The sequence below is a fragment of the Pseudoduganella sp. LjRoot289 genome (assembly GCF_964252925.1).
Lineage (GTDB): Bacteria > Pseudomonadota > Gammaproteobacteria > Burkholderiales > Burkholderiaceae_D > Rugamonas.
Window position 1 is genome coordinate 2,565,168 of record NZ_CAXUPN020000001.1, and the last position, 230,686, is coordinate 2,795,853.

General features: G+C 65.4%; 189 protein-coding genes and 1 tRNA gene (1 of these 190 running past the window's edge). 77 read left to right on the top strand and 113 right to left on the bottom strand.

The features are described from left to right. From ACSQ8Y_RS10700 to rpsB, 17 genes are all read right to left on the bottom strand, one after another. A protein-coding gene (locus ACSQ8Y_RS10700; protein WP_436266439.1) for an EAL domain-containing response regulator crosses the window boundary here: on the bottom strand, positions 1–996 show its 5' portion. Its footprint begins 201 nt before the window's first position; the window shows 996 of its 1,197 coding nt (coding positions 1–996); its start codon is at positions 994–996; its stop codon lies beyond the left edge, outside the window. Between the two features lie 20 nt (positions 997–1,016). Beyond that, complete coding sequence (locus tag ACSQ8Y_RS10705; protein ID WP_436266440.1) at positions 1,017–1,802, bottom strand: TrmH family RNA methyltransferase; 786 nt, start codon at positions 1,800–1,802, stop codon at positions 1,017–1,019. Further along, positions 1,799–2,425 carry a ribonuclease HII gene (gene rnhB / locus ACSQ8Y_RS10710; protein ID WP_436266441.1) on the bottom strand — a complete coding sequence of 209 codons (627 nt, stop codon included), beginning with the start codon at positions 2,423–2,425 and terminating at the stop codon, positions 1,799–1,801. Before rnhB ends, ACSQ8Y_RS10705 begins: the two co-directional genes overlap by 4 nt. Continuing rightward, positions 2,422–3,576, bottom strand: a complete 1,155-nt coding sequence (lpxB, locus tag ACSQ8Y_RS10715; RefSeq protein ID WP_436266442.1) for a lipid-A-disaccharide synthase — start codon at positions 3,574–3,576, stop codon at positions 2,422–2,424. Before lpxB ends, rnhB begins: the two co-directional genes overlap by 4 nt. Beyond that, positions 3,560–4,363: an acyl-ACP--UDP-N-acetylglucosamine O-acyltransferase gene (gene lpxA / locus ACSQ8Y_RS10720; RefSeq protein ID WP_436266443.1), complete on the bottom strand. Its 804-nt coding sequence runs from the start codon at positions 4,361–4,363 to the stop codon at positions 3,560–3,562. Before lpxA ends, lpxB begins: the two co-directional genes overlap by 17 nt. Before the next feature lies 1 nt (position 4,364). Then, the gene (fabZ, locus tag ACSQ8Y_RS10725; protein ID WP_436266444.1) at positions 4,365–4,871 is read right to left on the bottom strand and encodes a 3-hydroxyacyl-ACP dehydratase FabZ; all 507 of its coding nucleotides are present in this window, start codon (positions 4,869–4,871) and stop codon (positions 4,365–4,367) included. After that, the gene (gene lpxD / locus ACSQ8Y_RS10730) at positions 4,868–5,920 is read right to left on the bottom strand and encodes a UDP-3-O-(3-hydroxymyristoyl)glucosamine N-acyltransferase (RefSeq protein ID WP_436266445.1); all 1,053 of its coding nucleotides are present in this window, start codon (positions 5,918–5,920) and stop codon (positions 4,868–4,870) included. Before lpxD ends, fabZ begins: the two co-directional genes overlap by 4 nt. 50 nt (positions 5,921–5,970) lie before the next feature. After that, entirely contained in the window at positions 5,971–6,501 is a 531-nt protein-coding gene (locus tag ACSQ8Y_RS10735) for an OmpH family outer membrane protein (protein ID WP_436266446.1), read from the bottom strand. 20 nt (positions 6,502–6,521) lie between these two features. Then, positions 6,522–8,852, bottom strand: coding sequence for an outer membrane protein assembly factor BamA (gene bamA / locus ACSQ8Y_RS10740; RefSeq protein ID WP_436266447.1), 2,331 nt, complete (start codon positions 8,850–8,852; stop codon positions 6,522–6,524). A gap of 43 nt (positions 8,853–8,895) precedes the next feature. After that, positions 8,896–10,242: an RIP metalloprotease RseP gene (gene rseP / locus ACSQ8Y_RS10745; protein ID WP_436266449.1), complete on the bottom strand. Its 1,347-nt coding sequence runs from the start codon at positions 10,240–10,242 to the stop codon at positions 8,896–8,898. Further along, positions 10,239–11,528, bottom strand: a complete 1,290-nt coding sequence (ispC, locus tag ACSQ8Y_RS10750; protein WP_436266450.1) for a 1-deoxy-D-xylulose-5-phosphate reductoisomerase — start codon at positions 11,526–11,528, stop codon at positions 10,239–10,241. The genes rseP and ispC overlap by 4 nt, the downstream gene beginning before the upstream one ends. 132 nt (positions 11,529–11,660) lie before the next feature. After that, entirely contained in the window at positions 11,661–12,494 is an 834-nt protein-coding gene (locus ACSQ8Y_RS10755) for a phosphatidate cytidylyltransferase (protein WP_436266451.1), read from the bottom strand. After that, the gene (gene uppS, locus ACSQ8Y_RS10760; RefSeq protein ID WP_436266452.1) at positions 12,494–13,246 is read right to left on the bottom strand and encodes a polyprenyl diphosphate synthase; all 753 of its coding nucleotides are present in this window, start codon (positions 13,244–13,246) and stop codon (positions 12,494–12,496) included. Before uppS ends, ACSQ8Y_RS10755 begins: the two co-directional genes overlap by 1 nt. A gap of 108 nt (positions 13,247–13,354) precedes the next feature. Further along, on the bottom strand, positions 13,355–13,915 hold the full coding sequence (gene frr, locus ACSQ8Y_RS10765; RefSeq protein WP_436266453.1) for a ribosome recycling factor: 561 nt from the start codon (positions 13,913–13,915) through the stop codon (positions 13,355–13,357). 33 nt (positions 13,916–13,948) lie between these two features. Next, the gene (pyrH, locus tag ACSQ8Y_RS10770) at positions 13,949–14,665 is read right to left on the bottom strand and encodes a UMP kinase (RefSeq protein WP_436266454.1); all 717 of its coding nucleotides are present in this window, start codon (positions 14,663–14,665) and stop codon (positions 13,949–13,951) included. Positions 14,666–14,860: 195 nt separating this feature from the next. Beyond that, a complete protein-coding gene (gene tsf / locus ACSQ8Y_RS10775) occupies positions 14,861–15,775 on the bottom strand; it encodes a translation elongation factor Ts (RefSeq protein WP_436266455.1) in 915 nt (304 codons plus the stop codon). Positions 15,776–15,926: 151 nt separating this feature from the next. Next, positions 15,927–16,679: a 30S ribosomal protein S2 gene (gene rpsB / locus ACSQ8Y_RS10780; protein ID WP_436266456.1), complete on the bottom strand. Its 753-nt coding sequence runs from the start codon at positions 16,677–16,679 to the stop codon at positions 15,927–15,929. Between the two features lie 333 nt (positions 16,680–17,012). Between rpsB and ACSQ8Y_RS10785 the strand changes: the two genes are divergently transcribed. The 3 genes from ACSQ8Y_RS10785 (at position 17,013) to ACSQ8Y_RS10795 (ending at position 20,427) form a co-directional block, all read left to right on the top strand. Beyond that, positions 17,013–17,372, top strand: coding sequence for a hypothetical protein (locus ACSQ8Y_RS10785; protein WP_436266457.1), 360 nt, complete (start codon positions 17,013–17,015; stop codon positions 17,370–17,372). A gap of 286 nt (positions 17,373–17,658) precedes the next feature. Then, the gene (locus ACSQ8Y_RS10790) at positions 17,659–20,007 is read left to right on the top strand and encodes a dockerin (RefSeq protein ID WP_436266458.1); all 2,349 of its coding nucleotides are present in this window, start codon (positions 17,659–17,661) and stop codon (positions 20,005–20,007) included. A 183-nt stretch (positions 20,008–20,190) separates the two neighbouring features. Continuing rightward, a complete protein-coding gene (locus ACSQ8Y_RS10795) occupies positions 20,191–20,427 on the top strand; it encodes a hypothetical protein (RefSeq protein WP_436266459.1) in 237 nt (78 codons plus the stop codon). A gap of 29 nt (positions 20,428–20,456) precedes the next feature. On the opposite strand, the gene ACSQ8Y_RS10800 is transcribed toward ACSQ8Y_RS10795, so the two are convergent. The 11 genes from ACSQ8Y_RS10800 to ACSQ8Y_RS10850 form a co-directional block, all read right to left on the bottom strand. Next, positions 20,457–21,026 (bottom strand): DUF302 domain-containing protein, encoded by a 570-nt coding sequence (locus tag ACSQ8Y_RS10800; RefSeq protein WP_436266460.1) that lies wholly within the window; start codon positions 21,024–21,026, stop codon positions 20,457–20,459. Positions 21,027–21,227: 201 nt separating this feature from the next. After that, complete coding sequence (gene soxB / locus ACSQ8Y_RS10805; protein WP_436266461.1) at positions 21,228–22,946, bottom strand: thiosulfohydrolase SoxB; 1,719 nt, start codon at positions 22,944–22,946, stop codon at positions 21,228–21,230. A 5-nt stretch (positions 22,947–22,951) separates the two neighbouring features. Then, positions 22,952–23,575 carry a sulfur oxidation c-type cytochrome SoxX gene (gene soxX / locus ACSQ8Y_RS10810; protein ID WP_436266462.1) on the bottom strand — a complete coding sequence of 208 codons (624 nt, stop codon included), beginning with the start codon at positions 23,573–23,575 and terminating at the stop codon, positions 22,952–22,954. Positions 23,576–23,585: 10 nt separating this feature from the next. Beyond that, a complete protein-coding gene (soxA, locus tag ACSQ8Y_RS10815; protein ID WP_436269801.1) occupies positions 23,586–24,368 on the bottom strand; it encodes a sulfur oxidation c-type cytochrome SoxA in 783 nt (260 codons plus the stop codon). Between the two features lie 74 nt (positions 24,369–24,442). Next, a complete protein-coding gene (soxZ, locus tag ACSQ8Y_RS10820; protein WP_436269802.1) occupies positions 24,443–24,754 on the bottom strand; it encodes a thiosulfate oxidation carrier complex protein SoxZ in 312 nt (103 codons plus the stop codon). Positions 24,755–24,776: 22 nt separating this feature from the next. Beyond that, positions 24,777–25,238 carry a thiosulfate oxidation carrier protein SoxY gene (soxY, locus tag ACSQ8Y_RS10825; RefSeq protein WP_436266463.1) on the bottom strand — a complete coding sequence of 154 codons (462 nt, stop codon included), beginning with the start codon at positions 25,236–25,238 and terminating at the stop codon, positions 24,777–24,779. 30 nt (positions 25,239–25,268) lie between these two features. Further along, positions 25,269–26,483: a c-type cytochrome gene (locus tag ACSQ8Y_RS10830; protein WP_436266464.1), complete on the bottom strand. Its 1,215-nt coding sequence runs from the start codon at positions 26,481–26,483 to the stop codon at positions 25,269–25,271. Continuing rightward, positions 26,467–27,816, bottom strand: a complete 1,350-nt coding sequence (soxC, locus tag ACSQ8Y_RS10835; RefSeq protein ID WP_436266465.1) for a sulfite dehydrogenase — start codon at positions 27,814–27,816, stop codon at positions 26,467–26,469. Before soxC ends, ACSQ8Y_RS10830 begins: the two co-directional genes overlap by 17 nt. A 102-nt stretch (positions 27,817–27,918) precedes the next feature. Next, the gene (locus ACSQ8Y_RS10840; protein WP_436266466.1) at positions 27,919–28,287 is read right to left on the bottom strand and encodes an ArsR/SmtB family transcription factor; all 369 of its coding nucleotides are present in this window, start codon (positions 28,285–28,287) and stop codon (positions 27,919–27,921) included. A 158-nt stretch (positions 28,288–28,445) separates the two neighbouring features. Then, positions 28,446–28,859, bottom strand: coding sequence for a DsrE family protein (locus tag ACSQ8Y_RS10845; protein WP_436269803.1), 414 nt, complete (start codon positions 28,857–28,859; stop codon positions 28,446–28,448). Between the two features lie 29 nt (positions 28,860–28,888). After that, entirely contained in the window at positions 28,889–29,860 is a 972-nt protein-coding gene (locus ACSQ8Y_RS10850) for an MBL fold metallo-hydrolase (RefSeq protein ID WP_436266467.1), read from the bottom strand. A 264-nt stretch (positions 29,861–30,124) separates the two neighbouring features. Here ACSQ8Y_RS10850 and map point away from each other — a divergent pair, with 264 nt between their 5' ends. The 4 genes from map (at position 30,125) to ACSQ8Y_RS10870 (ending at position 35,226) form a co-directional block, all read left to right on the top strand. Then, positions 30,125–30,964 carry a type I methionyl aminopeptidase gene (map, locus tag ACSQ8Y_RS10855; protein ID WP_436266468.1) on the top strand — a complete coding sequence of 280 codons (840 nt, stop codon included), beginning with the start codon at positions 30,125–30,127 and terminating at the stop codon, positions 30,962–30,964. A 5-nt stretch (positions 30,965–30,969) separates the two neighbouring features. Continuing rightward, positions 30,970–33,552: a [protein-PII] uridylyltransferase gene (locus ACSQ8Y_RS10860; protein WP_436266469.1), complete on the top strand. Its 2,583-nt coding sequence runs from the start codon at positions 30,970–30,972 to the stop codon at positions 33,550–33,552. 39 nt (positions 33,553–33,591) lie between these two features. Beyond that, the gene (locus ACSQ8Y_RS10865) at positions 33,592–34,341 is read left to right on the top strand and encodes a pseudouridine synthase (RefSeq protein WP_436266470.1); all 750 of its coding nucleotides are present in this window, start codon (positions 33,592–33,594) and stop codon (positions 34,339–34,341) included. A 120-nt stretch (positions 34,342–34,461) separates the two neighbouring features. After that, entirely contained in the window at positions 34,462–35,226 is a 765-nt protein-coding gene (locus ACSQ8Y_RS10870) for a flagellar brake protein (RefSeq protein WP_436266471.1), read from the top strand. On the opposite strand, the gene ACSQ8Y_RS10875 is transcribed toward ACSQ8Y_RS10870, so the two are convergent. From ACSQ8Y_RS10875 to ACSQ8Y_RS10890, 4 genes are all read right to left on the bottom strand, one after another. Then, positions 35,186–36,031 (bottom strand): alpha/beta fold hydrolase, encoded by an 846-nt coding sequence (locus tag ACSQ8Y_RS10875; protein ID WP_436266472.1) that lies wholly within the window; start codon positions 36,029–36,031, stop codon positions 35,186–35,188. The two genes, ACSQ8Y_RS10870 and ACSQ8Y_RS10875, sit on opposite strands and share 41 nt — an antisense overlap. A gap of 123 nt (positions 36,032–36,154) precedes the next feature. Beyond that, positions 36,155–36,547 carry a hypothetical protein gene (locus ACSQ8Y_RS10880; protein WP_436266473.1) on the bottom strand — a complete coding sequence of 131 codons (393 nt, stop codon included), beginning with the start codon at positions 36,545–36,547 and terminating at the stop codon, positions 36,155–36,157. A 95-nt stretch (positions 36,548–36,642) separates the two neighbouring features. Then, positions 36,643–37,098: a YybH family protein gene (locus ACSQ8Y_RS10885; protein ID WP_436266474.1), complete on the bottom strand. Its 456-nt coding sequence runs from the start codon at positions 37,096–37,098 to the stop codon at positions 36,643–36,645. 43 nt (positions 37,099–37,141) lie between these two features. Beyond that, complete coding sequence (locus ACSQ8Y_RS10890) at positions 37,142–37,795, bottom strand: hydrolase (RefSeq protein WP_436266475.1); 654 nt, start codon at positions 37,793–37,795, stop codon at positions 37,142–37,144. A 186-nt stretch (positions 37,796–37,981) separates the two neighbouring features. Between ACSQ8Y_RS10890 and ACSQ8Y_RS10895 the strand changes: the two genes are divergently transcribed. From ACSQ8Y_RS10895 to ACSQ8Y_RS10905, 3 genes are read left to right on the top strand one after another with little or no spacing between them, the layout of a single operon-like run. Then, positions 37,982–38,419 carry an antitoxin Xre-like helix-turn-helix domain-containing protein gene (locus tag ACSQ8Y_RS10895; RefSeq protein ID WP_436266476.1) on the top strand — a complete coding sequence of 146 codons (438 nt, stop codon included), beginning with the start codon at positions 37,982–37,984 and terminating at the stop codon, positions 38,417–38,419. Beyond that, the gene (locus ACSQ8Y_RS10900) at positions 38,419–39,114 is read left to right on the top strand and encodes an RES family NAD+ phosphorylase (protein ID WP_436266477.1); all 696 of its coding nucleotides are present in this window, start codon (positions 38,419–38,421) and stop codon (positions 39,112–39,114) included. The genes ACSQ8Y_RS10895 and ACSQ8Y_RS10900 overlap by 1 nt, the downstream gene beginning before the upstream one ends. 6 nt (positions 39,115–39,120) lie before the next feature. After that, on the top strand, positions 39,121–39,441 hold the full coding sequence (locus ACSQ8Y_RS10905) for a DUF2288 domain-containing protein (RefSeq protein WP_436266478.1): 321 nt from the start codon (positions 39,121–39,123) through the stop codon (positions 39,439–39,441). 237 nt (positions 39,442–39,678) lie between these two features. Here ACSQ8Y_RS10905 and ACSQ8Y_RS10910 read toward each other — a convergent pair whose 3' ends face one another. Together ACSQ8Y_RS10910 and ACSQ8Y_RS10915 are read right to left on the bottom strand one after the other, a co-directional pair. Continuing rightward, positions 39,679–40,662, bottom strand: a complete 984-nt coding sequence (locus ACSQ8Y_RS10910) for an alpha/beta hydrolase (RefSeq protein WP_436266479.1) — start codon at positions 40,660–40,662, stop codon at positions 39,679–39,681. Position 40,663: 1 nt separating this feature from the next. Then, on the bottom strand, positions 40,664–42,751 hold the full coding sequence (locus ACSQ8Y_RS10915; protein WP_436266480.1) for a bifunctional 2',3'-cyclic-nucleotide 2'-phosphodiesterase/3'-nucleotidase: 2,088 nt from the start codon (positions 42,749–42,751) through the stop codon (positions 40,664–40,666). Between the two features lie 215 nt (positions 42,752–42,966). On the opposite strand from ACSQ8Y_RS10915, the gene ACSQ8Y_RS10920 reads away from it, so the two are divergent. From ACSQ8Y_RS10920 to lysS, 7 genes are all read left to right on the top strand, one after another. Further along, positions 42,967–43,977 (top strand): hypothetical protein, encoded by a 1,011-nt coding sequence (locus ACSQ8Y_RS10920; protein WP_436266481.1) that lies wholly within the window; start codon positions 42,967–42,969, stop codon positions 43,975–43,977. A 19-nt stretch (positions 43,978–43,996) separates the two neighbouring features. Further along, positions 43,997–45,454, top strand: coding sequence for an esterase/lipase family protein (locus ACSQ8Y_RS10925; RefSeq protein WP_436266482.1), 1,458 nt, complete (start codon positions 43,997–43,999; stop codon positions 45,452–45,454). Positions 45,455–45,468: 14 nt separating this feature from the next. Then, entirely contained in the window at positions 45,469–47,136 is a 1,668-nt protein-coding gene (locus ACSQ8Y_RS10930) for a choice-of-anchor X domain-containing protein (protein WP_436266483.1), read from the top strand. 9 nt (positions 47,137–47,145) lie between these two features. After that, a complete protein-coding gene (locus tag ACSQ8Y_RS10935) occupies positions 47,146–47,457 on the top strand; it encodes a hypothetical protein (protein ID WP_436266484.1) in 312 nt (103 codons plus the stop codon). A 257-nt stretch (positions 47,458–47,714) separates the two neighbouring features. After that, a protein-coding gene (gene prfB / locus ACSQ8Y_RS10940) for a peptide chain release factor 2 (protein ID WP_436266485.1) occupies positions 47,715–48,819 on the top strand; the annotation gives its coding sequence in 2 pieces (ribosomal slippage) (positions 47,715–47,795 and positions 47,797–48,819; 1,104 coding nt in all). After that, a complete protein-coding gene (locus tag ACSQ8Y_RS10945) occupies positions 48,820–49,518 on the top strand; it encodes an HAD family hydrolase (RefSeq protein ID WP_436266486.1) in 699 nt (232 codons plus the stop codon). 20 nt (positions 49,519–49,538) lie between these two features. Beyond that, the gene (lysS, locus tag ACSQ8Y_RS10950; protein WP_436266487.1) at positions 49,539–51,077 is read left to right on the top strand and encodes a lysine--tRNA ligase; all 1,539 of its coding nucleotides are present in this window, start codon (positions 49,539–49,541) and stop codon (positions 51,075–51,077) included. 74 nt (positions 51,078–51,151) lie between these two features. Here lysS and ACSQ8Y_RS10955 read toward each other — a convergent pair whose 3' ends face one another. Together ACSQ8Y_RS10955 and ppnN are read right to left on the bottom strand one after the other, a co-directional pair. Next, complete coding sequence (locus ACSQ8Y_RS10955; protein WP_436266488.1) at positions 51,152–51,976, bottom strand: LamG domain-containing protein; 825 nt, start codon at positions 51,974–51,976, stop codon at positions 51,152–51,154. 295 nt (positions 51,977–52,271) lie between these two features. Further along, positions 52,272–53,642: a nucleotide 5'-monophosphate nucleosidase PpnN gene (ppnN, locus tag ACSQ8Y_RS10960; protein ID WP_436266489.1), complete on the bottom strand. Its 1,371-nt coding sequence runs from the start codon at positions 53,640–53,642 to the stop codon at positions 52,272–52,274. Positions 53,643–53,943: 301 nt separating this feature from the next. On the opposite strand from ppnN, the gene ACSQ8Y_RS10965 reads away from it, so the two are divergent. Continuing rightward, the gene (locus ACSQ8Y_RS10965) at positions 53,944–55,449 is read left to right on the top strand and encodes a peptide MFS transporter (protein WP_436266490.1); all 1,506 of its coding nucleotides are present in this window, start codon (positions 53,944–53,946) and stop codon (positions 55,447–55,449) included. 99 nt (positions 55,450–55,548) lie between these two features. Here ACSQ8Y_RS10965 and glpD read toward each other — a convergent pair whose 3' ends face one another. Then, a complete protein-coding gene (gene glpD / locus ACSQ8Y_RS10970; protein ID WP_436266491.1) occupies positions 55,549–57,144 on the bottom strand; it encodes a glycerol-3-phosphate dehydrogenase in 1,596 nt (531 codons plus the stop codon). Between the two features lie 67 nt (positions 57,145–57,211). Continuing rightward, complete coding sequence (locus tag ACSQ8Y_RS10975; protein WP_436266492.1) at positions 57,212–58,141, bottom strand: LysR substrate-binding domain-containing protein; 930 nt, start codon at positions 58,139–58,141, stop codon at positions 57,212–57,214. Between the two features lie 105 nt (positions 58,142–58,246). Here ACSQ8Y_RS10975 and ACSQ8Y_RS10980 point away from each other — a divergent pair, with 105 nt between their 5' ends. Next, complete coding sequence (locus tag ACSQ8Y_RS10980) at positions 58,247–59,236, top strand: NAD-dependent epimerase/dehydratase family protein (RefSeq protein WP_436266493.1); 990 nt, start codon at positions 58,247–58,249, stop codon at positions 59,234–59,236. 106 nt (positions 59,237–59,342) lie between these two features. Here the strand turns inward: ACSQ8Y_RS10980 and ACSQ8Y_RS10985 are convergent, their stop codons facing one another. Beyond that, positions 59,343–60,641 (bottom strand): metal-dependent hydrolase family protein, encoded by a 1,299-nt coding sequence (locus ACSQ8Y_RS10985; protein WP_436266494.1) that lies wholly within the window; start codon positions 60,639–60,641, stop codon positions 59,343–59,345. Between the two features lie 111 nt (positions 60,642–60,752). Here ACSQ8Y_RS10985 and ACSQ8Y_RS10990 point away from each other — a divergent pair, with 111 nt between their 5' ends. From ACSQ8Y_RS10990 to ACSQ8Y_RS11020, 7 genes are all read left to right on the top strand, one after another. Beyond that, positions 60,753–63,104, top strand: a complete 2,352-nt coding sequence (locus tag ACSQ8Y_RS10990) for a penicillin-binding protein 1A (RefSeq protein ID WP_436266495.1) — start codon at positions 60,753–60,755, stop codon at positions 63,102–63,104. 220 nt (positions 63,105–63,324) lie between these two features. Beyond that, positions 63,325–64,239 (top strand): lipase family alpha/beta hydrolase, encoded by a 915-nt coding sequence (locus ACSQ8Y_RS10995; protein WP_436266496.1) that lies wholly within the window; start codon positions 63,325–63,327, stop codon positions 64,237–64,239. A gap of 11 nt (positions 64,240–64,250) precedes the next feature. Continuing rightward, complete coding sequence (locus ACSQ8Y_RS11000; RefSeq protein WP_436266497.1) at positions 64,251–65,180, top strand: lipase secretion chaperone; 930 nt, start codon at positions 64,251–64,253, stop codon at positions 65,178–65,180. Positions 65,181–65,300: 120 nt separating this feature from the next. Then, positions 65,301–66,005, top strand: coding sequence for a hypothetical protein (locus ACSQ8Y_RS11005; protein WP_436266498.1), 705 nt, complete (start codon positions 65,301–65,303; stop codon positions 66,003–66,005). Continuing rightward, positions 66,002–68,161 carry an MFS transporter gene (locus ACSQ8Y_RS11010; protein ID WP_436266499.1) on the top strand — a complete coding sequence of 720 codons (2,160 nt, stop codon included), beginning with the start codon at positions 66,002–66,004 and terminating at the stop codon, positions 68,159–68,161. Before ACSQ8Y_RS11005 ends, ACSQ8Y_RS11010 begins: the two co-directional genes overlap by 4 nt. Further along, positions 68,158–69,270 (top strand): ABC transporter substrate-binding protein, encoded by a 1,113-nt coding sequence (locus tag ACSQ8Y_RS11015; RefSeq protein WP_436266500.1) that lies wholly within the window; start codon positions 68,158–68,160, stop codon positions 69,268–69,270. The genes ACSQ8Y_RS11010 and ACSQ8Y_RS11015 overlap by 4 nt, the downstream gene beginning before the upstream one ends. Beyond that, on the top strand, positions 69,267–69,947 hold the full coding sequence (locus ACSQ8Y_RS11020; protein WP_436266501.1) for a hypothetical protein: 681 nt from the start codon (positions 69,267–69,269) through the stop codon (positions 69,945–69,947). The genes ACSQ8Y_RS11015 and ACSQ8Y_RS11020 overlap by 4 nt, the downstream gene beginning before the upstream one ends. Before the next feature lie 29 nt (positions 69,948–69,976). Here the strand turns inward: ACSQ8Y_RS11020 and dsbD are convergent, their stop codons facing one another. The 7 genes from dsbD to ACSQ8Y_RS11055 all read right to left on the bottom strand — a co-directional run bounded on the left by dsbD (position 69,977) and on the right by ACSQ8Y_RS11055 (position 79,104). Further along, positions 69,977–71,839 carry a protein-disulfide reductase DsbD gene (dsbD, locus tag ACSQ8Y_RS11025; RefSeq protein WP_436266503.1) on the bottom strand — a complete coding sequence of 621 codons (1,863 nt, stop codon included), beginning with the start codon at positions 71,837–71,839 and terminating at the stop codon, positions 69,977–69,979. Then, entirely contained in the window at positions 71,836–72,786 is a 951-nt protein-coding gene (locus ACSQ8Y_RS11030) for an FAD:protein FMN transferase (protein ID WP_436266504.1), read from the bottom strand. The genes dsbD and ACSQ8Y_RS11030 overlap by 4 nt, the downstream gene beginning before the upstream one ends. Then, positions 72,776–73,969, bottom strand: a complete 1,194-nt coding sequence (locus ACSQ8Y_RS11035; RefSeq protein WP_436266505.1) for a DUF3570 domain-containing protein — start codon at positions 73,967–73,969, stop codon at positions 72,776–72,778. The genes ACSQ8Y_RS11030 and ACSQ8Y_RS11035 overlap by 11 nt, the downstream gene beginning before the upstream one ends. Next, positions 73,956–74,189, bottom strand: a complete 234-nt coding sequence (locus ACSQ8Y_RS11040) for a DUF4266 domain-containing protein (protein ID WP_436266506.1) — start codon at positions 74,187–74,189, stop codon at positions 73,956–73,958. Before ACSQ8Y_RS11040 ends, ACSQ8Y_RS11035 begins: the two co-directional genes overlap by 14 nt. Then, positions 74,186–74,677, bottom strand: a complete 492-nt coding sequence (locus ACSQ8Y_RS11045) for a TlpA disulfide reductase family protein (protein ID WP_436266507.1) — start codon at positions 74,675–74,677, stop codon at positions 74,186–74,188. The genes ACSQ8Y_RS11040 and ACSQ8Y_RS11045 overlap by 4 nt, the downstream gene beginning before the upstream one ends. A 153-nt stretch (positions 74,678–74,830) precedes the next feature. Next, the gene (locus ACSQ8Y_RS11050; protein WP_436266508.1) at positions 74,831–76,342 is read right to left on the bottom strand and encodes an FAD-binding oxidoreductase; all 1,512 of its coding nucleotides are present in this window, start codon (positions 76,340–76,342) and stop codon (positions 74,831–74,833) included. A gap of 104 nt (positions 76,343–76,446) precedes the next feature. Next, positions 76,447–79,104 (bottom strand): protein kinase domain-containing protein, encoded by a 2,658-nt coding sequence (locus ACSQ8Y_RS11055; protein ID WP_436266509.1) that lies wholly within the window; start codon positions 79,102–79,104, stop codon positions 76,447–76,449. A gap of 105 nt (positions 79,105–79,209) precedes the next feature. Between ACSQ8Y_RS11055 and ACSQ8Y_RS11060 the strand changes: the two genes are divergently transcribed. Further along, positions 79,210–80,091 (top strand): PP2C family protein-serine/threonine phosphatase, encoded by an 882-nt coding sequence (locus tag ACSQ8Y_RS11060; protein ID WP_436266510.1) that lies wholly within the window; start codon positions 79,210–79,212, stop codon positions 80,089–80,091. A 100-nt stretch (positions 80,092–80,191) separates the two neighbouring features. Here ACSQ8Y_RS11060 and tagF read toward each other — a convergent pair whose 3' ends face one another. From tagF to ACSQ8Y_RS11095, 7 genes are all read right to left on the bottom strand, one after another. Then, positions 80,192–80,872 (bottom strand): type VI secretion system-associated protein TagF, encoded by a 681-nt coding sequence (gene tagF, locus ACSQ8Y_RS11065; RefSeq protein ID WP_436266511.1) that lies wholly within the window; start codon positions 80,870–80,872, stop codon positions 80,192–80,194. 12 nt (positions 80,873–80,884) lie between these two features. After that, complete coding sequence (gene tssM, locus ACSQ8Y_RS11070) at positions 80,885–84,454, bottom strand: type VI secretion system membrane subunit TssM (protein WP_436266512.1); 3,570 nt, start codon at positions 84,452–84,454, stop codon at positions 80,885–80,887. After that, positions 84,451–85,884 (bottom strand): type IVB secretion system protein IcmH/DotU, encoded by a 1,434-nt coding sequence (icmH, locus tag ACSQ8Y_RS11075; RefSeq protein WP_436266513.1) that lies wholly within the window; start codon positions 85,882–85,884, stop codon positions 84,451–84,453. Before icmH ends, tssM begins: the two co-directional genes overlap by 4 nt. A gap of 6 nt (positions 85,885–85,890) precedes the next feature. Next, entirely contained in the window at positions 85,891–87,222 is a 1,332-nt protein-coding gene (gene tssK, locus ACSQ8Y_RS11080; RefSeq protein ID WP_436266515.1) for a type VI secretion system baseplate subunit TssK, read from the bottom strand. 20 nt (positions 87,223–87,242) lie between these two features. Continuing rightward, complete coding sequence (gene tagH / locus ACSQ8Y_RS11085; RefSeq protein ID WP_436266516.1) at positions 87,243–88,892, bottom strand: type VI secretion system-associated FHA domain protein TagH; 1,650 nt, start codon at positions 88,890–88,892, stop codon at positions 87,243–87,245. 129 nt (positions 88,893–89,021) lie between these two features. Further along, complete coding sequence (locus tag ACSQ8Y_RS11090) at positions 89,022–91,088, bottom strand: type VI secretion system Vgr family protein (protein ID WP_436266517.1); 2,067 nt, start codon at positions 91,086–91,088, stop codon at positions 89,022–89,024. Positions 91,089–91,106: 18 nt separating this feature from the next. Continuing rightward, positions 91,107–91,496, bottom strand: coding sequence for a DUF4280 domain-containing protein (locus ACSQ8Y_RS11095; protein ID WP_436266518.1), 390 nt, complete (start codon positions 91,494–91,496; stop codon positions 91,107–91,109). Between the two features lie 98 nt (positions 91,497–91,594). On the opposite strand from ACSQ8Y_RS11095, the gene ACSQ8Y_RS11100 reads away from it, so the two are divergent. From ACSQ8Y_RS11100 to ACSQ8Y_RS11120, 5 genes are all read left to right on the top strand, one after another. Next, complete coding sequence (locus ACSQ8Y_RS11100) at positions 91,595–93,217, top strand: type VI secretion system contractile sheath domain-containing protein (RefSeq protein ID WP_436266519.1); 1,623 nt, start codon at positions 91,595–91,597, stop codon at positions 93,215–93,217. Between the two features lie 14 nt (positions 93,218–93,231). Beyond that, positions 93,232–94,566 (top strand): tetratricopeptide repeat protein, encoded by a 1,335-nt coding sequence (locus ACSQ8Y_RS11105; protein WP_436266520.1) that lies wholly within the window; start codon positions 93,232–93,234, stop codon positions 94,564–94,566. Between the two features lie 250 nt (positions 94,567–94,816). Beyond that, positions 94,817–95,470 (top strand): glutathione S-transferase family protein, encoded by a 654-nt coding sequence (locus ACSQ8Y_RS11110; protein ID WP_436266521.1) that lies wholly within the window; start codon positions 94,817–94,819, stop codon positions 95,468–95,470. A gap of 92 nt (positions 95,471–95,562) precedes the next feature. Beyond that, positions 95,563–96,825 carry an MFS transporter gene (locus tag ACSQ8Y_RS11115; protein ID WP_436266522.1) on the top strand — a complete coding sequence of 421 codons (1,263 nt, stop codon included), beginning with the start codon at positions 95,563–95,565 and terminating at the stop codon, positions 96,823–96,825. Continuing rightward, entirely contained in the window at positions 96,822–98,465 is a 1,644-nt protein-coding gene (locus ACSQ8Y_RS11120; RefSeq protein WP_436266523.1) for a glycoside hydrolase family 43 protein, read from the top strand. Before ACSQ8Y_RS11115 ends, ACSQ8Y_RS11120 begins: the two co-directional genes overlap by 4 nt. A 136-nt stretch (positions 98,466–98,601) precedes the next feature. On the opposite strand, the gene tssH is transcribed toward ACSQ8Y_RS11120, so the two are convergent. The 10 genes from tssH to ACSQ8Y_RS11170 all read right to left on the bottom strand — a co-directional run bounded on the left by tssH (position 98,602) and on the right by ACSQ8Y_RS11170 (position 110,230). Beyond that, a complete protein-coding gene (tssH, locus tag ACSQ8Y_RS11125) occupies positions 98,602–101,379 on the bottom strand; it encodes a type VI secretion system ATPase TssH (protein WP_436266524.1) in 2,778 nt (925 codons plus the stop codon). Between the two features lie 11 nt (positions 101,380–101,390). After that, complete coding sequence (tssG, locus tag ACSQ8Y_RS11130) at positions 101,391–102,422, bottom strand: type VI secretion system baseplate subunit TssG (protein ID WP_436266525.1); 1,032 nt, start codon at positions 102,420–102,422, stop codon at positions 101,391–101,393. Next, entirely contained in the window at positions 102,407–104,284 is a 1,878-nt protein-coding gene (gene tssF, locus ACSQ8Y_RS11135) for a type VI secretion system baseplate subunit TssF (RefSeq protein WP_436266526.1), read from the bottom strand. The genes tssG and tssF overlap by 16 nt, the downstream gene beginning before the upstream one ends. Continuing rightward, positions 104,281–104,796 carry a type VI secretion system baseplate subunit TssE gene (tssE, locus tag ACSQ8Y_RS11140; RefSeq protein WP_436266527.1) on the bottom strand — a complete coding sequence of 172 codons (516 nt, stop codon included), beginning with the start codon at positions 104,794–104,796 and terminating at the stop codon, positions 104,281–104,283. Before tssE ends, tssF begins: the two co-directional genes overlap by 4 nt. After that, the gene (locus ACSQ8Y_RS11145; protein ID WP_436266528.1) at positions 104,796–105,599 is read right to left on the bottom strand and encodes a type VI secretion system accessory protein TagJ; all 804 of its coding nucleotides are present in this window, start codon (positions 105,597–105,599) and stop codon (positions 104,796–104,798) included. Before ACSQ8Y_RS11145 ends, tssE begins: the two co-directional genes overlap by 1 nt. A 106-nt stretch (positions 105,600–105,705) precedes the next feature. Continuing rightward, on the bottom strand, positions 105,706–106,197 hold the full coding sequence (locus tag ACSQ8Y_RS11150) for an Hcp family type VI secretion system effector (RefSeq protein WP_436266529.1): 492 nt from the start codon (positions 106,195–106,197) through the stop codon (positions 105,706–105,708). A gap of 63 nt (positions 106,198–106,260) precedes the next feature. After that, the gene (tssC, locus tag ACSQ8Y_RS11155) at positions 106,261–107,751 is read right to left on the bottom strand and encodes a type VI secretion system contractile sheath large subunit (protein ID WP_436266530.1); all 1,491 of its coding nucleotides are present in this window, start codon (positions 107,749–107,751) and stop codon (positions 106,261–106,263) included. A gap of 16 nt (positions 107,752–107,767) precedes the next feature. After that, positions 107,768–108,268 carry a type VI secretion system contractile sheath small subunit gene (gene tssB, locus ACSQ8Y_RS11160; protein ID WP_436266531.1) on the bottom strand — a complete coding sequence of 167 codons (501 nt, stop codon included), beginning with the start codon at positions 108,266–108,268 and terminating at the stop codon, positions 107,768–107,770. Positions 108,269–108,302: 34 nt separating this feature from the next. Next, complete coding sequence (gene tssA, locus ACSQ8Y_RS11165) at positions 108,303–109,343, bottom strand: type VI secretion system protein TssA (protein WP_436266532.1); 1,041 nt, start codon at positions 109,341–109,343, stop codon at positions 108,303–108,305. A gap of 176 nt (positions 109,344–109,519) precedes the next feature. Beyond that, positions 109,520–110,230: a serine/threonine-protein kinase gene (locus ACSQ8Y_RS11170; protein ID WP_436266533.1), complete on the bottom strand. Its 711-nt coding sequence runs from the start codon at positions 110,228–110,230 to the stop codon at positions 109,520–109,522. 92 nt (positions 110,231–110,322) lie between these two features. Here ACSQ8Y_RS11170 and ACSQ8Y_RS11175 point away from each other — a divergent pair, with 92 nt between their 5' ends. The 5 genes from ACSQ8Y_RS11175 (at position 110,323) to ACSQ8Y_RS11195 (ending at position 115,035) form a co-directional block, all read left to right on the top strand. Then, positions 110,323–111,429, top strand: coding sequence for a serine/threonine protein kinase (locus ACSQ8Y_RS11175; protein ID WP_436266534.1), 1,107 nt, complete (start codon positions 110,323–110,325; stop codon positions 111,427–111,429). Beyond that, positions 111,429–112,667, top strand: a complete 1,239-nt coding sequence (locus ACSQ8Y_RS11180) for a GAF domain-containing protein (RefSeq protein ID WP_436266535.1) — start codon at positions 111,429–111,431, stop codon at positions 112,665–112,667. Before ACSQ8Y_RS11175 ends, ACSQ8Y_RS11180 begins: the two co-directional genes overlap by 1 nt. Beyond that, a complete protein-coding gene (locus tag ACSQ8Y_RS11185; RefSeq protein ID WP_436266536.1) occupies positions 112,667–113,602 on the top strand; it encodes a 5'-nucleotidase in 936 nt (311 codons plus the stop codon). Before ACSQ8Y_RS11180 ends, ACSQ8Y_RS11185 begins: the two co-directional genes overlap by 1 nt. A gap of 91 nt (positions 113,603–113,693) precedes the next feature. After that, entirely contained in the window at positions 113,694–114,428 is a 735-nt protein-coding gene (locus tag ACSQ8Y_RS11190; RefSeq protein WP_436266537.1) for a carbonic anhydrase, read from the top strand. A gap of 19 nt (positions 114,429–114,447) precedes the next feature. Beyond that, complete coding sequence (locus tag ACSQ8Y_RS11195; protein ID WP_436266538.1) at positions 114,448–115,035, top strand: DUF4337 domain-containing protein; 588 nt, start codon at positions 114,448–114,450, stop codon at positions 115,033–115,035. 12 nt (positions 115,036–115,047) lie between these two features. Here the strand turns inward: ACSQ8Y_RS11195 and ACSQ8Y_RS11200 are convergent, their stop codons facing one another. Beyond that, positions 115,048–116,601, bottom strand: a complete 1,554-nt coding sequence (locus ACSQ8Y_RS11200; RefSeq protein WP_436266539.1) for a GlcNAc-transferase family protein — start codon at positions 116,599–116,601, stop codon at positions 115,048–115,050. A 68-nt stretch (positions 116,602–116,669) separates the two neighbouring features. Then, positions 116,670–117,779, bottom strand: coding sequence for a hypothetical protein (locus ACSQ8Y_RS11205; RefSeq protein ID WP_436266540.1), 1,110 nt, complete (start codon positions 117,777–117,779; stop codon positions 116,670–116,672). Between the two features lie 2,673 nt (positions 117,780–120,452). On the opposite strand from ACSQ8Y_RS11205, the gene ACSQ8Y_RS11210 reads away from it, so the two are divergent. Further along, positions 120,453–120,905 (top strand): hypothetical protein, encoded by a 453-nt coding sequence (locus tag ACSQ8Y_RS11210; protein ID WP_436266541.1) that lies wholly within the window; start codon positions 120,453–120,455, stop codon positions 120,903–120,905. A gap of 61 nt (positions 120,906–120,966) precedes the next feature. On the opposite strand, the gene ACSQ8Y_RS11215 is transcribed toward ACSQ8Y_RS11210, so the two are convergent. The 4 genes from ACSQ8Y_RS11215 to ACSQ8Y_RS11230 are packed head-to-tail and all read right to left on the bottom strand — an operon-like array spanning position 120,967 to position 129,884. Further along, positions 120,967–122,331 (bottom strand): HlyD family type I secretion periplasmic adaptor subunit, encoded by a 1,365-nt coding sequence (locus tag ACSQ8Y_RS11215; protein ID WP_436266542.1) that lies wholly within the window; start codon positions 122,329–122,331, stop codon positions 120,967–120,969. Further along, a complete protein-coding gene (locus ACSQ8Y_RS11220) occupies positions 122,331–126,212 on the bottom strand; it encodes a peptidase domain-containing ABC transporter (RefSeq protein WP_436266543.1) in 3,882 nt (1,293 codons plus the stop codon). Before ACSQ8Y_RS11220 ends, ACSQ8Y_RS11215 begins: the two co-directional genes overlap by 1 nt. Before the next feature lies 1 nt (position 126,213). After that, positions 126,214–127,995: a LuxR C-terminal-related transcriptional regulator gene (locus ACSQ8Y_RS11225; protein WP_436266544.1), complete on the bottom strand. Its 1,782-nt coding sequence runs from the start codon at positions 127,993–127,995 to the stop codon at positions 126,214–126,216. After that, positions 127,992–129,884 (bottom strand): efflux transporter outer membrane subunit, encoded by a 1,893-nt coding sequence (locus ACSQ8Y_RS11230; protein WP_436266545.1) that lies wholly within the window; start codon positions 129,882–129,884, stop codon positions 127,992–127,994. The genes ACSQ8Y_RS11225 and ACSQ8Y_RS11230 overlap by 4 nt, the downstream gene beginning before the upstream one ends. 510 nt (positions 129,885–130,394) lie before the next feature. Between ACSQ8Y_RS11230 and ACSQ8Y_RS11235 the strand changes: the two genes are divergently transcribed. The 3 genes from ACSQ8Y_RS11235 to serB all read left to right on the top strand — a co-directional run bounded on the left by ACSQ8Y_RS11235 (position 130,395) and on the right by serB (position 135,345). Then, positions 130,395–130,919: a hypothetical protein gene (locus tag ACSQ8Y_RS11235; protein ID WP_436266546.1), complete on the top strand. Its 525-nt coding sequence runs from the start codon at positions 130,395–130,397 to the stop codon at positions 130,917–130,919. Positions 130,920–131,035: 116 nt separating this feature from the next. Beyond that, positions 131,036–134,479 carry a transcription-repair coupling factor gene (mfd, locus tag ACSQ8Y_RS11240; protein WP_436266547.1) on the top strand — a complete coding sequence of 1,148 codons (3,444 nt, stop codon included), beginning with the start codon at positions 131,036–131,038 and terminating at the stop codon, positions 134,477–134,479. After that, positions 134,479–135,345: a phosphoserine phosphatase SerB gene (gene serB / locus ACSQ8Y_RS11245; protein ID WP_436266548.1), complete on the top strand. Its 867-nt coding sequence runs from the start codon at positions 134,479–134,481 to the stop codon at positions 135,343–135,345. Before mfd ends, serB begins: the two co-directional genes overlap by 1 nt. A 3-nt stretch (positions 135,346–135,348) precedes the next feature. Here the strand turns inward: serB and ACSQ8Y_RS11250 are convergent, their stop codons facing one another. Next, a complete protein-coding gene (locus ACSQ8Y_RS11250) occupies positions 135,349–136,284 on the bottom strand; it encodes a hydroxymethylglutaryl-CoA lyase (RefSeq protein ID WP_436266549.1) in 936 nt (311 codons plus the stop codon). A 137-nt stretch (positions 136,285–136,421) separates the two neighbouring features. Further along, positions 136,422–137,330 carry a LysR substrate-binding domain-containing protein gene (locus ACSQ8Y_RS11255; protein WP_436266550.1) on the bottom strand — a complete coding sequence of 303 codons (909 nt, stop codon included), beginning with the start codon at positions 137,328–137,330 and terminating at the stop codon, positions 136,422–136,424. Positions 137,331–137,407: 77 nt separating this feature from the next. On the opposite strand from ACSQ8Y_RS11255, the gene ACSQ8Y_RS11260 reads away from it, so the two are divergent. The 4 genes from ACSQ8Y_RS11260 (at position 137,408) to ACSQ8Y_RS11275 (ending at position 139,955) form a co-directional block, all read left to right on the top strand. Beyond that, the gene (locus ACSQ8Y_RS11260; RefSeq protein ID WP_436266551.1) at positions 137,408–137,767 is read left to right on the top strand and encodes a DUF4870 family protein; all 360 of its coding nucleotides are present in this window, start codon (positions 137,408–137,410) and stop codon (positions 137,765–137,767) included. Positions 137,768–137,773: 6 nt separating this feature from the next. Next, the gene (locus ACSQ8Y_RS11265; protein WP_436266552.1) at positions 137,774–138,199 is read left to right on the top strand and encodes an STY0301 family protein; all 426 of its coding nucleotides are present in this window, start codon (positions 137,774–137,776) and stop codon (positions 138,197–138,199) included. Between the two features lie 13 nt (positions 138,200–138,212). Next, positions 138,213–139,460: a DUF2252 domain-containing protein gene (locus tag ACSQ8Y_RS11270; protein WP_436266553.1), complete on the top strand. Its 1,248-nt coding sequence runs from the start codon at positions 138,213–138,215 to the stop codon at positions 139,458–139,460. A gap of 78 nt (positions 139,461–139,538) precedes the next feature. After that, a complete protein-coding gene (locus ACSQ8Y_RS11275; protein ID WP_436266554.1) occupies positions 139,539–139,955 on the top strand; it encodes an STY0301 family protein in 417 nt (138 codons plus the stop codon). Between the two features lie 29 nt (positions 139,956–139,984). On the opposite strand, the gene ACSQ8Y_RS11280 is transcribed toward ACSQ8Y_RS11275, so the two are convergent. From ACSQ8Y_RS11280 to phaC, 4 genes are all read right to left on the bottom strand, one after another. Continuing rightward, a complete protein-coding gene (locus tag ACSQ8Y_RS11280) occupies positions 139,985–141,151 on the bottom strand; it encodes a cystathionine beta-lyase (protein ID WP_436266555.1) in 1,167 nt (388 codons plus the stop codon). 63 nt (positions 141,152–141,214) lie between these two features. Continuing rightward, positions 141,215–142,612: a 30S ribosomal protein S12 methylthiotransferase RimO gene (gene rimO / locus ACSQ8Y_RS11285; protein ID WP_436266556.1), complete on the bottom strand. Its 1,398-nt coding sequence runs from the start codon at positions 142,610–142,612 to the stop codon at positions 141,215–141,217. Between the two features lie 76 nt (positions 142,613–142,688). Then, complete coding sequence (gene phaR / locus ACSQ8Y_RS11290; RefSeq protein ID WP_436266557.1) at positions 142,689–143,243, bottom strand: polyhydroxyalkanoate synthesis repressor PhaR; 555 nt, start codon at positions 143,241–143,243, stop codon at positions 142,689–142,691. Positions 143,244–143,430: 187 nt separating this feature from the next. Then, positions 143,431–145,173 carry a class I poly(R)-hydroxyalkanoic acid synthase gene (gene phaC / locus ACSQ8Y_RS11295; protein ID WP_436266558.1) on the bottom strand — a complete coding sequence of 581 codons (1,743 nt, stop codon included), beginning with the start codon at positions 145,171–145,173 and terminating at the stop codon, positions 143,431–143,433. A gap of 38 nt (positions 145,174–145,211) precedes the next feature. On the opposite strand from phaC, the gene ACSQ8Y_RS11300 reads away from it, so the two are divergent. Next, entirely contained in the window at positions 145,212–145,415 is a 204-nt protein-coding gene (locus ACSQ8Y_RS11300) for a hypothetical protein (protein WP_436266559.1), read from the top strand. Positions 145,416–145,432: 17 nt separating this feature from the next. Here the strand turns inward: ACSQ8Y_RS11300 and pgeF are convergent, their stop codons facing one another. Together pgeF and ACSQ8Y_RS11310 are read right to left on the bottom strand one after the other, a co-directional pair. Then, a complete protein-coding gene (gene pgeF / locus ACSQ8Y_RS11305; RefSeq protein ID WP_436266560.1) occupies positions 145,433–146,230 on the bottom strand; it encodes a peptidoglycan editing factor PgeF in 798 nt (265 codons plus the stop codon). Next, positions 146,230–147,303 carry an RluA family pseudouridine synthase gene (locus ACSQ8Y_RS11310; protein WP_436266561.1) on the bottom strand — a complete coding sequence of 358 codons (1,074 nt, stop codon included), beginning with the start codon at positions 147,301–147,303 and terminating at the stop codon, positions 146,230–146,232. Before ACSQ8Y_RS11310 ends, pgeF begins: the two co-directional genes overlap by 1 nt. A 65-nt stretch (positions 147,304–147,368) precedes the next feature. On the opposite strand from ACSQ8Y_RS11310, the gene ACSQ8Y_RS11315 reads away from it, so the two are divergent. Continuing rightward, positions 147,369–148,190, top strand: coding sequence for an outer membrane protein assembly factor BamD (locus ACSQ8Y_RS11315; RefSeq protein ID WP_436266562.1), 822 nt, complete (start codon positions 147,369–147,371; stop codon positions 148,188–148,190). 110 nt (positions 148,191–148,300) lie between these two features. On the opposite strand, the gene yaaA is transcribed toward ACSQ8Y_RS11315, so the two are convergent. Beyond that, entirely contained in the window at positions 148,301–149,071 is a 771-nt protein-coding gene (gene yaaA / locus ACSQ8Y_RS11320; RefSeq protein WP_436266563.1) for a peroxide stress protein YaaA, read from the bottom strand. A 31-nt stretch (positions 149,072–149,102) separates the two neighbouring features. On the opposite strand from yaaA, the gene ACSQ8Y_RS11325 reads away from it, so the two are divergent. The 3 genes from ACSQ8Y_RS11325 (at position 149,103) to ACSQ8Y_RS11335 (ending at position 151,867) form a co-directional block, all read left to right on the top strand. Continuing rightward, positions 149,103–149,540: a putative toxin-antitoxin system toxin component, PIN family gene (locus tag ACSQ8Y_RS11325; protein WP_436266564.1), complete on the top strand. Its 438-nt coding sequence runs from the start codon at positions 149,103–149,105 to the stop codon at positions 149,538–149,540. Positions 149,541–149,637: 97 nt separating this feature from the next. After that, on the top strand, positions 149,638–150,816 hold the full coding sequence (locus tag ACSQ8Y_RS11330; protein ID WP_436266565.1) for a pyridoxal phosphate-dependent aminotransferase: 1,179 nt from the start codon (positions 149,638–149,640) through the stop codon (positions 150,814–150,816). Between the two features lie 52 nt (positions 150,817–150,868). Beyond that, positions 150,869–151,867 (top strand): HD-GYP domain-containing protein, encoded by a 999-nt coding sequence (locus ACSQ8Y_RS11335; protein WP_436266566.1) that lies wholly within the window; start codon positions 150,869–150,871, stop codon positions 151,865–151,867. A 126-nt stretch (positions 151,868–151,993) separates the two neighbouring features. On the opposite strand, the gene ACSQ8Y_RS11340 is transcribed toward ACSQ8Y_RS11335, so the two are convergent. From ACSQ8Y_RS11340 to ACSQ8Y_RS11370, 7 genes are read right to left on the bottom strand one after another with little or no spacing between them, the layout of a single operon-like run. Further along, complete coding sequence (locus tag ACSQ8Y_RS11340) at positions 151,994–153,433, bottom strand: tetratricopeptide repeat protein (RefSeq protein WP_436266567.1); 1,440 nt, start codon at positions 153,431–153,433, stop codon at positions 151,994–151,996. Next, a complete protein-coding gene (locus ACSQ8Y_RS11345) occupies positions 153,430–154,326 on the bottom strand; it encodes an ExeA family protein (protein ID WP_436266568.1) in 897 nt (298 codons plus the stop codon). Before ACSQ8Y_RS11345 ends, ACSQ8Y_RS11340 begins: the two co-directional genes overlap by 4 nt. Continuing rightward, the gene (gene mshL / locus ACSQ8Y_RS11350) at positions 154,326–156,113 is read right to left on the bottom strand and encodes a pilus (MSHA type) biogenesis protein MshL (protein WP_436266569.1); all 1,788 of its coding nucleotides are present in this window, start codon (positions 156,111–156,113) and stop codon (positions 154,326–154,328) included. Before mshL (ACSQ8Y_RS11350) ends, ACSQ8Y_RS11345 begins: the two co-directional genes overlap by 1 nt. A 23-nt stretch (positions 156,114–156,136) precedes the next feature. Next, on the bottom strand, positions 156,137–156,517 hold the full coding sequence (locus ACSQ8Y_RS11355) for an MSHA biogenesis protein MshK (RefSeq protein WP_436266570.1): 381 nt from the start codon (positions 156,515–156,517) through the stop codon (positions 156,137–156,139). Beyond that, positions 156,514–157,326: a type II secretion system protein GspM gene (gene gspM, locus ACSQ8Y_RS11360; RefSeq protein WP_436266571.1), complete on the bottom strand. Its 813-nt coding sequence runs from the start codon at positions 157,324–157,326 to the stop codon at positions 156,514–156,516. The genes ACSQ8Y_RS11355 and gspM overlap by 4 nt, the downstream gene beginning before the upstream one ends. Continuing rightward, entirely contained in the window at positions 157,323–157,997 is a 675-nt protein-coding gene (locus tag ACSQ8Y_RS11365; protein ID WP_436266572.1) for an MSHA biogenesis protein MshI, read from the bottom strand. Before ACSQ8Y_RS11365 ends, gspM begins: the two co-directional genes overlap by 4 nt. Further along, on the bottom strand, positions 157,994–158,938 hold the full coding sequence (locus ACSQ8Y_RS11370; protein ID WP_436266573.1) for an agglutinin biogenesis protein MshI: 945 nt from the start codon (positions 158,936–158,938) through the stop codon (positions 157,994–157,996). Before ACSQ8Y_RS11370 ends, ACSQ8Y_RS11365 begins: the two co-directional genes overlap by 4 nt. Before the next feature lie 211 nt (positions 158,939–159,149). Here ACSQ8Y_RS11370 and ACSQ8Y_RS11375 point away from each other — a divergent pair, with 211 nt between their 5' ends. From ACSQ8Y_RS11375 to ACSQ8Y_RS11395, 5 genes are read left to right on the top strand one after another with little or no spacing between them, the layout of a single operon-like run. Further along, positions 159,150–161,819, top strand: coding sequence for a DUF6701 domain-containing protein (locus ACSQ8Y_RS11375; RefSeq protein WP_436266574.1), 2,670 nt, complete (start codon positions 159,150–159,152; stop codon positions 161,817–161,819). Continuing rightward, the gene (locus tag ACSQ8Y_RS11380; protein ID WP_436266575.1) at positions 161,816–162,286 is read left to right on the top strand and encodes a pilus assembly FimT family protein; all 471 of its coding nucleotides are present in this window, start codon (positions 161,816–161,818) and stop codon (positions 162,284–162,286) included. The genes ACSQ8Y_RS11375 and ACSQ8Y_RS11380 overlap by 4 nt, the downstream gene beginning before the upstream one ends. Beyond that, positions 162,276–162,761 carry a type IV pilus modification PilV family protein gene (locus ACSQ8Y_RS11385; protein WP_436266576.1) on the top strand — a complete coding sequence of 162 codons (486 nt, stop codon included), beginning with the start codon at positions 162,276–162,278 and terminating at the stop codon, positions 162,759–162,761. Before ACSQ8Y_RS11380 ends, ACSQ8Y_RS11385 begins: the two co-directional genes overlap by 11 nt. Further along, positions 162,758–163,630 carry a PulJ/GspJ family protein gene (locus ACSQ8Y_RS11390; RefSeq protein ID WP_436266577.1) on the top strand — a complete coding sequence of 291 codons (873 nt, stop codon included), beginning with the start codon at positions 162,758–162,760 and terminating at the stop codon, positions 163,628–163,630. Before ACSQ8Y_RS11385 ends, ACSQ8Y_RS11390 begins: the two co-directional genes overlap by 4 nt. After that, positions 163,627–164,124 carry an MSHA biogenesis protein MshP gene (locus ACSQ8Y_RS11395; RefSeq protein ID WP_436266578.1) on the top strand — a complete coding sequence of 166 codons (498 nt, stop codon included), beginning with the start codon at positions 163,627–163,629 and terminating at the stop codon, positions 164,122–164,124. Before ACSQ8Y_RS11390 ends, ACSQ8Y_RS11395 begins: the two co-directional genes overlap by 4 nt. Positions 164,125–164,174: 50 nt before the next feature. Here the strand turns inward: ACSQ8Y_RS11395 and ACSQ8Y_RS11400 are convergent, their stop codons facing one another. From ACSQ8Y_RS11400 to ACSQ8Y_RS11415, 4 genes are read right to left on the bottom strand one after another with little or no spacing between them, the layout of a single operon-like run. After that, entirely contained in the window at positions 164,175–164,633 is a 459-nt protein-coding gene (locus ACSQ8Y_RS11400) for a type II secretion system protein (protein WP_436266579.1), read from the bottom strand. A gap of 36 nt (positions 164,634–164,669) precedes the next feature. Then, the gene (locus tag ACSQ8Y_RS11405; protein WP_436266580.1) at positions 164,670–165,215 is read right to left on the bottom strand and encodes a type II secretion system protein; all 546 of its coding nucleotides are present in this window, start codon (positions 165,213–165,215) and stop codon (positions 164,670–164,672) included. Then, on the bottom strand, positions 165,215–166,441 hold the full coding sequence (locus tag ACSQ8Y_RS11410; RefSeq protein WP_436266581.1) for a type II secretion system F family protein: 1,227 nt from the start codon (positions 166,439–166,441) through the stop codon (positions 165,215–165,217). The genes ACSQ8Y_RS11405 and ACSQ8Y_RS11410 overlap by 1 nt, the downstream gene beginning before the upstream one ends. Position 166,442: 1 nt before the next feature. After that, the gene (locus ACSQ8Y_RS11415) at positions 166,443–168,146 is read right to left on the bottom strand and encodes a GspE/PulE family protein (RefSeq protein ID WP_436266582.1); all 1,704 of its coding nucleotides are present in this window, start codon (positions 168,144–168,146) and stop codon (positions 166,443–166,445) included. A 138-nt stretch (positions 168,147–168,284) separates the two neighbouring features. Here ACSQ8Y_RS11415 and ACSQ8Y_RS11420 point away from each other — a divergent pair, with 138 nt between their 5' ends. The 15 genes from ACSQ8Y_RS11420 to ACSQ8Y_RS11490 all read left to right on the top strand — a co-directional run bounded on the left by ACSQ8Y_RS11420 (position 168,285) and on the right by ACSQ8Y_RS11490 (position 190,839). Further along, positions 168,285–170,534: an AAA family ATPase gene (locus tag ACSQ8Y_RS11420; protein ID WP_436266583.1), complete on the top strand. Its 2,250-nt coding sequence runs from the start codon at positions 168,285–168,287 to the stop codon at positions 170,532–170,534. Between the two features lie 140 nt (positions 170,535–170,674). Continuing rightward, entirely contained in the window at positions 170,675–172,531 is a 1,857-nt protein-coding gene (gene mshL, locus ACSQ8Y_RS11425; protein ID WP_436266584.1) for a pilus (MSHA type) biogenesis protein MshL, read from the top strand. Continuing rightward, a complete protein-coding gene (locus ACSQ8Y_RS11430; protein ID WP_436266585.1) occupies positions 172,528–174,846 on the top strand; it encodes a tetratricopeptide repeat protein in 2,319 nt (772 codons plus the stop codon). The genes mshL (ACSQ8Y_RS11425) and ACSQ8Y_RS11430 overlap by 4 nt, the downstream gene beginning before the upstream one ends. 2 nt (positions 174,847–174,848) lie before the next feature. Beyond that, entirely contained in the window at positions 174,849–176,561 is a 1,713-nt protein-coding gene (locus tag ACSQ8Y_RS11435; RefSeq protein WP_436266586.1) for a GspE/PulE family protein, read from the top strand. Further along, positions 176,561–177,769 carry a type II secretion system F family protein gene (locus ACSQ8Y_RS11440; protein WP_436266587.1) on the top strand — a complete coding sequence of 403 codons (1,209 nt, stop codon included), beginning with the start codon at positions 176,561–176,563 and terminating at the stop codon, positions 177,767–177,769. Before ACSQ8Y_RS11435 ends, ACSQ8Y_RS11440 begins: the two co-directional genes overlap by 1 nt. 10 nt (positions 177,770–177,779) lie before the next feature. Beyond that, positions 177,780–179,432, top strand: coding sequence for a hypothetical protein (locus ACSQ8Y_RS11445; protein WP_436266588.1), 1,653 nt, complete (start codon positions 177,780–177,782; stop codon positions 179,430–179,432). Continuing rightward, on the top strand, positions 179,429–180,103 hold the full coding sequence (locus ACSQ8Y_RS11450) for a hypothetical protein (protein ID WP_436266589.1): 675 nt from the start codon (positions 179,429–179,431) through the stop codon (positions 180,101–180,103). Before ACSQ8Y_RS11445 ends, ACSQ8Y_RS11450 begins: the two co-directional genes overlap by 4 nt. Further along, the gene (locus ACSQ8Y_RS11455; RefSeq protein ID WP_436266590.1) at positions 180,100–180,609 is read left to right on the top strand and encodes a hypothetical protein; all 510 of its coding nucleotides are present in this window, start codon (positions 180,100–180,102) and stop codon (positions 180,607–180,609) included. The genes ACSQ8Y_RS11450 and ACSQ8Y_RS11455 overlap by 4 nt, the downstream gene beginning before the upstream one ends. Continuing rightward, positions 180,602–181,438, top strand: coding sequence for a hypothetical protein (locus ACSQ8Y_RS11460; RefSeq protein ID WP_436266591.1), 837 nt, complete (start codon positions 180,602–180,604; stop codon positions 181,436–181,438). Before ACSQ8Y_RS11455 ends, ACSQ8Y_RS11460 begins: the two co-directional genes overlap by 8 nt. A gap of 2 nt (positions 181,439–181,440) precedes the next feature. Beyond that, entirely contained in the window at positions 181,441–182,157 is a 717-nt protein-coding gene (locus ACSQ8Y_RS11465; protein ID WP_436266592.1) for a type II secretion system protein, read from the top strand. Between the two features lie 60 nt (positions 182,158–182,217). Then, positions 182,218–182,790 (top strand): prepilin-type N-terminal cleavage/methylation domain-containing protein, encoded by a 573-nt coding sequence (locus ACSQ8Y_RS11470; protein WP_436266593.1) that lies wholly within the window; start codon positions 182,218–182,220, stop codon positions 182,788–182,790. A gap of 100 nt (positions 182,791–182,890) precedes the next feature. Further along, on the top strand, positions 182,891–183,970 hold the full coding sequence (locus ACSQ8Y_RS11475) for a phosphotransferase (RefSeq protein WP_436266594.1): 1,080 nt from the start codon (positions 182,891–182,893) through the stop codon (positions 183,968–183,970). Between the two features lie 23 nt (positions 183,971–183,993). Then, on the top strand, positions 183,994–185,235 hold the full coding sequence (locus ACSQ8Y_RS11480; protein WP_436266595.1) for an acyl-CoA dehydrogenase family protein: 1,242 nt from the start codon (positions 183,994–183,996) through the stop codon (positions 185,233–185,235). A 124-nt stretch (positions 185,236–185,359) separates the two neighbouring features. Continuing rightward, positions 185,360–189,919: a PAS domain-containing protein gene (locus tag ACSQ8Y_RS11485; protein WP_436266596.1), complete on the top strand. Its 4,560-nt coding sequence runs from the start codon at positions 185,360–185,362 to the stop codon at positions 189,917–189,919. Beyond that, a complete protein-coding gene (locus ACSQ8Y_RS11490) occupies positions 189,916–190,839 on the top strand; it encodes a diguanylate cyclase domain-containing protein (protein WP_436266597.1) in 924 nt (307 codons plus the stop codon). The genes ACSQ8Y_RS11485 and ACSQ8Y_RS11490 overlap by 4 nt, the downstream gene beginning before the upstream one ends. A 36-nt stretch (positions 190,840–190,875) precedes the next feature. Here ACSQ8Y_RS11490 and ACSQ8Y_RS11495 read toward each other — a convergent pair whose 3' ends face one another. The 9 genes from ACSQ8Y_RS11495 to ACSQ8Y_RS11535 form a co-directional block, all read right to left on the bottom strand. After that, positions 190,876–192,930 carry a response regulator gene (locus ACSQ8Y_RS11495; RefSeq protein ID WP_436266598.1) on the bottom strand — a complete coding sequence of 685 codons (2,055 nt, stop codon included), beginning with the start codon at positions 192,928–192,930 and terminating at the stop codon, positions 190,876–190,878. A 150-nt stretch (positions 192,931–193,080) separates the two neighbouring features. Further along, positions 193,081–193,329, bottom strand: coding sequence for a hypothetical protein (locus ACSQ8Y_RS11500; protein WP_436266599.1), 249 nt, complete (start codon positions 193,327–193,329; stop codon positions 193,081–193,083). Positions 193,330–193,785: 456 nt separating this feature from the next. Further along, positions 193,786–195,774, bottom strand: coding sequence for a ligand-binding sensor domain-containing protein (locus ACSQ8Y_RS11505; RefSeq protein WP_436266601.1), 1,989 nt, complete (start codon positions 195,772–195,774; stop codon positions 193,786–193,788). Between the two features lie 59 nt (positions 195,775–195,833). Next, positions 195,834–196,286, bottom strand: a complete 453-nt coding sequence (locus tag ACSQ8Y_RS11510) for a MaoC family dehydratase (RefSeq protein WP_436266602.1) — start codon at positions 196,284–196,286, stop codon at positions 195,834–195,836. Continuing rightward, complete coding sequence (locus ACSQ8Y_RS11515) at positions 196,279–196,743, bottom strand: MaoC family dehydratase (protein WP_436266603.1); 465 nt, start codon at positions 196,741–196,743, stop codon at positions 196,279–196,281. Before ACSQ8Y_RS11515 ends, ACSQ8Y_RS11510 begins: the two co-directional genes overlap by 8 nt. 86 nt (positions 196,744–196,829) lie before the next feature. After that, the gene (locus ACSQ8Y_RS11520) at positions 196,830–197,969 is read right to left on the bottom strand and encodes an acyl-CoA dehydrogenase family protein (RefSeq protein WP_436266604.1); all 1,140 of its coding nucleotides are present in this window, start codon (positions 197,967–197,969) and stop codon (positions 196,830–196,832) included. A gap of 11 nt (positions 197,970–197,980) precedes the next feature. Next, entirely contained in the window at positions 197,981–199,171 is a 1,191-nt protein-coding gene (locus ACSQ8Y_RS11525; RefSeq protein WP_436266605.1) for an acyl-CoA dehydrogenase family protein, read from the bottom strand. A gap of 92 nt (positions 199,172–199,263) precedes the next feature. Further along, positions 199,264–200,076: a glycine-rich domain-containing protein gene (locus ACSQ8Y_RS11530; protein ID WP_436266606.1), complete on the bottom strand. Its 813-nt coding sequence runs from the start codon at positions 200,074–200,076 to the stop codon at positions 199,264–199,266. 253 nt (positions 200,077–200,329) lie between these two features. Then, positions 200,330–201,184 carry a DUF2306 domain-containing protein gene (locus ACSQ8Y_RS11535; protein ID WP_436266607.1) on the bottom strand — a complete coding sequence of 285 codons (855 nt, stop codon included), beginning with the start codon at positions 201,182–201,184 and terminating at the stop codon, positions 200,330–200,332. Between the two features lie 134 nt (positions 201,185–201,318). On the opposite strand from ACSQ8Y_RS11535, the gene ACSQ8Y_RS11540 reads away from it, so the two are divergent. Beyond that, entirely contained in the window at positions 201,319–202,386 is a 1,068-nt protein-coding gene (locus ACSQ8Y_RS11540; protein WP_436266608.1) for a sensor histidine kinase, read from the top strand. Continuing rightward, entirely contained in the window at positions 202,383–203,153 is a 771-nt protein-coding gene (locus ACSQ8Y_RS11545; RefSeq protein ID WP_436266609.1) for a LytR/AlgR family response regulator transcription factor, read from the top strand. Before ACSQ8Y_RS11540 ends, ACSQ8Y_RS11545 begins: the two co-directional genes overlap by 4 nt. Positions 203,154–203,157: 4 nt before the next feature. Here the strand turns inward: ACSQ8Y_RS11545 and ACSQ8Y_RS11550 are convergent, their stop codons facing one another. The 3 genes from ACSQ8Y_RS11550 to ACSQ8Y_RS11560 form a co-directional block, all read right to left on the bottom strand. Beyond that, on the bottom strand, positions 203,158–205,479 hold the full coding sequence (locus ACSQ8Y_RS11550) for a gluconolaconase (RefSeq protein WP_436266610.1): 2,322 nt from the start codon (positions 205,477–205,479) through the stop codon (positions 203,158–203,160). 97 nt (positions 205,480–205,576) lie between these two features. Beyond that, on the bottom strand, positions 205,577–206,380 hold the full coding sequence (locus tag ACSQ8Y_RS11555; RefSeq protein WP_436269804.1) for an SDR family NAD(P)-dependent oxidoreductase: 804 nt from the start codon (positions 206,378–206,380) through the stop codon (positions 205,577–205,579). A 5-nt stretch (positions 206,381–206,385) separates the two neighbouring features. Further along, positions 206,386–207,462 (bottom strand): patatin-like phospholipase family protein, encoded by a 1,077-nt coding sequence (locus ACSQ8Y_RS11560; protein ID WP_436266611.1) that lies wholly within the window; start codon positions 207,460–207,462, stop codon positions 206,386–206,388. A gap of 88 nt (positions 207,463–207,550) precedes the next feature. Between ACSQ8Y_RS11560 and ACSQ8Y_RS11565 the strand changes: the two genes are divergently transcribed. Further along, on the top strand, positions 207,551–208,747 hold the full coding sequence (locus ACSQ8Y_RS11565; protein WP_436266612.1) for a phosphatase PAP2 family protein: 1,197 nt from the start codon (positions 207,551–207,553) through the stop codon (positions 208,745–208,747). Next, the gene (locus ACSQ8Y_RS11570) at positions 208,744–209,361 is read left to right on the top strand and encodes a CDP-alcohol phosphatidyltransferase family protein (protein WP_436266613.1); all 618 of its coding nucleotides are present in this window, start codon (positions 208,744–208,746) and stop codon (positions 209,359–209,361) included. The genes ACSQ8Y_RS11565 and ACSQ8Y_RS11570 overlap by 4 nt, the downstream gene beginning before the upstream one ends. Here the strand turns inward: ACSQ8Y_RS11570 and ACSQ8Y_RS11575 are convergent. The 6 genes from ACSQ8Y_RS11575 to ACSQ8Y_RS11600 form a co-directional block, all read right to left on the bottom strand. Beyond that, positions 209,312–211,105 (bottom strand): bifunctional alpha/beta hydrolase/class I SAM-dependent methyltransferase, encoded by a 1,794-nt coding sequence (locus tag ACSQ8Y_RS11575; RefSeq protein WP_436266614.1) that lies wholly within the window; start codon positions 211,103–211,105, stop codon positions 209,312–209,314. The two genes, ACSQ8Y_RS11570 and ACSQ8Y_RS11575, sit on opposite strands and share 50 nt — an antisense overlap. Positions 211,106–211,114: 9 nt before the next feature. Further along, positions 211,115–211,999, bottom strand: coding sequence for a phosphatidate cytidylyltransferase (locus ACSQ8Y_RS11580; protein ID WP_436266615.1), 885 nt, complete (start codon positions 211,997–211,999; stop codon positions 211,115–211,117). Positions 212,000–212,230: 231 nt separating this feature from the next. Beyond that, positions 212,231–214,480 (bottom strand): carboxy terminal-processing peptidase, encoded by a 2,250-nt coding sequence (locus tag ACSQ8Y_RS11585; protein WP_436266616.1) that lies wholly within the window; start codon positions 214,478–214,480, stop codon positions 212,231–212,233. A gap of 137 nt (positions 214,481–214,617) precedes the next feature. Then, positions 214,618–215,178: a hypothetical protein gene (locus ACSQ8Y_RS11590; RefSeq protein ID WP_436266617.1), complete on the bottom strand. Its 561-nt coding sequence runs from the start codon at positions 215,176–215,178 to the stop codon at positions 214,618–214,620. 43 nt (positions 215,179–215,221) lie between these two features. Then, positions 215,222–215,701 (bottom strand): N-acetyltransferase family protein, encoded by a 480-nt coding sequence (locus ACSQ8Y_RS11595; RefSeq protein ID WP_436266618.1) that lies wholly within the window; start codon positions 215,699–215,701, stop codon positions 215,222–215,224. Between the two features lie 57 nt (positions 215,702–215,758). Continuing rightward, complete coding sequence (locus ACSQ8Y_RS11600) at positions 215,759–216,313, bottom strand: thymidine kinase (protein ID WP_436266619.1); 555 nt, start codon at positions 216,311–216,313, stop codon at positions 215,759–215,761. A gap of 210 nt (positions 216,314–216,523) precedes the next feature. Between ACSQ8Y_RS11600 and ACSQ8Y_RS11605 the strand changes: the two genes are divergently transcribed. Together ACSQ8Y_RS11605 and ACSQ8Y_RS11610 are read left to right on the top strand one after the other, a co-directional pair. After that, positions 216,524–217,900, top strand: a complete 1,377-nt coding sequence (locus tag ACSQ8Y_RS11605) for a pyridoxal-phosphate dependent enzyme (RefSeq protein ID WP_436266620.1) — start codon at positions 216,524–216,526, stop codon at positions 217,898–217,900. Further along, entirely contained in the window at positions 217,897–219,087 is a 1,191-nt protein-coding gene (locus tag ACSQ8Y_RS11610) for a trans-sulfuration enzyme family protein (RefSeq protein ID WP_436266621.1), read from the top strand. Before ACSQ8Y_RS11605 ends, ACSQ8Y_RS11610 begins: the two co-directional genes overlap by 4 nt. Before the next feature lie 15 nt (positions 219,088–219,102). On the opposite strand, the gene ACSQ8Y_RS11615 is transcribed toward ACSQ8Y_RS11610, so the two are convergent. The 4 genes from ACSQ8Y_RS11615 to ACSQ8Y_RS11630 all read right to left on the bottom strand — a co-directional run bounded on the left by ACSQ8Y_RS11615 (position 219,103) and on the right by ACSQ8Y_RS11630 (position 225,643). Beyond that, positions 219,103–220,710 (bottom strand): hypothetical protein, encoded by a 1,608-nt coding sequence (locus tag ACSQ8Y_RS11615; RefSeq protein WP_436266622.1) that lies wholly within the window; start codon positions 220,708–220,710, stop codon positions 219,103–219,105. A 79-nt stretch (positions 220,711–220,789) separates the two neighbouring features. Beyond that, the gene (locus ACSQ8Y_RS11620; RefSeq protein WP_436266623.1) at positions 220,790–223,027 is read right to left on the bottom strand and encodes a penicillin acylase family protein; all 2,238 of its coding nucleotides are present in this window, start codon (positions 223,025–223,027) and stop codon (positions 220,790–220,792) included. 34 nt (positions 223,028–223,061) lie between these two features. Continuing rightward, entirely contained in the window at positions 223,062–223,901 is an 840-nt protein-coding gene (locus tag ACSQ8Y_RS11625) for a hypothetical protein (protein ID WP_436266624.1), read from the bottom strand. A 113-nt stretch (positions 223,902–224,014) separates the two neighbouring features. Further along, positions 224,015–225,643, bottom strand: a complete 1,629-nt coding sequence (locus ACSQ8Y_RS11630) for a diguanylate cyclase domain-containing protein (protein ID WP_436266625.1) — start codon at positions 225,641–225,643, stop codon at positions 224,015–224,017. Positions 225,644–225,873: 230 nt separating this feature from the next. Here ACSQ8Y_RS11630 and ACSQ8Y_RS11635 point away from each other — a divergent pair. After that, positions 225,874–225,958, top strand: a tRNA-Leu gene (locus ACSQ8Y_RS11635). A 151-nt stretch (positions 225,959–226,109) separates the two neighbouring features. On the opposite strand, the gene ACSQ8Y_RS11640 is transcribed toward ACSQ8Y_RS11635, so the two are convergent. Then, on the bottom strand, positions 226,110–229,109 hold the full coding sequence (locus tag ACSQ8Y_RS11640; RefSeq protein WP_436266626.1) for an EAL domain-containing protein: 3,000 nt from the start codon (positions 229,107–229,109) through the stop codon (positions 226,110–226,112). A gap of 6 nt (positions 229,110–229,115) precedes the next feature. Then, positions 229,116–230,591, bottom strand: coding sequence for an ATPase domain-containing protein (locus ACSQ8Y_RS11645; RefSeq protein WP_436266627.1), 1,476 nt, complete (start codon positions 230,589–230,591; stop codon positions 229,116–229,118). Positions 230,592–230,686 lie beyond the last annotated feature (95 nt).

Genomic DNA, 230,686 nt, shown 5'->3' on the forward strand with positions numbered 1-230,686 from the left:
GGCGCGCTTGCGGGAAGCGCCGTCGACAAAACTGCGGTCTATCTTCAATTCGGTAAACGGCACCGCCGCCAGCAATTGCAGATTGGATCGGCCCGTACCATAATCGTCTATCGCCAGGCCATACCCCTGCATACGCAAACGCAGCAGCCGTTCCAGGAAATGCGGTTCGGCAGATAATACGGCCGACTCCGTCATTTCAAAAGTAATATAATCCGCCAGGATACGGTGGCGCGCCAGACACGCTTCCATCTGCGCCATGAATTGCGGATGCGCCAAAGTGGCTTGATCCACATTAATGGAAACGGAAATCGGTATGCCTTTATCGTGCAATGTCCGGCAAGCGGCGACCGATTTCTCTATCATGCTCCAGTCGAGAAAATCGATGCGGCCATTTTCTTCCAATGCACGCATGAATGCGGCTGGACCCAATATGCCGTGTTCCGGATGGCGCCAGCGGGCAAACATTTCCAGGCCCTTTACCTGCCCGGTTTCCAATTCGATTTTTGGCTGGAAGAATGGCTCGAATTCGCGCGCCTGCAGTCCACGCCCGACTTCGGCAAATCCGTAACTCGGCCCGCCATTGCCATTGGGCGATATACCCGGCACGACGTAATTATCGATCAGGGTTTGCAAGCGCAACTCACCGACCGGCTTCGCGATGGCGCCGAGCAAATCCACCCCATAAGCCTGCGCCATGGTTTCAACTGAGAAGAGCACGTCGGCTTTTTGTGCGCCTGCCACGATAATGCCGGCGCGGCTGCCTGATTCGGCCAGACGGCGTATCAGTTCGAGCGCATCCATGCCGGGCAAAGCGAGGTCCAGGATGGCGATATTGACTGCGGGGACGAAGCCGGTGCTGAGGTGGCGCAGGGCGGCGTGGCCGTCCGGGGCGTCGGCAATCTGCGTGGCGCCAAGGCGGCGCAGCATGTCCACCAGCGCCTGGCGCTGGCTGGGCTCCCCTTCAGCTACCAGAAATTGCAACTGCGCGATGTCCATGCCTGCTCCAGAGAAACTAATTAGTGCTGATTCTGCCTGACTTGCTCGAAAAAGCATACTGCCGCGCATGCGGCGACGTTCAGGGATTCGACTTGGCCCAGGTGGGGGATGACCACGGTTTGCGTCGCCAGCGACAGCAAATCGTCCGCCACGCCCTGCCCTTCGTGGCCGAAGACCCAGGCCACCGGCTTGCTCAGGTCGGCGTCGTAGAGGCGCGTGGTGGCGTAGCCGCTGGTGGCCAGCGTCGGAATGCCGGACGAGGCCATCAGGGCCGCCAGGTCCACGTTTTCGAAGATGTCGAGCACGAAATGGGCGCCCATGGCGGCGCGCAGCACTTTCGGCGACCAGCAGAAGGCCGTGCCGCCGCTGCAAAACACCTGTTTGATGCCGGCCGCTGCCGCGCTGCGCAGAATGGAACCGACGTTGCCCGGGTCTTGCACATTGTCCAGCAGCACGGCGCCCACCGTCATGGCATCCGGCACTTCACGTTCCGGTGTTTCGATCAGGAACATGACGCCGACGCCATGCTCGACCTGGCTCACGGCGTTGTACAGCGCGTCCGGCAAGGCGATGGTGTGGCCGCGCTGGTGTTCGATTTTAGCGACGATGTCGGCAACTTCGGAGTTGGTCAGCGCCGATTCGCCGACGATGCACTGCACCGGCAGGCCGCGCAATTCCAGATAAGCCTGGCACAGGTGTACGCCGTCCAGCAACGTCTGGCCGGCCTTCTTGCGTGCCTGCGAGCTGGTCGCCAGGTGCTTCAGGTCCTTGTATTGCGCGTTGTCGCGCGATGTGATGGTTTTCATAACAGATTCTTAATTATCAGCAGCTCGCGCACCGGGGCGAAGGAGCGGCGGTGCACCGGCGACGGGCCGTGCTCGCGCAGACGCTCCAGGTGCAGCGCGGTGCCGTAGCCCTTGTGCTGGTCGAAAGCATACTGCGGATAGGCGATATGCAGTTGCACCAGTGCCGCGTCGCGCGCGGTCTTGGCCAGGATGGAGGCAGCCGAGATGGCGTCTTCCTTGTCGTCGCCACCGATGATGGCGATAGTCTGGATCTTCATCCGGGGGCAATGGTTGCCATCAATCAGGGCCAGCGTGGGCACGGTGCTGAGTGCCTCCACGGCGCGCTTCATGGCCAGCAGGCTCGCCTGCAGTATGTTGATCTTGTCGATCTCTTCTTCCGAGGCTTCCGCAATAGCCCAGGCCAGGGCATTGGCCTTGATCAGCGGCGCCAGCTCGTCGCGCCTGGCCTCCGTCAGCTTTTTCGAGTCGCGCAGGCCGGCTACCGGGCGGTCCGGATGCAGGATCACGGCCGCCGCGAACACGGGGCCGGCCAGCGGGCCGCGTCCGGCCTCGTCCACGCCGCAGATGATTTCACCCACGGCATAAGGGAGGTCGTCGAACAGGCCAGCCTGGGGGGTCTTCATTTCTTAATCACTTTCATCACTGCCGCCGCGCTTTCCTGCGCACTGTTGCGCAGCAGGCTGTGGTGCATTTCGGTAAACCGTTGCGCCAGATGCAGGCGGTGCGGCGCGTCGCTCAGCTGGCGCCACATGGCCTCGGCCAGGTTTTCCGGGCTGGCCGCGTCCTGCAGCAACTCGGGCACCAGGAAGTCGCGCGCCAGGATGTTCGGCAGGCCTATCCAGGGCTGGTAGCCAAAATGGCGCAAAATCTGCCATTCCATCGCCATCATCTTGTAAGCGATCACCATCGGCTTCTTGAACAAGGCCACTTCCAGCGATGCCGTGCCGGAGGCGACCATCACGGCGTCCGCCGCCGCGATGGCGGTGTGCGACTGGCCGTCCAGCAGCTTGATCTCCACGTCCTGCAGGCCGGCTTCGGCCACCAGCTGAAGGAAATACTGGCGCTGCTTCTCGCCCGCCATCGGCGCCACGAAACGCAGCGAACGGTCCCGCTTCTGCAGCAAGCGCGCCGCCTTCATGAAGGCAACGGTGTTGTACTTGATTTCGGACATGCGGCTGCCCGGCATGATGGTGACGACGTTGGCGTCCTCCGGCATGCCCAGCAGTCGGCGCGCGGCCGCTTCGTCCGGTTCCAGCGGCACCAGCTCTGCCAGCGGATGGCCGACATAGCTGACCGGCACGCCGGCCTTGCGGTAGATTTCCTCCTCGAAGGGGAACACCACCAGCATATGCGACACGGCCTTGATGATTTTCTTGATGCGGCCGCCGCGCCAGGCCCAGATCTGCGGCCCGATGTAATGCACGGTGGGTATGCCTGCGTCCTTCAGCTGCATTTCCAGCCCGAGGTTGAAACCGGGATAGTCGGCGCCGATGAAAACGTCCGGACGCTCGGCGATCAATTGATCGCGCAGCGCGTTCTGGATGCCCTTGATTTCACGGTAGCGCGGAATCACGGCAAGCAGGCCGCGCACGGTCAGCTTGTCCATCGGCCACTGCGAAGTGAAGCCGTGCTCCATCATCGCGGGGCCGCCGATGCCGTGGAAGCGCGCTTCCGGCAAGTGCGGGCGCAGGCCGGACAGCAGACGCGCGGCGAGCACGTCGCCGGACGGCTCGCCGGCGACGATCGCTACCGAGACGTCAGCGGACGATGCCACGATTCGCCGTATCGAGGAATTCGCGCATGGCGCGCGCGTGCACGGCCACGTCGTCGGCCAGGGCGTGCTCTTGTTCGAGCATGGCCGCCTTGGCCTCTTCCAGCGTCAAGCCGGAGCGATACAGCGTTTTGTACGCGGCGCGGATGGCGTTGATCTGCTCGCGCGTGAAGCCGCGGCGTTTCAGGCCCTCGATGTTGACGCCGTGCGCCGCCGCCGGGTTACCGTTCAGCAGCACGAAGGGCGGCACGTCCTGCGTCAGGCTGGTGCTCATGCCGACGAAGGCGTGCGCGCCGATCTTGCAGAACTGGTGCACATTGGCGAAGCCGCTCATGATGACGTAGTCGCCGATCTCCACGTGGCCCGCGATCTGCGCGTTGTTCGAGAAGATGGTGTTGCTGCCAACTACGCAATCGTGCGCCAGGTGCACATAGGCCGAGATCCAGTTGTCGTTGCCCAGCCTGGTCACGCCCTTGTCCTGCACGGTGCCGGTGTTGAAGGTGCAGAATTCGCGGATGGTGTTGCGGTCGCCGATCTCCAGGCGGGTCGGCTCGCCGGACCACTTCTTGTCCTGCGGCGCGGCGCCGATGGACGAGAACTGGAACAGCACATTGTCGCGGCCTATCGTCGTGTGGCCCTCGATGACCACGTGCGGGCCGACCTTGGTGCCGGCCGCGATGCTGACATTCGGGCCGATCACCGAGTACGGGCCGACCGTCACGCTGCTGTCGAGCTGCGCTTTCGGGTCGACGACGGCGGTAGCATGGATGTTGCTCGATGCGTTGCTCATCTTACTGCCCCGCTGGCTGGCTCGCGTCGGTGCTGCTGCGGATGGTGCACATCAGGTCGGCTTCGACCGCGGTCTGGCCGTCGACGCTGCCCACTGCCTTGTATTTCCAGATGCCGCGCGACACGCGGGTGATTTCCACGTCCATCTTCAGCTGGTCGCCAGGGCCCACCGGACGCTTGAAGCGCGCGTTGTCGATGCCGACGAAGTAGACCACCGAGCTCTCGTCCGGCTTGATGCCCATGGACTTGAACGACAGCAGCGCCGCCGTTTGCGCCATCGCTTCGATCATCAGCACGCCCGGCATGACCGGCTTGTGCGGGAAATGGCCGTTGAAGAACTCTTCATTGACGGTGACGTTCTTGATCGCGGTGATGGACTTGTTCTCTTCGTAGTTCAGGACGCGGTCGACCAGCAGCAGCGGATAGCGGTGCGGCAGGTAAGCCTTGATCTCGCAGATGTCCATGGTCTTCGGGGTGGTGCTTGCGGTATTCGATTCTGTAGTGGTCATGATTCGTCTTCGTTTCTGTTTTTAATGTTTTTTTCCAGCGCGCGGATTTTATCGCGCATTCCCGGCAAATTGCGAACGATGGCGGCCGATTTTTCCCAGTCGGCGTTTTTCGCCAGCGGGTAGAAGCCGGTGTACTGGCCCGGCTCCAGTATCGAACGCGATACCATGCTGCCGGACGAGACGTGCACGCCGTCCACGATTTTCAGGTGGCCCAACACCATGGCGGCGCCGCCGAAAGTGCAGTACTTGCCGATGACGGCGCTGCCGGCTACGCCGACGCAGCCCGCCATCGCCGTGTGCGCGCCGATCACGCAGTTGTGGCCGATCTGGATCTGGTTGTCCAGCTTCACGCCGTCTTCAATGATCGTGTCCGCCAGCGCGCCGCGGTCCACCGTGGTGTTGGCCCCGATGTCGACGTCGTTGCCGATGACGACGCGGCCGGTCTGCGGAATCTTGATGTAGACCCCGGCCTCGTTGGCGAAACCGAAGCCGTCGGTGCCGATCACGGCGCCCGAATGGATGATGCCGCGCCGGCCGATGACGCAGCGCGCGTGGAAGGTCACATTGGCGAAGAAATGCGTGCCCTCGCCCACTTCGGCGTCGCGGCCGATGAAGCAGCCATGGTCGATGACCGCGCCGGGGCCGATCACCGCGCCCGCTTCCACCGTCACGAAGGGACCGATGTGCGCCGTCGGATCGACCTTCGCCGTGGCGTGCACCGCCGCCATCGCATGGATGCCCGGCTCAGGCACGATGGCCGTCAGCGATTCGAAGTATTGCGCCGCGCGGGCGAAGTACACATAGGGGTTTTTGACGATGATGCGCGCGCCCCGGTAGGTCGCGGCCACGGTCTCGTCGTCCTGTGCGGAGACGATCAGCGCCGCGGCCTTGCTCTGGCCGGCCTGTGCGCGGAATTTGCTATTGCTGAGAAAGCTGATGTGCGAAACGCCGGCGTCCGCCAGTGGCGCGATGCCGGACACTTCCAGTGCCGCATCGCCTACCAGCTGCCCGCCCAAGCGTTCGACCAATTCTCCTAGTCGAGTGCCCATCGGGGTGTTCCAATCTATGGTGTGTTGTTACTAATTGGTGACTGCTTGTTTTACTTTTCTTTATCGAGCGCGGCCAGCACCTTGTCGGTGATGTCGATGCGCGGGCTGGCCCACACCGCATCCTGCAGCACGATGTCGAAGCCTTCGGTCATCGCCAGTTGCTTGATGATGCGCGTGGCCTTCTCGGAGATGCCGGCGCGTTCCTCGTTGGTACGCTGGTTCAAGTCCTCGCGGAACTCGCGCTGGCGGCGCTGGAATTCCTTGTCCAGCTCGAAGTACTCGCGCTGGCGCTTGACGCGGTCTGCCTCGCCCAGCGCCGGCAATTCCTTTTCCAGCTTCTCGGAGGCGCTCTTCAGGCGCGAGGCCAGATCCTGCATGGCCTTCTCGCGCGACTTGAATTCCTCGGCCAGCTTGTCGCCGGCCAGCTTGGCCAGGCGCGACTCGTTATAAATGCGTTCAGTGCTGAGCCAGGCAATCTTGGATGACTGCGCGTGCGCCGGACCCAAAGCACACAAGCCCAGTGCAAGCACGGCCAGATACTTGGCGGCCTTAGCCGAAGCGGTAGCGGAAGCAGTCTTCAACGTGTTTCTCCGAATCAAGATTAGAAACCATTACCCATCTGGAACTGGAAGCGTTCCAGGCGGTCGCCCGGTTTGGCGTTCAAAGGCTTAGCATAACTCAACTTAAGCGGGCCCACCGGGGAAATCCAGTTCACGCCCAGACCGGTCGAGAAGCGCAATTCCGAGATGCGCATTTTCGCGCCTTCCTGGTAAACCTGGCCGCCGTCGAGGAAGCCGAACCAGCGCAAGCTGCGGTCCTGGCCCGAGCCCGGGAACGGCATCTGCAGTTCGGCGTTACCGATCAGGCGCGAGGCGCCGCCCAGCGCATCGCCGTAACGGGTGTCGACCACGCCCAGCGAGGAGCTCAGGTAGCCGCGCACGGAACCGATGCCGCCGCCGTAGAAGTTCTTGAACACCGGATACGGCTTGTCGCCGATGCCGTGGCCGTAGTCGATCTCGCCCTTCAGTGCCAGCGTGATCTTCGGGTGCAGCGGCTTGAACAGCTGGTGCTCGTACACGGCGCGGAAGTATTTCGACTGGCCGACCACGTCCAGTTCCAGGTTGACACGCTGGTACTGGCCGACGGTCGGGGTCAAGGCGCTGTCGCGGCTGTCGCGCGCCCAGGCCGCCGTCAGCGGCACGGCGACGGTCTTCGCGGTGCCGATCGGGTTGCCGGTGATGTCGCGCACGTAGTCCTGGTAGCGGATCGGGCTGGTCGAGTCGGTGGTGATCTGCGAGCGTTCCAGGCCTGCGCCGAAGAACACGGTGTCCACTTCCGAGAACGGCACACCCCAGCTGATACGGCCGCCGTGCTGCTTGATCGTGTAGGAACCGATGTTCAGCGCCGGCGGGTTCAGGGTGCGCAGGTACAGGTCGAACGAGCGGATCACGCCATCATCCGTGTAGTACGGATTGGTGTTCGAGAACTCGATGGTGCGGCTGTACTTGCTGGTGTTCAGGTTGATGCCGACGGTGTTGCCCGAACCGGCGAAGTTGGCCTGCTGGACCGAGGCCGAGAAGGTGAACTTCTCGGACTGCGAGAACGCGCCGCCGATCTGGAAGTTGCCGGTCGGTTTTTCGACCACGGTCAGCTGCACGTCCACCTGGTCCGAGGTGCCCTGCGCTTCCGGCGTGTCGATGGTCACGTCCTTGAAGTAGCCCAGGCGGTCGACGCGGTCGCGCGTCAGCTTGATCTTGTTGGCGTCGTACCAGGACGATTCGAACTGGCGGAACTCGCGGCGGATCACCTCGTCGCGCGTGGTGGTGTTGCCGGCGATGTTCATGTGGCGCACATAGGCGCGCTTGCCCGGATCGATGAAGAAGGTGAAGCCTACTTCGCGCTTCTCGCGGTTGATTTCCGGGTTGGCGTTGACGTTGGCGAAAGCATAGCCGAAGGTGCCCAGGCGGTCCGAAATCAGCTTGTTGGTGGCGGTCAGGCGCGCGCCCGAATAGGTTTCGCCCCTGCGCAGCAGCACCAGCTGTTTCAATTCGTCTTCGCGGCCGAACATCTCGCCTTCGAACTTGATGTCGGCGACGGTGTACTTCTCGCCTTCGCTCACGTTGATGGTGATGTAGATGTCCTTCTTGTCCGGGGTGATCGAGACCTGGGTCGATTCGACCTGCATCTCGACGTAGCCGCGGTCCAGGTAGAAGGACTTGAGCGATTCCAGGTCGCCCGTCAGCTTGGTCTTGGAGTACTGGTTGGCCTTGGTGTACCAGCTGAACCAGCCGCCGGTGTTGAGCGCCAGGTTCTCGCGCAGTTCCTTGTCCGAGAAAGCCTTGTTGCCGACGATGTTGATCTGCTTGATCTTGGCGATTTCGCCCTCGTCCACCGCGAACACGATGTTCACGCGGTTACGCTCGATAGGCGTGACCGTCGTGGTGACCTTCACGCCGTACAGGCCGCGCGACAGGTACTGGCGCTTGAGTTCCTGCTCGGCGCGGTCCACCGACGCCTTGTCGAAGGTCTTGGTCTCGCCGACGCCGATATCCTTCAGCGCCTTGACCAGCATGTCCTTTTCGAATTCCTTGGTACCGGTGAAGTCCACCTTGGCGATGGCCGGGCGTTCCTCGACGATCACCACCAGCACGTCGCCGTCCTGCTCCAGGCGCACATCCTTGAAGATGCCGGAGCCGTACAGGCCCTTGATGGCGGCCACGCTCTTCTTGTCGTCGAAGGTCTCGCCCACGCGCACGGGCAGGTAGCTGAAGACCGTGCCGGCCTCCGTACGCTGGATGCCTTCGACACGGATGTCCTTGACGACGAATGGATTGATGGCGAACGCGCTGCCGGAGCAGAGCGCCAGGGCGGCGGCGCCGATCAGGCTGCGGCGAAAGGAAGGCAAGGCAAAACGGTCAGAATATAATTTCATTGGTGGTATTCAATGGCTCAAATCACGGAACTACATAAACTAATTAAAGCAGGCGCACCACGTCGTTGAATACCGCCAGTGCCATTAATGTCACCAGCAGGCCAACGCCCAGGCGCTGCGCTATCTCACCAAATCGCTCCGGTACTGGACGCCCGGTTAAAACTTCCAGCGAATAATACAGTAAAAGTCCACCATCAAGAACGGGAATCGGTAGCAAATTCATCACCCCAAGACTGATGCTGATGAAGGCGATGAAGCTCAAATAGCTGGCGGCGCCTATCCGCGCGGTCTGTCCGGCGTAATCGGCTATGGTGATAGGGCCGGTGACATTCTTCCACGAGACCTCGCCAACCACCATCTTGCCTATCATTTTCAGGGTCAGCACGCTGGTGTCCCACACCTTGACGGCGCCCTTGGCCACCGCTTCAACCGGCCCCGCCGTCACTTCGATCATATCCGGCCCCTGGCCGGCGTACGCGCCGATCTTACTGACTGTTACAGATCCTTTACGCTCCACATCCGGCGTCACCGTCAGTTCGAACGGTTCGCGCCCGCGCATGCCCTGCACCAGCAAAGGCTTGCCGCCCGAGGTGCGGATGGTGGACTGGAAGTCGATCCAGTCCTGCACCGGCTTGCCGTCCAGGCGCTCGACCAGGTCGCCGGTGCGCAGGCCGGCGCGCTCGGCGGCGCCGCCCTTGACGATCTCGCCCAGCAGCGCCGGTGGGCGCGACAGGCCGAAACCGAGCTTGCCGGCGACGTCCGATTCCAGGTCCATGCCGCTGAAGGCGCGCGACGGCAAGGTCAGCGTGTGCCGGCCGCTGCCGGGGCGGTCCACTTCGAGCAGCATGTCCCGCTTGTCGATGGCGGCCTGGATGACGGCCCAGCGCAGGTCGGACCAGACGCGCACGCGCTCGCCGTTCACGGAGGTGACGACGTCGCCGCCCTGCAGGCCTGCCTGGTGGGCTGCCGTGTCGGCAGCGGGCGGCGCCACTTTGGAAGACGGTTCTGCGATGCCGGCCATGTACAGGGCGGCGAACAGGAAGATGGCCAGCAGGAAGTTGGCGACCGGCCCGGCGGCCACGATGGCGATGCGCTTCCACACGTTCTGGCGCGTGAATTCGCGGGCCTTGTCGGCCTCGGACAGCGGCGCCCCGTCCAGTTCGCGGCTGTCCAGCATCTTGACGTAGCCGCCCAGCGGCAGTGCGGACACGGCCCACTCGGTCTGGTCCGGTCCGACGCGGCGCGACCATACGACTTTGCCCATGCCGACCGAGAAGCGCAGCACTTTCACGCCGCACAGGCGGGCCACCCAGTAGTGGCCCAATTCATGGAAGATGATCAGCGATCCCAGTGCGACCGCGAAAGCCAGCAGGGTCGTGAGGAAGTTCATTGCGCGCGCGCCGTGGCGGCTGCGGTGGCGGCAGAGGCCGCAGCGACCGCCGGGGCTGCAGCCGCGGGGCCGGCAGCTATTGCGGCGGAAGCGCCTGCATTGCGCTCCCGCGCCATGGCGCCGACGAGTCGTTCGGCGGCCACACGCGCCAGCGCGTCCTGCTCCATCACCGCCGCGATGCTGTGCGCGGCGCCGTGCGGCAGCTCGTCCATTACTTGCGCGATGACGCGGTCGATCTGGCGGAAGCCGATGCGGCTGTCGAGGAAGGCGGCGACAGCCACCTCGTTGGCCGCGTTCAGCAGCGCGGGCGCGGTGCCGCCGGCCTTGAGCGCGTCGAACGCCAATGCCAGGCAGGGGAACTGCACGAAGTCGGGACGTTCGAACTGCAGCATGCCGACCGCCGCCAGGTCCAGCTGCGCCACGCCGGACGCGATGCGCTCCGGGTAGGCCAGCGCGTGCGCGATCGGGGTGCGCATGTCCGGGTTGCCCAGTTCGGCCAGCACGGAGCCGTCGCTGTAGGACACCATCGAGTGGATCACCGACTGCGGGTGGATCACGACTTCGATCTGCTCTGCCGGCGCGCCGAACAGCCAGTGGGCCTCGATCACCTCCAGGCCCTTGTTCATCATGGTGGCCGAATCGACCGAGATCTTGCGGCCCATGACCCATTTCGGGTGCTTGCAGGCCTCGTCCGGCGTCACCGCGTCGAGGGTGTCGACGGCACGCTTGAGGAAGGGACCGCCGGATGCGGTCAGCAAGATCTTGGTGACGCCCGCGGCGCCCGGTACGCGGCCGTAACCTTGCGGCAGGCACTGGAAAATGGCGTTGTGCTCACTGTCGATGGGCAGCAGCACCGCCCCACTCTCCTGCACCGCGTCCATGAACAGCTGGCCGGACATGACCAGCGCTTCCTTGTTCGCCAACAGCACCTTCTTGCCGGCACGCGCGGCGGCCAGGGTCGGCGCCAGGCCGGCCGCGCCGACGATGGCGGCCATCACGGTGTCGGTGTCGGACGAGCCGGCGATGGCGCACAGCGCCGCTTCGCCGTATTCGACTTCGGTGCGCAGGCCTTTCGTTTGCAGCAGCGCTTGCAGCCGGGCGGCGGCGGCGGCGGTGCCGACCACGGCGCGCGCGGGACGGAACTGTTCGCACTGCGCGGCCAGCTCCTCGACGCGGCTGTGCGCGCTCAGGGCATAGACCGTGTAGCGGTCCGGGTGGCGCGCCAGCACGTCCAGCGTGGAGACGCCGATCGAACCGGTGGCGCCTAATATGGTGATGCGTTGCATACTTAATCCTTCAAAACCTGTTTGCGCCGCGGGCCTTGGCGGGTTACGGTAGCACCGTACCACGGTTCCACCGTCCACGGCATCGCACGTCATTTGCAGGGCGGGTTAGCGTAGCGTAACCCGCCATGCCGGCTATGCCCAGACGCTGATCAGCGCGGCCAGTGGCAATACCGGCACCAAGGCGTCAATACGGTCCAGCACGCCGCCGTGGCCAGGCAGCAGATTGCTGCTGTCCTTGAAGCCGGCGCGGCGCTTGAGCATGGATTCGAACAGGTCGCCGATCACGCTGAATGCGCAGATCACGACCAGGATGACGATGGTCAGCGCCCAGCCGCGCTTGGCCTGCACGTGCACGGCGAAGGTGTCCTGCAGCCATGGCACGGACGGTGCCGCGAGGATGCTCACGGCAGCCAGCACCAGCACGGCGATGCAGCCGCCGAACGCGCCTTCCCAGGACTTGCCTGGGGAAATGGCGGGCGCCAGTTTGCGCTTGCCGAAGGCCTTGCCGGAGAAATAGGCGCCGATGTCGGCGATCCACACCAGCGCCATGGTCGAGAGCAGATACAGCGCGGAATGCTGGAACAGCACCAAGATGGCGACGAAGCAGCTCACCAGGGTGACCGGGTAGACCAGGCTGAGCATGACGTTGCCCATGCCTTCCTGCGGCGGCAGGCCGGTGTACAGGGTCGGCGTGAAGCGCAGCAGCCAGATGCCGAAGCCCAGCGCGAGCCAGAACGTGACCGGACCGTGCAGCCCGTTCAGCAGAAAGGTGTAGCCGAAGGCGATGGCCCAGATGGCGGCCGCCAGCAGCGGGCGCGGCGTCTTGAACAGGCGGAAGCTTTCCCACACCGCCGCGCCGAAGAAGGCCAGCACCACCACGGCGACGGCCGGGTAGTAATTGAAGAACAGCACGGGCAGCAGGACCGCCAGCAGTGCGACAGCGGTGATGATACGGGTTTTCAGCATCAGGTGGTTTTCCCGGCCAGTTGGTCGCCGGTGCGGCCGAAGCGGCGCTCCCGGTTCTGGTAAGACGCGACGGCCGCGTCCAGCGCCTCGATGGTGAAGTCGGGCCAGTAGGTATCGGTGAAGAACAGCTCGGTGTACGCGAGCTGCCACAGCAGGAAATTGGAGATGCGTTCCTCGCCGCCGGTGCGGATGAACAGGTCCGGCTCGGGCGCGTAGGCCATGGCCAGGTGCGGCGCCAGCTGCTCTTCGCTGAAGTCGGCCGCGCCGGGATGGGCTGCCACCATCTTGCCGACCGCCTGCATGATGTCCCAGCGGCCGCCGTAGTTGAAGCAGACGGTGACCGTCAGGCGGGTGTTGTTGGCGGTCTTGCGCTCGGCGGCGGCGATCATGTTGCGCAGCTTGTCGTCGGCGCGGCTCAGGTCGCCCACCACCTTGAGGCGGATGTTGTTGGCGTGCAGCTTGGATACTTCGCGCTCGAGCGCGGTGACGAACAAGCGCATCAGCAGCGACACTTCCTCTTCCGGGCGGCGCCAGTTTTCCGAACTGAAGGCGAACAGGGTCAGGTATTCAATGCCGCGCAGCGCACAGCCCTCCACCACCTTGCGCACCGCCTCCACGCCTTTGACGTGGCCGGCGACACGGGGCAGGAAGCGCTTGGTGGCCCAGCGCCCGTTGCCATCCATGATGATGGCAACATGGCGGGGCACCTTGGGCGCGTCCGGAACCGCTGTCGTCGAACTCGAATATTTCATGAACTCAAAAGCCAAAAAAGTTGTCGCCACAATAGGGACAGGCCGCCTTGCGCGGCCCGTCCCCTGTTACTGCTATGTGCAGTACCCGAACTGTAACCGAACTGAACCTTATACGGTCAGCACTTCCTTCTCTTTATCAACAACCATCTTGTCGATGTCGGCGATGAACTTGTCGGTCAGTTTCTGCACTTCGTCCGAACCGCGGCGCTCGTCGTCTTCCGAGATGGCCTTGTCCTTGACCAGTTTCTTCATCGTCTCGTTGGCGTCGCGGCGGATGTTGCGCACGGCGATTTTCGCGTCTTCGGCTTCGCTCTTGACCAGTTTCACCATTTCCTTACGGCGCTCTTCGGTCAGGGCCGGGGTCGGCACGCGGATCTGGTCGCCCTGCGACGACGGGTTCAGGCCCAGGTCGGCGTCGCGGATGGCTTTCTCGATGGCGGCAGCCATCTTCTTCTCGAACGGCTGCACACCGATGGTGCGCGCGTCGACCAGCGTCAGGTTGGCCACCTGGCTGATCGGCGTTGGATTGCCGTAGTAATCGACCGTCACGTGGTCGAGGATGCCGGTATGGGCGCGGCCGGTACGGACCTTGGCCAGATCGCCACGCAGCGTCTCGATCGACTTGACCATGCGGTCTTGGGCGCTTTTCTTTACGTCAGCTACGGACATGCTGTGCTCCTGTATGCAATTACTTGGGGAATGTTAAACGTGAACCAGTGTACCTTCATCCTCGCCCATGATGACGCGCATCAGCGCGCCCGGCTTGGTGATGGAGAACACTTTGATCGGCAGTTTCTGGTCGCGGCACAGCGCGAATGCGGTCGCATCCATCACCTGCAGGTGCTTGGCGATGGCTTCGTCGAACGTGATGGTGTGGAACAGGGTCGCGTTCGGGTCTTTTTTCGGGTCGGCGGTGTACACGCCGTCCACCTTGGTGGCCTTCAGCACGATTTCGGCGCTGATTTCCGAGCCGCGCAGGGCGGCGGCGGTGTCGGTGGTGAAGAAGGGATTGCCGGTGCCTGCGGCGAACACGACAACCTTGCCCTCTTCCAGGTATTGCAGCGCTTTCGGGCGCACATAAGGCTCGACCACCTGGTCGATGCCGATGGCCGACATCACGCGCGCGGTCACGCCGGCGTGCTTCATGGCGTCGGCCAGGGCCAGCGCGTTCATCACGGTGGCCAGCATGCCCATGTAGTCCGCGGTGGCGCGGTCCATGCCTTGGGCGCCGGGCGCGACGCCGCGGAAGATGTTGCCGCCGCCGATCACGACCGCCAGTTCCACGCCCAGTTTCGCGACCTCGGCCACGTCGGCCACCATGCGCTCGATCGTGCCGCGGTTGATGCCGTAGGCATCGTCGCCCATCAGAGCTTCACCGGACAATTTGAGGAGGACGCGCTTGTAGGCTGGTTTTGACATGAGCTGGGGCTCCTTAGTTGGGTTTTTATTCGGGTGAGGCTGGCGGCGCACAAACCGTATGAAAACAGCATCATACCTGCGCCGCCGGGTATTGCGCCATTCGCTTGCGGGCAAACGGATGGCTAAAGCTTGCTGGCGGCTTAAGCTCTACTTAAGCCGCACTTAAAAAAACGGGCCTTCCGGCCCGCTTTTCAATTATGCGCCTTTGGAGGCAGCCATTTGCGCTGCGACTTCCGCAGCGAAATCGTCCTGCTTCTTCTCGATGCCTTCGCCGACCACGTACATCGTGAATGCTTTCACGGATGCGTTGTTGGCTTTCAGCATGGCTTCGATGGTTTGCTTGTCGTTCTTCACGAAAGCCTGGTTCAGCAGCGATACCTCTTTCAGGTACTTCTGCACGGAACCTTCCAGACGCTTGGCAACGATCTCAGCCGACTGGGCTGGCTTGCCGGCGGCTGCGGCCTGGGCTGCATCTTCGTCCGCCTTCGCCTGGGCAACCGAGCGCTCTTTGGCGATCAGTTCAGCTGGCACCTGGTCAGCCGACAGCGACACCGGCTTCATGGCGGCGATGTGCATGGCCACGTCTTTACCGACCTGGTCGTCCGCGCCTTCGAACTCGACCATGACGCCGATGCGGGTGCCGTGCAGGTAGGACGCCAGCTTGGCGGTGGTTTCGAAACGCTGGAAGCGGCGGATCGACATGTTTTCGCCGATTTTGCCGATCAGGGCAGCGCGCACTTCGTCCAGGGTCTTGCCGTCGGCGGCAGGCAGGGCCAGCAGGGCTGCCACGTCGGCTGGATTGTTTTCAGCAACCATACGGGCGGCGGTGTTCGCCAGGTTCAGGAAGTCGTCGTTTTTCGCTACGAAGTCGGTCTCGGAGTTCACTTCGATCAGGGCGCCGACGCCGTTGGCGATGTAGGTTGCCACCACGCCTTCGGCGGTGATGCGCGAGGATGCCTTGGAAGCTTTGCCGCCCAGCTTAACGCGCAGCAGCTCTTCCGCTTTGTCCATATTGCCTTCGGCTTCGGTCAGAGCTTTTTTGCATTCCATCATTGGCGCGTCGGTTTTCGCGCGCAGTTCGCCTACCATCGCTGCAGTAATAGCTGCCATGTAATTCTCCTGTGTGTTCGGTGAGTTGGTATGGGGTGGCTCGGAAGCCCGCACGCCCACACGCTGTCGTTAAAAAAAAGGGGGAGCTGGAGCCACCCCTTTTAAACTGCTGATTTGCTGCATGGTTGCCCGTCTTGCGACAGGCGGCCAATTAGGCTTGTTCGCTGACTTCTACGAACTCGTCGCCAGATGCGGTCTTGATCGTTTCCAGCACGTCGGCTGCCGAGTTGGCACGGCCTTCGATGATCGCGTCGGCCACACCACGAGCGTACAGCATGATCGCTTTCGAGGAGTCGTCGTTGCCTGGAATGACGTAGGTTACGCCTTCTGGGGAGTGGTTGGTATCGACCACGCCGATGACTGGGATGCCCAGTTTAGCGGCTTCGGTGATGGCGCCTTTATGGTAGCCAACGTCCACGACGAAGATTGCGTCAGGAACGCCGCCCATGTCCTTGATGCCGCCGATGGATTTTTGCAGCTTGATCATCTCGCGGCTGAACATCAGCGCTTCTTTTTTCGACAGCTTCTCAACGGAACCGTCTTCGATCTGAGCTTCCATGTCTTTCAGGCGCTTGATCGAGGTCTTGATCGTTTTGAAGTTGGTCAGCATGCCGCCCAGCCAACGCTGGTCAACGAAAGGAACGCCGGCACGTGCAGCTTCAGCGGCGATGATTTCGCGCGCTTGACGCTTGGTGCCCACCATCAGGATGGTGCCACGGTTCGAAGCCAGTTGACGAATGTGCTTCATCGCCTCCTGGTACATCCCCATGGTTTTTTCCAGGTTGATGATGTGGATTTTGTTGCGGTGACCGAAGATGAACGGTGCCATCTTAGGGTTCCAGAAACGGGTTTGGTGACCGAAGTGGACACCGGCTTCCAGCATTTCACGCATAGTTACGGACATATTAGCTCCAGGGTTTGGGTCTGGAATCCGACCAGTCACCCTGTGACAGGCACCCTTGGCGATCGGATTCGCGTTTAAAAAATTTATGGATTCACAGCATTGCTCAAAACCGAATTCAAGCAACCCGAGATTCTACTCTGAAAACACCGTTTTGAGCAAGCCCAGCAACGCTTTACGCCCCATAAAGCTTGCTTTCGATGCAATGTATGTTGTATCCGCAAGATTTCCTGGGCCGCGCCGGCCCGCCAAGCGAACTTTGGCCGCGCGGCCAGCTTCGTGATACGCTGAGGTCACGGTCGGTACATGCCGAACTTCAAATCCATTGGAGGACACATGACTCAGGACGCGCCGCAGCAAGACGGGCAGGAAAGCCCGTCCATGCCATTCAGGACCCTGCTCTACCGTTTCATGTTCTTCGACTGGCTGTTCCGGGACGTGAGCGCTGCGCGCAACCTGTTCGAGCGCCACGCCGCGCTCCAGCACAACCGGTTCATGAGCCGCTATCTGCCGGTCTACCTGCGGCGGTGGTCGGTCATGGCCGCGTTCGACTTCGCGCTGGGCTTCGTGCTCGAGCGCGTGCTGCAGGCCACCTTGCTGTCGGCCTGGTTCTTCACCTGGTCCTGCCTGACGATTTCCGGCATGGTCGTCATCACGGCTGCCTGGCTGTTCCTGACGTTCGGACGGCTGTCATAAAAGCACGTCACATTTAAAAGCCTTGAGTCTGCGCAGCAGAACATCTTCAACGCCTGGCCGTCAATAAGCCATATCAAAAAAATTACCGGACGAGGCTGCACGAGCTTGCATTACAACGCTTGAGTCAAATCATACAGGTTCCTGGTGATTTCAATATATTGAAAACAATCCGCACTTCCTATACTGGGTTCCCCGATGGCGAATTTGCGCCGGACATGGTCCGGCGCAGCGCTGCCGGCCATACCGGCATATTCAAACCTATCATCCATTACTGGAGGAGCACAATTTGAAACCGACATATAACGTCAAGCTCGTCATCCCTATCCTGTTGGCCGGCATTTTGGCCGGCATGCTGGCCGGCTGCAGCGGCGGCGCCGACAGCGGCGCTGCCAGCCCGGCGCCGGGCGCCCGCCTCGCCATGGGCGGCGCGCCGCCCACCAGCTGGACCAGCGTGAAATGGGCCGGCGGCGGCTACGTCACCGGCCTCACCTACCATCCGACGACTGCGGGCCTCATGTACGCTCGCACCGATATCGGCGGCGCTTACCGCTGGAATAATTCCAACGGGTCGTGGACGCCCATCACCGACGGTATCGGTTTCAACTCGGGCGAGAGCCGGTACCACGGCGTCGAAAGCATCGGCCTCGATCCGGCCAACGACCAGCTCGTCTACCTGGTCGCAGGCATGTACACGAAAGACGGCGGCGGCAACCCGGCTAACGGCCGTATCTATGCCTCCAGCAACCGCGGCAACACGTGGACGCACTACGACCTGCCTTTCCCGGTGGGTGGCAATGAAGGCGGCCGGGCCATCGGCGAACGCCTGAAGCTCGATCCCACCAATCCGTCGACCATGTTCTACGCCTCGCGCACGGCGGGCCTGTGGAAGAGCACGAACTCGGGTCAGACGTGGACCCAGACGAGTCTGTCGAGCACGGTGCTCACGGGCGCCCAGATCCAGGCCATCGGCGCCGTGAAGGGCGTCGAGCAGATCATGTTCGACAACTCGAACGTGGGTGGCGGCGCGACGACCTGGATCATGTATGCCGCCGTCGCACCGGACTACGGCCAGGTGGCGGGCCTGACCTCGACCCTGTACAAGTCTGTCAACGGCGGCTTTTCATGGACGCCGGTGTCGGTCCCGTCGACCGTGTCCGGCTACTATGTTCCGCACATGGTGCGTACCGGCGACGGCGCTTACTATGTGGTATTCAACAAGAACGCCGGCGAAGGCGCCGGCGGTCCCGGTTACCTCTACAAGTTCGGTGGCGTGAGCGGCAACGAGTCCTGGACCCAGCTCTCCAGCATCACGACCGGCGGCGGCTACGGCGGCGTGTCCGTGTCCGGCACCGGCTCGACGGCCCGTATCGCGCTGGCCGTGACCGGGACCTGGAGCTCCGCCGGCCCTGTCGTCCAGCTGTCCGACAACGGCGGCAGTACCTGGCGCGAAATCGCAGGCGGCATGGTGCATTACGGCGGACAGTTCTGGGGCTGGATCGACGACATCGAGATCGATCCGGCCAACCGCGACCACATCATGCACGTCACCGGCGGCGGCGTCTGGGAAACCTGGAACGCGTCGTCGGCCACGCCGAGCTGGGACTTCCCGAACAACAACCTCGAGGAGACCGCCACCCTGGCCATCGTCACGCCGCCGGCCGGCGCGCCGTACAAGTTCGTCAACAGCGCGGGCGACATCGGGACATGGGTCCAGACCGACCTCGCGACGACGCCGAACAGGGGCCCTCTTTCCGACTGGAACAATGGCAACTACGCCGACGTCCTGTGGTCTGATCCGAGTTATATCGTCGGTAGCGGCATCAACCATGGAACCTCAACCGTCTTCGGCTTCTGGTCCGGCGACAGCGGCGTCTCATGGTCGAACTTCGCGACCCTGCCCGCGGGCGCGGCAGCGAACCATGGCGCCACCGGGAGTATCGCGACCACGTCCCGCAACAACGTGATCTGGGCGCCGGCCAATTCGGTGCCATCGTACACCACGAACAATGGCGCGAGCTGGACCGCGACCAATCTGCCGGCACCAGCCGCCCCCGGCTGGGATAACGGCTATCGCCTGGTCGTCGACCGGAAGAATCCGACCAAGGTCTATGCCTACGATTCGGGTGGCGCATTCTGGGGCCCGGCGGGCAAGGTCTACGTCTCGACCGATGGCGGCCACAACTTCACGCTGAGCCAGGGCTCGGTGTCGGCGAACCTGGCCCCCAACGCCTATAGGCTCACGTCGATTGCGGTCAACCCCAACGTCGAGGGCGACATCTGGCTGACCGACGGCGACACTGTGTACCACTCGACCAACTCGGGTACGAGCTGGACCAAGCTGAACGGCTTCGCGTCGATCGCGGGCACCAGCATGACGGAGAAGGTACAAGGGGCCAGCACCATTGCCCTGGGCAAGGCACAGACCGGCGCTCCGTACTCGGCCGCGATCTATGTCGTGGGCACGAGGAATGGCGTGTGGGGCATCTACCAATCCGACGATGGCGGTGCGACCTGGACGCGCTACAACGATGATACGCACCAGTACGGCGGTATCGAGGTCATGGCGGGCGACTGGAACACCTACGGGCGCATCTACTTCAGCGGTACTGGTCGCGGCCTGATCTATACCAACTGAGCGGCACGTCCCTGACGCAGGCAATGAGCGCCGCGGCACCGGAAACGGGCCGCGGCGTTTTTTCCTTGAACAGGGCGAGCGTGCGGAGCTCAACCTGCGGCCCCGCCGACGAATCCTGTTATATTCTTTACTTGGACACGATGATCAAAATAGCAAGAATAGGGGATGTAGAAGGCCAAGGTTATGCCTACCAAAATCATTGACGGCTATGAGGTTGAGTTCACCGGCGAGTTATTGGAGGGGACTACGCTCTGGGGAGCGTACGTTTCAATATTCGCCCCTTCCGCCAACCCGATGCATATGATTAACGTCTACCCAAAGCGGCGCGTTTCGGCAGACCTGACATTATCGGACCAGCACATGGCCGAGACGGAGGCAGAACGTGCCGCGGAAGAAGTTTTGAAAGCACGACGTCCATAGCGGTGAAAGACTTTATACATATCGGAAATTCAAAACTCACCGCGCGCGCCGCGTTCCAGCATTTTCAATATGGTCGCCCGCACCCGTTGCACGGTGTCGCTGACGTGGACAGGCAGCTTACCTTGCAAGTTAATCAACATATCCATGTCCATCGTATAGATCCACAGTCCGTCTTCCTGCTCGACCACCGAAATCCGGCAGGGCAGCAGCGCGGCCATCGAAGGGTTGAAATCGACCATGACGCGGGCGGCAGCCGGGTCGCAATAGGAATAAACCTTGAGGAATTTTCCTGGTTTGCCGGAGCGCAGTTCCAACTCCTTCGAGAGCGGCAATTCGCCGACGGCGCGAATATTGTCCTCAGCGGCGACGCTGGCGAAGGCGTCTTCGATTTCAGCTACCGTGACGCCGGGATGGACTTTGCGTGACCATGTGATACCGGCTGCGGCGTTGCCACTGGTGCGGGGAGCCTGGACTTGCGACTGCCGCACCGCTGGCGCCTCCTGCGGTTGGCGCGCCTGCCCGCTCGAGGCGCATCCGGCAGCAGCGAGACAGCAGACCGCCGCCAGGACAATGGCAGTCATTCGAGTGGTGCTACGCATGGGCGCGTCCTATTGGGCTGGCAAACAGCGAGAATAGTGCCTGGCCGTGAACTGCGCAAGGCTGCGCGGCGCAATTAGAAGTTCAAGTCGTCCAGAACGGCATCGAGGCCGGCGCGCGCGCACTTGTCATCCAGATCGCCGGACGGCGCGCCGGAGATGCCGCCAGCAGGCCAGCCGCCATACGGGCTGCGATCTTATTCATCACGCCAGCATGCCCGGATTGCCCTGCACTCCGATCAGGCGGGGCGCGTTCAGCTTGCGCGGCTTGATTGTTTTCTGGCTGCGCAGCCAAGTCCCGACCACGTCCCACACCGGTTCGCCGCTCGCGCCCTCGGCCACCGGCGCCCAGCCGGCCACCTTGTACACCTTGGCCGCATCGATAGGCTTGCCGTTCAAGCGCATATCCTGGATGCGCGCGCCCATCTTCGCCTTGGGGTCGATGGCGTAGGTCATGCCGCCTACCCTGACCATGTCGCCGCCCTGCTGGTAGTACGGGTCGGGATTGAACAGATTGTCGGCAACGTCTTCCATGATGGTCTTGATCGTGGCACCGCTCAATTCGGATACCGTCGTGTGCGAATACGTGGTGGCGGTCTGGTCCATCAGGTGCTCCATCAGGACAGGACTGTTCGGCAGCAGCGACGTCCCCCAGCGGAAGCCCGGCGAAAAGGCGATTTCAGCCTGCTTCACGTCCATCAGCGCGTCGACGATCAACTGGTCGAAGCTGCCGTTGAAATTGCCTCGCCGGTACAGCGTCCCTTCGGTGACCGCCAGGCGCTCATTGAGCTTGCCCTCGAACGGCGCGCGGATGCGTGTGATCAGCGCGTCCATCTCCTTGTCCGCAGGCAGGATGTTGGAGAACACCGGCAGCAAGCGATACTGGTAGCCCTGCACCTGCCCGCCCCGCACGTCGAAGTCCAGCACGCCGAGGAATTTGCTGTTGCTGCCGGCGTTGGTGACCAGCGTCTTGCCGCCGCCATTGCTGACGACGACAGGCGCCGGCATGCCGTCGTGCGTGTGGCCGCCCATGATGGCGTCGATGCCGCGCACGCGCGAGGCCATCTTCAAGTCCACGTCCATGCCGTTGTGCGACAGGAGCACCACCACCTTGGCGCCCTTGGCGCGGGCCTCATCGACGGTCTTCTGCATGTTCTCCTCCTGGATGCCGAAGCTCCAGTCGGGGACGAAGTAGCGCGGGTTGGCGATGGGCGTATAGGGAAAGGCCTGGCCTATCACCGCCACCTGCACGCCGTTCATCTCCTTCATCGTGTAAGGGCTGAACACCTGGTCGCCGAAATCGTTGGTCTTGATGTTCTGCGCCACGAAATCGACCTTGCCCTTGAAGTCCTTGTCGACGATTTCCTGCACCCGCTTGTCGCCCAGCGTCATTTCCCAGTGCGCCGTCATCACGTCCACGCCCAGGGCAAGGCAGGCATCGACCATGTCCTGGCCCCTGGTCCACAGCGCCGTGGCGGAACCCTGCCAGGTGTCGCCGCCGTCCAGCAGCAAGGCGCCCGGGCGCGATGCCTTCATGCGCTTGACCAGCGTGGCAAGGTGCGCGAAGCCGCCCACCTTGCCGTAGGTGGCGGCGGCGCTTTCGAAGTGAAGGCTGCTGAAGGCGTAGGCCTGCGGCGTATTCGGTTTCAAGCCCGCCGCGCGCAGCAGGTGTTCCCCCACCAGGTGCGGCATCCTGCCCTGTGCTTCCCCGAAACCGAGATTGACGCTGGGCTCGCGGAAATAGACCGGCTTGAGCTGCGCGTGGCAGTCGGTGAAGTGCAGGAAGTGGACGTTGCCGTAACGCGGCAAGGCGTACAGCGCATCGGCCGATTGCGCGGCCAGCGCCCCCTTGGAGTTGAGCGCCATGCCGCCGGCGGCGGCGATGCCCAGCACCTGGATGAAATCGCGTCGGTTCAGGCCCATGGAGCTCAGTCCTTATTGACGGGGGAAGCCGGATCCAGCAGCAGCGCCATCACATCCTTGAGCTGCTGCTCGTCGAGTATGCCTTTGTGGCCGAAGCGCGGCATGTTGGAGCAGGCGCTGTAAGCCTGCGAGTTATACAACTTGGCCCAGGTGTATTTCACGATCCCCTCGCTCTGGCCGCGCAACTTGCCGTACTGGTACAGCGACGGGCCGATATTACCGAACGAAATCTCGGCCTTGCTGATCTGGTGGCAGGCGTAGCAATTGCCGCCGTTCGGCGAGCCGGGCTTGTCGGACGACTGCATGCCGCGTCCGCTCTGGGCGATTTTCTCGCCCTCTTGCCAGCGGCCGATGTACTGGCCATCGGATGGGTACTTCACCAGCTTGAGCTGTTCCGCTTCCAGCTTGGCTGCGAGCTTCTTCGGCCGCTTGTCAGGTGCCGGATAGGCGCTGCACAGATGCTGCGCCTCGTCCTGCTGCAGCACGCCTTCCACCGTGGCAGGGCCTTTGGAGCGGAAGTCCGCCTTCATCAAGTCCATGGTTTGCTTTGCATAGTCCGCAGCCAATGCCGGCTGCGCCGTCAGTCCGAAGGCCGCAACCGAGGCCAGTATCGATAAGCCGTATTTCATGCTGGTCTCCTTAGCGCTTCAGCGCCGGTGCGTTGTAGGTGCCGCCGTCGGCGTTCTTGGCCAGGAACATGGTCAAAGCCGTGATCAGGTCCGAACCGTACACCGGCTCCGGGAAGCGTTGCTGGCGGAAGCAGTCGTTCAGGCGGTGCTGCATGGTGCGCACTTCACCCTGCGATACGCGGTACGCGGGCCAGGTGGTGTAGGCTGCCTGGGCGTTGGCCTTGTTCAGGATGTTGGGCAGCTCCTGCAAGCGTATGCGCTGGCCGTTAGCCGAGTGGCAGGTCGCGCAGGCGAAATCGTGTGCGCCGCCACGGTAGAAGAACATCTGCTTGCCGATTTCGTAGGCCGCCTTTTCCTGCGGGTGGCGGGTGGAGACCGCCATCTTCATGCCCTTCGACTGCGCCGTGATGTAGGAGACCAGCGCTTCGATATCCGACTGGTTGCCTGCGGAGCCGAACGGCGTCTTGACTGCCTGTTCCAGAGTCAGGCCCTGCAAGCTGGTGCGGCAATGCACCAGCCGCTGTTCCAGGTCCATCACCTTGTTCACGTCCTTGAAGTAGCGTGGCAATTCAACGTAAGCGCCCTTCAGCACGCCCGGCCCCTTGCCCAGATCGCACTGCTCCAGCGTGGCCTCGCGCGGGCCTTCCCGCTTCTTCCAGAGCTCTTCGCCGCGCATTTCCCACAACTCGGCGGGATTGCCGTCAGCCAGCAGTTGCCGGTACTTCGCGATTTCGTCGGTGGCCGAAGTCTGCGCCAGCGCCGTGCCCAGCGCGGACACGGCCAGTGCGGCCATCAGGTAGGTGCTCGTCCGTTTCATGACATCTCCGTTCGTTTTAGGTGGGTGGTCTGCGCCACTTGATGCCGGGATCAGGCTATCACTACCTCGTCGCTGCGGCTGTCGCCCTCGTTGTCGGTCCATTTGATGACGACCTTGTCGCCCTTGGCGCCGCCCTTGAATTTGAACGACAGGAAGGGATCTTTGGACACCGAGGTGCCGAACTGCGCGTCGAGCACGACCTTGTCATTGCAAGTGGCGACCAGGGTCTGGATGAAGTGCGCCGGTACCGGCTGGCCGGCCGGGTCTTTGCGTTGGCCGGTTTCCATATCGTGGCGGATCAGAACCTTGACTTCAACGGTGTCGCCGGTGGCGTTGGCGCGTATGCGCATCGGATTGCCCATCATGACTCCTTATTTTGGTTAATCAGCCGCCGCAGCCGCCGAGGGTGACCTTGATTTCCTTGCTGGCGACGTACCATTTGCCGTCCGCCTTGACCAGCGCGTGCACGTTCGAGGTGCTGCCCATCTTGACGCGGGTGCTGACCGAAGGCTCGGTGCCGGCCGGGATCTTGAAGCTGGCCGACAGCGGATTCGGGTTCTTCTCCACCAGGATGGCGATCATTTCGGTGTTCGGCACGCTGCTCGTCACTGTCACCGGCACCACGGCGCCATTTTCAGCGATGTCCGGACCGGTCACGGCGACGTCCTTGCTGATGGCGAAAGTGTCGCCGCCCATGGCCTTCAATGCGGCGTCCAGCGTCTTGGCGTCGAACACACTGGCCTGCCAGTCGGCGGCGAATACGTCGCTGGGCTTGAGCAAGCCTGCGGTGATCGCCAGGCCGAGGATGGAACCGATGCGCAGGGCATCCCGTCGATTCTGATTCATAGTTGTCTCCAATTAAAAAAAGCGGCGCACTTACTTGGCGCCGTCCAAAATCCAGCCGACGATAGCTGCAATGTCCTCATCCTTTACATGGCCCTGCGCCGGCATCGGCACAGGGCCCCAGGCGCCTGTGCTGCCCGCCTTTACCTTGGCCGCAAGCCGCTGCGCCGCCGCCGCGTCGCTCTTGTACCTGGCTGCGATGTCGCGCAGCGCCGGGCCCACGATCTTGTTGCCCACGCCATGGCAAGCCATGCAAGCGTTCTGCCTGGCCAGTGCTTGCGGGCTTGCGCCCGCCTTTGGTGGCTGCTGCGGCGCAGTCCCTGACTTGGCTCCGTCCTGCGTGTCCGCACCGCCTCTGGCGCCCGCCTGCGTGCCAGTGCCAAGCCTGGCAACGTCCTGCATGCCAGCGGGCGCCGCAAGCTGCGCCAAGCCTGCGGCGGCAGCCGAATTCGCTGCTCCAGCCACCAGCGCCTTGCCACGCAATGCCCCGCCAGCCAACGCCGCTTCCGGCGTTGGCTGTGTCGTATCCACGCCGCGCACCGCGCCGAAGCTGCGGTTCTGCGCCGACAAATCCCCGTGCACATTGCGCGCCGCCGCAGGCAACGCCGAGCGCAGCTTGACCTCGCCGCAATTGCTCATGCACGCGGTGCTGCGCACGTCGCCCTTCCCCTTCACGTCCCACATGCCGTGCGCCTGCGTCATGCCCTTGCGGTTCGGCATACGCCCCTGGACTTCGGCGATATTCCGGTCCGACAGCACAAAGTCGTCGGGGACCACATCCGCCATATTCAGGATGTAAGCGGTGACCGCGTACACCTCCTCGGTGGTGAGCGTCTTCGGCGCGGTCCACGGCATGGCGCGGTTGATATAGTCCCACAGTGTGGACACGGTGGCCACCTTCATCATCGTGCTGCGCTGCGGTTGTTTGTTGTCGCGCAGCGACGCCACGCGGCCGGACTTGACATCGTCCCTGGTCGTGCCGCCCACAATGGGCGTAAACACCTCGTTGGATTCACCGAACGTGCCATGGCAGGAAGCGCATTTACCCTCCCATACCTCGATGCCTTTGCCGACGCTGCCCGAGCCCTTGGGCAGGCCCTTGAAATCCGGCCGCACGTCGATGTCCCACGCGGCCACTTCCTGCGGCGTGGCGCTGCGGCCCACATTGGCGTAAGGCGGCGCCGCCAGCAGCGCGCCCGAGGCGGCGACGCATAGCAGTGCCAGCGCGCCCTTAGTAAACCTGGACATTCGACACCTCCCCGGACGCTGCCACTTGCCACGACTGGATGGCATTGTTGTGATAAATGGAGCGCGTGCCGCGTACGGCACGTAGCTCGTTGATCTTCGGCTGCACATAGCCGGTTTCGTCGATGGCGCGGGCCTGCAGCACCGCCGGCGCGCCGCCCCAGGTCCAGTCGATATTGAACCGGGTCAAACACTTGGACAGCACCGCCGACTCCAGGCGCGCGGTGCGCCAGTTACGGCCGCCGTCGGTGGACACGTCCACCCGCCGGATCTTGCCGCGCCCCGACCAGGCAAGGCCGGTGATATTGTAGAAGCCCGTATCGAGCAGCCGCTGCCCAGCAGACGGCGTGGTGATCACGGACTTGCACTCCTGGATGGAGGTGTATTGGCGGTACATCCCGTCCGGCATCGCGTCGACATAGTGGATCGCCTCGTCCTTGCTGGCATAGGGCTGGTCGCCCACTTCGATGCGGCGCAGCCATTTAATCCAGGATACGCCTTGCACACCCGGCACCACGAGGCGCAGCGGGTAGCCGTTCTCCGGACGCAGCATCTCGCCGTTCATGCCCCAGGCCACCAGCACGTCGTCCAGCGCGCGATCGATGGAGATGGTGCGCGTCATGCCGGAGCCGTCGGCCCCTTCCGCCAGTACGAAACGGGCCGTCTTCTTGTCGTAGCCGCAGTCGTCCAGCAGCACCGAGAGCGGCACGCCGGTGAACTCGCTGCAACTGAGCATGCCATGCGAATACTGCACCGAAGGCACGGCCACATTGCCCCACTCCATAGCCGTATTGGCGCCGCACTCGATGAAATGCATGCGCGACACCGACGGCAGGCGCATCAGGTCGTCCATGGTGTAGACCTTTTGCTGGCGCACCAGGCCATTCACCATCAGGCGGTGCTGGCCCGGGTCGATGTCATGCCAGCCCTGGTGGTGGCGCTCGAAATGCAGGCCGCTGGGAGTGATGATGCCGAACAGGCTTTGCAAAGGCGTGAACGATACGGATGCCGCGCTCACGCGGGTCAGCCCCGGCGACTCGCGCCGCTGCAGCGCACCTTCAAAGCGCGACGGCATGCCGTAAGGCGTGCTCGCCACCGGTTTGCCGAGCGACGTTGAATGTTCCGGCAGCTTAAGGATGGCAGGGTCGCCACCGCCCGTCTGCCCGAACGCCGTGCCGCTGGCCATGGCCGCGCCGGCAGCCAGGAAGCTCCTGCGCAGGAAACCCCGGCGCCGCTCGTCCAGGCCATTGCTGGTGATGTCCAGCGCCAGCTGGCCATCTACGAAATTCTCGGGGGCGCGCAAGATACGCCCCGCCTTCGGTGCTTCGCCAGCCATGCCGTCTCCTCGTTCTTATTCACTGCATTAAACTGGAGTATATGACTACTTACGCATATTAACGTAACGAAATTTTCGACCATGTAGCAAAAAAGCACAGCTTCAAGCTTCGGCGTTGTCGAAGATGGGGCGCGGCTCCGGCTGCTTTACGCTGCGCGCCAGGATATCGGCGCTGACGCGGGCGCATACGCCCTGGCAAATGCCCAGCGTGGCGGGATCGTCGATGCGGTAGTAGACCTGGGTGCCCTCCTTGCGGCGGGCCAGGATCTTGGCGCGGAACAGCATATTGAGCTGGCGCGACACGTTGGCCTGGTTCGCCTCGATCTCGGCAACGATGTCGCCCACGGCGCGCTCTCCATGGCACAGGCTATGCAGGATCTTGAGGCGTGTCGGTTCAGACAGCAAAAAGAAGATGTTCGACACTTCCTCGAACAGTTCAGTCATCTGCTCTTTGCTTAAGCGCTTATCCACGGAAATCTCATCGACGGTGATGCATTAGAAGGAAAAGCAATTATATACCGCACATTTTAAGGGCACCTTGTCCAGGCCGGATCTGTCGTTCTCGCGCACGCGGGAACCCATACTTCGCGGGCTAATTTACGGATTATCGATTCCCATGGCTGATACTTCTATGGCTTCAAGTAGACAAAGCCTTCCTCTGCCTGCAGGCGCGCGACTTCGGCCACCCCGGAAGGCACGACTTTGACGTCAGCCCACATTTTCGACTTGTCGAGCTTGCGGCCATCCAGTGTGTTTTTGCAGACGCGGAATTCAACGCCGCGATCGGCCAGCTCCTGCAGCGGGATGTCATAGGGATTGCCATTGGCGTTCTTGGCGCCATCGACCAGGAAATCGATGCCGGCACCATGCGTGACCACGACGATCTTGGCCGTCGGGCTGGCGTTCAAGTGGTTGCGGATGTTGTTCAGCGCGCCGGTAGCGACATCGCTATTGCTAATGTGATAAACCACCTTGACTGGGGCAGCAGCCATGCCGGTGACGGCAAACAGCGCGAACAGCACAGCCACAAACGATCGCATCAGTTTCATAAGATTCTCCTTGATTTGTCTTGTTATTTGCCCAGGCTCTCGCGTTCCAGCAGCAAATACGTGCCATAGGCATTGATGCGGTTGGCCTCCTTGAATGCAGGATACTGCTCAAAGCGGCTCCAGTCCACAGCCCGGTAAGCCTCGTCGAAGGTCTGCATGTCCGCCACCGCCTTGCCCATCTGCTCGCGCAGATAGAGCAGATAGCTGGTGGTCAGCGCCAGATCGGCCTGCGGATTGGTGGACGCCGGGCCGTGGCCCGGGATCACCACCTTCGCCCTGGCAGCCGGAAAGCGCGCCAGCGCCTGCAGCCAGGCATTGCTGTCGGCCTCGCCCACGAAGGGTATGCGGCCGGTGAAGAACAAGTCGCCCGCGAACAGCACCTGCGCGTCTTCCACATAAAGCATCACATCCTCGGGCGAGTGTGCACCGCTCACGTCCAGTAGCACGAAACGCGTGCCGCCCAGTTCGAACTTCAGCTCCTTGTCCTTGCCGAATTCCAGCCAGCGGTCCGCCGGCACCAGCCGGGTCGCATCGTCCACCCAGGGTGCGAGCGAGCTCCGGCGCTCGGCGAGCCGGGTCTGCGTGAAATCGGATGCGAGCGTGGCCTTGCCCGCGCTGTGCGCCCAGATTTCAACGCCGGGCCGCTTGAGGGCTTGCAGACCGTAGAAGTGGTCGGCGTGATAATGGCTCACCACTACCCTGCGCACCGGCTGCGTGGTCACGCGCGCAATCGCCTTCAGCATGGCTGCGCCCAGCGCCGGCGTGGCCAGCGCATCGAACACCACCACACCGTCACGCGTGACGACGAAACCCGCGTTCGACATGAAACCCTTGTTCTGCGCGCTCGCCATGCCGGCGCTGCCCTGGAAATAATACACTTGCGGCGCGACCTGGATAGCAGTCAGCGGTTCCAGCGCCACAGCTTCCGCCGCCCGCGCAATCATAGGAATCAGCGCCAGCCACAGCACCGCGCTGAAAAAACCATATATGCGCATATTGCCATCCTCGCAAGTAAGAAAGTTCACCATCTTGCCACAGGCGGCCCATGGCGGCCACGGCTTAGCACCACGTAGACCAAAACGCCCCTCACCTTTTATTTTGAATCATCAGACTAACGGCAGTCCTGTGCACTATCGAGCATTGTCAAATAAGCAACCACCGGCCGCGCCTCATATCGCCCCAGCGCCACATGAATCCCGCCAGAAGGTAGTGCGTCGTTTATAATTTCACCTATACACTTCTCACAGATCACCTACCCCATGGCTATTACCATCCATACCGCCGAAGACATCGAAGGCATGCGCGTTGCCGGCCGCCTCGGCTCCGAAGTGCTGGATTACATCACCCCCTTCGTCAAACCCGGCGTCACCACCGGTGAACTCGACCGCCTGTGCCACGAGTACATGGTCAACGTGCAGGGCACCATCCCGGCGCCGCTGAACTATTGCCCGCCCGGCTACACGCCCTACCCCAAGGCCATCTGCACCTCCGTCAACGATGTGATTTGCCACGGCATCCCTGGCGACAAGGTCTTGAAAAACGGCGACGTCGTGAACCTCGACATCACCGTCATCAAGGACGGCTACCACGGCGACAACAGCCGCATGTTCTTCATCGGCGAACCGTCCATCCTGGCCAAGCGCCTGTCCGACATCACTTACGAGTGCATGTGGCTGGGCATCTCCAAGGTCAAGCCCGGCGCGCACTTGGGCGACATCGGCCACGTGATCCAGCAGCACGCCGAAAAAGCGGGCTACAGCGTGGTGCGCGAGTTCTGCGGCCACGGCATCGGCAAGGTCTTCCACGAAGAACCGCAGGTCCTGCACTACGGCCGTCCCGGCACCTTGGACGAGCTCAAAGCGGGCATGATCTTCACCATCGAGCCGATGATCAACGCCGGCCGCCGCGAGATCCGCGAAATGAACGACGGCTGGACCATCAAAACCAAGGACCGCAGCCTGTCCGCCCAGTGGGAACACACCGTGCTGGTCACTGAAACCGGCTACGAAGTGCTGACCATGTCGGCCGGCACGCCACCACCGCCCGCCATGATGGCGGCCCAGACCAGCACCGCAGCCGCCGCTCCCGCCGCAGCCTGACCCGCATGCCAGCTGCCGCCATGAAGAAGGAGCTGCGCGAGCAGCTGAAAGGCCAGCTCAAAGCTGGCCGCCAGACCGTCATCGCCGGTTTCCGCGAGGACGGCATGCCCGAAAAACTGCTGCGCAAGCTGCGCCAGGTGGTGGACGAAGTCCTGGCCACGGCCTGGCTGGAGGCGGCCCTGCCGCCCGAGTCCGCGCTGGTGGGCGTGGGCGGCTTCGGGCGCGGCGAGCTGTTCCCCTATTCCGACGTCGACCTGCTGATCCTGCTGCACGAACCGCCCAGCGAGGCCACCCGCGCCAAGCTGGAGGAACTGGTGCAGCTGCTGTGGGACCTGGGCCTGGAAATCGGCTCCAGCATCCGCACGGTGGACGAGTGCATGAGCGAGTCGCAGGCCGACATCACGGTGCAAACCAGCCTGCTCGAAGCGCGCCTCGTGTGCGGCAACCAGGCGCTGTTCGACGAGATGCAGGTCCGCTACAACGCGGCCATGGACCCGCAGGCCTTCTTCCAGGCGAAGATGCTGGAGATGAAGCAGCGCCACGCAAAGTATGAAGACACGCCCTTCAGCCTGGAACCGAACTGCAAGGAAAGCCCGGGCGGCCTGCGCGACCTGCAAGTCATCCTGTGGATGGTGAAGGCGGCCGGGCTGGCCAGCTCCTGGCGCACGCTGGCCACCGGCGGCCTGATCACCCAGACCGAAGCGAAGCAGTTGATGGAAAAGGAGCGCGCCTTCAAGGACATCCGCGTGCGCCTGCACCTGCACGCCGGCCGCCGCGAGGACCGCCTGGTGTTCGATGTGCAGACTGCCATCGCCGAGGACCTGGGCCTGAGCGCGCAAGGCAGCGGCCCGCACATGCGCCGCGCCAGCGAGTTCCTGATGCAGCGCTACTACTGGGCCGCCAAGACGGTGACCCAGCTGAACTCCATCCTGCTGCAGAACATCGAGGCGCGCCTGTTCCCGCAATCCGCCGAGCAGACCCCGATCAACGCCCGCTTCAACGAGGTGAACGGTTTCATCGACATGGTCGACGACGACACCTTCGAGAAAACCCCGTCGGCCATGCTGGAAGCCTTCGTACTGATGACCGAGCGCCCGGCCTTGAAAGGCTTGACGGCCCGCACCACGCGCGCGCTGTGGCATGAGCGCTTCAAGATCGACGCGGCCTTCCGCCACGACCCGGTCAACCGCACCCACTTCCTGCGCATCCTGCAGGCGCCGGTCGGCATGCTGCACGCGCTGCGCCGCATGAACGAGCTGTCGCTGCTGGGCCGCTACCTGCCGAATTTCCGCAAGATCGTCGGCCAGATGCAGCACGACCTGTTCCACGTCTACACGGTGGACCAGCACATCCTGATGGTGGTGCGCAATATGCGCCGCTTCACGATGACCGAACACGCGCACGAATATCCGTTCTGCAGCCAGCTGATGGCGAACTTCCCCAACCACTGGCTGCTGTACGTGGCCGCGCTGTTCCACGACATCGCCAAGGGCCGCGGCGGCGACCACTCCAAGCTGGGTGTGGCCGACGCCGCGCAGTTCTGCCAGGACCACGGCATGAACGCCGAGGACACCGAACTGGTGTGCTTCCTGGTCGAGCAGCACCTGACCATGTCGCAGGTGGCGCAGAAGCAGGACTTGTCGGACCCGGACGTCATCGAAGCCTTCGCCAAGGTGGTCAAGGACGAGCGCCACCTGACCGCGCTGTACCTGCTGACGGTGTCCGACATCCGCGGCACCAGCCCGAAGGTGTGGAACGCGTGGAAGGCCAAGCTTCTGGAAGACCTGTACCGCATCACCCTGCGCGTGCTGGGCGGCGAGCCGCATTCGGCCGACCGCGAACTGAAGAACCGCCAGCAGGAGGCGCTGGCCACCCTGCGCCTGTACGGCCTGCCGCCGGACGCGCACGAGCCGCTGTGGAAGCAGCTCGACATCGCCTACTTCCTGCGCCACGACGCGTCCGACATCGCCTGGCAGACCCGCGCGCTGTACGACCGCCTGGACAGCGTCAAGCCGGTGGTCAAATGCCGGTTGGCGCCGATAGGCGAAGGCTTGCAAGTGGCGGTCTACGTGCAGGACCAGCCGGACCTGTTCGCGCGCATCTGCAGCTATTTCGACCGCAAGAACTTCAGCATCCTCGACGCCAAGATCCACACCACGCGCCACGGCTACGCGCTCGACACCTTCCTGGTGACGGAGCAGAACTTCGCCAAGAGCTACCGCGACATCATCAACCTGATCGAGCACGAGCTGTGCGAGCTGCTGCAGTCGCAGGCCGAACTGCCGCCGCCGACCAAGGGCCGCCTGTCGCGCCTGTCGCGCACCTTCCCGGTCCAGCCGACGGTGGACCTGCGGCCGGACGAGCGCGGCCAGTACTACCTGCTGTCGGTGGCGGCCAACGACCGCACCGGCTTGCTCTACTCCATCGCCAATGTGCTGACCAAATACCGCATCAACCTGCACACGGCCAAGGTGATGACCTTGGGCGAGCGGGTCGAGGACGTGTTCCTCATCGACGGCGCAGCGCTCAACAACGCGCGCAACCAGCTCCAGCTGGAAACCGAATTACTGGAAGCGCTCAAGGTATGAACCCGCGCCTCTGGCCAGCCACAATGAACCGAAGAAAAAATGTCTGAAGAACTTTTACGCCTGTCCAAACGCATGTCCGAACTGGGCCTGTGCTCCCGCCGCGAAGCCGATGAATGGATCGCGCGCGGCTGGGTCCGCGTCGACGGCCAGGTCGTGTCCGAACTGGGCACCAAGATCTACCCGAGCCAGCGCGTCACCGTGGAACGCCAGGCAGCCGCCGAGCAGTCCAAGCGCGTGACCATCCTGATCAACAAGCCGGTCGGCTTCGTCAGCGGCCAGGCCGAGGACGGCTACACGCCCGCCATCGCCCTGATCAAGCCGGAAAACCGCTGGGCCGAGTGCGACGCGCCGGAACAGTTCCACCCGACCCAGCTGCGCAGCCTGGTCCCGGCCGGCCGCCTGGACATCGACTCGGTGGGCCTGCTGGTGCTGACGCAGGACGGCCGCGTTGCCAAGACGCTCATCGGCGAGACGACAAACGTCGACAAGGAATACCTGGTGCGGGTACAGTACACCAAGGAAGGCAAGCTGCCGGAGTCGGACCTGAAAAAGCTGAACCACGGGCTGTGGATGGACGGCAAAGCGCTGCTGCCGGCGAAAGTGCGCTGGCAGAACGAGGACCAGCTCAGTTTCACGCTGCGCGAGGGCAAGAAGCGCCAGATCCGCCGCATGTGCGACATGGTGGGCCTGCGCGTGGTCGGGCTGAAGCGGGTGCGCATCGGCAAAGTCAAGCTGGGCAACCTGCCGGAAGGCCAATGGCGCTACCTGAAGGCGGACGAACAGTTTTAAAACCACAGTTCGGGCGCCGGGAATCTTACTTTCTTGCTATTTGGCAAGCCAAAGTCCTGATATGCTTGTAAACTATCGAGACTGGTCTGTAACCGTCCATTATCAAAGAGACACGCTGCTGTGAACGATCCCATTCCTAACGAATTCCGCAAAGGTCCACCCCGGCTGCAGGATGCCGCCGAACCTATCGCGTCCGGCGCCAAGCCGCACGAGATGACCGACGTGGACGACATCGGCGATTCGCTGACCGTCCTGGCGGAAAACGGCGACGCGGTGTCCATCTATCCGGCTGTCAGCACGGAAGTGGTGCTGGCGCGCATACTCTCGGTGTCGGAAGATACGCCTTATTTCGTGCTGGAGTTGAACGAGGGCGAAAAACTACCGCCCGGCAACGCCGTCTTCGTGGCCTGGCTGCGCAGCGCCAAGATCCAGTTTGTGCTGTCGCACGACGAATGGACCTCGCAGCCTGGCCAGCCGCAACTGATTCCGCTGGAATTCCCTGAAAAATGCCTGGTGCTGAACCGGCGCGCCACGGCGCGGCTGGAGACGCCGCTGGGCGTGTATTTCACAGCCTCGTTCGTACTGAACGGGAAACCGTATGAGCTGCAACTGTACGATTTCTCGCAAGGCGGCGTCGGCATGCGCTGCGCGCCGCGCGACGCCCAGGGGCTGCACGTGGGGCGCAAGCTGCAGCGGGTGCGCCTGGAACTGGGACCGGACGCGGTCATCATCGCCGACCTGGAAATCCGTTTGTCGCGCACCTACCGCTCCTTCCTGCTCGGCGAGCAGGTTCAGATCGGCTGCCAGTTCCTGAACATGTCGCCTGTCATGCAGGACGACCTGGCTAAGCTGATCGACAAGATGAATAGCCGGCATCAACGGTAGCACCGGGCGCGAAGGCCCTGTCCAGTATAAGTGCCAAGCCCCCCGGCTGGGAAAAGAACGGCGAGTGCCCGCTGTCCAGGGTGTAGACCCGGTCGCACGGCGTTTCACGCTGCATTTGCCGCTGCAAGCCTATCGTGACCGCACGGTCCTGCAGACACTCGATATAGATCTTAGGTACACTGCCAAAGCGCGCCTGGCTCAGCTGCAGCGGCGTGAATCCGGCCCAATTCGGCTCGGACTGCAGCAGCGTATGTGCCAGCGCGGTGATCTCATCGGCGCAATCATGGTACAAGGCCTCCTTGTACACCCGGCGGTTCAAGCGATGCGACTGCATGGCGCCCGGGAGCAAACGCGGCACCAGCCAGCGCAGCAGCGGACGCTTGAACCAGCGTATGAGCCGGGCAGCCCGGGCTTCGGACAGCGCCGGGATGACGTTGCGGACCACCAGCGATTCCTTGTCCAACAAGGCGTACTCCATCATCGATTTCCCGTCCGGCACCAGGTAGGCGGCCAGATACACCAGCCCCGCGATCCTTTGCGGCTGCCGCTCCGCCGCCTGGGAAATGACGATGCCATTGCGGCTGTGGGCAACCAGAATGACCGGCCCTTCGATACGGGCCACGGCGGCGAGGACGGTATCGACGCACCGGTCCAGGCTTGCTTCCCGTGGCTTGGTGCGGTCGGCGCCGTGGCCAGGCAAGTCAAGCGCGATGGCTTGATGCCCCGCCGCATTCAATAGCGGCACGAGCTTGTGCCAATTCCAGGCGGCATGGAAAGAGCCGTGCAAGAGAACGAAAGTAGCCATCTGGGCCTCGAGTGAATTGAACAGCCTGCAGTATGGTGACGGGCTGCGCCTGGCTCTATCCGTTTCTTGCGTTTCAACTCATGGCACACGTGGGCGCCGCGCCGGCGGGATTGATGTCTGCTTTCAACGCAAGGCCGCCATGCGTTGCTGCAGATGGTTCGCGTCCTGCTGCAGCATGGCGGCGCGCGCCGCCTTCAGCGTGCGCACGTCGCGCTCCAGCTGGTGGCCGGCGGGTGGCGCCTGGAAATTCGGCAGGTCGCGCTGCCGGCTGGCGGCCGGCATGTCGCTGGCGGACAGGGTGATGCGGGTGATGGCGCGCGGCGGCGCAACAGCGGCAGCTTTGGTATCAGTCGCGACAGCAGCATCAGCCGGCTCCACATTCAGGGCCTGCGAGGCGGCAACCGCGTCCGCGTAGGCGACCGTACCCTGCTCCTGGCCGGCCGCATGCGCAGGACCGATGGATGCGACGAACAGCAAGGCGCGCAGCAGGTAGAGCGATGCGGTGGATGGGTTCATGGGGACCTCCTGTTTGGTGTGGTCCCATCTTCCCCCGCCAAGGCTGCCCGGCTCTGTGCGCCGCCGCACGGTCCGGGCGGCGGCAAGGCATCGTCCTACTTTTCCTTTTTACAATCGCACAGATCCTGACCTTTATCGAATACGATGCGCCATTTGCCGGGCGCTTCCTGGCGCCAGACAGAATTGAAGCGCGCGATCAGCTTGCCCTTGGGGTCGTACACGGGGCCGGAGGAATGCGCCAGCGTGCCCGAGTCGGTCACTTCGACCTGGTCCGGTTCCCAGGAGAACGGCGCCTCCTTACCGTCGTAAAATTTCTTCCAGAACGCAGCCACCTGTTCCTTGCCGCGCAAAGGCGTGGGCCCGGAGTAGAAGATGGTCTCGTCGGACAGGAAGCCGACGAAAGCGGCCAGGTCGCGCTGCCGCATGGTGGCGGCGAAGGCGCGTTCGGTGTCGGCGACCTGCTGTTTCAGCTCGGCGTTGGACGGCGCCGCGCCCGCAGCGGCAGAAGCCAGTGCGAGCGCCAGGATGGCGGCGGATTTGATCAGGCTCATCGATATTCCCTGCGGAGTCGGCGAGCCTTGATATTACCGCCGTTTAATGGCCTTCGGAAGCGTTGAACATGGACTTGGCGTAGATCAGCCCCAAGCCGTAGCCGCCGCCGTGCGCGATCGACGTGGCCACGGTTTCGTCGTAGGTCTCGCCGCGCGCCCAGTCGCGCTGCAGCTCGAGCAGGTATTGCAGCGAGGTGATGGGCTTGGCGCCGGCCTGTATCATGCGCTGCATGGCGCGCTCGTGCGCTTCGTCGGTCACATCGCCGGAGGCGTCCGCGATCACATACACTTCAAAGCCCTGGTCCAGCGCCGACAACGCGGGGCCGACGATGCAAACCGAAGTCCACAGGCCCGCCAGCACTATGCGGCCACGGCCGATTTCATTCACGCGGTCGGCAATGCGCTGGTCTTCCCAGGTATTCATGCTGCTGCGGTCGATGGGCTGCTGCTCGGGGAAGACGGACTGGATTTCATCGAAGATGGGGCCGGAGAAGCTTTTCGCGGCAACCGTAGTGAGGATGGTCGGCACCTTGAATTCGCGCGCCGCCTTGGCCACCAGCGCGGCATTATTGCGCAGCAGGTTGATGTCGATGGACTTGGTGGCGAACGACATCTGGGATTGATGGTCGATCATGATCAGAGTGTGGTCGTTGGCGTTCAGCAGTTCTTTACCTGGTTGGGCTTTAGCGATAGGCATGATGTGTTCCTTTAGGTTATGAATCGAATTTTTCGAAGGCCTGCTTGGTGTGCAGTGCCGATGAGAAGAAGTATGAACCTGCCGAAGCGAAATGAAAAACGGAAAACTTACCCGTCTATTATCGAAAAATTCGAACTTGCTGTTGATCCGATTTCGGAGTATAAATAATCCATATACGGAGGATTTATGCACGCAGCCTACGCCTACCCCAGAAGCCGCTTCGAACCGGTGATCCCGGTCGACCTGAACGCACGCGAAGAGCGCGAGCGCTTGTCGAAATCGGCGTTGACCGCCTTTTTCCGGATCGCCGCCGCCTGGTCGGTGCGCGACGAAGACGCCCGTGAACTGCTGGGCGGTCTGTCCAGCAGCAGCTATTACGAATGGAAAAAGAACCCGGACCGGGTGCTGGAAGTGGACCGCATCACGCGCATCTCCTACCTGGTCGGCATCTACAAAGCCCTGCACATCCTGTACGGCGACCAGCTGGCGGACCGCTGGGTGACTTTAGCGAACAAGAACGTCATCTTCGGCGGACGCACGCCGCTGGCATACATGCTGGGCGGAGGCCTGCTGGCCATGCAGACGGTGCGCAAGCTGGTCGACGCGCGGCGCGGCGGGCAGTAATGGCGGGAACCGTGCCACCGCTACCGCCGCTGACGCTGCTGCGCCAGTTCGACACCTGCCGCCTGATCCAGTCGCGTTTCGCCGACTTGGAGGATTCCGTGCTCGGCACGCTGGCCTCCAATGACGGCGAATTGCATGACCTGTTCGACCTCGACAACGCCACCAATGCGCGCCTGATCGCCGAACACGGCGGTGCGCCCGGCATCGGCATCGACGAGCTGGTGTTCCGCGTGCCGAACTACCGCATCATCAACGCCGCCTACACCTACGCCCGCCCGGAGGGCAGCCGCTTCAACGACGGCGAGCGCGGAGCCTGGTACTGCGCGTTCGACATCGACACCGCACTGGCCGAGGTCATCTTTCACAAGACGGTGGAATACGCCGAGATCGACTACTTCCACGACAGCGTCAGCTACCAGTGCATGCTGGCCGACTTCACCGCCCAGTTCCATGACCTGCGGCGCGATGAAGTCCACGCGGACTGCATGGACCCGGGCAGCTACGTGCAGTCGCAGCGGCTGGCGGAGCGGCTGCTGGACGAAGGCTCGACCGGCGTGATCTTCCCCAGCGTGCGGCACGCGGGCGGCATCAACCTGGCGTGTTTCCGGCCCGCGCTGGTAGGCAATGTTCGCAAAGGGGCGGCCTATCGGTTAACATGGGAAGGAACGCACGCACCGCGCGTCGCAACCATTTGAACCGCCATGCAAACCAAACCCGAAAAAGACACCGACCTCCGCATCAAGATCAACCGCGAAACGGCGCGCCTGCCGTGGACCGAGCTGGCCAAGCACTTCGCCTCCGGCACCGTGGTGTGGATCGCCGACGAACTCGACCTCGTCGACGTCGCCGTGCGCATCTCGCACGACGACAAGGACAGCATCACGCAATGGATGGCCGCCGGCCAGATCGCCAAGGTCTCCGACGCGCAGGCCCAGCACTGGCAAGAAACCGACGCCAGCCTGTGGGCCAGCGTAGTCAGCCCCTTCATCCTCGTCCAGCAGGACAAACGCAAAACCCACTAGCCGCCGCATTGTGGGCAACCTGGGGTCAGGCCTGCATTCGTGCAGTTTCCGCACCGAACATAAAGAATCCTTACCCTTGACCGAGGCGTAACCGAGCCGATAACTACCCTGCCAAGCTGGCAATTGGCCGTAAATCCAATAGAATCGTACAAATCCAAAAACCGTCCCTCAGGTAATCATGGCCGATGACTTACGCAACGGTACAAATGCACGAATGCAGGCCTGACCCCAGGGGGATTAGCGGCATGGCCTGCGCGGGAGGGCGTGAATGAAGCCGGTGATGGACTCGGCCAAAGCGGGCGCCAGCGGCAGCGCGGGGTTGGAGTACGATGCCACTTGCTGCGGCCCGTCGGCGGAAACCTGCTTCAACACGTGGTTCATGCCAGGGATGACCGCCATCCGCGCGGCAGGGTTGGCCTGCTTCAGCAAGGCGGCCTGGGCGGCGTCGACCTGGACGTCCGTCGTGCCTTGCACGATCAGCGAAGGCATCTTCAGCCTGGCGAATTCACGCGCCGGCACATATCTGAACCACGACATCATGTAGGGCTGCACGCTGGGGCGGTAGATCGCCTGCAGTTGCGGCGGCAGCACTGCCGGGCGGCGGCCGCGCTCGAGCGCGCCGAGGATCTGGTCGTTGGCTTGCGCAAGTTCGGGCGGCAGTTTGGCGTCCAGCTGGCGGCGCAGCAGCACCGATGCGCCTTCGGCCGGGCCGGCGATGGATACGTAGCCGTCCGCCGCCGCTTCGCGCGCGGCGATCATGCCTATCAGCGAGCCTTCGCTGTGGCCGATCACCGCCACCGACGCGTAGCGCCCTTCCCGCCTGAGCTGCCGCACCCATGCGGCGGCGTCGCCGGTATAGGTTTCAAAACGCAGCCGGGACTCGCTGGACACGGCGCGCGCGCTGCCGCCTATGCCGCGCTTGTCGTAGCGCACGCTGGCAATGCCCGCTACGGCCAGCGATTCGGCCAGCATCCTCAAACTGTTGTTGGGAGCGGGCAGCAGCTTGCTGTTGCCGTCGCGGTCGGTCGGCCCTGAGCCGGCGATGATCAGCGCGACCGGTGCGCAGCCCAGCGGCAAGGGCACCATCAGCGTGCCGTGCACGTCGCCCGTCGGCGTGGACAGCATGGTGGCACGCGGCAAAGACGTGTAAGGCGGCGCCTCGGCCTGCGCGGGCATGGCAAGCGTGAGCAGGACGCAGCAAGCGCCCCAGTTTGGGCCCATCCTATGGCCGCGACAGATCGATGCCATACAAGGCCAGGCCTTTCCCCGCACCGTCATCGGCTTGCAATTGGGTGACATTGTCCAGCCCCGCCGCGCGCGCCAGATCGAGCTTGCCGGGCGCCGAATGGAACACCACCGGGCCTTGCGTCTTCACTGCGGCAAAGCGCCAGCTGCGCGCCGCGCCGTCGCTGGCGCGCCGCAGCGCTTGCGCAGCCCTGATATGGGCAATCAGCACGTCGCGGTTGGCATCCGGCGCGGCGAGCACGATGTTGCGGCTGCCCAGGCCGGGAAATCCCCCGCCGCCGCTGGCACGGTAGTTGTTGGTGGCGACCAGGAACTCCTGCCCGTCCTGCACCGGCCTGCCCAGGTAGCTCAGGCCCTGGATCCGGCGCCCCTGCGGCTGCGTCACGTCGATGCTGTAGCGCACGTCGGGACTGGTCAGCATGTCGAAGTTGTAGCCCGCGAAGCCGGCGTTCACCAGTTCCTGCGGCGCAGTCTTCCCGGGGGCGATGGTGTTGAAGCGGCTGGCGGCCTTCTCCAGCCAGGCTTTCAGACCCGCGCCGTCCACCTTCACGCCGGACAGCGAATTCGGATACAGGTAGAGATCGGCCGCGTTATTCAGCGCGATGCCGCCCGCCTTCACATCCGTGTAGTCGCCCGGACCGGCCGAACCGGACTTGAACGGCGCGGATACCGACAGCACCGGCAACTGCGCGTATTGCGGCAGGTTGGCGCGCACGTATGCCGCCAGGTAGGCAGCCTGCGCCTGGTTCACGATCTGGATCGCACTCACGTCACCCACGTCGGCGAAATAGGACGTCATGGCAAAGTCGGTTGCGCCGATGGGCGTCTGCACGTAGCGCATGGTGGCCGCGTGCTCTGCGGCGACCAGTTCGGCGACGCCGGGCTCGGGCTCGACATGGCGCTTGCCGCCGGACTGCCTGACCTCGGCATTGACCGGCTGTGTTGCGCCCGGCCCTGCCGGCCGCGCGGGCAACTGCGTGCTGCGCGCCTCGACCCTGGTCAACGCCCTGTCCACCACCCAGCGCTGGCCGTCCCGCTTGAGACCCAGGGCGATCACGCCGAGGTGCTTGCCCCACAGGCTGGCCATGACGGTAGGCACGCCGTGCACTATGCCCTTCGCCTTGTCCACGCCAGGCAGGTTGAACGGCGCCGCGGCGCTGGCCGCGTTCGGGAACGCCTCATGCGCATGCCCAAGCAGCAAGGCGTCGATGCCCGGCACCTGTGCCAGGTACAAATTGGCGTTCTCCATGCCCGCCGTGTAGGGCGCGCCATCGAGTCCGCCGTGCGAAATCGCCACCACCAGTTCCGCACCTTGCGCGCGCATTTGCGGTATGTATTTCTGCGCCGTCTCGCGCACGCCCTCGGCATAGACCCGCCCGTCCAGCCAGCGCTTGTCCCACTCCAGGATGCCCGGCGGCGTAAAGCCGATGATGCCCACTTTGACCACCGCCTGCAGCGCCTTGCCGTCCGGGCCGGTCGCGCTGATGCGCTTGTCGATGATGGTGAAGGGCTGGAACAGCGGCTGCCCCGTCTTCACGCTGTAGATATTGGCCAGCACCAGCGGGAACGACGGACCCGCGCAGCGCGGCGCGGCGGGATCGACGCCGGCCACGTCGAAGCGGCTGCCGGTCACCTGGTTCAGGTAAGCCAGCCCGTAGTTGAAGTCGTGGTTGCCCAGGCCACCGCCCTCCACCCCCAGCCGGTTCATGGCCTTGTAGATGGCCAGCGTCTCATCGCAGCGCACCGGCGCCACCAAGGCCTGGTAGTCGGCCAGCGCCGTGCCCTGGATGGTGTCGCCGTTATCGAGCAGCAGCGTATTCGGGAATTCGGCGCGCGCCTGCCGTATCAGGGTCGCGGTGCGCTCGAAGCCAAGCGAGGGTTCCGGCGCCAGCTTGTAGTAGTCGTAGCTGACGACGTTGGCATGCAAATCCGATGTTTCCAGCAGCGCGAGCGTGGCAGTCGCTCCGTCCGGCGCCCGGCCAGTTGGGGGCAAGGCGCCGCAGCCCGGCAGCAGCAATGCCAGGGCAAAAAGGGACAGGATGCGCGGTGCGGGCGGTGTAGTCATGCTCGCCATGATACGCACCCGCCCCGGCGCGGGCAACCGCCACGGGGACATCTCCAATTGTCACGCAGATGTCGGAAATTTTTACACATTATGGCTAAACAGATAATGTTTCGCTTGTAAGTTATTGATATTGATGGGGAATTATTTGAAGGCATGGGTATTGCTATACACGCAAAGTTGCAATGTTTTCATCTTTCCCACTCAAAGAGGCTTTCATGTCCCATACTTCGAAATTCCTGCGGGCGGCAACTTGTCGCCTGCTTGTGGCCGCACTGCTCAGCGCCGCCACCGGCGCCGCCGGCGCTGCCGTGATCAATGTGTCCTCGGCCAGCAGCTCCCTGGCGGTCGGCCAGAACTTCAGCGTCAACTTCAGCATCGGCGGCTTGTCCGGTGCGCAGAACGATTCGCTGAGCGGGTTCGACCTCAACATCCGCTTCGACCAGGGCGCCATGCAGTTGACGGGCTTTGGCTTTACCGACCCGGCCAGCGGCAGTAACCAGCTCGACCTGCCCGAGGCGGGCGCATTCCCCTTCCTGGGCGATGCTCTCGTCAGCGGCAACGTCATCGACGCCTTCGGTCTGTCCGGCAACAGCGCGGCGATTCTCGATGCAGGCCAGGCGGATGCCTTCACCTTCCTGGTGCTCAATTTCACCGCCGTCGCCGCCAGCCAGCTGAGCACCATCGAAATCGACCTGCTGGATCCGTCGCTGCTGTTCACCAACAGCGAGGCGGATACGCTGGACACGACGATAGGCGCGCCCGGCGTGTCTTTCTCCATCGGCGGCTCCGGCACGCCCCTGCCTGAGCCAGGAGCGCTCGCGCTGTTCGCCGCCGGCGCCGCCGCCCTCGCGGCAGCACGCCGCCGTCTGTCGGCGCGCACTGCCCGCAGCGCCCGCACCGCAACGGCGCTCGCTGGCGCCGCAGCCATGGCGCTGGGCCTCACCGCCGCGCTGCCCGCAGCGGCGCAAGCGCCAGCGGCCGCCCAGGCCGCAACGGCGAGCACAGCCCAGGCCGGCGACGCAGCGCCCGAAACCGCCGGCGCCATCGATGCCGTGGTCGTCGCCGTCGAAGGCCAGCGATTGCAGCTGCGCCTGACCGGCGGCGGCACCCGCTGGGTGACGGTCGACACGCCGGCCAGCAAAAGCCTGGTGGGCAAGAAGGTGTCCGGCACGTCCGTGGCGCGCGGCGACACCTTCCTGCTGACCAACCCGAAGTTTGCCGACTGAACGCTGACAGGAGTTAACCATGCAATTTCAATTAAAAGCGCTCACGCTTGCGCTGGCCGCCGGCCTGTGCTCGCAGCAGGCGCTGGCACAAAACAGTTCGCCCTTCCCGCCGCCGAAAGAGAAACTGGGCACCTACGTCGCCAATTCGGGCAGCGGCCTGGATACCGGCTGCACCTATCGCGGCGGCGGCCCCTTGCAAATCAAGATCCCGGTTCCGGCCCTGGTCAGCGCGCAGCAGCTCAACGCCGACGGCACGCTGAAAGACCCGGCGAAACTGATCGCCAACGGCGTGCTGTCGGCCCAGGCCACGATCCGCTTCCCCGTCTATGACATCGACGACAAGGCCGTCACCAGCGGCAACGCGCCCGAAGTGGACCAGGTGTCGTTCAACGGCCGCCAGAAGAAGACGCTGGAAGGCTTCAACAACATCTGGACCGACGACACCATCATCGTGCCGATCGAGGAGATCAAGTTCGGCAAGGACAACGAGCTGCGCGTCGACATCGACACCGCCAATGCCGGCAACGGCGAGTACTGGTGCATGGCGGTGGACTGGGTTTCCATCGAATTCGAAGCCACGCCGCCCTACGTGCTGCAGCACGGCATCTCGGCCAACCAGTCGACATGGGACGAAGCCTCGGCGCATGGCGTGATCACGGCGCTGGAAGAGCGCGGCGTGCTGTTCACCCGCTTCTCGCTGGGCGCCGGCGCCAGCGGCAACGGCGCGGTGGTGGCCAACGCGGCCGAACTGAACACGCAGATCACCAACTACCTGCAGCCGCTGAAAGGCGACAAGGTCCACATCATCGCCCACAGCAAGGGCGGCCTGGACAGCCAGGCGCTGCAGGCCATCGGCCCCGAGTTCGAAATCGCCTCGCTGTCGACGCTGTCGACCCCGCACCTGGGCAGCGTGGCGGCCGACATGTCGCTGATCCAGAAACAGAGTGCCAACGACAAGATCAACAACGGCACCGACCCGAACGGCTTCGCCTCGGCCTACATCGACACCTGGACCTTCGGCCAGGGGCCGCAGCTGCCCGGCCTGGCGGACCTGAGCACCTACGCCGCCACCGCCGCCCTCAGCACGGGGCAGCGCAACAACATTGCGCGCACCTTCACCTTCGGCGCGGACGCCGACCTGAACGGCGACAACGCCCTGACATCCGATGAATCGACGCCGCTGTTCCCCAGCGTGGCCCACTACGCCGCCGAACGCGCCTGGCTGGTGCTGCGCGACTTCACCTCCGCGCCGATGACCTTGACGACCGTGCCCGGCAACTGGTGGGGCACGCGCACCGTGCTGACCTACACCACCAACGTGGCCCCGTCGCCGCAGGCGAACGACATCGTGGTGACGCTGAACTCGGCCAACCCCGGCTACGGCACCCCGCTGGGCAACAGCGCGGCCAACCACAGCACGGTCAAGAGCGGGGCCAACGTCAACACCATCCTCGACACCACGATCCCAATTAAATAAGATAGAGGCACGCAATGAAAACTCTCACCTCAGCCCTTGCGGCGCTGCGCCGAACGGCGCGCCACTGCCGCGCGGCCGCCCTGCTTAGCCTGGCGGCAGCCGCCGGCACGGCCCCCGCGCAGGCCCAGACCGCCCCGGTGGCACTGAACATGCCGGTCACCGTCTCGGCCAACGTCGTACCCGGCGCCACCACGCTGGATGTGCCGTTCACCATCGCCGGCGCCGACAGCCTCAAGTTCGACCTGATCGTGCCCGTCAACGGCGCCACGCTGTCGCTGCTCGATCCCGCCGGGACCGTGGTGTACGCGCCGGGCGACCCACGCGTGGTGTTCCACTCCGGCAGCACGCGCACCCCGCCGCTGCCCGGCGGCGTGTTTGTCGGCGCCGAAGTCGCGGCCCCGGCCGACGGCGTCTGGATCCTGCGCCTGAACTTCCCGGCCGCCAGCACCCCGACCGTGGCACTGGGCACCGTGTTCGCCAAGTCGCGCTACCAGGTCGGCATTGCCATCGAGCGCAACACGCTGCTGGTCGGCGAGGACGTCTCGGTCGGCATCGTCGTGCTGGACGACGGCCGGCCGATCACCGGCCTGTCGCCCACCATCAGCATCGGCAGCGGCGTGCCCGGCCCAGCGGTGGCGGCGGCCGACGACGGCCATACACCGGACGGCCTGGCCAACGACGGCGTCTACAGCGTCGACTACACCTTCGGCGCGGCCGGCCTGTACAACATCGCCGGCAGCGTCGAGATCCCGACCGCCAAGGGCCCGATCCGCCGCAGCGCCAGCGCCCAGGTGAGCGCGGTGGCACCGCAGCTGAACACCACCGGCACCAGCTTGACCACGCTGCGCGGCGCCAACAACTGCATCGCCGGGCTGCAGGTCAGCGCCGGCTTCAACGTGCTGAAGGCGGCCCGCTATTCCACACTGGTCCGCCTGACCGCGCCGAACGGCAAGCAGATCGACGTGCGCAAGGCAGCCAACCAGTCCCTCGGCGCCACCACCGTGGTGGCCAGCTTCAGCGCCGCCGACATCAAGGCGAAGCTGGCCAGCGACGGCCCGTACACGGTCAGCCGCATCGAGGCGCTGGAAGTGGGCAGCGAGCAGCTGCTGCTGGCCTACCGCAAGCTCGACGCGGGCGTGTTCGAAGGCACCCTGGCCACGCTGTGCGCGGCCGCCGTCGAACTGCAGCCGGCACTGACCGCCACGCCGGTGCTCGCGGACGGCTACATCAGCGCGCTCAAGCTGTCGTTCCCGGTGACGGTCGCCACTGGCGGCTTCTACCAGATCTCGTTCAAGCTGATCGGTGCCGGCAGCCAGGACGTGGCGCTGCTCAACGCGTCGCGCTCGCTGCAGGCCGGCGTCAACACGGTCGAGGTGGACGTGCCGGCCGACCGTTTCCAGAAGACGGACGGGCCCTACCAGGCCATCTCGCTGCTGGTGGTGCAAGGCGGCAATAGCGGCAGGCTGTCTTCGCTGGGCAGCACGGACAGCTACTCGCGCTGGCAGTTCACCGCGTCGCGGCGTGGCGACCTGGACGGCGACGGCGTGGTCGGACCGGCCGACGCCGCGCTGATGACGCAGTTCCGCGGCCAGCCCGCGCTGACCCCGGGCGACCGCCGCGACCTGAACCGCGACGGCGTGATCGACCTGCGCGACGCGCGCATCCAGCAAACGCTGCGCTGATCGCCCGCCATGGCCCGCCTGAGCATTCCAGCCAAAGCCGCGCTTGCGACGGCGGCGTATTTTGCGCTCAGCGTGGCCGTGCTGGCCAGTTTCAACCTGGGGCTGGCGCCGCCGCTGGAGCGGCTGCTGTCGCTGCTGGCGGCGCCGGCCCTGTTCCTGATGGCCATCTGGACGCCGCTGCTGCGCCCGCTCGGCCTGGCCAGCGGCGACTGGCTGGCGGCGCCCACCCTGCCCGGCGCGCTGCTGCTGATCGCCCTGTACGCGGCGCTGGCCTACCTGGCGGCCACCGCGGCGCTACGTCTGATGCGCCGCAAAGTCTGACTTTTCGCAAAAAGCAGGCATGCAGCCGGCGCGATACCACTGGTATCGGCCGTGGGCACTGGCCAAACCCGAGAATTTGCTTTTGCCCGGGCAGGCGCATACACTCAATTGCTTAGAAATCAGGCGGGAGGCGGCCATGAAACTAGCTACCAAGGAAACAATCTGACACCCGCGCCGGGGCCCTCCCGGCGCGCCCCGGCCAGGCTTCCTCTAGGGTATAATCGAAGGTTTGATTACACACTAAAAGACAAAAGATCATGGAAGCCGAACGCATCAACGCCCTCTCCGCCCTGCTCGCCGATCTGACGACCCGCGAAGCCGAACTTCGGAGGTATCTTTGACTTCACTGTCAAAGAAGAGAAGCTCGAACAAGTAAACGAAGAACTGGAAGATCCGACCGTCTGGAACGACCCTAAACGCGCCCAGGACCTGGGCCGCGAGAAGAAGGCGCTGGAAGCGATCGTCCAGACCCTGACCAAGGCCGACGCCGACCTGCGCGACATGAACGACCTGTTCGCCATGGCCAAGGAAGAAGGCGACGACGACACGCTGGAAGCGGTCATCGCCGACACCGACGAGATCAAGACCGTCATCGAGGGCATGGAGTTCCGCCGGATGTTCAACAATCCGATGGACCCGAACAACTGCTTCATCGACATCCAGGCCGGCGCCGGCGGCACCGAAGCCCAGGACTGGGCCTCCATGCTGCTGCGCCAGTACGTGCGCTATTGCGAGCGCAAGGGCTTCAAGGTCGAGATCATGGAACAGTCCGACGGCGAGGTGGCCGGCATCAAGACCGCCACCCTGAAGGTCGAGGGCGACCACGCCTACGGCTACCTGCGTACGGAAACCGGCGTGCACCGCCTGGTGCGCAAGTCGCCGTTCGACTCGGCCAACGGCCGCCACACCTCGTTCACCTCGCTGTTCGTGTATCCGGAAGTGGATGATTCGATCGACATCGAGATCAATCCCGCCGACCTGCGCATCGACACCTACCGCGCGTCCGGCGCCGGCGGCCAGCACATCAACAAAACCGACTCGGCGGTGCGCCTGACGCACGGCCCGTCCGGTATCGTGGTGCAGTGCCAGAACGACCGCTCGCAGCACCGCAACAAGGCCGAGGCGATGGAAATGCTGAAGGCCAAGCTGTACGAGATGGAACTGCGCAAGCGCATGAGCGAGCAGCAGAAGCTGGAAGACTCCAAGACCGACGTCGGCTGGGGCCACCAGATCCGTTCCTACGTGCTGGACCAGTCGCGCATCAAGGATTTGCGCACCGGCTTCGAGACCGGCAACACCAAGGGCGTGCTGGACGGCGACCTGGACGAGTTCATCTCGGCATCCCTCAAGCAAGGCGTATAAATGACCACCGGTACAGCTCAAGCTGGGCGCGCATTCATCTTCGACATGGACGGCACCATCGTCGACAACATGGCCTTCCACACCAAATCGTGGATCGCCTTCTTCGAACGGCGCGGCCAGGTGCACGACGCGGACGAATTCTTCCGCGCCACCGCCGGCCGCCAGGGCCACGAGATCATGCGCACCTACCTCGGCGAGCACATCACCAGGGAAGACAGCGCGCTGCTGGACCTGGAAAAGGAAACGCTGTACCGCGAACTATACGCGCCGCACCGGGCAACGGTGGCCGGCTTCGACACGCTCGTCGCCAACGCGCAGCGCGCAGGCGTGGCGCTGGCCGTGGCCACCGCCGCGCCGAACGACAACATCGTCTTCACGCTGGACGGCCTGGATTTGCGCAAGCATTTCAACGCCGTGGTCGGCGCGGCCGACGTGGCGCGCGGCAAGCCGAACCCGGACGTGTTCCTGCTGGCGGCCGAGCGCTGCGGCGTCGCGCCCGAGCACTGCATCGTCTTCGAAGACGCGCCGCTGGGCGTGGAAGCGGCACGCCGCGCAGGCATGCGCGCGGTAGTGCTGACCACTACCCTGCCAGCCGATGCTTTCGCCGAATTCGACAACGTAATTTGCGTCGCGCGCGACTTCAGCGAGCTCGATATCGGCGCACTGTTCAGCGCCGAGCCCATCGCCGCAACCAATTAATCTCTTATTACAAAAACACCATGACTACGGATATCCAGGAACAAGCAGCATCGGCCACCCCACCGGACGAGAACAAGATCATCGCCGAGCGCCGCGCCAAGCTGGCCGCGATCCGCGAACAGGGCATCGCCTTCCCGAACGACTTCAAGCCGCAACACAAGGCAGCGGACCTGCACCTCCAGTACGGCGAGAAAAGCCGCGAAGAGCTGGAGGCGAACCCGGTTGAAGTGGTGCTGGCCGGCCGCATGATGCTGAAACGCGAAGCCGGCAAGAAGGCCGCCTTCGCCACGCTGCAGGATGCTTCCGGCGTCAAGGCCGACGGCCGCATCCAGATCTACGCCACGCTGGACCTGACCGGCGAAGCCGCCATGGCCGCGCTGCACCACTACGACCTCGGCGACATCCTGGGCGTGACCGGCACGCTGTTCAAGACCAAGACCGACGAGCTGACCATCAAGGTCACCGAGCTGCGCCTGATCACCAAGTCGCTGCGCCCGCTGCCGGACAAGTTCCACGGCCTGGCCGACCAGGAAACCAAGTACCGCCAGCGCTACGTGGACCTGATCATGAGCGAGGAAACGCGCCGCACGTTCAAGGCCCGCACCGCCGCCATGTCGTCGATCCGCCGCTTCATGGAAAAGAACGAGTTCATGGAAGTGGAAACGCCGATGCTGCACACCATCCCCGGTGGCGCCGCCGCGAAGCCCTTCATCACTCACCACAACGCGCTGGACATGCAGATGTATCTGCGCATCGCGCCCGAGCTGTACCTGAAGCGCCTGGTGGTGGGCGGCTTCGACCGCGTGTTCGAGATCAACCGCAACTTCCGCAATGAAGGCGTGTCGATCCGTCACAACCCCGAATTCACGATGATGGAATTCTACGCGGCCTACACCGACTACAAGTGGCTGATGGACTTCACCGAGGCGGTCATCCGCCAGGCCGCGGTCGATGCGCACGGCACCGCCACCCTGACCTACGGCGGCCGCGAGCTGGACCTGGCCAAGCCATTCCACCGCCTGACCATCGTCGGCGCGATCAACAAGTTCGCTCCGCACTACACCAACGAGCAGCTGCACGACGCCGAATTCATCAAGGCCGAGCTGAAGAAGTTCGGCGTCAAGCCGCACGCGCATTCGGGCCTGGGCGCGCTGCAACTGGCGCTGTTCGAAGAGACCGCCGAATCGCAGCTGTGGGAGCCGACCTACATCATCGACTACCCGGTTGAAGTGTCGCCGCTGGCGCGCGCCTCGGACACCGTGGCCGGCATCACCGAGCGCTTCGAGCTGTTCATGGTGGGCCGCGAGATCGCCAACGGCTTCTCGGAGCTGAACGACGCGGAAGACCAGTCGGCGCGCTTCCTGGCGCAGGTCGCTGCAAAGGAAGCCGGCGACGACGAAGCCATGTTCTACGATGCGGACTACATCCGCGCGCTGGAATACGGCATGCCGCCGGCCGGCGGCTGCGGCATCGGCATCGACCGCCTGATGATGATCATCACCGACTCGCCGAACATCCGCGACGTGCTGCTGTTCCCGCACCTGCGCAAGGAAGACTGATCGCATAGCGATGGAATGAAAAAAGCCGCCGGCAAAATCCGGCGGCTTTTTTTTCGACAGGGCAACCGCCCCGCTTATCGGACGCGCTTGCGGCGCACGTAGCCCAGGGCCAGCAAGCCAAGGCCGTACAAGGCCAGCGTGCCTGGTTCGGGCACGGTGCCGGACACGCCATAGGCGGAGTAGTTATTGGCAGATATGGCGGCGAGTTCGTTCGTCGACAGGGCATGGCTGAAGATCGAGGTGTTGTCGAGTTGACCGTCGAAAAATTCGGTACCAACGGTGCGTCCGACGGCAAAGTTTCCGGCGACGACGTTCGGCACAGCACCCGAGCGGGTCGCCAGCAGCACATTGTCGATATAGATGTTTTGCAATTTCGTAGCCGAATCGTAGGTGGCCGCGACAAAGTGCCATCCTGCCGCACCGCTGCCCGTCGTCAGATCCTGGCCGGCCGTGGCCGACAGGTCATTGGCCCACCAATAATTGTGCAGGCCGCCCACGCCGTTCATGCGCAAGGCATTGACTTGGCTGACGGCGCCGTAATTGCCCCACCCGACTATGCCGCCCACGTTGCCAGTGCCCGCCGTATCGGGATTGATCCAGCTCGCGATCGTGTAGGAGGAGTTGCCGAGAGGGAGGCCGGCCAGGGTACCGCTGGTCGAATAGAGCATGCCGCTGGCCGTATTGTTCAAATCCATGCCGGCACCGAACTTGCCGGTGCCGGTAGCGACGCCGCCGCTAGCGAGAAGGTTGTTGTTATTACCGCTGCTGTCCAGGCCCAGATTGGCGGCATTGTTGTATTGATAAAGGGCGATCAGGCTGGCGTGTGCCGCAGGCGCTGCCAGGGTCGCCGCCACGACGACAGAAGCCAATGCTAGTTTCGATTTCTTCAGAGATATCATTGTGGATAAGCAGAAATAGTTAAGATAGTTTTTATAAAGCAATTTTTGTGCCCGTATGGAAAATCAATGACTTACAAAAACTCCGCGTCGCAAGTGTAAAGTTTTTCGACACTCTCCGGATGCAGTCGAATGAAATTCATGCAGAAAGAAACCTCCCGCGGGTCGGGCTGGACGAGCGCCATGGAGCAGGCGCGAAAATGCGCAAGCGGCAATGAAGAAGGCGGCGGGAGAGAGAGGGAGCAGCCGGGCGCACGCACCAGCAAAGGGTGCGCGCACTCGGCGCCGGGGAGCAAGCTTACTGAACGATACGATAGCAAGGCGTGTAGGCCTTGCCCGCCAGCTTCATGCGGCTCTGCGCCACGAAGGATGCCAGCAGCGAGTCCATCGGCCCCATGATGGCCGGGTCGCCGTGGATTTCGAAGTGGCCGTACTTTTCGATCGCGCGGATGCCCTCGTCCTTCACATTGCCCGCCACCACGCCCGAAAACGCGCGCCGCAGATTGGCCGCCAGCAAATGGGTGGCCTGGTTTTTGTGCAGGCTCAGGTTGCGCATGTTCTCGTGCGTCGGCGCGAACGGCTTCTGGAACTCCTGGTCGATCTTCAAGGCCCAGTTGAAATAGTAGGCGTCGCTGCGGCTCTTGCGGTATTCACGCACTTCCTTGATGCCGGCCTGCATTTCGCGCGCCACCAGCTCCGGATCGTCCACGATGATCTTGTAGCGCTTCTGCGCTTCAGGGCCCAGCGTGTCGGCGATGAACTGGTTGATCTGCACGAAGTACTCGCGCGAGGTTTCCGGACCGGTAAACACCAGCGGGAACGGGATGTCCGCGTTCTCCGGGTGCAGCAGGATGCCGAGGATGTACAGGATCTCCTCGGCCGTGCCGGCGCCGCCCGGGAACACCACGATGCCGTGACCGCTGCGCACGAAGGCTTCCAGCCGTTTCTCGATGTCCGGCATGATGACCAGGTCGTTGACGATGGGGTTGGGCGACTCGGCCGCGATGATGCCCGGCTCAGAGATGCCCAGGTAGCGGCCCTGGTGGGTGCGCTGCTTGGCGTGGCCGATGGTGGCGCCCTTCATCGGGCCTTTCATCGCGCCCGGCCCGCAGCCGGTGCAGATGTCCAGGGCGCGCAAGCCCATCTGGTAGCCCACTTCCTTCGAATAATTGTATTCGGCGCGGTTGATCGAATGGCCACCCCAGCACACCACCAGGTTGGGGTTCAAGTGCGGTTTCAGCACGTTGGCGTTGCGCAGGATGTGGAACACCGCGTCGGTGATGCCGTCGGTGCGGCTCAGGTCGAATTTGGGGTTGTCGGTGACTTCGTTGCTGACGAAGACGATGTCGCGCAACACCGCGAACAGGTGTTCGTGGATGCCCTTGATCATCTTGCCGTCGACGAAAGCGATCGCCGGCGCGCCCTTGATGTCGAGCTTGATGCCGCGCTCGCGCTGCATGATGTTGATGTCGAACGACTTGTACCGCTCCAGCAGTTCCTTTCCATCGTCGATAGTGCTACCGCAGTTCAGCACCGCCAGGGCGCAGTTGCGGAAGATGTTGTACAGCCCGCCCTTGCCGGAGTCGAGCAACTTAATTACTTCCGCCTTGGAGAGCACTTCCAGCATGCCTTCCGGGGAAATCAGGGTATCGACAACGTCATGTTCCATGGTGCCTAGTTCCTTATTCAGATCCTCACAACAACTCTTGAGCCTGCGACACCAATATACGACAAACCTGCCCGTTTGGGGCCGGAGTTTGATAGGGAACGCCTATCAGTCATGGCGCCGTTGTTGAGATCTTAACCACAATGCTGCAGCGCAGCAAGCTAATTGCTGGACATAAGTGCGCGGTAGATTAAAATGGCGCCCTGTTGGGACACGGACCGCCGGCAACCACGCTACAAGCGCGCTTGCCTGGTCCGGTCCCATATTTTTTTATCCAATCAGAAAATTTTTCAGGAGAAGCCGCATGAGCGGTCCAACGACGCCAGCCCCGGAAGTCAAAGTTCCGGAGTTCAAACAGATCCTGGGCCATCCGGCCCCGCTGTGGATGCTATTCATGACCGAATTCTGGGAGCGCTTCGCGTTCTACGGCATCCGGTGGGCTTTAGTCCTGTACATCGTCGCCCAGTTCCACGGCGGCGCGGCGAGCGGCCAGGCCGACGCCAACCTCACTTACGGTTCCTACCTGGCGCTGGTGTATGCCGCTGCGCTGTTCGGCGGCTACGTCGCCGACCGCGTGCTGGGCTACCAGCGTTCCATCCTGGTGGGCGCCGTGTTCATGTCCATCGGCCTGTTCGCCATCGCCTTCCCGGACCCGACCGTCTTCAAGTTCGGCCTGGCCACCGTCATCGTCGGTAACGGTCTGTTCAAACCGAACATTTCGACCATGGTCGGCAAGCTGTACACCGTGGCCGATCCGCGCCGCGATTCCGGCTTCACCATCTTCTACATGGGCATCAACACCGGCGCGCTGATCGCCCCGGTGCTGACCCAGGTCCTGGCCGAGAAAGTCTTCGGCGCCAACGGCATGCCGTCGTACAAAGTGGTGTTCATGGCGGCCGGTGTCGGCATGATCATCAGCCTGGTGTGGTTCTACATCGGCCGCGCCCAGCTCAAAGGCATCGGCGCACCCGACCCGCAAGCCGGCGGCATGGCCCGCGTGGGCTATGTGTGCCTGGGCTGCCTGGCCGTGATCCCGGTGGCCTACCTGCTGCTGGCGGTCGGCGCCAACACCCTGCAGATCGTGCTGTCCGTGCTGTTCCTGGCGCTGGCCGCGATGCTGCTGTTGGAAGGCTTCCGCAACGGCAACGTGGCGCGCGACAAGGTCATCGCCATGATGGTGATCTTCACCTTCAACATCATGTTCTGGATGTTCTTCGAGCAGGCTGGCAGCTCCTTCACCTTCCTGGCCGATAACATCGTGCGCCGCGACTTCGGCGGCTGGACCTTCCCCACCGCCTGGTTCCAGACCGTGAACTCGATCGCCATCATTGCTTGCGCGCCCATCGTCGCTGCGGCATGGGTGTTCCTGGCCAAGCGCAACGCCAACCCGTCCATTCCGCGCAAGTTCGGCCTGGGCATCCTGTTCAACGCCGGCGCCTTCGGCCTGCTGTGGTTCTCGCTGTCGACCCTGGTCGGCGCGGACAGCAAGATCCCGTTCTGGACCCTGTTCATGGTCTACGTGATCCAGTCCGTGGGCGAACTGTGCCTGTCCCCGATCGGCCTGTCCATGGTCACCAAGCTGGCGCCTACCCGCCTGGTCGGCCTGGGCATGGGCGGCTGGTTCCTGTCCACCGGCATCGGCAACAACCTGTCGGGCATCTTCGCCTCGCATGCCAGCGGCGAAAGCGGCATGTCGGTCGTGACTGCCCTGTCGGCCTACACCAGCGGCTTCTGGATCTTGACGGCCGGCGGCGTGCTGCTGTTCCTGATCGCACCGCTGATCCAGAAACTGATGCACGGCGTGAAGTAAGCGTCGGCGCTCAATGAGAAACGGCAGCTTCGGCTGCCGTTTTTTTCTTGCGCGGTGCTTGGCGGGCTACGTCCTGCCGTAGCAACCCGCCCAACGCACTTACGCGCCGTCGCCCGGACTCCCGCAGGGCGGCTTCGCGGGGGACGCCGAGTCCGCAGCGACGTAAGCCGCCAGCCAGGCATCGAGCCGCCCTTCCGCGCCAGCCGGCGCGTGCAGGCCCAGCTTGGACCGCCGCCACAGGATGTCCTCCGCCGTTACCGCCCACTCGTAACGGCACAGATACTCCACCTCCGCCACATACAGCCCCGGCTCCAGCTCGGCCCCCATGTCTTCCAGCTTCACGCGGCCGGACAGCAGCGTATGGATGCGGGTGCCGTAGGCGCGGGCGTAGCGCGCCACCAGCACGCGCGGCAGCCAGTCGTATTGGTCGAGCAGCTTGTTGCGCCATTCCTCGTAGCGCAGCACGGCGCAATTTTGCGGCGTGTCGCCATACAGGTCGCCGCCCGGCAGGCAGGCTTTCGCGGTCCATCCCGGATGGCGGTTGCCCAGCGCCTTGCCCACCAGGTCCACCGCATCCTCGGCCAGCTTGCGGAAGGTCGTGATCTTGCCGCCGAAGATGCTGATCAGCGGCGCGCCCTGCTGGTCCACTTCGAAGCGGTAGTCGCGCGTGACGGCTTTGGCGTCCTGCGCCGAGTCCTCCACCAGCGGGCGCACGCCGGCGTAGGTCCACACCACGTCCTCCGGCTTCACCGGCGCGGTGAAATACTGGCTCACCAGATCGCACAGGTAGGCAATCTCGCTGGCGTCGATGGCCACCTTGTTCGCGTCGCCCCGGTAATCGAGGTCGGTGGTGCCGATCAGCGTGAAGTCGCGCTCGTATGGAATCGCGAACACGATGCGGCCGTCGCGGTGCTGGAAGATGTAGGCGTGGTCGTGCTCGAAGATGCGCTTGACGACGATGTGGCTGCCCTTGATCAGGCGCAGCGTCTGGCTGCGCCGCTGCGGCAGCGCCATGCCCAGCAGGCTGGCGGTCCACGGTCCGGCCGCATTGACCACGCAGCGCGCCCGCACCACGGTCTCCTTGCCGTCCGCGCCGCGCAAGGTGGCGTACCAGCAGTCCGCTTCGCGCCGCAGTGCAGTGCAGGCGGTGCGGGTCTTGATGGTCGCGCCCTTGCGGCAGGCGTCCATGGCGTTCAGCAACACCAGGCGGGCGTCGTCCACCCAGCCGTCGGAGTAGACGAAGCCGCGCTTGAACTCGGGCTTGAGCGCGCGCCCGGCCACGTGGCAGCGCAGGTCGATGCCGCAGGACGCGGGCAGCAGCTCGCGTTTGGCCAGGAAGTCGTACAGGAACAGGCCGGCGCGTATCAGCAGCGCGGGGCGCTGCCCCGCCACGTGCGGCATCACAAAGCGCAGCGGCCACATGATGTGCGGCGCGGAGCGCAGCAGCACTTCGCGCTCGATCAGCGCCTTGCGCACCAGCGCGAATTCATAGTACTCGAGGTAGCGCAGGCCGCCGTGTATCAGCTTGGTGGACGCCGACGAGGTGTGCGATGCCAGGTCGTCCTTCTCGCACAGCACCACGCACAAGCCGCGCCCGGCGGCGTCGCGCGCCACCCCGGCGCCGTTGATGCCGCCGCCAACCACCAGCAAATCGCATTCGCTGTCGTGTGCCGTTTCGCGTCCTGCCGCCGTCATTCCGCTCTCATCCGAAAAAAGTTGCCGTGCGAGAAAGATACGCCATTTATGAATGCGCTGGCAACCCCTATTGTGGCGTGCGCTCGTCCACCGGCAAGCACGCCGCCAGCGCGCGCTCCATTTCCGCCATTTCGCCGTCCAGCCAGGCGCGGAAACGTTCTATTTTTGGCATGCGTTCCTTGTTGATGTTGACCAGGAAGCGGTAGCCCGACGGGTAGGTGATGCAGCGCCCGTCTATCATGCGCAGCACGCCCTTGCGCAAGTCCTCGTACACGATGCTGTAGGCCACCAGCCCGATGCCCTGCCCCGCCACCGCCGCCTGCGCCAGCACGCCCCAGTGGCTGTAGCCGCGCGAGACGTGGTAGCCGCCCTTGGGCAAGCCGTTGGCGGCGATGTAGCGGTCCCAGTGCACATTGCTGCCCTCGTCCAGCAGCGGCAACGCGCGCAAATCCTCCAGCGTGAACGCGCTGCGGCCCGCCGGCAGGATGTCCGGACTGTAGACCGCCACCAGGCGCTCGCGGAACAGCACGGCCGGGTCGCCCTGCTCGTACAAGCCGTAGCGGATCGCCACGTCCACGCTGTCGTCTTCCAGGCTGACGTAGCGGTCGTTCGCGTCCAGGCGGATGTCGAGGTCGGGGTGCAAACGGGTGAAGTGCGTCAGGCGCGGCGCCAGCCACTTCAGCGCGAAGGAGTGCGTACTCGAGATGCGCAGCACGCATTCCTCGCCGCTGTTCTGCAGCGCGGCCGCCTTGGTGCGCAATTCGCCCAGCACACGCGCCACGGTGGCGGCGAAATCGCGCCCCTTCTCCGTCAGCGCCACGTGGCGCGGATGGCGCAGGAACAGCGCGAAGCCGAGCTCCTCCTCCAGGTTCTTGATCTGCTGGCTGACCGCCGCCGGCGTCTTGTGCAGCTCCTCGGCGGCCAGCTTGAAACTGCCCCGGCGCGCGGCCGCCTCGAGGTCGATCAGCCCGGACAGGTTGCGCAGGGATTTGGCCATACAAGTTCCATGGATAAGTTTTTCTTGTTCTCAGACAGGCAATTTTCTCGTTTGATCACACAATGCTGCAGCGCGACAATGCATAGACACAAACAGGAGATTATCATGCACAAGAATATCTTGGTGATCGGCGGCACGCGCCATGTCGGCAAATTACTGGTCCAGAAGCTGCTGGACGCGGGCCACCGCGTCACGCTGGCCACGCGCGGCCGCACCGCGGATGGCTTCGGCCAGCGCGTGCAGCGCATCGTTGTGGACCGCCGCGACCACGCCGCCATGCGCGCCGCCTTCGGCTCCGCCAGCTACGATATCGTGTATGACCAGTTGTGCTACAGCCCCGTGGACGCGGCCATCGCCATCGAAGTGTTCGCCGGCAAGGTGGGGCGCTACGTCATGGCGTCCAGCATCGAGGTGTACCGCCGCCTGATGGGACGGCAGGAAGATGCCTTCGAGGAGCTCGACCTCGACCTGGCGGCGCAGGCCATCGACATGGACTATCCGTGGCACGATCCGATGCTGGCCGACGAAAGCTACGCCGAGGGCAAGCGCCAGGCGGAAGCGCTGCTGTACCGCGACGGCAGGCTGCCGCTGGTAACGGTGCGCCTGGGCCATGTGCTGGGCGGGGACGATTCCACGGGCCGGCTGGCGTACTACGTGGCGCTGGCACAAAGCGGCCAGGCGCTGCTCTATGCGAACGCGAAGGCGGCGACCTCCTTCATCAGCGCGGACCAGGCCAGCGATTTCCTGGCCTGGAGCGGGACGCAGGACTTCCTCGGCCCGGTGAACGCGGCCGACGGCGGGAGCTTGTCCGCGCTGGACCTGCACCGCAGGGTGGGCCTGGTGCTGGGGGAAAAAGTGCGCGCGCTGCCGCTCACCACGCAGGCGGGATTGAGTCCTTTCGACTTCCCCTTCCCCTACGTGATGGACACGGCGCGTGCCGCATGCCTGGGATACCGTTTCGGCGACACGGCGAACTGGCTGGATCTGGCGATCCACCAGCTGCAGCCCGAACTGGTGTGCGGCAGCCCGGCAAGCACAGCTTACACGCAGACACCGGTGCCCGAAAAGGTGAGACAGCCCGCCTTTATTGCCTAAGCCGCAACTGTGATTCCGCGCTGGCGGGACGGTCCGCCGATGCGGTCCATACAACGGGTCCTGACCGGCGAAGCATGGATTCCCGCTTTCGCGGGAATGGCACGTCTCAGCGCTTGAAGACCACGCCGTCCTTCATGACGAACTTCACCTGCTGCAGCACGGTGATGTCCTTCAGCGGGTCGCCGCTGACGGCCACGATGTCGGCGGCGTAGCCCGGCTCCACGGAACCGAGGCGGCCGCCCTGGTTCAGCAGTTCGGCGGCGTTCAGCGTGGCCGAACGGATCGCTTCCAGCGCCGGCATGCCCGCCTCCACCATATAGGCAAACTCCCTGGCGTTTTCGCCGTGCGGGAACACGCCCGCATCGGTGCCGAAGGCGATCTTCACGCCCGCCTTGTAGGCCCGGCCGAAAGTGGCCTGGATCAGCGGGCCGATGGCGGCCGCCTTGGGTCGCACCAGCGGCGAGAAGAACTCGGGATCCTTGGCCTTGTCCGCCACATAGCGCCCGGCGCTGATGGTCGGCACATAGTACGCGCCCTGCTTCTTGAACAGCGCGATTGCCTCGTCGTCCATATAGGTTCCGTGCTCGATCGAATCGACACCGGCGCGCACCGCCCGCTTGATGCCCTCCACGCCGTGCGCGTGCGCCGCCACGCGGAAGCCGTAGTCCTTGGCGGTGGCCACGATGGACTTCAGCTCATCGTCCGTGAATTGCGCATTCTGGCCGCTGGCAGCCTGGCTCAGCACGCCGCCGGTGGCGGTGATCTTGATCAGGTCCGCGCCCTCCTGGTAGCGCGCCCGCACCGCCTCGCGCGCCTGCTCCGGGCTGTTGATGACGCCGTCATGCGGAGTCGGGCGGCCGGTGGCCTTGGCCAGCTGACGCGACAGACCGTTGCTGCTGTCCCCATGGCCGCCGGTGGTGGCGATGGCCGTGCCCGAGGTGAACATGCGCGGACCGGGAATGGCGCCGCTTGCAATGGCGCGCTTGAGCGACACGTTCAAGCCCTCGTCCGCGCCCAGATCGCGCACCGTGGTGAAGCCGGCCTTGATGGTGCGCTCGGCGTAGGCCACCGAGCGGTAGGCGTCGTCCGCCACGTCCTGGCTCAGGCGCATGCGCAGGGACTCCACTTCCTTGTGCGACTCGCCCGTCAGGTGCACGTGCATGTCGATCAGCCCTGGCAGGCAGGAATGGCCGCTCAAGTCGATATCCCCCTTCACCGCCCCGGTCGGCGCAAGCGACTTGACCACGCCGTTTTCCACCACCACGCTGACGCGCTCGCGCCAGACGCCCGCCTTCACATCGAGCAGGCGGCCGCAATCGACCGTCGTTTGCGTTGCAGCGGCGGCGGTGCCGGCGACGGCAACATTCAAAAGCAGCAGCAGGCCCAAGGCAGAGTTGGCGCGCATGAGTTCATCTCCGTAAAAATTATTAGATGGCAAGAGTAGCATACAGACAAGGAGCTGTTGCCGTGGCCGTGGTCTATAATTGCCCCCACTTTGCAACCGTGAGTACCCGTCTTGACTGCTACCTCTCCTGCTTTACCAAAGTGGCTTAACCGCCGTAACGCGATTCTCGGCCTGAAGGTGGGCGGCATCGCCGCCGCGGCCGGCGGCGTGCTGCTGGCGGCATACCTGCTGATCTTCATCGCGCCCAATTTGCCCGCGCTGGACGCCGTCACCGACTACAAGCCCAAGATCCCGCTGCGCATCTACACAGCCGACAATGCGCTGATCGGCGAATTCGGCGAGGAGCACCGCGACTTCGTCGCCGTCAAGGACGTGCCGGACATGATGAAGAAAGCCATCCTCGCCATCGAGGACAAACGCTTCTACAGCCACGGCGGCATCGACTGGATACGCGCGGTCGGCGCACTGAAGGCCAATCTGCGCGGCAGCTTCCGCCAGGGCGGTTCCACCATCACCATGCAGGTTGCGCGCAACTTCTTCCTCAGCCGCGACAAGACGCCGGCCCGCAAGGCGACCGAAGTCCTGCTGGCCTACCGCATCGAGGCGGCGCTGAGCAAGGACAAGATCCTGGAGCTGTACCTGAACCAGATCTACCTGGGCCAGCGCACCTACGGTTTCGCCAGCGCCGCGCAAGCCTACTTCAGCAAGTCCTTGAAGGAGCTGTCGGTCGCCGAGATGGCAATGCTGGCCGGCCTGCCGCAAAACCCCGCGCGCCACAACCCGGTCGCCAATCCCAAGCGCGCGCGGCTGCGCCAGCACGTGGTGCTGAAGAGCATGCGCGACCTGGACTACATCACCGAAGCCCAGTACCAGCAGGCGCTGAAGGAGAACCTGCACGTCAGCACCAAGGGCCAGGAATTCGACACCCACGCGGAATACGTGGCCGAACTGGCGCGCCAGGCGGTGTTTGAGCAGTACAAGGAAGAGTCGTACTCGCGCGGCATCAGCGTCTACACCACCATTCTGAAAGCCGACCAGGACGCGGCCTACGAATCGGTGCGCCGCAATGTGCTGAACTACGACCAGCGCCACGGCTACCGTGGCCCGGAAGCGTTCATCGACCTGCCGGCCGACGCGGAAGACCGCGAAGACGCCATCGACGAGGCGCTGCAGAAGCGCCGCAGCAGCGACCGGCTGATACCGGCCGTGGTGCTGGCCGCCTCCGCCAAGTCGGTCACCGTGGAAACCATCGACGGCGAGGAACTGGCGATCACCGGCGACGGGCTGAAGCTGGCCGCGCCTGGACTGTCCGAGAATGCCAAGGCGGGACTGAAGCTGCGCCCCGGCGCCATCGTGCGCGTAACGCAAGGGCAAGGGCAGGGGCAAGGGCAGGACAAAAAGCACTGGTCGATTACCCAGGTGCCGCTGGTGGCGGCCGCCTTCGTGTCGATGGACTCGGCCACCGGCGCCTACCACGCCATGGTGGGCGGCTTCGATTACAACCTGCAGAAGTTCAACCACGTCACGCAGGCCTGGCGCCAGCCCGGCTCCTCGCTCAAGCCTTTCATCTATTCGGCCGCGCTGGAAAAGGGCTACTTCCCCGGCACCCTGATCAACGACGTCAAATTGTCCGAGACCGGCGTGGACACCGGCGGCTGGGATCCGCAGAACGACGACTTCGTCTATGACGGCCCTATCCCCATGCACGTCTCGCTGGCCAAGTCCAAGAACGTCACCTCGGTGCGCCTGCTGCGCGCCATCGGCGTGCCGTACGCGCACGGCTTCCTCGAGAAATTCGGCTTCGACCCGGCCAGGCATCCGAAGAACCTGACCATGACGCTGGGCACCGGCGCCGTCACGCCGCAGCAGATGGCGGGCGCCTACTCGGTGTTCGCCAACGGCGGCTACCAGGTGCAGCCCTACCTGATCGCCCGCGTCGTGGACGGCAACGGCAAGGTGCTGTCCGAAACCAGGCCGCCGCAGGCGGCGCAGGAAAGCAACCGCGTGCTGGACCCGCGCAACGCCTTCATCACCGATACCATGCTGCGCGAAGTGGTGCGCAGCGGCACCGGCGCGCAAGCCGGCGCGCGCCTCGGCCGCGCCGACCTGGCGGGCAAAACCGGCACCACCAGCGACGCCGTGGACGGCTGGTTCGCCGGCTATGGCGGCGGGGTGGTCGGCGTGGCCTGGATGGGCTACGACGATCCGAAGTCGCTGGGCGGCCGCGAGTTCGGCGCCACGCTGGCGATGCCGATCTGGATCGACTACATGCGCGTGGCGCTGCAAAAAGCGCCCCCGCGCGAGCGCGGCGTGCCGGAAGGCGTGGCACAGGCCGAAGACGGTTCCTGGATGTACAGCGAATACGTAGGCGACGCCACCGTGCGCGGCATCGACCTCGACGCGGCGCCCCCGGCGCCGGCGCAAGAGCCCGGCGCCAGCAACGTCCAGCCCGCGAACCCGTAGGGCGGCTTAGGCGCGGTAGCGCCCCGCCCAAGCTGGCCCCGCCAGCACGCTGGCGCAAAAAACAACATTGCGCCAGTCGCCGGAGCCAAGCGCATGGCCGGGGGAGCCAAGCTGCCGCGCACCAGATTGCGCACCAGATCGCGATGCTACATTTTGAACCGGGCCATGCGCCCGGTTTTACATTTCCGGCCCCTAAAAAATCATTCAAATCGGAGACAAAATGAAGAAACGCTACTGGAAGACGCTGGCGCTGTTGTTGATCGCCGTGACCGCCCTGCCCGCCCCGTCCTGGGCGCTGGGCTACACCCAAACCAAATACCCCATCGTGCTGGTACATGGCCTGTTCGGCTTCGACAACTTGGGGCCCGTCGACTACTTCTACGGCATCGCCTCCGGCTTGAGCAGCGGCGGCGCCAAGGTCTACGTCACTTCCGTGTCGGCCGCCAACAGCACCGAAGTGCGCGGCGAACAGCTGCTTATCCAGGTCAAACAGATCCTGGCCGCCACCGGCGCCGCCAAGGTCAACCTGATCGGCCATAGCCATGGCGGCCCGACGTCGCGCTACGTGGCTTCGGTGCGGCCCGACCTGGTCGCTTCCGTCTCCAGCGTGGGCGGCGTGAACAAGGGTTCCAAGGTGGCCGACATCCTGATCGGCGCCGTGCCCGGCGTCACCTACGACATCGCCAACGCGCTGGGTGGCCTGATCAGCCTCCTGTCCGGCAGCCCTACCTTGCCGCAAAGCTCGCGCGCGGCCGCCGAGTCGCTCAGCACCGAGGGCACGCTGGCCTTCAATGCGCGCCATCCGCAAGGCGTGCCGGCCACGGCCTGCGGCGAAGGCGCCTACCAGGTCAACGGCGTGCAGTACTTCTCGTGGAGCGGCGCCCAGCCCTGGACCCATGCCTTCGATCCGGCCGATCCCTTCCTCGCGGTCACCTCGCTGGCCTTCGGCGGCGCCAAGAACGACGGCCTGGTCAGCAGCTGCTCCAGCCACCTCGGCCGCGTGATCCGCGACGACTACGGCATGAACCACCTGGACGAGGTGAACCAGATGATAGGCATCACCAACCTGTTCGAGACCAGCCCGGTCACCGTGTTCCGCCAGCAGGCCAACCGCCTGCAGGGCCTGGGCCTGTAAGGGAGGGCCGCATGAACGCAAAACTTCCACGCCTGGCTGCGGCGCTGGCCGCCGTCATGGTATTGCTGTATTTCGCGCTGCCGTCGCCGGAGGCGGCAACGCCCGCGCCCCAAGCCCAGCCCGACTACTTTGCGTTCGTGCCCTCCATGGCCGGCACCGCGCCGGACGGCGCCGCCAGGCAGGACGCCGCCGAACGGCTGGTGGTCGACGAGGAACTCGGCTATCTGTTCGAATACTATCTGGCGGGCCTGGGTGAAAGGAAGCTGGCCGCGGTGCGCGCCGAGATCGAACGCGAGCTGGACCGCCGCCTGCGCCCGATACCGTCGGGTGCCGCCAAGCGCCTGCTGGACAACTATCTTGCATACAAACGCGCGCTGGCCGACCTGGAACGCGGCCTGCCTAAAACGACGGACATGGCGGCAGGCGCGCGCGCCCGCCTGGAAGCGATGCAGCAGCTGCGTCTGAAGCACTTCACGCCGGAGCAGATCGCCGGCCTGTTCGGCGCCGCCGACAACTACGCCGCCGACACCATCGCGCGCCTGGAAATTTCCGGCGACCGCAAACTGAGCGACGCCGAACGCAAGGACAAGCTGGCCGCGCTGGACGGCAAACTGCCGCCCGCGCTGCGCGAACAGCGCGACGCGCCCACGCGCGTGCTGCGGCTGGAGGAATCGGTCCAGCAAGCGCGCGCCCAGGGCGCCGGCGAGCACGACGTCTACCGCCTGCGCGCCGCCGCGCTGTCGCCGGAAGCGGCCTCGCGCCTGGCCGAGGTGGACCGCGAAGAAGCCGACTGGCAGCGACGCATCGCACAATACCAGGCCGGACGCCGCCAGTTGCCGGACGCCGCCGCCGGCGCAGAGGGCGACGGCAGCGCCCGGCAAGCCCTGCGCAACAGCCTGTTCTCGCCGGAGGAGCAGCGCCGCCTGGGCGCCTACGAATAATCCCGGGCATCGCCGCAACACATTCAGGGAAACTTATATTGACCAAGCTCAACAGTGCTACAATTTTTACAGCACAGTTGACCGATCAATATCACACGACAGTTTCCCAGGTGTCCACGCATGGCGATGTCACGACTCAGCGTTACCATTACCGCACCCATCGTGCTCATTTCGGTGCTGGCCATAGCACTCACCGTCTTCCTCAACGTGGGCAAGCTTGACCGCACGCTGAGCGAACTGGAAGAGTCGCGCCTGCGCTTTACGGTCAATGTGCTGCGCCAGAACCTGGAGACGGGGCTGGACCTCGGCTTGCCGGTGCGCGGCCTGGGCAATGCGCAGGCCGCCATCGAATTCGAAGCGCTGCAAGACCCCGAGATCGTCTCCATCGTCGTCAAGGACGACCATGGCCGGCCTGCGTTCACCACCGGCCGCCCGGCCGAAAAGAACAGCACCACGGTCAGCCTGCCGCTATCGAACAACCTGGGCGTGACGGTGGGCGCCATCGAACTGCGTTACTCGCGCCGCAGCCACGACCAGTTCATTGCCGGCCTCTCCCGCCAGCTGCTGCTCGCCGCGCTGGCCGCCACCGCCGTCTCCGCCCTGCTCGCCGTCATCGGCATCCGCCTGTGGGTGCGCCGCATCGGCCGCACCCTGGGCAGCATCGAACACGGGCTGGACCGGGACGCACCCGCCGTGGCCCGGCCCGACAGGCACGCGGCGGCGCTGGCCGAGCAGGTCGCGCGCAGCGCCAGCCAGGCCATGCGCGAACTGGAGCAGGCACGCCGCGCCATCACCACCAAGGACGTCGCCGGGGAAGGGCTATGAACCCCGAAGAACGCTTGTATGTGCGTCCGGTGCGCCAGCTGTTCGTGTTCGCGCTGGCGCTGCTGATGGCGGTGCAGCTGTCGCTGTCGCTGTACGCATGGTCGCTGTCCGAACGCAAACTGTTGCCGGAGCTGGGCCGCAAGGCGCAGACCACCGGCGTGGCGCTGTCGTCCCAGCTGGTGCGTGCGCTGGGCTACGGCATCCCGCTGCAGCGGCTCGAAGGCGTGCCCGATTTCTTCGCCGACGTGCTGAAACAGAACCGCGACCTCGCCTACCTGCGCATCGTGGACCGCAACGGCACCGCGCTCTATGGCAGCACCCAGGCCGAGAGCAGCGAGCCCGACGAGTTCCTCGACACCGCCCTGCCCCTGGTCCACGACGGCGCGACGGTGGGCCATCTGCATGTCGGGGTGGACAAGCAATACGTCGCTGGCCGCGTGCGCGAGCTGCGCTACGACATCGGCATCGTGCTGATCACCAGCTTGCTGATGGCCTTTGAGATCCTGTGGTTCGTGGTGACGCTGAACTTCACCGCGCCGATGCGCCAGATCCTGGCGCTGATGACCAGCATCGCGGCGGGCGACTTCCGCCAGCGCGCGGCGCCGGAGCCGGGCGCGACCATCGCCGCGCGGCTGCACGGCATCACGGAGCGCGTCAACCACGGCTTCGGTGAGCTGGTGCGCGCCGCCGCCGCGATCAAACAGGCCAACCCGCAGCAGGCCGCGCTGGCCGAGCCGCTGCTGCAACGCCTACGCACGGCTTATTCCTTCGGCGTCAGCAGCGACGCCACGCCGCTGCAGCAGCGCATCGTGCTGGTGCGGGTGCTCAGTTTCCTGTTCATGTTCGCCGAGATGCTGTCGCGTCCCTTCCTGCCGGTATACGCAGGCTCGCTGGAGACCACGCTGGTGGGCGGCGGCCTGCATGCCAGCCTGCCCATCACCGCCTTCCTGCTCGGCGTGGCGCTGACCATGCCGTTCGCGGGCCACTGGTCGGACCGGCTGGGGCGCCGCCGCAGCTATATCGCCGGCGCGCTGACCGTCATGGCCGGGCTGGCCGTGACCGGGCTGGTGCCCGAGTACTTCACGCTGGTGGCCGCTCGCGCCGCAACCGGCATCGGCTACGCGATCATGTTCATGGCCTGCCAGGGTTATGTGTTCGACAACACCGACGGCAGCAACCGGGGCAAAGGCATGGCGCTGTTCGTCGGCGCCATCATGGTGGCGGAGATTTGCGCGCCGGCGGTGGGCGGCATCCTGGCCGACCGGGTCGGCTACCGCATGGTGTTCCTGCTGGGGGCGGGCGTGGCGCTGGCGGCGGCGGCCATCGCGGCGGCGGTGCTGAGCAAGACAGGGCCAGGTTCCCAGGCAGCTCGCCCTGCCGGCGCATCCTGGCCATCGTCCGCGCAGGCCCAGGCTGCCGCACATTCCATGCATTCCATGCATTCCATGCATTCCGTGCATTCCGTGCATTCCGTGCATTCCGTGCATTCTGCGCCCGCCACGCCAGGCTCGCCAACGGCGCGCACTGGGCCGCTGCTGCCGCGCCTGATCCGCAACAAGCGCTTCCTTGCGCTGTCCATCCTGTCCGGCGTCCCGGCCAAGTTCCTGTACTCCGGCTTCCTGATCTTCCTGGTGCCGGTGCTGCTATCCAGCCTGGGCCATTCCAAGTCCGAGATCGGCCGCTACACCATGCTGTACGGCCTCAGTTCCCTGGCCCTCGCCCCGCTGTTCGCCCACCTGGCCGACCGCTACAACGCCTACGCCGTGCTGGTGGCGGCCGGCGGCGTGTTGACCGGCCTTGGCCTGCTGCCGGTGGCCTACGGCGCCAGCGGCGGGATGGTCATGCTGGGCATAGGCGCACTGGGCCTGGGGCAGTCGATGAGCATTTCGGCACAGCTGGTGCTGGTGGCGCGCGTCACGCAGGACGAGGCGCGCGACGCGGGCACCGGCCCCATCGTCGGCCTGTTCCGCCTGCTCGAGCGCCTGGGCGCGGCGGCCGGGCCGCTGGTCACCGGCATGCTCGCCGTGCGCTACGGCCCGGCGCAAGCCATGGCCTTCCTCGGCGCCTTCGCGCTCGCTGCCTCGGCGCTGTTCGCAGTAGTGTTCCTGGCCGCAGGCAAAGGCGCGGCCGCCCGCACGCCGGAGGTGGCGCCATGAAGCGGCGCGCACTTTGCGGCGCCCTCGCCGCGCTGGCCCTGGGGCGCACCCTGCCGCGCGCGCTCGCGTCGCCGGCGCCGGTACCGGTGCCGGGAATGGCAGCGGCAGCGGCCGGGGCAGCGCCATCGTCCCCGGCGGCCGCTTCGGTACCGGCGGCAGCGATGGCAGCAGTTCCGGCTTCCGCCCGTCCGCCACGCATCTTCATGATCCTGTTCCGTGGCGAGACCGCCGTGGAAAAAGGCTTCCGCGACTATTTCGCAGTCAACGACATGCCGGTCGAACTGATCGTGCGCGACGTGGCGCTCGACGTGAGCAAGGTGCCGCAGCTGGTGGCCGAAGCGCGCGCCATGAAGGTGGACCTGATCTACACCTGGGGCACGCCGGTCACGCTGGCGGTGGTTGGCAAGGAGGGGGCGGCCGATCCGGCAAAACACGTGACCGACATTCCGGTGGTGTTCACCATGGTGGCATCGCCACGCGGTTCCGGCCTGGTCAAGTCGCTCACCACGTCCGGCCGCAACATCACCGGCGCCTGCCACGTGGTGCCGGTGGCGCTGCAGATGGGCGCCATCCGCGCCTATCGCAATTTCTTCCGGCTGGCCATCATCTACAATCCGGTCGAACCCAATTCCCTGACCAACGTCAAGGAGCTGCGTGCCGTGGCGGCCAGCGAACGCTGCCAACTGCTGGAACGCCCGGTGCCGCTGGACGCCAAAGGCCAGCCCATGGCGTCGGAACTGCCGGCCCTGGTGGCGGAACTGGCGCAGAACAATGTGCAGCTGCTCTACATCGGCCCGGACAGCTTCCTGGCCGCCAACCGCAAGGTACTGACCGAGGCGGCGCTGGCGCATCGCCTGCCCTCCTTCTCGGCGACCGAGATTCCGCTGCGCGAGGGCAAGGCGCTGTTCGGCCTGGTGTCCGGCTATGAAAGCGTGGGCCGGCTGACGGCCCACAAAGTGCAGCAGATCCTCCGCCAGCGCATTGCGCCGGCCGCAATCCCGGTTGAAACGCTGGCCCGCTTCTCCTACCTGGTCAATATGTCCGTCGCGGCCCAGCTCGACCTCTATCCGCCGCTGAAAGTGCTCAACTATGCGGAGCTGCTGAGATGACGATCTTTAACGCCGATTCGACCTTCGTCTGGCGCCTGATGCGCGCCGAGGAAGCGCCCCTGGTGCACCAGTTGCACTGCGCGGTGCTGGCCTTGGTCCCGCAGGGCATGGTGCGGCCGGATGACCTGGGCCATTTCCAGAGCCACGCGGAACGCCAGGGACGCGTGCTGTGCTGCCACGCCGACGGCGAACTGGTGGCCTACGGCGTGCTGGCCATGGAGTCGCACACGGTGGACCACATGGCCGAACTGTTGCAGGCAGGCCCCGCCGACCGGGCGCGCATGTGTGTGCTGGACGGCGCGGCTTCGCTGCCGGAATGGCGCGGCCGCAGACTGCATTGCGCAGGTATCGAGGAACGCATCGCGCTCGGGCAAAGCCTGGGCCGCACGCTGGTGTCGGCCACGGTGGCGCCGGAAAATATGCGCAGCCTGCGCGGCCTGTTGCTGGAGGGGTTTTCGGTGCGGCGCTACGCCATCGTCTATGGCGGCCTGGCCCGGCTGGTGATGCTGAGGGACCTGGCGCAGCCGCCCGTGCGATGGAACAAGCAGCACGAGGTCGCGTCGAACGACCATATCAGCCACCGCATGGCGCTGTCCGAAGGCCTGGTGGGCTATGAATGCTGGCAGGACCAGGACCAGCGCTGGTATGTGAACTATGGAACGGCGGCGCGCGCCTAGCGTGGCGCGCGCCGTGCATCCACACCGGTTCAGCTGCCCAGGTGCCCCTGGATGCGCGGCAGGAAAGCTTCCTTGGCCATGTAGCCCATTACGCGCGCCGGCGCGTTTTCCTTGCCGTCCTTGTCGAAGAACACGATGGCCGGCGGGCCGAACAGCGAGAACTTCTTCATCATCGCCTTGTCGGCGTCATTGTTCGCTGTGACGTCAATCTGCAGCAGCGTGTACTTGCCCATCGTTTCGGCGACCGTCTTGTCGCTGAAGGTCAGGTGTTCCATCTCCTTGCAGGCCACGCACCAGTCGGCGTAGAAGTCCAGCATCACCGGCGCGGTGGCGCCGGCCAGTTCGCGCTCCAGGTCCTGCAGGTTGCTGATGCGTTTGAAACGGCTGGCCGGCTTCGCTTCGGCCTGCAGGCTGCCGCCCGCGCCGCCGCGCAGATGCTCCAGCGGCTGCATCACGTTGTTGCCGCCGCTGACGGCGCCGAGCAGTTCGAACACGCCCAGCAGCAGGAACACCAGGCCCAGCGTCTTGCCGAAGCGCTGGCCGGTGACGCCGGTCTTGGTGTGCAGGTGGGCCGCATCGAACACGTGCAGGTGCACCGCGCACAGGATGGCGTAGGCACCCACCAGCAGCATCAGCACCGAGGCCGGCAGCACCGGCGACACCATCCAGATGGCGGTGGCGATCAGCAGCAGGCCGAACACGCGCTTGACGCCGTTCATCCAGCCGCCGGCGCGCGGCAGCAGGCTGCCGGCCGAAACGCCGGTCAGCAGCAGCGGCACGCTCATGCCCATGGCCATGGCGAACAAGGCCCAGCCGCCGGTGAAAACGTTGCCGGTCTGGCTGATGTAGAGCAGCGCGCCGGCCAGCGGAGCGGCCACGCAAGGGCCGACGATCATGGCCGACAGCGCGCCCATGACGAACACGCCGATGAAACGGCCGCCGCGCAGGCTGCCGCTGGTATTGCTCAAGCGGCTTTGCAGCGAGCTTGGCATCTGCAGCTGGTAGACGTCGAACATCGACAGCGACAGCACCACCAGCAGGGAGGCGAACATGCCGAGCACCCATGGGGTTTGCAGCGCTGCTGCCATGCTGGCGCCGGCCAGGCCCGCGCCTATGCCCATGGCGCTGTAGATCAGCGCCATGCCCAGGCAGTAGGCCAGGGCCAGCATGAAGCCGCGTCCGCGCGACACATTGCCTTCGCCGACAATGATGGAAGACAGGATGGGGATCATCGGCAGCACGCACGGCGTGAACGACAGCAGCAGGCCGAAGATGAAGAAGCCGCCGCCGATGCGCCACAGGCTGCCGCTTTTCAGCGTCTGCTGGGCCAGCGAGCTGTCGTCCTGCTCCACGGCCACGGTGGCCGAACGCGCCGCGGTGACGGTGGCGGAAGCGGAGGCCGAAGCAGTGGCTGCATCGATAGCGGCCGGACCGGCTTCGTCCTCGGCCAGCGCCGTCAGCAGGCCGGGCTTGGCCGGATCGACCGCGAAGCGCAGGTCGACCGGCGGATAGCACAGGCCTTCCTCCGCGCAGCCCTGGTAGCTCAGCGTCAGCACGAAGGGCGCTTGCGCCTTGGCGATGGCGACCGGCAGGTCCAGGCGCTTGTGGAAGGTTTCCACTTCCTTGTTCAGGTTGACGTCGAACTTCACTTCGCCGCGCGGCAGCGGCGCGTCGGCCAGTTGCGCCTGCGCGCCTTCCACGCCCAGCTTCACGCGGTCGCGGTACAGCTTATAGCCGGGGGCGATGGCCCAGCCCAGGCTCAGCGTTTTCGCGTCCTTCAGTTCGGCCTGCAGCTTGAAGGCTTGCTCGACTTCGAGGAAGTCTGCGCCATGCGCGGCGCCCAGGGAAAACAGCGACGACAACGCCAACAACAATGTGACCAGGTACTTCATTGGAATATCTCCAGGTTGTTTGAGTCGCGGCCACCCTCGGGCGAACCGCCAATATTGCCGTCCAGGTCGACCCAGACGTGGGGCGCTCCAAGGCCGGCCAGCCATGCCGCGCCGGCGCCCTCCTTGAGCATCGCCGTGGTGCTGATGCTGCCCGCCACCACGCACTGTTCCGCCACCACTGTCACGCTGGCCAGGCCTTGCACCGGCCAGCCGGTGGCCGGCGACAGGATGTGGCTGTAGCGCTGGCCGTCGATTTCGATGCAGCGTTCATAGTCGCCGCTGGTCGCCAGCGCACCCTGCGCGATGGCGATGCTGGCCACTTCCCGTTCCGGCGCGCGCGGATGGCGGATGCCGATGCGCCATGGCTCGCCGTCCGGGTCCGGACCGATGGCGCCGATGTCGCCGCCCAGGTCCACCACACCGTGCGCGATGCCCAGGCCGCGGCAGACCGCCACGGCGCGGTCCACCGCGTATTCCTTGACGATGCCGCCGAAGTCCAGTTCCATGCCCTTGCGCGCGAAGCGCAGCAACAGGCCGTCGCGCTGCACGTGCTGCCAGCCCACGGACTGCAGCGTGCGTTCCAGCAGCGCCGCGTCGGGCAAGGCGGCGCGGTCGAAATTCCAGGCTTTGCGCAGGATGCCCGACGTCACGTCGAACATCCCTTCGCTTTGCACGTGGCACGCGTGCGCATAGTCCAGCAGCGACATGCATTCCGCGTCCGCCTGCGCCTCGCCGCCATGCTGCGCGGCCAGGTTGATCTGATGCAGGAAGTTGCCCGGCCGGTAGCGCGAGTATTTCTGCTCCAGCCGGTTGACCTCCTCGGCGCACGCCAGGAACACGCGCGCGGCCGCCTCCCCATCCGGCGCGAACACGCGGATGTCGCAGCGCGTGCCCATCGCCTTGAATTCAAAGCGATGGACCGCGAGCCGGGCGGACTTAGAAGGCAATGTCCGTGCTCACGCTCAGCAGACGGGCGTGGTAGTTGTCGATCGCGTTGCCGCGCGCGCCGCTCAGGCGGTAGCTGTAATTGCGCAGGTAGTTCTCGAAGCTGGCGCGCACTTGCGTGCCGTTCTTGAAGGTCTTCACCACTTCCAGCTTTGGCGACAGCGCGCCGAATGCGGCCTGGCGGTAGTCGACCGTGGTCAGGCCGTTGGCCGGCGCGGAGGTAAAGTAGGTCTGGTAGAAATCGGCGTTCTTCTGCGTGTAGTAGCGCAGGCCGGGCGCTACGCTCCAGCCGCCGCCCAGGGCCACGCGCAGCTTGCCTTCGACGGTGTGCGAATCCGCACCCCAGCTATCGAGGCCGAAACGGTAGTCCAGGTGCAGCGCCGAATTGATCGCGGCGAAGTAATGGCTGTAGCGGGCCAGCGCGGTCCATTGCGTATGGTCCTGCGGGCGCGCATCGGCGACAAAGACCGGGCCCTTGGCGGTTTGGATGACGGCGCGGCGGTACTGCTCGTTCAGGTAGCCGTAGGTGTAGCCGTGCGACAGCACCAGCTGGGCGACGCTGTTCTCATCCAGGATCTGGCTTACGCCGACCATCAGGTCGTGTTTGTGGCGGTCGCGGTAAACGGAAGGCTTGGCGTTCGCCACCAGCGGATAGTACTTCTCCCACACTTCGTCGCTGGAGAAGGCCGCGCCCACCGACACCGTGGTGTTCTTGTCGTTGAAACCACGGCGGTAGCTCGCGCTGATGAAGTGCGCGTCGTAGTCGTTCTCGATCGAACGGCCGACGTTCACGCCCGCGTAGTAATCGTCGCCGTAGTAGCCGACACTGGCGTCCATCACTTCGCGCTTCTCGCGGATCGAAGCGGCCGTTGCCAGTATCATCACCGGCTTGCCGGCGACCACGCGGTTGGAAAACGGCGAGGCGCCGCTGACCACGTCGCGGATGGTGTTCAGCTTGACCTCGTAGCGGTCGCCCAGCGGCACCGTCACGGAGACCTGGTCGACGCGCGCATCCATGCGCTTGTTCGACTCGGCGTAGTCGCCGTGGTTGTAGCTCAGCACGACGCTGTCGTTGCGCACATTGGCATCGGCCGCCTGGGCCGACATGCCCGGCAGCGCCAGGGCCGCCGCCATCAGGACGGTCAGCGCTTCGTTCGGCTTGTTATTATGTTTAGTTGCAGCCACAGCCACCTCCACCCACGCTGTAGCCGCCAGCGGTACTTTCCTTCGATGCGGACATGTGCTGTTCCAGCGCCACGTGCTGGGAGCCGGAGTCGCGCTGCATGACTTCCTTGGCCAGGTTGCCGCGCTCGGTCGCGTCGACCTTGGTGATGGCGCAGCCGCCCAGCGCTGCCAGCACAGGCACGCAGGCCACGGCCGCCAGCCATTTCATAGATTGCTTCATTGTTTCTCGCTCAAAAGTTGCAGTTGCTTGGTGATTTCTTCCATGTCCGCCGGGCGGAAGCCCTTGTGCGTGTACAGGATGGCGCCGTCCTTGCCGACGATGTAGGAGGTCGGCATGCCTTTGACGGCGGCGGCCTTGGCGCATTTGCTGGCCGGGTCGCTGGCCACCGTGAAGTCGGCCGGATGGTCCTTGAGGAATTCGACGGCATCCTTCGGATCCTTGTCGACCGAAATGGCGACCACGGTCACGCCCTTGGCTTCGAACTGCTTCTTCAGCTTGTTCATGAAGGGGAAGGATTGCTTGCAAGGACCGCACCAGGAGGCCCAGAAGTCGACGTAGACCAGCTTGCCGGGCTGCTTGGCCAGGTCGACCTTGCCCGAGCCGTCCAGCTTGTCCAGCGCACAGTCCTTCAATGTGTCGGCAGCGTGCCCGGTGCCGAGCGCGCACAGCAATGCAGCGGCCAGCGGCCAGCGCATCGAACGTTTCATGGTGATACCCCCAGAGCGTGAAATTTTCTACGTAGAAATACGCAGTCGTAGGGGCGACATTAGAAACTATTTAACAGAAAGTGACAATGGAAAATTAACATTGATCGGCAATAATATACCTCGCGACACAAATGTTAACTGCTAACAACAAAATTACGCTCTCGGAATACTTTGCTCGAAGCGGAACAGGTTGCCTCTGTCAACATCGCGCTTGACGCCGGACAGGCGCGCCAGGTTGCTGCCGTAGTAAGCCTGCGCCCAGTTCTTCAGGTCGCGGTTGGGGAAGTTGACGTAGGATTCAGGCTGCAGGAAGCGCTGCATGTCGTCGTAGTAGTCCTTCAACCAGGCGCGCTGGCGCAGCACCGTTTCCGGCTTGTCGATCGGGCCCCAGGAGCACTCCATCTCGAAGATGTAATTCGAGCCGCGATGCACATAGGCAGTGGCGTCGCTGGCCACTTCCTTGACCTTGCCGCCGATGGCGAACAGGATGCCCATGTTCTCCTGCAGCAGCGAACCGCCCGGCCAGCGCGTCATCCAGTTCAACATGGTGTCCAGCGCCGCCTCGCCCAATTCGTTCTGCACGTAGCTGCAGCGGATGTCGTACAAGCCGTTCGGGTCGTCCGTCAGCAGGTAGTCGCGGCCGCGCCAGTAGTCGACCTGGTAAATGTCCTCCGTCGTCGGCCTGGCGATGGCGTACAGCGGCGCCAGCATCTCGCGCAGTTCCTGTTCGGATCCCCAGAACTGCCCCAGCGTTACCACGTAAATCGAATCGCGCGTTGGCCGCGCCCCGGCCGCCGAAGGCAGCGCCTTGCTGCGGCTGGAAATGGTGGTCGGATACTTCAGCTGGAAAGCCTGCAGCGCGCGCAGCAATTCGATCTGCTTGCCGGGCGCCCAGGCCAGGTTGAAGGTCGTCACCTGGCCGACCGGATGCAGCTTGAAGGTGAAGCCGGTATGGACGCCGAAGTTGCCGCCGCCGCCGCCGCGCACGGCCCAGAACAGCTCGCGGTCGGCGAGCGCCTCGCTGCGGGCGTGGATGCTGCGCACGCCGCCGCCCGCCACCACCAGTTCGGTGGCCAGCAGGCTGTCGCAGGTCAGGCCGGAATGCGTGGCGGAGAAGCCCCAGCCGCCGCCCAGCACCAGGCCGCTGGTGCCGACGGTCGGGCAGCGGCCGGACGGAATCGCGTAGGGATGGGCGCGCAGCGCGGCCGCCACGTCGTTGTTGTTGGCGCCGCCCTGCACCCAGGCGGTCCCGTTCTTCAGGTCGAGCTTCACGCTGTTCATGGCCTTCACATCGATCAGCAGGCCGGAGGTGGTGGAGAAACCCGCGTAGTTATGGCCGCCGGAGCGGATCGCGAACGGCAAGCCGCTGTCGGCGGCCCAGCGCACGCACAGCTGCACGTCGCGCTCGGTGGCGCACATGGCGACCGCCTGCGGCTGCACGCCGGCCCAGCGCGCGTTGTTCGGCCAGGCCGCCAGCGCAAAGCCATCCTGTCCGGGCTGGATCAGGCGGCCGTCCAGGTCGTGCGCCAAGGCGCGCAGCCCGTGCGGCCCCAGCTTCAGCGCCGGCTTGGCCAGCACGGCGGACGGCGCCAGGCTCAGGGCGGCGGCGCCCAGGGCGCCGGCTTGAAGGAAGTGGCGGCGGCCGGATTGCGTGGGATTCGACATGCTTGCATCTCCATAGTTATCTAATCGATTAGATTTCCATAGAGCATAACCCGAACGTCCCGGTTCGCAAACAGTTCGCTGCGCCGCCGGCGCCGGCTGCGTGGCTATTCGTCCTCGGCGCCGTCCCGCCCGCCCGGCCCGCAGCCGGCTTTTCCGCGCTGCTTCTCACGCTCGCGCTGGCGCAGCACGTCGATCATGACGTTGAAGGTGCGCGCCAGCTGGCCGATCTCGTCGGTGCTGGTGACCTTGATGTTGGCGCGGTCGTAGTCGCCATCCTTCAGCGCGTTGGCCGCCTCGGTCAGGCGCACCACGGGGCGCGTGATGGAGCGCGCGAACAACACCGCCAGGATGAGGAACACCAGTCCCACCGCCGCCACGCTGTACAGCACATTGACGAACAGGCGCTGCAAAGGCTCCTCGAAGCGGGTGCGCGATTCGGTCATGCCCACCACCCAGTTGTGGCCCTGCACCGGCGCGTAGCCAGCGTGCTCCTCGACGCCGCTCAGCGTGGACCGGTAGCTGATATTGCCCGTGCCCTTGGCGCCGATCAGCACCTTGGCCAGTTCCGGCATGTCCACGCTTTCGATGCGGTGGCGGCGGAAGCGCTGGTCGGCGACGATGCGCTCCAGCGTGGCCCTGGGCAGCGGTGCCAGGCTGCGGTACAGCTGGTCCTTGTCCGGATGGTGCACCAGGATGCCGTCGCCGTCTATCATGAAAGGCACGCGCTTGCCTCCCGCGCTGGCGTCGTCCAGGATGGCCGAAATGGTACCGCCCTTGATGCGCATGACGACCACGCCGATCACGTTCTTCGCGTCGTCGAACACGGGGTTGGCGTAGTACACGCCGGGCTTGCCGGCAGTGGAGCCGATGATCACGCCGGTCATGAAGGCGTGCCCCTTCATCGCCTCCTGGAAGTATTCGCGGAATTTGAAATTCACGCCGGCCACGCCAGGCTCGCTCGACACCAGCGCCGTGCCCTCCTTGTCCATCAGGAAGATCAGGTGCGCGTCCGGATTGGTCCTGATCAGGTTGGCCAGCTTGGCGCTGACGATCTCCTTCTTCGCCTCGCTGGGCGCGCGCAGATAGCCGATGAAATCGGAATCGGTGGCGAGATAGCTGGCCTGGTAGCGGCTGTCGGAAATCAGCTGCGAAATGCGGCCGGCGGTGGCTTGCGCCAAGCTCTCCAGGTTGCGCAATTCGCTGGTCGAGACCGCTGCCACCGAACCGTTCAGGTTGTAATAGGCGGTAATGGTCATCGGCAGCAGCGCGGCCAGCATCATGGCAACGGTCATCTTCACCACCATGGGCCACGAGGTCGGGCGCCAGATCGCCTTGCCCAGCTTGCGCACGCCCTTCTTCAGGCTGCGTTGGCCTTCCAGTTCGCTCACGCGCAGCGCCGCCTGCAGGCCCAGGCTGCCCGCGTGCGAGGCGAACAGGCATTGCGACAATTCCTCTATGCTCTGCGGACGCAGCTTGGCGTCGACCCGCAGCGCCCAGTCCACCGCCTTGAGGAATTCCTCGCTGTAGCGGCCCTGCCCGGCCTGGACGGCCGGCACGTATTCCGCCACGCCGCTTTGGCGCTCGGGCGCAGGCGCCGGTTTGGCTCCCGTGATCATCCAGTACAGGGTAGCGCCCAAGGCGTAGATGTCGGTCCAAGGCCCCTGCTCGCCGCCCTGGTACTGTTCCAGCGGCGCATAGCCGGGGGTGACCACGTCGGCCATGGCCTGCATGCCGCCCACTGTTTGACGCGCGGCGCCGAAGTCGAGCAGCACCCAGTTGCCGTCCTCCTTGCGCACATAAATATTGTCCGGCTTGATGTCGCGGTGCAGATAGCCGGCTTCGTGCAACATCGACAGGCCGTCGAGCAGCGGCTGCACCAGCGACAGCAACTGCTGCTCGCGCATGCCCTTCTGTTTTTCCCACCACTGCTTGAGCGGCTGGCCGCGTTCGTATTCCAGCACCATGTAGGCGGTGCGGTGGGCTTCGAAGAAACGCGCCACGCGCACGATGTTCGGGTGGCGGAAGGTGGCCAGCGTGCGCGCCTCGACCAGGAAGCATTCCAGCCCGTTCAGGTAGAACTCCTGGTCCTCGGGCCAGCGCGGCGACACAGACCTGTCGCTGGCGCGGGTGGCGAATTCGGCGGGCAAGTACTCCTTGATGGCCACGCGCACGTTCAGGTTGACGTCCGTGGCCAGATAGGTGATGCCGAAACCGCCCTGGCCCAGCACGGAATCGATACGGTATTCGAATAGCTCGAAGCCTGTCGACAGCGCCAGCGGGGTCGAAATACCGGGGCCGATGGAGCGGTTCTGCATGGCAGGCATGGGCGGCAGTTGCGAACGCACCGGCTGCGAACCGCGCAGCGAAGTTGACTGGGAGTGCGAGTGCGAGTGCGAGTGCGAATGAGACTGCGGCTGCGTGTATGTGTCCGCCTGCGCTTCCGGCTGTGCGCGCGACGGCGACGGTTCGCGGGTGCCGTCCGGCCGGTAGTGCGGCACCGGTATGGTGGCGTCGTCGTCGTAGCCCGGCTGGTGCGCCAGCTGGCGCGGCACGGTGATGTCGGCCTGGCCGTCGCGCGCCGCCAGCTGGCCGGTGGCGGCGCGGGCCGTCATCTCCTGCACGTCGCGCATACGGCGCTCAACGGCAACCACCGCCTCCAGCGCCGCGACGCGGCGCGCCAGGATGGCGGCGCGCGCCTCGGCGGCAGCATTGCGGTCCCCTGTCGTGCCTTCTGCTCCGTCCCGTTGCTCGCTATCGTCCATGCCCCCGTCCACCGTTCATTTTTTGTTATCGTGCCCCATACGCCGCATTGCGCATGCTAGCATGCAGCAATAGCCTTTGCGACATATTCAATGACAGGAGACATCTTGGGCAGCTGGAAGCAATTATCACCGTCGGAAATTCACCACCTGGACCTGGGACTGGCCTACGGGCTGACCGACGTCGGCACGGTGCGCGAGTCCAACCAGGATAATTTTTTCATCGCCCCGGAGCTCGGCCTGGTGGTCGTCGCCGACGGCATGGGCGGCCACGAGGCCGGCGAAATCGCCAGCGCCGACGCCATCACGCTGCTGCACAGCTTCATCCGTGCGGCGCAGAGCGAGCGCGAAGGCAAGCAGCAGGCAGCGCCTGACGACGCCACTATTCCGGCCTTCCACGCCAGCGCCTTCGACCCGGTGCAGGCCGATCCCGACGCCACCTGGACCGACGCCACCATGCGCGCGATGATCACGCTGCACGACGCGGTGGAATTCGCCAACGAGCGTATGTACCAGACCAATATGGCCAACGACCAGGCCGACGGCGCCGGCATGGGCACGACGCTGACCGGCATGTGGCAAGTGGCGCAGGACGGGCCGGTGTTCATCTTCCACATCGGCGACAGCCGTCTGTACTGTTTCCGCCACGGCCGCCTGAACCAGCTCACGCGCGACCAGACCTTGTACCAGCAGGCGCTGGAGGCCGGCATGCAGGAGCCGCTCCCGGCGCGCAACCTGCTGCTGCAGGCGCTCGGACCCGCGCCGCTGATCAAGCCGGACCTGCAGACGCAGGCCGTGGCGCCCGGCGACGTCTACCTGCTGTGCAGCGACGGCTTGTACGGCAACTCGCCGCCGGAAGCCATCGCCGCCATCCTGGCGCGGGTACGCGACGACAACCTGCCAGCCTGCTGCGCCGAACTGGTCGACATTGCCAAGCGCGACGGCAGCCGGGACAACATCACCGCGGTGCTGGTGCGCTGCCGCGATTAAGCACGCCCGTAAAACCGCCAAGCGTCATGGCGGCTGATGGCGGCTCATGGCGGCTCATGGCGGCTCATGTTGGGTTACGCAGCTGCGCTGCCAACCCGCCCTACGTCCATCCGGTTTGCTGCCACGTCCCGGCCAGCATGCCGGCGAAGGCGGCCGGCGCCGGCAGGCCACGGCACAGCAGCAGGCTAGGTTCCACCTGCGCCGAACCGTCTGTCCACCACACGCTCTGCCCGCGCAGCGCAGCCGCCGCCAGCAACGGCACCTGCGCCGCCACCGCGTCCAGCGACGCCAGCGGCAAGCGGCAGCCCGCGCCGCCCGCCTGCCCGGCCAGCGGCGCATCGCTCAGCGGCGGCATGGCTTGCAGCAGGCCGTCGAAGGGCTCGAGCTCGAAACGCTCGTCGAGCGACGACAAGGCCATCGACTCCAGCTGGTCGAACCACGGCTTGCCGTTGGCCACCCAGTCCAGCAAGCCGCCGCCGCCCGGCGCGCCGGCGGCGATGGTGAGCGGGAAATGCCGCCCGACCCGGTCCACGCTCGGCATCAGCACGCCGGCCCAGGCGTTGCGGTCGCACACGCCCGGCGCCAGCGCGAAGCGCCAGATCGGACTGTGGAGATAGGTTTGCAGCCAGCGCGAGCCCAGCGCCTCGCGGCTGCCCTGCATGGACGCCTGCAACCACGCGTCCCACACGCCGAGCAGGGGTGGCGGCAGGCGGCGCGACACGAAGTCACCATGGGTGCTGACTTTGCCGAAGAAGCCCGGCGCCAGGTCTGGCTCATCCATCAATGCGTTCCATCACAGCGATTCAAGACAGCGGAACTGTTCGACACCATCCCGCTTGAACGGGTTGTTGACGCTGTTCGCGGTCAGTTCATACATCATCTTGCGGCCTTCCAGGTCGAAGGTCAGCTTATAGCGCTCGCCTTGCGCGGACGGCTCCAGCATGCCCTTGTCCAGCATGCGGAACCAGGCCCACGCGCCCTCCGTGCGCAGCTCGGCCGTGCCGGCCGGGGCCACGTCGAAGCGCACCGCGTTGACGCCTTTGCCGCTCGGGATCTGGAAAGTGGCCGCGCCTTGCGGCGTCTTCGGTGCGAAGCTCAGTTGCTGGCCGTCGACGTCCAGCGTGACCCTGGTCAGCGAAGCGTCGGCGCCCAAGGGCTTCAGGTCGAAGCGCACCGAGGCTTGCTTGCCGCCGTTGCCGAAGAACTTGTCGCGGATCTGGGCGGCGCGCTGGAATTCATTCAGCACTTCCTGCCTCATGCCCAGCGACACGTTGTTCACCGTGCGCCACTGCCACTGCGCGCTGCTGGTGTCCACGTAGTTGACGAGGTGTTTCTGGAAGAACTCATCGGCCAGGCCGCCGGGGGCGAAGAAGCGGCCGAAATCGTCCGGCGTGGCTTCCTGCGCGGCCTTGCGCACCAAGGGGTAGCGCCCGGCGATGGCGGCGCGGCAGAACAGCGCGGGGCCGGTCTTCCACAAGGCGTCCAGGCGGTCGCGCTCCGTGCCCAGGGTGAGCCCGGAGCCGGCCGTGTCCACATTGCGCACCAGGGCGCCCAGCGGCGCCGGCAAGCCTTCGGCGTCGCGCTTCAGCTTGGCCAGCGCGTCGGCCGGCGGTGCGGGCTGGCCGGCGGCGCGGGCGGCACTGGCGGCGTCGAAGTAGGCGGCGACGTCTTTCAGCTTGAGCAGCATCGCGTCCAGGCCGCTGGCCGAACCTGGAGCACCGGCGACACCGGCGCCCGCCTCCACCATCTTGTGCAGCGGCGAGAAATGGATATCGACCGGATTCACGGGCCGCACGTCGGCCGGCAGCACGTCCTCGGCGCCGCTGCTGAGGGCCGATTCCAGGCGCTTCCTGGCCGCGTCGCCGAGCTGCTTGACAGTGTTGGCGGCGGCATCGACGCCCGAGATGGCGGTCTTCAGCTTGTCCAGGCGCGTCTGTTTCGCGGCCGCCTGCAGGAACTTCCGCAGCGGCGATTCCTGGCTGCTCGCACTGTTGATCACGCGCGCAGCCTGGTCCAGCGTGGTGAACGGCACCAGCACCACGTCCGCCAGCAAGGCATCCCACAGGCGGATGTACTCGTCGAAATACATCTGCTGCACTACCGCCTTCATCTGCGCCGCGCTTTCCACGCTGTTGACCGCTTCGCGCTGATCGAGCACCCAGCTGTCTTTCACCACGTCGGCGATGGCGGCGTCGATCTGCTCGGTGAATTTCTTGTAGCCGGCCGTCGTAAACACGCCGGAGATGCCGCGCGTGAGCGGCAGGCCGCTCTGGCGCGTCAGCACCACGGCCGCGTCGCGCCCGGCGGCGGCCGCGACGTCGAAGTCCGGCACATTGACGCGCGCCAGGTCGCGTTTCAGGCGAGTGTAGACGCGCTCGCCCATCGGCATCTTCGCCAGGCTCAGACGCACTTGCGCGATCAGCGCCGCGTTCAGGCGCGGCGGGCTTTCAGCCTGGCTGGAAGGGTCCAGCATGGCCGCCACGTGCCGCGACAAGTCCTGCCGCTGCAGCTCGTTCGCCTCCGGCAGGTTGCGGGCCCAGTCATAATCGAGCCAGGCGCGCACGCCTTCCGCGTCCAGGTGGTTGCGCTCGCCCAGCATGATGTAGACGCGCAGCAGCTCGTACAGGTACTCCGAATTGTTGGCCGTGCCACGCCGCAGCTGGGTTTCCATCTGGTCCAGGATGCGCGGCAGCAGTGCTTCGCGCAGCACACGCTGGTAGGCGCCGCCGGCGCCCTCGCCCAGCTTGCCGCCCTGGTACAGCCCGAGCCCCATCAGGAACGGCACTTCGTCGCCCTGGTCGCGATAACCGCCGGGGATGTCGCGCAGGGCGTTCAGCAGCGGCAAGGCTGCCAGCGGCGACGGGTCTTTCGGCAAGGCGCGCGCCAGCTTGTCGATCTCCCGGCTGCGTGCGGCCACGTCGGCCACGTAGTTCTGGTTGTTGACGTAACTGGCCAGCAGGCCGGCCGAGACCAGCACCAGCACTGCCGCCGTCAGGCCGTAGGCCGTCCACTGCAGCCAGCGCCGGTTGCGCTCCAGCTTCAGGTTGGCGCCGGCAAGATCCTTCTCCTGGAATACGACGTCGCGCAACAGGCGCGTGATGAAGTAGCTGCGCCCGCCGAAGGCATTGGCCGGCAGCACCTTGCGGTCCAGGCCGAAACTGGCGGCCAGCGTGGACATTACGCGGTCGATCGGGCTGCCTTCCTGCGTGCCGCTGGTGAAGTAGACGCCGCGCACCAGCGCGGCTTCCTCGTAGGAGGTCGACTCGAAAACATCGGTCAGGAAGGATTCCAGCACGTCGCCGATGGCGGCGAACTGCTGCGGGAAGTTATACATCAGCGCGCGGCGCTGGATATCGCGCTCGTGCTGCATGCGTTCGAACAGACGCGATTGCAGTTGCATCTGCAACGCGTCGAATTCGGCCGGGAAGGCTTTCAGACCGGCGTCCGCCTGCTCCGGCCCGGCCAGCGGGAAAGTGACGCCCCATACCTGGGTGCGCTCGTCGCGGCCCAGGTTGTCGAAGAACTCGACGAAGCCGGCCAGCAGGTCGCACTTGGTGACAATGACGTAGACCGGGAAGCGGATGCCCAGTTCCTCGTGCAGCTCCTTGATGCGCGCGCGGATCGCCAACGCCTGCACGCGGCGCTGGCCTTCGCCCTGCTGCAGCAGGTCCGCCACGCTGAGCGCGACGATGACGCCATTGATCGGGCGGCGGCGGCGATGCTTGCGCAGCAGCTGGAGAAAGCCCTTCCACGCCGCCTGGTCCACCTCGGTGTAGCTGTCCTGCGTGGTGTAGCGGCCCGCCGTGTCGAGCAGCACGGCCTCGTCGGTGAACCACCAGTCGCAGTTGCGGGTGCCCCCGACGCCGCCGATGGCGCCTTTGCCGTGCGTGTCGGACAGCGGAAACTTCAGGCCGGAATGCACCAGCGCCGTGGTCTTGCCGCTACCGGGCGCGCCGACGAACATATACCAGGGCAGCTGGTACAGGCCGCCCGCGCCGCCGCCCACTTTGGATTTGCGCAGCACCGCCATGGCGTCCTGCAGACGCTTGGCCAGCACGGCCATTTCGGCGGCGCTCTCCTTCTGCCCCGGCACCTGCGCGGGTGCGGCGGCGTCTCCCGCCACGCTTCTCATCAGGCGGCGTTCGGCCAGCTTGGCGCGCAGCACCTTCCAGCCGAAGTAGAGGGCCCAGGCCAGGAACAGCATCCAGATGAAGAACCAGCGCACGCCGGTCGAGGCGAACGGCTCCATGCCGTCGAAGGACAGCAGCGGCGATTCGAACCAGAAGATCAGCGACAGCAGCAGCACCCCGATGAAGGCCAGCACGGGCGGCTTGAAGAGCCAGTTGAAGAAACGTTTGATCATAGTTGGGAGGTCGTCGCGTTGGCTGGCGTCAGCACGATAATGACGACGCGGCGGTTGCGGGCGCGGTTGGCCGCGCTATCGTTGGGCACCAGCGGTTCGGTTTCGCCGCGCCCTTCCACCGCGTAGCGCGTGGCGGGTCCGGCCTCCTTGGCCAGGAGTTCGACCACGGTGGCCGCGCGTCCCTTGGACAATGCCCAGTTGGAAGGATAGCGCGCCGAGCCGCCCGGCACGTCGTCGGTGTGGCCGATGACGATGACCTTGCCCGGCACCGGCTTGAGCGCTTCGCCTATCCGTTTCAGCAGGCCGTCGTAGGAAGCCTGCACTTCGGCGCTGCCGGACTTGAACACGCCGTCGCCGTGCAGCACGATGGTGGAACGGTCCGGCGTTTCCGTCACGCTGACGAGGCCGCGTTCGATTTCCGGCGCGAGGAACTTCGCCACGCGCACCGGCGGATTGGCCATCGGCGGCGCCGGCGGCGCGGGCGCGACCAGGCGGATGCGCTGCAGCTCGGCGTAGACGGGGTCGGACTGGCGGTTGAGCAGGAAGCTGAAGCCCAGGTGGATGCACAGCAGGACCAGCCCGGCCACGGCGGCGATCACCCAGACCGAGACCAGGCGCATCAGGCCGGGGCGTTTCTCGTTCGAGCCTTTCCAGCGCAGCGACAGGTCCGGCTCGAACGGGCCTCTCTCTTTCTGGATCAGCAGTTGCAATCGTTCGCGCAGCAGGTCGAGCTGGGCGCGGCCGCCGTCGATGACGCGGTAGCGCCCCTCCAGCCCCAGCGCCAGGCACAAATACATCAGTTCCAGCACGTGCAGGTTGGCGCGCGGCTGCTGGCTCAGCTTTTGCAGGATGAGGAAGAACTTTTCGCCGCCGAAGGCCTCGTTGTGGAAGGCCACCAGCAGGCTGCGGCTGGCCCACACGCCGCTGCCGCCCCACGGCGTGCTGGAGATGGTTTCGTCGAGAAAGGTGCACAGCGAGTAGCGCGCCACGGCGACCGCTTCCTGCGCGCAGCCCGCAGCCTTGGCCTCGGTCTCGAACTTCTTGATGGCGGCCACCAGCTGGGAGCGCAAGCCCTCCACGCTGGGGTGGGTGGCCATGACGCGCAGCGGGACCACCAGGTCGAGCAAGGCGTTGGCGGCGCCTACCAGCGGATTGACGCCGTTCAGGTGCGCGCGCGGCGCGGCGGTCAGCGGCGCCAGCGTGGCGTCGTAGTTCGCTGGCGGCGAGTCCGGCACAAACGCCGCTGCGGATGCCGCCGCGGCGCGCGGCTCGGCCGGGGCGGACCACGCGGCAGCAGGCGGTGCAGCGTCCGCGCCGGCACCCTCGCCGCCCAGCCCCGGCACGGGCGCAGGTGCGCTGCGCCTTCCACCCGGCTTGGGTACGAGGATGGTGCGGTCCGAGTCCGGCTGCGGCTGGTCTTCCTGGCTCATGTCGGCTTACTTCCGGATCGCCCAGAACTCCATCTGCAGGCCGGGGAAGTCACCCGCCACGTGCATGGCGAAACCGGCCGAGGTGGCGAGCTGCAGCCAGTACTCGCTGCCCTTGTCGAGTTCAAAATAAGTGAACCCGGCATGGAAGGGCAACTGGCGCGGGGCCACCGGCAACGGCCGCAGCGCAATGCCGGGCAGCTGCAGGTTGACCAGGTCGCGGATTTTCTCGACCGAACCGATCTTCACCTGGCGCGGGAAACTGGTGCGCACCGTCTCGGGCGGCATGTGGGCGTTCACGACCAGCACGAAGGTGGCCGATTTCACCAGCTCCGGATCGCGCATCACCGCCACGCGGATGCCGAACTGGCGCTCCTCCAGCGGAATCGATACCGCATGGGTGTCAAGCACCATGGAAAGGGACTGGCGCAGATCTTCCATCACCGGCAGGAAGGTCTCGCGCAGCTGTTCGTGGCGGTAGACCGGATACTGGACCGCGCGCTTGTTGTTCGGGCTGAAGGTGGCCAGCTCGCCGGCCAGTTGCACCGCTTCGCGGTAGTAGGCTTCGGGATGCAGGCCGGTCATGGTCGCCATGTGCGCGAACAGCGGCTCGGCGCGGTTCACCATTTGCAGTAGCAGGAAGTCGGCGATTTCGGCCGCGCCGGCGGCGCCGGGCTGCGACAGGCGGTTGCCGAGCGCGTCGCCGCGCTGGTGCAGCAGGCCGACCACTTCATCGGCGAAGCCGGCCAGGCGCGGCGCCACGCGGAAGTCCAGGCACGGCGGGCAGTATTCGGGATCGAGCACGACGCGGTTGTCGGGACGGCGCTCGATGACGCGCGCGACGCCGATGCAGGCATAGGCGTTGGCCACGTCCGATTCCAGCGCCAGGCGCAGGCGCAATCGGCCCACTTGCATCAGCGCGCTGTTGTCGATGCCGTTGCTGTCCCAGGCCTCGTGGTCGACGGTGCCGTGGCGCGCGTAGTTGTCCTGCGCCGGGCTGTCGCCCGTTTCGGCGATGCCGGGACGGCGCAGCGGCAGCGCCAGTACGATCGTCACGTTGCGCGCGTCCTCCGGGATGTCCAGCGGCAGCGGCAAGTCGTCGTCGGCGGGCAGGTTGAACGGCGTGCCGTCCGGCAGCACGGCGCTGCAGGACAAAATCGCAAGCTTGCCCAGCAAGAGCTGCTGCTCGTCTATCTTCAGCGCCGAGAAGCCCCAGGAATAAGGCTGCAGGCGGGAGACGCGGCTTTCAAGCTGGGTCTGCAGATAACGGTCGTGCTGCTGCATGTGCTGCGGTTGCAGCAGCATGCCTTCCGACCAGATGACTTTACGATTCCACGACATATTGACTCGCTGTTTAGGATTTATTTGCGGTGCAGCCGGCCGATCTGGTCTTCATAGGCGGCAGAGAATTTTTCGCCGAACAGGTGCTGGAAGTCGTCGTCGGCCTCGCGCAGGATGTCGTCGTACAGTTCGACCATGCGTTCCCACATGCGGGCTTTGCGGGTGGTGGCCATCATCTTGTCCATCACGCCTTCCGGCTCCTTGGCCTCGATCAGCGCCGGATTGAAGCGCGCCAGCACCGCATCGAGCGCGGCGCGCATGCCGGCGATGACGGCCAGCTCGTGGGCCTTCAAGTCTTCGAAGGCGCTGCCGATGGACTTCACCGGCGGCATATAGCCGGACAAGGCGTTGGTCAGCATTTGCGACAAGGCGCTCTCGGCGTCGGGGAAGAACTTCAGCGGGTTGTTCGCCTGCGCGCCCAGCACCGTCATTTCAAGACGGCTCTCGCGCTTGGTCATGGCGCGCGCCGTCAGTACCGCCATGGTGCCGGAGGTCGCTTCGCGCAGCATGGCGCCGACCAGCTCCGCCGTTTCGACGGGGGACTTGGTGGTGCGCAGGCCGCCCAGGCCCAGGCCGCGCAGCAGCGCTTGCAGCACTTCCTCTCCGCCCTGCCCCGCCGCCGCAGGCATGCCTGACGCGTAGCCGGCTTGGACGTGCGCCTGCGCGTGAGGCGGTGCGGGGTAAGGTGCAGGATACGGTGCGGAAAACGGCGCGGCCTGCTGCGCCGACGGCCACTGGCCGTGCGCCGCCGGGTGCATGGTCTGCATGACGGGAGGGGCTGCTTGCACGCGCGGTGGCAGAAAATCAGCCAGCGGATCGTAGTCGTCCGGGATCAGCATAGCCGGAGCGGCTGGCGCGGCCGGAGCCGGCGGCGCGGCGCGCACGGTCAGCACCGTCGGCTCATAGCCGTAAGGCGATGGCTCATGTCCGGCTGCGGGAGCGACAAAAGCGGCGCCGGGCGGCACGTACGCGGGAGGCACATGGGCGGGCTGCGCAAAGGCTGGCGACGCATGGCCGGACGCGGTCAGTCCGCGTGCCGGGTGGCCGGGCGCGGCGTGGCCAGGCGCGACATAGCCGGGCGGAACGTAGTCGGGCTGCAAGCCCTGCATGGGCATGAATTGCGGCGGCGCATGGTCCGGCTCGGAACCCCGGAAGGCGACCGGCGGCGCGGCATGGGCGGCGTTCGCGTCGTTAAGCATGTTCAGGCCGAGCGGATCGTCCGCCGACGGCGCGGACAGCGGATCATGCCCGCCGCTCACATCCAGTATCTTCACGCCGGCCAGCGTATCGCGCATCTCATCGAAGCTCTTGCCTTCGTACGGCGACGGCGCGACCATGGGCTGCGCCTGGAACGGCAAGGCATCCGAGGTTTCGGGCTGGAACACGGGCACATTGGCGGCGGCGGCTCCATCGCCGACCACCACTTCCAGCACGTAATCGCCGATCAGCAGCCGGTCGCCATTCTCCAGCGCGGCGCTCTTGCCGGTGCCGACCGGGCGGTCGTTGATCCAGCTCGGATTGGCGCCCAAATCCATCAGCGTGTAGCGGCCCTCGGCGAAATCGATCTTGCTGTGGTTGCGCGAGATGTATTTGCCCGGATCGGGCAGTTCGAGGTCATTGCCCGCCGCGCGGCCTATGGTGCCGCCCAGCTGGTCGAACCGGCGTTCCACGGGCGCCGCGGGCGCTTGTTTTCTATACGACTGAATCCGCAGAGTTAAATACATCGGCTCACTATCACTGCAATATGGTCGGGTCTATCGAGGGGCACCGGTCATTATACGGGCGCCCTTGCGTTATCTTCAATTGATTTTCACCAGCGAACCGCCTATGGTCATGATGGCGCCGGCCTTCAAGGTGACGTTGGCGTCCGCCTGCAGCGCCACTTCCGCCGACTTGATCGTGATCTTGGCCGCTTCGATCTTGATGCTGCTGCCGCCCACCTTCAGCTCGATCGACGTGGTGGCCTCCATGACGATGGTCTTCGAGACCGTGACCTTCTGGTCGCCTTTGATGGCCGTGGTCTGGTTGCCGCCCACTTCCAGCTTGCGGTCGACGGCCACGCTCACGGCCTGGTTGTTGTCCACCTTGACCGTCTGGTCGTTTTTCACTGTGACCATCTGGTCATGGTCAACCGCCACCGTCTGGTCGTTTTTGACGGTGACCTTCTGATCATGATCGACCGCCACCGTGTGGTCGTTCACCACGTGCTCCTTGTGGTCGTTGCCCACGTCGAGACTGCGGTCATTCTTGATCGTGATGGTCTGGTCGCCCTTGTCCTTCTTTTCGAAGCCCACTTTCAGCACGTCGTTGTTCTTCACCACGCGGAGAAAGTCCTTCTCGGCCTGGATGAAGATCTCCTCCGAGTCCTTCTTGTCCTCGAAGCGGATCTCGTTGAAGCCCCCGCCGCCCTTGGAGGTGTTGCTCTTGATGGTGGACTTGGTCTGCTCGGCCGGCAGCGCGTACGGCGGCATGGCGTCGCCGTTGTAGACGCAGCCGGTCACCAGCGGCCGGTCCGGGTCGCCCTCCAGGAAGCTGACCACCACTTCCATGCCGACGCGCGGAATGAAGATGCTGCCCCAGCCGGCGCCGGCCCAGGTCTGCTGGACGCGCACCCAGCACGAACTGAGCTCGTCCTCCTTGCCGTCGCGGTCCCAATGGAACTGCACCTTGATGCGGCCGTACTTGTCGGTCCAGATTTCCTCGCCGGACTTGCCCACCACCATGGCGGTCTGCGGCCCCTGCACCACCGGTTTGGCCAAAACGCGCGGCGGCCGGTAGCTGTGTTCCTTGCCGATGGCGTGGAAGGCGCAATTGAACTCCATCGGCGCATCGCCGCCGCTGGCGTAGTCGTCGCCGGTGATATCGTACTGGGCCGACGTGACCAGGAATTCGCGGTTCTGGTCTTCGCGCGGGTGGTTCTTCAACGTGAACAGGCCGCCGGGGAACAGGCCGCGCGCGTTGGTGTCGCCGATGATTTCCTCGCACTGCCCGTGCAGGCTTTCCATGCGTCCGCGCGCCAGACTGGTGCCGGTGGCGGCCACCGTGAACTGGCCCGGGTAGTCGTACATTTCATAAGCCTGCTGGTCGAAAGCGGCGGCGATGGTGGACTTCACCAGCAAACCGCCGGCGGTGCTGGCCGAGGTCTTCTCGAAATCGAAATCATTCAGCACATAGGCGCTGGACTGGATTTCGCCGCCGGCAGCCCAGCCGTACACCGCCTCCTGGTCCAGGATGCGGCGTCCCTCCTCGCCGGCAAACTCCACGCTGGCGTAGCCTGGCAAGGCCTCGTGCGCGCCGTAGGAGTCGGCCAGCACCATGGTGTGCTTGCTGGCGTCGTGCTTGAAGTAGTAATAGATGCCCGCCTCTTCCAGCAAGCGGCAGACGAAGTTGTAGTCCGTCTCGCGGTACTGCACGCAATACGTCATGGGATCGTAGGTGCCGCTCAGCGAACCGGCATTGAGGTCGATCAGGCCGCCGTAAGCGGCGTCCTGGCAGACCGCCTTGACGATGTCGAGCACCGACTTGTCCTGGAAGATGCGGCAGTTCGACGAGCGGGTGAGCAGCCACAGGCTGGGCCGGATGGTCGCCTCGTAGCGCGCCAGGCTGCCGTACCAGCCGGTGCTGGCGAAGCGCGTGACGATGCCGTTGAAATGGCGCACTTCGCCGCTAGGCAGGTTCAGGTGCACCCCCATGGCCTGCCCCAGCACGTCGGCGATTTTCACATCGGGTTTGGTGCTCAGCAGCTGGACCCGGAATTCGGACAGGCGGCCCAGCCGCTCGCTGCCGCTCATGCGGTCGAACAGCAGCACATCGGTGCCCAACGGGGAAGTGACGGAAATTTCGCGGTTGGCTTGCGTAACTGGCATGGCGGTTTAACCCGGGACTCAGGGGATCATGGTTTTGGTGGTGCCGGCATTGCTGAAGGCGATCACGCCGCCCCAGTTGCACATGCATTTGGAGACGTTGTCGAGCGCAGGCATATTCGCGATCAGCACCGTCGGCGCGCCCGGCACCCACGGCGCGGACGTGGCCGGGATGCACGGCATCGGCGTCAGCACGCCCAGCGCGGCAGCGGTGGCGGCGGCCACGACCGGATTGGCCGGCGAATTGCACACTCCGAACGGCATGATATTCATCATCGGCACATGGTCCATGATGTTCGCGGCCGGCGGCCCTTCGGCCAGTACTTTATTCTTGGGGAGCACGACCAGCGTCGACGGCGCTGCGCCGAACGTGCAAGTCATCATCGCTCCCATCGAAACCTGATTTGGCATATCCCCTCCATCGCCTATTATGACCGATAACACTGTCTTAAAGGTAAGGTTTTAGGATAAGCTGCCGGACACCACACGGTCACCCAGGAGGAAAAGTCATGGCCACATCGCTGACATTCGAATTCGGATTTGCCGCGCCGGACCCGCAGGAGCACAGCGCGGACGGCCAGCCCATGCGCATACTGGTGCTGGGCGGTTTTAGCGGCGGCGACACGGCCGCCGCACCAGCCGCGACTGCGCTGGGCCAGCGCGCGGCGCGCCGCGTCGACATCGACAATTTCGAGCAGGTGCTCGCACAAGTGGCGCCCAGCGTGCAAGTGACCCTGGACGACGTGGTCCACACCTTCCGTTTCAGCGAGCTGGACGACTTCCATCCCGACCGGCTGTATCAAAAAACAGACGCCTTCGCCGCCCTGCGCGGCCAGCGCCAGCGCTTGCGCAATCCGGCCACCTTCGCCGCCGCGGCAGCCGCCCTGCGGCCGGACGAGCATGTGCCTGCCGCAGCCGGCGCGGCCACCTTGGCGCCGGGCGGAACGGACAGCGCCGCCACGCGCGACGCCGCCCCGCTGCCCGGCTCCGGCAACCCGGGCGCCGGCAGTCCTGCGTCAGCGTCTGCGCCGGACAACGGCACCACCGGCGACGACTTCGCCAGCCTGCTGGGCGGCCAGGTGCGGCAGACGGCCGCCAGCAGTACCGTTGCCAGCGCCGTCCCCGGCATCGGCCAGCTGATACGCCAACTGGTCGGCGCCATGCCCGCCGGCGCCGATCCGCGCCAGTCCGAATACGTGGCCGCCGTCGACAGCGTGATCAGCCAGCGCATGCGCGCCTTGCTGCACGCGCCGCAGTTCCAGGCGCTGGAAGCGCTGTGGCGCGGCCTGCACCAACTGGTCACGGGCCTCGAACTGGGCCAGGAACTGCAGCTTTACATACTGGACGCCAGCAAGGCCGAGCTGCAGGCCGACGTCGACGCCAGCGTCAACACGGCCAGCGGCAAGCTGGGTTCGAGCGCGCTGCACAAGCTGCTGGTGGAACGCCCGCGCAGCAGCGCGGATGCCGCGCCATGGTCGGTGCTGTGCGGCGCCTACAGCTTCGGCCCGGGCGCGGACGACATCGGCCTGCTGTCCGCCCTTGGCGCCCTGGCCGCACAGGCGCAAGCGCCTTTCATCGCCGACGCGCAGGATGCGCTGCTCGGCATCGCATCCCTGCCTGCGCAGCCGGACGCATCCGGCTGGCCGGAACCGGACGCTGAAGCCGCCGCCCGCTGGAGCGCTCTGCGCGCCAGCCCGCAAGCCAGCTGGCTCGGCCTGGCCCTGCCGCGCGTACTGCAGCGCCTGCCGTATGGTAAAACAACCGACAGCATCGACCAATTCGATTTCGACGAAGCCGGCGCCGCGCATGCGCACGAGGACTACCTGTGGGGCCACGCATCCCTGGCCTGCACCCTGCTGCTGGGCCACGCCTTCGAAAACAGCGCATGGGACATGTCGCCCGGCGATGAACTCGACCTTGGCGACCTGCCCGCCCACATCGTGCGGCGCGACGGCGAAGCCCATATGCAAGCGTGCGCCGAAGCCTACCTGTCCGAACGCACGGGCGACGCCATCCTGCAGCGCGGCCTGATGCCGCTGCTCAGCTTCAAGAACCGCAACGCAGCGCGCTTGCTGCGCAGCCAATCCATCTCCCAGCCGGCGCAAGCCCTGTCCGGCGCATGGAACAACTGAACCAACCAAGCCGTATGAAACATTCCAAGTCCAAGCAAAAGATCTCCCTCGACGACGCGCTGCAACTGGCGGTCGCCGTGCACCGCGAAGGCAAGCCGCGCCTGGCCGCGCAGCACTACACGGCCATCCTCGAAATCGATCCGAAACATCCGGACGCGCTGCACTACATGGGCGTGGCCCAGCACCAGCTGGGCAACCATGACGGCGCCGTTAACCTAATCAGTCGCGCGCTGGAAGTGGCGCCGGACTATGTGGACGCGCGCAACAACCTGGGCAACGTGCAAAAGGAAATGGGCCGCAACGCCGACGCCGAACAGTCCTACCGCGCCGTGATCGCGGCCCGTCCGGACTTCGCGCTGGCGCACAACAACCTCGGCGTGGTGCTGCGGGCGCAGGATAAGCTGGGCGAGGCAGCGGATGCCTACCGCCAGGCCGTCACGCTGGCGCCGAAGTTTGCGCAAGGCTGGCTCAACCTCGGCAACGTGTTGAAGAAATCCGGCGACTTCAATGAAGCGCTCAGCGCCTACCGCAATGGCCTGCTGCTGGCGCCGGAAAACCCGGACGCCTACCGCAGCCTGGCGCGCGCGCTGGTTGCACAGCAGCGTCACAAGGAAGCGCTGGAGATCTACCGCCAATGGGAGAAGATCGATCCGGCCAACCCCGTTGTGCAGCACCACATCGCCGCCTGCGAGGGAGCCGCCGTGCCCGAGCGCGCGTCCGACGCCTACGTGCAAACGGTGTTCGACCGCTTCGCCAACAGCTTCGAACAAGTGCTGGCCAAGCTGGAATACCGCGCCCCAGCGCTGTGCGGCGAAATGGTCGCGTCGCTGCTGGGCGAGCCCGACGACGCGCAGCGCGCCTTGGACGTGCTGGATGCCGGCTGCGGCACCGGCTTGTGCGGGCCGCTGCTGCGGCCCTACGCCAAGCGGCTGGAAGGCGTCGACCTGTCGGCCGGCATGCTGGCAAAGGCCGCCGAACGCGGCGACTACGACCAACTGCACGAAGCTGAGCTGACCGCCTGGCTATCCGGGCGCCCGGCGGCGTACGACATGCTCGTCTCTGCCGACACGCTGTGCTATTTCGGAGCGCTGGAAGCAGTGATGCGTGCTGCTGCGGCGGCAGTGCGTCCTGGCGGTTATCTGGTCTTCACGGTCGAGGCAACGCAGGACGCAGCGGCCGCGCCCCGTTTCCTGCTGCACCCGCACGGCCGCTACAGCCACACGGAAGCCTACGTGCGTGCCGCCCTTGCCGCCGCCGGCCTCGAGGTAACGCAATTGCGCCACATTACTTTGCGCCAGGAAGCCAGCAAACCGGTTGCAGGGCTGCTGGTCGGCGCCAGAAAGCCTTAAGAATGTTTCGGCAAGCCACCACTGCCGTCGGCTGACTATTTGAACCAGGCCAAGACCAGGTGAGATTGACCACGTCCGCCGGCACAAGAGCGGATACATTCTATGTCAGCCATGGGGGCAGGAAAAGTGCTCAGCAATGACGCCGCCGAATGTTCGCCGCGCCGGAACGGCTAAGACAGCCCAGCTTGATCGCTTGCCCCCCCTGTAACCGACCATGTAACTGACCACTACGCCGAAGGAGGAAGTCACGATGACCATCACCATCACCGCATTTGAACGCTCGCCCGACGGCGGCAAAGGACTGGCGCGTGATACGCGCATTCGCTGGGCGCTCGAGGAAGTGGGCCAACCCTACGAGGTTCGCCTTGTTTCATTCCGCGCGATGAAAGAACCCGCGCATCTGGCGCTGCATCCTTTCGGCCAGATCCCGACCTACGAGGAAGGCGATCTGGCCCTATTCGAAACCGGGGCGATCGTATTCCATATCGCCGAGACCCATGCGGGTCTGTTGCCGGATGAAGACCATGCCCGGGCGCGCGCCATCACATGGATGTTTGCCGCGCTCAACACGGTGGAGCCGCCTATCCTTGACCTTGTCATCGCCAAATTTGTCGAGCGCGACAAGCCCTGGTATGCGGAACGCCTGCCCCTGGTGGAGGACCGCATCCGGGACCGGTTGGCACCGCTTTCCGCCCGCCTGGGCGACGCAGACTGGCTCGACGGTCCGTTCAGCGCGGGCGACTTGATGATGGTGTCGGTGCTGCTCAGGTTGAGAGCATCGGGCATGCTGAACGACTATCCGAACCTTGCCGCCTATGTCGCACGGGGCGAAGCGCGGCCAGCCTATAAACGGGCTTTCGACGCCCAATTGGCGGTTAATACCGGCAAGCTGCCAAGCAGCTGATCTTCGGCTGCGCGCTGCATAAAGGTTGCGCAATCATACCGTGTAAATACTGTGCTATTGTTGCGTATTAACATAAGAATGATAACGCAACCATGGTCGTCCCCAAGATCAAAGGCCTGCGCTGGTGGATGATCAGTTTGATCATGCTGGGCGCGGTCATCAATTATCTGACGCGCAGCACCTTGGCGGTATCGGCCCCGACCCTGCTCACCGACCTGCACATCACCACCCAGGAATATTCGTACATCACGGCGGCATTCCAGGGCGCGATCATGCTGCAGCCGCTGTGCGGCTATGTGCTCGACGTGATCGGCCTGAAATACGGCTTCGCCATATTCGCGACGGCATGGTCCCTCATCTGCATGGCGCATGGCATGGCCACCAGCTGGCAAGCGCTGGCCATGCTGCGCGGCATGCTGGGCCTGGCCGAGGGATCGGCCAATCCGGCCGGCATGAAAGCGGTGTCCGAATGGTTCCCGGCCAGGGAGCGCGGGCTGGCGGGCGGCATCTTCAATATCGGCGCTTCCTTCGGCTCCATGCTCGCGCCGCCGCTGGTGGTGTGGGCCATCCTGCATTACAACTGGCAGTCCGCCTTCGTGATCACCGGCGCGCTGGGCCTCGTATGGGTCGCGGCCTGGCTGCTGCTCTACGACGCGCCGGCCCGCCACCGCCGCCTGTCCGACGCCGAGGCGCGGCACATCGCCGCCGGCCAGGAACAGCATCTGCAAGGCGATGGCACGCGCCCATCGATACTCAGCATCCTCAGGATGCGCAATTTCTGGGGCATCGCCCTGCCCCGCTTCCTCGCCGATCCGGCCTGGGGCACACTGGCGTTCTGGGTGCCGCTCTATCTGACCCAGGTGCGCCATTTCGACCTGGTGCAGATCGCCATGTTCGCCTGGCTGCCTTTCCTGGCCGCCGACCTGGGCTGCCTGTTCGGGCCTATGGTAGTGCTGGCGCTGCAAAAGCGCGGCGTGCGCCTGATCAATGCCCGCCGCGGCGCATTCACGCTCGGCGCCTGCATGATGATGGGGGTCGCCTTCGTCGGCTTCGTCGACAGCCCCTACACGGCGATCGCCTTGCTCAGCCTGGCCGGCTTCGCGCACCAGACCCTGTCCGTCACCGTCATCACCATGGCGTCCGACCTATTCCGGCGCAATGAGGTGGCCACCGTGGCAGGCATGTGCGGCACTTTCGGCAACCTTGGCCTGCTCATCTTCTCCCTGCTGATCGGCGGACTGATGGCCAGGGTCGGCTACACGCCCTTCTTCGTCAGCCTGGCGGTGCTCGACCTGCTGGCCGCTGCCTTGCTTTGGTCCCTGGTGCGCGAACCTCAAGCTCTTAAATCGACATGATACAAAACCCCATCCTCCCCGGTTTCAATCCCGACCCGTCCATCGTGCGGGTGGGCGACGACTACTACATCGCCACGTCCACCTTTGAATGGTATCCGGGCGTGCAGATCCATCATTCGCGCGACCTGGTCAACTGGCGCCTGTTGTGCCGCCCGCTCACGCGCGCCAGCCAACTCAATATGCTGGGCGCGCCGGATTCCTGCGGCGTGTGGGCGCCCTGCCTGAGCTATGCGGACGGCCTGTTCTGGCTGATCTACACCGACGTCAAGCGCTACGGCCGGACCTCCAGCGGCGGTGCCGCCGGCAGCGCGTCCTTGCGCGACTTCCACAACTACCTGGTCACCAGCCCGGCCATCGATGGCCCCTGGTCCGACCCGGTCCACCTCAACAGCAGCGGCTTCGACCCATCGCTGTTCCACGACGACGACGGCCGCAAGTACCTGCTGAACCAGTTGTGGGACCACCGTCCGGGAGGCAAGCGTTTCGCCGGCATCGTCGCGCAGGAATACTCGGTGCAGGAAGGCCGCCTGACCGGCCGCCGCGAGAACATATTCAAAGGCACGGCGCACGGCCTGACCGAAGCGCCGCACCTCTACCAGCGCGACGGCTACTACTACCTGCTCACCGCCGAGGGCGGCACCGGCTGGAACCATGGCGTGACCATGGCGCGCTCGCGCACTCTGCATGGGCCGTACGAACTGCATCCCGATCAGACCATCCTCAGTTCGCGCCATCGTCCCGATGCGGAACTGCAGCGCGCCGGCCATGCCGACCTGGTGGAAACCCAGGACGGCCAGACTTATATGGTCTACCTGTGCGGCCGCCCGCTACGCAACCGCGGCACCTGCACGCTGGGACGCGAGACCGCCATCCAGCCCGTCGTCTGGTGCGAGGACGGCTGGCTGCGCACCATCGACGGGCAAGGCACGGCGCAACTGCAGGCCACCGCGCCCGACTTGCCGAAGCACCGCTTTGCAACCGCGCCCGCACGCGAAGACTTCGACGCCACGCAGTTGCCTGTCGATTTCCAGTGGCTGCGCACACCGTGGCCGGAAGAGCTGTTCAGCCTGACCGCGCGGCCCGGTCACCTGCGACTCTACGGCCGCGAAAGCCTGGGCAGCCAGTTCCGCCAAGCGCTGGTGGCGCGCCGCCAGCAGGCGCACTGCTACAGCGCATCCACCGTGGTCGATTTCGAACCCGAGCATTTCCAGCAGCAAGCGGGCCTGGTCTGCTATTACGGAGGCGCCAAGTTCCACTACCTGTACGTCACGCACGACGAGGCGGTGGGCAAGCATCTGCGCGTGATGAGCAGCCTGCCCAACCATGTGCAAACGGACGCCTTCACGGCGCCGCTCGCGCTACCGCCCGGCGTGCCGGTACAGCTGCGCGTGGAGGTGGACGAGGAACGCCTGCATTTCGGCTATCGCGTGGATGGCGGCGACTGGCAATGGCTGACGCAGCAGTTCGACGCCAGCATCCTGTCGGACGAAGCGAACGCGCCCGGCCAGCCCAACTTCACCGGCGCCTTTGTCGGCATGGCCTGCCAGGACATGGCGGGCAGCGCCTTGCATGCCGACTTCGACTATTTTGAATACCGCGAGCGTCCGTACTGCACCAACCCGATGCGGAATCCCATTTGACGGTTGCCGGCCGCACTTGAGCGGCCGGCGCCATCAGGCGCTTGCTGGCCACTTTGGTCAACGGTTTGCCCCCTTGCTGAGGCAGGATCCTCATCAAGCGGCAAGCAGCCGCTCTCTCTTCAGCTCATTACTTCAGTTACGTAAAACTGTACGCGAACTCGCCCGCCTCCACGGCCACCTGCACGCCGCCGATCGGGTCGCCCTGCATCATGCGGTTCAGGAACTCGCGGCTGATATCGGGCAGCATGGTGTTGGTCAGGATGGCGTCTATCATGCGGCCGCCGGACTCGCCCTCGGTGCAGCGCGACACCACCAGCTTGACCACCTCTTCGCTGTACTGGAACGGGATCTTATAGCGCGCCTCGACGCGCTTCTTGATGCGGTTCAGCTGCAGCTTGACGATCTGGCCCAGCATCTGGTCCGACAGCGGGTAATATGGAATGGTGACGATGCGGCCCAGCAGCGCCGGCGGGAACACCTTCAGCATCGGCGCGCGCAGCGCCTTGGCCATGCCGTCCGGGTCGGGCATCAGGTCCGGATCCTTGCACAGGCCCGCGATCAGGTCGGTACCGGCGTTGGTGGTGAGGATGATCAGCGTGTTCTTGAAGTCGATGAAGCGGCCTTCCCCGTCCTCCATGAAGCCCTTGTCGAACACCTGGAAGAACATCTCGTGCACGTCCGGGTGGGCCTTCTCCACCTCGTCCAGCAGCACCACGGAGTACGGCTTGCGCCGCACGGCTTCGGTCAGCACGCCGCCCTCGCCATAACCCACGTAGCCCGGCGGCGCGCCCTTCAGCGTCGACACGGTGTGCGCTTCCTGGTACTCGCTCATGTTGATGGTGATCAGATTCTGCTCGCCGCCGTACAGCGCCTCGGCCAGGGCCAGCGCGGTCTCGGTCTTGCCGACGCCGGAGGTGCCGGCCAGCATGAACACGCCGATCGGCTTGTTCGGATTGTCCAGGCCCGCGCGCGAAGTCTGGATGCGCTTGGCGATCATCTCCATCGCATGGTCCTGGCCGATCACGCGCTGGCTCAGCAGCGAGGCGACCTTGAGGATGGTTTCCATCTCGTTCTTGGCCATGCGGCCGACCGGGATGCCGGTCCAGTCGCCCACCACCGCCGCCACCGCCTGGTAGTCCACCGTCGGCAGGATGAGCGGGGATTCGCCTTGCAGCTCGCTCAGTTTGGCCTGCACTGCCTTCAGTTCCTCCATCAGCGCGGCGCGCTCGTCGGCCGACAACGCCGGGGCGCCGACGGCAGCCGCCGGAGCGGCCGCCCTGCCGCTGCCATCGGCACCGCCCGCGACGGCTTCGGCGCCCGCCTCGAGCGCGCTGCCCGTGCCTTCCACCGGCTGTGCGCCGTCGCGCAGCCTGGCGCGCAGGGCGAGCAGCTGGTCCACCAGTTCGCGCTCGGCGTTCCAGCGCGTCTCGAGCCCGGCCAGGCGCGCGCGTTCGGCGCCCAGCAATTCATTGGCGTCCGTCGAGCGCTTGCCGATGTCGATGCCGATGGCGCTTTCGCGGCCGATGATGCCCAGTTCCGTTTCCAGCGCTTCGATGCGCTTGCGGCTGTCGTCCACCTCGGCCGGCGTGGCGTGCAGGCTGACGGCCACGCGCGCGCAGGCCGTGTCCAGCAGGCTAACCGATTTATCGGGCAACTGGCGCGCCGGGATGTAGCGGTGCGACAGCTTGACCGCCGCCTCCAGCGCCTCGTCCAGGATCTGCACCTTGTGGTGTTTCTCCATGGTCGAGGCGACGCCGCGCATCATCAGGATGGCACGCTCTTCGCTCGGCTCGTCCACCTGCACGGTCTGGAAACGGCGCGTCAGCGCAGGATCTTTTTCGATGTGCTTCTTGTATTCGGCAAAGGTAGTCGCGCCTATGGTGCGCAGGGTGCCGCGCGCCAGGGCCGGCTTCAGCAGATTGGCCGCGTCGCCGGTGCCGGCCGCGCCGCCCGCGCCCACCAGGGTGTGCGTCTCGTCGATGAACAGGATGATGGGTTTCGGGCTGCCCTGCACTTCGTCGATAACGGATCGCAGGCGCTGCTCGAACTCGCCCTTCATGCTGGCGCCGGCCTGCAGCAGGCCCACGTCCAGCGTCAGAAGCTGCACGTCCTTCAGGCTGGGCGGGACGTCGCCGCGCGCGATGCGCTGGGCGAAACCTTCCACCACGGCGGTCTTGCCGACGCCGGCCTCGCCCACCAAAATGGGATTGTTCTGGCGGCGGCGCATCAGGATGTCGACCACCTGGCGGATCTCGTCGTCGCGGCCGACGATGGGGTCCATCTTGCCGCTGCGGGCCTGCTCGGTCAGGTCCACCGTGAACTTCTTGAGCGCTTCCTGCTTGCCCATCGCCGCCGGGGCGATGGCGCCGGACGCTTCGCCTGGCGCCGCACCAGCCGCGCCGCCGGCCTGGAAGCCGTCCGTGGCCGTCATCTGCGATTCAGGGGATTCCTTCAGTAGGCTGGCGAATTTTTCGCTCAGGTCGTCGCCCTTGATCTTCTGGAACTGGGCCGACATGCCGTACAGCGCGTTGCGCAGGCTGGAGGTTTTCAGCATGCCGATGACGATGTGGCCGGAGCGCACCTGCGATTCGCCGAACATCAGCGTGCCGTATACCCAGGCGCGCTCCACGGCTTCCTCAAGCTGCGACGACAGGTCGATGCCGGAGGTGGAACCGCGCGGCAGCCGGTCCAGCGCCGCCGTCAGGTCGCGCGCCAGGGCGGCCGCGTCCAGCTCATAGTGTTTCATGAGGCGCAGCAGGTCGGAATCCTGCAGCTGCAAAATCTGGTGCATCCAGTGCACCAGTTCCACGTAGGGATTCCCGCGCAGCTTGCAAAAGACGGTGCTGCTTTCGATGGCGCGATAGCACAGCGAATTCAATTTGCCGAACAGGGCGACGCGACTAATTTCAGCCATGATGATTTTCCTTAGCCCGCATGGGCGCTTGGGTTGATGAGCAATTGATCCGGGTTGCTGCTGGGTGCCGCGCTGGCCGGCCAGGTACTCCAGCCGAGCCGGAGGCCGCGGCCCCCGGCGCTCTCCAGCCTCAACGCCGGGGTTTCTTCCTTCTTCAATATCAGCCGCACGTCCCAGTCCAGGGCCGTGCCCGCGTAATTGCGCACCCAGGCCAGCAGGCGCTTCATGCTGTCCCCGCCGGGCAGCATGCGTTCGTAGTCGGCAAAGCCCATGGGGCCGATGACGATGCGGAATTTGTTCTGGCTGTCCCAGACCTTGCTGCCCAGGACGGTCGAAATGCCGAGCCGGTTGCCCTCTTCCATGGCGCCCAGGCGCGACTGGATTTCAACCGGCAGCCGCATCCAGTGGCCGACGAACTGCTCGACCCGCACCGGCAGCTTGAAATACTCGCGCAGGATGGACACCAGGCCGGACGCCGGGCGCGCGTTGTTCGCCAGCAGGCCGGCGAAGTGCAGCTTGGCGAAGTCGCCTATCTCGTCGCGCTGGCGCAGCGCCGGCGCGCCGATGCCGAACAGGCTGCCGACGAATTCGGCGTAGCGGTCGCTCTCTTCGCGGTCCAGGCTGATGGCCGGTTCGGCCTGCGCGCGGGCGCGGTAGAACAGCGAGAGCATGCGGTGGTGGAACACGTCCAGGAAGGCCATCAGGGTGCCGTCGCCGCCGTTGCGCAGGCGGTCGCGCACGTACTCGGTGATATGGGTCGGCATCGGGCCGTTGGCGCCCAGCAGGCCGAAGAAATTGACGGCCAGCCGCGCCCGGCTATCGGGACCGTTCGAGCCGGCGCGCAGGAACTGGCCCAGCGCGGTGGCGTGGAAGGTCAGCGACGGATCCTGGCCGAAGCGCACCGCGTCGTCGCGCGGGCGCAGCGAGGCGCCGATGCGCGGCAGTTCCGGATGCGCGTTCTCGATCAGCCGCAGCACCTGGAAGAAATCCATGCGCGCCGCATTGCGCTCCAGCTCGAGGTCCAGTTCTACAGGATCGCGCATGCGCCTCCCTTGGCCGGCCAGCGCATGATTTCTCCGCGCCCCACGGTGCGCACCACGGTCTCGGTGAAGGAATTGATGGACACGTACTGGGCGAAGAACTGCGCCAGCACGCCGCCCAGCAGGAAGGCGCCGGTGCCTTCGAAGGCCGCGTCGTCCAGCGTGACGGTGACCTGCAGGCCGCGCCCGAAGGTGATCGGACCCGGCGACGGCATGCGGCGCGTGATGCTGGAGGTGCTGATGGACTGCACGCCTTCGATCTGGCGCTGGCCATTCAGGTCGCCGGGATGGCAGTACAGCGACAGCATTTCGCGCAGCGCCACCGCGCCCTGGCGCGGGTCGCTGTCGGTCAGCGACAGGTAGTTCAGCGACAGGTGGTTCAGCAAACGCCACGCCACCGCGCCTTCGGCGAACGAGGCGTGCGGCTGGCTCGGGCCGGCGATGCAGCGCACCGCCGTCACCGGCGCGCCGGAGTCGAGGATGAAATCGGTCTTGCCCACGCCCAGCGGCATCGACAGCGGCAGGTCGCGGTTGGTGCACCAGACCTGCAGGCCAAGCTGGCGCAGGTCGCTGCGATACGGTGCCTCGGCCGCGTCGACGATGGAGATGAAGGTCTCGCTGCCGATGTAGCTCGAGCGCGGGCCCACCTTGCGCTGGCGCTGCGAGATCACGCGCGGCTCGCGCCGGATGTGGTAGAAGGCCTTGTCCTGGTGCAGGCCGCCGATATCCTTGGCCGTGTAGAAGGGACGGAAAGTCTGCTCGGCCTGGGGGCCGGTGCCGTAGCCGGTCACGTCGTCGATCTGGAACACTTCGAAATCCATCGGGCGTGTGCGGTCCACCAGCACGTGGTATTCGAACTGCTCGCCGCTGACATTGATGCGATCGGCGCGGCGCTGGAACAGGTTGACGGCGGGCGTGCAGTTGAGCGCGAAGTTGGAAGCGTCCAGCATCTGCTCGAGCTGGGCGTCGCCCCGGTTCAGCAGGATCACTATTTCGACCTCCGTCTCGGCGCAGCGGCCCAGCGCGCGCCGCAAGCCGCGCAATTCGACGAACTGGTAGCGCTGCGGGAAGGCGAAGTATTCCTGCAGCAGGCGGTAGCCCTGGAAGGTGCGCCGGCCGCTGGGCAGCAGCGCTTCCTCCTCGCTGTAGCCGAGCGGCGCCACCGCCGATTTCGGCAGCAAGGCGCTGCCGCCGACCGACGAGACCAGCACGCCCTCCACGCTGCCCAGTATCTTTTCGTAGATCTTGACCGGCATTTCGTCGCTGCCGCGCAGGTTCAGCGCCAGGCTGTCCATGTTCAGCGCGTGGAAAGGCAGGCCGCCCACGGTGCGCAGGCGCAGGCGGATGCCGGCCTTGACGTTGGGCGGCAACGACACGGGCGTGCCAAGCGGCGTGCCCGCCATGGCGCCGCTGTGGGTGAAGAATTTGGCTTCGGCCAGTTCCACCGGCCACATGGTCACATCGTGCGCGGTGCGGTACTCGCAGGCCGTGGTGTCGCCCTTGCCCAACACGCTGCGCATGGCGGTGCCGCGCGGGACCACGTAGCCCTCCTTCAAGGCGGGATTGCTCAGGTCCGGCTGCAGCTGCACCACCGCCATCGACGGCGTGGGCGCCAGGAAGTGCGGGTAGACCAGTTCCGACATATGCTGCGTAAAGCGCGGGAACTCGGAGTCGATCTTCATCTGCACGCGCGCGGCGAGGAAGCTGAAGCCCTCCATCAGGCGCTCGACATAGGGGTCGGCGCAGTCGAAGCCTTCCAGGCCGAGGCGGCCCGCGATCTTCGGGTATTCCTTGGCGAACTCGCCGCCCACTTCGCGCAGGTGCTGCAGCTCCTGGCTGTAATAGCGCAACAGGCGCGGGTTCATGCGGCAGCCCCTTTGGCGCCGGTGTTCTCGCTCAGGCGTATGGAGGCGCGGTCGATGTCCAGTTCCGTCTTCAGATACAGCCGTTCAGGGTAGGGTTGCGCCCACATATCGCCTTCGATTTCAAACATGATGGTATTGCCGTCCGACTCCTGTGCCACCGCCTTCACGCTCACCGAGGCGCGTATCAGGCGCGGCTCGAAATCCCAGATCGCCTGGCGGATGCCGCGTTCGAGGTCGGTCAGATTCATGCCGGCCACGGAGATGCCGGAGATGTCCGGCATGCCGTAGTTGACCACCGAGTTGGCCACGTGCGGCAGTTTCGTATAGTCGGTGACGGACAGCAGATTGGTCGTATTGAGCAGCCAGGCCAGGTCGCGCAGCACGCTTTCGCGCAAGGTGCGCAGCGACAGCACGCGCCGTTCGCGCGATTCGACGCCGCTTTCAGGCTCGTCGTCGGTCAGGCGGTCCAGCAACGAGGGCTGCAAGCGCTCGCGGGGCGCCAGTTCTGCCATTATTGCGTGTCTGCGCTGCCGGCGCTCGGGTCGAACTCGACGCTGCGCACGTCCATCAGCGCGTAATCGGCGGCGTCGGTGGCGAGCATGCGCTGGCCCAGGCCCACGCCGTCGCCGCTCCATTCGGTGCGGCGCGCCATTAACGACGCGTCGTCGGCGCCGGGCCGCACGGTGCCCGCGTAGCGCGTCGGGATCAGCCCGACCGTGCTGGCGCCGTTGGTCCAGGTGAAGGTGGCCGGCATCCAGACCTTGTCGCGCAGGTCGGCCGGCGCTTCGATGACGACCCGGCTCACGTGCTGCATCGGCACCCAGATGTAGCGCCCGTTCATGATCACTTCGAGCACCGGGCCGATGCGGGCGTCAGCGTCGGCCAGCCATTCAAAGCGCTCGCCGTTGATGCTGCCGGAGCTGGCCGGCGCGTCCTCGAAGGCGCGCGCGCGCGCCAGGGCGCCGCCGGCGGCGTTGCCCTCGCCTTCGAGCTTGAGCGCCTCGGCCACCAGGGCGATCCACGGCAGCGGCTCGCCGAACACCACGGGCAGGCGCTTGCCTGCGAAAATCTCGTCGCGCAGCGCTTCGCACTGGATTGCTTCGCGGTAGGTTTGCGCCATCGGCAGGTTGGCCGCGTCCAGCTCGGCGGCCACGTTCAACTGCGTCAGCGCGCGGTTCCACTGTCCCAGCACACATAGCAGCTGGAACAGGAAGGTACGGTATTTCGCGTTCGAGGGGTCTTTACGGATCTGGTCCTGCAGCGCGGCGAGCGCGGCGCCAAGCTGGCCATCACTAATAAGCTGTTGCGCGTCCATAAGGAAACCCTAATGAATTGTCATTCCCGCTTGCGCGGCGGTGCGCCGAGGCGAAACGACAGGATAACAATGTAAGCCGGGGCCACTGGGCCCCGGCATGCCGCGATTACTTGGCGATGTTGCCAGCGATATCCCAGTTGAAGATGCCGCCCGATGCGGTCACGCCTTTTTCGTTCTGCATGAAGTATTCCATCTTCACTTCAGCGAAGTTCAGGCTGACGTTTTCGGTCAGACGGTCTTCGCCGCCGCTGCCGCCTGTCGACAGGGACGTGACCAGCACCTTGGTCATGGTGATTTCCAGGTACTTCTGCTGGCCTTCGCCGGCTTTGCGCACCAGCAGCTTGGCCACTGGAATGTGGGAGCCCTTGGCCAGCGCGATCATCAGCGCCGGGGACGCCTTGTCCAGGTACTTGGTGATCGAGATGTCCTGGAAGTTGGCCTTGCCTGCGCCGCCGCCACCGCCCGCGTGGAAGGAACCGGCGTTGCTCGCGCCCCAGCTCCATGCCAGCACGTCGATATCGCCAGCTGCTTTTTGCGCGCTATCCTGGGTTTCGCCCTTGATAGTGGCGCCCATATTCAGGAACATGTCTATTGCCATTTTTATTCTCCTAGTGTGTGGACCGACTGAATTCAATTATTGGAAAAACTTGGCTGCCTGCCCTTAGCCGCCTTTGGCCGACGGCAGTTTCGATACCAGGCGCAGCGATACCGTCAGGCCTTCGAGCTGGTAGTGCGGCCGCAGGAAGAACTTGGAGGTGTAGTAACCCGGATTGCCTTCGACTTCCTCCAGGATCACTTCGGCCGCCGCCAGCGGTTTCATTGCCTTGGTTCCTTCGCTGGAATTGGCCGGGTCGCCGTCGACGTAACGGTTGATCCAGTTGCTCAGCCAGCGCTCCATCTCATCGCGCCCCTTGAAGGAACCGATCTTGTCACGCACGATGCACTTCAGGTAGTGCGCAAAGCGGCAGGTGGCGAACAGGTACGGCAGGCGCGCGCCCAGGTTGGCGTTGGCGGTGGCGTCCGGGTCGTCGTATTCGGCCGGCTTGTGCAGCGACTGGGCGCCGATGAAGGCGGCGAAGTCGGTGTTTTTCTTGTGCACCAGCGGCATGAAGCCGTTGGCCGCCAGCTCGGCTTCGCGGCGGTCGGAAATGGCGATCTCGGTCGGGCACTGCATGGCCACGCCGCCATCGTCGGTCGGGAAGCTGTGCACCGGCAGGCCTTCGACCGCGCCGCCGGACTCGATGCCGCGAATGCGCGAGCACCAGCCGTATTCCTTGAACGAGCGGTTGATGTTGACCGCCATGGCGTAGGCCGCGTTGGCCCAGGTGTAGTTCTTGCTGCCGGCGGCAGAGGTGTCTTCCTCGAAATCGAAGGCCTCGACCGGATCGGTCTTGGCGCCGTAGGGCTGGCGCGCCAGGAAGCGCGGCATGGCCAGGCCGACGTAGCGCGCGTCCTCGGACTCGCGGAAGGAGCGCCAGGCGGCGTGCTCCGGGGTCTGGAAGATCTTGGTCAGGTCGCGCGGGTTCGACAGCTCCTGCCACGATTCCATCAGCATCACCGACGGCGCGGCGGCCGCGATCAGCGGCGCGTGCGCGGCGGCGGCGATCTTCGCCATGCCGGCCAGCAGCTCGACGTCCGGCGCGCTGTTGTCGAAGTAGTAGTCGGCCACGATGGAGCCGAACGGCTCGCCGCCGAACTGGCCGAATTCTTCCTCGTACATCTTCTTGAAGATCGGGCTCTGGTCCCAGGCCGTGCCCTTGTACTTCTTCAGCGTCTTGCCCAGGTCGTTCTTCGACACGTTCATCACGCGGATCTTCAGCGTTTCGTCGGTCTCGGTGTTGTTGACCAGGTGGTGCAGGCCGCGCCAGGCGCCTTCCAGCTTCTGGAACTCGTCGGTGTGCATGATCAGGTTGATCTGCTCGGTGAGCTTCTTGTCGAGCGCGGCGATCAGGCTTTCAATGGTGCCCAGCACGTCGTTCGACACCAGGTTGGTGCCCACCAGCGCCTGCTCGGCCAGCGTCTTGACCGCGTTCTCGACCGCTTCCTTGGCCTTGTCCGATTGCGGCTTGAACTCCTTCTGCAGCAAGCTGCCGAAGTCGCTCATCTCCAGGGTGCCGGTCGCCCCTTGTTGTGCTTCTGTGCTCTGTGCCATCAATTCCTCCGTCGATTTATTCTTGCGGCTTCGGTGCCGAAGTCAGCGCCTGCATCAGCGCCGGTTCGTTCAGCAGTTTGCCGATCAGTTCCTCGGCGCCGGTCTTGCCGTCCATATAGGTCAGCAGATTGGACAGCTGGCCGCGCGCCTCGAGCAGCTTGTTCAGCGATTCCACCTTGCGCGCGATGGCGGCCGGGGTGAAGTCGTCCATGCTCTCGAAGGTCATGTCGACCGCCATATTGCCCTCGCCGGTCAGCGTGTTCGGCACCTGCACCGCCACGCGCGGCTTCATGGACTTGAGGCGCTCGTCGAAGTTGTCGACGTCGATCTCAAGGAATTTACGGTCCGCGACCGGCGCCAGCGGATCGGCCGGCTGGCCCGACAAGTCGGCCAGCACGCCCATCACGAAGGGCAGCTGTACGCTCTTCTCGGCACCGTAGACTTCGACGTCGTACTCGATCTGTACGCGCGGCGCGCGGTTGCGCGCGATGAATTTCTGGCTACTTTCTTTGCCCACGATTTACTCCTCCTAGTGATAGTTACTGCCCGGGTCAATATTCCTGCTGTGGTTCTTCCGCGCGCGGGCCGCTCACGACGAGCAGCTGCGTCAAGCCATCCGGCGCCAGGTCTTCCATGATTTCAAAGAAGTTCTTCGGCACCAGGCGCTTGGCGCGCTCCAGCAGCAAAGGCACGGGACTGGATGGTTCGTACTGCTGGTAATACTGGTTGATCTTGTCGAGCATGCGCACCACGTCGGCGCGGCTGGTGACCTCGCCGCTGATGGCGGCGCGCGCGGAACGGCCCGCGCCCGGCTGCGCGCCCTCCACGCCCTCGCCGTCGCCGGATGGCTCGCCGGTGGCGCCTTCATCGGCCCCGCCGGCGGCGCCCTGCGCGGCGAAGAAGTCGCGGCCGCGCCGCAGCAGGCGCACCAGCGCGTCCAGGTTCAGCGCCTGCGAGCTGCCCACCTGGCGCACCAGGATCAGTTCAATCTGCGCGGCGCTGTCGCAGGCGGCGGCCAGGCCGGCGCTGGCGGCAGCCACGCGCTGCGGATCGGCGTCACCCAGCGCGGCGTTGATGGAATGCAGTTCGAGCTTGGTTTCGCCTTCGGCCGGCGGCAGTTCGCCGTTGGCCACTTCGAGTTCGCGCAGCGAAAACGGGCCCAGGCCGGGCAAGGTCAGCAGCGTGGCTTCCTTCACTTCGCGCAGGAAGCCGCCGTCGCACAGGGTGGCCAGGGAATTGATGCGCAACATGGGATCCATGTCGTCGTCGGGGTCGAGCTGCGGGTGCACGCTGTCCCAGCGCTGGTCCAGCAGGCGCTCGACCAGCGCCAAGCCGCTGGCCAGGCCAGGCAAGCCATCGAGCGCCAGCAGCGCGCGCGACAGCGACACCACCACCCGCAAGTCGCGGCTGCGCTCGACCAGGCCCGAGGCCAGCCGCTTGACGACTTTCCACTCGGGCGGGACGGCGGGCGTGATCGTATCGCCGTACTGAACTTCCGGCTTGCCCAGGATGGCCTGTTCAAGTTCCAGGAAATCAGGGTCGTATTCAAGATTCGGGCCGCAAGGCGCATCGGCCTCGACGTCCAACAACAAGGAATCAATATCCACACCACCACCCATCTCTAACATAGAAGCCGCAGAACCCCCCGCACTGCAGTTGCGTTCATGACTATACTTGAAATCTATCCAAAAATTCCACTAAATAAATTACACCTTTGACATAATTTTGTTGTCTGTTTCGGATTGCTAGCGCGGCCAACTTATGCTTGCTAATTCCCATGGAGCGCAGCGATGAATTCACTGGCATGCTGAAAGCGGCCGGAAGGCGATTTCGACAAGCCGATATCGAGCACCGGCTGGAACGCCGCGCAGGCCGGCGGCAGCGGCGGCGGCGCATCGGTCAGCACCTGCTGCATCAACTGGAATGGCGTGCCTTCGTGGGGCCGGCGCCCGGCCAGCATTTCATAGAACACCACCGCCGCCGCGTACAGGTCGCTGCGCTGATCGGCCTGGCCGCGCATCTGCTCGGGCGCCATATAGCCCGGCGTGCCGTGCGCGCTGGCCGCGCCGGGTCCGCTGGCCAGGCCGAAGTCGGCCAGCTTGAGCCCGTCGCGGCTATCGAGCAGCAAGTTGGACGGCTTGATGTCGCGGTGGACCACGCGTTGGCCGTGCGCGTAGGCCAGCCCCTCCAGCAGTTGCGTCATCCACGCCACTGCCCGCGCGGCCGGCAGCGGACCGGCATCGAGCCGCTGGCGCAGCGTGGCGCCGTCCATATACTCCATCGCGAAATAGGGATCGCCCTGGTGGATGCCGCCTTCGAGCACCGCGACGATGCGCGGGTGGCGCAGCCCGGCGGGCGGAAAGGCGGGCTGCGGCGCCAGCTTCACCGCCACCGGTGCGCCGTCCGGCCCGTCGGCCAGCCACACGCGCGGGGCCAGCGCCCGCCGCAGCCGATAGCGGCCGGCGATATTTATTTGCATGTGCGGTGGATTACAAGGTTGTCATTCGCTTATCATACGACGAGACGTTTCTGCTATAAACTAAATCTTTCGCCTGCAACTCGACAGACACAATGAATGAATTGAAGCAGCTGGGCCGGTATCAGTTGTTGCGCGTGCTTGGGCGCGGCGCGATGGGCCTGGTCTATGAAGGTGTCGATCCGAAGCTGAACCGGCGGGTCGCCATCAAGGTCATCCACATGAGCCGGATCGACGATCCGGCGCTGCGGGCCGAGTATTCCTCGCGCTTCATCCAGGAAGCGCAGGCGGTCGCGCGCCTGAACCATCCCAACATCGTCACCGTGTACGATTTCGGCGAAGAGGACGGCGAAGCCTACCTGGTGATGGAACTGATCGCCGGCGAGGAGCTGGGCAGCTACTTCGACGACAGCCAGGTGTTCTCGCTCGACTTCACGCTGGAGGACTCGGTGCGCATGACGTGCGAACTGCTGGACGCGGTCGACTACGCCCACCAGCATGGCATCGTCCACCGCGACATCAAGCCCGCCAACGTGATGCTGAGCGGCCAGCTGCGCGTCAAGCTGACCGACTTCGGCGTGGCCCGCATGCAGGACGTGAACGCCAACCACACCGAGGCCGGCACCATGGTCGGCACGCCCAGCTATATGTCGCCCGAGCAGATCACCGGCCAGGCGGTCGGCCCGCGTTCGGACATTTTTGCGGTCGGCATCATCCTGTACCAGTTCCTGACCGGCGAGAAACCCTTCGTCGGCCAGGGGCTGTTCGCCGTGCAGCAGAAGATCGTCTACGAACAGCCGGAGCTGCCCAGCGTGCTCAGTCCCTTGATCAGTCCCATGTTCGACCGCGTGGTGCTGCGGGCGCTGGCCAAGCGCCCCGAGGACCGCTACCCGACCGCGCGCAGCTTCAAGGAAGACTTGAAACGGGCCCTGGACGGCGAGGAAGTGGATGTGGACGACACCATGCCGCCGCTGGCGCGCGCGCCCAATTCCTTCCTGGCCAGCGCCGGTTCGGGCGCCAGCGCGGGCACCGGCACCCGGCCGCTGCCCGGCACCCTGCCCGGCGCCGGCGCCGGCGACATCGACCCGGACGCTACCCAGATCTCGGGCGTGGGCCTGCCCTTCCCGTCCGGTCCCGGCGTCGACGACGATGCGACCGTGGTCACCACGCCGCCCGGCGTGCCCGCCAGCGGGAAGCGGTGATGAGTTCCGCCGAGGACAGGCTGCACTTCTTCAAACGCTTGCAGCTGCTGACCAACAAGATCCACGCCACGCAGGACATCGACGACATCATGCTGGAGATGTCGGCCGAGCTGTGCGAGCTGTTCCGGGGCGACCGGCTCACCATCTACGCGCTGTCCGAAGACAAGAGCAGCATGGTGTCCAAGCTCAAGACCGGCCTGGCCTCGTTCAAGCAGCTCAAGCTGCCGATCTCCGCGCAGAGCATCGCCGGCTACGCCGCGCTGTCGAAGAAGATGCTGAACCTGCTGGACGTGTACGACGAGGCCGAGCTGCGGCGGCACGACCCGGCGCTGTGCTTCCAGCAGGGCGTGGACCGGCGCACCGGCTACCGCACCGAGCAAATGCTGGTTGCGCCCATCCTGGCCGACGACGGCGCCGTACTCGGCGTGCTCCAGCTGATCAACAACCGCCAGGGCGGCGCGTTCGACGCCATGGTCGAGGAAGGCGTGCAGCACCTGTGCGACTCGATCGCGATCGCCTTCGCGCACCGCCACAAGGCGCCCGCGCGCGACCGCGGCCGCTTCGCCGGCATGCTGTCCGAATCGGTGCTGCCGCGCGCCCAGCTCGACCTGGCGCTGCGCAGCGCGGCCGCCCGCGGCGTCGACATCGAGGACGTGCTGCTGGACGAGCTGGCCGTCAAACCGGCGCTGGTGGGCCGCGCCCTGGCCGACTTCTTCGGCGTACCCTATTTCATGTTCCAGGTCGACCGGCGCCGTCCGCAGGGCCTGCTCGACAGTTTCAACCGCGAATACGTGGTGCAGAACCAGTGGATGCCGATCGAGGAAGGCCGCCACGGCCTGTTCATCCTGGCAGTCGATCCGGACCAGCTCAAGGCCAGCGGCGCGGTGCAGCGCGTATTCCCGCAGGCGACGCCGATCTACTGCGTGACCACACGGCGCGAATTCGGCTGGATGGTCAACCAGTTCTTCGGCGCCGAAACGCCGCACGCCGAGACGCCTCACGCCGAAACGCCGCAACCCGAAGCGCCACAACCTGACACGCCGCGCGCCGACGCTGTGCGCCCGCCTATACCTGCGTTGCCGGACGTCGAACAAACCCTGGTCGCCAGCGCCGTCGGCCCGCTCCTGATGAGCGCCGCGCAACAAGGCATCCGCGAACTTCACGTCACTACCACGCCCGGCCCGGACGGCGAGATCCGTTTCCAGGTCACGGGCGTGCTGCGTCCACCGAAAGCCTGATGTCCTACCCCATACAAAACAAGCTGGTCATCGGTATTGCATCCAGCGCCTTGTTCGACCTGAGCGCCTCGCACCAGGTCTACGAAGAAGGCGGCGAAGAGGAGTACCGCAAATACCAGGAAACCCATATCGGCACCATCCTGGGCAAAGGCGTGGCCTTCCCCTTCATCCGCCGCTTCCTCAACATCAACAAGCACTTTCCCGACCACAGCCCGGTGGAGGTGGTGCTCCTGTCGCGCAACTCGCCGGAGACCGGCCTGCGCGTGATGAAATCCATCGCCCACTATGGCCTGGACATCTCGCGCGCCGCCTTCGTCACCGGCAAGGCGCCTTACACCTATCTGCCCGCCTTCAACACCTCGCTGTTCCTCAGCGCGAACGCAGCCGACGTGGCCGGTGCGCTGGCAAACAACTACCCGGCGGGCCTGGTGCTACCCTCGCTGATCGACGACGACGAGGACGACCTGGAGTTGCGCGTGGCATTCGACTTCGACGGCGTGATCGCCGACGACGAATCCGAAACGGTCTTCAAACGCAACAACGACGTGCAGGAATTCCATGCCCATGAAACCGAGCGCGTGGCGATACCGCACCGTCCCGGCCCGCTTGCGGACCTGTTCCGCAAGCTGCACGTGATGCAGCGCTACGAATCCGCGCTGGCGCGCCGCAACCCCGGCTACAAGCGCATCCTGCGCATCGCCATCATCACCGCGCGCAGCGCGCCGTCGCACGAACGGGTGGTGACCACGCTGAAGAACTGGGGCGTATCGGCCAACGAGACCTTCTTCCTGGGCGGCATGGAGAAAGCCCGCGTACTGGCCATCCTCAAGCCGCATATCTTTTTCGACGACCAGCTCAGCCACCTGAAGTCCGAAGGCGGCACCATCCCCATGGTGCACGTTCCGTTCGGCATTGCAAATCTAAAAAGTGAATAGAAGTGTTGCGTTATAGCCCTAGTGACAATTCACGTATTTTGCGGCATGCTGCGTCACTATATTGAAGCAGCACAACCACAAAGGAGCAATCGTGAAACGACTCGTACTCGCAAGCTTGCTGGCCTGCGCCAGCCTGACAGCATTCGCCGGCGACGGCGCGCACTGGACCTACTCCGGCGCCGAAGGCCCGGACCAGTGGGCCAAACTCAGCGCCGACAACTTTGCCTGCAGCAGCGGCAAGAACCAGTCGCCGGTCGATGTAAGCGGCACCATCCAGGCGGCCCTCAAGCCATTGAAGATGGAATACCAGGCTGGCGGCAATGAAGTGCTCAACAACGGCCACACGCTGCAGGTGGGCTTCGCGCCCGGCAGCGCGCTGTGGCTGGACGGCGAGCGCTTTGAACTGAAGCAGTACCACTTCCACGCCCCCAGCGAAAACCTGATCGCCGGCGTGTCCTACCCGCTGGAAGTGCACCTGGTGCACGCCGACAAGGACGGCAACCTGGCCGTGGTCGCGGTAATGTTCAAGGAAGGCGCTGAAAACAAGGCCCTGAAGGCCCTGTGGCCGCAACTGCCGAAGGAAGCCGGCGCCAAGGCCGCCCTGGCCACGCCGCTGAGCGCCGCAGCCCTGCTGCCCACCAAGCGCGCCTACTACCGCTTCAGCGGCTCGCTGACCACGCCGCCATGCTCGGAAGGCGTGCGCTGGCTGGTGATGAAGAGCCCCGTGACGGTGTCGAAGGAGCAGGTGTCGTCGTTCGCGGAACTGATCCATCATCCGAACAACCGTCCGGTGCAGCCGCGTAACGGACGTCCTATCCTGAATTAATCAGACCGAAAGCCGCACCATGGATCCTATCGAGCTCCCGGAACCGAAGGGCTCCAGTGCGGCCAGCAGGAAGCTGAACGTTTTGGTGGCCATCACCGTCGCGCTGCTGGCCACCTTTATGGGCATATGCAAAGTCAAGGACGACAACATCTGCCAGCAGATGCAGCAACTGCAAGCGAACCGCATCGACCACTGGAATTATTATCAGGCGCGCAATGTGCGCGAAGAAGTGGCCAAGGCAACGCTGGTGCAGCTGAAACTAAACCAGATGGGCCGCCCGGAAGCCGAACAAGCCGCCTACCGGGACGCCATCAAGCAGTACGACGCACTGGTCGCCGACCAGGAAAAAAAGAAGTCCGACGTCAAAGCCCAGGCCGAACAGGATCAACGCGACTACGACGCCGCCAACTTCAAAGACGACCAATTCGATCTGTCCGACACCTTGCTGGCCATCGCCATCGCGCTGCTGGCCATCACCTCGCTGACCGAGGTGTTCGGCCTGTACCTGGTGGCGATGGTGCCGACCGCCTTCGGGGTGCTGATGGGCGTGGCCGGCCTGGCTTCGTGGCCCATCCATCCCAACGGGCTGGTGGCGCTGCTGTCCTGATTCCGGCCCGCCTCAGGCGCGTACCGGCAAATCGGCCATGGCCCAGACACCCATGCGTTTGGCGCCGCCCTCGTCCAGCATCATGCGCGGCGCCGGCAGGTTGAACGGCGCGGCAGTCAGGTCCAGCGCCTGCCAGCCGCCGGCGGGTATCCACGAGTTGCGGCCCACGGCGTGCGTAGTGGCGATCAGATAACGGGCACCGCTGGCGCGGAAACGCTCCAGCGCCATCGTCACCGCGTCCAGCGGCAAATGCGTCAAACAGTCACGGCACAGCACCGCGTCGGCCTGTGGCAAGGTGGCGGTGACGATGTCCGCCTCCGAGAACAGGCAGTGTGTCTGTTCCTTGAAGCGCGTGCGCAGCTCGGCGACCAGTTCCGGCACGATGTCGAAACCCAGGTAAAGGCGCAGCCCCGCCGCCGTCTCCTTGCACCACTGGACGTCGCCGCAGCCGGCGTCGGCCAATATCCGCACCCCGAGAAAATCCAGCACTTGCGGCAGCCATCCCCGCAGCGCCACGGTGGATGCCAGCGTGGAGCCGCCGCCGGAACGGGACTCCACGCCGCCCCAAAGATTGTCGCGCCAGATCCGGCCGAACACCGTCTGCCGCGCAGCGGCCTGGCTCGCATGGCCGGCGGCCAGCTCCGGCTTCACCAGAGGGCGCCCGCGATGCAGCCTGGCGCGGAAGTCGAGGCCTGAGTAAGTTTCGTATTCGGCCAGCGAGCGCACAGTTCCCAGTCCATGGCGCTCGATGTCGACCAGGTCGGCGCCTTCGCGGCTGCGTTCTATTCCGAGCAGATGACGTACGCGTTTGCGGGCGTGCTGATTGAGGACGTCCCAATCACTTTGATCCTTCCAGTGCCGAGGGCGCTCCGGACGGCGGCCGTAGTCGTGGTAGGCCACCACGGCATTGGGCACGAATATGTCCCAGCCGCTGGTCCACAGGCGCGCCGCCAGCGTGATTTCCTCTCCCTCGAAATACAGATACGGGTCGTAGGGCACCTCGGCCACCACGCGTCCGGCCGCGAAGATCAAGCCGGCGCCGATATGGGCATTGCGCTGCGGTGAGGGCGGCGCGTCCTTCATGCTGGCGATCTCGGAGCGCTGGGCCAGTACGCCGGTTTCGTCGAATTCTTTCGGATGGATCGTCACCACGCCGTCGGCGCCATAGGTGTCGGGCGGCGTGAACGCGAGCGGATAGGTCGACAGCAGCGGCCGCGCGCTGTCGCACTGCGCCAGCATGGCGATCAGCACATCGTCCCAGCCGGCCACGAAGCGCATGTGGCTGTCCACTTGCAGATAGTAATCCTCGCCCTGCCACAGTGTCTGCACCTGGGCGCGCGCCCAGCATGCGCCTTTGCTGTCGGCCGCGTGCACACGGATGGTGCGCACTTGCTCGGGACGGGTCTCCAGCACAAAGCAGTCGTCGTCCTCGAGCGGCACCGACTGCCAGCAAATGCCGATAAAGACCCGCTCGGGATGGGCAGCCTTTTCAAACAGGTCGCGCACCGTGTTCTGGCAATCAGGGTCGCGGTAGCTGGCGATGGAAACGAAAATGGTGGGTTGCAAAACGGCGCTGTCCATGGAATCCGGTGGAAATGGTGCGCCTGGAGCCAGGCGCACCGTGTTGCGTCATGCTACCACGCGACCTTGTCGGAAGGATCGAGCGCGGCGAGGTGGTGATTGTCCGCAGCGGCCTGGCCATGGCCGTGTCCCGCCGAGTGGTCTTGCGCCGCCGAGTGGCCGTCCACCATGTGCTGGCCATCGATCTCCTCCGTCCAGGCGCCGCCTTGCGCGCCGGCCGCCTCGTGGTTGAAGTCCATTTCGATCACGTCGGCCCAGTTCCCGCCACCAAGCGCGGCTTGGTGGGAAACGTCGCCGAAGTCGAACAGGTCGGCATCCGGTCCGGCATCAAGCGCGCCGTGCGTTGCCGGCGCCGATCCGCCTTCGCTGTGCTGGCTCAGGCCAAGCGATGGCTCCTCGTGCAAGGACTGCACCTGGGCTTTCGCGCTGTCGCCGTCGGCGAGCGTATGGCTTGCGGAGGCCGAGTTACCGCTGCCATCCGCATCGTCGGCCTTCATGGCGCTGACTTTCGCTTTGCCGTTGCCGTTGCCGTGGCTGCCGCTTCCGCCGCCATTTTCATTGCCGTTGCCGTTGCCGTTGCCGTTGCCATTATTGGCTGGAGCCTCAGTCGGCGCAGGGGCGCTGGTCGATGCCGGCGCGTCGGTGGCCGCAGGCGTCAGGCCGCCGCCAGCGTTCTCGGCGTTGTTGTGGCTGCCCGAGTTTCCTGGCGCGGCCTGATCGCCGTTGCCGTGGCCATTGTTGGCGTGCGAACCGTTTGGCGCCTCGGTCGGCTCAGGCGTACTGGTCGGCGCTGGCGTCTCCGTTGGCGCAGGCGTAGATGCCGGGTCGCCGCTGGCGTTCTCAGCATTGTTGTGGCTGCCCGAGTTTCCTGGCGCCGTCTGGTCGCCGTTGCCATGCCCGTTATTGGCGTGCGAGCCGTCTGGCGCGTCGGTCGGCTCGGGCGCACTGGACGGCGCTGGCGTTTCGGTCGGCTCCGGCGCCTGGGTTGGCGTTTGATCGCCACCTGCATTCTCCGCATTGTTATGGCTGCCTGAATTTCCGGGCGCAGTCTGGTCACCGTTGCCATGGCCATTGTTCGCGTGCGAGCCATCCGGCGCACCGGTAGGCGCAGGTGTGCTGGTCGGCTCTGGCGTCTCGGTTGGTGCCGGCGTACTGGTAGGCACTGGCGTCGGGGTAGGAGTCAGGCCGCCGCCGGCGTTCTCGGCATTATTATTATCACCAGAGTTACCGGGCGCCGTTTGGTCGCCGTTGCCATGGCCATTATTTGCGTTCGAGCCGTTAGGTGCATCGGTCGGCGCAGGTGTGCTGGTAGGCGCTGGCGTGTCGGTCGGCACAGGCGTATCTGTTGGTGCTGGCGTCTCCGTTGGAGCCTGACCGCCGCCTGCGTTTTCCGCATTATTGTGCTCACCAGAGTTTCCTGGCGCATTCTGATCGCCGTTGCCATGACCGTTGTTATCATGCGAACCATCTGGAGCCTCAGTAGGCTCTGGCGTTTCGGTTGGCGTCGGGGTTTCCGTTGGCGCTGGGGTCTCGGTTGGCGCAGGCGTCTCCGTTGGCGCAGGGGTTTCCGTTGGCGCAGGCGTCTCCGTCGGCGCTGGGGTCTCCGTTGGCGCTGGGGTTTCCGTTGGCGCTGGGGTTTCCGTTGGCGCTGGGGTCTCCGTTGGCGCTGGGGTCTCCGTTGGCGTTGGGGTCTCCGTTGGCGCTGGGGTCTCCGTTGGCGTTGGGGTCTCCGTTGGCGCTGGCGTCTCCGTTGGCGTTGGGGTTTCCGTTGGCGTTGGGGTTTCCGTTGGCGCAGGCGTCTCCGTTGGCGTTGGGGTCTCCGTTGGCGTTGGGGTCTCCGTTGGCGTTGGGGTCTCCGTTGGCGCTGGCGTCTCCGTTGGCGTTGGGGTTTCCGTTGGCGAAGGCGTCTCCGTCGGCGCCGGGCTCTCCGTTGGCGCCGGGGTTTCCGTTGGCGCAGGTGTCTCGGTTGGCGCAGGCGCCTCCGTCGGAACCGGGGTTTCCGTTGGCGCTGGAGTCTCGGTTAGCGCTGGCGTCTCCGTTGGCGCTGGCGTCTCCGTTGGCGCTGGCGTCTCCGTTGGCGCTGGGGTTTCCGTTGGCGCTGGGGTTTCCGTCGGCGCAGGTGTCTCCGTTGGCGCTGGAGTTTCCGTTGACTCAGGCGTCTCCGTTAGTGCTGGGGTTTCCGTCGGCGCCGGTGTCACAGTAGGCGCTGGGGTGTCGGTTGGTACTGGCGTTGGCGTCGAAGTTTGGCCGCCGCCAGCGTTTTCCGCATTATTTTTGTCTCCAGAATTGCCTGGCGCGCTCTGGTCGCCGTTTCCGAAGCCGTTGTTCTCGTGTGAGCCATTTGGTGTATCGGTCGGCGCAGGTGTGCTGGTAGGCGCTGGCGTTTCAGTTGGGTTTTGGCCGCCACCCGCATTTTCTGCATTGTTGTGGCCACCAGAGTTTCCGGGCGCGTTTTGATCACCGTTGCCGTGGCCGTTGTTGTCATGCGAACCATTAGGAGCTTCAGTTGGCGCTGGCGTGCCCGTAGGCGCTGGCGTGTCCGTCGGCGCGGGGGTTCCGGTCGGAGCCGGGGTCTCGGTTGGCGTCGGCGTCCCAGTCGGAGCTGGCGTCTCGGTTGGAGCAGGCGTCTCGGTGGGCGCGGGCGTCTCAGTTGGTGCTGGCGTTTCAGTAGGCGCTGGCGTTTCTGTCGGAGCTGGCGTCTCGGTGGGCGCTGGCGTCTCGGTCGGAGTTGGCGTCTCGGTAGGCGCTGGAGTCTCAGTCGGAGCCGGCGTCTCGGTAGGCGCTGGAGTTTCAGTCGGAACTGGAGTCTCAGTCGGAGCCGGCGTCTCAGTAGGCGCTGGAGTTTCAGTCGGAACTGGAGTCTCAGTCGGAGCCGGCGTCTCGGTAGGCGCTGGAGTTTCAGTCGGAACTGGAGTTTCAGTCGGAGCTGGCGTTTCGGTAGGCGCTGGAGTTCCAGTCGGAACTGGAGTTTCAGTCGGAGCTGACGTTTCGGTGGGCGCTGGCGTGCTCGTTGGAGCCGGCGTGGTTGTTGGCGCAGGCGTGTCGGTCGGCGCTGGTGCTGATGTCTCGGTTGGAGCTGGCGTCTCGGTTGGAGCTGGCGTCTCGGTTGGAGCTGGAGTCTCGGTTGGAGCTGGCGTCTCAGTTGGAGCTGGCGTCTCGGTCGGCGCCGGCGTGGCCGTTGGTGCCGGCGTTTCGGTTGGCGCAGGTGTCTCGGTTGGAACTGGCGTTTCGGTCGGAGCTGGCGTCAGATTCGGCGCCGGCGTCGCGGTCGGAGCTGGCGTGTCAGTCGGTGTTGGCGTTTCGGTCGGGGCCGGCGTCGCTGTTGGAGCAGGAGTATCGGTTGGTGCTGGCGTAGCCGTTGGTGCTGGCGTAGCCGTCGGTGCTGGCGCATCGGTTGGCGCTGCCGTAGCCGTTGGCGCTGGCGTATCGGTTGGCGCTGGCGTATCGGTTGGTGCTGGCGTATCGGTTGGTGCTGGCGTAGCCGTTGGCGCTGGTGTATCGGTTGGTGCTGGCGTAGCCGTCGGTGCCGGCGTATCGGTTGGTGCTGGCGTAGCCGTCGGTGCCGGCGTGTCGGTTGGCGCCGGTGTGTCGGTTGGTGCCGGCGTATCGGTTGGTGCCGGCGTATTGGTCGGTGCGGGCGTCTCCGTCGGTGCCGGGGTGTCGGTCGGCGCCGGGATTCCGGTCGGCGCAGGCACACCTGCCGTGGCTGGCGCTCCGCCAAGGCCGACGGCATTCGACGATCCCTGCGACGCTCCGGTCGCCGCTACGTCCGGATTCTGCGGCGCAGCGTTGGCTGCATTGTCTGCCGCTCCGCCTGCCTGCACCCCGCCGTTGCCTTGGCCCTGTCCGCCGAGCTGAATGTCCGCTTGCGGCAACACCTGGTCGACAAAGGGCACGCCCAGCTGGCCGCCGGTGCTGCCGGTTGCTATGGTCCCAATAGCCAGCCCGTCTCCGGCCCCACCTGCGGCAGCCGGCAGTCCCTGCTCGTCCGGAGCACCTTCCGGCGCCACTTCCTGGGCGCGCCTGTCGTTGGCGCCCAGGTCGCCCTGCACGTTCTCATTGCCGGTGTTGTCCACCCGCTCCGGCGCTTCGCCCATCTTGTCGGTACGGCTGGTGTCGCCCAGTCCCTGGCCGCGACTCAGTACGGTCAAATCGTCGAACAGTGCCGCCTCGCTCTGCGGGTTGGCCCCGGCGCCGGACTGCGGCGGACGGTTATCGGCACTGTTGTTGTTTTGGTCGTCGCTGGCCATGAGAATTTCCTAGAAGCATATTTTGATACCCGAGTATAACTTCTCCTTTCGTGCCGTTCCACACGGCCAGAGGTTATAGCCGGCGCCCCGGTACCGGCGCCTAGCGTTCGCGGAACGAGTGCGAGAACATGTCCAGCAAAGGCTTGGACAGATAGGACAGCACGGTCTTCTCACCGGTGAGGATCTCGGCCTCGACCGCCATGCCCGGCTGCAGCGGATAACGCCCGGCCTGACGGCCCACGTACGGCTGCGGCAGCGAGACCCAGCCCCTGAAATACGGCCGGCCATCCTCGCCCACCACGCTGGTGGCCGTCACGCGCTTGAGCTTGCCCTCGGCGAAGCCGAAACGGGCGTAGTCGAAACTGGTCACGCGCAGGTTGACCGGCTGGCCCACCGTCACGTAGCCGATGTCCTTGGGCGCGATCCGCACCACCGCTTCCAGCGGCACATTGTCGGGCACGATTTGCAGCATCAGGCCGCCCGGCGGCACCACCTGCCCCACGGTCAGCACTTTCAGATCCTGCACGTAGCCGCGCGTGGGTGCGCGCACCACCAGGCGGTCCACCCGCGCCTGCAGCCTGGCCACCGATTCACCCACCTCGGCCAGTTCGGCGCTGACCACGCCCAGCTCGGCCAATGCTTCCCGCCGCAGCTGGTTGGTCGCGTCGACCCGGCGGCTGCGGATTTCCTCCAGTTCCTGCTCGGAGACCTTGATGTCCGAGCCCACCCGGGCCACTTCGCCTTCGGCGCTGACCTTGGCGCGCCGCGTCTCGAGCAGCACCGAGCGGTTGACCAGCTTGCGGTTGGCCAGGTCCTCGCGCATCGAGGCCAGCTCGCCGGTCAGCCCTTGCTGTTCCTGGGCCATGGACAGGCCCTTGCGCAGCTGCTGCAGGCGGTCGCCGCGCTGGCTGATCTGGTGGTCCAGGATGGCCAGCGCGGACTCGCGGCTCTTGACCTGGGTCTGGTAAATCTGCTGCTGGTGGCCGACCAGCTCGGGATGGTCCGGCGCCAGCGCGGCGAAATTGGGCGCACGCTGCTCGACATAGGCGCTCAGCCGTTCAGCCCGCAGCCGCAGCGACACCATGCGCACGGCGGTCTGGCGCAGATCGGCCTGCGCCTGCGCGCCGTCCAGGCGCACCAGCACCTGGCCCTGCTGCACCAGCGCCTTTTCCTCGACCAGCACCTCGGCCACGGCTCCGCCGTCGAGATGCTGCACCACCTTGATCTGCCCGGAAGGCGCCACCTCGCCCGGCGCGCGCGCCACTTCGGTGATATCGGTCACGGCCGCCCACACCATGAACAGCAGCACCACCACCGCCACCAGCCCGAGCAGCGGACGCACGAAGGCTGGCACCAGCTCCTCCTCTACCCGCACCGCCTCCGACAACAGGCGCCGCTCGCGCCCGCCCATGCCGCCCCGGGCGGACCCGCCCGACCATATTTGTTGGATTATCTTCTTCATCATCAGCCCAGTCCCGCCATTACGTTAGTCTTCACACTGTCGAACGGCCCCATCGCCGTCAGCGCGCCATTCTTCATACAGATCACCGCATCGGCCATGCGCATATGGCCCGGGCGGTGCGATACCACCAGCAAGGTGCTGCGCCCGCGCAGCCAGGCGATGCAGCGCAGCAGCGCCTGTTCGCCGGCCTGGTCCATGCCGGTGCCCGGCTCGTCGAGCAGCACCACGGCTGCCGGCTTGAGCATGGCGCGCGCCAGCATCAGGCGCTGCCGGAAACCGTAGGGCAGCTGCTCGCTGCGGCTATTGGAAATGCGCGTCTCGAAGCCCTGCGGCAGCGCCGCGATATCCTCGGCCAGGCCAGCCATCTCCACCGCCCACTGCACCTCTTCCATGGTGGCCACCGGATGCACCAGCGTCAGGTTTTGCAGCACGGTGCCGTGGAACAGCTCGCAGTTCTGCGGCATGTAGCTGACGCCGCCGCGCAGTTCGGGCGCCGCCAGCTGGCGAATGTCGACCTGGTCCAGCCGGATGGTGCCGGCCTGCGGCGAGTACACCCGCACGATGAGCTTGAGCAGGGTCGACTTGCCGGCCCCGTTCGGTCCGGCGACCACCACCATCTGGCCCGGCGTCACCGTGAAATTGATGCCCAGCAGCGCCGGATCGGCGTCGTTGGCGTAGCGGAACGAGACCCGCGAGAACGCCAGTTCGCCGCCCATGGCCGGGCGCGCGGCCGGCTTGATGCCGGTGTCGCGCTCGGTCGGCATGCGCATCAGGTTCTCGATCTGGCGCCGGTTGGCGCCTATCCGCACCAGCGCGCTGGCAGCCTGGAAGATGTTCTGGATCGGCCCGGTCAAGCGCCACACGATCATCATGGTGGCCATCATGGCGCCGCCGCTGAGCGCGCCGCCGATGGCCAGGTAGGCCGAAACGGCCATCGCGAACAGGCCGGCGCACATGCCCAGCACCTGCGCCACGCCGGCCGTGCGCACGCGCAGCTGCTGGTCCTCGAAGCCGGCCAGCACGGCCTTGCCGCTGACGCCGTGGAAGCGCTGCAGCCAGGTGCGCGCGGCGCCGGCGCTGCGGATCAAGCGCATGCCCGCCAGCACCTCGTTGAGCAAGGCGCTGCGTTCGGCCGTCAGGCGCGATGCGCGCGCCATCGCGGCCTGGTTCCAGCGCCGCCCGCCGAACCACAGCGCGGCATAGATGGCCACCGCCGCCAGCAGCACCACCACCGCCCACGGATTGATCAGCGCCAGGGCCACCAGCATGACGACACTGGCGGGCAGCTCGAAGGCGATCATCACCAGCGGACCGAGGAAGAATTCGCGCAGGCTCTCCAGGTTCTTGATGCGCTCGACCTGGCGCGCGCTCGACGCGCCCTCGGTGGCGCTGGCCGGCAGGCAGACGATGCGTTCGAACAGGCTGGTGCCCAGCAAATATTCGGTACGCCCGCCGACGTAGGCCAGCACCCGGTTTTTCAGGCCGCGCAGCAGCCAGTCCAGGCCTATCGTCAGCAGCACGCCCAGGGTCAGCATGGCGCCCAGCTTGAGATCGCCGCTCGGGATCACGGTGTCGTACACGGTGCGCACGAACAGCGGCGGCATCAGCGCCAGAGCCGTGGAGGCCACGGTCAGGCCCAGGACCAGCCCCAGGTGCTTGCGCAGGCGCCACACCAGGCCGCCGAACCAGCTGTCGCCGCCGTGCGCCGGGACGCCTTGCGGCGGCGCCACGAACAGGTAGGCCGCGCCGGCCAGCGCCTGCTCGCCCTCATCGAGCAAACGTTCGCCGCCGCTACCGCCGTCGAACACGCGCAAGCGGCCGTCGGCCATGCGGCCCAGCACCACCAGCGCCGGTTTGCCGGCGGTCAGGAACAGGCAGGGCGTCAGGCGCGCGTCCAGCGTGGCCAGCTCGGCCTCGAAATGGCGCGGCTGCCAGCCCAGGTTGGACAGCACGCTGCACAAGCCGGTCAAATCCAGCTGCTGCGCCAGATGCGGCAGCGCGTCGGCCAAATGGCGCGGCCGTCCTTGCCACTGCAGCGCGTCCAGCAGCGGCGGCAGGCACAGGGCCAGGTCGGACGGCACCGCGTATTGGCGCGCCACCAGCGCCGCCAGGCCGGCAGTCCGCTCCGGCCGGGGCGGCATGGCCGGTGCCGGCGCGCCGGCATCGGCGCCCGTGTCGGCCAGTGTGCCTGGACGCAGGGTGCCGTCGGCCAGCGTGTAGACGTGGTCGGCCAGCGACAGCATCGAAGGCCGGTGCGTGACCAGGATCATGGTGCGCACGCCCTTCCAGGCCGCCAGGTAATCGCGCAGGCGCTTGTCGCCGTCCATGTCGAGCGAGATGTTGGTCTCGTCGAACAGGATCACGCTCGGATCGTGGACCAGCGCGCGCACGATGGCGATCATCTGGCGCACGCCTTCCGGCAAGGTCTCGCCCTGCCCTTCACCGAGCTGGGTTTCATAGCCGGCTTTCATGCCGGCCACCAGCCGGTCCAGCCCCATGTCGCGGGCCGCCGCCAGCGCCTGCTGGTTCAGGGCGGGCTCGAACATGGTCAGATTGTCGAGGATGGTGCCGGCCAGGATCTGGCCGGACTGCGGCAGGAAGGCAATCTCCTTGTGGATGCTTTCCGGCGCGCTGTCCGCCAGCGGCCGCCCGTCCAGCAGCACCTGGCCGCTGTCGGGTTGCTCCAGGCCGTTGATCAATGACAGCAAGCTGGTTTTGCCGCTGCCGCTGCCGCCCTGGATGGCGATGCACTGCCCCGCCTGTACTTGCAGCGACAGGCCGGCAAACAGCGCCGCGCCGCCATGGCGCAAATGGATGTCGCGCAATTCGAGCCCCTGCGTGACCGGCGCCAATGGCAGCAGGCCGGCGCCGTCTTCGCACGGCAGGGCCATGATGTCGTTCAGGCGCTGCTGGGCGGCGGCGAAGGACTGGTAGCGCAGCCACACGGCCAGGCCGCGCCGCAAGGGTTGCAGCGCCCGCACCGACAGCAGCATCACGGCGGCCAGGCCGCCCGGCGTCATCTGGCCGGCGATCACGGCCGCGGAGCCGGCGGCGACCACCGCCACCACCATCACTTGCGAGAACAGCGTGCCCAGGTCGCCGGCGCGCGCGCTGCTATTGGTGAGCTGCTCGCCGATGCCGGCGTTGGCCTCCTGCAGGCGCTCGTAGCGGCGCAGCATCAACAGCTCCATGGCCTGGGTCTTGACGGTATGGATGTTGGCCAGCACCTCGGCCAGGAAACTGCTGCGGCGGTCGTCGAGCAGTTGGCGCTGTTCGATCTGCGCGCCAAGTCGCCGCCCGAAGCGCAGGCTCAGCGCCGCGAACAACGCCAGCAACACCGCCGGCACCAGGGCCACCCAGCCGCCGATGGCGAGCACGATGGCCAGGAACAGCAGCACGAAGGGCAGGTCGAACACTACCAGCAGCGCCTGTCCGGAATAGAACTCGGCCACCCGCGTGCTGGCCAGGATGCGCTCGGCGTAGGTGCCGGCCTCCTCGGTCCGGAAGCGGCGCATCGGCACCGCCAGCAGGCGTTCCAGCGCGGCCGTCGCCGTGGTGTGCTCATAGCGTATGCCGAGCCAGCCGGTGATCGAGGCGCTGACGGTGCGCAGCACTTCTTCCAGCAGCAGCGCCACCACGATGCCGGTCACCAGCAGCGCCAGCGTCTCGAGCGCCTGGTTGGCGACCACCCTGTCCATGATCTGCAGGATGGCCAGCGGCAGGCCCAGTGACAACAGATTGGACAGCAGCGCCGACAGGGCCAGGCCGGGCGCGGCCCGGCGCAGGTCGGGCGAGCGCAGCACCTGGCCCAGCGGGCCGTCCAGCTGGGAGGGGCGCGGCGTAGGCGCGGTCGGCTTGTCGGCCTCGGTAGTTGTGGTGTTCATGTCATTCTAAGGAAAGATAATCGAAGATCTTGCGCAGCAAGGGATGGCCGAAGTCCAGGGTGCCGTCGGCGCCGGCTTGCAGCACGCCGCTGGCGCACGCCCGCCGCGCCGCCTCGGCCAGGGCGGCAGGGGTTTCGCCCAGCAGCGCGGCCAACTGGCCCAGCGTGGGCGCCGCGCTGCGCCGCGCCACGGCGCGCAACAGCTTGCGGTCCAGGTGCAGGCCGTCGAGCCGTGCCAGCACCGTCACCAGCAGGGCCAGCGCGACGCCGGCTGCGTGCCGGTGGTGCGCCAGCTCCACCGCGAACAGGGGGACGCCGGCGGCGTCGGCCACGATCTGCTGTACCTGGGCCGCAGGAACCGTTTCGGCGGCGCCATCCGGGGCCGCGCCGTGCAGCGGATCCGGCATGCCGTCCCGCGCGCCGTCCCGCGCCAGCACCGCGCGCACCAGGGCGGCAACGTCCTTGCCGGCCAAGCGCCGCAGCACCAGCGCGGACGCGTCCGGGCCGGCTTGCGCGCTCTCGGCCAGCGGGCGGCCCGACAGTATCACCAGCGCGCCGCCCCGCGCCGCCACACGCGCCCCTTCCAGCACGGCGGCGCGGCAATCCGGCGCCAGGAAATGCACGTCGTCGACGATGGCCAGCGTGGGCCGGGCGGCGCCGGCCTGCGCACGCAGCAGCGCCAGGATCTCGGCGCGGTCGCCGTCCGCGCCGGCCTGCGCACGCGCCGCGTCGGGCCGGACGCGGTGCCAGGCCACCTTGCCGCCCAGGCCGGCGCAGCGTTCGGCGGCGGCCTGGCACAGCCGCGATTTGCCCATGCCGCTCTCGCCTTCGAGCAGCAGCAAGTGGCCGGCGCCAGCTGCCGCCTGGCGCAGGTGGCGCTCCAGCGTCTTGAGTTCGGCTGAGCGTCCCACCAGCGGATACACGGCGCGCTCGCCGCGCCAATCCATGCGCGCCAGCCCGGCAAAGCCGGCCGCGCCGGCCTCGAACAGCGCTGTCCCGCCCACCCCGAGCGCCGCCATCAGCGCCTGTGCGGGACGGGCCAGCGTCAGCTGTCCGGCGGCCGCGCGCGCCTGCAGCTCGCGCGCCTGGCCGATCGCGGTGCTGACGATGGCTTCGCCGGACCAGCCGCCGTGGCGCAGCATGCTGGCCACCACGATGCCGGCGGCCAGGCCGCCGCGCAACTGCCCGGCCAGCGCCGGCGTCTCCGCCAGCAGGCTGGCGTGCAGCCGCTGCGCGCAATGCAGCGCCCGCACGACGTCGCGCTCGCCGACCTGGTGCAAGCCGAAAATCAAATCGCCCGCCTGGTCGCGCCTGGCCAGGAACACGGCGTCCAGCTCGCAGGCCAGCGCGGCCAGCAACTCGTGCAGCCGGCGCACCGACGCCGCACCGGCTTGCGCCGGCAAGCCCAGGCTGAGCACGACGCAAGGCCGCCGCTCGAGCGCCCCTTCGGCGGCGGCCGGATCGTACTGCCCGCCCTGCGCTGTCTGTACCGGCTGCGGGCCCAGAGCCGCCGGGGCATCCAGCGCCAGTCCGCGCGAGACGGCCATGGTGCGGTTGCTGACTTTCAAGCGCTTGAACAGCGTGACCACATGCTGCTTCACCGTGCCCACGCCGATGCCCAGTTCGCGCGCGATTTCCTTGTTGACCTTGCCGGCCCGCAGCAAGTCCATGATTTGCCGCTGGCGCGGTGTCAGCTCGTCGGCCGAGGTGACGGCGGCCTCCGCCGGCGCCGCCTGTGCCGGCTGGGCGGCCGGGCTGCGGCGGACGGCCTGGGTGCTCATCATCGCGCTCCGGCCACGTCGATCACCGGGCGGCACGCGAAACGCTGCTCGCGCAGCCGCGCGCACGCGTTTTCGGCTTCGGTGTCGCTGTCGAAATCCCCTAGCAAGGCGCGCAAGCCAACCGCGCCGCCCTCTCCCTCCAGCCGCTGGCGCGCCACCACGCGGCGCTCGGCCATCAGGTCGGGGAAGCGCGCTTGCAGCGTGCGCCAGGTCTCGGCGATTGCCGCCGCGTCGGTTTTTCCGCCCAATTCAAGCTGCCAGGCGCCCGGGCCGGGGGCCGGTGCGGTCGTCTGCACCGTGCCGTCCTGGTCCACGGCCGGCGCCTTCGGGCGCTTGCCCTGGCCCGGCAGCGGCGCACCCACCGCCACCCCGCCGCCGAGGGCGGAGAACAGGTTGACCAGGTGGCGGTAGCGTTGCAGTTCAAGGTTGTGCTGTTCGTCGATGTTGCGGTGGTAGGTACGCTCGGTATCGAGCAGCAGCAGATGGTCGATGGCGCCGGCCTGGTAGGATTCACGGCTGTAGTTCCACGCCCGCCGCGCCGCGCCCGCCGCCTCGCGCTGCGCCGCCAGGCGCGCGCGGCTCAGGCGGATGCCGCCCAGCGCATCCTCCACTTCACGCACCGCGCCGTGAATGGTGCGGGCATAGCCCTCCACCAGTTCCTGCTGCATGGCCTGGGCGTAGTCGATCTCACGCTCGCGGCGGCCATGGTCGAAGATGGTGGCGGCCAAGCCTGCGATGGCGTTCCAGAACAAGGTCTGCGGCTCGAACAGGCGCGAGAACGACTGGCTGCCATAGCCGGCCTGCGCCGACAGGTCCAGCGCCGGCAGCAGCCGCGTGCGCGCCACGTCCAGATCGGCGTCGGCGGCCAGCAGGCGCGCCTCGGCCCCACGGATGTCCGGGCGCCGCAGCAACAGCGCCGACGGCACGCCGGGCGCAACGCCCGGATAGGACAGACCCGCCAGGCCGCGCCCGTACAGCCGCAGTTCGCCCGGCCGGGCGCCCAGCAGCAGCGTCAGGTTGCTCAGCGCTTCGTCGCGCTGCTGCTCAAGCGCAGGCAGCGTGGCTTTCACCGCGTAGACCGCGGCGCGCTGCTGTTCCAGGTCGATCAGCGTCGCATCGCCCCGCTCCAGGCGGCCCTGGACCGCGGCCAGCATGCCGGAAACGGCGATGTCGGTTTCCGTGGCCACCAGCAGGCGCTCCTGGAAGGACAGGTAGTCGAGATAGCTGCCCACCACGCTGGAGACCAGGTTGCGCTGCACGTCGTCGCGCTGGAAGGTGGCGCGCCACTGCTGCATCTGGGCCGAGTCGAACTGGGCGTTGCGCTCGCCCCACAGGTCGACGCGCCAGTCGGCCCGCAAAGCCGCCTGCGATACGCTGCGGGCCGGGGTGCGGGAATTGGGAACGCCGCCGCCGACGTCACCGGCGGCCGCCTCGCGGCGCTTCTGCAGCGTGCCGGCGACGACCGGGAAACGGTCGGCGTCGGCCTGGCCGGCGCGCGCCTCGGCCTGCCGCACCCGCAGGGCGGCAATGCGCAATTCGGGGTTGCCTGCCAGCGCGCGTTCGACCAGGGTGTTGAGTTCGACGCTGCCCAGCAGGCGCCACCACTGCGGCAAGGCCTGTTCCAGCGCCTGCGCACCGGCCGCGGGCGCAGCGGGAAGCCCCGCCGGCTGCCCGCCCTGCTCGGCGGCTTGTTTCAGGGTCTGCTGGAACGCGACCGGCAATGGCACTTCGACTACATCATGGCGGCCGCGCTGGGAAGCGCAGCCCGCCAGCGCGCCCAGCGCCAGCGCCGAGGCCAGCAGCCGGCAAGCAGCGCCGGAAACGCCGCGCGGCGCGGGAGCCGCCACGGCGGAAGCGGACGCCAAACGGCGCGCTTGTGGGAATTCAATCATGAGGCCTGTCCAGAGTGTCGCTGCCCGGACCGCCCCGGCCGGGAAGCGGCCGAGCGTCCAAATGCTTGCGCTAGGCAACTAAAGGTGACGTAATGCAAAAATGTTACCATGCTGTGAGCGCTATCCAAAGGGCAAACCCGCTCTCCGGCCCATCTGGCGCCCAATTGTTACATTCATGAGACATCCACCGCGTCCAGGACATCACCCCCCGCCGTTTCCATCCGGACGCCACCCGTTCACTGTTGCTGCATCGCTTGTCTTACGCGCAGCGCATGGGGGCCGTCCCCTTGGGCTCGTTGCGCGTGCTTGCGGTTGAGACGTGTTCCAGTTTGTGCAGGAAAACCACCATACGTCGGGGAAAAACTGAGCCCGGACATGCAACAATGTGTGTATTTGTTTCCTATCACAAGCCCTATATTTGATATGGGAGGCCAACAGTTCCGCCGCTTGCTTTTTCGGCGGCGGAAAAGGCATTCAACGTTACCAATCACTATTAGGAGGAGCTGAACTATGGGCTACAGAGATGACTTTTATAAAATTGAAAATATCATTGGGATCACAGGGCCGATAGAGTCACTTCCAAGTGTATATTTCCAGGACAAAAAGACAGGCGAGTTCGGACACATCACCCAGATTCATGGTTGCGACTGGAATCAGGGCAGATCCACCGTCCAGACAGACCCGGGATATCAGATACTGAACGCGTGCGGAGGAGGTTGTAGTTGCAAACGTGCTGCGGCCCATGAATACAACGGCCAGGGACGCTGCTTTCATCCCAGCAGGTCGCTATTCGTAGCGAGCGGCGCTCTCTCTAAAGAAAAGATGGAAGTTGTGGCCCAAGCCATATGGCGGTGCCCACTTGAGAAAACCGACCCTTTGGACGACCGCGAGCGCGATATGCAAGACATCATCTATACGGACATGTGGCGCGACGCGCATCAAAAGGGGCCGGGCGGCAGGCGAAATGCCATAGATTACACAGGCCAGAGATTAGCCAATCCACTTTTGAAAATCGTTCATCCCACACGAGTGTAGATCGCTGCGCCGCATCGCAGAGGATCGCAGGCCGGCCTTGGACAGCCTCTTCGTCTATAATGTGCGCAGCACGCGGGGACTGTTCCCGCGCGCTCAACCGTTCATAGATGTCATCGATGTCCTTTGACTTAAAAAAAGCACTTCCGAAGCCAGGCAACCGCTTTGCGCTCCCCACCCTGCATGGTTCTGCCGACGCCTACGCCCTGGCGCAGGCCGCGCTTGAGCTGAAGTCGCGCGGCCAGATGCTGGCCGTGATCGTCGCCAACGCCAGCGACGGCCAGCGCCTGCTCGACGAGCTGCCCTGGTTTGCCAACAACGCGCTGCGCTGCCATTTGCTGCCGGACTGGGAAACCCTGCCCTACGACGCCTTCTCGCCGCACCAGGACCTGGTGTCCGAGCGCCTGGCCACGCTGCACGAAATCCAGACCGGTCAGTGCGACGTGATGCTGGTGCCTGCCACCACCGCGCTGGTGCGCATGGCGCCGCCGTCCTTCCTGGCGGCCTACACCTTCTTCTTCAAGAAGGGCGAAACGCTGGACGAGGCGCAACTGAAGAGCCAGCTGACCCTGGCCGGCTACACCCACGTTGCGCAAGTGATGTCGCCCGGCGAATACTCGGTGCGCGGCGGCCTGATCGACCTGTTCCCGATGGGCTCCGCCCTGCCCTACCGCCTGGACCTGTTCGGCGACACCATCGAAACCATCCGCACCTTCGACGCCGACACCCAGCGCTCGCTGTACCCGGTCAACGAGGTGCGCCTGCTGCCGGGCCGCGAATTCCCGATGGACGAGGCGGCGCGCACCACCTTCCGCAGCCGCTGGCGCGAGCAGTTCGAGGGCGACCCCTCGCGCACCGTCGTCTACAAGGACATCAGCAGCGGCATCGCCTCGGCCGGCATCGAGTACTACCTGCCGCTGTTCTTCGACGAGACGGCCACGCTGTTCGACTACCTGCCCGAGGGCTCGACCCTGGCCATGGTGGGCGACATCGACGCGGCCATCAAACGCTTCTGGCTTGACACCCAGTCGCGCTACCGTTTCCTGAAGTCGGACCGCGAGCGCCCCATCCTGGCGCCGGAAGCCATCTTCCTCGGCGACGAGCAGTTCTTCACGCTGGCCAAGGCGCACGCCCGCCTGAGCCTCACGCGTGAGGATTTAGGCCAGGCCTCCGAGCTGTCCGCCTCCGTGCCCAACATCGCCGTCAACCGCCACCTGGAAGACCCGCTGACCAATCTGCGCGCCTACCTGCTGCAGTCCGGCCGCCGTGTGATGGTCTGTGCCGAAACGAACGGCCGCCGCGAAACGCTGCAGCAGTATTTCGGCGAATTCGACCTGGCGCTGACGCCGGTCGAAGGCCTCGAAGGCTTCCTGCAATCGGACGCGAAGCTGATGCTGGGCGTGGCCCCGCTGCACGCCGGCTTCGAATGGTCGGCCGACAAGACGCAGTTGGTGTTCATCACCGAAACCGAGCTGTATGCGGGTTCCGGCCGCCGCGTTGGCAAGAAAAAGCAGGAAGGCGTCACCCAGGTCGAATCCATGGTGCGCGACCTGTCGGAGCTGAAGATCGGCGATCCGGTGGTGCACATCAACCACGGCATCGGGCGCTACATGGGTCTGACCAGCATGGACCTGGGAGAAGGGGAAACCGAATTCCTGCACCTGGAATACGCCAAGGACACCAAGCTGTACGTGCCGGTGTCGCAGTTGCACGTGATTTCGCGCTACTCGGGCGCTTCGCCGGACGACGCGCCGCTGCACTCGCTCGGCTCCGGCCAGTGGGAAAAAGCCAAGCGCAAGGCGGCCGAACAGGTGCGCGACACCGCCGCCGAGCTGCTCAACCTGTACGCCCGCCGCGCGCTGCGCCAGGGCCACGCCTTCGAATACTCGGCGCAGGACTACGAGCGCTTCGCCGACAGCTTCGGCTTCGACGAGACGCCAGACCAGGCGGCCGCCATCGGCAATGTGCTGAAGGATATGACGTCCGGCAAGCCGATGGACCGCCTGGTGTGCGGCGACGTCGGATTCGGCAAGACAGAGGTGGCCCTGCGCGCCGCCTTCATCGCCGTCATGGGCGGCAAGCAGGTCGCCATCCTCGCGCCGACCACCCTGCTGGCCGAGCAGCACGCGCAGACCTTCGCCGACCGCTTCGCCGACTGGCCGGTGCGCATCGCCGAATTGTCGCGCTTCCGCACCGGCAAGGAGATCGCGCAGGCGATCAAGGGCATGGAAGACGGCACGCTGGACATCATCATCGGCACCCACAAGCTGCTGTCGGACGACGTGAAATTCACCCGGCTGGGCCTCGTCATCATCGACGAGGAGCACCGTTTCGGCGTGCGCCAGAAGGAAGCGCTGAAATCGCTGCGCGCCGAAGTGGACGTGCTGACCTTGACCGCGACGCCCATCCCGCGCACGCTGGGCATGGCGCTCGAAGGCCTGCGCGACTTCTCCATCATCGCCACCGCGCCGCAAAAGCGCCTGGCGATCAAGACTTTCGTGCGCAGCGAGAACGAAGGCATCATCCGCGAAGCCTGCCTGCGCGAGCTCAAACGCGGCGGCCAGGTCTACTTCCTGCACAACGAAGTCGAGACCATCCAGAACCGCCTGGCCGCGCTCACCGAGCTGCTGCCGGAGGCGCGTATCGCCGTGGCGCACGGACAGATGCACGAGCGCGACCTGGAAAAGGTGATGCGCGACTTCGTGGCGCAGCGCTACAACATCCTGCTGTGCACCACGATTATCGAAACCGGCATCGACGTGCCGACCGCGAACACCATCATCATGCACCGCGCCGACAAGTTCGGCCTGGCGCAGCTGCACCAGCTGCGCGGCCGCGTCGGCCGGTCGCACCACCAGGCCTACGCCTATCTGCTGGTGAACGACGTGCAAAGCCTGAGCAAGCAGGCCCAGCGCCGGCTGGACGCGATCCAGCAGATGGAAGAACTGGGCAGCGGCTTCTACCTGGCCATGCACGACCTGGAAATCCGGGGCGCCGGCGAAGTGCTGGGCGAGAACCAGTCCGGCGAGATGCTGGAGATCGGCTTCCAGCTCTACACCGACATGCTGAACGAGGCGGTGCGCTCGCTGAAGGCTGGTAAGGAGCCGGACCTGGCGGCGCCGCTGGCGACCACCACCGAGATCAACCTGCACGTGCCCGCCCTGCTGCCGGCCGATTTCTGCGGCGACGTGCACGAGCGCCTGTCCATCTACAAGCGCCTGGCCAACTGCGCCACGCAGGACAAGATCGACGACCTGCAGGAAGAGATGATAGACCGCTTCGGCAAGTTGCCGGACCCCGCCAAGGCGCTGGTCGAGACGCACCGCCTGCGCATCGCCGCCACCACGGTGGGCATCATCAAGATCGACGCGCACAGCGAGGCGGCCACGCTGCAGTTCATGGCCAAGCCGCCGATCGACCCGATGCGCATCATCACCCTGATCCAGAAGAACAAGCAGATCAAGCTCAATGGACAGGACAAACTGAAAATCACCGCCAACATGCCCGACCTGTCGGCGCGTGTCACGCAAATCAAGACCGCAATTAAACAACTGGTAGCCTGATGAAGAACGCAAACGATTACACGATGAACCTGGTGCTGCAAGGCGTGGGCGACTGCATGGCGCGCCTGGAGCGCATCGCCGCGCTGACCGCGCCGCAACGCATACTCCGCATCGCCGACAACGCCATCCGCTGCGAAGGCATTACCTATTCCATCGCCCTGCGCCAGACCATCGAAGTGGCGGCGCACGCCGCGCAGCTGGACGCCACCTATATGATGGGCGTGCACAAGCTGGACGAATTCAAGCTGGTGGCGATGGACATGGATTCGACGCTGATCACCATCGAATGCATCGACGAGATCGCCGACATGCAGGGCTTGAAGCCGCAAGTGTCCGAGATCACCGAAGCGGCGATGCGCGGCGAGCTCGATTTCTCGGCCAGCCTGCGCGCGCGCGTGGCCCTGCTCAAGGGGCTGGACGCGTCGGCGCTCGAGCGCGTCTACAATGAACGGCTGCAGTTGTCGCCGGGCGCTGAGATCATGCTGGCGGTGGTCAAGAAGGCCGGCTTGAAGACGCTGCTGGTGTCGGGCGGTTTCACCTTCTTCACCGCGCGCCTGAAAGAGCGCCTGGGCCTGGACTACACGCTGGCCAACGAACTGGAAGTCGTCGACGGCAAGCTGACCGGCCAGGTGCTGGGCGAGATCGTCGACGCGGAAGTGAAGAAGCGCACCGTGGAGCACGTGTGCGCATCGATGGGCATCACCACGGGCGAAGCCATCGTCATGGGCGACGGCGCCAACGATTTGAAAATGATGAGCGTTGCCGGCCTGTCGGTCGCCTTCCGCGCCAAGCCGGTGGTGCGCGAGCAAGCCAACGTCGCCCTCAACTTCGTGGGCTTGGACGGGATTCTCAACCTGCTGACCTGACTCTCAGGCGGCCTGGCGCGTCCATTCTTCGGGCATGGCATGCAGGTCGCAGTTGCGGCCGGACTTGGCCACCTGTCCCGGCACATCGTGCCCCAGCAACGCCGGCAGGCCGCGCGACAGCGCGATCAACCTGGGCAGGTCGATGCCGGTGGCGATGCCCATCTCGGCGCACATATTGACCAGGTCTTCCGTGCAGATATTGCCGGAGGCGCCGGGCGCGAACGGGCAGCCGCCCAAACCGCCCAGCGCGGCGTCGAAGCGCTGCGCGCCGGCTTCATACCCGGCCAGCACGTTCACCAGCCCCAGGCCCCGTGTGTTGTGGAAGTGCAGCGTCAGCGCCGACGCGGGCAAGCGCGCGCGCACGCGCCGCACCAGGCGCGCTACCTGGCGCGGCTGCGCCATCCCGGTGGTATCGGCCAGCGTGATGCCGGTGATGCCCATGGCGAGGTAGCGGTCCACCAGCGCCACCACGCGGTCTTCGTGGATCGGCCCTTCGAAGGGGCAGCCGAAGGCTGTCGCCACGCTGCCGTTCAGCCGCACGCGGCTGCCCGCGTGGCGCGCGATGTCGGCGAACGCCGCCAGCGACTGTTCGCAGTCCATGCGCATATTGGCTCGGTTGTGCGACTGGCTGACCGACATCACCAAATTGAGCTCGTCGGCGCCGGCCTTCATGGCGCGCTGGGCGCCCTTCAGGTTCGGCACCAGCGCCACGTAAATCACGCCGGGCCGACGGCGCATGCGCGCGAACACATCTTCGCCGTCGCGCAGCGCCGGTACCGCTTCGGGCGACACGAAGGAACCGGCTTCGATGCGCGAGAAGCCCGCGCCGGACAATGCGTCGATCAGCGCCACCTTGTCATCGGTCGGCAGCCACACCGGCTCGATCTGCAAGCCATCGCGCGGGGATACTTCCTGGATCACCATGTACTCGCCGTTCATTGCACCACGCCCTCTTTTTTATGCGTTGAATGATGCCTGTCAGGATAGAGAACAGCGGCAACAGCGTCCAACCGTAAGAATTCAAGCAATGTTCGCGAAACACGAACGCTCGGGGCAGGACGGCGCCAGTTCGGCCTTTAAGCCCCGCTGCGCAAGTGCTCGAACAGCGCCTGCGTGACAGGCGATAGCGCGTGCGGATCGCGCACCACGATTTTCAGTTCGCGCTGCGCCCAAGGGTCCTCCAGCTCGACCGACACCAGCCCCAGCGGCTTGCCGATGGCCTGGAACACTTCGCGCGGGATCACGCCCAGCCCCATGCCCACCTGCGCCATGCGGCACACGGCGTCGAAGCCCGGCACCTGGATGCGCACCTGCAGCACGCGCCCGGCCTCGCGCGCGGCCAGGTGCATGCGCGAATTGATGGAACTGTTCACGTGCAGGCCGACGTGGTCGCAATCGAGCGTGGCCGCGAAAGGCGCGCTGGCGCGCGCAGCCAGCGCATGGTCGGCGCGCATGACCAGCACCAGCGCGTCGCGCCGGTAGAGTTCCGCGTGCAGATCGCGCGTATCGACATCGCCCGAACAGATGCCGATATCGGCCCAGCTGTCCTCGACGCCGCGCACCACGCTGTCGCTGGGGCGCTCTTCCAGGTCCAGCTTGACCTGCTCGTGCAATTGCAGAAATGCGCGCAAGTCCTCCGGCAGGAACTCGACGATGGCAGACAGGTTGGCCACCATGCGCACGTAGCCACGGACGCCCTGCGCGTGCTCGGCCAGTTCGATGCCGATCTTCTCCACGCTGAGCAGCAGGCGGCGCGCGTGGGTCAGCAGCGTGTGGCCCGCCGGCGTCAGCTCCATGCCGCGCGCCTTGCGGGCAAACAGCGCCACGCCTACCGCCTGCTCCAGGTCGACCAGGCGCTTGCTGGCGGCCGACACCGCGATCGCCTCGCGCTCGGCGGCGCGCGTGAGCGTGCCCTCCTCCTGCACCGCGAGGAAGAGCTGCAGGGTAGTCAGGTCCAGCTTGCGGAGGAGATTGATGATGGCCATGGCGCCCACTTTAACAGCCGCGCCAAAAAGGTGAAAGAATTGCTACAATTGAATTATTGACCTAGCAAGGAGCAACCATGGCAAGCGATCTCGTTTTAGACTCCCGGCTGGAATCGGCCAAGAACACGGCCTGGTGGCTGTATCTGCTGCACGGCGTCGCCTTCGTATTCTCGGCCGGCACGCTGTCGCTGCTGGTGCTGATCATCAATTACGTGCAGCGCCCGTCCACCGAGGGCACTTTTGTGTACAGCCACCACAGCTGGCAGATCCGCACCTTCTGGTGGTATCTGGTCTGGTTCGTGGTGGGCTGGATCCTGGCCGCAACCTTTATCGGCATCGTCGTCGCCGTGCCGGTCTGGATCGCCGCCTGGCTGTGGTCCGCCTACCGCCTGATCAAAGGCATCATGGACCTGAACGCCAACCAGGCCATGCCTTAAGCACCTATGCCGACTTTACTGAAGACCCAGGCCCTGCTGCTGGCAGCCGGTATCGCTGCCGCCCACGCGCACGCCGAAACGGTGCTGTGCCCCGCGGCCATCCTCGCCACCTCCACCGCAGCCTCGTCCAGCGACTGGGAGGCCGTGCCGGGCACGGGACAGCACAAGCTGGAGAACGCCAGGCTCTATTCCGGTCATCCCAGCGAGGAAGTTCCCCTGGCGCCCGACGAATCACCAAAAGGGAAGCCACTGGTGGCGCGCTGGCGTCTGGAACTGGACCCGAAGCATGAATACTGGGTCGCCTGCACTTACCGCGGCACTCCTGTGGTGCTGGCAAAGCAACTGGACCGCAAGCTGTCGCAGTGCCTGATCCAGTACCGGCGCGCCGCCGGGCCGCCTCCGGGCCGCATACAGGAAATCAACTGCAGCTGAAGAGGAGATCGGCATGTCGGTCGCCGAGCGGATATTCGAACACAACCACCGGTTCAGGGCGGCCGACAACACGGACCTTGACCTGAAGATGACGGAGATGCGCAAGCACGTGTTTCCGTTCTACCGTGCCACCGCCCATCTGTTCTACCCGGACATGGCCATGCTGCCCCCTTCGCGCTACACGAACGAGCATACCGCGCGGACCTGGCTCGCTGGCGACGCCCACCTCGCCAATTTCTGCGCCATGCGCGACGCTGGCGGCACAGAAGTATTCGCGGTCTGCGACTTCGACGAGGGCTATCCCGGGCCATACGTCTGGGATGTGCGCCGCCTGGCGGTGAGCTTGCTGCTGGCCGACTATGGCACGGACGTGCCGCCGGCGCAGCGCAACGAGGCTGTCGCCGCCATGGCGGGCGCCTACCTGGAGCGCATGGCAGCGTTCAAAGGCAACGACAGCGAACTAAGATTCCAGCTCACTGCGGACAACACGCGCGGCATCGTACGGAAGACCATCCAGAAGGCCGCCAGTGCGGATCGCGCCGATTTCCTGCGCAAGTGCATGGAAAAGAAGACCGGACCGGTGAGCAGCGGCACGCGTGCGGCGGTGCTGGCGGCGATGCCGGAATATGTCCGCTCGATCGCGCCGCCCAAGCGCAAGCCCGACCGCTACTACAAGGTGCTGGACGTGCGCCAGCGCTTCGGCGCCGGCATGGGCAGCCTGGGCAAGCTGCGCTACTACGCCTTGCTGGAAGGCCCGACCGGGGCGCAGCAGGAGAACGTGATCCTGGAACTGAAGCAGGCCATTCCCAGCAGCGTTGCGCTGGCCGGCGGCGACGCGCTGCCACCGTCTTTCTACGGCGGCCATGAAGGCCACCGCATCGCACGCGCGCAAAAAGCGCTGCAGCTCAACGCCGATCCATTGACCGGCTACACCAGCATCGCAGGCCTGCATTTCCACGTCCACGAAAAAGCGCCCACCGACAAGGACTTCAAGCCCGAAGACATCGACACGCCGGACGAGTTGAACACGGCGGCGGCGTTTCTCGGCATGGCGCTGGCCGCCGCCCACGCACGGGCGGACGAAGACTACGACGACACCGTGGTCAGCATCAGCATCGACAAGCGGATCACGGAAGCCGTCACCAGCCGGGCCGGCTTCAGCACCGAACTGACGGACTTCGCCAACGACTACGCGGCGCGGGTGCGCCTCGACTGGCAAGCCTTCAGCGCCGCGCTGGACCAGGGCGTGCCGATGTACTGAACGGTAAGTTGATTTTCGGCAATGCAAACTCAGCCACACAGTCCTACCATCGGCTCTTGGAAACTATCGGGAGGCGACATGAAGCATGCTCTGAGATTGCTGTGCCTGGCGCTGGCATGCGGAACCGCGCGGGCAGGAACGGAAGAGATAGTATGCCCGGCGGCCATCCTGGGCGCGACCACCGTGACGACGGCGGATGGATGGGAAGCCGTGGGCGGCGCGGCGGAATACAAGCTGGAGCATGCCCAGGTGTATTCCGGACATCCCAGCGACGAAGTGCCGCTGACGCCGGAGGAGCGGTCGAAAGGCGAGGATCTGATCGCGCAGTGGCGGCTCAAGCCCGAGCAGGCCGAATTCTGGATCGGCTGCGCCTACCGCGACACCACCGTGGTCCTGGCCCGCAAGCTCGACGCCCGCCTGTCGCAATGCGTGGCCCGCTATGCCCTGAGCGGCCCCCTGCCGCCGGGCCATTTGCAATCGCTGACCTGCTCTTGATGATTGCAGCGAACCGGCAGGCACCGCGCTTACAGCTTCGCCAGCGCCTGGGCGATGTCGGCGATCAGGTCGTCCGGATCTTCCAGACCGATGTTGAAGCGCACCAGGATGCCGCCGCCGTGCGGCCAGCTGTGGCGCATGGCCTGGATGCGGTATGGCACCGCCAGGCTGTTGGCGCCGCCCCAGCTGTAGCCGATGCCGAACAGCTTCAGTTCGTCGACAAAGCGGTCGGTCTGCTCTTCCGTGTAGCGCGCGTCGAACAGCACCGAGAACAGGCCGCCGGCGCCGCTGAAGTCGCGCTTCCACGTTTCGTGGCCGGGACAGTCCTCCAGTGCCGGGTGCAGCACCTTGGTGATCTCCGGCCGCGTTTTCAGCCACGCCGCCACCTTGCGCGCGCCCCTGTCGTGCGCGTCGAAGCGCAGCTTCATGGTCGGCAGGCCGCGCAGCACCAGATAGGTGTCGTCGGCGCCCACGCCCATGCCCAGGCGCATATGCGCTTGCGCGATGCGGTCGTGCACCGCACGGTCGCGCGTGATGACGGCACCCATCAGCACATCGGAACCGCCGGACTGGTATTTGGTCAGCGCCTGCATCACCACGTCCACGCCCAGGTCGAAGCCGCGCAGCGCCAGGCCGGCGGCCCAGGTGTTGTCCAGTGCGACCAGCACGCCTTTGTCGTGCGCCGCCGCGCAGATGGCCCGCAGGTCCGGCACTTCCATCGACACCGAGCCCGGCGCCTCGGTCCAGACCAGTTTCGTGTTCGGCTGGATCAGCTCCGCGATGCCGGCACCGACCAGCGGATCGTAATAGCGCGCGCTGACGCCGAAGTCGGCCAGCCAGCGACCCAGTTCGCGGTTCGGGTTGTAGACGTTATCGGGCAGCAGCACGTCGTCGCCGCTTTTCAGCAGCGCGAAGTCGATCATGGCGATGGCCGCCAAGCCGCTGGGCGCCAGCAGGCAGTGCAGGCCGCCTTCGATCTCGGCCAGGCGCGCTTCCAGCGTGAAGGTGGTCGGCGTGCCGTGCAGGCCGTAGGTATAGGCGTTCTTCTCGCGCCACTCGCCCGAGCGCAGCGCCGCCACGTTCTTGAACAGCACCGTCGATGCGTGGTGGATGGCGGTCGGGAAGGCCGCGAAGCCGGACGGCGCCTCGTAGTCGGTGTGGATCAGGGCGGTCTGCTGGGATTTTGTATTGGTCATGGGCTCTGAATGAAAAAAGGCGGACCGCCTGTGCGCGTCCGCCTTCGATTGTACCGGGATTGCTTACGCATCGCCCCACAGGTCGTGCGCGTCGGCCTTGGTGATTTCAACGTCGAAGAATTCGCCCACTTTGAGCTTCTTGTGCGGCTCGTACGGCTTCTTCACGTAGACCACGCCGTCGATTTCCGGCGCATCGGCGGCGGAACGGCCGATGGCGCCGCTCGGGGTCAGCTCGTCGATCAGCACGCGCACGGTCTTGCCGACCTTGGCTTGCAGGCGCTTGCGCGAGATCTCTTCCTGCAGCAGCATCACGCGGCCGCGGCGCTCTTCGCGCAGTTCTTCCGGCACCGGATTGTCCAGCGCGTTCGCAGTCGCGCCTTCGACAGGCGAATAGGCGAAGCAGCCCAGGCGGTCGATCTGCGCCTCCTTCAGGAAGTCCAGCAGGTACTCGAATTCCGCTTCCGTCTCGCCGGGGAAGCCGGCGATGAAGGTCGAGCGTATGGTCAGCTCCGGGTTCATCGCGCGCCAGGCCAGGATGCGGTCCAGGTTTTTCTCGCCGCTGGCCGGACGCTTCATGCGCTTGAGCACATCGGGGTGCGCGTGCTGCATCGGGATGTCCAGGTAGGGCAGCACGTGGCCGCCACTCATCAAAGGAATCACCTGGTCCACGTGCGGGTAAGGATAGACATAGTGCAGGCGCACCCAGGCGCCGTAGGACTTGGCCAGCTCGCCCAGCGCCTCGGTCAGCTGCGTCATGTGGGTCTTGAGCGGACGGCCGTTCCAGAAGCCCATGCGGAATTTGACGTCCACGCCGTAGGCCGAGGTGTCCTGCGAGATGACCAGCAGTTCCTTCACGCCGGACTTGAACAGGTTCTCCGCTTCGAGCATCAGTTCGGCGATGGGACGCGACACCAGGTCGCCGCGCATCGACGGGATGATGCAGAAGCTGCAGCGGTGGTTGCAGCCCTCGGAAATTTTCAGGTAGGCATAATGCTTCGGCGTCAGCTTGACGCCCTGCGGCGGCAGCAGGTCGATGAAGGGCTCGTGCGGTTTCGGCAGGTGCAGGTGGACCGAGGCCATCACCTCGCCCAGCGCGTGCGGGCCGGTCACGGCCAGCACTTTCGGGTGGATGGTCTTGATCATGTCGTTGCCGTCGCCGTCCTTCTTGGCGCCGAGGCAGCCGGTCACGATCACTTTGCCGTTTTCGGCCAGCGCTTCGCCGATGGCGTCCAGCGATTCCTGGACGGCCGCGTCGATGAAGCCGCAGGTGTTGACGATCACCAGGTCGGCGCCGTCGTACGATTTGGCGGTCTCGTAACCCTCGGCGCGCAGCTGGGTCAGGATTTGTTCGGAGTCGACCAGCGCTTTCGGGCAGCCGAGCGACACGAATCCGACTTTGGGAGCGGTGCCGGCGGGTGCCGCTGCGGTGGCAGCCTTGGGAATACGGGAGATTTCTTGCATGATGTGGGGTGCGGTAAAGGTTCAAGCCAATCGGCAATTATAACCGATAGACCGCCCTACCCGCACCCCGGGGGGATTACTTCTTGTCGGTGGGGGGCACCGGCATGACGAAGGGGAAAGCGCCGAACAGGGATTTGCTCTGGTTCTGCATCTGCTCCTGCATCTGCACGAACAGGCTCTTGCTCTGGTCGATATAGTTGTTCATCATGCCCTGCATCATCGGGCCCTGCACGTTCATGAACTGGGTCCACATTTCAGGGCTGAACGGTTTGCCGTCCAGTGAGGCACCGGTGAACTTGCGCTGGATGTCGGTGAAGGCGTCGACGTTCTTTTCCAGGTAGGAACCCATCATGCCCTGCATCGCGTGGCCGTAGTAGCGGATGATCTGCGCCAGCACATTGGTCGAGAACATCGGCACGCCGCTGGCCTCCTCTTCCAGGATGATTTGCAGCAGGATGGCGCGGGTCAGATCCTCGTTCGATTTAGCGTCGACGACCGTGAATTCCTCGTTATCGAGCACCAGTTGCTTGACGTCGGTTAAGGTAATGTAGGAACTGGTCTGCGTGTCGTAAAGACGGCGATTCGGGTATTTCTTGATCAAGCGTTCCGCACTTTTTTTTGCACTACTCATCTCAAGTCCACTTATTGCGCCGCAGCGCATACTTTGTTAATCCGAAAAAAAAGCGAACCAGGTTCGCTTTTCCACAAGCCTTATCTGCCTATTATAGAGTGAAAAAAACTCACCAGCACGTCCGGCGATATAACTTTCGTGTTTTATTGCAACGCAACCAAGCCGACCTGGTTGCGTTATCACTTGCTCAGTCCGCTTTTGCTTTCACATAGCGGCCCGGTGCGGGTTCGATCGGCCGGTATGCGGCGTTGCCGGGCTGGGCGGGTGCCGGCACATCCTTGCCGCCATTCTCGGCCAGGAAGCTGGCCCATTCCGGCCACCAGCTGCCGGCATGCTCGCTGGCGCCGGCCAGCCACGCTTCCGCGTCGGGGCGCTTGGCCTTGGCGGTTTTCGGCGTGGCCTCGTCATTGATCCAGTAGCTGCGCTTCTTCTTCGAAGCCGGATTGATGACGCCTGCGATGTGGCCGGAGGCGCCCAGCACGAAGCGGTTGGCCTTCGGCTTTTTCGGGTTCAGGATGTCCAGCGAGCTGTAAGCCGAGGTCCACGGCACGATATGGTCTTCGCGCGAAGCGTAGACGAAGGCCGGCGCGTCGATTGCCGACAAATCCACCCGTTCGCCCGCCACGCTCAGCTTGCCCGGCACTTTGAGGCTGTTTTCCAGGTAGGTGTTGCGCAGATACCAGCAGAACATCGGGCCCGGCAGGTTGGTGCCGTCCGCGTTCCAGTACAGCAGGTCGAACGGCACCGGCTCGTTGCCCTTCAGATAGTTCGACTGCACGTAGTTCCACACCAGGTCGTTCGGGCGCAGGCTGGAGAAGGTCGTGGCCAGGTCGCGGCCCAGCATCAGGCCGCCCGCTTTCAGGGACTGCTCGCGCAGCGCGACCTGGGTCTCGTCGACGAAGACGTTGAGCACGCCGGTGTCGGCGAAGTCCAGGAAGGTGGTCAGCAAGGTCAGGCTGGAGGCCGGCTGCCGGCCGCGCGCGGCCAGCACGGCCAGCGCGGTGCTGACCAGGGTGCCGCCGACGCAGAAGCCGAAGGCATTCATTTTTTCCTGGCCGCTGATCTCCTGCACCACGCCGACGGCGTTGATGACGCCGCGCTCGACGTAATCGTCCCACGTAACCTTGGACATGGACTGGTCCGGGTTGCGCCAGGACACCAGGAAGACGGTGTTGCCCTGCTCCACCGCGTAGCGCACCACCGAATTTTCCGGCTGCAAGTCCAGGATGTAGAACTTGTTGATGCAAGGCGGCACCATCAGCAGCGGACGCTCGTGCACGGTACTGGTGGTGGGCGTGTACTGGATCAGCTGGAACAGGTCGTTCTCGTAGACCACCTGGCCCGGCGTGGTGGCCAGGTTGCGGCCCACCTCGAATGCGGACTCGTCGGACAGCGAAATATGGCCCTTCTGCATGTCGGCCAGCATATTCGTCAGGCCCTTGGTCAGGCTTTCGCCCTTGCTTTCAACCAGTTTTTGCTGCGCTTCGGGGTTGGTGGCCAGGAAGTTGGCGGGCGACATCGCGTCCACCAGTTGCTGCACGGCGAAGCGGATTTTCTGCTTTTGCTGCGGCGCGGACTCGATGGCGTCTGCCATGGCGGTCAAAAACTTGGCGTTGAGCAGGTATGATGCGGCATTGAAAGCGCTTACCGGATTGCTTTGCCAGGCGGCCGACGAGAAGCGGCGGTCGCTCAGCGACGGCGTCTTGCCGGCCATGGTGTCCTGCCACAGCGCGCCAAATTGCTGGAGGTAATCGTTTTTCAGTTGCTCGATCGTGTCCGGCTTGATGGTGGCGCCAGCTTCGCCCAGCATGGCGCTGACTGGATTGGACTGCGCGTCCGGTACCATGTTGAACCAGGATTGCCATTGGCCGGGATCGCTGAATTGCGACATCCAGTTGGTGGCAAAGGCTTGAGGATCGGGCAATTTCATGTTTGAGTCCATAAAAAGAGTGTTAACCGAGACTGCTTATGCTGATTGTCGCTGTCGCTTGGATCTACGTCGTCGTGCTGATGGCTTTCACCGAGCCCACCTTCGTTGCCGGGATTATGACCTTTTTGCTGTATTGCGTGTTGCCATTAGGGATACTATTTTACTTAACAGGATCGGGTAGGCGCAAACGCAAGCGTGCGGCGGCCGAACAGGCCAGCCGCGGACAGGCACCCGAAGCCTAAGCCTGCGCCGCCGCATTTCATTTGATCCAGATCAAACTTGCCTGCCGTCCGGTGACGCCGTCGCGCCGGTAGGAATAGAAGCGGCCGGAGTTCGATACCGTGCAGTATTCTCCACCCGCGATGTTGGTGACGCCGTCGCGCCGCAGGACGCTGCGGGCCAGCGCGTACAGGTCCGCCAGATATTTGCCGGGTTTGCCCGCGATGGGGACGACTGCCGCCCGCACTTCCTTCTCGGCCTGCTCGTCCGGGGCCCACTTGAGGAAGGCTTGCAGCACGTCGTTGCCGACCTCGAAACGCACCGGACCGATGGCCACGCCCAGCCAGGCCATGATCTCGCCGGCCCCGGCTTCGCGCATGGCGCGCGTCGTTTCCTGCAGCACGCCGTCCGCCAAGCCGCGCCAGCCGGCGTGCGCGGCGCCCACCACGGTGCCTGTGGTGTCGCAGAACAGCACCGGCAGGCAGTCCGCCGTGAGGACGGCGCACACCGTGTTGCGCATGCGCGCAATACTCGCGTCCGCCGTCGGCACCGAGTCGGGCCGCACCTTGCCGGCATCCACCACGGCCACCCCGTGCACCTGGTTCAACCAGAGCGGCTGGTCCGGCAAATGGGCCGCCAGCAGCGCGCGGTTGCGCGCCACATTGTGCGGCTGGTCGCCGACGTGGATGCCCAGGTTCAAGCCTCCGCCACCCTGGCCGTCGTCATAGGGCGCGGGGCTGACGCCGCCGCGCCGCGTAGTGGCGAGCGCGCCGATATTCGCTGGCAGGCCGGGCCAGTATGGCTCCAGCCATTGCTGGACTTGCCTGGATTGCGTCATCAGTCGTCGTCGCCGTAGTCGAAGTCGTCTTCCTCGTAGTCGTCCTCGATATCGCCGCCCACATCGTTCAGGCCGGGGTTATGGATGCCGACCTGCTCCAGCAGGGCCGCGAAATCGTGCGCCAGCGGCACGCGCCATTCGCACGCCTCGCCGGTGGCCGGGTGGTTCAGGCCCAGGCGGCGCGCCTGCAGCGCCTGGCGCGGGAAGAAGTGCGTCAGGTGCGGCTTGCCGTACACATAGTCGCCGATCAGCGGGAAGCCCAGATGGGCCATGTGGACGCGGATCTGGTGGGTGCGGCCGGTGGACAGGCGGCACTGCACCAGGCTGACCGGACGGCCCTCGAGTACGCCCGATTCGATGCGCTCGTAGTGCGTGATGGCCGGCTTGGCGCCCAGGCCAGTCGACACCGCCATCTTGACGCGGTCTTTCGGGTGGCGGCCCATGGGCAGGTTGATAGTGCCGCCGGACTGCGGCGTGCCCCAGACCAGGCACCAGTACTCGCGCTTGACGGTGCGCGCCTGCAGCTGGCGCACCAGGTCGGTCTGCGAGGCCAGCGTCTTGCCGACCACCATCAGGCCGCTGGTGTCCTTGTCCAGGCGGTGCACGATGCCGGCGCGCGGCACGCCTATCAGTTGCGGGCAATGGTGCAGCAGGCCGTTCAGCAGCGTGCCGCTCCAGTTGCCGTTGCCGGGGTGAACCACCAGGCCGGCCGCTTTGTTGACCACGATTAAGTGTTCGTCTTCATAGACGATGTCGAGTACCATCTCCTCCGGCTTGTAGGCCTCGGTTTCCTGGTCGGGTTGCGGCAGGATGACGATTTTTTCATCACCATACACGGTGGCCTTGGTCTTGGAGGTCTTGCCGTCCACGGTAACGAAGCCATCCTCGATCCACATCTGCAAGCGGCCGCGCGAATACTGCGGCACCAGCTTGGAGATGACTTTATCGAGGCGTTCGCCGCACGCTTCGGGGCTCAGTTCCAGTACGATAGGGGCCAGCGCGTCGTGCGCCTCCTCGTCGCCCAGGAACTCCGCATCAAAGTCGGCGTCTATTTCGTTATTAGTTAAAATCACAGCATTCCCATCGGCTATAATCAGCCAGTTGTACTTATCTTGGTTAAACGGTCTTGCAAAACAACATGCAAAAAAAATTATCGGCTATCGCAGCAAAAGCAGCAGCAACCGCAGCAACATTCGTACTGCTTGGCCTCTCGGGCTGCAGCTTGCTGCCCGAAAAGGTGGATGAAACCAAAGGCTGGTCCGCTACGAAATTATACTCGGAGGCGAAGGACGAATTGGCCGGCGGACACTACGAGCGCGCAATTCAGTTATTCGAAAGACTGGAATCGAGCTATCCGTTCGGTACGTACGCGGTGCAGGCCCAGATGGAAATCGCCTACGCCAACTACAAGGCACAGGACCAGGCACAAGCTCTGGCTGCGGTGGAGCGCTTCATCAAGCTGCACCCGAACCATGCCAACGTGGACTATATGTACTACCTGCGCGGCCTGATCAGCTTCAACGACCAGATAGGCTTCCTGAACTTCATCTACGAACAGGACCCTACCGAGCGCGACCCGAAAGCCACCCGCGAAGCCTTCGCAGCGTTTAAAGCGCTGGTCGACAAATTCCCGGACAGCCAGTATACGCCGGATGCGATCGACCGGATGAAGTATCTGATCAACGCCATGGCGTCCTACGAGGTGCATGTCGCGCGCTACTACTATCGCCGCGGCGCCTACCTGGCCGCCGTGAACCGCGCCATGGGCGCGCTGAGCGACTACCGCGACTCGCCGGCCATCGAAGAAGCGCTGTTCATCATGATCCGCGGCTACGAGAAACTGGGCAACACCCAGCTGCATGACGACGCCCTGCGCGTGTTCAAGCAGAACTACCCGAACAGCAAGTTCCTCGACGAAGGCGTTAAAAAAGAACGCCAGTGGTGGAAACTCTGGGGGTAAAACGTGTCATCCTCGCGCATGCGGGGATCCATGGGTAGCATCCATTGGACGCGCGGCATGGATTTCCGTTTGCACGGCGGTCCGCCGATGCGGAATGACTGGCGCCGCCGTCAGTCGGCGACCCGGCGGCGGAACACCCAGGTACGTTCGTCCGAGTCCTTCTTGTCGAAGGCATAGCCGTCCACATCGAAGGCCTTCAGCTTCTGCGGATTGGTGATGTTCTTGACCGCCGCATAGCGTGCCAGCAGGCCGCGCGCACGCTTGGCGTAGAAGGAAATGATCTTGTACTTGCCGTTCTTCCAGTCCTCGAACACGGGCGTGATGACCGGCATGCCCAGCTTGTTGCGCTTCACCGACTTGAAGTATTCTTCCGAAGCCAGATTGACCAGCACCTCGGCGCCCTGCTCCTCTGCCGTCCTGTTCAGCGCGTCCGCGATGGTGTCGCCCCAGAAGGTGTACAAATCCTTGCCGCGCGGCGTGTTCAGACGGGTACCCATTTCCAGCCGGTGCGGATGGATCAGGTCCAGCGGGCGCAGCATGCCGTACAGGCCGGACAGGATGCGCACCCGCGCCTGCGTGTAGGCCAGCTGCTTAGTCGTCAGGGTACGCGCGGCAAGGCCGTCGTACACGTCGCCGTTGAACGTCATCACCGCCTGGCGCGCTTCGGACGTATCCTTGGTCCAGGTCGCGTAGCGGGCCACGTTCAGCGCGGACAGCGCGTCGGAAATGTCCATCAGCTCGCCGATCCCGGCCGGCGAAAATTCGCGCAGGCGGTCGATCAGCTGGGCCGAATGGTCCAGGAAATCGGGCTGGGTGTGGAGTTTGGTGGTCGGAGGCGTCTCGAGATCGAGACTTTTGGCGGGCGAAAGCACTATCAGCATATTTTTTAAAACATTTCATAACAGAACCGACATGATACCTGTTTCACCAAAACGCATCGTGCTGGACACCAATGTCTGCCTCGACCTGTTCGTCTTCAAGGACCCGCGCTGGTCCGCGCTGCTGTCGGCCATCGAAACGGGCGCGGTGGAAGCCATCACCCGCGCAGATTGCCGCGAAGAATATCTTGTCGTGCTACATTACAAGCACTTGCCGCTGGACGATGACAGCCGCCCGCTCAGCGCGGCCCGCTTCGACACGCTGATCAAGGTGGTGGCGCCGCCGGAATCGGGCGTGCGCCTGCCCGTGTGCACCGACCGCGACGACCAGAAGTTCCTGGAACTGGCGCGCGACGCCGGCGCCGGCGTGCTCATCACCAAGGACAAGGCGCTGCTGAAACTGGGCCGCCGCCTGGCCAAGGCCGGCATGTTCAAAGTGATGGTGCCGGAAGCGTGGACGCTGGATGCTTGACCTATGGTAACTTCCAGCAAAATAGTGGGCTTTTGAGCAACACCGAACGGGGTTGGCTGCGCTAGAATAAGCAAACGCCTTCTTACACCAGCACCCCATGAACAGCCGCGATATCCAGCCCGTCACACCCGCTCTGACCACCCGCTTGCCGGCCGTCGGCACCACCGTATTTACCCGCATGTCCACGCTGGCCGCCGAGGCCGGCGCTGTCAACCTGGGCCAGGGCTTCCCCGACTTCGCCTGCGAACCGAAATTGGTCGACATGGTCAGCGACGCCATGCGCGCCGGCTTCAACCAGTATCCGATGATGACGGGCGCGCCGGTGCTGCGGCAAGCCATCGTGGCCAAGATCGCCGGCATCTACGGCCAGCAATACGACGCCAACACCGAAATCACCGTCACCGCCGGCGCCACGCAGGCGCTGACCACCGCCATCCTGTGCGCGGTCCACCCCGGCGACGAAGTGATCGTCATCGAACCGGCTTACGACAGCTACCTGCCCGCCATCGAACTGGCCGGCGGCGTGGCGCTGCGCGTGCAGATGGAAGTCGGCCCCGACGGCTACAGCGTGCCGTGGAACAAGATCCAGGCCGCGGTCGGCGCGAAGACGCGCATGATCGTCATCAACACGCCGCACAACCCGACCGGCACCGTGCTGCGCGCGGCCGACATGCAGGCGCTGGCCGACATCGTGCGCGGCACCGACGTGCTGATCCTGTCGGACGAAGTGTATGAACACATGGTCTACGACGGCATCCGGCACGAATCGATCTGCCGCCATCCGGAACTGGCGGCGCGCAGCTTCGTCGTCTCCAGCTTCGGCAAGACCTACCACGTCACCGGCTGGAAAATCGGCTACGTCGCCGCGCCGGCGGCGCTGAGCGCCGAGTTCCGCAAGGTGCACCAGTACAACGTTTTTTCTGTCAACACGCCCATGCAGCACGGCATCGCCAGCTATATGGCCGATCCGCAGCCTTACGTGCAGCTGCCGGCGTTCTACCAGCGCAAGCGCGATATCTTCCGCAACGGCCTGCAGGGCAGCCGCTTCGAGCTGCTGCCGGCCGACGGCACCTATTTCCAGTGCGTGCGTTACGGCGCGATTTCGGACATGCCGGAAGCGCAATTCGCGGAATGGCTGACCACCGAAGTGAAGGTGGCGGCGATTCCTGTTTCAGCGTTCTATCAGCAGGGCAAGGAATCGGGCATCGTCCGCTTCTGTTTCGCGAAAAAGGACGACACGCTGGCCCTGGCGCTCGAGCGCCTGGCCAGCATATAAGAAGACGGCGCCCCCGTTTGGGCGGCGCTTGGGCAGCACGGGGATCACGATCATGAACCAATACAGCAGTCTGAAAGACATCGTCTTGGGCGATTCCACCAACCTGGCCATGGCGCGCCCTTCCGCGCTCAATGCGCTCAACAAATGCAACCGGCGGCTCGAGAAGCTGCTGGTGGACTTGCGCAGCGAGCAGAACGCGCAAAGCGAAGTGCTGGGCATCGCGCGCGACGTGATGGCGGCCGTCCAGCTGAACCCGGACGTGGCGCTGGCGTGCATCTTCCTGAGCCAGATCGCCGGCACCTACGCGGTGCGGCATTGCATCGAAACCTCCATCGTCGCCATCCTGGTCGCGCAGCGCATGCGCAAGACGCAGGAGGAGATGCTGGTGATCGCCGCCGCGTCGCTGACGATGAACGTGGGCATGCTGCGCCATCAAAACACCTTCAACACCAGTTCCAGGCTGACCAGCGAGGAAATGTCCATCGTGCGCCGCCACCCCGAGGAAAGCGTGGACCTGCTGCGCGACGCGGGCGTGGAGAACGAAGACTGGATTTCCTGCGTGCTGATGCACCATGAGAACGACGACGGCAGCGGTTATCCCGAAGGCCGTACCAGCGCCGACATCACGCAGAACGCCAGGCTGATCAGCTTGGCGGACCGCTACTGCGCGCAGGTCTCGGCACGCAACTACCGCTGCTCGGTGCTGCCGGACAAGGCGCTGCACAATCTGCTGGGTGATCCGGCGCGGGTCAGCGACGCGCAGTTGGCGGACCAGTTCATCGGCCGCATCGGCAAATACCCGCCGGGCGCGCTGGTGCGTTTGCAGAACGGGGAAATCGGCGTGGTGACGCAGCGCGACGGCAGCGGCGAGATCCACATCCACTGCCTGCGCGATGCCAACGGCAAATCGATGCGCGACGCGAGCGGGCTGACGCAAGCCCTGCGCCGCGCCAGCGACCCGGAATGCGCGATCGCCGAAGTGCTCAGCGAAGACCAGGCCGACGTGCGCTTCAGCATGAAGCAGATTTGGGGCGAGCAGGCCAGTTTGTAGGCGGAGTATGGATTCCCGCTCAAGGCGGGAATGACAAGGCGCGTAACAAGGAGCGTGTCATCCTCGCGCACGCCGGAACGACGAGGGCCGTGTCATCCTCGCGCACGCGGGGATCCCATTTGACCTTCAGCGTCCCAATTGCTGCAGCTTGCGCTCGACGAAGTTCTGCAATTCTTGCGACAGATTACCGGCATTTTTGGCGTGCGTGAAAGCATCCAGGGCCTCGGCATTGCGCTTGTCCGCCTGCAGCGACATCCCCAATCCCATCCACCAGACGCCGTTCTGCGGCTGCAAGCGCAGCGCGGCCTGGTATTGCTCGGCCGCTTCGCGGTGCCGCTGTGCGCGTTGCAAGGCGCCTGCCAGGAAGGCGAGGTAATCGCCGTTGCCGCCCGCGTACGGCAAGGTGCGCTGCAGCGTTTCAATGGCGGGACCGCCCTTCTCTATCTGCAAACGCGCCAGTATCATGGCCATTTGCGGCTGCTTGGGATCGAGGCCCAGCCCGAATTGCAGGTTGCGTATCGCTTCGTCGTGACGCCTGTTTTCGATCAGCAGGCCCACCAGGGTCTGACGCGCGGTATCGTGGCGCGGGAACAGGAACACGGCTTGCTCCATGTTCGAGATGGCTTCCTGCACGCGCCCTTCCTGCAGCGCCGCCAAGCCACGGCGGTACGCGTTCTCGCCCTGCTGTTGCGACGTGACGGTAACGCCGCCGGTGCCGGGCTTGCCCACAATGTCCGATTCCCGCGTTGCCCTGGCCGCTGCCGATGCCGGTGCGGCCGATGCGATTTTGCTTCCGCTCGCCGCTGCGGGAGCGCCGCCAGTTGCCAAGCGCTCAGCTTCAATTTTCGCCTGGCGCGCCTTGGTCTTCGCTGCTTTCAATTCGGCTGCCAAATCGACGGCGGCCTGCTGCTCGGCCTTGCGGCGCTGCCGGGCTTGCGCCTTGGTCTCGTGCGCCAGTTCCGCATCTTGCCCGCGCTGCTGGTGCGGCGAAGTTTTAACAGCATTGCCGCCGCCGGCACGCGCCGCAGCGGGATCCACCGAGGTGGCAAGCGGTGGCGAGCCAGCGGCTATCGTGGACGCTGCTCCGGCCGGATTTGCACTGGGCGCTGTGCGCGCCCGCGCACCTGCGGCAGCCGTGGCCTCTGCAGCACGGGTCGCTGCACCTGGCGCTGCGCGCGGCCGCGACGCTGCAGCAGTAGTGGTCTCTGCAGCAGTCTCTGCGCCGGGATTGGCGTCGGCCGAGGCGGCCCTTGCCGCGTTGGCTGCCGTAGGCATTGCTGCAGGCGGCGCCACGGTCTGCACCTGACCTCCAGCTCCCTGCGCAGCCTGCGTGGATTGCGGCGATACGGTCACGGGCACCGGGGCGGCAGGGGCGCGCAGGTGGCGCCAGCCCAGCCAGCCGCCGGCCGCCAGCAGGATCACGGCCGCGCCGGCACCCGCCAGCAACACGGCGCGCGGCGTCAGCCCGCCCGCCGCGACCGGACGCATTTGCGGCACGCTGCCCTGTCCGGACTGTGCGCCGCCGCGCGCGTCCAGGTCTTGCAGCATTTTGTTGATCAGGCTCATTTGGTCAACACCCAGGTTAATCCGACAGCGGCCGCGGCCACGGCCACCCCGGCAGCGCCAGCCAGCCATGGCCACAGCACGCGCTGCGGCGCCACCGTGTCGGACGCGGCCAGCGCCACGTGGCGCCGCTCCACCTGCTGCCGCCCTTCGCCGTACGCCAGCATCAATGCCTTGTTGGACATGATGTTGACCAGGCGCGGTATGCCGCCGGTGGCCGTAAACAGCTTGCGCACGGCGCTGCGGCTGAACAGGCGCGCACCGGCATAGCCGGCCACGCGCAGGCGATGCGCCAGATAGTAATCGAGGTCGTCGCGCGTGAGCGCACCGAGGTGGTAGTGGAAGGTGATACGCTGCGCCAGCTGGCGGATGGAGTCCGCCTGCAGATGCGAGTTCAGCTCAGGCTGCCCGAACAGCACGATCTGCAGCAGCTTGCGCTTCTCGGTTTCCAGGTTGGTCAGCAGCCGCAGCGCTTCCAGGCTTTCGACCGGGATCGCCTGCGCCTCGTCCAGGCACAGCACCACCTGCTTGCCCTGCCGCGCCAGTTCCAGCAGGCGGAAATTGATCGACTTGAGCAGCTGGTGCTGGTCGACGTCGCGCGCCAGGGTCAGCTCCAGCTCGTCGGCCAGCGCCAGCATCAGCGTGCGCGGCTCGAGATAGGGATTGGGAATGTAGGCGGTGACGAACTCCTCGCCCAGGGTGGCCATGAACTTGCGGCACAGCAGCGTCTTGCCGGTGCCGACTTCGCCGGTGATCTTGATGAAACCTTCGCCGCTCTTGGCCGCCACCAGCAGCGTGTTCAGCGCCTCTTGCGAGTGCGGGCTGGTGAAGAAAAAGCTGGTGTCCGGCGTGATGCTGAAAGGCACCTCGCGCAGGCCGAAGTGGTTCTCGTACATTACTTGCGCTCCGATGGCCGGCGCGGGTCCATTTTCTCGATGCGGCGGCTGCTGTCCTGCATGTCCTGCGTCCAGCTGGACGCGCCGTCGACGATGGTCGGCTTGATCAGCACCACCAGTTCGCGCTTCTGGGTTTGCTGGTCGGTGTTGCGGAACAGCGCGCCAACGACCGGCAGGTCGCCCGCGCCGGGCAGTTGCGAACGGTCGTTGACGGTGGACTGGCGCATCAGGCCGCCGATCGCGACGATCTGCCCGTCCTGGCCGCGCACCATGCTGTCCATCTCCGATGTGCTCGACGCCGGCAACGGCAGGCTCAGCGAGCCGGCGCTGCCCAGGTTGACGGTCTTGTTGACAGTCGTCACCTGGCTGACGGACGGATGCACGTGCAACATGATGTTGCCGTCTTCGTCGATCTGCGGCGTCACGTCCAGCACCACGCCGGAGAAGAAGGGCTGCAAGGTCACGCTGGGGCTGGTGGTGTTGCCGGTGGCGGTGGAATTGGTGGTCGTGGTGACGCCGGTGACGTAGAACTCGTCGGTGCCTATCTTCAGCACGGCCTTCTGGTTGTTCATGGTGGCGATGCGCGGGCTGGACAGTACGTGCACCGAACCCTGCGACTCCAGGAAGGAAATCATGGCCGAGAAATTGCTGGTCTGGAAAGCCAGGCCGAACAGCGAGCCGGCGGCGTTGGCCGCGTTGGCCAGCGCGAAGCCGGTGCTGGCCGCGAAGCCGGCGGGGCCGCCGCTGGTCTGGGTCGGGGGCTGGCCGCCGGCGAACGGCAGCGGCTGCAGCGCCGTGCCCGGCGCCAGGAAGCCGCCCGAGACGCGGTTGTCATGCCCGGTTTTGAAGGACGCGAACGAGGCCCAGTTGATACCGCTCTGGAAACCGCTGTTGAGCTGCACTTCGAGGATCTTGGCCTCCAGGATCACCTGGCGCTCGACCGACAACTGGGTCGCCTTCAGATACTGGTCCACATTGCGCAACTGTTCCGGCATGGCGCGCACCACGATCACGCCCGACTGCGGGCTGATGACCACGCTGCGGCCTTCGCCCGAGCCGCCCACCAGCGCTTCGAGCGCGAGTTTCAGGTCGCCCCAGAACTGGTTGTCCGACGTGGTGGTGAGGTTGCTCGAATCCTGCTGCGTCTGTTGCGCGCCCTGCTGCGAAGGCTGCTGCGGCTGTGGCTGGTTATTGTTGTTGCTGGAATTGCCGCCGGTCTGGCCCGACGAAGTCTGGCCCACCGAACTGACCGAGGTCGACGACACGCGCACGTTCGAGCTGCCCTTGCGGTTGGAAGTCAGGTAATTCACCTTGAACATGCGGGTCTGCATGGTCAGCGGGCGGATATAGATGCGCGTGCCTTCCACCTTATAGTCGTAACCGTACAGTTCGCGCACCGCATCCAGCGCCTCGAACAGCGTCACATCCTTCAGGTGGGCAGTGATCTTGCCGCTGACCTCGGGGTGGATCAGCATGTTGTAGCGCGTGCCGGCCACCAGCGAATTGAAAAATTGCTGCACCGGCACCTGGTTGAACGCCACGTTGAAGCGCTCGTCGAGCACCGCGCGCGCCTTCGGCAGCTGGGAGGCCAGCGCGGGCAGTTGCGGCAGCAGCGCCGCCTCCACCGCGTCCGGCGCGGCCGCCTGGCCCGGCGACTTGGCGGCGGCCTGGCGCAGCTCCTTGTTGATTTCATCATAGGTGTCGCGTTTCGTCGCCATCTGGTTCTGGCAGGCCGCCAGGCTGGCTGCTGCGCCGATGGCGCATGCGATCTTGATGAGTTTTTGCATAGGTTCTACTCGGTTGGTACACATTATTGTTTTGGGAACAGCTTCAGCGTTTCCAGGCTTTTGCCCCGGCGTAGCACGACTTCCGTTTCCCCCACCCGTACGACAGTGGCGCCGCCGATTTTCATTCCTTGCCGTACCATTTCGCCATTAATCACGGCAACGCGGCGCCCGCCTGGCTCACGCGATACCAGGATGGACTGCAGCCTGGGCGCGGCCGCTTCGCTCTGCGCGCCGTCCTCGCCGGTGGCGCCTGCAGCAACGGCGCCGCCGGGCGCGGCCAGCGCAGCCGGCGGCCGGGTCGGGTCGCCCAGGCCGCCCGCCTCGTTCGGCGGCGGCACCTGCGCCAATGCCGCAGTGCAGCAGCACACCAGGCCGCACAGCAGGGTCTTCAGTATGGCGCTCACAGCGATATCCATTTCGTGTCCAGGCTCAGTGTATAGAGCGTCAGCGTCAAGCGCACTTTCGGGTAGTCGGCCGAGTCCAGCGTGGCCTTGCCCCAGAACAGCTGCGCCGGCATACGCTCCAGCGACTCCATATAGCTCACCATGTCGAGGTAGTTGCCCTGCAGGACCACCTGCACGCCGTGGCGGTACAGCAACTCCTCCTGCTTGACCGGCGCGCGCGGGGCGGATGGCGTGACCGGGGCGGCGGGAGCGCCGGGAGCCGTAACGGAGGGCGCGGCGGCCGGCGGCGGGACCGGGCTCAAGGAACTGGTCATCATGCGCTGCACCTCGCCCTGCGGACGGCCCGACTCGGCTGGATCCGGCTCGGCGAAGCGGCCATCGCTCATGCCGCGCGCCGGCAGCGTTTTCAGCGACACCAGCTTCAGCCTGCTATTACCCTGCAACATCTGCTCCAGCAACTGCCCGATCCGCTCCGGCGGCACCAGGCCCTTCTGCATGGTACGCAGCGATTCGCGCATGGTCTCGTTCTCGTGCTGGATCTTCTCCAGGCGCTGGCGGGTACTCAGATCGGGATCCATCTGGGCGATGGCCTGGCGCTGCACCAATTCGCCGTCCATCAGGACGATGTCGCTGCGCTGCTGCAGCATCTGCATTTGCAGCGTTTTTTCGCGCTTGAAGGCCGGCTCCATCAACAAGGAATAGACCACGAACACCACGGCGGCGGCTGCGGCGAAGGCCACCATGCCGCGCTCGCGCAGGCTCAAGGCTTCGACGCGGGCTTCGAGCTTCTTCCACTCCTGTTTCATCATGGCGCCTCCGGTTTCGCCGTGCCGGGCATGGCCTGCAGGCTGAACTCGACGAACGGCGCCTCAACCGCCGGGGCTGCGGCCGGGGCGGCTGTGCCGGCCATACCCGGCTGAGCCGGAACCGCCTTGGGCTGGTTCATTTCCAGGTGGCCGAAGGTGGTCCCCTTCAGCACCGGTTCGCGCGCCAAGCCGCTCAGATAGCCCGGCAACAGGCTCGCCTGCAGTGCGCGGCCCTGCAGGCCGATCTCGTTGCCGGCGCCGGTAATCTGCACGCCCGTCAGCCACAGGCCGTTGACGCGGCTGCGCGCGAAGGCGCGGAAATAGGAGGAATAGCCGCGCGTATTGCCGAACTCGCCCTTGTCGAGGATGACCGACACGGCGCGCAGCGCGCGGTTCTCGCTGTCGGCCTGGTCCAGCTCCTGTTGCAAGGTGGCGCTGCGCTGGCGCGGCGCAAACTCGGCGGCGGCGCTGGCCTTGCGCGCCTCGCGCTTGGCATGCTCGGCTTGGACCTGGGCGGCTTCCTGCTCGAGCCGGCCGACGCGCAGCTTGGCTGCCACGCCCAGGGACAGCGACACCAGCAGCACCACGCCCAGCGCGGCCGCCAGCGCGGCAGCGGAGAAATAATTTTTCTGCTTGCTGAAACGCGGATTGAATAGATTGATCTGCTGGCTCAAGCGGCGCTCTCCTCGTCGCGCAGGGCCGCGCCCAGCGTCATGAAGTAGCGCGCCTGCTGTGCCGACTCGGCCAGTTCGGGCACTTTGTCCAGGTCCAGCAAGCTGGCCAGGTCCAGCGCCTCGACCGGCAAGTACAGATTGCGCGACAAGTACTCGTGCAGCGCGCCGCTGCCGGTCGGCGCCAGCACCAGCTTGGAGACGGCGACATGGTGGAACTGGCGCTCGAAGTGATCCAGCGAACGCTGCAGTTCGAGCGTGATGCGGTCGTGGAATTGCTGCTGTTTGTCGGCATCGCCGCCGAGCAGCTGGGCCAGCGTGACATCCATGCGGCGCGACAAATACAGTTCGCCGCCTGAGGTGACGGTCAGCAGGCCGCCGTCCACGTCGAACGACACCATGGCCACGCCGCGCCCCGGCGGCTCCAGCATGGCGGAGATATTGCGCTGGGCCATTTCGGGAATGTCGATGGCGGACAGCGCCACCTTGTGCCCGGCGAACAGGTTCTGATGCGGTTCAATGACGCTGTTGCGCGCGGCCACGGCAAACACCTGGTGGTTGTGGGCCGGGCCGTTTTTCGCCACCGGCACGTCGAGCACATCGATGGTGGCCTCGGTGACGGGGAAATCGATCATGTCCTTCAGGCGCCAGCTGACGGCGGTCTTCAGTTCCTCGGCCGGGACGTTGGGCGCCTCCAGCATCAGCAGCTGGTAGTCGCCCATGCCGAGCAGGCTCGAGCATTCATATTCCGTGCTCTGCAAATCCTTGTGCAGACGACCCAACGCCAGGCCGGCCTGCTCGCGCGCGCCCGGATAAAACAGCGCCATCAGCACCGCAGGCTTGGCATCGCGGCGGCGCTGCACCACAGCGGCCAGCACGCCATCCGCGTAGAGCGCGACGGCCAGCCGCCCATCCTTCTTTTTCGCTTTTGCCCAAAAAACCATACCAGCCGTCTCAATGTTTTTAGCGGTGCATTCACAAAGCGCCGCAGTCGCTTGATTATATTCAAGTTTTGTTGTTTTTCCCGAGCATAATCGTACTCCGGCCGGGATCGGGACGATTTTTTTGCCGATTGGAGACAAAAAACCCATCGTTTCGCTGGTGAAAACGCGCTGCGGGCGGCAAACTTGACACATTCTTCCCAAGCATGATCTGATGGCGCCCATCCACATCCTCCCGGCCAAGACCCTGAACATGATCCAGCTTCCGCAGATGGCCGCCAAGCTGCGCCCGGCATTCGCCACCGCGCTGGCTTGCCTGTTGCTGTGCGTGGCCGGCGGCGCCGCTGCCGCGCCGTCCGGCGCCACCACGTACAACCTGCCGGCCGCGCTGACCGCCAGTCCGTTCAGCTGCACTTTGACCAGCGGCATCACCTACAGCTGCGGCAGCATCTCGCTGACCAAGGACTCCAAGCTGAACCTGACCGGCGACATGGTGCTCAACGTCTCCGGCACGTTCAACGCCTCCAAGAGCCTGGAAACCGTCGACAACGGTTACGCGTTGACAATCAACACTACCGGTAGCATCGCGCTGCAAAAGGATGTGAAGCTGAAGGCGACGTTGAAGGCCGGCGGCAACCTCTCCATCGCCAAGAACGCCATCATCAATGGCAACCTCACTGCCGGCGGCAGCATCAGCATCGACAAGGACGGCGTCATCAACGGCAACGTCACGGCCGGCGGCTCGCTGACGGTAGGCCGGGGCACTGTCATCAACGGCACCTGCTCTGCCGCAGGCGGCAGCAACTACGTGTGTGTCGCGCCAGCAACCGGCCTTCACCACTTGCGCCTGAAACACGACGGCTATGGCGTCACCTGCACCGGTTCCCTGATCGTCATCAATGCCTGCAGCGGCGCCGACGCCGACGGCAGTTGCAGCGGCAGCGTGACGGCAGTGGCCGGCAACCTCATCGCGAAAACATTAGGCGGCGCGCAGCTGGCCAGCGTGCCGTTCACCATCCCCGCCAACGCCGGTGCAACCTCGGTCACTGTGCAAGTGACGACGCCCCAAACAGCCGTCTTCAGTTTCGCCAACCTCAGCGTTACGCCGACGTCAAGCAATACTTGCTGGGACGGCGACAACGACAACTGCAACCACATCTATAGCGATTCCGGTTTCTTGCTCGGCCTATCCGACCATATATCGGAGCAACAACAAACGCTCACTGTAAGCGCCGTTAAAAAAGACGACAAGACCTTGGCCTGCACCCCTGCCTTCGCCGACGTGACGCAGAGCGTCAACTTTGTATGCAGCCATACCAATCCCAGTGCTACCGGTAGCACCCGCGCGGTGCGGATCGGCGACACCACACTGCTGCCCGCCGGCACGATGGTTGCGCTGAACGGCAATAACAATGCAAATCAGGCCTGCGACAACGTAGGACGCGCCATCAACCTGGAATTCAACGAGGACGGCGTGGCCACCACGTCGCTGCTATACGCTGACAGCGGCGCGCTGAAACTGTCGGCCACCTATGCGCCTGCCAATATGACGGGAGAAGCCGACGTCATCGTTGTACCTGCACGCTTCGCCGTCACCACGGTCCCGGCGCCGCCGGCCGTTGCTGCCTCCTTTGTCAATGGAACGCCTGCGTTGACCGCTGGCGTCGCCTTCAGCGCCAAGGTGACGGCACTCAACAATGCCGGCGACCCGACACCGAATTTCGGAAAAGAAAGCTATCCGCACAAAGTGCTGCTCGGCTTCACCAGATGCCTGCCGAGCGACGGTGCCAACGGCGCCCTCACGGGTACGCTGCTGCTGGGCGGTTTCACCGCAGGCGCGGCCACCAGCACCAACCTGGCATGGTCCGAGGTGGGCAGCGGCGAATTGACGGTCGCCCTGAGCGACGCCACGTCTCAAACAGTGAAATACCTGGGCAGTGCACTGGCGGTCAGCGGCGGCACGGCCATCGGCGGCGTCTGCGCAGGCAACGTCGGCCCGTTCTCGCCAGCTTATTTCCAGACCGAGCTGACGCCGGTGCAGTCTTATGTTTACTCCGGCCAACCGATGACGCAAGTGACAGTCACGCCATACAACAGCGCGGGCATAGTTACCACCAACTACTACGGCGCGTTTGCAAGCAAAGTCACGCTAACGGCGCTCTCCCCGGGCGGCGCAGCACTGCCAGCAGGAACCGGCGCGCTGAGTCCGGCAACCGTCGCGGCCGCCGATTTCGCAGCGTCCGGCAGTGCCAGCGGCACCGTAACCGTAACCCCGACGTACACTTTCACTGCGCTGAGCAGCGCGACCAGTACCAAACCCGCGCCGCTGCCCATCATACTGCGCGCAGCTACTAGCAGCATCCCCACCACCCCTGCCGTCACCTCCAGTGGGCATGCGGAGGCCGCAACCGAGATTCGCCTCGGCCGCCTGCGCCTTTTCAACACATACGGCAGCTCAAAACAAGACCTGAAGGTACAGGTGCAAGCGCAATACTGGACCGGCAACACCTGGCTGCTCAACAGCGATGATAGCGCCAGTGCCATTTCTGCCAGCGCGATCGCACTGAGCCAAAGCGGTGTCAGCGGCAGTTCAGTACTGACCCCGCCACAGGTGCTAAATGGCGGCAAAGGCGAAATCACCCTGTCCAAACCGAACTCGGGCAAAGGTTATGTCGATCTGGCCATCAATCTTGGCGCGACCACGGCCGACCAATCGTGCCTGGCCGCCCACCCCGCCACGGTCGGGGCTGCGCTTCCGTGGCTGCGCTGGCTCAACGGCAGTTGCGCTGGCACCTTTGACCGTGACCCATCGGCGCGCGCTTCGTTCGGGGTATTCTCGTCGGAATCCAAAGCCACCGTGCATGTTCGGGAGAGATTCGATTGAGCCACCGCCAGCAAGGCTTCACCATTGTTGAACTGATCACAGTGATGGTGGTCATCGGCGTGCTGTCTGCGGTCGCCCTGCCCATGCTAACCAGCGGCGGCAACGGCATGGCCGGGGCAGCCTTTCGAAATGAACTCGCCAGCACGCTGCGCTACGCGCAAAAAAGCGCCGTCAGCCACCGGCGCCTGGTGTGCGCCAACGTCACCACCAGCGCGGTGTCGCTAACCATCGCTCAGGCCGCCAATCAAACCGCGTGCGACACACAGCTACAAGGCCCGGACGGCTCTGAGGTCGCCAGCCGCGACGCTGCGGTGACCGCAACGGGCGGTCTGGTAGGCATGATTTATTTTCAGCCCGGCGGCACCATCAGTACCAACGGCGCCGGCACGGCAACTGCGGCCGGGGTCATCAATGTCACAGGCCAGCCAGCGATCAACATCCAGGGAGCCACCGGCTATGTGGAATAAGCGCCAGAGTGGCGTCACCCTGGTCGAGCTGATTATCGCCATGGTCATCGTCAGCATCAGTCTGACAGCTGTGGTGCAAATTTTCGTCGTCAACAGCGTGGCCAGTGCCGACCCCATGATCACCAAGCAGATGCGCTCCGTGGCCGAGGGCTTGATGGAGGAGATTCAGCGCCAGCCGTTTAAATCCGAACCCAACGGCACGCCCATGGCGCCCTGCGCGCGTGACAGTTTTAACGACATCGCCGACTACAACGGCTACACCCAGGCCAGCGTGTGCGACATCGAGGGAACCAGTCTGGGCTTGGCTGACATGGGTGTGAGCGTCAGCGTCACGCCAGGTGCTCAGGCTGGCGCGCCCTTCCCTGGCGTACCGGCCGCCGACGTACTGCAAATCGCTGTGGTTGTCACTCAGGGCAGCCAAACCTTTCGTCTCGTCGGCTGGCGCACCGATTATGCGAACGGAAAATCGCCATGAAGAAATCACGCGGTTTTACGCTGGTCGAACTGATCGTCGTCATGGTGGTCACCGGCATCCTAGCCGGCGGCATGACTGTCTTCTTCCTACCCGTCATCAAGAGCTATCTTGCGGTCGGCCGACGCGCCGGACTGACAGACATGGCCGACGGTGTGGTCCGCACCATCAGCCGGGACATCCGGTCGGCGGTTCCAAATTCGATCCGGCAGCCCAACGGCCAGTGCTTCGAGGTGGTGCCAACGTCGACCGGCGGGCGCTTCCGCACCGGACCGGATATTGTGTGGGATGCCGCCAACCCGGGCTCGCCCAGCATGCCGGTGAGCGACGACATCCCCACCACCGCTTTTGACGTCACCACACAACTAGAGTCCACCCCGACGGCGGGCGACTGGGTGGTAATTAACAACCAGAATGGCGACGAAGTTTACGCCGGCACGAACCGAGCCGCCATTGGCAGCGTCAGCACGTCCAACGAGAAGTGGGGCAAGCACCGCATCACCCTGGCTGCAGCCAAGAGTTTCTTGCCCGGCTATGAGGGCGGCCGCTTCGTGATAGTGCCGAACGCCCAGCAAGCCGTATTCCATGTGTGCGCGGGCGCGACGGGCGGCCCGGACGCCAATGGCAACGGCAGAGGCACGCTGTACCGCTTTAGCGGCTACGGATTTAATCCGGCGAGTCCCGGCGCTTGTCCTACGACGTACGCGGCAGCGTCTGTGCTGGCGACACACGTCGAGCAATGCACCTTCACCTACAATCCCAACCCCGGAGCGGCCCAGGATGCCGGCTATGTGCAAGTGCAAATCAAGCTCACCGACCACAATGAATCCGTGCGTATTCAATTCGGCACTCATGCGGACAACGTGCCATGATTAACCACCGCCCACAGACAGGATTCGCCTACATCGCCGCCATTCTGATCCTGGTGGCGCTCAGTACGCTGGGAATTACGGTAACCCGGCTAAGCACCACGCAACAGACTACGACAGCGCAGGACGCGGGCCTGGCTTTCGCGCTGCAGACGGCGCGGGCGGGAACCGAATGGGGGCTGCATCGGGCGCTGGTCAATAGCAGTTGTGTCGGCGGCACAGGGACGACCCTGGACTTCAGGGCCACCAATGGCTTCTCTGTGACAGTCACCTGCTGGCCGTTTTCCTTCGACGAGGGTGAAAGTGCGCCTGGCGTCCCGTTGAGCAAGACCGCCTATACGCTGAGTGCCGTCGCCTGCAACTCGAGCGTCTGCCCCGATGACTCGAAGGCCAGTCAGCCAGATTACGTGGAGCGGCGACGGACCGTCACGGCTTGTGGCTTGGCCCCCGTCTCCGGTGTAAAGCGTCCGCCATGCTCTGTTGAAAGCGCAGAGTAAACGAAAAAGCCCGGCGACGACGCCGGGCAGATCGTTCAAGCCACAATCGACTAATCGCAGGCGCTTGCCGCCGGCGCGGCCGTTACAGTGCCGCCCGTGGCCTCATACGTGATGTTGCAGCCAGTCCTGCCAGTCGGAATTGTCGCATCCGCACTGATCACCCCAGCAGTTACATTGTACTCAGTAGTACCCAGGCCTGCCGCCGTGGCTATCGAAGCAACGGTAGGATAACCTGTCGTGCTGATATCAACGTTCGTCTCGATACCGGTTATGCCGGCAGCCGGCGAACCCGCAGCCATCCAGCGGCCGTGATACATCGCAGCTGCACTTTTTATCGATGCACGCGCCGCGTTCAGCTTTGCCACGCGAGCATCGCTACCGAGATTGGCGAACTTCGGCAAGGCAGTCGCCGCCAAAATACCGAGGATGACGATCACAACGATCAGTTCAATCAGCGTAAAACCCGCCTGAGCTTGTGCCCGCATACCTCGAATTTGCTTAATTTGCATTTAATCCTCAACTTAGCTAAAGAAATTGTGACGGAATCATGATCCATCTACCTGACTGAGGACCGCGCCGCCCCGTGGGGCAGGCGTTCCGTTCGGCCTGGCGTTTTTCTTGGGCAGGCGACTGGATTCTACTCTGAAAAACCAACGCTCATATGAGTCCCCGCGAAAACTTTTTTTGCTACTAAACATATATACAAGTTTCCGTTGAGATCGGTCAAAATACCAGCTTCCGGGCGAAACTTCTTTAACTGTCAAGTTATCAATTTCCCCGAGATAGTTATCAGGGGATTTTTGCAGCCATCCGATAGGATTTTGACCATCCAACAAATCAAGTTCAGCCAGTTTCCCCTGCGCCTCAGCCTGCAGAACCTTGCCAGTCAAGGCGGTACGCATATTTGCCACCAATTTCTGAACCGCAGCACGCTCGGATTCTTCTTGGTAGTATGCCAACCGCTCAACCAACACGGCCAAGAGAAGACTGAATATGATGGCAACAATGGCCACCTCAAATAGCGAAAAACCGCGCTGCCAAGGCTGTTGCAGGGATGAGACAGCACTACCACCGCCTTCAGGGTGCGCCATCAGTGCAACGCCGCTTTGCCCAGGTCCCAAATCGGGAGAAAAATGCCCATCGCCAATACCAGTACCATAATCCCCAGGAAAGTAATCAGGATGGGTTCGATTTGCGCGGACAAGGTCTTCAGTTCGTAGTCCACTTCCCGTTCATACATCTGTGCAATCTCGTCCATCAGATCATCCAGCGCGCCGGATTCTTCGCCCACTGCGATCATCTGCAGCACCACAGGTGTGAAGATGCCGGATACGACAGACGTGCGCAGAATACTATCGCCCCGTTCCACGCTGTCACGCATGGTTTCTATGCTTTTTGATAAGTAAGCATTGTCCACCGTCTGCGATACAACCGTCAGCGCTTGCACAATTGGCACGCCACTGCGGCTGGACAGCGCGAAGCTGCGCGCGAAACGCGCCATCGTGGCCTTGTGAATGATTTTGCCCGCGATAGGGAATTTCAGTTTGTTACGGTCCCAACTCAAGCGGCCAGCAGTCGTCCCAACCCAAGAGCGAGCCGCGAGCAGTCCTGCAACCAGGGACACCAGCAAGGCTGGCCAGTAATCGACGGTGAACCTCGACGTACCGATCAATATACGTGTCATCAGCGGCAACTCGGCGTGGAAGCTCTCGAACACCTTCACAAACTGGGGAATGACAAAAATGTTCACGATGACCAGCGCCAGCAGCATCGCTACCACCACAAAGGTCGGATAGCGTGTGGCACTCTTTACGCGGTTGCGCATATCGCGATCGAACTCCAGGTGATCGAACAAACGTAGCATTACCTCATCCAGCCGGCCCGTCATCTCGCCCACTCTAACCATGGACAAGTAGAAATTGTTGAACACAGTCGGGTGCTTGCGCATCGCCGCCGATAGCTCCCGGCCGCCGTCCAGCGATTCCCGCAAATCCTTGATAACCCGTCCGAAAGACTTGCTGATGGCCGACTCCTGCAAGCCCGCCAGCCCACGCATGATGGGCACACCGGACTTCAACAAGGTATACAACTGGCGACTAAACAACTGCACATCCATCGAGGTCACCTTCTTTTCAGTCAGTTTGGCCCACAGACCTTCGCCACTCTTGCCCGCCACTTGCCGCGTCTGCGTGATCTCCACCGGCGTCACACCGGTGCCGAACAGCTGGTCAGCCACGGCGCCGCTGTCGGCCGCCTCCAGCACGCCCTGCATCAGCTCGCCGCGCGCGTTGCGGCCCTTGTAGGCGAAAAACGGCACCTTATTCCTCGTATTGGTTGCTGATGCGCATCGCTTCGGCGATGGTCGTGCGGCCCTGGATCACCAGGTGCACCGCGTGGCGGCGCAGCGTTTCGCCGCGCATCTGCGCGTGCGCCACTTTCATGAAGTGGTTGGTGTCCACGCTATGCGACGCGTCCACCACCGCCTGCGTCATCTCCAGCAGCTCGTAGACGCCGGTCCGGCCGCGATAGCCCATGCCGTTGCAATGCGAGCAGCCCTTGCCGTGGAAATAGCGCGCCATGTCCACCTTGTCGTTCAGTTCCAGGCGCAGCCATTCGTGCTCGGTGGCGGTCGGCGTGTACGACGTGGTGCAGCTCTCGCAGATGACCCGCACCAGGCGCTGCGCCAGCACCGCTTGCAGCGAACTGCCCACCATGTAGCGCGGCACGCCCATGTCCATCAGGCGCAGCGGCGTGCTGGCGGCGTCGTTGGTGTGCAGGGTCGACAGCACCAGGTGACCCGTCATCGCGGCGCGCAGGCCGATCTGGGCGGTTTCCTGGTCGCGCATCTCGCCCACCAGCACGATGTCCGGATCCTGCCGCAGCGCGGAGCGCAGCACGCGCGCGAAATTGAGTTCGATCTTGTCGTTCACCTGCACCTGGTTGATGCCGGGCAGGCGGTATTCGACCGGGTCTTCCACCGTGATCAGCTTTTTCTCGACCGAGTTGAGCTCGGCCAGCGCGCTGTACAGGGTGGTGGTCTTGCCGGAGCCGGTCGGTCCAGTCACCAGCACCAGGCCGTTCGGCCGTTGCACAATGGCGCGGAACTTCTCCAGTATGCCGCGCGGCATGCCGATGGCATCCAGGCGCAGATTGGTGTTGCCCTGGTTGAGCAGTCGCATCACCACCGATTCGCCGTATTGCGTGGGCAAAGTGGAAATACGCACGTCGATGCGCTGGTTCTTCACCCGCACGGCGAAGCGTCCGTCCTGCGGCAGACGTTTTTCGGAAATGTCGAGGTCGGACATCAGTTTCAGGCGCAGCGCCAGCGCGGGGGCGATCTTGATGTCGGCCTCGGTCTGCAGGTGCAGCACGCCGTCGATGCGGAAGCGGATCTGCAGCCGGCTTTCCTGCGGCTCGATGTGGATGTCCGAGGCGCGCACCTGGGTGGCGTCGTCGAACACCGACTGCAGCAGCTTGACGATGGGCGCTTCTTCCAGCCCCGGATTGGCGGCCAGCGCGCCGAAGTCGACCGAGACGTCGCCCAGATCCTGCTCCAGCTCGCGCGCCAGATCGGTGATGTCGTCGGTGCGGCGGTAGATGCGGTCGATCGCGGCCAGCACCTCGGTCTCGTTGACCACCGCCAGCTCGATGTTCTGCTTCACCAGGCGGGCTATCTCGTCGTAGGCGAACAGGTCGGTCGGGTCGGAGATGCCGACCAGCAGCGCGCCGCGGCGGTCCTCCAGCACCAGCGCGCGGAAGCGGCGGGCCTGGGTTTCCGGCAGCAAGCGCACTACTTCCGGGTTGATATTGTAGAACTTGAGGTTGATGTAGGGAATGTTCAGCTGGCGCGCCAGCGCGCCCGAAATCTGTTCCTCGGTGACGTAGCTGCTTTCGATGAAGACGCGGCCGAGCTTGCGGCCGCTGCGCTTCTGCTCGGCCAGCGCCAGCCCGAGCTGCTCTTCCGTCAGCAGCTTCTGCTGCACCAGGATTTCACCTAAGCGGACTTTTTCGGGCCGTGCCATAAACTACTCCAGACGTTACACATTGGTCGCGGCCATTTTATGCCAGAACAGCCCGTTTCTCCGAGTAATATGTAGTGCCCGCTGGCTAAACCAGTCCGTTATTTGCTACAGTACGACGTCTTTTCCTAACTGGCCTCCATGATCCGCTCCCCCTTCGACGCCGCGCCCGATGCCGCCTTCTATTACGAAGACGCCGCCCGCCGCGAGCTGCTGGGGGCGCTGCAGTACGCGCTGAAGCACGGCGACGGCATCATCAAGGTGACCGGCGACCCGGGCAGCGGCAAGAGCATGCTGTGCGCGGTGCTGGAAGCGCGCTACGCGCAGCAGCAGGCGCTGCACCCGGCGCCGCCGGCAACGCAAGTACTCCGCCTCGCCCTTCCCACGCTGGACCCTCGCCAGGCGATGCACGCCATCGCGCGCCAGCTTGGCCTGGCGCCGGACGGCATGGGCAGCGATGAAGTGCTGCGCATGCTCGACAGCCACCTCAACGCGCTGCGCAAGGAAGGCAAGCAGGGCGTCCTGCTGGTCGAGGAGGCGCAAACGCTGCCGCTCGAGACGCTGGAAGAATTGCGCCTGCTGACCAACCTGGACGTCGGCCCGCAGAAACTGCTGCCCATGGTGCTGCTGGGCGGCCCGGAACTGAACACCATGCTGCGCCAGGCCAGGCTAAGACAACTGCGCGAACGCATCACGCTCAGCTTCGTGCTGCCGCCGCTGCCGCTGGATCTGGCGCCCGAGTTGCTGGACTTCCGCCTGCGCGCAGCAGGGCATGAGGGCATGTCGCTTATCCAGCTGGAAGCGGCCAGGCTGATCGCCCGCACCGCCGGCGGCGATCTGCGGCGCCTGCTGGCATTGGCCGACAACGCCCTGGCCAGCGCCGTCGCGGTTGGCGCCGAGACGGTGTCGGTTCTGCATGTGAAGGCCGCCATCAAGGGCGGATCAGTCAAGGCCGGCGTGCCAGCCGCGCCTCAGGCGGAAGCGATAGAAAGCGCCGCCGGGGCGCCGACGGCGGCAGCGCAGACCGATACGCCGGCCGTAGCGCTTACCGGAACGCCGACGGCAGCTACGCACGCCGATACACCAGCCGGAACGCTCACCGGAGCGCCGACGCCGGCAGCGCAGACTGATACGCCAGCCGGAATGCTCACCTTTGCGCCGATGGAGGCCGCGGCACAGGCGGGCGCTCCGCAGCAGGCTCAAGCACTTGCTCAACCGCTTGTCGAGCCGCTAGTCCAGACGCTTAGCCAGACACCCGCGCCGCGCCCTGCCCCGGCGCAGCCATCGATGCCTGTGCCGACATCCATGCCAGCGCCGGCTCAGGCACCCGTCCAGTCATTCGTGCAAACCCAAGCGCCTGAGCCGGAAACGATGCCTTTGCAGGCGCCGGTTCCGGCGTCGCCCTCGCCGGAGTTCCAGCCGCTGGCCACTTTAAGCGTTCTGCCGTCCCAGGATTCGGAACCGGAGCCCGTGTCGCGCTCCGAGTCGGAGCCGGACCTGGACAGCAATTGGGAACCGGAGCCCTACATTCAGCATGCGCCGCCGCTGCAGCACGCAACACCTGCGCCGCCGCGCGCCGCGTCGCGCCGCACCGTTTGGGCTGGCTGCGCCGCGCTGGCGGCGGCCGGCATCGGAGGCTCGGTATATTTGCTTCAGCCACCGTCCGCTGCGGTCCACGCCACAAGCGGCCGGGTGGTCCCAGTGGCGGCGATTGCCCAGGCAAAGCCTGCTGTACGCGTGCCGGAGCCGGCTGTGCGCGGGCCGGAGCCTGCGCCAGCACCGGCGCCGGCCGGCGCATCCCTGCCCGCACCCCAGCTTGCTGCCAAGGCAACGGCGCCTTCAGCGCCTGCGCCAGCGCTGCAACCCTCGCCTGCCAATCCGGAAGCGCCCGCAGCGAAGGCGCCCGCAGCCGCAGCGGCCAAGCCGGTGCAATCGCCAGTGACGGCGTCGTCCGCCGCCTTGAAGGCGGCGCAGGTGCGCGGTCTGACGCTCGATGTTCCAGCTGAGATAGTGCCCGCTGCAAAGCCACAACGCCTGCCGGGCCTGCTCAAGCAATCGCTGGCCGCCAGCAAGACCTGGCTGGCCGACGAACCTGCGGACAACTACTGCGTCCAGATCGAAAACATGCCTGCCTCCGAGTCCGAGCGCGCCGACAAATTCCTGGCCGATACGCGCGCCGCCATCGGCTTGAGCGAAGTGCACAGCTATCCCATGCTGATCAAAGGCGAACCGCGCATCGCCATCGTCTACGGCAGCTTCGCTTCCGCCAGGAAGGCGCTGGAAGTCCAGGCCGCGTACGAGGAACGCTTGGGTTTCCGTCCCAAAATCCGTACCATCAAGGGCATCCGCACAGCCTCGGCCGAAGCGGAAAAGAAGATCGCGCTGAAATAAGCAGGGTATCCCAGGCCGCACTGTTGGAAAATTTATACAAGGAAATTGAAGCGTGCGCCCCGGTTGTGGTTTTTGATAGATGATGCGGATTATCATTCCAAAACTACAACAATTTTAGCTTGCCCTGGGGCGTCCCGCACATGAAAGAACTTGCCGCGCCGCTGATATCGGCTGCCTGCCTCCTGATGGCCGGCTGCGCTTCGCCACATCTGCCGGTTTCCCCGGCCCACATCGCCGAGGCGCCGCGCGCCGCCGGCGCCATTCCGGACCCCGTGCGGCAAAGCGCCCTGCCTCCCCCGCCCAAGCCGGCGGCCAAGGTGGAGACTTACAGCGTGACCGTGCACAAGGTGCCGGTGCAGTCGCTGCTGTTCGCGCTCGCGCGCGACGCGGCCATGAACGTCGACATCCACCCCGCCATCGACGGCACGGTGACGCTGAACGCGCTGGACCAGACCTTGCCGCAACTGCTGGGCCGCATCGCGCGCCAGGTGGACATGCGCTACGAGATCGAGGGCCGCAACCTGATCGTGCTGCCGGATACGCCGGACTGGCGCAACTACAAGATCGACTATGTGAATGTGGCGCGCAGCACCAGCAGCAGCGTGAACATCGCGACCCAGATTTCCACCACCGGCGGCGGCAGCGCCGGCGCCAGCCAGAGCAGCAACCCGGTGGGCGCGGCGACCGCATCCAGCAACAGCGGCGGCGGCAACGCCGGTAGCGGCAACAACAATTCGACCACGCAGGTTTCCAACCGCTCGGACAACAACTTCTGGTACAGCCTGGAGAAGAACATCCGCGACATGCTGCGCGCCTCCACCCTTGGGGACACGCAGCAAGACCCGCTGGGCCAGATGCTGGCGCAGCAACAGCAGCAGGCGCAGGCCCAGCCGGCCGCGCAGGCCGGCCAGGGGGCCGTCCCGCCGATGGGCGCGGCGCCGCAGCCCTTCAGCGCCGGCGACAGCTTCCTGCCGCAGTCGTCCGCGCGCAGCCGCAACCGCAGCGATCCGTCCATCGTGGTCAATGCCGAGGGTGGCCTGATCGCAGTGCGCGCCACCGCGCGCCAGCACGAGAAGATCCAGGAATTCCTCGACCTGGTGCTGAGCAGCGCCAAACGCCAGGTGCTGATCGAGGCCACCATTATCGAAGTCAAGCTGGGCGACCAGTACCAGCAAGGCATCAACTGGTCCAGCCTGAGCGGGCGTCTGAGCATGAGCCAGGGCAGGATAGGCACGCAAGCCCTGCCCTCCGGCATCCTGCCCGGCACCACGCCCGGCCTGTTCGCGCTGAACTATCTCAACTCCGGCAATCTGTCGGCCACCATCCAGCTGCTGGAATCCTTCGGCAAGGTCAAAGTGCTGTCCAGCCCCAAGATCAGCGTGCTGAACAACCAGACCGCCATGCTGAAGGTGGTGGACAACAACGTCTTCTTCACCATCAAGGTGACGCCCGCCGTGCTGAACGCAACCGGCTCGGTGACCGCGCCGGCGACCTACGAATCGAGCCTGCAGACGGTGCCGGTGGGCTTCGTCATGAGCGTGACGCCGCAAATCGCCGACAATGACGAGGTGACGCTGAACGTACGCCCCACCATTACGCGCATCGTCGATTATGTGCAGGATCCGAACCCGGCGCTGTTGGCGGGCAATGTGATCAGCCGGGTACCGGTGATCCAGGCGCGCGAACTGGAGTCCATCATGAAGATCAGCAACGGTCAGGTGGCCGTCATGGGCGGCCTGATGCAGGATTCGATCGACAATGCCAAGGACGGTGTGCCCTTGCTAAGCACCTTGCCGGTGATCGGCAATCTGTTCGCCTACCGCAACGAGAACGCCACCAAGACCGAGCTGGTGATCTTCATGCGGCCGGTGGTGGTGAAAGACGCCAGCGTGAACGGCGACTACAAGGATTACCGCTATCTGCTGCCGGGCCAGGCGGCCGCGTCCGAACCGGCCTACGCCGAGTCGCCATTGGCGGGCAAGGCAGGTGGCCTATGAGCTTGCTGATGCAGGCGCTCAAAAAAGCGGAGCGCTCGAAACAGAACAGCCTGCTCGACGAGGAGGTGCCGGACAAACCTTCCGAGGCCTATGACGAGGTGCTGGCGCTGACGCCGCAGGACCTGGCGCCCGAACGTTTTCCGCCCAAACCGGCGCCGGTGGAGTTCTCGCTGGAGCCTATCGATGGACCCGGCCTGGTCGCGCTGGACGTGCCCTATGTTCCGGAAGACACGCTGGAGCAGATCCCGGTGCTGATGCCCGCCGAAGAAGCGCCGCACGATCCTACGCCGCCGCAGTCGCGGCTGGGCGGCGCGCACAAGCATGCACCTGCGGGGCGGATCCGGCCCGAGCTGGAATTGATGCCGCCGCATGCGCAGCAGGCCCGCAACGAGCGCAGCGAGCTGACACTGCAGGACGTGCCGCCGGAGCTGGTGCCGGGTTTGATTCCGGACATCACCTTCGCGCCGCATACTTCCTTGTCCAAAGATATCGGGCCGGCGCTGCAATCCGAGCCCATCGCGCCCGCCATCGATCCAGACGGGGCGACCGCGCCGCGCGCGCCAGCGCCCGAGGCCACGCTCGCCGCGCCTGAGCTTGGGCCTGCGCCTGGGCCGGCCGAGGCCCGGACCGGCAATCGGCGCCAAGGCAACGGCCAGCGCGCCACCGATACCACGGCGAGCGACGCCGCAGGGATGGCTGCGGCCGCCCAACAGCACCATAGCCAGCCTGGGCAATTGTCTGCGGCCGGCGCCGGGACGGGCCGTGGCGTGGCAGGCAGTAGCGTGTCAGGAAGAGGCGCGACAGGCAGTGGCGTGGCAGGCCGCGGTATGGCAGGCGGGGACGCGGCAGGTCGTGGCGAGGCGGGCCGTGGCTTGGCGGGCGGTAGCGTGTCAGACAGCGGCGCGACAGGCAGTGGCGTCGCAGGCGGCGCGGCAGGCGGCGGGGGCGCCACTGCCAGCGGCGGTACGACGGGAGGCGGCGCCACGATAACCGGCGACGACCGGGCCAAGCCTGGTGCGGCGGCGCGTGCGCGCGCGGCCGCCGAGGCACGCGCCGCGGCGGCGGAAGACAAAGTGGGCTGGGATCCGGCCCGCATCCGGCTCGCGGTGCTCAGCGGCGTCCTGCTGCTGATCGTGGCGCTGTTCGGCTATATATATTGGCGCGCCACCACCGCGCCCGGCCCCGGCGCGAATCTGCCCATGGTCCCAATGCCGCCGCCCGACGCCGGCGGCGCGAAGCAAGGGGTCATTGTGGCGCCACCTCCTGGTTCGCTGCCCGGCGCGGACTCCGCCGCAGCCAGCGCGGACCCGGGCGCGGGCGGCGCTGCCGGCGCAAACATGGCTGGCACAGCGGCGGGCAATGCCCCCAACTACGGCGCCGCTGCGGGTGGCGCCAGCCCTGCAGGCGCAGCTTCCGTTGCCGCGCAGGCAGCCGGCGGCACTTCCTCCGCTGCACGCGGGCCGGTGCCCGGTGCGCATTCGGCGCCGCCCGCCGGAGGCGGCACCGTCATGGCCTCGCCCGAAGAAATCGAGCGCGCCTTGCAGATGCAAGGCGGCCAGCAAGGCGTGCCGCCCGCAGCCTCTGGCGGCGCGGCGGCAGCAGGCGGGGCTGGCAGTGGCAGTGGCACCGGCGCGGGCGCGGGCACCGGTGGCGGGGCCGCCGGAGCCGGCACGGCGCCTGCCCGGCGCGCAGAGACTACGTGGGCCAGCAACGACATCAAAGTCAGCCACAGCACGACGGCGCCGCGCGTCAGCCCCGCGCTGCAGAGCGGCTACCAGTCCCTGCTCGCTGGCGACCTCCCGGCCGCGGCCGAACACTACAGTGCCGCCCTGCGGCAAGACCCGAACAACCGCGACGCGCTGCTCGGCAATGCCGCCGTGGCCGTGCGCCGCAACGACGCGGCGCAAGCCTCGGCCAGCTATATGCGGCTATTGGAGCTGAACCCGAGCGACCCGGACGCCCTCGCCGGCCTGCTCAGCCTGCGTCCCGGAGACACCGGCCAGTCCGAGCTGCGCCTGAAGGACCTGCTGCGCAAGGCGCCCGATTCGGCCCCGCTGCAGTTCGCTCTGGGCAATCTGTACTCGCGCCAGGCGCGCTGGACCGACGCGCAGCAAGCCTATTTCCGCGCCTATACCGCCAGCCCGGACAACCCGGACTATGCCTTCAACCTAGCCGTCGGCCTCGACCGGCTGAACCAGCCCAAGCTGGCGCTCAACTATTACCAGCGCGCGCTCTCGCTGGCCCAGGCCGGTCCGGCCGGCTTCGACAGCGAAGCGGTGCGCGCGCGCATGCGCCAGCTGGACGAAACACACTGACCATGCCCGAACTCCCGAAAATCCCCCTCGGCAAGCTGCTGATCCAGAAAGGCGTCATCAGCGAGGACCAGTTGCGCATCGCCCTGATCGAACAGAAACGCAACGGCGAGCCCCTCGGCAAGATGATGGTCACGCTCGGCTTCGTCACCGAAGCGACCATGCGCGAGGCGCTGAGCGAAAACCTGCACACCCCGAGCGCCGACCTGAACAGCCTGGTGGTGGACGCCATCGCCCTCAAGCTGATCCCCAAGGAAGTGGCCAAGCGCTACCGTGTCTTCCCCATCGTCTACCAGCGCGACTCCGACAACCTGGTGCTGGCCATGTCCGACACCAGCAACATCGTGGCGCTGGACCAGATCAACGCCATGCTGGTGCAGGGCATCACCATCACGCCGATGCTGGTCAACGAGTCCGACATCCAGCGCGCCATCGACCAGTACTACGGCTTCGAGCTGTCGATCGACGGCATCCTGCACGAGATCGAAACGGGCGAAGTCAACTACGCCAGCCTGGGTACCCTGAGCGACGAGTACAGCCAGCCCATGGTGCGCCTGATCGACGCCCTGCTGGCGGACGCGGTGCAAAACGGCGCCTCCGACATCCACTTCGAGCCCGAGCAGAGCTTTCTGCGCATCCGCTACCGCATCGACGGCATCCTGCGCCAGATCCGCAGCCTGCACAAATCCTACTGGCCGGCGATGGCGGTGCGGCTCAAGGTGATCAGCAATATGAACATCGCCGAGACGCGCGCGCCGCAGGACGGCCGCATCTCGATCAAGTTTTCCGGCCGCCAGATCGATTTCCGCGCCTCGGCCCAGCCCACCACGCACGGCGAAAACCTGGTGCTGCGCGTGCTGGACCGCCAGAAAGGCATCGTGCCGCTGGACGGCCTGGGGCTGGACGAGGCGGAGCTGACCTTGCTCAAGCTGATGATCGCCCGCCCCGACGGCGTGATCCTGGTCACCGGCCCCACCGGCAGCGGCAAGACCACCACCCTGTACTCGATCCTGAACCACGTCAACACCGAGAGCGTCAACATCATGACGCTGGAGGACCCGGTCGAATACCCGATGAATATGATACGGCAGACCTCGGTCAACGAGTCAGCCAAGATGGGCTTCGCCGAGGGCATCCGCTCCATGATGCGGCAGGACCCGGACATCATCCTGGTGGGCGAAATCCGCGACAAGGAGACCGCCGAGATGGCCTTCGCGGCCGCCATGACGGGCCACCAGGTCTATTCCACGCTGCACACCAACTCCTCCGTCGGTTCGATTTCGCGCCTGCTCGACATCGGCATCGTGCCCGACGTCATGGCCGGCAACATCATCGGCATCGTCGCGCAGCGCCTGGTGCGGCGGCTGTGCCCGCATTGCCGCGAGCCGCACGCGGCCGACGAGGTGGACCGGCGCCTGCTCGGTTTGCCGGACGCCGGCGCCGGCCGGCAGCGCGTCACCATCTACCGCGCGGTCGGCTGCGAGCGCTGCGCGCACCAGGGCTACAAGGGCCGCCTGGCCATCATGGAACTGCTCAAGATGAACCCCGAGCTCGACGAACTGGTCGGCCGCCGCGCGTCCGCCCGCGAACTGCGCAAGGCGGCGCGCGAGGCCGGCTTCAAGACGCTGGTGGACGACGGCATGCGCCGCGTGCTCGAGGGTGTGACCACGCTGGAAGAAGTGTCGCGCGTGGTCGACCTGACGGACAGGCTGAGCTGATGCCGCACTACCTGTACACCGCGATGGACGGCGCCGGCCACGTCCTGCCGGGCAATATGGACGCGGCCAACGTGCCCGACCTGGAACTGCGCCTGGGCCGCATGGAACTGGACCTGATCGACTACACGGTGACGCGCGAAAAGCTGCTGGTGCTGGGCCGGCGCGCCATCACGCGCGGCGACCTGATCACGTTCTGCTTCCAGATGGAACAAATGACGGGCGCCGGCGTGCCCATCCTGGACGGCTTGAACGACCTGCGCGAGAGCATGGAGCAGCACCCGCGCTTCCGCGAAGTGATCACGGCGCTGGTCGAGAGCATCGAAGGCGGCCTGCAGCTGTCGGACGCGCTGGCCGCGCACCCGGAAGTGTTCGACCGCACCTTCACCAGCCTGATCCATGCCGGCGAACAGAGCGGCAAGGTGGCCGAGGTGTTCAAAAACCTGTCCGACAGCCTGAAGTGGCAGGACGAGCTGGCCGCGCGCACGCGCAAGATCCTCACCTATCCTGCCGTGGTGGCGGTGGTGGTGCTGGGCGTGACTTTTTTCCTGATGATCTACCTGGTGCCGCAGCTGACCGCCTTCATCAAGAACATGGGCAACGAGCTGCCGCTGCACACGCGCGCGCTCATCGCCGTGTCCGGGGTCTTCATCCGTTTCTGGTACGCCATCCTGCTGCTGCCGGTGCTGGGCTGGGTCGGGCTGCGGATATGGCTGCAGCGCAGCGAGGCGGCGCGCTACGCCTTCGACGCCTTCAGGCTGCGCGTGTGGGTCATCGGCCCCGTGCTGCGCAAGATCATCCTGGCGCGCTTCGCCACCTTCTTCGCGCTGATGTACGCGTCCGGCATCACGGTACTGGAATGTTTGCGGCTGTCCGAAGGCATCGTCGACAACCGCGTGGTGGCGTCCGGGCTGCGCCGCGCCGCGCAGCTCATCTCGGAAGGCCACAGCGTGACGGCGGCCTTCCAGCACACCGGCATCTTCCCGCCGCTGGTGATCCGCATGCTGAAGGTGGGCGAGGCGACCGGCGCGCTGGACCGCGCGCTGCACAACGTCAGCTATTTCTACGACCGCGAAGTGAAGGAAATGATAGAGCGCGCGCAAGCGATGATAGAGCCGGCCATGACCGTGACCCTGGGCCTGTTGCTGGGCTGGATCATGCTGTCCGTGCTGGGCCCGATCTACGACACCATCAGCAACATCAGGCTGTGAGCAGGTGACCATGCGCCGCAAACACCTCCTCTACCTCGGCAGCGAACGGCTGGACGCCTGGCTGTGGGAGTCCGGCCGCCTGACCGGCCCGGCCAGCTTCGCCGCCACGCGCGCCGGCCTGGATGCCTTCATGGACTACCTCGGCGAAACCGGTCCGGACACGCCCGCGCTGCTGCTGGCCGACCTGGTGGAAGAGGATTTCCAGCGCCTGCTGGTGCCGCACGTGGGCGGCAAGGCCGGCCGCAACCTGCTCGAACGGCGGTTGCTGCAGCAGTACCGCGAAACGCCCTACCGCCAGGCCACCGTCCAGGGCCGCGCGGCCGAAGGCAGGCGCGACGATATCGTTCTGTGCTCGGCGCTCACCAATCCCGCCCTGCTGCAGCCGTGGACCGAGGCGATGGAATGGCTCAAGGTTCCGCTGGCGGGCGTGTATTCGGTGCCGCTGCTCAGCGAGGAACTGGCCGGGCGCCTGGGCGTGGACCGCGAACACGAGCACCTGCTGCTGGTGACGAAGGAAACGGCAGGCTTGCGGCAAAGCTATTTCCACAACGGCCAGCTCAAGTTCAGCCGGCTGACGCTGGCGATCGACCGGGAAGGCATGCCCGCCAACGCCGGCGTGGAGACCGCGCGCACGCAGCAGTTCCTGGTCAGCGTGCGCCTGCTGGAACGCGGCGAAGTGCTGAACGCGGTCATGGTGGCGCAGGACGAGGAGCTGGAACGCTGGGCCGGCCAGTGCGAGAGCGGAACCGAGACGGTCTACCACCTGATCCCGCTCGGCATCGCCGCCGGGCTGGCCGGCATCGAGGGCCTGGCCGGCTCCACGCCGCTGGCCGATCCGCTGTTCCTGGAACTGCTGGCGCGCACCCGTCCGCCCAGCCATTACCGGCTGGGCGAAGTGGGCCGCTATTACCGGCTGTGGCAGATCCGGACTACCCTGTTCTCGTCCACGGTGGCGGTGGCGGCCTGCGGCCTGCTTTGGGTACTGGGCAATGTGTGGGCCTATGTGGACGCCAGGCGCCAGGGGGACCGGCTCAGCCTGGAAGCGGTGGGCTACGACGCCAGCTACCGCATCAGCATGTCCGACATGCCGCCGGCGCTGGCGCCCACCGCCAATATGAAAGCAGCCGTCACCGTCGAGCGTCTGCTGGCCCAGCAAGCGCCCCGCCCCGCCGAACTGCTGACCATGCTGAGCAGCGCGCTCGACAAGGTGCCGCAGGTGCAGATCGCCCGGCTCGACTGGCGCGTCGACGGGGCCGCCCCGCCAGTTCCGGCCGGTCCCGCAGGGCCGGCGGCAGGCGGCAGGCCAAGCGGCCCGGGCACTGGGGCGGGGCCGAACGCCATGCCGGCGCGCCTGGCGGACGCGGCTGCGGCCGCCGGGCAGGAAGCGGCGCCGATTCCGTCGCGCCTGCTCGGCATCCCCGTCCGTCCGCCGCAGACGCTGCGCGTGGAAGCCGAGGTGCCGCTGATGCAGAACAACGCGCGCGGCATCGTCGAGAGCATGAACCGCTTCGCCCAGGAACTGGCGCGCAATCCCCGCCTGACGGTGGAGATCGAACGCCCGGCGCTGGACGTCAGCCCGAACGCCAGGCTGAGCGGCCGTACCGGTCCCGGCGCCGGCGACAAGCCCGCCCAGTTCGTCCTCAACCTGAGCCTGAAGCCATGAGCGCCGCCGTCACCAGGAAACCCAAGCGCGCGCGCACCACGGTGCTGCCCTACTGGCTGCGCGAATTCGCGCTGATACGGCTGGCGGTGGTGACCTTCGCGCTGACGGTGGCCGTGGCGGCCGGCGCCATTGCCGTCAGCCGCTGGAACTGGCACCAGGCGCGCGACTATCAGGCCGCCATGCAGCAAAGGCGCAACGAGGCGCGCGACCGCCTGGTGCACGCGGAGACGGAGAAGCAGGAAATCCGGCTCTACCAGCCGCAATTCACCGCCTTGCGCGAGCGCGGCCTGATCGGCCAGGAAAACCGGCTCGACTGGGTGGACGCCATGCGCCAGATCCAGGAGCAGCGCAAGCTCCTGCCCATCAGCTACGAACTGGCGCCGCAACAGCCGGTGCAGGTCGAACCCGCCATGGAACTGGGCAGCTACCGCCTGCACGGCAGCCGCATGAGCATCCATCTGGACCTGCTGCACGAGGGCGACCTGTTCGTGCTGCTGGAAGACCTGCGCCAGCGCAGCTTCTTCGCGGTGCAGGACTGCAGCATCAAACGCGCCGCCACCGGCCTGCCGTCGGCGATGGCCCCGACACTGACCGCCGACTGCACCCTGAACTGGCTGACCCTGACGCCGGCGGCCGCGCCGCGGATGGCGCAAGACTGGAGGCCGCGATGAGGGAGCACCGGCGTCCGGTGCCGGCCGCGCCCCGTCCTGACGGCAGCGCCATCGCCCATCCCCGGCGGGGCGGCCGCGCCGCGGGCCGGTCCGGGCGGGCGGCTCGTGCCAGCGGCGTAGCGGGCGCGGCCGCGCTGGCGGCGCTGCTGCTCGCGGCCTTGCCTGCCACCTTGGCAGCGCAGCCGCTGGGGCGGCTGTTCAACACGCCGCAACAACGCGCGATACTGGATGCGCGGCGCGACGGCAGCGCGCTGGATAGCCAGCCGCCGCCGCCCGCGACATATGCCGAACCCCGGCCCGAGCCGCTGCAGCTGAGCGGCGTGGTCCAGCGCAGCAATGGCAAGAGCACGGTATGGGTCAACCAGGCGCCGGTGCCCGACAGCGAGGGCCAGGTGCTGAAAGACCGTTCCGTGTCGCTGCGCCTGCCTTCGGGCCGGCGCATCACCCTGAAACCCGGACAGAGCTATGACGAAGTCACCGGCACCATCGGCAATGCGGATGAGTAGGCCGCCACGCATGCCGACGCGGCAGGGCGGGCCTGGCCTCGGCGGTGCCGCCGCATGGGTCCCCGCCTGCGCGCGGGCGACGGCGGACCTGGGCGCCGGGGCCATGCTTGCGCGCGCTGGGCGGCGCCAGCGCGGGGCGGTGCTGCTGATCCTGCTCGCCGTCCTGTCGCTGGCCGGTTCGTCGCTGCTGATGTCGGCCTTCGGCAGGAACACGCTGGAAAGCCGCCGCGCGCAGCGCACGCAGCTGCTGCTGGCGCAGGCGGCCGATGCGCTGACCGGCTATGCCGCCGTCAACGGACGCCTGCCGCGCCCTGCCGTCTCGGCCACCGACGGCCGCGAAAATCCCCTGCCCTGCGCCAGCGACGAGCAATGCACCGGCTATCTGCCCTGGGTCGCGCTCGGCATCCCGGGCGAGGACGCCTGGGGCAAGCGCCTGCGCTACAGCGTCACGCCCATCTTCACCACCTACGACTTCCGGCCCGCCACCACGGTTGCCAACCGCACCGTGCAGCGCCGCGGCGCGGACGGCGAACTGAGCTATGTGGCGGGCGCCCCCACCTGCACCATGGTGGCGCGCTGCCCGCCGCTGGTACTGCTGTCGCACGGCAAAAACAACTACGGCGCCGCCGCGACCGGCATCGAACAGGTGAACGCCGGCGTCGGCAACGACGATGAAACCGTCAACGCCAACGCCACCCTGCACTTCATCACCCGCGTCGCCAGCGACCGGCCGGACCAGCCCGGCGGCGAGTTCGACGACATGGTGGCCTGGGTCCCGCTACAAAAGATCTACGCCGGCATGCGCGCCACGCGAACCTTGCCGAACTGACTATGCAAACCAAAAAACAACAGGGCTTCAGCCTGGTGGAAATCGCCATCGTGCTGGTGATCGTCGGCCTCATGGTGGGCGGCCTGCTCACGCCGCTGACCATGCAGATGGAGCAGCGCAAGGCCGCCGACACCCAGCGCGCACTGGACGAGGCGCGCGAGGCACTGGTCGGCTTCGCGGTGCGCTACGGCTACCTGCCCTGCCCCGCCATCTCGGCCGGCGACGGCCAGGAAGACCGCAGCGGCAACCGCTGCACCGACGAGCGGCGCGAAGGCTATCTGCCGTGGGCCACGCTGGGGCTGGCGCGGCTGGACGCCTGGAACCATTTGTACCGCTACAGCGTCACGCCCGCCTTCGCCGACAGCGCCAACCGCTTCAAGCTGGTGACGGCGCGCGACATCACCGTCTACACGCGCGACGCGCTGGGCAATCTGAGCGTCGCCACGGCGCCGTCCGACATCCCGGCGGTGATACTGTCGCACGGACGCAACGGCTACGGCGCCACCAGCGACGCCGGCCTGCGCCTGGCGAACCGCAGTCCGGCCGACCTGCGCAGCAACGAGGACGAACAGGGCAACGCCGCCGCCGACATCAACTTCATGGCCCGCAACGCCAGCGACAACCGCGCCCTGCCGGGTGGCGAATTCGACGACATGGTGACCTGGGTGTCGCCCAACATCCTGTTCAACCGCATGGTGGCCGCGCAGGTGCTGCCGTAGCGGGCGCGCGGCTGGGCGGCAATTGTTTTAATATCTCTGAGGAACTTGAAAGGACACACCATGCGCAAACAAGGCCAACGCGGCTTCACCCTGGTTGAAATCGCCATCGTACTGGTCATCATCGGCCTGCTGCTGGGCGGCGTGCTGAAGGGCCAGAGCCTGATCGACAGTGCCAAGGTGAAGAACATCATCCAGCAGGCGAACTCGCTGACCTCGGCCGTGAACGCCTACCAGGACCGTTTCCACGCCCTGCCCGGCGACGACCCGCTGGCCACCACCCACGTGCCCGGCGCCACGGGCAACGGCAACGGCGACGGCCAGATCAGCGAATACCAGCTGGCCCCGCAGCACCTGGCGCTGGCCGGCTTCATCACCGGCTCCTACAACGGCAGCACCGAGTTCATGACCAGCGCCATGGGCGGCGCCGTCTACCTGTACAACGACGTGGTGGGCGGGCGCGGCGGCAACGGCATCCGCATCGACAACCTGCCCGACACCGTGGCCGAGCAGATCGACGCCAAGCTCGACGACGGCAAGCCCAACACCGGCTCGGTGCGCGCCTCGGTCGGCCCGGGGGTGACCGCCTACACCAACACCGGCGCCATCATCACCCGCACCGCGATCTTCTTCTGACAGTCCGCGCTCTTCGGTGCGGCCCGGCTCGTGAAATAAAAAAGTACGCACGTTCTTTTTTGCGATAGAATCAACACACTATCGCACCACGGGAGACGCAATGTTTGAAGAATTCATGGGCACCAAAGCAGTGTCCGAACGCCACCAGTTCGACGTGGCGGCGCTGGACGCCTATCTGCGCCAGCACGTGGAAGGCTATCCGGAGGGCGAACTGGCGGTGGCCCAGTTCAAGGGCGGCCAGTCCAACCCGACATTCAAGCTGAGCAAAGGCGAGCAGCCGCATTGTCAACACTACGTCCTGCGCACCAAGCCGGCCCCGGCCGCCAAGCTGCTGGCCTCGGCCCACGCAATCGACCGCGAATACCGCGTGATGGACGCCCTGAACAAGGCCGGTTTCCCGGCCGCCCGCCAGTACACGCTGTGCACCGATGAATCGGTGATCGGCCGCGCCTTCTACGTGATGGAATTCGTCGACGGCCGCGTGCTGTGGGACCAGGCCCTGCCCGGCATGACGCCGGCCGAACGCGCCGCCATCTACGACGAGCAGAACCGGGTCATCGCCCAGCTGCACAGCATCGACTACCGGGCCATCGGCCTGGGCGACTACGGCAAGCCGGGCAACTACTTCCAGCGCCAGATCGAACGCTGGAGCAAGCAGTACCTGGCGTCCCAGACCGAGCCCATCGAAGCGATGGACAGGCTGATAGCGTGGCTGCCGAACAACATCCCGCCCGGCGACGACACCGCCATCGTGCACGGCGACTACCGCCTGGACAATATGATCTTCCACCCCACCGAGCCGCGCATCCTGGCCGTGCTGGACTGGGAACTGTCGACCTTGGGCCACCCCTTCGCCGACTTCTCCTACCACGCCATGGGCTGGAACATCGAGCCCGGCCAGTTCCGCGGCATCGCCGGGCTGGACCTGGAAGCGCTGGGCATCCCGTCGCAACAGGACTACATCGCCCTGTACGCCGAGCGCACCGGCAAGACCATCCGCCTGGAAGACTTCAACTTCTACCTGGCCTTCAATATGTTCCGCCTGGCCAGCATCATGCAAGGCATCATGAAACGTTACGTGGACGGCACCGCCGCCAGCGCGCAGGCGCTCGAGTCGGGCAAGATGGCCCGTCCGATGGCTGAACTGGCCTGGGCCTACGCGTCCGGCAAGCAAATCTAATAAAGACAAACTAGGAGACGGGCATGGATTTCGAGTACTCAGACCGCTGCAAGGAACTGCAAGCCAAACTGCTGGCCTTTATGGACCAGCACATCTATCCGAACGAAAAGGCCTTCCACGAGGAAATCGACCGCAACGGCCGCGAACAGGGCAACCGCTGGCTGCCGACCGGGCTGATCGAACGGCTGAAGCCGCTGGCGCGCGAACAGGGGCTGTGGAATCTGTTCCTGCCGAAGTCGAAACGCGCGCCGGAAGGCCTGTCCAACCTGGACTACGCGCCGCTGTGCGAAATCATGGGCCGCGTGCCTTGGGCGCCGGAAGTGTTCAACTGCGCCGCGCCCGACACCGGCAACATGGAGACGCTGGAGCGCTACGCCAGCGAAGAGCACAAGCAGCAATGGCTGGAGCCGCTGCTGCGCGGCGAAATCCGTTCTGCGTTCGCGATGACGGAGCCGGCCGTGGCCTCTTCGGACGCGACCAACATCGAAACCAAAATCGAATTGGACAAAAGCGGTGACGGCGACCACTACGTCATCAACGGCCGCAAGTGGTGGATTTCCGGCGCCGGCGATCCGCGCTGCAAGATCTACATCACCATGGGCAAGACCGACTTCGAAGCGGCCCGCCACCAGCAGCAGTCGATGATACTGGTGCCGGCCGACGCGCCCGGCCTGACGGTGGTGCGTCCGCTGCCGGTGTTCGGCTACGACGACGCGCCGCACGGCCACTGCGAGCTGGTGTTCGAGAACGTTCGCGTGCCTGCCGGCAACATCCTGCTGGGCGAGGGGCGCGGCTTCGAGATCGCCCAGGGCCGTCTGGGGCCGGGCCGCATCCACCACTGCATGCGCGCCATCGGCGTGGCCGAGCGCGCGCTGGAACTGATGTGCAAGCGGCTGCACAGCCGCGTGGCCTTCGGCAAGCGCATTTCCGAGCAGGGCGTGTGGCGCGAGCGCATCGCCGAGGCGCGCATCCAGATCGACACCGCGCGCCTGCTGACCTTGAAAGCCGCCTATATGATGGACACGGTCGGTAACAAGGGCGCCCAGGCCGAGATCGCCATGATCAAGGTGCTGGCGCCGAACGTGGCCCAGCAGGTGCTGGACTGGGCGATCCAGGCGCACGGCGCGGCCGGCGTGTCGGACGAGTTCCCGCTGGCCTACCAGTGGGCCGGCAACCGCACCTTGCGCCTGGCCGACGGCCCGGACGAGGTGCACCGCAACGCCATCGCCAAGCTGGAACTGGCCAAGCACCTGCCCGCCGCCTGATTCCCGCCCTTCCCTGCGCCCGGCGCCGTTGCGCCGGGCCGGCATGTCCACCACAAATTTCTTGGTCGCCGCGCGGCGCTCGGCTATTATCAGAGCGCAATCCACGCACCTCGGGGGCTAAGCAGTGGTAAAGAAAACGGCCAAGCTGCCATCGATACGCTCGCAGATCGCACTGCTGGTCCTGGCTTGCGCCTTGCCGTCCGTGATAGGCCTGGGCGTGCTGGTGCAGCATTTCTATCAGCGCGAACAAAACGACATCCAGCGCCAGACGCTGGAGGCGGCGCGCACCTTGGCCGTCGCCATCGGCTACGACGTCGATGTCGCCGAAAGCACGGCGCTGGCCCTCTCCAGCGCTGGCAGCCTCGAGCGGAGCGACATCGCCGCCTTCGAGGCGCGGGCGCGCCGCCAGCTGCGGCCATCCCTGCCCGCCGACCGATTCCTGCTCAGCGACGCGGCCGGCGTCGTGCTGCTCGACACCGGCCAGACCGGGGCTACCGAGCCGCCAGCCCAGCCGCAAACTCAGCCGCCCGCCCAGCCGCCAGTATCGAACGCGGCCCGCATCGCTCCCGCGCTCGCTCAAGGCGCGCCAACGCTGTCCAAGCTCGCGCGCGCCGACCGGCCCTACCAGCCCGACATGGCGATCGACGTGCCGGTGGTCCGGGACGGAGAGACGCGCTACGTACTGAGCGCCGTGCTGAGGCCGGACCACTACGCAGCGGCGGCCCGGCGGCTGCCGCCGCAACTGAATTATGCCTTGATCGACGCGAACGGCATCATTGTTTCCCGCAACAGGGATCCGCAGAATTTTGTCGGCAAGCCGATGTCGGCCAAGAACCGCGTGCTCTTGCTGGCCAAGGGCGAGGTGGGGATGGTCACCATGGCGCGCGACGGCACTTCCGTGTTCGCCGGACTGTGCATGGTGCCGGGGCGGTCGTGGGCGGTCGGCGTCGGCCTGCCCGAGCAGCAGGCTTTGGCCGCGGTGCTGCCGTCGGTTCCGCTGGTGTCGGCGGCCGTGGCGGGGCTGTTGCTGGTTGGCTTCGCCATGGCCTGGCTGATGGGCGGCCAGATCAGCCGCTCCATCAACGGCCTGACCAAGCCGGCGCGCTCGCTCGCCAGCGGCGTGCCGATGGCGCTGGCGCCGATGTCTTTCCGCGAGGCCGACGAGGTGGCCCAGGCCCTGGTGCAGGTCGAAATCGACATCCAGCGCCACCGCCACGAACTGGAATCCCTGGTGGCCGAGCGCACCGCGCAGCTGGAGGCGTCCAAGGCGCTGCTGGAGAACGTGTACGCCAGCGCGCCGGTCGGCCTCAGCTTTGTCGACCTGGACCTGCGCATCGTCATGATCAACGAATACCTGGCCGCCATCAACGGCATTCCGGTCTCCGGGCACATCGGGCGCTCCTTCGGCGACGTGATCCGCGACGACCAGGTGCGGCTCGACGTGGAGCGCGACTACCGCAAGGTGATCGCCAGCGGCGAAGCGCTGACCGGCATCGAACTGACCGGCACGGCGCCGGGCCGGCCGGACGACGTGCGCCATTGGCTGTCCGGCTATTTCCCGGTCCGCGCGCCGGACGGGCGCCTGATCGGCATCACCGGCCTGCTGCTCGACATCACGCAGCAAAAGCGTGCCGAGGCCGAATTGCTGCGCTCCAAGCAGTTGTTCAAATCCGTGGTCGAGCACATGCCGGCCATGCTGTTCGTCAAGCGCGCCGGCGACCTGCGCTTCGAAATGCTGAACCGGCAGGGCGAGCTGATCCTGGGCCGCCCGCGCAGCCAGTTCCTGGGCAAGAACGACCACGACTTCTTTCCCAAAGACCAGGCCGACGCGTTCGCCGCCGCCGACCGCGCCGTGCTCGCCACCGGCGAAGTGAGCGAAATCACCGAGGAGGAGGTGCGCGCCGCCGACGGCACCACGCACGTGCTCAACACGCGCAAGGTGGCGCTGCGCGACGCCGACGGCCGCGCCACCCACTTGCTGGGCATGGCGATCGATATCACCGAGCGCAAGCGCGCCGACGAGGTGCTGCAGGCCACCTCGCTGAGCCTGGCGCGCAGCAACAACTTCATCCGCACCGTGGCCGACCACCTGCCCGGCATGGTCGTGTACTGGGACGCCGAACAGCGCTGCCGCTTCGCCAACCGCTATTTTGCCGAATTCATGGACCGCGGCCTGCACGAGATCATCGGCGCCAGCATCGTCGAAGTCGAGGGCGAAGAGTTGCATCAACGCAACTACGACCGCATCGCCGCCGTCCTGGCGGGATCGCCGCAAAGCTTTTACCAGGACAGGCCCGACCACAACGGCGAGTCGCGCTTCGTGTGGGCCAACTACATCCCCGATATGGACGAGACCGGCAAGGCGCGCGGCTTCTTCGTCATGGTGTCGGACGTGACGGAAATGAAGCGCACCGAGATGCGGCTGCACGAGCTCAACGAGGAGCTGGTGCGCGCGCGCGACCGCGCCGAGGCCGCCAGCCGCGCGAAAAGCGCCTTCGTGGCCAATATGAGCCACGAAATCCGCACGCCGATGAACGCCATCATCGGCCTGGCCCGGCTGCTGGAGGAGGCGCCGCTGGAACGGCGCGAACGCAGCTACGTCGGCAAGATCCAGCTGGCCACGCAGTCGCTGCTGGCGGTGGTCAACGACGTGCTGGACTTCTCCAAGATCGAAGCCGGCCAGCTCAAGCTGGACGGCACCGGCTTCAACCTTGACCACATCATGACCAGCATCGGCGTGCTGATCGGCCAGAACGCCTGGAACAAGGGCGTCGAGCCCATCTTCTGCATCGCGCCCGACGTGCCGATGGAACTGGTGGGCGACGCCATGCGGCTGCAGCAGGTGCTGCTCAACCTGATGAGCAACGCCGTCAAGTTCACCGAGCGCGGCGAGGTGGTGCTGTCGGTGCGCCAGTTGTCGGCCACGCCGGCCACGGCCACGCTGGAGTTCGCCGTGCGCGACACCGGCATCGGCATCAGCCCGGCCCAGCAGGAGCACCTGTTCGAGGCCTTCTCGCAGGGCGACAACAGCACCAGCCGCCAGTACGGCGGCACCGGCCTGGGGCTGGCCATCAGCCGCCGCCTGGTCGACCTGATGGGCAGCAGCATCGCCGTGCACAGCGAGCTGGGCAAAGGATCCACCTTCCGCTTCGCCGTCACGCTCGAGCGCGCCGTGCCCGGCCTGCCGGCGCCGCGGCGGCTGGCGCCGGCGCTCGAAGGCCTGAGCCTGCTGATCGTCGAGGACAACTCCACCGTGCTCGACATGCTGAGCCGCCAGTGCCAGGCGCTGGGCTGGCGCGTCTGGAGCGCCGACAGCGGCGCGGCCGGCCTGGCCATGCTGCGCAAACTGGCGCGCGCGGGCGCGCCGTCCCAGCTCGACCTGCTGCTGCTGGACGCCGGCCTGCCCGACCTGGACGGCATTTCCCTCTTGACCCAGGCCCACACCGACGATACCCTGCTGCTGCCCCCGACCATCATGATGGCGGCCGACCACCACACCGAAGAGTTGATCCCCATCGCCGACAGCCTCCACATCGCCACCGTGCTGGCCAAGCCGACCACGCCGGCCCGCCTGCTGTCGGCCATCACCGCCGTGCGCACCGGCTCGATCCAGCAATCGGCGCTGCCGGCCCACACGCCGCTGTCGGGCCGCCTGGCCGGCCTGCGCGTGCTGTTGGTGGAGGACAACGAGATCAACCAGGAAATGGCGCAGTACATCCTGCTGCACGCCGGCGCCCGGGTGGAAATCGCCGGCAACGGCCGCATCGCGGTCGACCTGCTGACGGCCGACCCGAACCGCTACGACGCCGTGCTGATGGACTTGCAGATGCCGGTGATGAACGGCTACGAGGCCACCGCCGCGCTGCGCGCCATGGGCTTGAAGGACTTGCCCATCATCGCCATGACGGCCAACGCGCTGGACGAGGACCGCCAGCTGGCCATCGAGGCCGGCGTCAACGCCCACGTGCCCAAGCCGATCGACGTCGACGACATGATCGCCACCCTGGTGCGCCTGGCGCCGCCGGGCGGCGACGCCGGCCAGCCGGACGAGAGCTGGGGCCGGCCGCTGCCCGAGGACCGGCCCACCAGCCTGCCCGGCATCGACCTGGAGGCCGCGCTGAAGCGGCTGGCGGGCAACTACCCGGCTTTCGTGGGCCTGCTCAAGCGCTTCGAGAATTCCCAGGGCGGCACGGTGGGCGAGGTGCGCACGTTGCTCGGCAACGACAAACGCCACGCCGCCGCGCAGTTGCTGCACCGGCTGCGCGGGGTGGCCGCCAACTTGGGCGCGGGCGACATCGCCCGCCTCGGCGCGCAGGCCGAAGTGGCGCTGCACGAGGCGCGCGAGGGCGAACTGGCGCTGCTGCTGACGGCGCTGGACCAGGCCATCAGCGTGGTGACCGAGGCCGCGCGCACGCTGCCGTTGCCCAGGAGCCCCGTTGCCGGCGGCGAGGCCGGCCCGGCCGGCGACGCCAATCTCCCGCAAGCGCTGGAAGACCTGATATGCTTGTTGCAGACTAATAACATGAAAGCGTTGACCCACTTCCAGTCGCTGCGGGCCGCGCTTGAACCGCACGGCCACGGCCACGACGCCGTGCTGGCCCTGGCCAACGCGGTCGAAACGCTGGATTTCGCCACCGCCGAGAACCTGGTACGGAATATGCTGAAGCGAAAGGATATTGCATGAGCTGGAGCGACCTGGCCATGAACGGACGCATCCTGATCGTGGACGATGCGATGGAAAACATCCAGATCCTCCACCATGCGCTGCGCGACGAGCATGACGTGCTGTTCGCGCTGGGCGGCGAGAAGGCACTGCAAATCGCCCACAACCAGATGCCGGACTTGATCCTGCTGGACGCGGTCATGCCCGGCATGGACGGCTACGAGGTGTGCAGCGCGCTGCGCTCGTCGGCCGCCGTGCGCGACATCCCGGTCATTTTCGTCACCGCCCTGACCCACCCCGAGGACGAGACGCGGGCGCTGGAAGCGGGCGCGGTGGACTTCATCAGCAAGCCCTTCAACGTGGCCGTGGTGCGCGCCCGCGTACGCACCCAGCTGACCATCAAGCGCCAGGCCGACGCCATGCGCGAACTGACCCTGACCGACGCGCTGACCGGCGTGGCCAACCGCCGCAGCTTCAACGAGACGATGGAAAACGAATGGCGCCGCTGTGCCCGTTCCAACACCACGATGGCGTTGATCATGATCGACATCGACCATTTCAAGAATTACAACGACGCCTACGGCCACCAGGCCGGCGACGTCTGCCTGCAACAGGTGAGCGCGGCCATGAAGCGCTGCGCCGGACGGCCGCCGGACATGCTGGCGCGCTACGGCGGCGAGGAATTCATCATCCTGCTGCCGCAGGTGGGAGTGGACGGCGCCGAAGTGGTGGCGCAGCGCATCCTGGACGAGGTGCGGCTGCTGAAGATACCGCACAAGGCATCGTCGGTGGGGCCGGAGGTGACGGTCAGCATGGGCGTATCGACCGTGCAGCCGACCGAGGAGAGCGACTCGAGCAGCCTGATACGCTCGGCCGACGCCCTGCTCTACCGCGCCAAGGAAACCGGCCGCAACCGCTATTGCATGAGTCCGGGCGACTGAGCCCTGCCCGGTCAACAGCCGCCGCGACCGCAGGCCTCAGCCCTCGGCGAAACCGGCGGCATCCTGCATGACTTGCGTCGTCACTTGTTGCAGCAAGTCTTTCAGTTGCGCCACGATGGAGCGGGCGCCCGCCGCCTCGCCGGCCGCGTCCCCCTGCGCAAGCTGCTCCAGGTCCTGGCACAAATCGGCCATGCGGAAAGCGCCGACGCTGCGTGCCGCCGATTTGATGCGGTGGCCCAGGTCGCGCACCGTCTGCACCTCGCCACGCGCCAGCGCAGCCTCTATATCGCGGACACCCTCCTGTGAACTGAGCAGGAATTTGAAGGCGAACTTGCGCACCTTCCCCGGGTCGTCGCCGAGCAGCGCGGCCAGCACCGATAAGTCGATCGCGGCCGCATCGGCGCCGGATGGGGACTGGAGGGCCATAGCCGGCAGGCGTGGCCGCCGCAGCTTTTCTGCCGGCACACGCCGAGGCAGCCAATTGGCGATGGTCTGGACCATCAGGGCCGGCTGGACCGGCTTCGAGATGAAATCGTTCATGCCGGCGTCGATGCAGCGCATGCGCGCTTCGGTGGTGGCAGTGGCCGTCATCGCCAGCACCGGCATATGGCGCAGTTGGGGGTCGGCGCGGATATGCCGGGTCGCTTCCAGCCCGTCCATGAGCGGCATCTGCAAGTCCATCAAAACGCAGTCGAAATCGGTCTTGCGCAGCAGTTCCAGCGCGTCGGCGCCGTTGTTGGCCAGGCTGACAACGGCGCCCACTTCTTCCAGCATTTCCTGCGCAATTTGCTGGTTGAAGACATTGTCCTCGACCAGCAGGATGCGGACCGCCATCATGGCCGACGTGTGGGCGCTGGCCAGCAGTTCGCCTGCAGCGTCGCCGATCTGGCTGATCAGCGTGGACATGGTCGTGTGCGATACGCCGAGTTGGGCCGTGAACCAGAACGTGCTGCCGACGCCGGGCTGGCTGTTGACGCCGACATCGCCGCCCATCAGCTGGGCCAGCTCCTTGCAGATTGCCAAGCCGAGGCCGGTGCCGCCGTATTCCCGCGTGGTCGACGTGTCGGCTTGCTGGAACGAGACAAACAGTTTGGCCATCTCCTCTTTGGACAAGCCGATGCCCTGGTCGCTCACCTCGAAACGCACCAGGCAATCGTTGGCGTCGCCTATCATCTTGCGCACGCGGATCTCTATCCTGCCTTGCTCGCTGAACTTGATAGCGTTGTTGGCGTAGTTGATGAGCACCTGCCCCAGCCTCAGCGGATCGCCCACCAGCAAGGGCGGCAAGCCGGGGTCGAGGTCGAACACCAGTTCCAGGTTGCGGGTGGCCGCCTTCGGCGCGACCACCGTGGTCAGCGTTTGCACCACCTGGTCGAGGGAAAAATCGATGTGCTGGATATCCATCTTGCCGGCCTCGATCTTGGAAATGTCGAGGATGTCGTCGATGACGCCCAGCACGTGCTCGCCGGCGAAGCGGATTTTTTCCAGGTAGTCGCGCTGGCGCGGGTCCAGCTCGGTCTTCAAGGCCAGGTAAGCCATGCCGATGACGCAGTTCAGCGGCGTGCGGATTTCGTGGCTCATATTGGACAGGAACTGGCCCTTGGCCATGCTCGCCGCCTCGGCCAGCTGCTTGGCCTGCTGCAGTTCCCTGTTCTTGGCTTCCAGCTGTTCATCGTGGTGCCGCTCGGCGGTCACGTCGTGATAAATGGTGACGAAACCATTGACCGCACCGTCCAGGCCATAGATGGGGCGGCCTATGATATTGAGCATGACGCCATCGACCCTGGTCCGGGTGAAATTATGGGGCTGGAACTTCAGGCAAAGGTCCACCCGGGCTGCCACCAGCTCGTCGATGTCGCCTGGCCCGTAGTCTCCGCGCAAGGCGATGAAACGGAACACTTCGGCCATGGTGACGCCAGCATGCATCACCTCGGCCGGGAAACCCTGCAATTGAAAAAAAGCCGGATTCCAGAACCGGATGGTCAGGTCGCAATCAACAATGGTCACCCCGACCGGCATGTATTCCAGTGCAGCCGCCAGCCTGGGGAAATTCAACCGGATGAACTCTTCACTTTGAACTGTCGATTCCATAAGTCCATCATCCAGCAGCGCCAAACAGGATTAGCCGTCCAAATCCCAGGGCCATTACCCGGGTCATGTACAGAATACCATCATGCCCAAATGAAAAGTACACGAATTCCACATCGCCGTCCGCGAAGTGTGGCGCCGGGCTGCTTCCTCTCAGCCCCAGCGCAGCGACCCCGCCCGTTCCGGCGCAACCATCACCTCCATGCCGCCGGCGGCCACGGCCGCTTCGGCGTCGGCCAGGAAGCGCTGCACGCGTTCGTCGATGGCGGCGCCCCCCGGCCCGGCCGCGCTCGGCTCCACGCCCACCCAGCCGTTGCGCCAGCTGCGCTTGGCCGCATACAGCGCCGTATCGGCGATGCGCTGCAACGTGTCCAGCGTGACGGCGGACGGCGTACCCGGCACGAAGGGGAAAGAGGCGAAGCCGATCGGCCACCGTACGCTGGCTGGCGTCCAGCGCGGTCCAGCCTGCGTCGTAGCCTTCGAGGCGGTAGCGGTAGTGCAGCTTCTGCGGCGCGCTGTAGTCGAGCGCGGCGAACTCGAGGCGCAAGTCGCGCTGCCTGGGCTGCAGCACCAGGCTGCCCAGCACGGCCGCGCCCGGCTGCTCGACGCCGTCCACCCGCAGCGCGCTGGCCACCAGCGGCGGCTGGTAGGTCCAGTCGGCCAATTGCTGCGGCCGAACGACCAGCAAGCCTTCCGGCGAGCCGAACAGCAGGTTGCCGGCGCGCGTGCGGCTGCGGCTGGCGATGTAGAGCGTACGGAACTCGTTGCCGTCCGCCGGGCCGTAGCTGCGCGCGGTCCAGCTGGCAGGGTCAATGCGGACGCGGCCGTTGAGCCAGACCTGGCCCTGGCCATCCTGGATCAGCGATTCGGCCGGGCCGACGGCAGGTTCAGGCGCGGTCCCAATGCGTCGAAGCGGGCGGTCTCGCCGTCCCACGATTGCAGGATGGCGGCGCCGGACTGGGTGGCCAGCCACAGACGGCCGTCGCGCGCCGTCATCAGGTCCGGGATCCAGTTGTCGGGCAGGCTGTCGGCGCGGCCGGGCTCGCGGCGGATGCGCACGCCCTTGCCGGTGGCGGTGTCGAAAGCGGTCAGGCCGTTGTCGCTGCCGACCCACAGCGTGCCGTCCGCGGTGAAGGCCAGCGCTTCCACTTCACGGCCCGCCAGCGTGGTGGCGTCGTCCGGCTGGTGCCGGTAGGCGGCGCCGACGCGGCCGCTGGCGGCGTCGATGCGCGCCAAGCCGTTCAGCGCCCCCACCCACAGCGCGCCGTCGGGACCGAACACCATGGTGCGGACGGGGCCGCCGGGCAGACCGCTTTTCTGGTCGTAGCGGTCGAACCGCGACCGGCCCGGACGCAGACGATGCAAGGTGCCGTCCAGCGTGCCGACCCACACCGTGCCGTCGGCCGCCTGCGCCATGCAGCTGACCGAACCGTCGGCCAGCGCGCCCGCCTGCGCCGGATCGGGCCGGTACCCGTGGCGCAGCAGGCCATCCGGGCCAAGCACGTCGATGCCGTTGCCGTTCGTGCCCAGCCACAGCTGGCCGTCGGCCGTCTCCATGGCGCGCACAATGGCGGGATGGCTAGGGCCGGTCGCGTCGCGCGGGCTGTGGCGCAGCTTGAGGAAGGCGCGCGTGCTGGGATCGTGCCGCGCCAGGCCGCCGCCCCAGCTGCCCGCCCACACCAGGCCCGAGCGGTCCGTCAGCAAGGCGCCGATGCGGTCGTTGCCTATGGTGCTGGGCAAGGCGTCGTGATGCAGGCGGTCGATCACTTTCAGCGTGGCGGGATCGACCACGTCGATGCCGCCGCCGAAGGTGCCGAGCCAGATTTCACCCTGCGCGGTTTCCGCCATGCTGTAGATCCAAAAATGGCTCAGGCCATCGCTGCCGTTTCCATCCGCCCCGCCCGCGAGCTTGGCCGCTCTGGTCGCATTGGTCGCATGGGTCGCATGGGTCGCACCGCTTGCACCGGTCGCCTTGATCGCATAGGCCGGGCTGCCTGAGCTGGCCGCGCTTGCCTGGCTGGCCGGTATGAGCGCCGGCCGCAGGCGCTTCAGGCTGCCGCTCGCCGGATCGTAGACTGCGGCGCCTTCCTTGCCGGTTCCTGCCCAGATGCGGCCGCGCTTGTCCTGCATCAGCCTGGTGACCTGCTGGCCGCGCATGGTTTCGCCGCCACCGGCCACCAGTTCGAATCTGGCGCCGCCCAGCCAGCGCTGCAAGCCTTCACGCGAGCCAACCCAGAGCCTGCCCTCCCGGTCGAACAGCACGGCGCGCGCGATGTTGCTGGCCAGGCTGGCGGGATCGGCGGGATCGTTGCGGAAATGCTGGACACGGCCGCTGGCGGGGTCGAGCCGGTCCAGGCCGTCGCTGGTGGCCAGCCACATTTGCCCGGCCGCGTCCTCGGCGATGCTTTCGACGCGGTCGTTGCTCAGGCTGTCCGGCCTGGCGGCGTCGTGGCGGTACTGGGTGAAGCGTTCGGTGCGCGGGTCGAACACTGCCAGGCCGCCGCTGATGGTGCCCACCCACAGCCGGCCGTCGCGCGCCACCAGCAGGCTGCGCACGTAACTGCCGCCCAGTGCGGCCGGGTCGCCCGGCCTGGCGCGGTAGACCTTGAAGCCGTAGCCGTCGTAGCGCACCAGGCCATCCTGCGTGCCCAGCCACAGCAAGCCGCGCTGGTCCTGCACCATGGCCGTGCTGAGGTGGGCCGGAACGTCGTCCGGCATGGCGATGCGCTGGAAGGAAACGAGGCCCGGCCGCGCCTGGGCCAGGGCGGCGGACGGCGCCATGAGCTGGACCGGTGCCAGGCACAGTTCGGCTATCAGGGCGGCCGCAGGCCGGGAGAACTGGGGCATCGTTGTACCGTGCTTCAAATATTTATCTGAAGCACGATTATCGCATGGCGACTTGCTGCCTAATAGCGTCGCATCACGAATTCGGCCACGCAGACCGGTTTGGCCTGGCCTTCGCGCTCAATGACCACACCCCACTCCACCTGCGCGCCGCCTTCGATGTCTTCGATGGCCTGTATCGTCATGCGGGCGCGCAGGCGGCTGCCGACCGGCACCGGGCCGGGGAAGCGGACCTTGTTCAGGCCGTAGTTCAAGCCCATTTTCATGTCCACCATGCGCAAGGCGCTTTCCAGCATGGCCGGCACCAGCGACAGCGTGAGAAAGCCGTGCGCGATGGTGCCGCCGAACGGCGACTCGCGCCCGGCGCGCTCGACGTCCACGTGTATCCACTGGTGGTCGTTGGTGGCGGCGGCGAACTGGTTGACGCGCTCCTGCGTGATCTCTATCCATTCCGAGACCGCCACTTCGCTGCCGACCAGCGTCTTCATTTCATCCAGGCTGGCGATATCACGCATCGGCCGCTCCCGCCGGGCGGCGCCCGAACATGCCCATGCCCTCCACCGTGGCCACCAGTTCGCCGTGCTGGTTGCTGGCCTTCCACACGGACACCACCACGCCACGGTCCGGCTTGGAGCTGGACGGGCGCACTTCCTTGGTCAGGTAGGACACGGTCAGCGTATCGCCCGCGCGCACCGGCTTGAGCCAGCGCACGCTGTCCAGGCCGGGCGAGCCCATGCTGGACGAGTCGTTCAGCATGCCGTCCACCACCATGCGCATGATCATGCCGCAGGTGTGCCAGCCGCTGGCGACGACGCCGCCGAAGATGGAGTTCCGGGCAGCGTCATGGTCGACGTGGAAAGGCTGCGGATCGAACTGCGTGGCGAAGGCAATGATCTCCTCCTCCGTCACCAGGCGGCTGCCAAGGGGAATCTCCTGGCCTTCAACGAAATCCTCGAAATACCATTTCTTCATCGTGTCATTCCCGTGCAAACGGGAATCCATAGGTAAGAATATTGGACGCTCAGCATGGATTCCCGTCTGCACGGGAATGACATGCCTTACGCGGCTTGTTTAAATCCGGGCTGGCCGATGAAGCGCTCCAGGTGGTGATCGACGTCGCCCAGGGTCAAATCTATCATGGTCAGGCGTTTGAAGTGGTGGGCCGCCGGCAACTCGTCCGTCACGCCCATGCCGCCGTGCAGCTGCACCGCCTGCTGACCGACGAACTTGCATGCCTGCCCGACGCGCACCTTGGCGGCGGACACCACGCGGCGGCGCTCCTCGGCGTCCGCCGAAGCGACCTTGACCGCAGCGAGCATCGCCATCGAACGGGCTTGCTCCACATGGATGAACATGTCCGCCATGCGGTGTTGCAGCGCCTGGAACTTGCCGATAGGTGCGCCGAACTGCGAACGCGTCTTCAGGTATTCCAGCGTGGCCGCGAAGATCGCATCCATCGCGCCGACCGCTTCCGCGCACAGCAAGGTGGCGCCGTAGTCGGCCGCCGCGTCGAGGATGTCCCAGCCGGCGCCTATGCCGCCCAGCAGGGCCGAGGCCGGAACCTGGGCATCGCTGAACTGCACCGTGGCGGCGCGCTGGCCGTCGATGGTGCGGTAGTCCGTGACGGTCACGCCGGCCGCGCCGGCAGGAACGACGAACAGCGAAATGCCGCCCTTGTCGCGCTGGCCGCCGCCGCTGCGGGCCGAGACGATGAAGGCGCCCGCCTGGCCGCCGTGGATCACGACAGTCTTCTTGCCGTTCAGCGCGTAACCGTCGCCGGACGCGGTGGCGGCGGTGGCGACATCGTGCAGCTCGTGGCGCGATTGCTGCTCGCCCAGCGCGCAGGCCAGCTTCAGTTCGCCGCCGGCGACTTGCTCCAGCAGGCTCTCGTGCCCGCCGGCCAGTTTCAGAAATTGCGCGCCCAGCACAGTGGCGAAGTAAGGTTCGACCACCAGGCCACGGCCCAGCTCCTGCATCACCACCAGCATGTCCACGGCGGTGCCGTTGAAGCCGCCCTGCTCTTCGGGCACCGGCAGCGCCAGCATGCCCAGCTCGGTCAGCGTGGCCCAGGCCGCGTCGGACACGCCGGCCGGGGAATGGATGATGTGCTTGCGCGTGTCGAAGCCATAGTCCTTGTCGACCCAGCGGCGCAGGGCGTCGGCGAACTGCTGCTGTTCTTCTTTGAAAGTAAAGTCCATACCGTCTCCCCTCACAGGCCCAGGATCATCTGGGTGATGATGTTTTTCTGAATTTCGTTCGAGCCGCCGTAGATCGACGTTTTGCGGAAATTGAAGTAATAGCCCGCCAATGGCGCATGGTCGTCGTCGCCGCTGACGGCGTGCCCGGCCTTGCCTTCCAGGTAGCTGGTGTCGAAAGGCAGCGCGTCCGGCCCCAGGGCCTCGACCATCAGCTCGGTGAGGATCTGCTGGATTTCCGAGCCGCGCACTTTCAGCATCGACGCCTGCGGACCGGGGGTCTGGTCTTCCTGGCAGATGGTGCGCAGCACCGTGGTCTCCAGCGCCATCAGTTCGATTTCCAGGTTGGCCACCTTGGCCGCGAACAGCGGGTCTTCCAGCAGCGGCTTGCCGCGCTTGAGCACCTTGTTCGCCAGTTTTTTCAGGAATTGCAGTTCGCGCTTGGAGCGGCCCACGGCGGCGATGCCGGTGCGCTCGTGGCCCAGCAGGTATTTGGCGTAGGTCCAGCCCTTGTTTTCCTTGCCGATCAGGTTGGTGACGGGCACTTTCACGTTGTCGAAGAAGACTTCGTTCACTTCATGGTCTTCGTCGAGCATGATGATGGGGCGCACGGTGATGCCCGGCGTCTTCATGTCGATCAGCAGGAAGGAAATACCCTCCTGCTTGCGCACGGTGCCGTCGGTGCGCACCAGGCAGAAGATCATGTCGGCGTGCTGGCCCAGCGTGGTCCAGGTTTTCTGGCCGTTGACAATGTAATGGTCGCCCACGCGCTCGGCGGTGGTTTTCAGGGAGGCCAGGTCGGAGCCGGAGCCGGGCTCGGAATAGCCCTGGCACCACCAGTCCTCGCAGCTCAGGATGCGCGGCAGGTAGTAGGATTTTTGTTCCTCGTTGCCAAAGGCCATGATGACGGGCGCCACCATGTTGATGCCGAAGGGCAGGATGGCGGGCGTGCCGGCGATGGCGCACTCCTCTTCCCAGATGTGGCGCTGGGTGGCGTTCCAGCCCGGGCCGCCGTATTCCACCGGCCAGGCCGGGGCCGCCCAGCCTTGCCTGGCGACGATCTGATGCCAGCGGACGTAATCTTCCTTCGCCAGGCGCAGGTGCTTGCGCACTTTTTGCTGCAGGTCGGCGGGGAGGTTGGCTGCGAGGAAGGCGCGCACTTGGTCGCGGAACGCCAAATCCTCGGACGAGTAGTTCAAATCCATGCTGTCTCCTTGTTATGATCATCGCAAAAAGCACGACCGTTCATTTATTGTACCGTAACAGGCGCAGGAGACAACATGAATTTATTGCTGAATTAGTGTATCGCCACCTCCAGCTGCACCATTTCGCGGTTGTAGCCTTGCGGCGTCAGGCGCTGCTCGACCAGGGACTTGGAGATTTCAGTGAGCCGCTCCTTGCGGATGGCGACGACTTCATTGAGCACATTGAGCTCCGCCGGCATGCAGACGATAACCCAGATCGGCAGCTTCAGCAGTTTTTCCAGATAGTCCTGCCGGGATGGCTGGCGGGCGAACATCAGCGCGCCCTGCCCGCCGATGTGCTCGACCGTGTGGCGGAAGTTGCCGGCCTGGATGCTGATGGTGTCGGCCTCCTGGGCCAAGCCGGCCGGACTGACGCCGGACGGAAACAGGATGCCGGCCAGTTCGCCCAGGCCCTTGGGCGGACGCGGGCCTTTGGGACGGCCCGTGCCGCACCAGTCGTCGTCGTCCCAGCCGAAATAGCCGTGCGCCTGTTCGCGCGTGAACTCGGCCGCGGCCAGCAGGTCGCGCTCGTCGCTGGCGCCGCGCTTGCCGAAGAAGGGGAAGTGATGCAGGCAGCGGCCGAACAGTGTACCGGTCTGCGCCAGGTACAGCTCGGTGTCGAGGATGTGGTTATGCCACACATAGTCGACATAGCGCGACGGCGAAATGGGCTTGCCGGGATTGCTGTGGTACAGGAACAGGAAACCCTTGTAGCGGGTGATGGCGTCCGTCGTCTGCTCCAGCGACAGCCCGGGACGGTCTTCCGGATTCATCAGCTTGTAGGCCAGCGGGCCGAAGTCCAGGCTGTTCAGTTTGTGCAGAAATTCTTTTTGAGTCTCGTTCAGTCGTTCCGAAAATTTGGACATGGCTCTACCTCCACGTGGTGGCCGCGTTTTGGATAGGTTCCCTCCACGCCGGCCACTACGTGGCTGTCACCCCTGTCCCTTCGCTTGCTTCCGGGACTTGTTTGCATGCCCATCATATTATTTCACTCACATTTAGGGATACTCACCAATTGTCACAACATGGCATATATTTAACAATTAACAGGGCCACCTTCATAGCGCGGCGCCGTGGTGTCGGCTAGCCAATTGTTACTTATTGCATGCAAGCCGGCGGTCAAACACGGGGCAGCCACATCATCAGGGCGGCAGCAAAGATACCCGTCCCCATGGCGGCCGTCAGCGCCAGCAGGCCGGCCGCCATCGCGGCACGGGCGAGCGCGCCGCCGCCGTCGCGTGCGCGCAGGTAGAGCTCCAGCACGGCAAGCGGGACCAGGAACTGGGCGAAAGACAGGAAGCTCAGGAACGGCCCCTCGAAGGTCTTGGGATCGAAGCCAACCGGCGCTTGATTCACCACGAGCCAGAACATGAGCCCGACCCTGAAAAACCAGACCCCGCTCACCACCAGGAACAGACGCAGCGCCCAGCGGCGGTGCAGTGCCAGCTCGCGGGCGCGCGCATGGCGCACGGCCTGGACGGCGCACAACAGGATGAGGACCGCATTGAAGCTGACACCGATGTGCTGCGTCAGGCCGCCGACCGTACCCCGGCCCCACACCATGACCAGGCCGATCAGGCTGGCCAGCACTGCGAGCAGAACGTAGACACGCCCGTTCCAGCGGTGGAAAACAGGCGCGCGGCTCCGCACTTGCGGCACCAGTTGCAGCGCGCCGCCGACGGTGATCAAGGCGGCCGCCAGCACGTGGAAACCGAACGCAAGGTTGCCGGCGGTCTCGCCGGCCACATAGGCATGCGGCGCGACATCGTTCCAGCGGGCCGGATTGCCCTGTACCGCCGCGCCGCCATAGAAGGCCGCCACGTAGTACGCGAACAGCAACTGGCCCGCCACGGCCACGGCGAACCAGGTCCGGGCCGCCGCGTTCAGCGCGGCACTTGCCGCGTCCCGCACGGAACGCCCTTCCTTCTTTGCCGCAGTAGTCTGCAGCGCCTGCTGTGTAACGCTCGCACTCATCGCATGTCTCCCCTGTTTGAATGATCGAACGATAAGGCTTTGCCGCCCGGCGGCCGTTTGCGCAGCGCCGGCCGCGCGACGGGCGACGGTTTTCAGGGCTTGAACGACGGTCGCCGAACGGCTATTGTTGCAAAATGAATAAAGAGCCCGATTCCAAGCCATTCCACAACGTGGCACTGCCGACTTTGCGGCAACTCACCGTCGTGCTGCTGCTCACGCTGCAGCTCTCGTGGCTGCTGCACACGATGTCGGCCACGCCGTACGCGACGGTCGCGGGACATATCGTCTCCATCGGCATGGCCATGCTGCTCGCCTTTACGGCTGCCGCCCGACTTCGCCTGCGCTGGCTGCCGCAGCCGCTGATCCGCCTGGCCGCGGTCGCGCTGACCGCGCCGGCCGCCACCTTTGCCGCGCTGGTCGCCATGCAGCGCGGCAATACCGCGGCCTTCCTCCATACCAGGGAGGTATCCGGCTATGCGATGCTGGCCATCGTCATGCTGTTGTTCGGCACCGTCACAGCCGCCATCGCGCTGCGCATGGAGCGCCGTGCACGCGAAAGGGCGGACCGCTTGCAAGCCGAACGCGAGCGCAACACGCTGGAACGCGAACTGCTCGATGCGCGGCTGCGCCTGTTGCAGGCGCAGATCGAGCCGCACTTCCTGTTCAACACGCTGGCCAATATCCAGGCGCTGGTCGAATCCGGATCGGAGCAGGCGGCGCCCGTATTGCGCCACCTGATCGCCTACCTGCGCGCGGCCATGCCGCGCCTGAACGACGCCGACGCCACGCTGGGCACCGAGCTGCAACTGGTGCGCGCCTACCTGGAGCTGATGCATTTGCGCATGCCGGACCGTCTGCAGTTCCAGGTAGACGCCACGCCCGGACTGAACGGCATGGCATTCCCTGCCATGGCCCTGCTGACGCTGGTGGAGAACGCCGTTCGCCATGGCATCGACCCCAGCACCACCGGCGGCAGCATAGCCGTCGGCGGCGAAGCCGATCCGGCCAGCGGGGCCGTCACGCTGTGGGTGGAAGACAGCGGCATCGGCATGTCGGAGTCCGCCCAGCCGGGTACCGGGCTGGGGAATGTCCGCACGCGCCTGCTGGCCTTCTACGGCCCCGGCGCCCGCCTCGACCTGCACGAAGCGCAGCCGCACGGCTTGCGCGTTGAACTGATCTTCCAGCCACGGAGTCCCGCATGAGCCACATTACCGCACTGATCGCCGACGACGAGCCGCTGCTGCGCGAACACTTGCGTGCCCAGCTGGCGCGCCTGTGGCCGGACCTGGACATCGTGGCCGATGCGCGCAACGGGCACGAGGCGGTCGAGCTGTTCGACATCCACCAGCCGGCCATCGTGTTCCTGGACGTGCACATGCCCGGCTTGAACGGCATCGAGGCGGCGCGCGCCCTGGCGCGGCGGGCGCAGATCGTGTTCGTGACGGCCTACGAGCAGTACGCGGTGCAGGCCTTCGAGCAAGGCGCCATCGACTATCTGGTCAAGCCTATCGATGCGGCGCGGCTGGCCGACACCGTCCAGCGACTGCGGCAGCGCCTGGAGCGTCCGGTGCAGGCCGGCGCGGCGTTCGATGCGATGCTGGACCGCATGGCCGCCGAACTGCGCCAGCGCAGCCCGGCGCGCGGCTGGCTGCAATGGATCAAGGCCTCGGTCGGCAGCAGCGTGCGGCTGATTCCCGTCGAGCAGGTTGCCTATTTGCGGGCGGACGGCAAATACACGCTGGTCGCATGGGACCAAGGCCAAGCCTTGATACGGAAAAGCATACGCGAATTGGGCGACGAGCTGGACCCGGACCGTTTCGTGCAGATCCACCGCTCGGCCATCGTCAACCTGCACTACGTGCGCGAGGTGGTGCGCGGCGTGAACGAAACGGCGGACGTGCACGTGCGCGGCCACCCCGAAGTGCTGCCGGTCAGCCGCAGCTATCTGCACCATTTCCGGCAGATGTAGGAAGCTATTCGACCGAAAACGGCAGGTCGCGGCCTTCGACAGCCTGGTTGCCGGCGTAATCCGCCGCCAGCACGCGCAGGCGGTAGTTGCCCGGCGCGAGGTCGGCGATGCTCCACATGCCGGGCGTGACCTGGCCCTGCATCATGCGGTTGGTCAGGGTGTAGGCGAAACGGGTGGCCTTGCTGCCGTAGACCGTGATGCCGCTGTTCGGCGCGTAGGCGAATTTCACCGCGTCGCGGTTGCGCGGCAACTGGTCGTAGACCTGGGTAATGACGGGCTGCTCGTAGCCGGGCACGGCGCTGCCGTCCTCGCGCAGCAGCTGGTAGCCGAGCTTGTACAGGCCGAGGCGGCGGCGCGCCTCGTTGCCGTCCATCTGGTCGTAGGCGTCGACGACGATGCTCAGTTCGCCCAGTTCGCGCTTGACGATCAGCGGCTTGCGCTTGGCGGCCTTGATGACCTTGCCCCGGCTGTCGAACAAGGTGATGCTGTTGATGCGTGGGCGGACCGTGTCCAGCAAGCCGGTGAACGGCAGGCTGAGCGGATTAAGGGCGTTGCCCTCCTTGAAGTAGTCGAGGTGGACGTGGGCCATCGCGTTGATGGTGCCCAGCGTGTCGCCGGGGGCGAAACGGGCGCCGCGCCGCACGCGCACGCGCTCCGGCTTGCCTTTGGCGTTGCGCAGCAGCTCGAAGCGCTGGTCCAGCGCGGCGTTCTTGGTGGTGCGGCCGACGCGCATGTGGATGTAGGAGATGTTGCCGAGCGCGATGCCTTCGCTCAGACTGCCGAAACCCCAGTTCGGCATCGGGTCGCTGACCTTGACGGCAGCCACCGCCAGGACCGGCTGGCCGACGTCCGCCTGCACGTCCAGGCCGCTGTGGAAGTGGTGGCGGCTCTCGCCTTCGAAACTGCCGCGCACCTCGCCCATCAGGCCGACCACTTCATGCGGCGCGTTTTGCGGGCCGACCGGCCACAGCATGGGTTGGACCGGCGCGCCCCCGCCGATGCCGGCAACTCCCTCACCCGCTTGCGCGGCCGCCAGCGGCAGCACTGCGGACAAGGCGGATGCCGGTTGACCGGACGCGCCCGGCGCCATGGCGGCATGCACCGGCAGAGCTGCCGCAGCGCTCACCCCGACGGCTGGCGTAGCACCTGCCACGGCAGTGCGAGCGCCGCCTGAAGCCGGGTCCGGGCCTGCGACGCGTGGCGCTGCCGGCCCGCCCTCGCCCGGCGTCGCGGCGCTGATGCGCTGCACGCGGAAGGTGGCGCCATCCGTCACCACCAGGCTGCCGTTGCGGGCCAGTGCGATGCCGCGCGGCGCGTACAGCTGTACCTTGCCGTCGCTGCCGTAGGCCGGTTCGATACGCTGGCTGACATCCACCAGCCCGCCCAGTTCGCCGTCCGGCGCCAGTTGCAGGATGCGTCCGCCGGAACCGCTGGCGATATAAAGGTGCCCGTCGTGCGAGCGCGCCAGCGCCAGCGGACGGCGCAGCAAAGCCTGGCGGTCGCTGTCCGGCGCGCGTTGCACGGTCGTCACTTGGCCGTCCTTGCTCAGCTTGCGGATAGCGTTGTTGCGCGTATCGGCGATCAGCAGCGCGCCGTCGGCATCCAGTACCAGCGCGCACGGCGTGTCGAAGCCGGCCTTCAGCGCGGGGCCGTCGGCGTCGCCCGGCGCACCATTGCCCGCGATGGTGGTCACGCTGCCGTCGGGCGCGATGCGGCGGATGCTGTCGTTATAGGTATCGGCCACGTAGACCACGCCCGCCTCGTCGACCGCCACGCCTATCGGGCCATTGAACTGGGCTTCCCTGCCCTTGCCATCCGCCGTACCCGCCACGCCGCTGCCCGCCAACGTGGACACCGTACCGTCCGGCGCCACTTTGCGGATCGCGTTGTTGCCGGTGTCGGCCACATAGAGATTGCCCTTGCCGTCGACGGCGATGCCGGACGGGGTGTTGAACATCGCCTGCGCGGCCGGGCCGTCGGCAAAGCCTTCCTTGCCGCCGGCCAGCGTGGAGGTCGCGCCGCCGGGCGTGAGTTTGCGGATGCGGTTGTTCTCGCCTGCGTCGGCGATGTAGATACTGCCGGCGGCGTCCACCGCCACGCCGTAGGGATCGGAAAAGCGCGCCACGGTCAGCGGCATATTGCCCTCGGCCGCGCCTGGCGTGCCGTCGCCGGCCAAGGTCGTGATGCGGGCGGCCCAGAATTTCGCCGTCCGTCCCGCAGGCGAAGCGTCAACCGGCGCTTCAACCGCCTTCTGCGGCGCGGCCGGCTGTAAATACCAGTACACGCCGCTGCCAGCCAGCACCGCCGCAACGCCTATGCCCGCCAAGGCCAAAATATTCCGGTTCGCCGCCACTTGTCCAACCCGTCTGTAATGAGAAGCTCAGCTTAACCCATCATCGTTTTCCCCACAAATAGCCGGGGGATCATTTCTTACGGACGCGCTTGAGGAAGGTCGGGAGACGATTGAACAGGCGCACCAGGGCGTGCAGCTGCCAGGGGAAGACATAGCGTTCGTCACGCCGGGCGATGGCGGCTGCGATGCGCTCGACGGCTTCCCGCTCGGACACCAGGAAGGGTTTGCCGCTGGCGTCGCCGTCGTTGAGCTCGCGCAGGCGGGCGGTGTCGATGTAGCCGGGGATGACGACGGTCACGGCGATCGAAAACGGCGCCAGCGCTTTGCGGTAGGCGTCGCAGATGGCGATGGCGGCGCGCTTGCTGGCACTGTAGAGAGACCCCCCGGGATAATCCTGCTGCAGGCCGGCGATGGACGCGACCGCCACCAGATGCCCCTGCCCACGCGCCATCATCGCTTCGGCCGCTGCGCTGAAGGCGTGATCCAGGCCGCCGACGTTGACGCGGAGAACGGGCAGCGCCTGGCCACGGTCGCGCGCGATGGCCGCAGCGTCGGCGTACTGGCCGGCGGTGACGATCAGCAGGTCCAGGCCCGCTCCCGGCGTGACAACACCCGCGCCGGGAGCGTCGGAAGCGCAGGGAGCACAGGGAGCATCTCCGGCGCCGGGCGCATCATCCGCAAATTCACCGACCACGCGCGCGACGGCGGCGCGGTCGGCGATGTCGCAAGCGTGGACGCTGACCAGGCCGTCCTCCAGCAGTTCCAGCCCATCGATCCTTTCCGGATGCCGCCCGCAGATGGCCACGCGCGCACCCTGCCGCCAGTAGTGCCGCGCCAGCCCCAACCCGATGCCGCTGGTGCCGCCGATGATCATCACCTTCAAGGCAAGGCCTCGTTGTGCTTGCTGGCCTTGCGCATGGTGACGCGCTGCCCTTGTTCTGCCAGCGCGTATCCTTCCTGTGCGCGTTCGTAGCCGTAGCGCCATTGCGCGTCCACGTCCGCGACATACTGCGCGTAGCTGGCCGGGGCGACCAGCTTGACGCGGTTGCGCCGCCAGTCCACCCGTTTCTGGATGCCGTTGCCGCGTAAAACTTCGCCGACGTCGGTGGTGTCCACCCACACGTCCACCGGCTGACCGTGCACGTGACGCAGGCGGCGGTTGCCGTCGAAGCCGAACACGGCGCGCAGGGCCGGGATGGCGGTCAACTGGTCATAGGCGGGTTTCAACTCCATGGTCACGTGCCTGGCCAAGCTGCGCGCCAGCTCGACCGGGAACAGGTCGACCACGCCGCCGGTGTAATGCGCGCCGTTCACCGAATGGCAGCGGAAGTACACCATGTCCGAGATCGAAATGCGGGCCGCGTCGGCCACCGGCATCGTCGTATCGACCAGCAAATCCGGCGACACGGCGTCGGTCCAGCCGTTGCTGCCGATCGCCGACGGCAGGCCCCGCGCCAGCGCCGCCGTGCGTTCATCGCAGAACAGCGTGACACCGTACAACTGCCGCCCCTGCCGTGGCTGCCCAACCTCGTGCTCGCCGAACAGCATCTTGCCGCCCAGGATGCCGAGCGCAGGGCCCACAGGCGCAGAGCGCGAGCCCTGCCCACCCGCGGGCGGCAGCGGCAGCTCGGCCGGGATCTCGAACATATAGTCTCTGAACAGGTCCGGCAAGCGTCCAGCCTTGCCCGGGTTCAGGCGCCGCAGCGCGAGGTTGAGGATGGCCCGCCCCGGCGCGGCCCGCGCGCTGGACTGCAGGCCGCAGAAAAATTCGTACATTTGCGGCGACGCCACCCAGGCTTTGCGCATCTCGCTGTCCGGCAGCCCACGGATGATGGCGCCCGCGACGGCGCCGCCGCAGGTGGCCAGCAGCAGATCCGGTTCCTGGCCCGCGTCGACGGCGGCCGCGTGCATGCCGAGGTAGTAGCCGAAACGGAAGCCGCCGCCGGCCAATACCATGCAGCGTTCATATCGTCGATCTGGCTGTGCGTGCTTCATGGTGACATAATGCATCAATTACATAGTTATTAACAAGGACGGTTAGACCATGACCCAGGCGGCGTCGCCCAGCATGCGCGAGCGCGTGATCCAGCTCGCGCTTAATGGCGCGCTGTTCGGCATATGCTACCCGCTAACGAACTACCTGGCGCACCGGCAACAAACTGCCCGCAGCCTGGCACTGCCATTCGAGGCGGACCTGCCTTTCCTGCAGTGGATGGTGTTGCCATATATGACGTCCGGCCTGTTCTTCATGCTGAGCTTTCTGCTGGTGCCCGGCCGCGCCCGCTTGTCCGCCCTGAGCCGGCGGCTGGCATTCTCCACCGTGGCGGCCTGCGTGCTGTTCGCCGCCTTCCCCATGCGCTTCGGCCTGGCCCGGCCTGCGGTGGACGCCGCGCTGCCCGCCTGGCTGTTCGCGCAACTGAGCGCCATGGACCAGCCTTACAACCAGCTACCGTCGCTGCACGTCGCCTACTGCGTGATTTTCTGGTCCGCGCTGCGGCCTGCCGTCACTGGTGCCGCCGCACCGCTGCTGCGCGCCGCCCTCGCCGCCTGCCTCCTGCTGCTTGCCGCCTCCACGGTCTTCACCTACCAGCACCATTTCGCCGATGTCGCCGGCGGCGCCCTGCTCGGCGCGCTGGCCGTGCGCCTGATGCCGCCGGACGGCCGCGCGGCCAAACCGGTGGCCTTCTGCTACACCCTGCTAGCCGGCCTGGCACTGCTTGCGTGGTTCGCGTCCGGTGGCGCCTGGTGCTTATACCTGTGCGCCAGCCTGCTGCTGGTCGCATTGGCATACCGGCGCCGCGATGCAGGCTTCCTGCACAAGCGCGCGGGCAGCTATCCGGCCTGGGTCTGGCTGCTGTACGCGCCCTATCTGGGCGGCTATCTGCTGACCTGGCAACTGGTACGCTGGCGCGAGCGCCACAGCCCGCCGTTCGCCCACCACAGCGAAGGGCTATGGGTGGGCCGCCGCCTCAGCAACGCCGAGGCAGCCGGCCTGCCCGCCGATTGCGCCGTGATCGACCTGTCCAACGAACTGAGCGAGACACGGGCGCTGCGCGGCCGCCCCTACCGGCATTTCCCGCTGCTGGACTTGCACGCCCCCGACCCGCAATCCGCGCAAGCCATCCTCGCGGCCATCGCCGGCTACGCCAGCCAGGGCCGCACCATTTACCTGCACTGCGCGATGGGCTACCAGCGCAGCCGCCAGATCGCCCAACTCTACAAGGAGCAAGGCCAGCAATGAGTATTTCGATTTACCAGCTCAAACCGAAATTCCAGCAACTGCTGCAGCCGCTGATGCGCGCGCTGGTACGCTGCCGCGTGACGCCGAACCAGATCACGCTGGCGACGATGCTGCTGTCCCTGGCCTACGGCGCTGCGCTGGCCTGGCAGCCGGAACGGATGGCTTTGTGGGCGGGCCTGCCCGCCTTGCTGTTGCTGCGCATGGCACTGAACGCAATCGACGGCATGCTGGCCAACGCCACCGGCCAGAAGACCCGGCTGGGCACCTTGCTCAACGAAATTTGCGACCAGGTGTCGGACGCGGCACTCTACCTGCCCGTCACCTTGGCCGGCGCCATCCACGCGCCGCTGGTGGTGCTGGCCGTGGTGGGCGCTTTGCTGGCCGAGTTCGCCGGCGTGCTGGCGCTCAGCGTGGGTGCCGCGCGCCGCTTTGACGGCCCCATGGGCAAGAGCGACCGCGCCTTCTGTTTCGGCCTGCTGGGTTTGCTGATCGCCCGCGACGCCGCGCCGCTGCTGCTGAACGGCATCCTGCTGCTGGTGCTCGCGCTCTCGGCCTGGACCGTCGTCAACCGGCTGCGCCAGGCGCTGCTGGCTTCCGCGCCAGCGACACCGTGAAGATCCCTTCCAGGCCGATGCTGGTGGCCACCTTGGCGCAGCCCGCGTGCGCCACCAGCCCGTCTATTTCCGCTTGCGGCCTCGGCCGCATCTGCCAAGGCGTGCCGCGATGGCTGGTCAGGGTCAGCGCGATCATGTCCAGCTGCGGGTGCCAGGGCTGGCCGGTGTAGATCAGGTAGGCGCCGGGACGCAGCACGCTGCCGATCCCCTTCAGGGACACGGCCACCGGCGCGTTGTCGCTGAACAGCTCGTACAGGCCGGAGACGATGACGATATCGTAGGCGCCCTCGGCGGTCCGGTAGCTGTCCGCGCTGAAGGCGTCGCGCAGCTGGTAGGCTATGCTGGCGTTCAGGCCCAGCTGGCCCGCCAGCGCGCGGGCCTGGTCCAGGTTGTGCTGCGTGTAGTCGCGCAGCGTGAGCTCGATGCGCTTGTCCTGGTAGCGCTTGAGCGTCTCCAGCACGTAGCGCCCCGAACCGGCGGCCACGTCCAGGATGCGCAGGGGCGCGTCTCCCTGGTGCGCGGCGATGCGCTCGCCCAGCATGCGCTGCAACTGCAGCTTGCGCAGCCGGATGCCGCGCCAGCCCACCGCGTCCAGGTAGCCGCGGTCCATGAATTTGCCCAAGCCGAAGCGGCCGCCGGCCTGGTTGCGGTAGACGTAGTCCAGCGAGGCGCCCGAATCGAAGCCGTGTTCGAGTCCGATTTTCATGCCGTCGCTGACCGGCCCCATCGCACCCAGCATCACGCGCTGCAGGCTGAACCACGCCCGTGCCAGCGGGCCGCAGCTCCGGCCCGCCCGCAACGCGGCGTAGCGCTGCGCGCTGCGGCTGTCGCGGTCGGCGTTCAGGTAGTGCGACGGCGCCAGCGGCGCGCGCTGGAAGCACTGCTCGATGAACTGGCGGCTCTCGTGCAGCGCCACGCTGGTGTCGCGTTCATAGAACAAGGCATGGAAAGCGTCCGGCAAGCGCACATAGCGCTTCAGCGGCGAGGACAGGCGCTCGTAAAAGGTATGCTGCGGCCCCTCCTTGACCACGTAGTCCTTGCCGGCGGCCAGCATCAGCACCGGCGTGTCGATGGCGGCCGCGTCGTGCACGATGCGCCTGGCCGTGTCCGCCAGGCCAAGCAGCACGCAGGCGGAAATGGCCTTGGCGATCAGCGGATCCGCGTCGTAGGCGGCGGCCTCCTGCGGCGAGTGCGTCAGCATGGACGAGCGGATGTAGCTGGTGACGAACAGCTCGGGCTTGAAGCGGCGTGCGAAGCGCAGCGCCGGCTTGGCCAGCGGCACATAGAGCTTGATCTCGAACGCAGCCGCCGCCATGATGACGCCGCGCACGCGCGGCGCATAGTCGTGCAGCCAGGTAGCGGCGACGACGGCGCCCACGCTGTTGGCCACCACCAGGATGTTCTCCGGCGCGAAGCCGTGCGCGTGGCCGATGTGGCGGATGAAGGTGTCGAAGTCCTCCACCAGCGCATCGAAGCCGGGCGCGTCGCCGCGCGCCCCTGGCGAATGGCCGTGGCCGCGCGCATCCCAGGCGAATGCCCAGTCCTGGCTGAAGCAGAGCTGCTCGACCAGCGGCTGGATGCGGCCGGAGTGCTCGTGGCCCCGATGCAGGAAAACCAGCGCCCGTTGCGGCCCGTCCTGGCGCGGCGCCAGCGGCTGCCAGCTGCGGTAGAACAAGCGCGTGCCGTCGCTGCAATCGAAGCCGGATTCGGCGGTGCGCCAGGCAAGTGAACGTTCGGCTTTCATGGCTAGTCCTTAGGTATGGGTAATCAAGAGATACAGCAACGGCGCGGTGACGACCAGGCTGTCCACCCGGTCCAGTATGCCGCCGTGGCCGGGGATCAGTTGCGAAAAGTCCTTCACGCCCAGCACGCGCTTGGCCGCCGAGAACATCAGGTCGCCGCAGAAGCCGCCCAGCGACAGCAGCAGCGCATACACGGCCAACCGGCGCGCCCCCGCCAGCTGCAGGTAGCCGCCCAGCGCCAGCGACAGCAGCAAGCTCACGGCCACGCCGCCGGCCAGCCCCTGCCAAGTCTTGTTCGGGCTGATGCCGGGCGCGATGCGGTGGCGTCCGAACAAGGTGCCGCTGATGAACTGGGCCACGTCGTTCAGGGAAGTCAGCACGTACAGGTAAAAGAGCCAGGCCAGGCGTTGCTGCGGAGGCAGCGGCAAGGTTTCGTAGCGGATCAGGAAACTGGTGCTGAAGCACAGCAGCAGCCACAGCAGCCAGGCCAGCGCACCCGCGCTGCGCGACCCGAGGAAATGCGCCAGCAGCGCGCTGATGGCCAGCGCCGGCAGCCAGGCGCCGGCCTGCGGCCACACCGCCACCAAGGCGAGCGTGGCCAGCAGCACGGCGGCGGCAGGCAAGGCGAAGCGGCGTCCGGCAATAGGCGCCAGTTCGCGCAGCGCCAGCGCCCCTATCGTCAGCACCAGCAGCCAGGCCCCCAGCGGATGGAGCAGCAAGCTCAGCGTCACCACGGGGAAAATCCACCACCAGGCGTTGACCTGCTGCTTGAGCCGGCTCTGCGGCTTTGCGCGCAGCGACAAGCCCACACCGAACGATGCCGCACCCAGCATCAGGTACAGCATGGCCAGTGAAGTGACGATTTCCGTACCCAGCAGGGAATACACGCGTTGCATAAAAGGCCTCAGTTGCTCATAAGGCAATTATGCCATCGATTCCCGCCAACCTGCCAACAAAGCATGAGGCAAAAAAAAGCCCGCTACGGGAGCGGGCTGAATCTAATCTCTTGGAGGAGAATAGAGGAGACAGGAGCTATGATGCCGCGTTGCACCAATTATTTCTACTTTTTATTCATGATGACAGAAATAAGCAACGCGAATATCTCAAGAAATCTCTATAAACATTGTTTATTTGCCCACGTCGGTCGCGTAGGGCAGCACGCGCGAAGCCAGGCGGGTATCGGTCTTCAGCAAGCTGACCTCGTCCGCCAGGATGTGCACCGCTTCATTCAGCAGCACGTCCTTGGCGGCCTTGGCGGCCTTTTCCGCGTCCAGCTCGGCGGCCAGGCCGCGCTCGTCCGCCTGCAGGCCGTCGTCGGTGCGCAGCGCGCCCTTCACGGCGGCAACCTGGCGCGCCGCCTTGGCGTTGGCGTTGGCCGGCTTGGCCGAGATGGCCTTGTTCAGCGCTTCCTTCGGATCGGGCAGCAGCACCGGATCGTCCGGCGACACGATGGTGCTCAGCAGGCGCGCTTCGCGCAGCTTGGAGCGGGCGTCCTGCTGGTCGCGCTCCTTGCGGCGCGCGGCCTCGTTCAGTGAAATCGTGTTGTCCTTGCGCTGCTTCTTGACCAGGGCGATGTCTTCGGCCAGGTACTGGAAATCCTTGTCGCGGGCCACGCGCGCCTCGTGCTTCTTGTCCAGCAGCGGCACGATTTCCTTCAGCTCGCCGGCCGGAATGTAGATCGCCGGCTTGATGGCGACCCACGGCAGCGCGTTGTCGTAGCTCGATTCGCCGAAGTTTTCCGGATCGGACATCGACGGCAGGCTGATATCGGGCGTGACGCCGCGCAGCTGCGTCGTGCCGCCGTTGATGCGGAAGAACTGCGCCACCGTCATCTTCAGCTCGCCGAAGCGCGGCTTCTCGCCCTGCGCATAGCGGTCCAGGTTGATCAGCGTCTGCACGGTGCCCTTGCCGAACGAGGGCTCGCCGATGACCAGGCCACGGCCGTAGTCCTGGATCGCGGCGGCGAAGATTTCCGACGCCGAAGCCGAGCTGCGGTTGATCAGCACGCCCACCGGGCCGTCCCACGCCAGGCCGGCGTTGGTGTCGCTTTCCACCTCGACCTTGCCTTGCGCGTTGCGTTGCTGCACCACCGGGCCCTTGTCGATGAACAGGCCGGTCAGCTCGACCGCCTCGGTCAGCGAGCCGCCGCCGTTGTTGCGCAGGTCGATCAGCACGTTGTCGACCTTGTCGCGTTTGAGTTCGACCAGCAGACGGGCCACGTCGCGCGTGGCGCTCTTGTAGTCCTTGTCGCCCTTGCGGCGCGCCTCGAAGTCCTGGTAGAAGGTCGGCAGCGAAATGACGCCGATGCGGCGCTTGGCCGTGCCGTCGCGCACTTCCAGGATGGATTTCTTGGCCGACTGCTCTTCCATGCTGATCTTCTTGCGCACCAGCGACAGTTGCGCCAGTTTGCCGTCCGGACCGGCGTCGGCCGGCAGGATCTGCAGGCGCACGGTGGAATCCTTGGCGCCGCGGATCTGCTGCACCACGTCGTCGATGCGCCAGCCGACCACGTCGGTGAAGCCGCCGCTCTCGCCCTGGCCTACGCCGACGATGCGGTCGCCCACTTTCAGCTTGCCGGACAAGGCCGCCGGGCTGCCGGGCACCACTTCGCGCACCACGGTGTAGTCGTCGCGCTGCTGCAGCTGGGCGCCTATGCCTTCGAGCGACAGCCGCATGGCGATGTCGAAGTTTTCGGCGGCGCGCGGGCCGAGGTAGTTGGTGTGCGGCTCGATCGACATGGCGTAGGCGTTCATGAAGATCTGGAACACGTCTTCATTGTTCAGCTTGCGCGAACGGCTCATGTAGTTCTCGTAGCGCTTGTCCAGCGTGTCGCGGATGGCCTTGTCTTCCTTGCCGGCCAGCTTCAGGCGCAGCCAGTCGTTCTTGACGCGCTTGCGCCACAAGTCCTTGACCTCGGCCTCGTTCTTCGGCCACTCGGCCTTCTCGCGGTCGAGCATATAGCTCTCGTCCTGGGTGAAATCGAATTTGGTCTTCAGCAATTCGCGCGCATAGCTGATGCGGTCGGTAAAGCGCTGCTGGTACAGATTGTAGATGGAGAACGGGACCGTCAGGTTCTCGCCCATGATGGCGTCGTCCAGCTTGTTTCGGTAGTTGGCGAACTGATCCACGTCGCCCTGCACGAAGAACAGCTTTTCGCCGTCCAGCGACTTGAAGTAGCGGTCGAAGATCTTCTCCGACATCGCATCGTCGAGCGGTGTGGCCTTGTAGTGGTAGCGCGACATGACGTGGGAGGCCCACAACGCTGCCTGCGACTGCTGCGCTTGCGGCTTGACGTCCGCCGGCTTTTCAGGCGCCGCGGCGCCCACTTGTACCGAAACGGCCAGCGCAATCGCGCTCAACAGCATCTGCTTCTTCATCGGCTTGCTCCGAAACTTGAGTTCATAAAATACGTGGTCCAGCATCGCTTTATTCTACAGGATAGCAGCCGTCTAGCATCTGCTGGACGGCACAGTTTCATTGAGTATGCTTAAGGCCGGATTAAACGCCGCGCACTTTACACCTGTAACAAGCGCAAGGCCGGGATGGGGAGGTACAAGGTCGACAATGCAATAGCGGCAATCACCAGGTAGGGCCAGGAGCGCAGCGAGATCTTCCAGTCCACGGCGGACGGCCAGCAGGCCAGGAACTGTGGCGCGATGGCGAAGGCCAGCAGCGCGTCGATGGGCTCGAAATGCCAGCCGGGGCCGGTGCGCCACAGCGCCACCAGCAAGGGCACGGCCGCCACCAGGAAAGGCGCCAGCGCGGCCGGCGCGGCGTTGTACCAGCGCACCCGGGTCAGGCTGACCGAACCGAGGTGCCAGCCCTGCCCCACCCGGCGCGGAATGACCGTCAACGAAGCGGGGCGCGCGCCGGTCAGCAGGCCGACGCAAAAGTGCGCCAGCTCGTGGCAGACGGTGCCGGGCAGCGTGAACAGGAAAAAGACGGGGTGGGCAGCAGCCAGGCGCCTGATCAGCAGCGCCAGCAGCATCGACGGCGCCAGGTATGTCAGCACGCCGGACAGCATTTCGCGGTGCTGGCAGATCCAGGCGGGGGCGATGGCGGTGCATTCAAACATGGGCGGATACTAGCAAGTTTTTCCGCCGAGGGGAAACGTATCCTCATTGCTGAGCGACATAACGTCGCATTTTCCTGCCGCCCACCGGTTGGTACGCATGCTGCTGGTAGAACTCCAGCGAGCGCTGGAACGCCGGCAGCGGCGGCGTGCACAGCTCCAAGGCGGCGCAGCCGCGCTGCTCGGCGCTGGTCCGGGCAGCCTCCAGCAAGGCCTGCCCCACCCCTTGGGCCCGGAACGCAGGCGCGACGTAGCATTCCTGGATGATGCAGATTTTGCCGCCCGCGTACAGCGCGTAGCTTTCCGTGAAGGTCAGCACGCCGACCGCCTCGCCGCCGACGCAGGCGAGCACGGCGGCATAGCGGCCATCGCCCAGCCAGTCGCGGCACAGCCGGGTCGTCGCGGCCAGGTCGTCCTCCAGCTGCGCCCCCTGGCACTGCCGGGTGATCTCCGCCGTCAGCGCGACCACCAGTGCCGCGACCTCGGGCGCATCGTCGGCGGACGCCGCCTTGAGTTGAAGTTCCATCCGGTCTTGCTCCACCTTATTGAAACATCAACTATATCCTGCCCAGCGATTCCCCGCTCACTCCGAATAGAAACAGCGGCCGCAGGCTTGGCGGTAGTTCTCGTTGCCGCCGATGCTGATCTGCTCGCCCTCTTTCATGCGTTTGCCATCCTGGTCGACGCGGATGTTCATTGTGGCTTTTTTGCCGCAGGTGCAGATGTTCTTCAGCTCTTCGATGTCGTCCGCCAGCGCCAGCAGGTAGGCCGAGCCGGGGAAGGGTTCGCCCCGGAAGTCGGTGCGCAGGCCATAGGTGATGACGGGGATGCCCCGCACCTGGGCCAGCTTGTGCAGCTGCTGGACTTGCTCCGTGGACAAAAATTGCGCCTCGTCAATCAACAAACAGGCGATCTTCTGATCGATCACCTTGAGGAAGTTGGTCGACGCGTCGAATACTTCGGTCTGGCGCTGCGGGCCGAGGCGCGAGGTGACGTTGCCGACCCCGTAGCGGTTGTCGATGGCGGCGGTGAACAGGCGCACGACCTGGCCCTGCTCTTCGTAGTTGTGGGCGACTTGCAGCATCGCCGTCGACTTGCCGGCGTTCATGGCCGAGTAGCGGAAGTAGAGTTTTGCCACGGTTTTTACTGGTGAGGATGATCAAAGGCGGATTATAACCCTGGGCGCGGACGGCAAAACTGGCGCATACTGTCTGAATGCAAAAATTGCATATACAAGTACAGAAGCATTCCTTCCCAGCGTGAATCGTGCGGCCTAACATCCGCTCTTTTTTATGGAAAGCGCGGCCGACACAATCGGCCAGCGCCATTTCAAAGCGAGGAGTTGTTTATGAACAAACCCAACGAGGCCGCCCTGTTCGGCCTGATCGGCAATACCCCGCTGGTCGAAGTCACCCGGCTCGACACCGGCCACTGCCGCCTGTTCCTGAAGCTGGAATCGCAGAACCCCGGCGGCTCCATCAAGGACCGCATCGGCCTGTCCATCATCGAAGCCGCCGAGCGCGAAGGCAAGCTCAAACCGGGCGGCGTCATCATCGAGGCCACAGCCGGCAACACCGGGCTGGGCCTGGCGCTGGTGGGCCGCATCAAGGGCTACCGCGTGGTGCTGGTGGTGCCCGACAAGATGTCGACCGAAAAGGTACTGCACCTGAAGGCGCTGGGCGCCGAGGTGCACATGACCCGCTCGGACGTGGGCAAGGGCCATCCCGAGTACTACCAGGACTACGCGGCCCGCCTGGCGCGCGAACTGCCCGGCGCCTTCTACGCCGACCAGTTCAACAATCCCGCCAATCCGCTGGCGCACGAAACCACGACCGCGCCCGAAATCTGGGAGCAGATGGGGCATGAGGTGGACGCCATCGTGGTCGGCGTGGGCTCGTCCGGCACCCTGACCGGGCTGAGCGCATTCTTCCGCAAGGTGCAGCCGCAGCTCGAATTCGTGCTGGCCGACCCGAAAGGCTCCATCCTGGCCGGCTACATCGACAGCGGCGTGGTGTCCGACACCAGCGGCTCGTGGGCGGTGGAAGGCATAGGCGAGGACTTCATCCCGTCCATCGCGGACATGCGCTCGGTGCGCAAGGCTTACACCATCACCGACCAGGAAAGCTTCGACAGCGCGCGCGCCCTGCTGGGCGCGGAAGGCATCCTGGGCGGCTCGTCGACCGGCACCCTGCTGGCGGCGGCGCTGAAATACTGCCGCGAGCAGACCGAACCGAAACGGGTGGTGACCTTCGTGGCCGACACCGGCACGCGCTACCTGTCCAAGATGTACAACCGCGGCTGGCTGGTGGACCAGGGCCTGGTCCAGCGCACCCAAACCAACGACCTGCGCGACCTGATCGGGCGCCGCTACGACGAGGGCGACGTGATCAGCGTGTCGCCGTCGGACACCCTGCTGGTGGCCTTCAACCGCATGCGCGCGGCCGACCTGGCGCAGCTGCCGGTGCTGGAACATGGCAAGCTGGTGGGCATCATCGACGAGTCCGACCTGCTGCTGAAGGTGGACAACCGCGCCGAGCAGTTCGGCAGCCTGGTCGGCGCCACCATGACCGCGCGGCTGGAAACGCTGCATCCCTCGGCCAGTGTGCAGGCGCTGCGCAGCACGCTCGACCGCGGCCTGACCGCCGTCGTGGCCGACGAGGCCGGGTTCTACGGCCTGATCACCCGCTTCGACCTCCTCAACCACTTACGCAGGACACTATCTTGAGCACAGACACCAAGCCCAACGAGCACAAAGCCCACCTGGCCACCCGCGTGATCCACGCCGGCCAGTCTCCCGATCCGTCGACCGGCGCCATCATGCCGCCGATCTACGCCACCTCCACCTTCGTTCAGGAAAGTCCCGGCGTGCACAAGGGGCTCGATTACGGCCGCTCGCACAACCCCACCCGCTGGGCGCTGGAGCGCTGCGTGGCCGACCTGGAAAGCGGCGCGCAAGGGTTTGCCTTCGCCTCCGGCCTGGCGGCCATTTCGACGGTGCTCGAGATCGCCGACGCCGGCTCGCACATCATCGCCGGCGACGATATGTACGGCGGCAGTTACCGGCTGTTCGAACGCGTGCGGCGGCGCAGCGCGGGCCACGACTTCAGCTATGTGGACCTGACCAATCCGGAAAACCTGCTGGCCGCGATCAGGCCGGAAACGCGCATGGTGTGGGTGGAGACGCCGACCAACCCCATGCTCAAGCTGGCCGACCTGCAAGCGATCGCCAGGATCTGCCGCGAGCGCGGCATCATCGCGGTGGCCGACAACACCTTTGCCAGCCCGCTGGTGCAGCGTCCGCTGGAGCACGGCTTCGACATCGTGGTGCACTCGGCCACCAAGTACCTGAATGGGCACTCGGACATCATCGGCGGCATCGCCGTCGTCGGCGGCGAGCCGCACCAGGCCGAGTGGCGCGAGCAAGTGGCCTTCCTGCAGAATTCGGTGGGCGCGATCGCCTCGCCCTTCGATTCCTTCCTGGCGCTGCGCGGCGTGAAGACGCTGGCAATCCGCATGGAACGCCATTGCGCCAGCGCGCTGCAGCTGGCCGAGTGGCTGGAACAGGAGCCCAAGGTCAAAAAAGTATTCTACCCCGGCCTGAAGTCGCACCCTCAACACGCGCTGGCCAAACGTCAGATGGAAGGCTACGGCGGCATCATATCGATCGACTTGGACACCGACCTGGCGGGCGCGCGGCGCTTCCTCGAACGGTGCGAAGTGTTCGCGCTGGCCGAGAGCCTGGGCGGCGTGGAAAGCCTGATCGAGCACCCGGCGCTGATGACCCATGCCAGCATCCCGGCGGCGCAGCGGGCCGCGCTGGGCATAGGCGACGGACTGATCCGGCTATCGGTGGGCATCGAAGACCTGGCCGATTTGCGCCAGGATTTGCGGCACGCGCTGGACGCGATCTAAGTCCCTGCGCCGCCGCTAAGGCCTGGGCTGGATCGGGTCCGGCACGTTGAACACGCGCCGGACGAAACTCTCCATGGCCTGGAACACGCCTTCCACGCCGAAGCCAGCGATGAAAGACAGCGCCGAACCGCTCAGGGTCCAGGCGCCTGCCAGCGCCTGCTCGGCGCCCGTCCCGCCGGTGCCGGAAGCGTTCACAAACAGGCCGATGCATGCGCCTATCGTCGCGCCCAGGGCCAGCTGGCCCAACGCCAGCGAATAGTCGCGCGGCGACAGCATGCTTTCGCGCATTTTGCGCCACAAGTCGCGCACCACCGCCGCGCCGGCGCCCAGAATGCCGTAGCACAGCGGCAGCACCGCGCTGCCCAGCACCAGCGTCAGGATGCGCGCGGTTTCCTCGTCGCCGCTGCGGCGGGGGCTGCGGCCGGGCCGGGGCGGCGGCTCGGGGATGGGGTCAAGGAAATAGGTCGCCGTGTAGTACAGCGCCTTCCACGGTTGCAGCCAGGCCGCCAGGTTGCGCCGGGTGGTGGCCCGTTCGCGGTCCTGCCGCGCGTCCTGCTGGCACAGGTGGTATTCGTCCACGCTGCGGTAGCGCTGCGCCAGCGGGGTGTCGTCCAGTTGCGGCGCGCGGGCCGGATCGCAGTAGACCACCAGCGGCAGCGGCGGCGCCGGCACGTTGGCCGGATTGGGGGCGCCCTTCAACTGGCGCGCCAGTTCGTCCGCCGCCAGCTTGGTCTCGGCATCCGAAATGCGCACCGTCATGTCGCGCTGCTGGGTGCGCAGCGCATCCATGTGGGTCAGGATCACATTGCCGGCCGTGACGTTCCAGGACAGCAGACAGGTGAACACCAGCCACAGCACCAGCCCGACGACGATGCGCCAGATGCCGCGGCTGAACTTGCCGGCAGGGCCGATCAGGCCGGGAAAGGCGGTGCGCGCCAGCGACATGCGGGTGGGCGGACGCGTGAAGCCGCCGCCCGGGTTGATCAAGTCGCCATTGCCGCCGGAACGGCAGCCGGGCCAGCCGTTGCCGCTGCCGCTGCCGTCATGGCCCGCAGCGCCGCCGTGGCCCGCCGCGCCTGCACCGCCGGCAGCGCCGCCAGCATCGGCCAGCCCGCCGGGGCCGGAAGGCCCGCCCAAGCCTCGCGGAACTGGCCCGGCAGCGCGCACGCCGGCGCCCGCCTCAGCGGCGAAGCCGGCCGCGGTCCCGCCTTCCCCGGCGTCGCCCCTCCCGCCGCCCCGGCGCGCCGGGCCCGCCCCTCTCCCGCCGCGCCGGTCGGCATGCCGGCCCCACATTTTGGGCTGGCGCGGATCGTCCTCGCCCACCACCAGCAAGGTGAAGGCGACGGTGGCGCCGCTGGCGGGCTTGGCGGCCGCGTTCAGCATGTCCTTCGCGTGCAGCAGGATGGCCGCCTGGCTGGCCTGGGGGAGATCATTGTCCTCGGGCGGCCAGCCGATTTCGCAGATGTCCTTGATCAGCGCCTGGACGCCGGGTTCGATGGCCTTGTCCCAGCGCCCGGAAATGAAGTCGAGCAGCAAATACACTTCCGCCAGCTCGCGCACGAAAATGAAATCCCGTATCTGCACGGGCCGCGCCGCCCCGTCGCGTTTTTCCACATCAGCCATGGCGCACCTCCATACGCCACAGCATGTGCCGTCAAGGACGGGCGGCCATGATCTGCGTCAAACAAGGCCGCTGAATTGCCTATTCGCCGGGGTGGTATCGGCGTTCGAGGTTGCGCTCGAGATCTTCCTTGTAGAACAGCACGTCCTTGAACTCGCCGCGCGCATACATCTCGGCCTGGTCCATGAAATGGGGCGAGGCCGGGTCGCCGCTCTGGCCGCCGGCCAGGATGCTCTTGGCGCGCACCCGCTTGCCAAACTCGACCGCCGCGACGAAGCTGTTGCCGCGCTCGCCGTAGATGCGCTTGGTGCCGGGCGCGGACGTCATGCCGTAGGCCGCCAGCGCGCCCCAGTTGCCCGACGCGTAAGGCACGGGGATGCTGGGCTTGCTGTCGTCGAAGGGCTGGACCACGTCGCCGGTCAGGCGCTGGAAGCGGTTGATTTCGCCCCACGGGGTTTGCCAGCTTCCGAAGTCTTCTTTCAATTTGGCCGACGCGCGCGCCAGCGCGAACAGGCGCTCCTGCGGCGCCAACTGGGTGGCGATGTAGTCCAGCACCGGCATCTGCTTCGCCTTGGCGGCCGGACCGAAGATCTTGGCCAGGTCCTGCAGCCAGAAGACGGCCAGCGAGGTCTGCACCGACTCCAGCGCGTAGCGCATGTCCCAGCGCCGCAGCGCATGGATCTGCGGCGACAGCCCGGCCTTCAGGCCGTCACCATCCGGCAGCTCTTCCCAGGCCGCGAACAACCGCGGCAGCAGCGGCTCGAAGGCGGTGAGCTGCGTGTCGTAGGCGGCCGCGATCAGGCTCTCCAGGGTAAAGTCCTTCCGGTTCTCCAGCACCCGCACGGCGTGGATGCCGCGCGCGTTTTCGGGCTGCGCCGCCATATAGGCCGGATAGTCGGACGCCTTCGGGCTGTAGGCGCCGGCCGCCGTAAACGGCGTGCTGTTGGTGTTCTGAATCCAGCCGTTTTTCGGGTTGAACAGCTGGATGGTGTCCTTCACTGCGTGCAGCCCCTGCCAGTCGGTGGCCGGGTCGCTGCCGTCGACCGGCTTGCGGTAGTCGAAGCGCGGGTCGCGCACGGGGATGAAATTGCCGTGGAAGTAAGCGATATTGCCGTCCGCATCGGCGTACACGGTATTGTTGGACGAGTTGGTGCGCAATTCCATGGCCTTGTAGAACTCGGCGTAATTGCGCGCCTTGGTGCGCAGCCACGACTGCTGCAGGGCCTTCAAGGGCTCGTTCATCAGGCGCACGGACACCCACTTGCCGTCCAGCCCGCGCACCACCGGGCCGCGATGGCTGAAATAGGCGGTGACGGTTTTCTCGGCCATGCCGGTGGCGGTCTTGTACGGCAGGCGTATGGCCACCGCCTTCAGCACGCGCTCCTCGCTGCCGTAGCGGTAGAAGAACTTGCCGTCCCGCTCGGTGACCGTTTCCAGGTATTCGTCGATCACGTCGCCGCCGCCGGAGGTGTGCATCCAGCCCAGGCGGTCATTGAAGCCCTGGTAGACGAAGAACTGGCCCCAGGTCACGGCGCCGTAGGCGTTCAGTCCCTGCGCGCTGCTCACCTGCACCTCGGGCCTGAAATAGAAGGAGGTATGCGGATTGATCATCAGCAGCGCGTGCCCGGACTTGCTGATGGCGGGCGCGATGGCGAAGCCGTTAGAGCCGCTGGGCTCATGGTCCAGGTCGCTGCCTGCCGCGGCCACGGGGACCAGCGCGCGCTTGCCGTAGAAGCGCTCCAGCTCCTTCAGGTCGACCGATTCGATGTCGCCGCCTATGCTGCCTTCGCTGAAGCTGAGGGCCATCCACGGCTCGAAACGGGTGATCAGCTGCGGCTGGACGTCCGGGTGCGTTTGCAGGTAGTAGTTCAGGCCGTCCGCCCAGGCGTTCATCAGCTTTTTCAGCCAGGCCGGGCTGGCCGCGTACTGGGTTTTCAAGCCCTCGGGACGGACGAACAGCTTCATGCGCAAATCGCGGTACAGCTCGGCTTCGCCCTTGACCTCGGCCAGCCGTCCCATGGCGTTGATGAAGTTCAGTTCCACCCGGTGGAAATCGTCCTCCGCCTGCGCGTACAGCAGGCCGAAGACCGCGTCCGCGTCCGTTTTTCCGTCGACGTGCGGAATGCCCCACTTGTCGCGCGCGATGGTCACGCGCTGCGCCAGCGCCCTCAGGCGCGCCGCCTCCGCCCTGGCCGCCCTGGCCTCCTTGCCATCCTTGGCTGGCATGGCGGTGAGGACGGGAACGGCAGGCGCGGCCGCGGCGGCGACGCTCAGCGGCACGGCGCAGGCGGCCGCCAGCAGGGAATTCAATCTCGACATACGGCACACTCCGGGGGAATAGCGATAGGCTTGGTCAGGAAGCGTCGACCAGTTGTGCGATGCGCTCGCGCAGTTCGGCATTTTCATTGCGCAGCCTGGACACGCGGTCCTTCAGCTGCGCCACCTCGGCGCGCAGCTGTTCGACTTCGCTCATCGCCTGGCCGCCCTCCCCGCCCTGCTCACCCTGCTCGCCGCCCTTTGCCTCCTTGGCCGGGCGCAACGCGGCGCGCTGTTCGCGGATTTCCTTGGCGGCCTGCTGCAGCAGCTTCTTGCCGCCGGCCACCGCCGCCACCTGCTCGGCTTCCGGCAGCGAGGCCACGGTCGCGGCGGCGTTGATCGAAATGGTGCCGGCGCGCACCGCCTCCACCAGCTCGGGCGCGGCCGTCTTCTGTATTTTTTCGATCTGCGAGATGGTGTTGCTGCTCAGGCGGGCAGCGCGGGCGATGTCCTCGCGCGAGGTGCGCACCTTGGCCGGCGCCGGGCTGTCGTCCGGCTCCGGCGGGGCGATGCTCGCGTCCTCGGCGGCGGCCTTGGCGGCCAGCTCGGCGCTGCGGGCATCCATGATGTCCTTCTTGCGCAGCGCCAGCACGCCGCGCTGGAAGTCGGACACGCTGCGCCGGCCCAGGTGGTTGTCTATCATCCACAGCATCACGTCCTCCATGCTGTGGAAGGACTCGTTCTGGATCACCTTGAAGGGGATGCTGTGGCGCTGGCAGATGGAATAACGGTTGTGGCCGTCGACCAGCACGTCATTCCACAGCACCAGCGCATCGCGGCAGCCCTCGGCCAGGATGGAACGTTCAAGCGCAGTGTACTCGGCCTCGGTGAGCGGGTCGATATAGCTGCGCAGCATGTCATTGATTTGGATTTGCATTCGGTATTCCTGGAAAAAGCGGGCGCGGCCGGCGCGCATGCGCGCACCCTGCCCCATCGCCGTCCAGCATGCTACACCAATTGCGGGTCCAACCCAAGATGCCGGCGCCGCCGTCAGGCCCGGCGCACGCGCACCACCCGCTCCGCGCCCACAGAGTTGACAGCAAAGCCATTGCGGCCCGCCGCCTTGACGCCGTACAGCGCCTGGTCGGCGGCCCGGATCACGTCGTCGGCCGCGACCGGATGCTCGGTGGTAAGCGCGATGCCGATGCTGGTGCTGACCGCCAGCGACGTGGTGCCGATGACGAAGGGCGCGCGCATGGCGTCGATGATTTTACTGCCCAGCAGATTCATTTCCGCGCCGGACGGCAGTTGCTCGAACACGATGACGAATTCGTCCCCCGCCAGCCGCGCCACGGTGTCGGTGTAGCGCACCGCCTGCGTCAGCCGCCGAGCGAACTCGACCAGCACCGCGTCGCCGGCGGCGTGGCCGTGCAGGTCGTTGATGGCCTTGAAATGGTCGATGTCCAGGAAAGCCATGCCGACCTGCTGGCCGCTGCGGTGGGCGCGCGCCAGCGCGCGCGGGAAGAACTCGTCGAACATGCGGCGGTTGTTGATACCGGTCAGCGCATCGGTGGTGGCGAGGCGGTGCAGGTCCTGCTCGGCCCGCTCGCGGCGCTGGGACAGCGAGAAGAAAGCCCGGCTCAACTGGCCGAACTCATCTTCGCCGTCCACGTCGAAGACCTTGATGTCGGCGGCGCCACGCTCGATGGCGACCACGTTGCCGTGCAGGCGCAGCAAAGGCACCAGCATCACCTTGGTCAACAGCCAGCCGAACACGCCGGCCAGCAGGGTCACCAGGGCGCACGCACCGAGCGCACGCACACGCACGTCGGCCATGGGCGCGAAGGCGCTGCGGATAGGATACGACACCGCGATGGTCCAGTCCGCTTCACGCAGGCGCTGGTGGGCCAGCAGCGTGCGCTGGCCATCGTCGAGCAACTGGTCGGTCCAGCCCTCGGGGGTGCTTAATACCGCGTCGACCAGCGAGCCGGCGCCGCCGTCGCCCTGGGTCAGCAGCAGCCCCTTGTTCGGGTGGTGGATGAAGGTGCCCTCGTTACTGACGATGAAGATATAGCCGCCCGCTTCGGCGCGCAGCATGTCCAGCCGCGCCGAGAACGACGGCCGCAGCAGTTCGATGGCGCCGACCAGCAAGCCGACCATTTCGCCCTTGGCATTGATCAGCGGCTGCGTCAGCGCAACGATGGGTTTGCCGCTCAGCGAGCTCCTGAACGGCGCTGTCACCAAGCCTTCCCGGGTGCGCAGCGTGTCGACGAAATGCTTGCGGGTGGAGATATTGAGCGTGCCGATGGCGCGGCGGTCGCGCAGGCTGGCAACAAGGTTGCCGCGCATGTCGAAAGCCGTCACGTTGGAGAACTCCTCGCGCAGCGTGGTGTGCGCTTCCAGCAGGGTCTGCATCTGGTCCAGGCTGACGGCACTGACGAGCACCTGCTCCGTAAGCGATTTCAGCATCTGCCGCTTGGCCACGATGTCGCGGTCCACATAGGCCGCCGCGCTCGCCAGCAGCGCCTGCTCCTGTTGCGCGATCGACTCGCGCATGCCGGCCTCGGCGATCAGCAACGACACCCCGCCCACACCGATGGCGGAAATCAGCACGGTGGCCGTGACCAGCATGGTGATCTTGAATTTGAAACTGAGGAAGAAGTGTAGAACGGGCCGCATATGACCTCCGTAAGTGCGCCGTGGGCGCTCAAAACAACATATCGGCGGAGGTTGGGCCTGCTACGGTCGTCAGCGCGTTGGTGAGGCGCCGGTGGACATGGGGCGATTATAAAGGATATTTCCGTGCGGAATATCTATTCGCGCACCTCGTTGCGCCGCGGCAACGACGCACGGCAAGCATCCGGCTCTGGTGGTTATGTTTCAGACATGGCATAATGCCGGGCTGCATGGCTCCGATGGTGAAATTGGTAGACACTGGAGACTTAAAATCTCCCGCCGCAAGGCGTGCCGGTTCGATTCCGGCTCGGAGCACCAAATTGCCGTATCACAACGACATGCCAACTCAAGACCCGCGCGCCTCATGGTGTAGCGGGTTTTTTGCTGTATTAAACCGGCTCTGCAGGCGCACATTGGAGAGCGTCAGGTCGTGTACCAGCAACAAATCCGGCTATTCGCGCGTCACGGCTTATCCGGTTGCCAGCAGCTGTCCACCCGCACCTTGCTTCTGTGCCACCATATTCCGGAGCTGGCGATTGCTTGCCGCCAGATCCTTGTTCGCTGTCTGCACGATGACATTCAGCCGACGGTTCTCGTCCGCCATTTCCTTGTGTTCGAACGCTTCTTCCAGATGTTTGCGCAACTGATCGTCTTCCCACGGTTTGGTTAAAAACCGGTAAACGGCGCCTGCGTTGACTGCATCGGTGATCGACTGTAGCTCGGTGTATCCGGACAATATAATACGCATCGCGTCCGGATATTTTTGCTTGGCCGTACGCAGAAACTCCACACCCGTCATACCTGGCATGCGCTGATCCGCCAGGATCACGTCGACCCGGTGTTCGGCCAACAGTTCCAGGACTTCCCGGCCGCTCCTTGCCATGAGTATCCTGATACCCGTGGAACGCAAGGCGCGTTTCAACGCTAATCCAATATTCTCTTCGTCGTCCACGATCAGCAGCGTGCGTTGCGGTGTACGCAGGCGCAAAAGATTGGCGGGCAGCGTTTTTTTCTCTTGCAGCATGGTTTCGATCGCGTCGGCCGCAACCGGCCTGGAAAACCAATATCCCTGAATCTCATCGCACAAGTTCTGGCTGAGCATGTCGCATTGGGCTTCCGTTTCGACGCCCTCTGCAATCACGCTGATGCCCAGGTTGTGCGCCATGGCGATGATCGCATTCGCGATCGCCCCTTTGTCGGCACTCTCGGTGATATCACCCACGAAGGAGCGGTCGATCTTGAGCACGTCGATAGGGAAACGCTGCAGATACGACAGGCTCGAATAGCCGGTGCCAAAGTCATCAATAGACAGCTGTACACCAAGCGCCTTGAACGCGTTCAGGGTGTCGACTGCCTCCTCCACATCGGTCATGACGACCGATTCGGTGATCTCGATATCCAAATGCTGGGGGGCAAGCCCGGTTTCCGCAAGTATGGAAGCAACCGACTCCACCAGGTTTTCCTGGGAAAACTGCCGCGCCGACAAATTTACGGCGATGCGGAAATTCCCCAAGCCGGAGCGCTGCCACGCCTTGTTTTGCGCACATGCGGTTCGCATCACCCAAGCACCGATCGGCACGATCAATCCTGTTTCCTCCGCGAGTCCGATGAATTGGTCGGGCGAAACCATGCCAAGCTCTGGATGCTGCCATCGAATCAGCGCCTCCATGCCGACGATCTCGCCTGTCGTCAAGTCCACCTGCGGCTGGTAATGAAGTATGAATTCGTTGCGTTCAAGCGCATTGCGCAAATGCTTTTCCAGCCGTAGGCGCTCCAAGGCAAATTCGTTCATCGCTGGCGCGTAAAACTGATAGGTGTTGCGGCCAAGCGCCTTGGCCCGGTACATCGCTCTATCCGCATGGTCAACCAGGGTCTCCGGATCCGCAGCATCGTTCGGATAAACTGCGACTCCCATGCTGCACGACAAGAAGAATTGCTGCTCCTCGACGACGACCGGCTCGGCAACAGTGGACATGACACGATGCAAGATACTCGGTGTCAGGCCTTCCTCGAAATGCTCGGACAGGATCAACACGAACTCGTCACCGCCGAAACGCGCCGCCGTATCGGATCCGCGCAATACCAGTTGCAGCCGCGCCGCGATCGTATTGAGAAGGCAGTCGCCCGCCTTGTGGCCAAGCGTGTCGTTAACCAGTTTGAAGCGGTCAAGATCGATGAAGATCACCCACACCCGATACCCGTAGCGGTCCGCGTGGACTATCGCCTGGCGCAGCCGGTCCTGCAGGAGGGAACGGTTAGGCAAACCGGTCAGTTTGTCGTGGTGGGCCAGATATTGCAGTTCGTCTTCCGCTTGCCTGGTTTGCGTAACGTCTTCGCGTGCGATGACCAGGCGCGTGGCTCCCCCCGCTGGAAACCGCGTTACCCTCACGGTAAACCAGCGTTGCGCGGTAGACGAATTGCATCGATACCCCATGTTGAACTCGTCGCGCAGGCCGCGCGCCACCTCTCTCAGGCCGACCGATAATACGCCCGCATCGTGCGCCCCCATGTCGCTCGCCTGTTCATGTATGGCAAGGTAGTTCTTCTTTTCCCATGCGGCACCCAGCAGGACGCCATGCGCCAGTGCGAACTCCTGCCATGCCTTGTTCACCGTCAGGATAATCCCATCCTCATCGGTCACGCAGATGTGCTGTGACAACGCGTCGATCGTCGATTTCATGAAGCGTTCCGACTGCCGCAGTGCATGTTCCATTTGCTTGCGCGCTGTTATGTTTTCGATGACCGCGATCAGGTGCAAGGGATTTTGCCGGCCATCACGTACCAATGAGATGGCCACGGATGTCCAGATAAAATCGCCATCCCGGCAGCGATATCGCATGTCGCAACGATGTGAAAAGGCTTCAGGTCCGGCGAGCAGGCGGGCGATGGTTGGTTCAAAATCGGCACCTTCGTCCGGGTGGGCTATCTGGTGGATCGTCAAGCCAGAAATCTCATCGTCGCCGTAGCCGAGCATGTCGCGAAATTGCGTATTGAATAGCAAAAATTGCCCGTCCAGCGCCATGTGCACGATACCGACCGGCGCCAGGTCAAACGTCGCGTGAAAGCGCTGCGTGCTTTCGATGAGCATGTCTTCCGAATGCTGTCGGAGGCGCAGAAACGCTTCCAGCCTGGCCAACAAGTCATCCTTTCGAAGGGGAAGCCGCAGGACATCGTCGAATCCCGCGCGCAGCCATGCCGTCGCGCGCGCCTTTCCCGGCAACGCCAACAGCATCGGCACATACAATGGCCGCTGCAGCTGCCGCAGCGCTGACAACTGAACATGGTGCCGGCGCGCCGATGATTCGTCAACGATGATCAATGATGCCGCAGGCTCAGCTCTCTCAAGGCCGGCCGGAGTCAATACGACAACTGAATAGCCGGTCTGGCGCAAAAGTTCGGCGAGCAGTTGCTCGTCCGGCCGATTTTCGATCAGCAGACCGATCACTGCTACTTGGGGAAAACGATTCATGGCAGCCTACATGTCTTTAGTGGATGCTGGAATTCCAGTGAGAATGCCACGCAGGTGTTCCAACTTCTCGCTGACATGGATTCCGGATTCATCGACCCGGATTTGTCTCAGCTCAGGCTCGAAATTGCCTACCCGTTTCTTGAGGCAGCCGACAATCTTGATGACTTTTCCCGCGTATTCCGCATAGCGCAGCAGCACGATGTTATCGGCCAAGTGGCTGACACCCAGATCGGTCGCCTTTAAACTGGTACTGGTGATGTGTTCGACTTCATTGATTAAAATGGTGGTAACGCCCAGGCGGGACAGATAGCTGACAAGATTATGGATGTGGGCCTGCGGCTTGCCGAACTCCTCCATTGCGAACTGATACCCGCGCAGGCTGTCGATCATCACCATGGTGCACCCGTCGACTTCCACTGCGTGGCGGACCATCGCCAGAAACTCATCAGGATATAGTTCCAGCGGATTAATCCGGATGATCTTCAGCATTCCCGAATCCACGATCGTATCGACGGGCGTGCCCAGTCCTCGACTGCGGGCAATAATAAAACTGGGAGGCTCTTCGAAGGTGAACAAGATTGCGCGGCCGGTAGCGGCGTGATGCGCCAGAAATTGGGTGCCCAGGGTGCTTTTCCCCGTCCCGGTGGGGCCAGTGAGCAGCGTGGTCGTTCCGGACTCTAGTCCTCCGCCAAGCAGCGCGTCCATCGCCTCGATGCCGGACGAGAAAATACTTTCGCCAGGGGGACGCAAGCCGGCACCTTCAATGCGATGCGGGAACACACTGAATCCACCCTGAGAGATGCGAAACGGGTGCCGTCCCGACATGAATTCCGAACCGCGCATCTTATCGACTTGAATGCTGCGCAATCCGACCGCCAAGGCCGGCGAAATCTCAAAACGCAGACGGATGACGCCATCGGCCGCAAGTGCCACGGATGTATCCCGGTCCATCTCCGTAGGCTCAAAGACGAGGAAGGAAGTGATGTTCGCCTTGTCCAGAAAGTTAACCAGGCCAAGAATATTTTTACGGAACTGATACTCATCAGTCGCAAGATAACGGAGTTGCGTAACTGAGTCGATCACCAGCCGATGAGGCGATGCCGCACGAACCGCCTGGTAGATCGCATTCCAGACCGGCACACTCTCGACTTCGCTGGGCGGAAACATATGGTAATCGCCCAAATTCTCCCCGAGCGCTTCACCGTTGGGCGAAAGGTCGACGATATCGACCTCGTTCATATTCCAACCAAACGCGGCTACATTTTTGACGATCGAATCGCCGGGTTCACATAATGTGATGTACATACATTTTTCTCCGCGACGCAATCCATCGCGCAACCACTGCAAAGAAAAAATTGTTTTTCCTGCGCCAGGCGTTCCGGCAAGCAAATATGAGTGACCTGCAATTAATCCGCCACCAAAGATGTCATCGCAGCCAGGAACGCCCGTTGAAATCCGCGCGGTCGGAACATTGGTATGCATGCTATTTCCTTCACTTCATTTGAAGATATGGCTGCGCACCCATTCCGAATGGCGTAATTGGATTCTCGGGGCGCGCAACTTTTCAGTAAGAAACA

Bases quoted from the DNA above. Each gene is read 5' to 3' on its own strand.
- ACSQ8Y_RS10705 (WP_436266440.1), bottom strand. From the start codon at position 1,802: ATGAAAACCATCACATCGCGCGACAACGCGCAATACAAGGACCTGAAG.
- rnhB (WP_436266441.1), bottom strand. From the start codon at position 2,425: ATGAAGACCCCCCAGGCTGGCCTGTTCGACGACCTCCCTTATGCCGTG.
- lpxA (WP_436266443.1), bottom strand. From the start codon at position 4,363: ATGAGCAACGCATCGAGCAACATCCATGCTACCGCCGTCGTCGACCCG.
- fabZ (WP_436266444.1), bottom strand. From the start codon at position 4,871: ATGACCACTACAGAATCGAATACCGCAAGCACCACCCCGAAGACCATG.
- lpxD (WP_436266445.1), bottom strand. From the start codon at position 5,920: ATGGGCACTCGACTAGGAGAATTGGTCGAACGCTTGGGCGGGCAGCTG.
- bamA (WP_436266447.1), bottom strand. From the start codon at position 8,852: ATGAAATTATATTCTGACCGTTTTGCCTTGCCTTCCTTTCGCCGCAGC.
- rseP (WP_436266449.1), bottom strand. From the start codon at position 10,242: ATGAACTTCCTCACGACCCTGCTGGCTTTCGCGGTCGCACTGGGATCG.
- ispC (WP_436266450.1), bottom strand. From the start codon at position 11,528: ATGCAACGCATCACCATATTAGGCGCCACCGGTTCGATCGGCGTCTCC.
- ACSQ8Y_RS10755 (WP_436266451.1), bottom strand. From the start codon at position 12,494: ATGCTGAAAACCCGTATCATCACCGCTGTCGCACTGCTGGCGGTCCTG.
- uppS (WP_436266452.1), bottom strand. From the start codon at position 13,246: ATGAAATATTCGAGTTCGACGACAGCGGTTCCGGACGCGCCCAAGGTG.
- frr (WP_436266453.1), bottom strand. From the start codon at position 13,915: ATGTCCGTAGCTGACGTAAAGAAAAGCGCCCAAGACCGCATGGTCAAG.
- pyrH (WP_436266454.1), bottom strand. From the start codon at position 14,665: ATGTCAAAACCAGCCTACAAGCGCGTCCTCCTCAAATTGTCCGGTGAA.
- tsf (WP_436266455.1), bottom strand. From the start codon at position 15,775: ATGGCAGCTATTACTGCAGCGATGGTAGGCGAACTGCGCGCGAAAACC.
- rpsB (WP_436266456.1), bottom strand. From the start codon at position 16,679: ATGTCCGTAACTATGCGTGAAATGCTGGAAGCCGGTGTCCACTTCGGT.
- ACSQ8Y_RS10785 (WP_436266457.1), top strand. From the start codon at position 17,013: ATGACTCAGGACGCGCCGCAGCAAGACGGGCAGGAAAGCCCGTCCATG.
- ACSQ8Y_RS10795 (WP_436266459.1), top strand. From the start codon at position 20,191: ATGCCTACCAAAATCATTGACGGCTATGAGGTTGAGTTCACCGGCGAG.
- ACSQ8Y_RS10800 (WP_436266460.1), bottom strand. From the start codon at position 21,026: ATGCGTAGCACCACTCGAATGACTGCCATTGTCCTGGCGGCGGTCTGC.
- soxB (WP_436266461.1), bottom strand. From the start codon at position 22,946: ATGGGCCTGAACCGACGCGATTTCATCCAGGTGCTGGGCATCGCCGCC.
- soxX (WP_436266462.1), bottom strand. From the start codon at position 23,575: ATGAAATACGGCTTATCGATACTGGCCTCGGTTGCGGCCTTCGGACTG.
- soxA (WP_436269801.1), bottom strand. From the start codon at position 24,368: ATGGCCGCACTGGCCGTGTCCGCGCTGGGCACGGCGCTGGCGCAGACT.
- soxZ (WP_436269802.1), bottom strand. From the start codon at position 24,754: ATGGGCAATCCGATGCGCATACGCGCCAACGCCACCGGCGACACCGTT.
- soxY (WP_436266463.1), bottom strand. From the start codon at position 25,238: ATGAATCAGAATCGACGGGATGCCCTGCGCATCGGTTCCATCCTCGGC.
- ACSQ8Y_RS10830 (WP_436266464.1), bottom strand. From the start codon at position 26,483: ATGTCCAGGTTTACTAAGGGCGCGCTGGCACTGCTATGCGTCGCCGCC.
- soxC (WP_436266465.1), bottom strand. From the start codon at position 27,816: ATGGCTGGCGAAGCACCGAAGGCGGGGCGTATCTTGCGCGCCCCCGAG.
- ACSQ8Y_RS10850 (WP_436266467.1), bottom strand. From the start codon at position 29,860: ATGCGCATATATGGTTTTTTCAGCGCGGTGCTGTGGCTGGCGCTGATT.
- map (WP_436266468.1), top strand. From the start codon at position 30,125: ATGGCTATTACCATCCATACCGCCGAAGACATCGAAGGCATGCGCGTT.
- ACSQ8Y_RS10860 (WP_436266469.1), top strand. From the start codon at position 30,970: ATGCCAGCTGCCGCCATGAAGAAGGAGCTGCGCGAGCAGCTGAAAGGC.
- ACSQ8Y_RS10865 (WP_436266470.1), top strand. From the start codon at position 33,592: ATGTCTGAAGAACTTTTACGCCTGTCCAAACGCATGTCCGAACTGGGC.
- ACSQ8Y_RS10875 (WP_436266472.1), bottom strand. From the start codon at position 36,031: ATGGCTACTTTCGTTCTCTTGCACGGCTCTTTCCATGCCGCCTGGAAT.
- ACSQ8Y_RS10880 (WP_436266473.1), bottom strand. From the start codon at position 36,547: ATGAACCCATCCACCGCATCGCTCTACCTGCTGCGCGCCTTGCTGTTC.
- ACSQ8Y_RS10885 (WP_436266474.1), bottom strand. From the start codon at position 37,098: ATGAGCCTGATCAAATCCGCCGCCATCCTGGCGCTCGCACTGGCTTCT.
- ACSQ8Y_RS10890 (WP_436266475.1), bottom strand. From the start codon at position 37,795: ATGCCTATCGCTAAAGCCCAACCAGGTAAAGAACTGCTGAACGCCAAC.
- ACSQ8Y_RS10895 (WP_436266476.1), top strand. From the start codon at position 37,982: ATGCACGCAGCCTACGCCTACCCCAGAAGCCGCTTCGAACCGGTGATC.
- ACSQ8Y_RS10900 (WP_436266477.1), top strand. From the start codon at position 38,419: ATGGCGGGAACCGTGCCACCGCTACCGCCGCTGACGCTGCTGCGCCAG.
- ACSQ8Y_RS10905 (WP_436266478.1), top strand. From the start codon at position 39,121: ATGCAAACCAAACCCGAAAAAGACACCGACCTCCGCATCAAGATCAAC.
- ACSQ8Y_RS10910 (WP_436266479.1), bottom strand. From the start codon at position 40,662: ATGGGCCCAAACTGGGGCGCTTGCTGCGTCCTGCTCACGCTTGCCATG.
- ACSQ8Y_RS10915 (WP_436266480.1), bottom strand. From the start codon at position 42,751: ATGACTACACCGCCCGCACCGCGCATCCTGTCCCTTTTTGCCCTGGCA.
- ACSQ8Y_RS10920 (WP_436266481.1), top strand. From the start codon at position 42,967: ATGTCCCATACTTCGAAATTCCTGCGGGCGGCAACTTGTCGCCTGCTT.
- ACSQ8Y_RS10925 (WP_436266482.1), top strand. From the start codon at position 43,997: ATGCAATTTCAATTAAAAGCGCTCACGCTTGCGCTGGCCGCCGGCCTG.
- ACSQ8Y_RS10930 (WP_436266483.1), top strand. From the start codon at position 45,469: ATGAAAACTCTCACCTCAGCCCTTGCGGCGCTGCGCCGAACGGCGCGC.
- ACSQ8Y_RS10935 (WP_436266484.1), top strand. From the start codon at position 47,146: ATGGCCCGCCTGAGCATTCCAGCCAAAGCCGCGCTTGCGACGGCGGCG.
- ACSQ8Y_RS10945 (WP_436266486.1), top strand. From the start codon at position 48,820: ATGACCACCGGTACAGCTCAAGCTGGGCGCGCATTCATCTTCGACATG.
- lysS (WP_436266487.1), top strand. From the start codon at position 49,539: ATGACTACGGATATCCAGGAACAAGCAGCATCGGCCACCCCACCGGAC.
- ACSQ8Y_RS10955 (WP_436266488.1), bottom strand. From the start codon at position 51,976: ATGATATCTCTGAAGAAATCGAAACTAGCATTGGCTTCTGTCGTCGTG.
- ppnN (WP_436266489.1), bottom strand. From the start codon at position 53,642: ATGGAACATGACGTTGTCGATACCCTGATTTCCCCGGAAGGCATGCTG.
- ACSQ8Y_RS10965 (WP_436266490.1), top strand. From the start codon at position 53,944: ATGAGCGGTCCAACGACGCCAGCCCCGGAAGTCAAAGTTCCGGAGTTC.
- glpD (WP_436266491.1), bottom strand. From the start codon at position 57,144: ATGACGGCGGCAGGACGCGAAACGGCACACGACAGCGAATGCGATTTG.
- ACSQ8Y_RS10975 (WP_436266492.1), bottom strand. From the start codon at position 58,141: ATGGCCAAATCCCTGCGCAACCTGTCCGGGCTGATCGACCTCGAGGCG.
- ACSQ8Y_RS10980 (WP_436266493.1), top strand. From the start codon at position 58,247: ATGCACAAGAATATCTTGGTGATCGGCGGCACGCGCCATGTCGGCAAA.
- ACSQ8Y_RS10985 (WP_436266494.1), bottom strand. From the start codon at position 60,641: ATGCGCGCCAACTCTGCCTTGGGCCTGCTGCTGCTTTTGAATGTTGCC.
- ACSQ8Y_RS10995 (WP_436266496.1), top strand. From the start codon at position 63,325: ATGAAGAAACGCTACTGGAAGACGCTGGCGCTGTTGTTGATCGCCGTG.
- ACSQ8Y_RS11000 (WP_436266497.1), top strand. From the start codon at position 64,251: ATGAACGCAAAACTTCCACGCCTGGCTGCGGCGCTGGCCGCCGTCATG.
- ACSQ8Y_RS11005 (WP_436266498.1), top strand. From the start codon at position 65,301: ATGGCGATGTCACGACTCAGCGTTACCATTACCGCACCCATCGTGCTC.
- ACSQ8Y_RS11010 (WP_436266499.1), top strand. From the start codon at position 66,002: ATGAACCCCGAAGAACGCTTGTATGTGCGTCCGGTGCGCCAGCTGTTC.
- ACSQ8Y_RS11015 (WP_436266500.1), top strand. From the start codon at position 68,158: ATGAAGCGGCGCGCACTTTGCGGCGCCCTCGCCGCGCTGGCCCTGGGG.
- ACSQ8Y_RS11020 (WP_436266501.1), top strand. From the start codon at position 69,267: ATGACGATCTTTAACGCCGATTCGACCTTCGTCTGGCGCCTGATGCGC.
- dsbD (WP_436266503.1), bottom strand. From the start codon at position 71,839: ATGAAGTACCTGGTCACATTGTTGTTGGCGTTGTCGTCGCTGTTTTCC.
- ACSQ8Y_RS11040 (WP_436266506.1), bottom strand. From the start codon at position 74,189: ATGAAGCAATCTATGAAATGGCTGGCGGCCGTGGCCTGCGTGCCTGTG.
- ACSQ8Y_RS11045 (WP_436266507.1), bottom strand. From the start codon at position 74,677: ATGAAACGTTCGATGCGCTGGCCGCTGGCCGCTGCATTGCTGTGCGCG.
- ACSQ8Y_RS11050 (WP_436266508.1), bottom strand. From the start codon at position 76,342: ATGTCGAATCCCACGCAATCCGGCCGCCGCCACTTCCTTCAAGCCGGC.
- ACSQ8Y_RS11055 (WP_436266509.1), bottom strand. From the start codon at position 79,104: ATGGACGATAGCGAGCAACGGGACGGAGCAGAAGGCACGACAGGGGAC.
- tagF (WP_436266511.1), bottom strand. From the start codon at position 80,872: ATGGATGAGCCAGACCTGGCGCCGGGCTTCTTCGGCAAAGTCAGCACC.
- tssM (WP_436266512.1), bottom strand. From the start codon at position 84,454: ATGATCAAACGTTTCTTCAACTGGCTCTTCAAGCCGCCCGTGCTGGCC.
- icmH (WP_436266513.1), bottom strand. From the start codon at position 85,884: ATGAGCCAGGAAGACCAGCCGCAGCCGGACTCGGACCGCACCATCCTC.
- tssK (WP_436266515.1), bottom strand. From the start codon at position 87,222: ATGTCGTGGAATCGTAAAGTCATCTGGTCGGAAGGCATGCTGCTGCAA.
- ACSQ8Y_RS11090 (WP_436266517.1), bottom strand. From the start codon at position 91,088: ATGCCAGTTACGCAAGCCAACCGCGAAATTTCCGTCACTTCCCCGTTG.
- ACSQ8Y_RS11095 (WP_436266518.1), bottom strand. From the start codon at position 91,496: ATGCCAAATCAGGTTTCGATGGGAGCGATGATGACTTGCACGTTCGGC.
- ACSQ8Y_RS11100 (WP_436266519.1), top strand. From the start codon at position 91,595: ATGGCCACATCGCTGACATTCGAATTCGGATTTGCCGCGCCGGACCCG.
- ACSQ8Y_RS11105 (WP_436266520.1), top strand. From the start codon at position 93,232: ATGAAACATTCCAAGTCCAAGCAAAAGATCTCCCTCGACGACGCGCTG.
- ACSQ8Y_RS11110 (WP_436266521.1), top strand. From the start codon at position 94,817: ATGACCATCACCATCACCGCATTTGAACGCTCGCCCGACGGCGGCAAA.
- ACSQ8Y_RS11115 (WP_436266522.1), top strand. From the start codon at position 95,563: ATGGTCGTCCCCAAGATCAAAGGCCTGCGCTGGTGGATGATCAGTTTG.
- ACSQ8Y_RS11120 (WP_436266523.1), top strand. From the start codon at position 96,822: ATGATACAAAACCCCATCCTCCCCGGTTTCAATCCCGACCCGTCCATC.
- tssH (WP_436266524.1), bottom strand. From the start codon at position 101,379: ATGGCTGAAATTAGTCGCGTCGCCCTGTTCGGCAAATTGAATTCGCTG.
- tssG (WP_436266525.1), bottom strand. From the start codon at position 102,422: ATGCGCGATCCTGTAGAACTGGACCTCGAGCTGGAGCGCAATGCGGCG.
- tssF (WP_436266526.1), bottom strand. From the start codon at position 104,284: ATGAACCCGCGCCTGTTGCGCTATTACAGCCAGGAGCTGCAGCACCTG.
- tssE (WP_436266527.1), bottom strand. From the start codon at position 104,796: ATGGCAGAACTGGCGCCCCGCGAGCGCTTGCAGCCCTCGTTGCTGGAC.
- ACSQ8Y_RS11145 (WP_436266528.1), bottom strand. From the start codon at position 105,599: ATGGACGCGCAACAGCTTATTAGTGATGGCCAGCTTGGCGCCGCGCTC.
- ACSQ8Y_RS11150 (WP_436266529.1), bottom strand. From the start codon at position 106,197: ATGGCAATAGACATGTTCCTGAATATGGGCGCCACTATCAAGGGCGAA.
- tssC (WP_436266530.1), bottom strand. From the start codon at position 107,751: ATGGCACAGAGCACAGAAGCACAACAAGGGGCGACCGGCACCCTGGAG.
- ACSQ8Y_RS11170 (WP_436266533.1), bottom strand. From the start codon at position 110,230: ATGCAAATAAATATCGCCGGCCGCTATCGGCTGCGGCGGGCGCTGGCC.
- ACSQ8Y_RS11175 (WP_436266534.1), top strand. From the start codon at position 110,323: ATGAATGAATTGAAGCAGCTGGGCCGGTATCAGTTGTTGCGCGTGCTT.
- ACSQ8Y_RS11180 (WP_436266535.1), top strand. From the start codon at position 111,429: ATGAGTTCCGCCGAGGACAGGCTGCACTTCTTCAAACGCTTGCAGCTG.
- ACSQ8Y_RS11185 (WP_436266536.1), top strand. From the start codon at position 112,667: ATGTCCTACCCCATACAAAACAAGCTGGTCATCGGTATTGCATCCAGC.
- ACSQ8Y_RS11195 (WP_436266538.1), top strand. From the start codon at position 114,448: ATGGATCCTATCGAGCTCCCGGAACCGAAGGGCTCCAGTGCGGCCAGC.
- ACSQ8Y_RS11215 (WP_436266542.1), bottom strand. From the start codon at position 122,331: ATGATGAAGAAGATAATCCAACAAATATGGTCGGGCGGGTCCGCCCGG.
- ACSQ8Y_RS11220 (WP_436266543.1), bottom strand. From the start codon at position 126,212: ATGAACACCACAACTACCGAGGCCGACAAGCCGACCGCGCCTACGCCG.
- ACSQ8Y_RS11225 (WP_436266544.1), bottom strand. From the start codon at position 127,995: ATGATGAGCACCCAGGCCGTCCGCCGCAGCCCGGCCGCCCAGCCGGCA.
- ACSQ8Y_RS11230 (WP_436266545.1), bottom strand. From the start codon at position 129,884: ATGATTGAATTCCCACAAGCGCGCCGTTTGGCGTCCGCTTCCGCCGTG.
- ACSQ8Y_RS11235 (WP_436266546.1), top strand. From the start codon at position 130,395: ATGGGCTACAGAGATGACTTTTATAAAATTGAAAATATCATTGGGATC.
- mfd (WP_436266547.1), top strand. From the start codon at position 131,036: ATGTCCTTTGACTTAAAAAAAGCACTTCCGAAGCCAGGCAACCGCTTT.
- serB (WP_436266548.1), top strand. From the start codon at position 134,479: ATGAAGAACGCAAACGATTACACGATGAACCTGGTGCTGCAAGGCGTG.
- ACSQ8Y_RS11250 (WP_436266549.1), bottom strand. From the start codon at position 136,284: ATGAACGGCGAGTACATGGTGATCCAGGAAGTATCCCCGCGCGATGGC.
- ACSQ8Y_RS11255 (WP_436266550.1), bottom strand. From the start codon at position 137,330: ATGGCCATCATCAATCTCCTCCGCAAGCTGGACCTGACTACCCTGCAG.
- ACSQ8Y_RS11260 (WP_436266551.1), top strand. From the start codon at position 137,408: ATGGCAAGCGATCTCGTTTTAGACTCCCGGCTGGAATCGGCCAAGAAC.
- ACSQ8Y_RS11265 (WP_436266552.1), top strand. From the start codon at position 137,774: ATGCCGACTTTACTGAAGACCCAGGCCCTGCTGCTGGCAGCCGGTATC.
- ACSQ8Y_RS11270 (WP_436266553.1), top strand. From the start codon at position 138,213: ATGTCGGTCGCCGAGCGGATATTCGAACACAACCACCGGTTCAGGGCG.
- ACSQ8Y_RS11275 (WP_436266554.1), top strand. From the start codon at position 139,539: ATGAAGCATGCTCTGAGATTGCTGTGCCTGGCGCTGGCATGCGGAACC.
- ACSQ8Y_RS11280 (WP_436266555.1), bottom strand. From the start codon at position 141,151: ATGACCAATACAAAATCCCAGCAGACCGCCCTGATCCACACCGACTAC.
- rimO (WP_436266556.1), bottom strand. From the start codon at position 142,612: ATGCAAGAAATCTCCCGTATTCCCAAGGCTGCCACCGCAGCGGCACCC.
- phaR (WP_436266557.1), bottom strand. From the start codon at position 143,243: ATGAGTAGTGCAAAAAAAAGTGCGGAACGCTTGATCAAGAAATACCCG.
- phaC (WP_436266558.1), bottom strand. From the start codon at position 145,173: ATGAAATTGCCCGATCCTCAAGCCTTTGCCACCAACTGGATGTCGCAA.
- ACSQ8Y_RS11300 (WP_436266559.1), top strand. From the start codon at position 145,212: ATGCTGATTGTCGCTGTCGCTTGGATCTACGTCGTCGTGCTGATGGCT.
- pgeF (WP_436266560.1), bottom strand. From the start codon at position 146,230: ATGACGCAATCCAGGCAAGTCCAGCAATGGCTGGAGCCATACTGGCCC.
- ACSQ8Y_RS11315 (WP_436266562.1), top strand. From the start codon at position 147,369: ATGCAAAAAAAATTATCGGCTATCGCAGCAAAAGCAGCAGCAACCGCA.
- yaaA (WP_436266563.1), bottom strand. From the start codon at position 149,071: ATGCTGATAGTGCTTTCGCCCGCCAAAAGTCTCGATCTCGAGACGCCT.
- ACSQ8Y_RS11325 (WP_436266564.1), top strand. From the start codon at position 149,103: ATGATACCTGTTTCACCAAAACGCATCGTGCTGGACACCAATGTCTGC.
- ACSQ8Y_RS11330 (WP_436266565.1), top strand. From the start codon at position 149,638: ATGAACAGCCGCGATATCCAGCCCGTCACACCCGCTCTGACCACCCGC.
- ACSQ8Y_RS11335 (WP_436266566.1), top strand. From the start codon at position 150,869: ATGAACCAATACAGCAGTCTGAAAGACATCGTCTTGGGCGATTCCACC.
- ACSQ8Y_RS11340 (WP_436266567.1), bottom strand. From the start codon at position 153,433: ATGAGCCTGATCAACAAAATGCTGCAAGACCTGGACGCGCGCGGCGGC.
- ACSQ8Y_RS11345 (WP_436266568.1), bottom strand. From the start codon at position 154,326: ATGTACGAGAACCACTTCGGCCTGCGCGAGGTGCCTTTCAGCATCACG.
- mshL (WP_436266569.1), bottom strand. From the start codon at position 156,113: ATGCAAAAACTCATCAAGATCGCATGCGCCATCGGCGCAGCAGCCAGC.
- gspM (WP_436266571.1), bottom strand. From the start codon at position 157,326: ATGATGAAACAGGAGTGGAAGAAGCTCGAAGCCCGCGTCGAAGCCTTG.
- ACSQ8Y_RS11370 (WP_436266573.1), bottom strand. From the start codon at position 158,938: ATGGTTTTTTGGGCAAAAGCGAAAAAGAAGGATGGGCGGCTGGCCGTC.
- ACSQ8Y_RS11375 (WP_436266574.1), top strand. From the start codon at position 159,150: ATGGCGCCCATCCACATCCTCCCGGCCAAGACCCTGAACATGATCCAG.
- ACSQ8Y_RS11385 (WP_436266576.1), top strand. From the start codon at position 162,276: ATGTGGAATAAGCGCCAGAGTGGCGTCACCCTGGTCGAGCTGATTATC.
- ACSQ8Y_RS11390 (WP_436266577.1), top strand. From the start codon at position 162,758: ATGAAGAAATCACGCGGTTTTACGCTGGTCGAACTGATCGTCGTCATG.
- ACSQ8Y_RS11395 (WP_436266578.1), top strand. From the start codon at position 163,627: ATGATTAACCACCGCCCACAGACAGGATTCGCCTACATCGCCGCCATT.
- ACSQ8Y_RS11400 (WP_436266579.1), bottom strand. From the start codon at position 164,633: ATGCAAATTAAGCAAATTCGAGGTATGCGGGCACAAGCTCAGGCGGGT.
- ACSQ8Y_RS11405 (WP_436266580.1), bottom strand. From the start codon at position 165,215: ATGGCGCACCCTGAAGGCGGTGGTAGTGCTGTCTCATCCCTGCAACAG.
- ACSQ8Y_RS11415 (WP_436266582.1), bottom strand. From the start codon at position 168,146: ATGGCACGGCCCGAAAAAGTCCGCTTAGGTGAAATCCTGGTGCAGCAG.
- ACSQ8Y_RS11420 (WP_436266583.1), top strand. From the start codon at position 168,285: ATGATCCGCTCCCCCTTCGACGCCGCGCCCGATGCCGCCTTCTATTAC.
- mshL (WP_436266584.1), top strand. From the start codon at position 170,675: ATGAAAGAACTTGCCGCGCCGCTGATATCGGCTGCCTGCCTCCTGATG.
- ACSQ8Y_RS11430 (WP_436266585.1), top strand. From the start codon at position 172,528: ATGAGCTTGCTGATGCAGGCGCTCAAAAAAGCGGAGCGCTCGAAACAG.
- ACSQ8Y_RS11435 (WP_436266586.1), top strand. From the start codon at position 174,849: ATGCCCGAACTCCCGAAAATCCCCCTCGGCAAGCTGCTGATCCAGAAA.
- ACSQ8Y_RS11440 (WP_436266587.1), top strand. From the start codon at position 176,561: ATGCCGCACTACCTGTACACCGCGATGGACGGCGCCGGCCACGTCCTG.
- ACSQ8Y_RS11445 (WP_436266588.1), top strand. From the start codon at position 177,780: ATGCGCCGCAAACACCTCCTCTACCTCGGCAGCGAACGGCTGGACGCC.
- ACSQ8Y_RS11450 (WP_436266589.1), top strand. From the start codon at position 179,429: ATGAGCGCCGCCGTCACCAGGAAACCCAAGCGCGCGCGCACCACGGTG.
- ACSQ8Y_RS11455 (WP_436266590.1), top strand. From the start codon at position 180,100: ATGAGGGAGCACCGGCGTCCGGTGCCGGCCGCGCCCCGTCCTGACGGC.
- ACSQ8Y_RS11460 (WP_436266591.1), top strand. From the start codon at position 180,602: ATGAGTAGGCCGCCACGCATGCCGACGCGGCAGGGCGGGCCTGGCCTC.
- ACSQ8Y_RS11465 (WP_436266592.1), top strand. From the start codon at position 181,441: ATGCAAACCAAAAAACAACAGGGCTTCAGCCTGGTGGAAATCGCCATC.
- ACSQ8Y_RS11470 (WP_436266593.1), top strand. From the start codon at position 182,218: ATGCGCAAACAAGGCCAACGCGGCTTCACCCTGGTTGAAATCGCCATC.
- ACSQ8Y_RS11475 (WP_436266594.1), top strand. From the start codon at position 182,891: ATGTTTGAAGAATTCATGGGCACCAAAGCAGTGTCCGAACGCCACCAG.
- ACSQ8Y_RS11480 (WP_436266595.1), top strand. From the start codon at position 183,994: ATGGATTTCGAGTACTCAGACCGCTGCAAGGAACTGCAAGCCAAACTG.
- ACSQ8Y_RS11490 (WP_436266597.1), top strand. From the start codon at position 189,916: ATGAGCTGGAGCGACCTGGCCATGAACGGACGCATCCTGATCGTGGAC.
- ACSQ8Y_RS11495 (WP_436266598.1), bottom strand. From the start codon at position 192,930: ATGGAATCGACAGTTCAAAGTGAAGAGTTCATCCGGTTGAATTTCCCC.
- ACSQ8Y_RS11505 (WP_436266601.1), bottom strand. From the start codon at position 195,774: ATGCCCCAGTTCTCCCGGCCTGCGGCCGCCCTGATAGCCGAACTGTGC.
- ACSQ8Y_RS11510 (WP_436266602.1), bottom strand. From the start codon at position 196,286: ATGCGTGATATCGCCAGCCTGGATGAAATGAAGACGCTGGTCGGCAGC.
- ACSQ8Y_RS11515 (WP_436266603.1), bottom strand. From the start codon at position 196,743: ATGAAGAAATGGTATTTCGAGGATTTCGTTGAAGGCCAGGAGATTCCC.
- ACSQ8Y_RS11520 (WP_436266604.1), bottom strand. From the start codon at position 197,969: ATGGACTTTACTTTCAAAGAAGAACAGCAGCAGTTCGCCGACGCCCTG.
- ACSQ8Y_RS11525 (WP_436266605.1), bottom strand. From the start codon at position 199,171: ATGGATTTGAACTACTCGTCCGAGGATTTGGCGTTCCGCGACCAAGTG.
- ACSQ8Y_RS11530 (WP_436266606.1), bottom strand. From the start codon at position 200,076: ATGTCCAAATTTTCGGAACGACTGAACGAGACTCAAAAAGAATTTCTG.
- ACSQ8Y_RS11535 (WP_436266607.1), bottom strand. From the start codon at position 201,184: ATGAGTGCGAGCGTTACACAGCAGGCGCTGCAGACTACTGCGGCAAAG.
- ACSQ8Y_RS11540 (WP_436266608.1), top strand. From the start codon at position 201,319: ATGAATAAAGAGCCCGATTCCAAGCCATTCCACAACGTGGCACTGCCG.
- ACSQ8Y_RS11545 (WP_436266609.1), top strand. From the start codon at position 202,383: ATGAGCCACATTACCGCACTGATCGCCGACGACGAGCCGCTGCTGCGC.
- ACSQ8Y_RS11555 (WP_436269804.1), bottom strand. From the start codon at position 206,380: ATGATCATCGGCGGCACCAGCGGCATCGGGTTGGGGCTGGCGCGGCAC.
- ACSQ8Y_RS11560 (WP_436266611.1), bottom strand. From the start codon at position 207,462: ATGGTATTGGCCGGCGGCGGCTTCCGTTTCGGCTACTACCTCGGCATG.
- ACSQ8Y_RS11565 (WP_436266612.1), top strand. From the start codon at position 207,551: ATGACCCAGGCGGCGTCGCCCAGCATGCGCGAGCGCGTGATCCAGCTC.
- ACSQ8Y_RS11570 (WP_436266613.1), top strand. From the start codon at position 208,744: ATGAGTATTTCGATTTACCAGCTCAAACCGAAATTCCAGCAACTGCTG.
- ACSQ8Y_RS11575 (WP_436266614.1), bottom strand. From the start codon at position 211,105: ATGAAAGCCGAACGTTCACTTGCCTGGCGCACCGCCGAATCCGGCTTC.
- ACSQ8Y_RS11580 (WP_436266615.1), bottom strand. From the start codon at position 211,999: ATGCAACGCGTGTATTCCCTGCTGGGTACGGAAATCGTCACTTCACTG.
- ACSQ8Y_RS11585 (WP_436266616.1), bottom strand. From the start codon at position 214,480: ATGAAGAAGCAGATGCTGTTGAGCGCGATTGCGCTGGCCGTTTCGGTA.
- ACSQ8Y_RS11590 (WP_436266617.1), bottom strand. From the start codon at position 215,178: ATGTTTGAATGCACCGCCATCGCCCCCGCCTGGATCTGCCAGCACCGC.
- ACSQ8Y_RS11595 (WP_436266618.1), bottom strand. From the start codon at position 215,701: ATGGAACTTCAACTCAAGGCGGCGTCCGCCGACGATGCGCCCGAGGTC.
- ACSQ8Y_RS11605 (WP_436266620.1), top strand. From the start codon at position 216,524: ATGAACAAACCCAACGAGGCCGCCCTGTTCGGCCTGATCGGCAATACC.
- ACSQ8Y_RS11615 (WP_436266622.1), bottom strand. From the start codon at position 220,710: ATGGCTGATGTGGAAAAACGCGACGGGGCGGCGCGGCCCGTGCAGATA.
- ACSQ8Y_RS11620 (WP_436266623.1), bottom strand. From the start codon at position 223,027: ATGTCGAGATTGAATTCCCTGCTGGCGGCCGCCTGCGCCGTGCCGCTG.
- ACSQ8Y_RS11625 (WP_436266624.1), bottom strand. From the start codon at position 223,901: ATGCAAATCCAAATCAATGACATGCTGCGCAGCTATATCGACCCGCTC.
- ACSQ8Y_RS11630 (WP_436266625.1), bottom strand. From the start codon at position 225,643: ATGCGGCCCGTTCTACACTTCTTCCTCAGTTTCAAATTCAAGATCACC.
- ACSQ8Y_RS11640 (WP_436266626.1), bottom strand. From the start codon at position 229,109: ATGAATCGTTTTCCCCAAGTAGCAGTGATCGGTCTGCTGATCGAAAAT.
- ACSQ8Y_RS11645 (WP_436266627.1), bottom strand. From the start codon at position 230,591: ATGCATACCAATGTTCCGACCGCGCGGATTTCAACGGGCGTTCCTGGC.